We start from the raw sequence: 189,521 nt of genomic DNA, 5'->3' as shown, positions 1-189,521 counted from the left end.
CGTAGGGAGCTGGGGCCTGCTGGCCGAAGGGAGCCGGGGCCTGCTGGCCGAAGGGAGCGGCGGGCGGCGCGCCCTGGCCGGGGACCTGGCCCCACTGGGGCTGCTGCGGCTGCTGGGGTTGGTGGGGTTGGTGGGGCTGGTGGGGCTGGTGGGGCTGGTGGGGCTGGTGGGGCTGGTGGGGCTGGTGGGGCTGCTGGGGCTGCTGGGGTTGGCCGTACGGGGACGGAGCCTGAGGCGCCTGCGGCGTCTGGGGAACCGGCGGGGCCGCGATCGTCGGCGCCGCGTGCATCGGCTGCTGCGGTGCGGGCGGCGGCGTGGGCGCGGACGGGGCGCCGAAGGCCGGTGCGGGCTGCGGGGCCGGGGCCGCGGGCGGCGCGCCGAAGGCGGGGGGCGCTGCGGCCTGGGTCGGCGGGGCGAACCCCGGAGCGGCGGCCGGCGCGGCGGCGGGTGGCGCCTCTTCCTCGGCGACCTCGCCCCCGAAGTTCTTCAGGAGCGCGTCGAGACCGCCGTCGAAGCCCTGGCCGACGGCGGCGAAGCGCCACACGTCCTTCAGGTAGAAGTCACCGAGCATCACGGCGCGCTCGGTGGTGAACTCCGACCCGGTGAAGGCGTACCTCACCACTTCCTCGCCGCCCGCGACGATCCGGATGTATCCCGGGCCGATCTGCGACATCTGCCCGGAACCGTCGAGCGTCGCGGTGAAGGAGAGCTTCTGGATGGCTGCCGGAATGCGGTCGAGCGTGACGCGGAAGGACTCGGTGTCACCGGACTGCGCGCCGAGGAGCTGAATGGACTCCTCGGGCGATTTCGGCTGATTGAAGAAGATGAAGTACCGGTCGTCGGAGAGCTGCTCATGGGCGTCGAGGCCGAAGCAGCTGATGTCGAAAGCCAGCCCCGGGCCCGCGATCTGCACGCCTACGTACAGATCCGTCCCTGGCGTGAGGTCACTGATCTTGGCCTTGTGGCCGCGTTGGAATTCCCTGGCCATGCGTAACGACCGTCCCCCATCCAGAAGGTAAATGCGTCGCGTCAGGCTAACCGCAAACGACGACATCGGGCCAAGCCGGTACACACCCGGTACAGAATCGGCGAACGTGACCGGCCCCGGTCACTCCTCGCGGGCGGCGGGCAGGTGGGGCAGCCGCCCGGCCGCGACGACGCCCTCCAGGTACCCCCGGGCTCGCTCGGTGCGCGGATAGGCCTCCAGCAGCCGCCAGAACCCGGGACCGTGTCCGGGAACGAGCAGATGTGCCAGCTCATGGAGGAGTACGTAGTCGACCACGTACTCCGGCATGCCCTGCAGGCGGTGCGAGAGCCTGATGCTGCCCTCGGCAGGGGTGCACGAACCCCAGCGGGTGTTCTGGTTGGTCACCCAGCGCACCGAGACGGGCCTGGCGCGACCGTCGAAATACTGGGTGGACAGCCGCCCGGCACGCTCGACGAGTTCGGTGTCGCCCAGGACGCGCTTGCTCTCCTGGGCGGCGAGCTTGTCCAGCATCACGCCCACCCAGCGTCGTTCCTCCGCCTCCGACATGCGGGCGGGGATGAGCACGATCGTGCGGTCGCCCTCGCGGTACGCGGAGACCGTTCTCCTGCGCCGGGTGCTCCTGCGGACCTCGACCGCGCTCGTCGCCGAAGCGCGGGCCTGATGGGCTGCCGCGCTGCGCTGATGGCTTCCGGCGCTGGGCGCGGGGGGCTCCCCGGCGAAGCCGGACGACGGGTCGGCGGACACGCCACGACGTTACCCGCTGTCCGCGGGGGAAGTCCCGCCCCCGGGAACGGTTGGCGGCGATCCGCACCACGGCACGCACCATGCGAACGACCACACGCTTGAACGACCAAGGGCTTGAATGACTAATGACCTGCGCCTGTGGACAACTCCGGGCGAGGTTCGGCGCGGGCCCGCATTCTGGCGGAGGTCCTACGGAAAGACCCGTGGGCCAACCGGTCTGCGGGCACAGCTGTGCCCGCAGACACCGCTCGGGGGGAGAAATCATGTATCCGATGCTGAAGCCCGCACTGCGCCGCGCCTGGCGCGGACGGAACACCGTGCAGTTCGGTGTGACACCCGCACATGCCGTGACGCTCGGACCGGTGGACCTCGCCACGGGGAGCTTCCTGGAACTGCTCGACGGCACGCGAGGACTGCCGCTGCTGCACGAGGAGGCCCGTGCCCTGGACCTGTCGGAACGTCATGTGGACACCTTGCTCTCACGGTTGGCGGAGGCCGGTCTCCTGGACGACCCGAGGTCGGTCGGTCCGGGAGCCGATGTCCTGTGCCGTCGCGCCGAGGTGATGGACCGCCAGCGTCCCGATCTGGCCTCCCTGTCGGTCGTCCGTCCCGAGCCAGGGGGCGGCACGCGCCGGATGGCGGCCCGGCGGGCGATGCGGGTCCAGGTGCGAGGAGCGGGCCGGGTCGGGGCGTCCATCGCCTCGGTGCTGTCGGGCGCCGGGGTGGGGCACGTGGAAGTGCTCGACGGGGGCCGGGCCGAGCACGGGGACGTGGCGCCCGGGGGGCTCCCCCCGGCATCCGTGGGGGAACGGCGCGACGTGGCGGCCCGTCGGCTCGTCCGCCGGTGCTCGCCCGGGCCCGCTCCCCGGCGTGCGAGGACGGACGGAGCGGCGGCCGACCTGCCGGGGAGCGCCGGGCAGCCCGGTCTGTCCCTGATCGTCGTCGCTCCCCGGGACGGCCTCGCGGTGTACGCGCCCGTCGCGGACACGGCCGGTCCGTGGATCGCGTCGGGCACTCCCCATCTCTATGCGGGAGTGATCGAGGCCACCGGCGTGGTCGGGCCTCTCGTCCTGCCCGGGGGCACCGGGTGCGCGGGCTGCCTGGAGCTGCACCGCGCGGACCGGGATCCGCAGTGGCCCCGGATGCTGGCGCAGTGGCGTTCCGGACGGCGGGGAGCGGTACCCGCCTGCGATCTGGGGCTCGCGACGGCGGTCGCCGGTCTCGCCGCGGCACATTCCCTGGCCTTTCTCGACGGTGACCTCCCTGCCTGTACCGGAGCTCGCTGGGAGGCCGCTCTGCCCTTGCTGGACTGGCGTTCCGAGCCGATCGGCCCGCATGCGGACTGCACCTGCGGCGCGGCCGGGGGCGCTACGAGGGAACGGCCCTCCGGTGCTCTTCCGGCGCAGGACACAATGGCGGGGTGACCGCCGTCGCCGGAGAGATCCCGGAGGCACGAGCGGCACGGCAGTCTGGGAACTGGAGGGGCACATGTCTGATCTTCCCCGGAAGGCGGTTACGCGTACGGCCAAGCTGGCCGCGCTTCCGCTCGGCTTCGCCGGTCGTGCCACATGGGGTCTGGGCAAGCGGATCGGCGGAAAGTCGGCCGAGCTGGTCGCCCGTGAGGTGCAGCAGCGCACGGCGGACCAGTTGTTCAAAACCCTGGGCGAGCTGAAGGGCGGGGCCATGAAGCTGGGCCAGGCCCTCTCCGTCTTCGAGTCGGCCCTGCCCGAGGAGGTCGCCGGCCCGTACCGGGCCGCGCTCACCAAGCTCCAGGAGGCCGCGCCGCCGCTGCCCGCGCGCACAGTCCACGGGGTTCTCGCGGAACGGATCGGGGAGGACTGGCGGGAGCATTTCCTGGAGTTCGAGGACACGCCGGCGGCTGCCGCCTCGATCGGGCAGGTGCACCGGGCGGTGTGGCACGACGGCCGCGAGGTCGCGGTGAAGGTGCAGTATCCCGGCGCGGGCGAGGCGTTGCTCTCCGACCTCTCCCAGCTGAGCCGCTTCGCCCGGCTGCTCGGCCCCCTGGTTCCGGGGATGGACATCAAGCCGTTGATCAAGGAGCTGCGGGACCGGGTTTCGGAGGAACTGGACTACGAACTGGAGGCCCGTGCGCAGCAGGAGCACGCGGCGGAGTTCGAGGGCGACCCGGATGTGGTGGTCCCTCAGGTGGTGCACCAGTCCGATCAGGTGCTGGTGACGGAGTGGATCGATGGGATCCCGCTCTCCGAGGTCATAGCGGAGGGGACGGCGGAACAGCGGGACCGTGCGGGACAGTTGCTGGCCCGCTTCCTCTTCTCCGGTCCGGCACGCACGGGCCTGCTGCACGCCGACCCGCACCCGGGCAACTTCCGGCTGCTGCCCCCGGCGCCACGGAACGCCGAGCATACGGAGGGCGCGGAGCATCCGGAGGGCGCGGCACTCGCGGAGGAGGACGGCGGTTCGTTCGGGTCGTGGCGGCTGGGGGTGCTGGACTTCGGCACGGTCGACCGGCTGCCGGGCGGGCTGCCGCGGAACATCGGCGACTCCCTGCGGCTGACGCTGGAGGGCGACGCGGCGGGGGTGTACGGGCTGCTGCGCGAAGAGGGCTTCGTGAAGGAGTCGATCGACCTGGACCCGGACGCGGTGCTCGACTATCTGCTCCCGATCATCGAGCCCACGCAGGTGGAGGAGTTCACCTTCAGCCGGGGCTGGATCCGTGAACAGGCGGCCCGGATAGCCGATCCGCGCTCACCCGCCCATCAGCTCGGCCGGCAGCTGAATCTCCCGCCGTCCTACGTCCTCATCCACCGGGTGACGCTCAGCACGATCGGGGTCCTGTGCCAGCTGGGCGCGACGGTCCGGCTGCGCGACGAGCTCGAGGCGTGGCTTCCGGGGTTCCTCGCGGAGGACGTCGAGGACACCGAGCTGGAGGGGACGGAGTACGCCGAGGAGGAGGGCGAGCCGGACGGGGAGCCCGTCCAGGCGTAGGAGAGGTCAGGGAGCCTCGGTCACCACCAGAGTGAGTCGAGGCGGCTCTCGATGGCGCGGATGTGGAGGCGGGCACAGCCCTCGCAGAAGAGGAGGCGGCGTCCGTCCTCCACGGAACAGAGCCAGGTCGGAGGGGCTGTGTCGCCCTCGGCGGCGGTGCCGCAGCGGGCGCACACCACGCTGTGCTCGGCGGGTTGTTCGGGGGGATGGGTCTCCTCGTCCACCTTCTGACGATATCCCCGTGACCGGATGGGCGGCGGTACAACGCACGGCGGGGCCGCCCGTGTCCGGACGGCCCCGCGGTGACGTCATGGGTGAACGGTCAGTGCATGACCGCCATGGCCAGCGCGCGGCGGGCGCGCAGCGAGGCGCGCTCCGCTCGGCGCTGCATCCGGCGGGCGGCGATCAGGCGGGCCGACTGGCGGTCCTCCTGGGCCTCCCGCAGGCGGTCGCGCATATGCGCACGCGCCATGGCTTCTGGGATGAGTTGCATTTCGCGGGTCCTGTTCTGACGCGAGTCGTTCGCGCCGATGATGGTGACGTCGGGGGTTGCGGAGCCGACGGGCTCCTTCGTGGGGGTGATCATCGGTGCCTGATTCCGGGGGTCATGGGTCTGGGGACGGTCGATCGTTCCGAGGCGGAGCCTGCGTGTGGGGGCGGGGACCCCACAGGCCGCGGTCACGCTGCGACCGGGTTCTTGCGCGGACGGCCACGCGGACGCTTGCGGGCCACGACGACGCCCTGGACGAAGAGCTCGCCACCCCAGACACCCCACGGCTCGCGGCGGTCCTTCGCCCCGGCGAGGCAGGCCTCGACGAGCGGGCAGGTGCGGCAGAGGGACTTGGCGTACTCGACGTCGGCGGGCGACTCGGCGAAGAAGACCTCCGGGTCGTAGGAACGGCAGGGGACGGGTACGCCGAGGTTCTCGATGGCGTCGTCGAGCGCGGTGAGCGTGGTGAGCGGGGTCAAGGCGGAGTCCTCCGTGGAGCCGGGCGGCGAGATCGGGGTGGAAAGCGGTACTGACGGGGCGTGCGTTTCGATGTGCACGGTGGGTGGTGTCCTCGTCTGGTCGTGCCGGCCTGTTGGCCGGTTGGCGGCTGCTGGTACCAGGTCCTGCTTGTCCCGAGGCTCCTTCGCTCCGTCCTGTCCGTTCGGACAAAACAAAAGGGCCGCGGATCCCGAGTGGGGTTCCGCGGCCCTGAAGGCGCCGGCCTGATGCTGGATCAGGCTGGATCGCTCCAGGGTTCAGGCCCACGGAAGGCCCACATCGTGTGGTGGTGCTGCGTCTGCTTGTCGGCTCCGGCACCGGCTGCCGCAAAGGCATAGGCCTGAGCCTGTGCCGCCTTCGCTACTGCTGCCGCCGGTGCCTCGATCGGTCGCTCATTACGCTCCCGCGTCACGGGGAGGCTCACCAGAGACAGCGGACGGACGGCGGAGACGCCGGACAGACCGGTGGCGCGAAGCGAGGCGACCGAGGAGCGGGTGAGGCCGAGCGAGCAGGCGGAGACGACCGAGAGATCGGTCATTTTCTGGGTTTCGATGATGCTGATCACTTCAATCGCCTCCTCTCGGCGTCTCAGGGGGACCGGCGGGGACCGGTCCTGCGTATTCGGATAAGTACAGCACGGAATCAGGGCTTCAGAGAAGTCGCTGTTCCCGTGGTTAAGAACCTATGGTGACGACTGGGGCGGGCGCAAACTATTTTCTGGACGAGTTTTCCTCAGGTCTCGTCCGCGCCCTCCTCGGGCTCGCCGTCAATCGCCTCACCTGCGCAGATGGCCAGAACATCGGTGCCGAAGCGGCTCAACTTCCGGTTGCCGACGCCGGCGATGACGACCAGCTCGCCCGCGGTGGACGGCACGGCCTCGGCGATCGCCATGAGCGTCTTCTCGGTGAACACGCAGAAGTCCGGCTGCCCCAGCAGGGCCGCCTGCGCGGCACGCCAGTCGTACAGCCGCCCGTAGAGCGCCTCGTCCATGTCCGAGGGGCACTCCTCGCAGCGCATCAGCTTCATCTCGCCCGCGTCGGTGAGCGTGCGTCCGCAGACCCGGCAGCGCACCGGGCTCCTGGGCTTGCGCTCGACGGCCGGGGTCCGCTCGACGGCGGCCCGGCCGGATCCCCGGTCGATCCCTCCGCCGCCGCCCGCTCCGCTCCGCGCGCCCGAGGCCGTCGAGCCCGGGCGCAGCCCGTTCAGGAAGCGGGTCGGCCGTCGGCTCGCCCGGCCGCCCGGTGACCGGGACAGGGCCCAGGAGAGCGAGAGGTGGACGCGGGCGCGGGTGATTCCGACGTACATCAGGCGCCGCTCCTCCTCGACCTGCTCGTCGGTCTTGGCGTAGGCGATCGGCATCATGCCCTCGGTGAGTCCGACCAGGAACACGGCATCCCATTCGAGGCCCTTCGCCGAGTGCAGCGAGGCCAGGGTCACCCCCTGGACCGTCGGGGCGTGCTGGGCGGCGGCCCGCTCGTCCAGCTCACGGACCAGGTCGGTCAGGGTCGCCCCCGGTCTCGCCGTCTCGAAGTCCTCCGCGAGGCGCACCAGCGCGGCCAGCGACTCCCAGCGGTCACGCACGGCTCCCGATCCGGCGGGCGGCCGGCTGGTCCAGCCCTTGGTGGAGAGCACCGCCCGCACCTGGGCGGCCAGGTCCTCCGCCCCGTCGAGGAGCGAGTCGTTGCCTCCGGCGCGGGCCGCGCCGCGCAGGGCGGTGCCCGCCTCGCGGACCTCCGCCCGCTCGAAGAACCGCTCGGCGCCGCGCAGCTGGTAGGGCACCCCGGCGTCCGCCAGTGCCTGCTCGTAGACCTCGGACTGGGAGTTGACGCGGTAGAGGACGGCGATCTCACCGGCCGGCACGCCCGCGGCGACGAGATCGCGGATCCGCCGGGCGGTGCCCTCGGCCTCGGTGGGCTCGTCCGCATACTCCGCGTAGACGGGTTCGGGCCCCGTGTCGCGCTGCGAGACCAGCTCCAGCCGGTGGTCGGCCGCCTTGCCGTGGGCCTGGCTCAGCAGGCCGTTGGCGAGGTGGACGACCTGAGGGGTGGAGCGGTAGTCCCGCACCAGCTTGACCACGGTCGCCCCGGGGTGGCGGGTGCGGAAGTTCAGCAGGTGGTCGGGGGTGGCCCCGGTGAAGGAGTAGATCGTCTGGCTGGCGTCGCCGACGACGCAGAGATCGTCCCGGCCCCCGACCCAGAGATCGAGCAGCCGCTGCTGGAGCGGGCTCACGTCCTGGTACTCGTCGACGACGAAGTGCTGGTACTGGCCGCGCACGTGCTCGGCGATGTCGGTCCGGTCCTGGAGGATGCCGACGGTGAGCAGCAGCACGTCCTCGAAGTCGATCACCGAGCGGTCGCGCTTGAGCTGTTCGTACGTGGAGTAGATCTGGGAGAGGACCGCCGGATCGCGGGGGGCGTCACGCTGGGTCTTGGCGACGACCGCCGGATAGTCGGCAGGGACGGTCTGGGTGACCTTGGCCCACTCGATCTCGCTGGTGACGTCCCGGAGCTCGTTGCGGTCGAGCCGGAGCTCGCAGCGGGCGGCGGCCTCGGCGACCAGCTGCACCTTCCGCTCCAGCAGCCGGGGCAGCTCGCCACCAACGGCTTTCGGCCAGAAGTACTGGAGCTGGCGGAGGGCGGCGGAGTGGAAGGTCCGCGCCTGGACGCCGGTCGCGCCGAGCTGTCGCAGGCGGCCGCGCATCTCTCCGGCTGCCCGGTTGGTGAAGGTGACGGCGAGCACCGTGGCCGGCTGGAGGATGCCCGCACGCACCCCGTACGCGATGCGGTGCGTGATCGCGCGGGTCTTGCCCGTACCGGCTCCGGCCAGCACGCACACCGGTCCGTGCAGGGCCAGAGCCACCTCGCGCTGCTCGGGGTCGAGCCCGTCGAGCACGGCGTCCGGGGTCTCGGGAACCTGGGGGAAGAGGGTGGAGTGCGTTGCTGCTGTCACCCCGCCATGCTGCCAGGTCCCCCGGGGCGGATGCGGCGGTTGTCCACAGGGGTGAGGTATTCGTCGTACCGGCTACCGCGGCACGGGGCCGGTACGAGGCCTGGTACGAGGCCCGGTACAGGGGCGTGGTGGGAATGGTGGCCGCGTCCCGTACGTTCCCTATCCATGCGGAGGGGCCGTCGACAGCGGCCCGACCGCTGGTGACGCTGCCGGCCGCGCAGCGTACGGACGAGACGAAGGAGCGCCAGCGACATGGCGGGCACTGTGACGATGTACAGCACCACCTGGTGCGGCTACTGCCGTCGGCTGAAGAGCCAGATGGACCGCGAGGGCATCGCGTACAACGAGGTCAACATCGAGCACGACCCGGAGTCGGCCGCGTTCGTCGAGAAGGCGAATGGCGGAAACCAGACGGTCCCCACACTGCTGATCGTGGCCCCCTCGGGCACCGAGTCGGTCATGACGAACCCGTCGCTCGCCCAGGTGAAGCAGGCGCTCGCCGCCTGATCCCGGCCGATGGACGACCGCCCGTCGCACCCACCGCTGCCCCCGGCACCCGCCGGGGGCAGTGGTGTGTCCGGGGGTGCTCAGTCGGTCCGCTTCGCGCTGCCGGGCCTGGGGAGCGGCTTGCCGTACCAGAGCTCGATCAGGCGGGCCGCGATCGAGATGCCGAACGGGGGCATGACCTCGCCCGACTCGAAGGCGGCGGTGAGGTCCTCGCGGGAGAACCATCGGGCCTCCTCGATCTCCTCGCCGTCGACGGTGATGTCGAAGGTGGTCGCCCGCGCCATGAAGCCGAGCATCAGGCTGGAGGGGAACGGCCAGGGCTGGCTGGCGATGTACTCGACCTCGCCGACGGTGATCCCGGCCTCCTCGTACACCTCGCGGGCCACGGACTGCTCGATCGACTCCCCCGGCTCGACGAACCCGGCGAGCGTGGAGAAGCGGCCCTCGGGCCAGTGCACCTGGCGGCCCAGCAGGGCCCGGTCCCGGTCGTCGGTGACCAGCATGATGACCGCCGGGTCGGTGCGCGGGTAGTGCTCGGCGCCGCAGGCCTGGCAGCGGCGGATGTGACCGGCCGCCGCGATGACGGTGCGCTCGCCGCAGCGGGAGCAGAAGCGGTGCAGCCGCTGCCAGTTCTCCAGGGCGACGGCGTGCGCCATCAGGCCCGCGTCGCGGGGGCCGAGGAGAAGCCCTGCCTCGCGGAGCCCCGCGGGCCGGGCCGACTGGTCCATGCGGCCGGGCAGCGAGTCCTTCTGGAGCGCGAAGTAGCTGACGCCGCCCTCGTCGGTTCCGAGGAAGTACCGGTGGGTCTCGGTGACCGGGGCCTCGAAGGCCTGGGTCATGACGATCTCGGTGCCCCCTTCGGGGGTGTCGTCGATCAGCACCTGCCCGCCGGAGACGACGAAGACGCGGGTCGTCGGGTGGCTCCACGCCACGGCCAGCCACGCCTCGTCGAGGCGGTGGTGTGCCGCGCGGTCGATGCCGCTCGGCGCGGTGAGGCCGATCGGGCGGTCTGCGGTGGCGTTGTCGAAGGTGCTCACAGGTGCTTCCTACTCCCCCTGGGTGAATCGGGTGTGCACAGATACGTGGAGGGTGTGCAGAGGATTCAGCGGTGTTCCGGTTCCGGGCGTGCGGTGGCGGGCATTCAGTGGGTCCGGGTATTCAGCAGGTACAGGGATTCAGCGCAGTGCCGTGGCCAGCTCGCCCCACAGGTGGGCGGTCGTCTCCACGCCCTTGAGCAGCAGGTCGAGCTCGACCTTCTCGTCGGGGGCGTGCCAGCCGTCGGAGGGTACGGAGATGCCGAGGAAGAGGACGGGTGCGCCGAGCACGTCCCTGAGGTCGGCGGCGGGGCCGGAGCCTCCTTCGCGGGTGAAGAGGATCTTCTTCCCGAAGGCCCGGCCCATCGCGCGGGCCACCGCCTGGAGGGCGGGGTGGTCCAGCGGGGTCAGGCAGGGGCGGGTGGCCGGCTGGAAGGCGATCCGGTGGCGGACGCCCGCCGGGATACGGGACTCGGCCCAGGACTGGACGGCCTGCTGTACGCGGTCGGGGTCCTGGCCGTCGACCAGCCGGAAGCTGATCTTCACCAGGGCCGAGGAGGGGATGATCGTCTTGCTGCCGGCGCCCTGGTAGCCGCCGCCGATGCCGTTGACCTCGGCGGTGGGGCGGGCCCAGAGGCGCTCCAGCGTGGAGTACCCGGCCTCGCCGGCCGCGGCCCCCGACTTCGCGGTGCGCAGCCAGGTGGCCTCGTCGAAGGGCAGTGCGGCGAAGAGGGCCCGCTCGGTGTCGGTGAGGTCGGTGACCCCGTCGTAGAAGCCGGGGATCGCGACCCTGCCGTCCGCGTCGTGGAGGGCGGCGACGAGGCGGGCGATCTCGGTGGCCGGGTTGGGGACGGCTCCCCCGAACGATCCGGAGTGGATGTCCTGGGCGGGGCCGTACAGCTCGATCTCGCACTCGGCGAGGCCGCGCATGCCGGTGCAGACGGTCGGGGTGTCCTCGTCCCACATGCCGGTGTCCGAGACGATCACCGCGTCGGCGGCGAGCCGGTCCGCCCGCTGCTCGGCCAGGGCGCGGAAGTGCGGGGAGCCGGACTCCTCCTCGCCCTCGATCAGCAGCTTGAGGTGGACGGCGGGGGTGGAGCGGCCGGTCGCCGCGAGGTGGGCGCGGACCCCGAGGGTGTGGAAGAACACCTGGCCCTTGTCGTCGGCCGCGCCGCGTCCGTACATCCGGCCGTCCCGGATCACCGGCTCGAACGGGTCGGTCGCCCAGCCGTCCTCGCGGGCGGCGGGCTGCACGTCGTGGTGGCCGTAGACCAGGACCGTCGGGGCGTCCGGGTCCTCGCTGGGCCACTCGGCGAAGACCGCCGGCGCCCCGGGCGTCTCCCAGATCTCGGTGACCGGGAAGCCGGTCTCCTTGAGCTTGGCGCTCAGCCACTCCGCGCTGCGCCGTACGTCCCCGTCGTGCTCCGGCTGGGCGGAGACGGACGGGATGCGCAGCCACTCCGCGAGGTCGTCGAGGAAGGCTGCGCGGTGCTGTTCGGTGTACGTACGGACGGCGCTGTCCGGGGTCTCGCTCATGCTCTTGAGCCTATCCGTCCTCGGGGGCCAGCTCGTCCAGCAGGATCCGCTCCAGCTCGGCCCGGCCGGGCAGCCCCCGCGGCTGGACGGTCTCCCCGCTGCGTACGTAGAGGAAGGTGGCGGTGACCTCTTCGAGCGGCAGGTCGTGCAGTTCGGCCCAGGCCAGCCGGTAGACGGCGAGCTGGAGCGGGTCGGCGGTGCGGTGGCGGGTGGTCTTCCAGTCGACGATCTCGTACCGGTCGCCCGTGCGGTAGACGGCGTCGATCCGGCCCCGGATCACGCGGCCCGCCAGGGTGATCTGGAACGGCGTCTCCACCCGGTACGGCGTGCGCCGGGCGTACGCGGTGCGCTCGAACGCCTCCTTCAGCTCGGCGAGGTCCCGCTCGTCGGCGATCTCCGCGTCGCTCTCGTCGCCCCCGGGCAGTTCGTCGGGGCCGAGCATGGGCAGCGGCAGTTCCTCGTACCGCGATTCCACCCAGGCGTGGAACCGGGTGCCCCGGCGGGCCGCGGGCTGGGGCGGGCGGGGCATGGGCCGGGCCAGCTCCCGGGCGAAGGCGTCGGGGTCCTCGGCCAGGCGCAGCAGCTGGGTGGCGGAGAGAGCGGCGGGCACGAGGACCTCACGCACGGTGGCGCGGGCGCGGCGCAGCTCCCCGGCCAGGGAGTCCAGGTCCCGGTCCCAGGAGGCGAGGGTGCGGGCCTCTTCGGGGGTGAGCCGTTCCGCGGGACCGGGCTCCTGGGGGTGGCGGGCGGCCGGGATGCGTGGGGGTGGGGGCGGTGCGGTGTCAGGTGCCGGGGCCGGTGCCGTCCCGGGTGCGCCCGGGGGGCGTTCGGTGGGGAGCGCGTCCCAGTCCCACTCCTCGTCGACCAGCTCCGTGTCGAACGGCTCGGTGTCGAACGGCTCGGCGTCGAACGGCTCGGCGTCGAACGGCTCGGCGTCGAACAGTTCCTCGTCGGCCGGTGTGTCTTCGGGCTCGTGCGAAGCCTCACCGGTGGCCAGCCGCTCCAGGTGGGCCAGCACCGTGTCCCGGGCGGCGCGGCGGCGGGCGAGGGCGTCGGCGTCCAGCGGGAGCGGCCAGGCCAGGTCGGCGTCCCGTTCCGCGAGGGCCGGGTTCTCCTCGTCCTCCGCGGGCTCGTCCGCCCAGGCCTCGATCTCCCCGTGGCCCGCCGCGCAGTGCTCGTACAGCGCGTCGAGGAAGGCGGACGGGCCGCGCGTCCGCTTCTGGGAGGGGCCCCACCAGTGGCCGGAGCCGAGGAGCAGGGAGCGGGGGCGGGTGAAGGTGACGTAGCCGAGGCGCAGTTCCTCCGTGTGCTGGTGCTCCTTCATCTCCGCCTTGAACGCCTTGATCCCCTTGGCGTCGAGGCCGTCGTGCGGGTCGAGGGCCGGGAGCGTCTCCGCGTCGCCGCGCAGGGCGTGCGGGAGCACCTGGGGCTGGGCGGTCCACGCCTCCCGGGCCCGGTCGCTGGGGAACTGGCCCGTGACCAGTCCGGGTACGGCGACGACGTCCCATTCCAGGCCCTTGGACTTGTGGGCGGTGAGGACCTTGACGGTGTTCTCGCCGCCGGGCAGCGCGTTGTCGAGGCCCTTCTCGTACTGTGCGGCGGTCCGCAGGAAGCCGAGGAAGGCGAGCAGGGTCGCCTCGCCGTCCAGGGAGGCGAACCGGGCCGCGGTGTCCAGGAAGTTGGCGAGGGTCTCCCGGCGGCGGGCGGCCAGCGCCTGCGGGGACGCGGACAGCTCGACCTCAAGGCCGGTGGTGGCCAGGACCCGGTGCAGGACGTCCATCAGGGGGTCCGCGAGCGAGCGGCGCAGGTCGCGCAGCTCCCGGGCGAGGCGGGCGAAGCGGACGCGGGCCTCGGCGGAGAACGGCAGCCCGTCGTCGGCCGCGTCCCCCACGACCAGGAAGGTGTCCAGCGCGTCCGCGAGCGATATCACCTCGGCCGGGTCCGTGCCCTCGACCGCGTCCGCGAGCCGCTGGTCCGCGTCGGCGTCGTCCGCGTGGCCGGCCCGGTGCACGAGGAGGCGGGCGCGGCGGCCCAGGAGCGCGAGGTCACGGGGGCCGATGCGCCAGCGCGGTCCGGTGAGGAGGCGGACCAGGGAGGCGTTGGCCCCCGGGTCCTGGAGGACCTCGCAGACGGCGACCAGGTCCGCCACCTCGGGCAGGTGGAGCAGCCCGGCGAGGCCGACGACCTCGACCGGGATGTCCCGGGCGACCAGCGCCGCCTGGATCTCGGGGAAGTCCCCGGCGGTGCGGCACAGGACAGCGATCTCGCCCGGCGGGGTGCCGGTGCGCACGAGGTGGGCGAGGGAGTCGGCGAGCCAGTCGATCTCCTGGGTGTGCGTGGTCAGCAGGGCGCAGCGGACCATGCCGTCCCGCTCGGCCCCCGGGGCGGGGCGTAGCGCCTCGACGCCCTCGTGCATCGCCCGCAGAGGTTCGGCGAGGCCGTTGGCGAGCTGGAGGAGACGGCCGCCGCTGCGCCGGTTCTCGCTGAGGCTGTAGCGGGTGGCGGGGGCGCCGTCGGCGTGCGGGAAATGCTCGGGGAAGTCGTCGAGGTTGGCGACGGACGCGCCGCGCCAGCCGTAGATCGCCTGGCAGGGGTCGCCCACGGCGGTCACCGCGTGGCCGGTGGGCGTGCGGCCCCCCTCCCCGGACTCCGTACCGCTGCCGAACAGCGCCGAGAGCAGCAGCCGCTGGGCCACCGACGTGTCCTGGTACTCGTCGAGGAGGACCACCCGGAACTCCTCGCGCAGGATCCTCCCGACCTCGGGCCGGGTCAGGGCCAGCTCGGCGGAGAGGGCGATCTGGTCGCCGAAGTCCAGCAGGTCCCGGCTGCGCTTGGCGGTTCGGTAGCGCTCAGTGAGGGCGAGGAGGGAGCGGCGGGCCTCGGCGGCCTCGGGGATCTTGCGGAGGTCGGCGTTGCTGAGTTTCGTGTGCTCCAGGGCGCTCAGCAGCTCGGTGTCGTGACGGTGGAGCGCGCCGGGGCTCACGAGGTGTTCGGACAGCTCCCCGTCGAGCGCCAGGAGATCGCTGACCAGGGTGGGGAAGGACCGGGTGAGCGCCGGATAGGGGCCCGGGGCCTCGCGCAGCACCTTCGCGGCGAGCTGGTAGCGGGTGGCGTCGGCGAGGAGGCGGGTGGTCGGCTCCAGGCCGACGCGCAGGCCGTGCTCGGTGAGGAGGCGGCCGGCGAAGGCGTGGTAGGTGGAGATGGTGGGTTCGCCCGGGGGGTTGTCCGGGTCGATGACGTCGGGGTCGGTGACCCCGGCGGCGATGAGCGCCCTGCGGACGCGCTCGGCCAGCTCGCCGGCCGCCTTGTTGGTGAAGGTGAGGCCGAGGACCTGCTCCGGCGCGACCTGTCCGGTGCCCACCAGCCAGACCACGCGGGCGGCCATCACCGTGGTCTTGCCCGACCCGGCTCCGGCCACGATCACCTGCGGGGCGGGCGGCGCGGTGATGCAGGCCGTCTGCTCCGGGGTGAACGGGATCCCGAGGAGCTCCTTGAGCTGCTCGGGATCGGTGAGGCGTGGGGACACGTGAGAAACGGTAACCGGAGCCACTGACAACCCGGGCCGATGCCCACGAAAGGCCCTACTCCACCACCTGTCGGCCTTCCGGCTGCGCGCTGCACGAGGCGCGGAAGGCGCAGTGGCCGCAGTGGGTGCCGGTGGTGGGGGTGAAGCGTTCGTCCAGGACCTTTCCGGCGGCGGTGGCGAGCAGGCCGGAGACCCACTCCCCCGCCAGTGGTTCCTGGGCCTGGACCTTGGGGAAGGCGTCGCCACCCTCCTTCTTGGGCGCGGGCTGACGGAGCTGGACCAGCTCGGCTCCGCCCGGCTCGGGGCGGCGGCCGTCGAAGACCTCGTCGACCGCGCCCTCGCGGACGGCGAGCTGGTAGACGGCGAGCTGGGGGTGGGCGGCGACCTCGTCCTTGGTGGGCGCGCTCTTGCCGGTCTTGAAGTCGACGACGTACGCCCGGCCCTCGGCGTCCTGTTCGACACGGTCCATCGAGCCCCGGATGCGGACGGCGTACTCACCCGCCTCCAGCGTCACGTCGAAGTCGTGCTCGCTCGCGGTGGGGGTGCGGCCGCCCCGGTCCAGGACGTGCCACTGGAGGAAGCGTTCCAGGGCGGCACGGGCCTGGTCCTTCTCCTGCTCGGACTTCCAGGGGGCGTCGAAGGCGAGGCCGTTCCACACGGAGTCCAGGCGTTCCATGAGGACGTCCAGGTCGGCGGGGGTACGGGAGGAGGCGACCTCGTCGGCGAGTACGTGGACGACGTTGCCGAACCCCTGGGCTGCGGTGGCCGGGGCGTCGGCCTTCACCTCGCGGCCCAGGAACCACTGGAGGGCGCAGGTGTTGGCGAGCTGGTCCAGCGCGCTGCCGGAGAGGGTGACGGGCTGGTCGCGGTCGCGGAGCGGCACTGCGGAGCGGGTCGGCTCCTCCAGACCCCACCAGCGGTACGGGTGGGCCGCGGGCACCAGCGGCTGCCCCTCGTCGTCGGTGAGCGCGGCGAGCCGGGCGAGGCGGTGGGCGGCGGCCTCGCGCAGCGCGTCGGAGGCGGCCGGGTCGACCGTGGTGGCGCGCAGTTCGGCGACGAGCGCGGCGACGGCGAGGGGGCGGCGGGGGCGGCCGGTGACGTCGCGGGGTTCGACGCCCAGCTCGGTCAGGAAGCGGGAGGGCTGGTCGCCGTCGTCGGCGGGGGCCTTCACGGCGGTGACGACGAGGCGGTCGCGGGCGCGGGTGGCGGCGACGTAGAAGAGCCGGCGTTCCTCGGCGAGGAGGGCCCCGGGGGTGAGGGGTTCGGCGAGTCCGTCGCGGCCGATCCGGTCGGCCTCCAGGAGGGAGCCCCGGCGGCGCAGGTCGGGCCAGAGCCCTTCCTGGACCCCGGCGACGACGACGAGCCGCCACTCCAGGCCCTTGGAGCGGTGGGCGGTCATCAGGCGTACGGCGTCGGGGCGGGCGGTCCGCCGCGAGAGGGTGTCCGCGGCGATGTCCTGGGCGTCGACCTCTTCGAGGAAGTTGAGGGCCCCGCGCCCGCCGGTGCGCTCCTCGGCGCGGGCGGCCGTCTCGAACAGGGCGCACACCGCGTCGAGATCGCGGTCGGCGTTGCGCCCGCCCGCCCCTCCGCGCAGCGCGGCCCGCTCCAGCCTGCCGGGCCAGGGGGTGCCGTTCCACAGGGTCCACAGGGCCTCCTCGGCGGTGCCGCCGCCTTCGAGGAGCTCGCGGGCCTTGCGCAGGAGCGCGCCGAGGCGCTGCGCGCCGTGGGCGTACGCCGGGTCGTGCGTGACGAGCCGTTCGGGCTCGGCGAGGGCGCGGGCCAGCAGTGCGTCGGAGGGGGCGGGGACCCGGATGCCGGCGGCGCGCTCCTCGTCGCGCAGGGCCCGGCCGAGGCGGCGCAGGTCGGCGGCGTCCATGGAGCCGAGCGGGGAGGTGAGGAGAGTGAGGGCGGTCTCGGAGTCGAGCCAGGGGACGGCCGCTTCGTCCTGCCCCTCGTCGGCGCGGGCGGTGTGCGGACCCTCGTCGCCGCGGGCAGTGTCCAGCCCCTCGTCGCCGCGGGCAGTGTCCAGCCCCTCGTCGCCGCGGGCGGTGTCCAGCCCCTCGTCGCCGCGGGCGGTGTCCAGGCCCTCGTCGCCGCGGGCGGTGTCCGGCCCCTCGTCGGCGCGGGCGGTGCGCAGCGCGGCCGCGGCCACCGTCCGCAGCGCCGTCAGCAGAGGGGCGACGGCCGGTTCGTGGCGCAGCGGCAGGTCGTCGCCGTCGACCTCCAGGGGGACTCCGGCGGAGGTGAGGGCGCGGCGGACAGCGGGCAGCGAGCGGCCTCCGGCCCGTACCAGCACGGCCATCTCCTGCCACGGCACCCCGTCCTCCAGGTGGGCGCGGCGCAGCAGGTCCGCGATGTTCTCCAGCTCCGTGGACGCGGTCGGGTAGGTGTACGTCTCGACCTGGCCGCCGTCCCGGACGGCGGCCGGGTCGCGGTGGGCGCGGACCATGTCGGCGGGCAGCCGGGTCAGCGGCATCCGGCGGGTGAGCAGCCGGGTCGCCGCGAGAAGTCCGGCCCCGGAGCGGCGGGAGGTGGTGAGGACGCCCACGGGCGCGGGCTCCCCGTCCGCCCGGCGGAAGGTGTCAGGGAAGTCGAGGATGCCGTTCACGTCGGCGCCCCGGAAGGTGTAGATCGACTGGTCGGGGTCGCCGAAGGCGATCAGCGTCCGCCCGCCGCGCGCTGCCGCTCCACGCTCCTCGGCGTACCCCGGCGCGCGCCCCTGGTTGCCCGCCAGCGCGTGCAGCAGGCGCACCTGGGACGGGTCGGTGTCCTGGTACTCGTCGACGTACACCGCGTCGTAGCTCCCGGCCAGCCGCTCCGCCACCTCGGGGCGCTCCGCGAGCAGGACCGCGCGGTGCACCAGCTCGGCGTAGTCCAGGACGCCCTGGGCGTCGAGGATGTCGAGGTACTCGGCGAGGAACTGGGCCGCCGCCGTCCAGTCCGGGCGGCCGGTGCGGCGGGCGAAGGCGGCCAGCGCGTCCGGGCCGAGGCCCAGTTCACGGCTGCGGGCGAGCACGGCGCGCACCTCGTCGGCGAAGCCGCGGGTGGTCAGGCAGGACCGCAGCTCGTCCGGCCAGCGGACGTGGGCCAGGCCCTCCTTCTCCAGGTCGAGCTGGCCCGCGAGCAGTTCGCGGACGGTGACGTCCTGCTCGGGTCCGGACAGCAGGCGCAGCGGATCGGCGAACAGGTCGGCGTCCTGGTGGGCCCGGACCAGGGCGTAGCAGTACGAGTGGAACGTGGTGGCCTGCGGGCCCCGGGCCGCCCCGAGGCGGGCGGCCATCCGGTCACGCAGCTCGACGGCGGCCTTGCGGCTGAAGGTGAGGACGAGGATGCGGGCGGGGTCGGCGCCCCGGTCGACCCGGGCGGCGACGGATTCGACGAGGGTGGTGGTCTTCCCGGTGCCGGGCCCGGCGAGGACCAGCAGCGGGCCGCCCGGGTGGTCAACCACCGCGCGCTGACCTGCGTCCAGGAGGGGGGGATCCACGGAACCCGGCGGAGTGCGGACCAGGCGGTACGCACCCGTGGTCCGCGGCCGTGACTCACGGTGCGGACTGTGCCGGGTGGAGGAGGAACTCACGTGGATCGCCGGTCCTGGTGGGCGTACGCGGGTGTACGAGTGATGGATGAGGGACGGGGTCGGTGCGGACGGGGTCGGTGCGGACGGAGAAGAGGGGAGGGGCGGAGCGTGCCGCGCGGTGACGACGCTACGCCAGCGACGGCACGGGAGGCAGCGGCTGTGCCGCGTCGCTCGTCACGTGCGCTGCCGCCGTCACGTCCGCTGCCGCCATCACGTCCGCTGCCGCGTGGGGCCGTATCCGTCGGGGGCCGATGGCGGAAGCTGTCAGGTGTGAGCTTTCTCGCCCCGACCGCCCGCACCGCCGGCGTCACCGCCCGCACCGCGCGCACCCCGCGCATCACCACCAGCGCCGCCGACGTCACCGTCCGCACCCCGCGCATCACCGTCGGCGTCACCGTCCGGTCGTACGCCGCCGTCCCAGCGGGCGCGCCGCATGTCGATGCGCGGGATGTGCCCCTCCGCCCGGTGAGACGCCTCGCGCAGCGGGGTGCCCTCGGCGCGGTAGTGGTCCAGCGCCCGCAGCTCGTGGGCGGGGAGCAGGGTCCCGTCGGAGCGGACGACGCGCCACCACGGCACGGCCGATCCGTACAGCGCCATGACCCGGCCGACCTGGCGGGGTCCCCCCTCGCCCAGCCACTCCGCGATGTCGCCGTACGTCATCACCCGGCCGGGCGGGATCAGGTCGGTCACATCGAGGACGCGCTCCGCGTACTCCGGCAGTTCGGCGCCGGCAGGGGCGGTGCCGGAGCCGCCCTCGTCCGTCTGGTCCTGGCTCATCCGCCCCATCCTGCCGTACGCCACCGACAGCCCGGCCGGAACGGTAACCGTCCGGGCACACCGCGTGCGCAAGGGTGGAAAGGAGCGTATGTTGCGCTTCCCGCGCCCGTGCGATGCACCCTGATGCCCTCCTCTGTCTACGGGCCGTGCCACCATCATGCGGGCGGTGACCGGTGATACCAGAACACGAAGACGGACCAGAGGCGATGAAGGAGCAGGGCGTGCAGCCACCGAAGGCGGCGGACGCCTCCGATGCCGGGGAGCGCCCGCAGGGTGATTCCGAGTCCTCCGGAGCGCCCCGTGCCGACGGCCCCACGGCGTCCACCACCGGACATCTGACCGGCTCGACCCGGGCCTCGGCCGAGGCCGCTCTGACCGACCGCGTCTCCGGCGACGAGCCGCTGCTCCCCGCCCGGGTGCACCGCCCCTCCGACCTGATGCGGCTGCTCATCGGCGTGCTCGCGATCGCGGTCCTGTTCTCGATCGCCGCGTTCGCCCAGGGCACCACCACCGGCCTGGAGGACGACATCTCCAAGGGCACCGAACAGGCGCCCGATCTGTTGATCAAGATCGCCGGCCTGGTGTCCAGCATCGCCGTGCTGCTGGTGCCCGTCGCCTTCGCCATCGAACGCCTCATCAAACGCGACGGGCTGCGCATCGCGGACGGTGTGCTCGCGGCCGTGCTCGCCCACGGGGTGACGCTCGCCACCGACCTCTGGGTCTCGCGGTCCGCGCCCGGCACCATCCAGGACGCGCTGACCCAGCCGCAGACGGCCGGCGGTCTGACCGACCCGGTGCACGGCTACCTCGCGCCGGTCATCGCGTACATGACGGCGGTCGGGATGGCACGGCGGCCGCGCTGGCGCGTGGTGCTGTGGGTGGTGCTGCTGCTCGACGCGTTCGCGATGCTGGTGGGCGGGTACACCACCCCGTTCTCGATCATCCTCACCGTGCTGATCGGCTGGACCGTGGCGTACGGGACGCTGTACGCGGTCGGCTCGCCGAACGTCCGCCCCACCGGCCAGCACCTGATGGCGGGGCTGCGGCACGTGGGCTTCCGCCCGGTCGCGGCGATGCGCACCGAGGACGCCCCGGACCACGCCGACCAGAGCGACCGGGGTCGGCGCTATCTGGTCACCCTGGAGGACGGCCCCCCGCTGGACGTCACCGTCGTCGACCGGGAACAGCAGGCCCAGGGGTTCTTCTACCGGGCCTGGCGGCGGCTCACGCTGCGCGGGATCACCCAGCGGCGCTCGATCCAGTCGTTGCGCCAGGCGCTGGAGCAGGAGGCGCTGCTCGCGTACGCGGCCATCGCCGCCGGGGCGAACGCGCCCAAGCTGATCGCCACCTCGGAGCTGGGCCCCGACGCGGTGATGCTCGTCTACGAGCACATCGGCGGCCGGACGCTGGACTCGATGGAGGACGAGGAGATCACCGACGATCTGGTGCGTGGCACCTGGCGTCAGGTGAAGGCTCTCCAGTCGCGCCGGATCGCGCACCGCAGGCTGACCGGTGACGCGCTCCTGGTGGACCGTTCCGGCAGGGCGTTCGTGACGGATCTGCGCGGCGGTGAGATCGCCGCCGGTGATCTGGTGCTGCGGATGGACGTGGCCCAGTTGCTGACCACGCTGGGGCTGCGGGTGGGGGCCGAGCGGTCGGTCGCCGGTGCGCTGGCCGTGCTGGGCCCGGACGCGGTGGCGGACTGTCTGCCGCTGCTCCAGCCGATCGCGCTGAGCCGCTCCACCCGGGCGACGCTGCGCCGGATCGCCCGCGAGCGTTCGCAGCGCGAGCGGGAAGCGGTGGTGGAGGCCTCGCAGGCGGCCAAGCAGGCGAAGGCGCAGGCCGCTGAGGACTCCACCGCGGACTCCACCGGGGAGTCCACCGGTGGGACTCCCCCGGAGCACGGCGCGGACCGGGAGACCGAACCGAAGGCGGGCCCCAGGACGAGCCCCAAGGCAGACCTCAAGGCGGACCACAAGGCGGAGCGCAAGTCGCTGCGCACCGAGAAGCAGGCCGAGAAGCGCGCCATGGACGACGCGCTGGAGGAGGCCCGCGAGGAGGATCTGCTCGCCCAGATCCGGCGTCAGGTGCTGCTGATCCGCCCGCAGGCCCCGGTCGAACCGGTCCGCCTGGAGCGCATCAAACCGCGCACCCTGTTCAGCTTCATCGCCGGAGCCATCGCCGCGTACTTCCTGATCTCGCAGGTCACCCAGGCGAACTTCGGGGTGGTCGTGGAGCAGGCGGAGTGGGGCTGGGTGGCGGCCGCCCTCGGCTTCTCGGCGCTGAGCTACGTGGCGGCGGCGATGAGTCTGCTGGGCTTCGTGCCGGAGCGGGTGCCGTTCTCGAAGACCGTGCAGGCGCAGGTGGCCGGCTCGTTCGTGAAGATCGTCGCGCCGGCGGCCATCGGGGGCGTGGCCCTGAACACCCGCTTCCTCCAGCGCGCCGGGGTGCGCCCCGGGCTCGCGGTGGCGAGCGTCGGGGCCTCGCAGCTCTTCGGGCTCGGCGCCCACATCATGCTGCTGGCGCTGTTCGGGTATCTCACCGGTACGGAGCGGACCCCGGACTCGCTGACCCCGTCCCGGACGGTGATCGCCGGTCTGCTGACGGTCGCGGTGCTGGTGCTGGTGGTGACGGCGGTCCCGTTCCTGCGGAAGTTCGTGGTGACGCGGGTGCGCTCGCTGTTCGCCGGGGTCGTGCCGCGCATGCTGGACGTGGTGCAGCGGCCGCAGAAGCTGCTGACGGGCATCAGCGGCATGCTGTTGCTGACCGGCCTGTTCGTGCTCTGCCTGGACGCCTCGATCCGGGCGTTCAGCGGCCCGGACGTGCCCCAGCTGAGCTACGCGAGCATCGCGGTGGTCTTCCTGGCGGGGAACGCGATCGGCTCGGCGGCCCCGACGCCGGGCGGGATGGGCGCGGTCGAGGGCGCGCTGACGCTGGGCCTCATCGCGGTCGGCCTGCCGGCGGAGGTCGCGGCGCCCGCGGTGCTGCTCTACCGCGTGATGACGCTGTGGCTGCCGGTGCTGCCGGGGTGGATCGCCTTCAACCAGCTGACCCGCAAGGGCGAGCTGTAGCCGGAGGCGCGGGCCGGGCGAGCAGCCCCGCCGCCGGGCCCCCGCGGGCGAGCTGTGGCCCAGGTCCTGTCGTCGAACTCCTGTCGTCGCCCGGCGGGCGGCCCGGCGGGGGCAGCGGCCCCCCGCCACCCGCATGGACCGCGCCCGGCCGCGCTCCCCGGCGCGCCGCCGCACGATGGGGGCATGAGGACTTCCCCCGCTCTGCGTGCCGCCGCCCTCGCCGCCACCGCCACCGTGCTGCTGCCGCTGGCCGCCTGTTCGGGCGACGGTGACGGGGAGGGGTCCTCGACGCCCACCGGGGCATCGACCGCCTCTCCGTCCTCCACCGCCGACGACCTCGCGTCGCAGCAGCTCGCATGGTCTCCGTGCCCGCCCCCGAACTCGGCCCAGGGCGGCGGCGAGTCGCCGTCGCCGCTGCCCGGCGGCGTGGTGTGGGAGTGCTCCTTCATGGACGTGCCCCTCGACTACGCGGAGCCGGACGGCCGCACGATCGAACTGGCGCTGGTGCGGGCGAAGGCCAAGGAGCCGAAGCGGCGGATCGGCTCGCTGGTGTTCAACTTCGGCGGACCCGGCGCGTCCGGCGTCGCTACGCTGCCCGCGTTCGGCACCGAGTACGACAAGCTCCGCACCCGGTACGACCTGGTGAGCTTCGACCCGCGCGGGGTCGGCCGCAGCGAGGGCGTCGAGTGCGCCGACGACGCCCAGCTCGACGCCTTCTACCAGGAGGACTCCACCCCGGACGACGCGGCCGAGGAGAAGCAGTTCATCCAAGGGCAGAAGGACTTCATCGCGGACTGCGAGGAGAACTCCGGCCCCGAACTCCCCTTCGTGGGCACGACGAACGCCGCCCGCGACATGGACCTGATGCGCGAGGTCCTGGGCGACGACAAGCTGCACTACTTCGGCATCTCGTACGGCACCGAACTGGGCGGCGTCTACGCCCACCTCTTCCCCGACAAGGTCGGCCGGGCGGTCTTCGACGCGGTGGTCGACCCCACGAAGGACGCCGAGCAGTCCGCCATCGGCCAGGCCCAGGGCTTCCAGTTGGCCCTGGACAACTTCACGAAGGAGTGCGCGGAACGCGACGACTGCGCGCTGCCCGGGGCCACCCGGCAGGAGGTCGAGCAGGGCATCGCCGATCTGCTGGCCGAGCTGGAGGAGGAGCCCGTCGACGGACTCGGCGACCGTGCGCTGACGCAGACACTGGCCACCACCGGCATCGCGTCCGCGCTGTACTCCAAGGAGACCTGGCCGCTGCTGGAACAGGGCCTGGACGAGGCGGGCGGCGGGAACGGCGGGCTGCTCCTCGCCCTGGCCGATTCGCTGAACGGCCGCTCGGAGGACGGGCGGTACGACAACTCCAACGCCGCCAACATCTCCATCAACTGCGCGGACAGCTCGCAGCGGTTCTCCCTGGAGCAGACGAAGGCGGCGCTGCCCAAGTTCCGCAAGGCGTCCCCGCTGTTCGGGGACTACCTGGGCTGGGGCCTGATGAGCTGCACCGGCTGGCCGGTGGCGGGCGCCTGGAAGACCCCGGACGTCACCGCACCCGGCTCCGCTCCGATCCTGGTCATCGGCAACACCGGTGACCCGGCGACCCCGTACGCGGGTGCGAAGGCGATGGTGGAGAAGCTGGGCGAGGGCGTCGGCGTCGAGCTCACCTACGAGGGCGAGGGGCACGGGGCCTACAACAGCAAGGACGCGTGCGTGCAACGGACGGTGGACGGCTATCTGTTGAACGGTACGGTGCCGAAGTCCGGCACCGTCTGCGGGTGACTCCTGGTGACTCCGACCCCCGACTCCCGTGTCGAGCACGGCGGTTAGCATGGCCGCACATCACCGCCGCCCGACGCGTCACCACCGGCCTCGGGCAGGACGCCCCCAGGGAGGGAAGCCGGATCATGCGTGCGCACCGTCGTGGCCAGCGGGCCGCCGTCTCGACAGGAGCAGCCCTCCTCGCGGCGGGACTGCTCACCGGCTGCGGCCTGTTGAGCACGGAGCCGGAGGCGAGCGATCCGGCGGGCGGCGGTCCCGCCGGCGCCTCCGCCGCGCCCACGCCGACGGGCCTCAAGGACTCCCCCAGGACACCGGAACTGCCCTCCGCCCTCACCTCGCAGCGCCTCGACTGGAAGCGCTGCCCGGCCCCCCGGGGCGGCGAGGCCCCCGGCTCCGCCTGGCGTTGCGCGCGCGTGGACGTACCGCTGGACTACGCGGAGCCGTCGGGGGAGACGCTCTCCCTCGCGCTGGTCCGCAAGGAGGCCCGGGACAAGGGGCGGCGGCTCGGCTCGCTGCTGTTCAACTTCGGCGGCCCCGGCGGATCCGGCGTCGGCATGCTGCCGCGCTCGGCCGACGCGTACGCGACGCTCAACTACCGCTACGACCTGGTGAGTTTCGACCCGCGCGGGGTCGCGGCCAGCTCCGGGGTGCGCTGCCGCACCGACAAGGAGCAGGAGCAGGCCCACCGGAACGTCGACCTGACTCCGGACACGGCGGCCGAGGAGACGGCGTTCATCGAGGACGCCGCGGACTTCGGCGCCGGCTGTGAGCGCCGCTCGGGCGCGATCCTGCCGCACGTCGGGACGGCCAACGCCGCCCGCGACCTGGACCTGATCCGTGAGGTCCTGGGCGACGAGAAGCTGTCCTACTTCGGCTTCTCCTACGGTACGGAGCTGGGCGGAACGTACGCGCACCTCTTCCCGCACAAGGTGGGACGTACCGTGCTGGACGCGGTCGTCGACCCGACGGCCGACGGGACCGGGCACGCCCGCAACCAGACCACCGGCTTTCAGCGCGCCCTGGAGAACTACCTCAAGGACCGCGGCCAGGACCCGAAGGCGGGCTCCGAGCGCATCGCCCGGCTGCTGGCCCGCATGGACCGGAGCCCGCTGCCGACCGATTCGGGCCGCGAACTGAGCGAGTCGCTCGCCATCACCGGCATCGTCACCCCGCTGTACTCCGCATCGGACTGGCCCGCCCTGACGGCCGCGCTCGACGAGGCGGAGAACGCCGGAACGGGCAATGGTCTGCTCCGGCTCGCCGACTCGTACAACGGCCGGGACGAGCAGGGGCGTTACGACACCCAGAGCCACTCGCAGCGGGCGATCTCCTGCGCCGACTCGGCGTCCCGTCCCACCGTGGACGAGGCCCGTGCGCTGCTGCCGGAGTTCCGGAAGCTGTCACCGGTCTTCGGCCCGTTCCTGGCCTGGGACACCGCGGGCTGGTGCGCCCAGTGGCCGGTCGAGGGGGAGCGCGAGACGCCGGAGACCAGCGCGCCGGGCGCGGGCCCGATCCTGGTCGTCGGGACGACCGGCGACCCGGCGACCCCGTACGAGGGGGCGCGGCGGATGGCGGACGAGCTGGGCAAGGGCGTCGGCGTCCTGCTGACCAACAAGGGCGAGGGGCACGGGGCCTACGGCGGCAACGACTGTGTGACCTCGACGATCGACGACTACTTTCTGGACGGGAAGGTCCCCGAGGACGGCACGACCTGCTCGTAGGAGGGGCCCGGAGGCCCGGGAGTCCGGGCACACGGAAGGGGCCGGCCCGCGCGTGCGCGGACCGGCCCCTTCCGTACGGCATCGGTACGGAACGCTCTAGTACACCGGCTTCTCGGGCTCGATCTGGTTGACCCAGCCGATGACGCCGCCGCCGACGTGCACCGCGTCGGCGAAGCCCGCGGACTTGAGGACCGCGAGGACCTCGGCGCTGCGGACGCCCGTCTTGCAGTGCAGGACGATGCGCTTGTCCTGCGGGAGGTCCTGGAGGGCGGTGCCCATGAGGAACTCGCCCTTCGGGATCAGCTTCGCGCCGGGGATCGAGACGATCTCGTACTCGTTCTTCTCGCGGACGTCGATGATCTCGATCTTCTCGTCGCCGTCGATCCACTCCTTGAGCTGCTTGGGAGTGATCGTCGCGCCGAGCGCCGCCTCCTGCGCCTCCTCGGACACGACGCCGCAGAAGGCCTCGTAGTCGATGAGCTCGGTGACGGTGGGGTTCTCGCCGCAGACCGCGCAGTCGGGGTCCTTGCGGACCTTGACCTGGCGGTACTGCATCTCCAGGGCGTCGTAGATCATCAGGCGGCCGACCAGCGGGTCGCCGACCCCGGCGAGCAGCTTGATGGCCTCGGTGACCTGGATGGAGCCGACGGACGCGCAGAGCACGCCCAGCACGCCGCCCTCGGCGCAGGAGGGGACCATGCCCGGCGGCGGGGGCTCCGGGTAGAGGCAGCGGTAGCAGGGCCCGTGCTCGGACCAGAACACGGAGGCCTGGCCGTCGAAGCGGTAGATCGAGCCCCAGACGTACGGCTTGTTCAGCAGCACCGCGGCGTCGTTGACGAGATAGCGGGTGGCGAAGTTGTCCGTGCCGTCCACGATCAGGTCGTACTGCGCGAAGATCTCCATCACGTTCTCGGCTTCGAGCCGCTCTTCGTGAAGGACCACGTTGACGTACGGGTTGATGCCCAGCACGGAGTCCTTGGCGGACTCCGCCTTGGACCGGCCGATGTCGGCCTGGCTGTGGATGATCTGGCGCTGCAGGTTCGACTCGTCGACCTCGTCGAACTCCACGATGCCGAGCGTGCCGACACCGGCCGCGGCCAGATACATCAGGGCCGGCGAGCCGAGGCCGCCGGCGCCGACACACAGCACCTTGGCGTTCTTCAGGCGCTTCTGCCCGTCCATCCCCACATCGGGGATGATCAGGTGGCGGGAGTACCTGCGGACCTCGTCGACGGTGAGCTCAGCAGCTGGCTCGACCAGGGGTGGCAGCGACACAGGAACCTCAACAATGCAGGTGGTCGGATTCTACGTAGACCGGCTTCTTACGGTCGACTACGTACGGTTGTTCTCCCCGTAACACTGCCACGCCCCTCCTCATTCCGAGATACCAGGTCCGATCCGCGAGACGATTTCGTCCCAGTAACTGGGCAGCGCCGCGAATGGGTCGCTTTGTCCACTTCGGCCGTCCCGGTCGTTCCGGCCGTCCCGGTCGTTCCGGTCCGTGAAGAAGATCGTCCCGGCGCCCTGCCAGCGGGCGATGCGCATGGCCTCCTCCAGGTGGGTGCGCGGCACCCCGTGGACGAGGTGGGCGAACCGCTCCGGTGCATATTCGGCCGTCCACTCGGCCACCTGGGACCAGCGGTAGTCGGTCCACGGGCCCTGGAAGGTGACCAGCTGGTCGGCCGCCTCCGCGTACCCGGGATACGGATGCGTGCCGTGGCCCAGCACCAGGCGGCCCCCGTCGTCGGCGCTGTCGCTCTCCGCCAGCAGGGCGTGGAGCGTACCGGTGAGCCTGCGGACGGCCGGCAGCTCGGCCCGCTCGGCGGGGCAGCGGGCGAGGTAGAAGCCGCCGATCCGGTACCAGTCGATGAAGGACCGGGCGTCCGCGATCAGCTCCTCGAACGGCCGCTCGCCCCAGGCCAGGTCGAGGTGGCCGAGCAGCCTGCCGCCCGAGGCCCGGACAGTGTCGTCCGGGGAGCAGCCGTGCAGGGCGCGTTCGCGGGCGTTGCGCAGCCTGCCCGCCGCCTCCAGGCAGTGCGGGTCGGGCCGGGAGCCGGGGCCGTCCGCGATGTTGAGGACGGCCCAGTGCAGCGGGGTGCCGGGGCGGGCCAGTTCGGCCCATTCGGCGGGGGCGAGCAGTGGGTGGGCGTAGCCGGGAACGCCGAAGCCGAGCTGTTCGCCGCCCGCGGTGCGGCGGGCGTCGGCGGGAGCGGTCAGATACGGCACGCCGCCTCCATCCAGATGTCCGCCAGGGACTCCTCCAGATTGATCCGGGGCCGCCAGCCGAGCCGGTCCCGCGCGGTACGGACGTCGGCCTGCTGCCACACGCCGCAGCCGTCGGGATACGGGGACGGGGTGGCGGCGAGGTGCTCCATGACGGACTCGGCGGAGGTGCGCGGAGCTCCGATGGGCAGGCGCGCGGGGGGGGTGTCCAGCTCGTGGAGGGCGCCCGCGTACCCGGCGACTCGCGCCAGGACGGCGGCGGCGTCGCGGAGACGGACGGCCCGCCCGGTGCCGATGTTGACGACGCCCTGGGCGGCGGAGAGCGAGGCGGCGTGGACGGCCCGCGCCACGTCCCGTACGTCGACGAAGTCCCGCTGCACACCGAGACCGCTGAGCTTCAGCTCGCCGTCGCCGGACTGCATGGCCCGGCGCATCGCCTCGGCGAGCCGGCCGAGCGGGGAGCCGGCGGGGGTGCCGGGGCCGACGGGCGAGAAGACCCGCAGGACGACGGCGTCGAGGCCGGAGCCGAGGACCAGTTCGGTGGCGGCGAGCTTGCTGACGCCGTACGGGCCGCCGGGGCGCGGGACCGCGTCCTCGGCGGTGGAGGACCCGGGCTGCGAGGGCCCGTACTCCGAGGCGCAGCCGACCTGGACGAGCCGCGCCCCGCAGCCGCTGCGGCGCAGGGCCTCGCAGACGGTGGCGACGGCGACGGTGTTGTGCCGGGTCAGGTCGCGGGCGCCGCCGCGCGTGGCGCCCGCGCAGTTGACGACGACTCCGGGATGGACGGCGTCCAGGAAGCGGGTGAGCGCCCCGGGGCTGCCGCCCGCGAGGTCGAACCGGACGTCGGCGTCGTCGCCGCGGCCCAGAGCCGTGAGGTGGACGGCCGGATCGGCGAGCAGACGGTCGGCGACGAAGCGGCCGAGGAATCCGTTGGCTCCGAGCAGCAGCACCCTCATCGCGCACCGCCTCGGTGCCGACGGCTCACTGCCGGTGCGGGGGATTGGGGGGTCATGGCGGGTTTCTCCTAGGTCATCGAGTCGGTCGTACGGTGCTGGACGAGCCCGCGGCGTCGGCTCCGCGGATGTGGGGCGGTGAAGCGGTGGAACGGTCGGAGGGGCTGGTGCGGTGGGCGGTGGCCGGTGGGCGGTGGGCGGTGGGCGGTGGGCGGTGGGCGGGTCGTGCGGTGGTTCGTGGGTGCGTCGGGCGGTGGTACATCGGGGGGCGGGCGGTGGTCGGGCGGTGGTACGTCGGGGGTCGGGCGGTGGTACGCCGGTCGGTCGTGCGGTGGTAGGTCGGGGGGCCGGCTCAGGTCCGGGTGTGGGCGGAGGCGCGGGAGAGCGCGAACGCCGCGTGCAGCAGGAGGCCGACGGCGGCCCCGCCGCAGGCGAGGGCGGACACGGCCCCGGTACCGCCCGCCGAGACGAGGGCGTCCACGGGCCGGGCGAGGGGTTCGAGTCCGGGGAGCCGGGCGGCGAGGACGAGGGCCGGGGCCCCGACCTCGACGGCGCAGGCGGCGGCGAGCGCGACGGTGCCCGGTTCGGGCAGCCCGTGCGCGGCGAGCAGCCGGGCCGCGAAGAACAGGACCCCGAGGGCGGCGGCCGCGACGGGCGTGCCGCCCCCGAGGCCGAGGTCGGCCAGGTACAGCAGGGGCAGCAGCGCGCCGAGGAAGAGGGTGACGACCGCCAGGAGCAGGGGCCGCACGCCCGCGCCGAACTCCTCCAGGACGCGGCTGGCGGTCAATTTGCGGTGGGCGTGGACGGTGAAGAGATGCACGCACCAGGCGGCCGGAGCGATGGCGGCGGCGAGACCGAGCAGCGGGGCCGGGGTGCCGTCCCACGGACCGTCCGGGCCGCCGGTCATGACCTGGGCGAGCAGTTCCTCGCCGTACACCGCGTAGCTCAGCAGCCAGCAGCCGTACATCCCGGCGCGACCCGCTCCGTCGGGGGCGCGCAGAGGGCCCCGGCCCAGGCACGCCCGGAGCGCCAGGCAGGCCAGGACGGCGCCGACGACGGTGACGAGGGCCCGCGTCCCGTCGCCGAGGACGCCCTCGGTGACCCGGAGCACCCCGGCGGTCGCCAGGCAGGCGGCGCCCGGAAGCAGGGCGAGGAGCGTCCACGCGGCCCGGTCGTCGGTGTCGGGACCGGGGCCGGTAGGCCCGTCGGCGACGCGCTCCCGCGTACGGGGCGGCATGCGGGCGTACAGCTCCTCGGCGAGGGCGAAGACATCCCGGTGGCGGTAGCGGGCGGCGGTGCGGTCGGTGAGGCCGTGCGCCTCCAGTCCGGCGGCGATCTCCAGGGGGTCCACGGCCCGTTCACACAGGTCGCGGTGGTGGTGCAGGAGGGACTTCACCGGGTCGGCCGGGCCCCGGCGGGCGGCGGCGCCCGGTGCCCGGCGCGCCGTGGTGCGGGGCCGGATCTCCGCGGGGCGTTCCGGGGCGGGCGCGGTGCGTTCCGGGGCGGCAGCGGGGGGCGCCGGGTCGTCCGGACGGGTCATCGGGATGTCTCCGTGGTCGGGGCGGCCTCCGGGGCCGGGGAAGCTCGCTTCGTGGAGGGCCGGTTCGTGGAGGGCCGGTTCATGGAAGGCCGGTTCATGGAAGGCCGGTTCGTGAAAGGCCGGTTCGTGAAAGGCCGGGTGGTCACGCATCGCCGTCTCCCGCCGGTCCGGACGCGATCGCGCAGACGCCCTCGGGCTCCGGCTCCCGCGGGTCCTGCGGCTCGGGCTCCCCGGGCCGGGCCGGCAGCCGGCCCCCGGGCGCGGACGCCCGGCCCGGCGCGGAGGCGTCGGACTGCTCCGGGGCCGGCTGTGGACGGTGGTGCGGCCCGCGCTGGGTCCAGTGGCCGAGGAGGCGGGCTTCCGGCGGGGTGGCGAAGGGCAGCGGGTCGCCGTGGGCGTCCACGGTGTCGGCCTCGCGGCGCACCGGGGTGTGCGAGATCAGCTCCAGGTAAATGCCGCGAAATGCCGCGAGGTTCTGTTCGACGGTGAAGAGTTCGAGCGCGCGGGCCCTTGCGGCGGCCCCCAGGCGTGCTCGACGCTCGGGGTCGCGCAGCAGTGCGACGCAGGCGTCGGCGAGCGCCTTGGGGTTGCGCGGGGGCACCACCAGGCCGGTGCCGCCGATGACTTCGACGACCGCTCCCACGTCGGTGGAGACGGTGGCCCGGCCGCAGAACATGGCTTCGACGAGGCTGACCGGGAAGCCCTCGACGACGCTGGACAGCACGATCACGCCGCCCGCGCCGTAGGCCTCGGCGAGGTCGGGGACCTCGGGGCCGCCGATCTCCTCGAAGGTGACCGGGCTGACGCCCTCGGTGTGCGCGCCGGTGGCCTCGTCCGGGAAGAGCTGGGCGGCCAGGGCCGTGCAGTGGGCGAGGTAGGTGGTGGCCGCCCGGTCGCCGTCCGCCGGGGCACCGAAGACGCGCAGCCGGGCGCCGGGCTCGGCGCGGCGGACCTCGGCGAAGGCGTGGAGGAGGGCGATCAGGTCCTTGGCGGGCTCGATCCGGCCGACCCAGACCAGCGTGTCGGGGCCGCCCGGGCCTTCGCCCCCGCCGGCCGCGGCGAGGCGCTCGGCATCCTCGCCGACCTGGCCGAAGCGCTCGGCCGCCATGCCCGGGTAGACCGTGCGCTGCTTGGCGGGGTCCGCTCCGCAGCGCTGCTGCCAGCGCCGCACGTGGGTGTTGCCGGGGGTGACGATCGCGGCCTGCCGGTAGACCTCGGTGGTGAGGCGGCCGTGGAATCCGGCGAGGAGCGCGCGCACAGGGGTTCCGTACGGGGTGTCGCAGGCGGCCAGGTAGTGCGCGCGCAGCGGGACGCCGTGCTCGGTGACCAGCAGCGGCACCCCGAAGAAGCGTTTGGCCAGGAGCCCCGGGAGCGCGGCCGCTCCACCGGAGGCCGCATGGCAGAGGTCGACCGCACCGAGGCTCTCCTGGCCGTACCAGTCCAGCGAGAGCGGGCGCAGCGCGCGCTCCAGCTCGGCGGCGAAGGCGAGGTGGTCGGGGACGGTGGCGCCCTGCACGGTGCGGCCGGTGCCCCGGGCGCGGGAAGCGGCCTCCAGGATGCGGACGGTGTCCTCGGAACGCAGGGCGAGATGGAGTCCGCCGCGCTCGCGGGCCAGCTCGCCGAGGCCGTAGAGCCCTTCGGCGAACAGCTCCGTGCCGGTTCCCTCACCCACCCCCGTACCGGCCTCGTCGGGGGTGCAGATCGCGGTGGCGAGGGCGGTGAGGCCGTCGGTGAAACGCCTGCGGTCGCGCCGCCCGTAGGACCGTTCCCCCCCGGTCACCAGCCGGGCCAGCAGGCCGCGTTCGCCGCTGCCGCGCAGGGTGCCGTCCTCGGGGGTCCACAGCGGCGCGGTGCGCACCCGGCTGACCTGGGGCGGCAGCCGGACCCAGCCCTGGTCCTCCTGGTGGGCGGAGCGGCTCAGGGCGAACAGGTCGAACTCGTGCTGCGGCAGCCCGCGCACCAGTCGGTCGCACCAGAGTCCGGACTCACCGGTCGCATACGGATAACCACCGTCGGTGAGCAGTCCGATCCGCACGAATACACCCCCGATCTCCCTTGTGGGCGGCCGCCGTTGAAATGGCGACTCACAGCGGGACGACCGTAAGCGGATACGCCGGTGGCGCGACGGACGGTTGTCCGTCGCGCCACCGAAAGGGGTGAACCGTCGTAACTTTCCCGCCCCGGTCGCGTTCCGTCGCGATACAGCGGTCGGTTGTTACGGAGAGTCAGGCCCGGGCCAGCCCTTCGCGGGCGGCGCGTGCCGGGGTCAACCGGTTGGATACACCCAGGGGTTGGGCTTGCACTTGATGCCGTCGATCTCAAGGGTCTTGGTCTGCTGCTGCATGACCGGAGCCAGGGCGCCGGGGGTGCGGCAGTTCACGTGGTTGTGGTGCAGGCGGTGGCCGACCTCGTGGTTGATGAGCATCTGACGGTAGGGCAGCAGCTTGTCCGGGCCGAAGGTGGCGGCGCCCTGTGCCCAGCGATAGGCGTTGATCATGACGCGGTCGGTCGCGGCGGAATCACAGGAGACGTTGTCGACCGTGGTGTCGAGACCGGACTCGGCACACCAGTCGCCGGTGGTCCCGGGGCTGGCGAGCGTGATCACGAAGTCCGGGGTTCCCGACGAGATGCGCTCGAACGTCATCGCGCCGTTGTGCGCCCAGCTCCGGTCGTCGTTGAGCGTCTTCTGCACGGCTTCGGCGAACAGGCCGGCGTCGAGGCCGAGTCCCTTCTCCACATCGACCCGGTAGCGGTGCTTCTGCCCCTTCCCCGGGGCCTTCGCGAGCCCGGGCACCGCCTCGAACGTGCCACTCGCCCTCAGGTCCGCGGCGAGCGGAAACGGCTGCGCCATCCTGTCCGCGTACGAGAGGGGTTTGACCTCGGGCTTCGCCGAGGGCTGCTTCGGGGTCGGGCGGGCGTCGGAGCGCGAGGAATCGTCGCTCGGGCCCTGTCGCTCCACATCGGCGGCGCGCGCGGCGGCCGCACGGTCGCCGGCGTCCTCGGCGACCTGGCCGGCCACCACGACCGCGAGCACGGTGGTCACCGCGGCGGCGGCGATGCCGGTGAACGTCCGCCCCCTGCCGCCCCGGGTCGCGGCGCGTTCGTCAGGCTCCCCGACCCCGGTGTCCGTGCCGGTGCCGGTGTCGTCCACGCCGTCCGGGGCTCCGGCCGGCGGCGCGGCGGGTGCGCCCGGCGAGGCGTCGGCGTCGAAGGCGTCGACGAACTCCCGCCGCGGGCCCGGCACCGAGCCGGCGGGCGTCGGCTGCTGCGCCGCCCGGCCGTCCGCGGCGCGCTGGGCCGCGCGCTGGGCGGACACCTGGCGGGCCACGGCCTGCTGCCGGGCGGCGGCGTCCTGGGGCCCGGCGGGCGCGCCGGAGTGCGGCCGGGCGTCGGCGGGTCGGTCGTCCGGACCGGAGTGCCGGCCCGGGTGGGACAGCTGGGGACGGGGGGCGCCGCGGGGCGCGGGGGCGTCGGGCCCTTGGTCGTAGCGGGGTACCGGTCCGGTGCCCCAGCCGCCGCCCTGCTCACGCTGTTCGGGGTGGCCGCCGCGCACCTGCGGGGCGTCGGCGGAGAACGGGCCCCGCCCGTCACCGGTCGGCGCGGGAGCGGTCCGCCTGCGCCTGCCGCCGCCGGGCGCGGGCCTCGCCGCGGCGCGCTCGCCGCCCGGTTCCGTGACGGCCGCGTCCGGGCGGATCGCCCCGGAGCCCTTTCGACTGTGTCGTCCCACGCCCCGGATCAGCTCCCGCCGCAATCGTCCAGCAGTTCCCGGAACGCCTGGGCGACCGCCTCCGGGTACTCCATCATCGCCACGTGCCCCGCGTCGGGCAGCGTCAGCAGCCGGGCGTCGCGGAAGGCCGCGGACGCCTTGCGTGCCATCCGGTACGAGACGAGCCGGTCCCGTCCGCCGTACACGAGCTGCGTCGGTGCGAGCACCCGCTCGGCCTGGCGCCACAGTCCGTGCTGGCCGCCCAGGGTGTACGCGTCGACGATGCCCCGGGCCGAACGCGTCATCGCGTCCCAGAAGTACGGCAGCTCCAGCCGCCTCTCCATCTCGGCCACCGCGTTGCGGAAGGCTTCGTCGGAGACCCGTGCCGGATCGCCGTAACAGAGTGCCATGACTCCGCGCGTCCGCTGCTCCGCCGTCCAGCCCTTCGTCAGCCGGGCGAACAGGGATGCGACTCCCGGCGCCGCGAGGAGGCCGGTCGGGACGGCGGGTCGCTGCACCCGCCACTCCGGCAGGGCGGGCGAGATCAGAGTGAGGGTGCGCACCAGGTCGGGACGGACCGCGGCGACCCGGGTGGCGACGGCGCCGCCCAGCGAATTGCCGAACAGGTGGACGGGCCCCCTCTCCTCCGCGTCCAGCAGCCGGATCACCGCACGGGCGTGTCCGGTCACCGAGTAATTGCCGTCGTCCGGCGGCGGCGAGTCCCCGAATCCGGGCAGGTCGACGGCCTCGCCGTCGACCAGGTCGGACAGCAGCGGCATCAGCGCGGACCAGTTCTGCGACGAGCCGCCGAGCCCGTGCACGTACAGCGCGGGAGGCAGTCCGGTCCGGTCGCCCGGTCGGCAGCGGACGTTCAGGCCGATCCCCGGCAGCGACACGGAGCGCAGCCGTTCGCCGTCGGCGACCCGGACGGCACTGACCGTGGGAGCCACCGCGGCGGCGGCGGCCTGGACACCCGGCAGCTCGGTCGAAGACATACGGCAATGTTACGAGACGATCACGCCCCCCTTCATGTGTTCGCCGTCACAGGCCGCATCGCGGGGCGGGCGGGTAGCTCCTAGGCTTCGAGGGAAGGAAGGGAGCTGCACATGACGGTCGACCCGAGCGACCCGGACACCTTCGAGAACGCCGAACCGGAAGCGGCGGGGCCCGAGGCCCCGGAGGCGGACGCCGCCGAGCAGCGTACGGATGTCCGGCCCGAGGACGACGACCGGCCGGAGAGCGTCGATGCGGACTCCGCCGATGAGGCCGACGTGGCGGAACAGCGCAGGGTGATTCCCTTGGATGAGGACGATTACCGGTAGTACGCCCCGGTTTGCTCACGACCAGGGAGAACTGTGGCTTCCACAGCCGTCCGGTCCATGAAATTCTGCGTCCGCGCCGCGCACACCCGGGTTACCCAAAAGTACGATGGCTGTACGGCGCAGCGTGCACGGACCGGTTGTGCTGGAACACATATTTGGGAGGCGGCGTGACAGCCATCGAGCAGACAGAGGCCGCGCGCCCGCGGGGTACACGCCTTCCCCGCCGCGCCCGGCGCAATCAGCTGCTGGGCGCCGCACAGGAGGTCTTCGTCGCGCAGGGCTACCACTCCGCCGCGATGGACGACATCGCCGAGCGGGCCGGAGTCAGCAAACCGGTGCTCTACCAGCACTTCCCCGGAAAGCTGGAGCTCTACCTGGCCCTGCTCGACCAGCACTGCGAGTCCCTGCTCCAGGCCGTGCGCACGGCGCTGGCCTCCACGACGGACAACAAGCTGCGCGTCGAGGCGACGATGGACGCCTACTTCGCGTACGTGGAGGACGAGGGCGGCGCGTTCCGGCTGGTCTTCGAGTCCGACCTGACCAACGAGCCCGCCGTGCGCGAGCGGGTCGACCGGGTGTCCCTCCAGTGCGCCGAGGCCATCTCCGACGTGATCGCCGGGGACACCGGCCTGTCCAAGGACGAGTCCATGCTGCTGGCCGTGGGCCTCGGCGGCGTCTCCCAGGTGGTGGCGCGCTACTGGCTCTCCAGCCGGTCCACCATCCCCCGCGACACGGCCGTCCAGCTCCTCACCTCGCTGGCCTGGCGGGGCATCGCGGGCTTCCCGCTGCACGGCGCCGAGCAGACCTGAGCCCTCCGGCGCGGGACGTCTGACGCCGTGTTCGCTGCGGGCGTTGCCGGTCGGGCCCTGAGCCCCGCTCCCGCCGGGCTAATGTGGCTGCGTACGGCGCGGTTCGCCGCGCAGGGACTGACCGTCGGAGGGACATAGCCGTGGAGGTCAAGATCGGGGTGCAGCACACGCCCCGCGAGATCGTTCTGGAGAGCGGGCTTTCCGCCGAGGACGTCGAGAGCGCGGTCGCCGCGGCACTGGGCGGCAAGGCGGAGCTGCTCAGCCTCACGGACGACAAGGGCCGCAAGGTCCTGGTGCCGGCCGACCGGATCGCGTATGTGGAGATCGGTGAGCCGACCACCCGGCGGGTGGGGTTCGGGACGCTGTAGTCCACCGGACGCGTTGATCACGGGAGCGGCCCGGCGGGGATGTCCCCGCCGGGCCGCTCCTGTGTCGTCCGCCGGCCTCTCCGCCCGTCCCGGACCCCGTACGGGTCGGAACGGTCCGCCGGAGGATTGCTCCTCACAGGCTGGGGGTAGGACCGCCTACGACCGATTTGCCCGCCCCGCACACCCCCGCGAGGTGATCCTCTGTGATCTGGGAATCCTTCGGCGCCGCCGTCCTCGGACTCGCCCTGTCCTGGGCGGCGCTCCGATCACTGGCCGACCGGCTGCCGTCCGGCCGTGCGGTATATCTCACGGGCGCGCTGGGCGCCCTGTTCGGCGCGTATCTGACGCATGCCGCGCTGGGTACCGGCCACATCCTGACGACGCTGATCGGAGCCGTGTCCGTCGGGGCGGTGACGCTGTCGCTCCTGATCCGACCACGCGGCCGCCACCTCGCCCGGTCGGCGTCGGCGGCGGCGGCCCAGTAGCGGGGTGTTACGCGGCCAGTCCCAGCGCGGCCATCCGCTTGGTGTGGGCCTCGGTGATCCGGGAGAACATCCGGCCCACCTCAGCCAGGTCGAAGCCGTCCGCGACGCCGCCCACCAGCATCGTCGAGAGGGCGTCGCGGTCGGCGACCACCCGCTGGGCCTGCGACAGCGCCTCGCCCATCAGCCGGCGCGCCCACAGTGCGAGCCGTCCGCCGAGCCGCGGGTCGGCCTCGATCGCGGCGCGCACCTTCTCCACGGCGAAGTTCCCGTGGCCCGTGTCGTCGAGCACGGACAGCACCAGGGACCGGGTGTCGGTGTCGAGCCGGGCCGCCACCTCACGGTAGAAGTCGCTCGCGATCGAATCGCCGACGTACGCCTTGACCAGGCCCTCCAGCCAGTCGGACGGCGCCGTCTGGCGGTGGAAGTCGTCGAGCGCCTTGGCGAACGGCTCCATCGCGGCGGTGGGGTCCTCGTCCACGGCGGTGAGCCGCTGGTTGAGCTGCTCGAAGTGGTGGAACTCGGCAGCGGCCATCTTCGCCAGCTCCGCCTTGTCGCCGAGTGTCGGCGCGAGCTTCGCGTCCTCCGCCAGCCGCTCGAAGGCCGCCAGCTCTCCGTAGGCGAGGGCGCCGAGCAGGTCCACGACCGCGGCGCGGTACTGCGGGTCGGCTGCCGCGGTGGCCCAGTCCTGGGCGGCGATCCCGGTGGCTGCGGAAGCTTCGGCGGGGGTCTCAGTGGCGTGGTCAGGCGTCTCCATGAACGGAACGATAGCCCGCTCCGCGCAGGGCGGAAGGGCCTGGTCAGCCGGGGACCTCATACCGTTCCGATGAATTCGTCCAACACACATGCGCGAATCCGGGGTACAGTGGTATTGCGCTTACTGAGCACTGTGCTGTGCCAGAGGCGCGCCCTTGAATGAGGATGCCCGGTCGGTGGCCCGATCGGCTCCGACCCGACAGCCCTCCACGCGGTGCGTACGACACGTACGACCGCAGCTGAGGGGCCCCCTCAGCGGCACGAGCGCTCGAGCGACGGCAGTGGTCCCGCGCCACCCGGCCCATCCACGGCCGGATGACCAACCCCGGCACGGTACGACCCCCAGCGTTCGCCTCGGACCGCGTCTCACAGAAGAGGCAGCACCCTGACTACGTTCCGCGACCTCGGTATTCTTTCCGAGACGGCCGAAGCCCTTGAGGCTGTCGGCATCATGTCCCCCTTCCCCATCCAGGAGATGACGCTCCCCGTAGCGCTCTCCGGCTCCGACGTCATCGGCCAGGCCAAGACCGGCACCGGCAAGACGCTCGGCTTCGGTCTTCCGCTCCTGGAGCGTGTGACCGTCCCCGCCGACGTCGAGGCGGGCCGCGCCAAGCCCGAGCAGCTGACCGACGCGCCGCAGGCGCTCGTCGTCGTCCCCACCCGCGAGCTGTGCCAGCAGGTCACCAACGACCTGCTCACGGCCGGCAAGGTCCGTAACGTCCGCGTTCTCGCGATCTACGGCGGCCGGGCGTACGAGCCCCAGGTCGAGGCCCTCAAGAAGGGCGTCGACGTGATCGTCGGCACCCCGGGCCGTCTCCTGGACCTGGCGGGCCAGCGCAAGCTCGACCTCTCCCACATCCGCGGGCTCGTCCTCGACGAGGCCGACGAGATGCTGGACCTGGGCTTCCTGCCCGACGTCGAGCGCATCATCACGATGCTGCCGCCCAAGCGTCAGACGATGCTGTTCTCGGCCACCATGCCCGGCGCCGTCATCAGCCTCGCGCGCCGCTACATGTCGCAGCCGACGCACATCAACGCCACGTCGCCCGACGACGAGGGCACGACCGTGAAGAACACGGTCCAGCACGTCTACCGCGCCCACAACATGGACAAGCCGGAGCTGCTCTCCCGCATCCTCCAGGCCGACGGCCGCGGGCTCGCGATGGTCTTCTGCCGTACGAAGCGCACGGCGGCCGACATCGCCGAGCAGCTGGAGAAGCGCGGCTTCGCCTCCGGCGCGGTCCACGGCGACCTCGGCCAGGGCGCCCGCGAGCAGGCGCTGCGCGCCTTCCGCAACGGCAAGGTCGACGTGCTGGTCTGCACCGACGTCGCCGCGCGCGGTATCGACGTCGAGGGTGTGACCCACGTCGTCAACTACCAGTCGCCGGAGGACGAGAAGACCTACCTCCACCGCATCGGCCGCACCGGCCGCGCGGGCGCCAAGGGCATCGCGATCACGCTGGTCGACTGGGACGACATCCCGCGCTGGCAGCTGATCAACAAGGCCCTGGACCTGAAGTTCCCGGACCCGCCCGAGACGTACTCCACCTCGCCGCACCTCTTCGAGGATCTCGGCATCCCGGCGGGCACCAAGGGCGTGCTGCCGCGCGCCGAGCGGACCCGTGCCGGTCTGCGCGCCGAGGAGGTCGAGGACCTCGGCGAGACCGGCGGCCGCGGCCGCAAGGCCGCCGCACCAGCCCCCGCCCGTGAGGAGCGCGAGCCCCGCACCCGTACGCCGCGTCAGCGCCGCCGCACCCGTGGCGGCTCCGCGGCGGAGGAGGGCGCCGCGACGGTGCCCGCACCCGCCAAGGAGACCTCCCCGGTCGCCGCGGTCGCACCGGCCGGCGCCGAGGCGTCCGACGACGCACCGCGTACGCCGCGCCGTCGCCGCCGTACCCGCGTCAGCGCCCCCGAGGCCGTCACCGAGGCGGCCGTGGCGGTCGCCGAGACTCCGGTGGTTCCCGCTCCGGTGGCCGAGGCCGCGCCCGTGATCGAGGCCGCACCGGTGGCGGAGCCGGTCGCGGAGGCCGTGCCGGAGACCAAGCCGCGCCGCCGTCGCAGCCGTGCCGCCGTGAAGCCGGTGGCCGAGGAGACGGCTTCGCCCGTCGCCGCGGCTCCGGCCACGCCGGCCCCGGCCGAGTTCCAGACCGTGGCCGTCGCCGCGGGCGTCGCGGAGCCGGTCGCCGAGCCGAAGGCGCTCAAGCCGCGCCGCCGCACCCGGATCGTGAAGCCGGCCGACGAGGTCGACTTCCAGATCGCCCCGGCCGCCGAGCCGGAGCCCGACGTGAAGACGCGTCGTCGTCCGGCCCGCGCCACGACGAAGGCCAAGTCGGAGCCGAAGGCCGCGGCCACGTCGGCCGAGCCGAAGACCCGGGCGACCAGGACGACGAAGTCCCGGGCGAAGGCGGAGACCGAGGTGACCGCGGAGACCACGGAGAAGGCCACCGCGAAGGTCGCCACGAAGGCCACGGCGAAGAAGGCCACCGCGAAGGCGGTAACCGTCGAGCAGCCGGCCGTCGAGGCCCCGGCCGCCGAGGCGGACGCCAAGCCGCGCCGTCGCCGCGCCACCCGCAGCGTCACCTCGACCGCGACCCAGGAGGCCGCCGTGGTCTCCGAGGCCGAGGCCGTGGTGAGCGAGGCCGCCGCCGAGACGAAGCCGCGCCGCCGTCGCGCCACCCGCCCGGCGGGCAAGGCGTCGGCGACGACGACCGAGAGCTGACGCTCCCGGCGATCCAGCACCACCTACGGCCCCGGCCCCCGCACACGCGGGGGCCGGGGCCGTTCCGCTGCCCGGTGCCTCCGTGAGGGCCTCCCGGCGTTTCTCGCCGGATGAGCTGCCCGGTGAGGCGAGGAGGGCGCGGGCGGGGATAGCCTCGGCGTATGAGCCGCCCGCCCACCTTCACCCCGCCGCCCTGTGCCCGCGCCCGTGTCCTGGCGACCGAGCGCGGCGACTTCGCCGTCCTGGACGCCGTACCGCGTACCCCGGAACGGGCCACCGCCCTGCTGCTCCCCGGATACACCGGCAGCAAGGAGGACTTCATCGCGCTGCTGGAGCCGCTGTGCGCGGCGGGCTACCGGGTGGTCGCGGTGGACGGTCGGGGGCAGTACGAGTCGAAAGGGACGGGCCGTCAGGAGAGTTACGCCCAGGCCGAGTTGGCCCGCGATGTACTGGCCCAGGCGGCGGCCCTGGGCGGTGGGGACAGTCGGCTGCATCTGCTCGGGCACTCGCTCGGCGGTCAGATCGCCCGCGCCGCCGTGCTGCTGGACGCCACCCCGTTCCGCTCGCTGACCTTGATGTCCTCGGGCCCCGCCGAGGTCGTCGCGGCCCAGCGGGACAAGGTGAAGATGCTGAGCGACGCGCTGTCCGTGCTGTCCATGGACGAGGTGTGGGAGGCGATGCGGGCGCTCGATCCGCCGCAGGACGCGGACACCGGCGACGGTGCGGACATGCGCCACCGCTGGCTCGCCCACCACCCGGCCCAGTTGATCGCCACCGGGGCCCAGCTGGCCACCGAACCGGACCGGGTGGACGAGCTGGCCGCCGTCGGCCTGCCCGTCCACGTGCTGTCCGGGGAGCGCGACGACGTGTGGCCGGTGGAGCTGTTCGACTCCATGGCGCGGCGCCTCGGCGCCCGCCGCACCACCATCGCCGGCGCCGAGCACTCCCCCAACACCGCCCGCCCGTCGGAGACCGCGAAGGCGCTGGCCGCGTTCTGGGACGGTCTGCCGGCCGTCTGACGCACCGGCGGCGCTCCCGACGCGTCCCGCCGGTCTCGGAGGCGCCGCCGCCGGCCGTCCGGCCCGCTTCCGTCAGTACTGCGACTGCAGGTGCTGCCAGAAGCCGTCGCGGAGCGCCCGTCGCAGGTGGGCGTGGCCGCGCAGCGAGTGCTGGAGCAGGCGTTCCGCCTCCACCAGCAGGTCCTGGTCGACGGAGCCCGGCAGATAGGGGTGGCCGGGCAGCAGGTCGGCCAGGGACTCCCGGCCGCGCGCGGCGAGCCAGGCGGCCGCGATCTGTGCGCCGACGAAGCGGACGTCCTCCCGGGAGGGGGCCGGGCTGTCGTCCTCGTACGTGGTGACGGGCCGCCGTGTGACGTAGGGGCGGCAGAAGTCGAGTTCGAAGGTGCGCTGACTGTCGACCTCCCACAGCAGCGGTTCGGCCTGGTTGCGTCCGTCGGCGGCCTCGATGCCCCAGAGGTGCACCCGCGCCCCGTAGCCCTGGGCGGCCTCGACCGCCGAGACCAGGTCCTCGTCGCCGCCGACGAGCGCCGCGTCGCTGATGGCGCGGTGCCGGGCGAGGGATTCGAGGTCGGTGCGGATGAGCGAGTCGACGCCCTTCTGCTGGTTGTTGGCGTTGAGGTTGCCGAGCCGCACCTTGACGTCGGGGAGTTCGGCGATGGCCTGCTGCTCGGTGGTGTGGATGCGGCGGCGGGCCCCGTCGTACCAGTAGACGCGCAGCAGCCTGCTGTCCGCGAAGATCGTGCGGGCCTTGTCGATGAAGGCCTCGATCAGCCCTTCGGCGTCGAGGTCGAAGGAGCGCCGGTCCTCGGTGCCGGTGACGAGCAGCCCGGCCGCGGCGTACACATAGCCGGCGTCCACGAAGATGGCGTGCGTCGACGGGGTCTTGGAGACCTCGATCAGCATGCGTTGGAGCAGCTCGTTGGTGCGGTCCAGGCGGGCGCCGAGACCGGCTCCGCCGAGGGACTGCGGGTCCGCCTCGTTCATGCGAACCCCATGGTCTGTGGTGGTGTGACTACCAACGGGTACTTAGACATCCAAAAAATTTCCTTAGCGTAGGGAATGTTTGCCAGGGGCAAGCCGTTGTCACCCATGTGGAACGCGAGGGAAACCTCGCGTTCCTAGTCTTGCCGGTGGGACGCCCCACCGGCGCCAGCAGTTCTCCAGCAGGAGGATCAGACGAAGGGAAGCCCTATGCGCTTCGAGATCATGCGACTCGACGACGTCGACGGTACCGCCGTGGACAGCACCGTCGTTGACGCCGCCTCCGTCAACCGGATCGTGCAGCAGGCCGCGGCGACGGGCCGGCGCCTCTACATCCGGCCGGCCGACAGTTCGGCTTCGTAACGCATCTGGGCTCATGATCCCTGACGAGGCCCCGCGCCTCACCGCATTGCGCCGCTAAAGACGAAGCGCCCCCGCACGGAACGTCCGTGCGGGGGCGCTGTGGTGTGCGGAGGGTGTCAGGAGGTCTGGATGACCTGGGTGACGCCGTTGATGATCTGCTGGACGGCGATGGCGGAGAGCATCATGCCGGCGAGCCGGGTCACCAGCACCACGCCGCCGTCCTTGATCACGCGGATGATGACCAGCGAGTAGCGCATGGCCAGCCAGAGCACCACGTGCATGGCGACGATCGCGGACCACACCGAGAGCTGGCCGCCCACGCCGTCGGCGTGCTGCACCGCGAGGATGACCGAGACGATCGCGCCGGGCCCGGCCAGCAGCGGCATGCCCAGCGGTACGAGCGCCACGTTGACGTCCTTGGTCTGCGTCGGCTCGTCCGTCTTGCCGGTCAGCAGGTCGAGCGCGATGAGCAGCAGCAGGAGTCCGCCCGCGATCATCAGGGCGGGCACGGAGACATGCAGATAGTCGAGGATCTGCTGACCCAGCAGACCGAAGACGGCGATCACGCCGAACGCGACCATGACCGCCTGGAGCGCCATCTTGCGCTGCACCTTGGCGGGGCGGCCCGCGGTGAGCGCGAGGAAGATCGGCGTGATCCCGGGCGGGTCCATGATCACAAATAGGGTGAGAAAAAGGGATCCGAAGACAGCGACGTCGAACACAGTGAGCCTTGCGAGAGAAGAGCGGGCGGTACGGAGGGGGCACGGGTCCGGGCGGAGGCCGTCGCCCTGTCGGGCACGCGGCGGTACGCACAGGAGCGCGCGGGAGTCCGGAAGGTGGTGCGGTGGAAGTGGGCTGGGCCCGGGAGCTGTCGTCCGGCCGTGATCCGCCGGACGCCCTAGCGGGGGCCTAGCGGGGACCGGCTAGCGGGGACCGGCTCCGCCGGCTCCCGGCACCGGGAAGGCTCCCGTGGCGCGCCGGATGATCTCGCCGTAGATCTCGGGGTCGGTGGTGCACGCGCCGAGCCCGACGGGCTTCCGGGTGCCGTGGTAGTCGCTGGAGCCGGTCGTGAGCAGCCCCAGCTCGCGGGCGAGGCCGCGCAGTCGGGCCCGGGTGGGCTCGTCGTGGTCCATGTGGTCGACCTCGACGCCGTCGAGACCGGCTTCGGCGAGCGCGACGATCGTGGACTCGGGGACCACCGCGCCGCGTTTCACGGCGGCCGGGTGGGCGAAGACGGTGACCCCGCCCGCCGCCTTCACCAGGCGGATCGCCTCGAAGGGGTCGAACTCGTGCTTCTCCGCATACGCCCGGCCGCCGTTGCCCAGCCAGTCGGGCGTGAAGGCGTCGGAGACCGTGGGTACGACGCCGAGTTCGACGAGGGCGGCGGCGACGTGCGGGCGACCGACCGACCCGTCCCCGGCGATGCGGGCGACCTGCTCCCAGGTGATGGGGACGTCGAGGGCGCGCAGCTTGCGGACCATCTCCTGGGCACGCGGCACCCGGTCGTCGCGGACGAGTTCCCGGGCGCGCTCCAGCTCGGCGTCGGCGGGGTCGAAGAGGTAGGCCAGCATGTGCAGGCCCACGCCGTCGACGCGGCAGGAGAGCTCGGCGCCGGTGACGAGGGTGAGCCCCTCGGGCAGCGCGTCGACGGCCTGCTTGTGGCCGCCCACGGTGTCGTGGTCGGTGAGCGCGACGACGTCCAGCCCCGCGGCGGCGGCGTTCGCGACCAGCTCGGCGGGGGTGTCCGTGCCGTCCGACGCGGTGGAGTGGGTGTGCAGGTCGATGCGCACGACGCTTGACTCCGGGGCTCGCGGGCGGACGGGGGACCGCTCAAGGATAACCGCCGCGCGCCGGATGTCCGGCCGCTCACGGACCCCGCTCCCGGGCCCGCGCCCGCCACCGCCCGGGCGCACGGCCCTACCGTTCGTCCGTCGCCTGCCGGGGGGGCTCTTCGGGGGCGGTGAGCAGGCGGGGGGTGAGCGCGCCGCAGGGGACGAGGTCCACCTCTCCCCCGGCGTCCCGCAGGTCGGTGAGGACCAGCTCGTCGTACATCAGCAGCCCCGACTGCTCGGGCCACAGGATCGCCCACAGCCACAGCCCCCGCGCCTCGCCCGCGAAGACGGCGCGGTCCGGCGGAGCGTTCCTGACGTGCCAGAGGGGGGTGGGGCGGCCGGCGGCGTGGACCTTGGCCTCGGGGGCGGAGTCGACGTCCAGGTGGCGGCCGGGGTCCGGGCCGTCGATCCCGGCGTACCGCGCGCCGAGCCCGACGCCGAGCTCCTCGGCGACCAGCAGCAGCTCGCCCATCCCGCCCAGCGGTCCGGGCCCGGAGCAGGCCACGGCGCTCGCGCGGCCGCCGCTGCGGTCGTCGCCCGCGCTGGCGACCCCGGTGAACAGCCAGCCCACGGGGAGCGGCCAGGGCATCCAGACGGGAACCTGCGCGCGGTGCACCACGACGCCGAGACCTTCGACGCTCGGCGGGATGACCGGCTGCATCGGGTGGACCTGGCCGTGCACGGAGCACTGCCAGGCGTCGGCGAAGAGACCGGGCGCCCTGACCCGGCCACCGCACTTCGGGCAACTGGGTTCGCCCCTCATAGAGACCCACCGTCCTCCCCGCCGGTCCTCGCGTCAAGGACGATCACCCGTCCGCAGCGTGGCTCAGGCCCGGCTGGGGCGTGTTTCGACAGTCCCGCCTGCCAGGCGTCGCCGAGCAGGCGGGACTATCGAAACAGGCCTCAGTCCAGGACTACGGACGTGCGCAGCGGGTCCCGCAGGTCCGTACCGTGCGCCAGCCACCGCTCCTGGAGCTCCTGCGCGCCGCGCACCCGCTTCCAGGCGGCCTCGTTGTGCGTCATCGGCAGCAGCGGCAGGAAGCGCACCGGGTCCATCGGCTCGTCCAGTTCCAGGTCCTCCACCAGCCCGCCGGACTCCGCGACCAGCACCGAGGTGAACGGCGCCCCGGTCCACAGCGGCTCCCCCAGGTCCAGCGAGGCGCCGGCGGCCACGATCAACCCCTCGACCTGCGGGGAGGCGGCCAGTACGGCGAGCGGGCGCAGCAGCTGATCGGTGTCGGCGACTCCGCCCCGTACGGAGAGGATCAGCTCGGCGCGGGGGCCCTTCACCGGGTCGGCGAGCGGGGAGGTGGGGTCGGCCATCGGCTGACCGGACATGCCGAGCGTCGCGTAGCGCACCACGTCACCGTCGTGGAAGCGCAGCACCTCGATGCGGTCGGTGCCCAGGAACGTCACGTCGGCGCGGGCGTCCGGTTCCCCGAGGGCGGAGATGAGACGGGCCTCGACCAGAGCGAGAATTTCTGCCATGTCGCGAGCATAGATCGCGTAGGGAATGGGCAAAGTACGGGATTGGGCCTGGGGCGGCTGATAGCCTGGCCGCCGGTCGGGACAGCACGCAGAAGCGTTGCTCTTCTTCGTCCCGACGACATGTCGTCCCCCACGGGGGACCGGCCGGAGGAGGTGGGGACTGCTATGGATCCAAGTCGACCGTGCAGTACCAATCGCTCTTCCGTGCCTCGTATGTGCCGTTGATCCGACGCCTCGTCGGTCGCCCGGTGCCGACATCGCCGTCGTATCCGGATGACTCCTCGACAGCAGTTCGCGCGACGGAAGAGCCCTTCGTTTTTGCCTGTCTGTAGCGAACGCCGTCATCGCGCCCGCGCGGTGCCGCCCGCTTTGCGGACGTGAGCACACGTCCTCGTTCCGGGCTGTTCCACGCCCTCGCCGACGGCCCTCCGTGAAGGAGCCAGCCATGTCGATGATCCGTGACCTGCGCGCCGCCGTGCGCCCGTCCCTGCGCCCGTCCCTCCGTAAGAACAGCGCCCCCTACAGCGCGTACGACACCACCCGCGACCCGTCCGCCTCCAGCGCCGTCGTCGACTGCGCCGTCTACCGCGACGGCCGCCGGCTGGTGACGCCCGCGACCCCGACGCCGCACGAGGCGATGCTCCGGGTGCGGGAGGAGGGCGGCTTCGCGTGGATCGGTCTGCACGAGCCGACCGAGGCCGAATTCGCGGGCATCGCCCGGGAGTTCGGGCTGCACCCGCTGGCCGTCGAGGACGCCGTCCACGCCCACCAGCGGCCCAAGCTGGAGCGCTACGACGACACGCTGTTCACCGTCTTCAAGACGATCCACTACGTGGAGCACGCCGAACTGACCGCGACCAGCGAGGTCGTGGAGACCGGCGAGGTGATGTGCTTCACCGGGCGGGACTTCGTCATCACCGTCCGGCACGGCGGCCAGGGCTCCCTGCGCGCCCTGCGCCACCGCCTCCAGGACGATCCGGAGCTGCTCGCCAAGGGCCCCTCCGCCGTCCTGCACGCCATCGCCGACCATGTGGTCGACGGGTACATCGCGGTGGCCGAGGCGGTACAGGACGACATCGACGAGGTGGAGATCGATGTCTTCTCCACCCCGGCCAAGGGCAGCCCGCGCGGTTCGGACGCGGGCCGGATCTACCAGCTCAAGCGCGAGGTGCTGGAGTTCAAGCGGGCCGTCTCGCCGCTGCTGCGGCCGATGCAGCTGCTGAGTGAGCGCCCGATGCGGCTGATCGACCCCGACATCCAGAAGTACTTCCGCGACGTCGCCGACCACCTCGCCCGGGTCCAGGAAGAGGTCCTCGGTTTCGACGAACTGCTGAACTCGATCCTCCAGGCGAATCTGGCGCAGGCGACCGTCACGCAGAACGAGGACATGCGCAAGATCACCTCCTGGGCGGCGATCATCGCCGTGCCGACGATGATCTGCGGTGTCTACGGCATGAACTTCGACCACATGCCCGAGCTCCAGTGGAAGTACGGCTATCCGCTGGTGCTCGGCGTCATCGGAGTGGTCTGTTTCTCCATCCACCGCATCCTCAAGCGCAACGGCTGGCTCTGAGTGCCGGCCCCGGCCGCTGAGTAAGCTCGCGCCCATGACTGACGCCGCCGCGCCCGATGCCGCCGCCGAACTGCTGGAGAGGGCCCTCGTCGAGGAGGCCACGAAGAAGTCCGGTCTCGTCTGGGTGCGGGGCGACGGGCCGGCCCGTGCCGTCTGGCACGTCTGGCACGACGGCGCGGCGCATCTGGTCGGCGGCGGCCCCGGCGAGCAGCCGCTGCCCGAGGGCCTGGCCGACGGAAGCCGCGCCGAGGTGACCGTACGGAGCAAGGACAAGGGCGGCCGGATCGTCGCCTGGAACGCGGTGTGCCGTTTCCTCCCGCCGCACTCCGAGGAGTGGGAGGCGGCGGTCGCCGAGCTGAAGGGCAAGCGGCTGAACGCGCCGGACGCCGAGTCGATGCCGGAGCGGTGGGCCCGCGAGTGCACCGTGGTGCGGCTGACGCCGGACACCGTCAGCACCGCGCTGCCGGACACCTCGCTGGCGGCCGTCCCGCTGCCGACCGGGGCAACCACCCGGCAGCCGGCCCCGGCGGCGCTCCCCCGGCTGCTGCTGAAGCGTCGCGGGAAGCGCTGAGCCAGGAGCGGGCGTCGCCCGGCGGGCGGCCGTTCGAGGGCCCCGCGGTCCGGGGCCCAGGTCAGCCGGAGGACTTGGGGAGCTGGCCGCCGTAGTCGACGGTGTCGTCCTCCTGGGGGGCCTCCAGCGGGAAGGCCTGCCCCCAGTCGGCCAGCGTGACCGTGCCCCCGCCGCCGCCCCGGGCCACCCGGACCGGGTACGGCTGGTCCTCCAGGGAGACGTCGAACGCCCCGCCCTCGCCCTTGCCGCCCAGGATCTGGATGGTGCGCTGCCCGGCGACGGTGTCCCGGCCGCCCTTGCTGACCTCTCCGTTCAGCGCGAGGAGCCCGTCGAGCAGGACCTTCTTGTCCGTGAAGCCGCGCAGCTGGCGGTAGCTGGGGTCACCCTCGGGGACCTTCACGTACTTGCCGCCCAGCTTGTCGGCGGCCGCCACGTCGGAGGACCCGCCCTCGCCGCCGCCGCTCTCCTCGTGGGTCCAGAACTCCGCCGGCGCCTTCAGGTAGAGCTCGTCGTCCACCCGCAGCAGCGCGAAGCTCTGCTTCTTGGAGGTCACCGAGCCCATGCCGCCCTCCGCGTTGAGCTTCATCTCCAGCCGGTAGGTGCCGCCCTTGCTGACGAGCGTGCCCGACAGGCGTACGGCGCTCGCCGCTCCGGCCGCCGCTCTGGCCTTCTCGTCGATCTCGGTGGCGGAGAGCCTGGCGACGCCGTTGGTCCCCTTGTCCGGGTCCTCCTCCGTGCCGCAGGCGGCCAGGGCCGCGGTGAGCCCTCCGCACAACACGAGAGCGAGGGCGGTCCGGCGATGGTTCCGCACGGCCGGGGCGAAAGAGGTCACGGGCGCACTGCCTCTCAACGGCGATCTGGGGTGGCAGACGGCAGCGTACCCGGGAGGCGCGTGCCTCCCGGCAGCCAGCCGTACGGACCGGTCCGCCGGGGCGCGGTGCGAGGTTAAGGGCTAGCCTGATCCCGGCGTACCGGCGAAATCCGCTGGTGGGCGGCGTCGGGCCGGAACGGCCGGGCGAGGACCGTCCCGCGGAACATGACGACACGGTGGACACGGACGGACGAAGGAGGCCGAGGATGGCGGCGGTCACCCCCAGGGTCTTCGTCTCGCACCTGTCCGGCGTCCCCGTTTTTGACCCGAACGGGGACCAGGTCGGCCGGGTCCGCGATCTGGTGGCGATGCTGCGGGTCGGCGGACGCCCGCCGCGCATCCTGGGCCTGGTGGTCGAGGTGATCAGCCGCCGGCGCATCTTCCTGCCGATGACCCGGGTGACGGGCGTCGAGTCCGGCCAGGTCATCACCACCGGCGTCGTCAACATGCGGCGCTTCGAACAGCGGCCCACCGAACGTCTCGTCCTCGGCGAGTTCCTGGACCGGCGGGTGCGGCTGGTGGACGGCCAGGGCCAGGGCGGTGAGGAGGTCACCGTCCTGGACGTGGCCATCCAGCAGCTGCCGGCCCGCCGCGACTGGGAGATCGACAAGTACTTCGTCCGCAAGGGGCGCGGCGGGGCGCTGCGCCGCAAGGGCGAGACCCTGACGGTGGAGTGGTCGGCGGTCAGCGGTTTCTCGCTGGACGAGCACGGCCAAGGTGCGGAGAGTCTGGTCGCCACGTTCGAGCGGCTGCGGCCCACCGATGTGGCGAACGCCCTGCACCACCTCTCACCGAAGCGGCGGGCGGAGGTCGCCGCCGCTCTGGACGACGACCGGCTCGCCGACGTCCTGGAGGAGCTGCCCGAGGACGACCAGGTGGAGATCATCGGCAAGCTCGCGGAGGAGCGGGCCGCCGACGTCCTGGAGGCGATGGACCCCGACGACGCGGCCGACCTGCTCTCCGAGCTGCCGGAGGAGGACAAGGAACGGCTGCTGGCGCTGATGCGGCCGGACGACGCCGCCGATGTCCGCCGTCTGATGTCGTACGAGGAGCGGACGGCGGGCGGTCTGATGACGACCGAGCCGATCGTGCTGCTGCCCGACGCCACGGTGGCCGACGCGCTGGCCCGGGTGCGGCAGGCGGACCTGTCCCCGGCGCTCGCCGCGCAGGTGTACGTGTGCCGCTCCCCCGACGACACCCCGACCGGGAAGTACCTGGGCACGGTGCACTTCCAGCGGCTGCTGCGCCACCCGCCGTTCACCCTGGTCAGCTCGATCGTCGACAGCGACCTGGTGCCTCTGTCGCCGGACACCCCGCTGCCGACGGTCACCAGCCATCTGGCCGCGTACAACATGGTCTCGGTGCCCGTCGTGGACGAGACCGGTTCGCTGCTGGGCGCGGTGACCGTGGACGACGTCCTGGACCACCTGCTGCCGGACGACTGGCGCGAGACGGATCTGCACGGGGAGGAGGGGATCGGCCATGGTGGGTGACGACCGGGCGAAGGCGGCGTCGACCGGCGCCTCGGGCCTGGTGCGGCCCCCGCGCACCAGGCTGGACCAGCCGAAGGACCCGCGCCGGCGGCTGCTGCCGGAGTACGACCCGGAGGCGTTCGGCCGGTTCTCGGAGCGGATCGCGCGGTTCCTGGGGACCGGGCGGTTCATCGTCTGGATGACGCTGATCATCATCATCTGGGTGCTGTGGAACATCTTCGCGCCCGAGGACCTGCGCTTCGACCAGTACCCGTTCATCTTCCTGACGCTGATGCTGTCGCTCCAGGCCTCCTACGCCGCGCCGCTGATCCTCCTCGCGCAGAACCGGCAGGACGACCGCGACCGGGTCACGCACGAGCAGGACCGGAAGCAGAACGAGCGCTCCATCGCCGACACCGAGTACCTGACGCGGGAGATCGCGGCCCTGCGCATGGGCCTGGGCGAGGTCGCCACCCGGGACTGGATCCGCTCGGAACTCCAGGACATGGTGAGGGACATGGAGGACCGGCAGGTGCTGTCCCCGGCCGAGAGTGACGAAGGCGACCGTTGAAGGGCTACCCGCCCGTAGCGCTCCGCGCCGTAACATCGTCTGTATGGCTACGGAAGACGCGGTGCTTGAGGCACTGGCGACAGTGAACGACCCGGAGATCCACCGCCCGATCACCGAGCTGGGCATGGTGAAATCGGTCGAGATCGATCCTGACGGTGTAGTCGCTGTCACGGTGTATCTCACGGTCTCCGGCTGTCCTATGCGCGAGACGATCACCCGGAACGTGACCGAGGCGGTCGCCCGGGTCGAGGGCGTCTCGCGGGTCGAGGTGACCCTCGACGTCATGAGCGACGAACAGCGCAAGGACCTGGCGAGCTCGCTGCGCGGCGGCACCGCCGAGCGGGAGGTGCCCTTCGCCCAGCCCGGCTCGCTGACCCGGGTGTACGCGGTCGCCTCCGGCAAGGGCGGCGTCGGCAAGTCCTCGGTCACGGTGAACCTCGCCGCGGCGATGGCGGCCGACGGACTGAAGGTCGGCGTCGTGGACGCGGACATCTACGGGCACAGCGTGCCCCGGATGCTCGGTGCGGACGGCAAGCCCACCCAGGTCGAGAACATGATCATGCCGCCGTCCGCACACGGCGTGAAGGTCATCTCCATCGGCATGTTCACCCCGGGCAACGAGCCCGTGGTCTGGCGCGGACCGATGCTGCACCGGGCGCTCCAGCAGTTCCTCGCCGATGTGTACTGGGGCGACCTGGACGTCCTGCTGCTCGACCTGCCGCCGGGCACCGGCGACATCGCGATCTCGGTCGCGCAGCTCGTGCCGAACGCGGAGATCCTGGTCGTCACGACCCCGCAGCAGGCCGCGGCCGAGGTGGCCGAGCGGGCCGGCTCGATCGCCGTGCAGACCCACCAGAAGATCGTCGGCGTGGTGGAGAACATGTCGGGCATGCCGTGCCCGCACTGCGACGAGATGGTCGACGTGTTCGGCTCGGGCGGCGGCGCACGGGTCGCCGAGGGGCTGACCCGGACGATCGGCGCCGAGGTGCCGGTGCTCGGCTCGATCCCGATCGACCTGCGGCTGCGCGAGGGCGGCGACGAGGGCAAGCCGGTCGTCCTGTCCGACCCCGACTCCCCGGCCGGCAGCGCGCTGCGCTCGATCGCCCAGAAGCTGGGCGGCCGTCAGCGCGGTCTGTCCGGCATGTCGCTGGGGATCACCCCGCGCAACAAGTTCTGACGCCTGTACGGCACACGGGGCGGGCCGGTGGTCGACCGGCCCGCCCCGTGTGCGTCGCTACGCGTACGTCTCGTGTACATCGCTACGCGTACGTCTCGTGTGCGTCGCTACGCGTACGTCTCGATGTCCTTGATGGCCGCGAAGCCGAGACCGTACGCGCTCATCCCCCGCCCGTACGCCCCGATGTGCACGCCTTCGTGGGCGGATCCGGCGAGGATCCAGCCGAACTCGGACTCGCGGTAGTGGAACTCCACCGGCACCCCGTCCACCGGGAGGGAGAGCGTCGACCAGGGCGCGCTGCCGAGGTCGTCGGCGAGCGTGAACGCCGTCTCGGTCTGCTGGTCCAGCCAGTCGTCGCGCAGGGTGTGGTCCATCTGGGGCGGCCAGGTGTACGCCAGCAGGCCGGAGCCCGCGAGCCAGGCCGCCGAGGACACCGTGGTGGCGTCGAGCACGCCCGTACCGTCGCCGCTGCGTCTCACGGGGCTCGCGGCCACGGTGATCACCGCCGCGAACCGCTCCTTGTCGGTGGAGCCGTCCGACTTCACCGACGGCTCGTCGCCGTGCCCCGTCGCACCGTGCTGCACCGTGCCGTCCGCCGCGGTGCCGACCTGCATCAGCCAGCGCGGGCCGGTGAAGGCCTCGTCCAGGCCGTACCAGGGGAAGGTCGCTCCCAGGTAACCGTCGACGGTACGCCGCTTCGCCGGCACCTCCTCCGCCGTGGCCGTGCCCGGGACACCGTCCGTATCAATCCGACTCGTCGTCTCCATCTGCGCGGCCGCCTCCTCGATCAGTCATGATCCGGAGCGGCCCGCCCCCCGCGGGCTTGGGCATCCTCGCAACCGGACAGATGGAGAATAGCCATACCGTCCGGACGAGTAGGGATTGACCGGGGGTCAGGTGGCGTCCGCATCGAACGGCGGGCGCTCGGGCTGCGTCTGCTGCGGGGTCTTCTTCAGCAGGTCAGGGGCGGTGTCGCCGGTCTTGGTGAGGCTGGTCACCGAGCCGTCCGCCGACGCGCCCGCCGAGCCGTTCGCCGCACTGTTGGCGGTATCGGACGTCATCGGGGTGCGCCCGTTGACCGCGTCGGTGACGTCGGAGATCTCCTTGCGCAGGTCGAAGCTCTCGCGGATCTCCTTCAGCCCCAGGTCGTCGTTGCCGTCCATCAGCTGCTTGCGGACGAACGTCTTGGGGTTGAGGTCCTCGAACTCGAAGTCCTTGAACTGCGGGCCCAGCTCCGAGCGGATGTCTTCCTTCGCGCTGTCCGAGAACTCGCGGATCTTGCGGATGGTACGCGTGACGTCCTGGATCAGCTTGGGCAGCTTGTCAGGGCCGAAGACCAGCACGGCCAGCACCCCGAGCGTCAGCAGCTCCAGTGCGCCAATGTCATTGAACACCTTGTTGCTCCTCGTGTTCTCCGCGTGTTCTCCGTGCGATCGCGGCCCGGGTCTCCCAGCCGCCCGGACCGCTCAAAGGTACCTGTCGAAGGTGTCCGGGCGGTACCTCGCGGTGGACGTCACGTGCCGCTCGCCGAGCCGAGCGTCAGGGTCACCGTCCGCTCCTCGCCGCCGCGGGTCAGCTTGAGGTCGAGCTCGTCGCCGGGGCGGTGGGCCCGGATCTTCACGATCAGCTCCTCGCCGCTGTGCACCCGCTGGCCCTCGACCTCGGTGATGACGTCGCCGGACCGGAGGCCCGCCTCGGCCGCGGGGCCGTCCTTCGCGACGGCGGGCGCGCCGTCGGCGCCCTCCGTGCCGACCTTGGCCCCGTCGCCGGTGTACTTCATGTCCAGCGTGACGCCGATGACCGGGTGGGTGGCCTTGCCGGTGCTGATCAGCTCCTCGGCGACGCGCTTGCCCTGGTTGATGGGTATGGCGAAGCCGAGGCCGATGGAGCCGGACTGGCCGCCCGCCTCAGGGCCCCGGGCGCTGTCGGCCGCGCGGATGGCGCTGTTGATGCCGATGACGTGGGCCTGGGTGTCGACCAGCGGCCCGCCGGAGTTGCCCGGGTTGATCGGGGCGTCGGTCTGGAGGGCGTCGACGTAGCTGATGTCGCTGCCGTCGCCCTTCTCGCCGCCGGCGGTGATCGGGCGCTGCTTGGCGCTGATGATGCCCGAGGTCACCGTGTTGGAGAGGTCGAAGGGGGCGCCGATGGCCACCACCGGGTCTCCGACCTGGACGTTGTCGGAGTTGCCCAGGGGCAGGGGCTTGAGCCCGGAGACCCCGCGGACCCGGACGACCGCGAGGTCGTAGCCGCTGTCCTTGCCGACGAGCTCGGCGGAGGCCGTCTCGCCGCTGCTGAACGTCACGGTGATGTCCCCGCTCGCCCCGGCCGGGGCGACGACGTGGTTGTTGGTGAGGATGTGGCCCTGGCCGTCGAGGACGAAGCCGGTGCCCGTGCCGGACTCGGCGGTGCCGCTGACGTGCAGGGTGACCACGCTGGGCAGGGCGCTGGCGGCGATGCCCGCGACGCTCTCGGGGGCCCGGCCGCCGTTGTCGCGGCCGGCCTGGGGCAGCTCGACGGTGGTCAGGCCGCCGTTGCGCTCGATGTACGCGCCGACGCCGCCGCCGATGCCACTGGCGACCAGGGTCAGCAGGAGCACCCCCATGAACGCCCCGCCCCGGCGCTTCTTCCCGCGGCCGGGTTCGGTGCCGTCGGGGGGCCCGGGCCGGGTGAGCGGCTGCCCCGGAGCTCCCCACGGGTCGTACTGGAGCCACTGCGTGTGCTGCTGCGCGTGCGGTGGCGCTGCGGGGTGCTGTCCCTGGTGCTCGGGGGCTCCCTGGGGCTGCCCGGGGGTTCCTTGCGGCGGGTGCGGTGCGTGGGCGGCGTGCGCCTGGGACGGTGCGTGGGGCCCCGGGGGCGGGAAGCCGTCGGCGGGCGCGGGTTGTGGTACCGGGGCGGGGGCCGGGATTCCGGCGCCGTTCGTCGCCGCGTACTGCGGGTCCGGCGCTCCGGCGCCCGGCGGTACGACGGTGCCGTGGGCGGGGGTGGGCCGCTGCACCGGCGGGGCGGGCGCCCAGGGACCGGGGCCGCCGTAGGGCGGGGTGCTGTACTCGTCGGGCTCGTGCAGCGGAGCCCCGGACGGGCGGGGGCGCGGAACCTCCTGGCCGCCGTGGACCGCCGGCCGGCCGGCGGCGTCGGAAGGCGGAGCCGGGGTCATGCTGTCCGGGGCCGGCGTCGAGGCGGCGTCGGGGGCCGGGAGCGTGGTGGCCGGAGCCGGCGTGGAGGCGGAGTCAGGGGCCGGGGCCGGGCCCGGGGGCGTCGGCTCCCGGTCCTCGGCCGGCGGAGCGTCCGACGGGGCCGGCCCGCTGTCCGGCTCCGTGCGGTCGGCGCGCCCCGCCGGGGGGCGGCTCCACCACTGCGCCTGCGGCCCGGTGGGCTTCCCGTCGTCCATGCTCTCCCCGCAACTGGCCTCTGTACGCCCCACCGAGGCGTCCCTCCCCGGAATTCAACCAGGTTTGCGAATCCCCGCGCAGGGTCCGGTCACGGCCGGGGGGAAAGCGGGCTGGCCAGATCGTTGGCGGGCGGCCCCGAGGGAACCGGGGTGGGGCTCGTCCTGGGCGCCGCACCGCTGCCGAGCGCCGCCGCCAGCAGCGGGGTGCCGGACACCGCCGGGCGTATCAGCGGCGACACGGACACGTTCAGCACGGGGAAGGTGAAGGGGTGCCCGCCCGAGGCCTGGACGCCGAACAGCGGCGGGGCGGTCGGCGGCCCCTGCCGGTTCGCCGGAGAGGCGCCGGCCGGAACCACCGGTGTCGCACCGGTGAGCGTCGAGGGCACCCAGTTCATCCCGGCGGGGGCCGTGCCGGACGCGGGCCGCTCGGCCGCCCGGCCGTCGCCGGTCACCACGAGGGCGCCGCCGCCCCGGCGGCTGACCGCCTTCGCGCCGTTCTCGGCGCGGGTCGCGGCGTCGAGCGGGGTGACGTTGTTCCCGGCGCCCTCGGCGCGCAGCGAGGATTCGGGGCCGGAGTCCAGCGGCAGGGTGCCGCCCAGCGCGATGGCCGCGAGGGAGACGGCGCTGGCCGCGGCGAACGCGAAGCGCCGCCCGCGCCAGGGCGAGCGGTCCGCGTCGCGGGCCACCTCGTGTATGCGGAAGACCGAGCCGGAAGCGGGGCCGCCGGGCAGCACGGCGGTGGAGCCGTGGGTGGCGGGGAGGTATCCGAAGCCGTCCAGGGGGGAGGGTGCGGTGTCGGCGCGGGTGCTGCCGCCGGAGGGCCGCAGCCCGGGGAAGAACTCGTCGGCGAAGGGCCCCCGGCCGCCGAACGGACCGCCGGAGCCGGTGTCGTCACCGCCAGGACCCCCGGGAAGGCCCTGTAGCCGGGCCAGGAAGCCCTCGGAGGGCGAGGGTGAGGCGGACATGGCGAAGGCGCTCTTGAGGCGGCGCTGGGCATCGGCCTCGGCCTTGCACTTGGCGCAGGTCGCCAGGTGGGCCAGGACCCGCTCACGGGCGTCGTGTTTCAGCTCGCCGTCGACCAGCGCGGCGAGTCGGTCCCCCAGATGCGCTTCCGCGGGGGTGGGTCCTGTGCCGCTCACGCCGTTCCGCCCTCCCCTGCCAGGACCGCGTCCGCCAGCGAGCGCTGCTCGGCGCGGGCTTCGGGCGAACGGTGCTTGAGCGCCTTGCGCAGGTGCGAGCGGCCGCGGTGGATACGGCTGCGGACGGTGCCGAGCTTCACCCCGAGGGTGGCGGCGATCTCCTCGTAGCTGAGGCCCTCGATGTCGCAGAGGACCACGGCCGCACGGAACTCGGGCGCGAGGGTGTCCAGCGCCTGCTGCACGTCGGCGTCGAAGTGGGTGTCGTTGAAGACCTGCTGCGGGGACGGCTCGCGGCTCGGCAGGCGCTCGGCCGCGTCGTCGCCGAGCGAGTCGAAGCGGATGCGCTGCTTGCGCCGGACCATGTCCAGGAAGAGATTGGTCGTGATGCGGTGCAGCCAGCCCTCGAAGGTGCCGGGCGTGTACGTCGACAGCGAGCGGAACACCCGGACGAAGACCTCCTGGGTCAGGTCCTCGGCGTCGTGCTGGTTTCCCGTCAGCCGGTAGGCGAGACGGTACACACGGCCGCTGTGCGTGCTGACGATCTCTTCCCATGAGGGCGGGGTCCACGCCTGAGAATCCGCATCAGAGGCGAAGGTCGCGATCGTTGCGGAGTCTTCGGAAGAACGGTCAGCAATGTTGGTCACGGATTTCGGCTCACCGGCCGACCTGAGGAGACGCCGCAGCATCCCTCCCCGGTCCACAGGCGCAGCCGCACCTCCCCTATCGGCTCTGGTGGTGTCCAGTGGAGCCCCTACCATAGCCACCTCGCCCGTTAGCTCCGGATAAGCCTTTTTCCCTGCTGGGGCCGGGCGTCGCCCGGGACTTTCCCGCAGCTCGCCGGTCCGATCCGCGGACCCGGTCACTGCGCTTTCCCCACTGCATGCACAACGCCCGGTCCCATCTGCGGGTTCCCGGGTCCAGCGGATACAGTCACCGTTGCGCCAACTACGGGGTCAGGAGAGGGTCATTACCGCCAACCGGCAGACGAGCTGGGCGTTCGCCGACGCCTTTGTCGCCGAGGACGAAGCACTGCACGGGGCCCGGGAGCGGGCTCGCGAGCTGGGGCTTCGCTCGGTGTCACCGGGCACCGGCGCTGCGCTGCGCCTGCTGGCAGCCGCAGCGGACGCCAAAGCGGTGGCGGAGATCGGCACGGGCACCGGCGTGTCCGGCATCTATCTCCTGCACGGAATGCGGCCGGACGGGGTCCTGACCACGGTGGACCCCGAGCCCGAGCGTCAGCAGTTCGCCCGGGCGGCGTTCCGCGAGGCGGGCTTCGCCACCAACCGGGCCCGGTTCATCCCGGGCCGTGCCCTGGACGTCCTGCCCCGGCTCGCGGACGGCGGTTACGACCTCGTCTTCTGCGACGGCGACCGGCTGGAGAGCCTCGATGTGCTCGCTGAATCGTTGCGTCTGCTGCGGCCCGGCGGGCTGGTCTGCTTCGAGGGCGTCTTCGCCGACGGCCGCACGGTCGATTCCGCGGCCCAGCCGGCCGAGGTGCTGCGGTTGCGGGACCTGCTGCGGGCGGTGCGCGAGAGCCAGGAGCTGATGTCGACCCTGTTGCCGGTCGGCGACGGCCTGCTCTGCGCGGTCCGGCGCGGCTGAGCACGGAGAACCCCCGTGGTGAGCGGGTGAGCCCCGTGGTGAGCGGGAGAACCCCCTGGTGAGCGGGAGAACCCCCTGGTGAGCACGTAGATCCGTCAGGACGCACCACTGCCCGGTACGGAATCCGTACCGGGCAGTGGTGTCAGGTGATGGGCGTTCCGCGTCAGCCGACGACCTTCTTCAGCGCGTCGCCGAGGGCATCGGCCTCGTCCGGAGTCAGCTCGACAACAAGCCGACCGCCGCCTTCGAGCGGAACGCGCATGACGATGCCCCGCCCCTCCTTTGTCACCTCGAGCGGGCCGTCGCCCGTCCGCGGCTTCATGGCCGCCATGCTCGTTCCCCTTCCTGAAACCAGCTCATCGCAACCGGCGGCCCCATGACAGGCGCTGCCTCACCGGCATCGAACACATTGCTTCTTCGCCATTATCCCGCATCAATGACCCCGATGACCAACATCGGTGTGCATCGCTTGCGCAACGCGCTCTCTCAAAACCACCCAATTCGGCGATCCGGCTGCGATACTGCGCCGCCCCGGACCCCCAGGTGAGAGCCAATTGTTAGACGCGTCTCACATCTCTGCCCAGCTCCGGATCGGCCATGCTTGCCTGCAGTGGCAACGATGCCCGAGCAGCGAGGGGATACCGGAATGGCCGACGAGCCGGCGAACAGCGTCCTGTACGACGTGAGCGAAGGTCTCGCGACGATCACGATCAACCGACCCGGCGCGATGAACGCCATGAACACCGCGGCGAAGGCCGCGCTGAGGGACGCGCTGCTGGCGGCCTCGGCGGACGCGGGGGTCCGGGCGGTGCTGCTCACGGCCACGGGGCGCGCCTTCTGCGTCGGCCAGGACCTCAAGGAGCACGTCGCCACGCTCACGGCCACCCGCGAGGCGGGGGGCGGGAACGCGCTGAGCACGGTGCGGGAGCACTACAACCCGATCGTGCGCGCGATCACCGGGATGGCGAAGCCGGTCGTCGCCGGGGTGAACGGCGTCGCGGCCGGGGCCGGGTTCGGATTCGCGCTCGCGGCCGACTACCGGGTGGTCGCCGACACCGCCTCCTTCAACACCTCGTTCGCGGGCGTCGCGCTCACGGCGGACTCGGGCGTGTCCTGGACGCTGCCCCGGCTGATCGGGCAGAGCCGGGCCGCCGATCTGCTGTTCTTCCCGCGGTCGATCTCCGCGCAGGACGCGTACGAGCTGGGGATCGTCAACCGGGTCGTCCCCGCGGCCGAGCTGGCCGGGCAGGCGGCGGCGGTGGCCCGGGCCCTGGCGGACGGCCCCACGGTGGCGTACGCGGCGCTGAAGGAGTCGATGGCGTACGGCGCCGGGCACACGCTCGCCGAGGCGCTGGAGAAGGAGGACGAACTCCAGACCCGGGCGGGCGCGTCGCAGGACCACACCATCGCGGTGGAGGCGTTCCTGGCCAAGGAGAAGCCGGTCTACCTGGGGAAGTAGCCGCGGCTCAGCGCGGCGCCGCCCCGCCGCCGCGCGCCACGCAGTCCGCGAGGTGGTCGTCGACCAGTCCGCAGGCCTGCATCAGCGCGTAGGCGGTGGTGGGGCCGACGAAGCGGATCGAGCGCTTCTTCAACGCCTTGGCGAGCGCGGTGGACTCCGGCGTGACGGCCGGGACGTCCGAGAGGCTGCGCGGGGCGGGCCGGCCGGCCGGGTCGGGGGCGTAGGACCAGATCAGCTCGTCCAGCTCCCCCTCCGACCAGTCGGCGAGCACCTTGGCATTGGCGAGGGTCGCGTCGACCTTGGCCTTGTTGCGGATGATCCCCGGGTCGGCCAGGAGCCGCTCCCGGTCGGCGTCGGTGAACTTCGCGACCGCCTCGATCCGGAATCCCTCGAACGCGGTACGGAAGGTCTCGCGGCGTCGCAGGATCGTGATCCAGGAGAGCCCGGACTGGAAGGCCTCCAGGCAGAGCCGCTCGAACAGGGCGTCGTCCCCGTGGACCGCCCGGCCCCACTCGGTGTCGTGGTAGGCGAGGTAGTCCTCGGCGGACAGGCCCCACGGGCAGCGGAGCCCGCCGTCGGGGGCGGCCACGGCCGCGCCGCTCATCGCCCGTCCTCCTCGGCGCGGTCCGAGCCGTTCGCGTGGCCGCCCGGTTCCGCGGGCCGGTCGCCGGGCTGCTTGAACAGGTCGGTGCCCGTCGTCACCGCTGCGGCCTGCACCCCGGCCAGGGCGGATTCCAGCTCGGCGATCCGGGCGTCGCGCTCGGCCAGTTCGGCGCCGAGCCGGGACAGCGCCTCGTCGACGTCCGCCATCCGGTAGCCACGGGGGGCCATCGGCAGGCGCAGCGCCTCGATGTCCGCGCGGCCGACCGGGCGGGTCGCGGGCAGCGGATCGGTGAACCGGTCGGGCGGGACGTCCTGGAGCACGGCGCTCCCACCGCCTCCGACCACCGCGAGGGTGACCGCGGTGACGACCACGACCATCGTGAGCAGCAAGAACCAGAACACGCGCATCTCCCCGGGGGCGGAAACCTCGTCCGGCTCCGATCGTGCCATGCGGCACGGACAAGTCGGGGCCGGCCCGATGAGGCCTTAGGGTCGCAGGCGGGCTATCTGAGGAGGAAACACGGGATGCGAAGCGGTGCACTCAGGCTGGGGCGGCGGGAATTCGGACCGCACGAGCCGGTGATCATGGCGATCGTGAACCGGACCCCGGACTCCTTCTACGACCAGGGCGCCACCTTCGGGGACGAGCCGGCGCTGGCCCGGGTCGAGCAGGCGGTGGCCGAGGGCGCCGCGATCATCGACATCGGCGGGGTGAAGGCGGGTCCCGGCGAGGAGGTGAGCGCCGAGGAGGAGGCGCGCCGCACGGTCGGGTTCGTCGCCGAGGTCCGTCGCCGCCACCCGTCCGTGGTGATCAGCGTGGACACCTGGCGGCACGATGTCGGCGAGGCGGTCTGCGAGGCCGGGGCGGATCTGCTGAACGACGCGTGGGGCGGGGTCGACCCGAAGCTGGCGGAGGTCGCCGCGCGGTACGGGGCGGGCCTCGTGTGCACGCACGCGGGCGGCGCGGAGCCGCGGACCCGGCCGCACCGGATCGCGTACGAGGACGTCATGGCGGACATCCTGCGGGTGACCGTGGGGCTGGCCGAGCGGGCGGTGGGGCTCGGGGTGCGGCCGGACGGGATCATGATCGACCCGGGGCACGACTTCGGGAAGAACACCCGGCACTCGCTGGAGGCGACGCGGCGGCTCGGGGAGATGGCGGAGACCGGGTGGCCGGTGCTGGTGTCCCTGTCCAACAAGGACTTCGTGGGCGAGACGCTGGACCGGCCGGTGAAGGAGCGCGTCATCGGCACGCTGGCGACGACGGCGGTCTCGGCGTGGCTGGGCGCGCGGGTGTACCGGGTGCATGAGGTGGCGGAGACGCGGCAGGTCCTGGACATGGTGGCGTCCGTTGCCGGGCATCGGGCGCCTGCCGTGGCGCGGAGGGGGCTGGCGTAGGTCGCCGCCTGCCCGCGGCGGGCGGGGGCCGGGGCGCTGCCCCGGACCCCGCTCCTCAAGCGCCGGAGGGGCTGGAAAGGATGCCCTCAATCGCCGGGCGGGCTGAGTTCGGCCGGACACGCCCTAACGGCCGACCTCCTTCGTGACCAGCGTCACCGCTTCCTCCACGTCGTCCGTCACGTGGAAGAGCAGCAGGTCCTTCTCCGAGGCCTTGCCCTGGGCCACCACCGTGTCGCGGAGCCAGTCGATCAGGCCGCCCCAGTAGGCCGTGCCGAACAGGACGATCGGGAAGCGGGTGACCTTGCCGGTCTGGACGAGGGTCAGCGCCTCGAAGAGTTCGTCCAGGGTGCCGAGGCCGCCGGGCAGGACCACGAAGCCCTGGGCGTACTTCACGAACATCGTCTTGCGGACGAAGAAGTAGCGGAAGTTGACGCCGATGTCGACGTGCGGGTTGAGGCCCGACTCGAAGGGCAGCTCGATGCCGAGGCCGACCGAGACGCCCTTGGCCTCCCGGGCGCCCTTGTTGGCGGCCTCCATCGCGCCCGGGCCGCCGCCGGTGATCACCGCGAAGCCCGCGTCGACCAGCGCCTTGCCGAGCTGGACCCCCGCCTCGTACTCCGGCGATCCGTCCGGGGTGCGGGCCGAGCCGAAGACGCTGATCGCGCTCGGCAGTTCGGCGAGCGCGCCGAAGCCCTCGACGAACTCCGACTGGATGCGCATCACCCGCCAGGGGTCGGTGTGCACCCACTCGGAGTCGCCCTCGGAGTCCAGCAGCCGCTGGTCGGTCGTGCCGGGCTGAACCTGCTCCCTGCGGCGCACGACCGGGCCCAGCCACTGTTCCTCGGGGCTGACCGCGCCCTCGGGGACCTCCGCACCCTCGGGGATCCGTGCGTCTTCGGCGTTGCCCATGTTCCGCTCCCTCCACCGACCCGCGTCGCGCTGGGTCGTGTCGTACTGCGTACGGCCAGCCTAGATCGGCGGAGGTTACGTACGGGGGAATGCCGTACGTCGGGAGGTCAGCCGGTCAGCTGGTCAGCCAGGAGCGCAGCCGGTTTTCGCAGTGGGTGATCTTCGCGACCGCCACGTGCTCGTCGCGCTTGTGGGCGTACATCGGGTCGCCGGGTCCGTAGTTGACCGCGGGGACGCCGAGCGCGCCGAAGCGGGAGACGTCGGTCCAGCCGAACTTGGGCCGGGCGGTGCCGCCGACGGCGGTCATGAACGCCTGGGCGGCGGGGTGGGAGAGACCGGGCATGGCGGCGCCGGAGTGGTCGTCGATGACGATCTCGGCGACACCGCAGTCGGCGAAGACCTCGCGGACGTGGGCGATGGCCTCCTCCTCGGTGCGGTCGGGGGCGTAGCGGTAGTTGACGACGACGGTGCAGACGTCCGGGATGACGTTGGTGGCGACGCCGCCCTCGATGCCGACGGCGTTGAGGCCCTCGTGGTATTCGAGGCCGTCGATGACCGGGCGGCGGGGCTCGTACGCGGCGAGCTTCGCCAGGATCGGGGCGGCGGCGTGGATCGCGTTGGACCCCATCCAGCTGCGTGCGGAGTGCGCCCGCTCCCCCGTCGTACGGAGGTGGACCCGCAGGGTTCCCTGGCAGCCGCCCTCGACCTCGCCGTCGGAGGGCTCCAGCAGGATGGCGAAGTCTCCGGCGAGCCACTCGGGGTGGGCGTCGGCGATGCGGCCGAGGCCGTTGAGGTGTGCGGCGACCTCTTCGTTGTCGTAGAAGATGAAGGTCAGGTCGCGGTTGGGCTCGGGGACCGTCGCGGCGATCCGGAGCTGGACGGCGACGCCGGACTTCATGTCGGAGGTCCCGCAGCCCCAGAGGATCCCGTTCCCGTCGAGGCGGGAGGGGACGTTGTCGGCGATCGGCACGGTGTCGATGTGCCCGGCGAGGACGACGCGCTCGGCGCGGCCGAGGTCCGTGCGCGCGATGACGTTGTTGCCGTGGCGGTCGACGGTGAGGTGGGGCAGGGCGCGCAGGGCCGATTCGATCGCGTCGGCGAGGGCCGTCTCCTCCCCGCTGACCGAGGGGAGGTCGACGAGCCGGGCGGTGAGCGCCGGTCCGTCCAGGGTGAGGTCAAGGGTGCTGTCGGCCATGGACCCGACCCTAAGGGACTGGGGTATCGGCCCCGGCCGTACCCTCCAGTACGGTGGGCCCGTGCCCAGGACAGCCAGCCCTCGCCGACGACGCCTCCTCCGCTACGGGGCCGCCCTCGCCGTGCTCGCGGCGCTGGGCGGTTATCTGGCCGTGCAGTACGACTCGTCCGGGTCGAGGAATCCGCCGCGCTGTGTGGTGGAGGCGCAGGACGGGGACGGGGGCGGGACGCAGCGTTACGAGATGAGCCTCGCCCAGGCCGTCAACGCTGCGACGATCTCCGCCGTCGGCACCACCCGGGGCATGCCCGAGCGGGCGGTGACCATCGCGCTGGCGACCGCGCTCCAGGAGTCCACGCTCCGCAACATCGACTACGGGGACCGGGACTCGGTGGGCCTGTTCCAGCAGCGGCCATCGCAGGGCTGGGGCACCGTGGAGCAGATCATGGACCCGGTGTACTCGTCGGAGAAGTTCTACGAGGGCCTGGCCGAGGTGCCGGGCTATTCGCGCCTCCCGCTGACCGTGGCCGCGCAGCGCGTGCAGCGCAGCGGATTCCCGCAGGCGTACGCGAAGCACGAGCCGGACGCCGCGCTGCTGGCCGCCGCGCTGACCGGGCGCAGGCCGGCCTCGCTGAACTGCACCCCGTCGACGGCCACGGCGGACGGCCCGGGGGACGCCGCGCGGGTGCGGACCGAGCTGGTGCGCGCCTTCGGCAAGGACGTGCTGCCCGGCACGGTGGCCGCGGGCGCGTCCGCGGCGTCGGCCGTCTCGGTGCCGGTCCCGGCGGCCGCGGCGCGGTCCGAGGGCAAGGGCGCTCCGCAGCGCGGCTGGGAGCTGGCGCACTGGGCCGTGGCGCAGTCCGAGGCCCTGCGGATCGAGCGCGTGAGTTACGCGGACCAGGTCTGGGACGCCGGTTCGGGCTGGCGGACGGAACGCGCGAAGGGTAAGGAAACGGGCACGACGGCGGTCAGGGTCCAGGTCGTTCAGTAGTACGCCCCGTCACCCGTACGGACCCCGGAGGTCAGGGCTCCGGACGTTTTCCGCGCGGCTCCTCGACCCTTCGGGGACCTGCCCCGATTCCCTTGCCGCCCAAGGGAAGTGACGGTTCGCCGGGCTGCGGCGGTATGGATTGTTTGCCCGGGTTCTTCCGCTGCGGATAATCGGACCCATTGCTCAGTCTTTACCTTCGCCCACCGCAACCTCCCCCTCCCCCGAAGCGGTTGTCAGTGCGTCCGATCTCCGGACAGACAGACTCGTGCACAACCGCTGAAGGAGCATCATGTCCCTCCCCCTGACCCGTCGGATCGCTCGTGCCGCGCTGCTGATCGCCGCAGGCGCGGCCCCCGTGGTCGGTGCGGCCGGCGCCGCGAGCGCCGCAGAGCTCCCGGCGACCCCGGACCTGGGCGGACTGACCGCGCTGGACGGCGCCGGTCTCGGCAACACCGTGGACAGCGCCGTCCAGCAGGGCACCCAGGCGGCCGGCGACACCGGCGGCCGCCTCGTCGGCACGGCGCTCCCGGCCGCGGGCAAGACCGTCGGCACGTCCGCCGGGGTGGCCATCCCGGCCGCCCAGGAGACCGCCGGCCAGGCCGCGGGCAACGCGGGCCAGGCCGTGGGCGGCGTGGCCGAGGCCGCCGGCGGCGGCCTCCCGACCGAGGCGCTGGGCGGCGGTCTGCCCACCGACGCGCTCACCAAGGGTGGTCTGCCCACCGACGCGCTCGGCGGTGGCCTGCCCACCGACTCCCTGACCAAGGGCGGCCTCCCGCTGGGCGGCCTGCCGATCGGCGGTTGATCCACCGCAGCACCACGACACCGCGACCTCGCAGCACCGCAGCACCGCAGCACCGCAGCACCAGAAACGCGCCGAGGGCCTTGGGAGTGCGCACTCCCAAGGCCCTCGGCGCGTCGCGTCGCCGCCCCGAGTCAGGACAGGCGCTTGACCGCCGCCGCCACCCGCTCGTCGGTCGCGGTGAACGCGACCCGGACGAAGCTCGCGCCCGCCGGACCGTAGAAGTCGCCGGGCGCCACCAGGATGCCGAGCTCCGCGAGGTACGCCACGGTCTCCCAGCACGGCTCGTCGCGGGTCGCCCACAGGTAGAGGCTCGCCTCGCTGTGTTCGATCCGGAAGCCGTGCGCCTCCAGCGCCGCGCGCAGGGCGAGGCGCCGGTCCGCGTAACGGGCGCGCTGCTCGGACACGTGCACGTCGTCGCCGAGCGCGGCGACGGTGGCGGCCTGGACGGGGGCGGGCGTCATCATCCCGCCGTGCTTGCGGATGAGCAGCAGCTCGCCCAGGACGGCCGCGTCGCCCGCGATGAACGCGGCCCGGTATCCGGCCAGGTTGGAGCGCTTGGAGAGCGAGTGGACGGCGACGATGCCGTCGTGGTGGCCGCCGCAGACGTCCGGGTGGAGCACGGATACCGGCTCGGCGTCCCAGCCCAGCTCCAGGTAGCACTCGTCGCTGAAGACCAGCACGCCGTGCTCGCGCGCCCAGGCGACGATCCGGGTCAGCTCGTCCTTGGGCAGCACCTTGCCCGTCGGGTTGGAGGGCGAGTTGAGCCAGAGCAGCTTCAGGCCCGCCGGGTCCAGCTCGGTCGGGTCGTCGTAGGCGACGGGCTCCGCCCCGCAGAGCCGGGCGCCGACCTCGTACGTCGGGTAGGCGAGCCGAGGGTAGGCCACCTTGTCGCCCGCTCCGAGCCCGAGCTGTGTCGGCAGCCAGGCAACCAGCTCCTTGGATCCGACGACCGGCAGCACATTGGCGTGGGTCATGCCGACCGCGCCGAGGCGGCGCTCCACCCAGCCGGTGAGGGCGTCCCGCAGGGCCTCGGTGCCCCACACCGTCGGATAGCCGGGGCTGTCCGCGGCGGCGACGAGCGCCCGCTGGACGAGCTCGGGGACCGGGTCGACCGGGGTGCCGACGGACAGGTCCACGATGCCGCCCCTGTGGGCCTGGGCCGTCGACTTGTAGGGCGCGAGCCTGTCCCAGGGGAAGACCGGGAGGCGGGAGGAGACTGCGGACACGGCGCTCTGCTTTCTCGGGTGTTCTACGGGGCGGCGGAACGGACACGCGGTGACGGACCCCCGGTACGGAGACCCGCTGACGGCCCCGGCGCGACCGGGGCCCGCCGGCAGCCCCGCGCTACCGGGGTCCGATGGCGGTCCCGGAGGTACGGGAAACGCCTCGGCCCCGCACGGTGACAAGCCGTACGGGACCGGGCCGCGCGCGTGGTGCCGCCGCTTACTGGTTCTGCGGCGGCAGTGCGGCGATGAACGCGTGGTCGCGCTCGATGAGACCGAGCTTCGAAGCACCGCCCGGAGAGCCGAGGTCGTCGAAGAACTCGACGTTCGCCTTGTAGTAGTCCTTCCACTCCTCCGGAGTGTCGTCCTCGTAGAAGATCGCCTCGACCGGGCAGACCGGCTCACAGGCTCCACAGTCGACGCACTCGTCCGGGTGGATGTACAAGGACCGCTGGCCCTCGTAGATACAGTCGACGGGGCACTCTTCGATGCAGGCCTTGTCCTTCACGTCGACACAAGGCTGCGCGATGACGTAGGTCACGCTGTCGTTCCTCCTCGGTAGGGCGTTGGCTCTCGCGCGGGAGCGCGGCGTCGTCGATGCCCGCCTCTAGTATCTCCGTTCTCGGGCACGATCCGAACAGGAGGGGCGGACAGAGCTGTGGAATTCACCATCGGCGGACGGCTGCAAGTCAGCATCACACCCGCTGACGTGGGCAAACGCGTGTCCGTTCGGCGCCGGACGGACGGCGGGGGCACAGGCGCGCAGTTCACCGACGTGGTCGGGGTGCTCACATCATGGAACAACGATGTGCTCTCGATCACACGAAAGAGCGGGGAATCCGTCCACATCATGGAATCCTCCTTGGTGGCGGGCAAGGTCGTTCCCGCCGCCCCGGCCCGCCGTCGCGGTCCCGCCGCCTCCTTCGGGGAGCTCGCCTCCGTCACCGCGCGCGCCTGGCAGCCCGTGGAGAGCGAAGCGCTGGGCGACTGGCGGCTGCGCGCCGCCGGAGGCTTCACCCGGCGCGCCAACTCCGCGCTGCCGCTCGGCGATCCGGGGCTGCCGGTCGGCGAGGCGCTCGCACGGGTCCGGGACTGGTACGAGGAGCGGGGCCTGCCCGCGTACGTCCAGACGGCGACCGGGGCCGAGGGCACGCAGGAGCTGCTGTGCGCGGAGTTGGAGAGGCACGGCTGGCGGCGCGAGGTCTCGGCGGAGGTGCGGATCGCCGCGCTGGCGCCGGTCGGTGACCTTCGGGCGGACGTGCGGGCGGTCCGTCTGACCCGCGAACCGGACGCGGCCTGGCTCGCCCGCTACCAGCGTTTCTCCACCCCCGGCCCCCCGGTGCTGCGGGTGCTGGGCAGCGGCCCTTCGGTCTGGTTCGCCACGGTGCCGGGGTCCACCGGGGACACAGCGGCCCCGGACGCGGATCCGGCCGCCCCGCCGGCCGCGATCGGGCGGTGTGTGGTGGACGGCCGTTGGGCGGGGTTCATGGCCGTCGAGGTCGCTCCGGAGCAGCGGCGGCGCGGTCTCGCCACCACCGTGATGGCCGCGCTGGCCCGCCGGGCACTGGACGAGGGCGCTTCGGCGGCCTGGCTCCAGGTCGAGGAGGACAATGAGGGCGCGCGGGCGCTGTACGACGGCATGGGCTTCGCGGCCCACCACCGCTACCACCACTACCGCTCGGCGTGACGGGCGCCGGTGGCCCCGCGCCGGGCCCTCCGGCGGATCGACGCACATGAGCAGGGACAGGAACATGGGTCGCATATGAGCGCGCTGGATTCCGGAACGGCCGAACGGCGGCGGCAGTTCGCCGAGGAGGCCCGGTCCGAGCGGCCGGACCTCGCCCTCCTCTGTCTGCTGCTGGGCGCGGAGGCCGGACCGGTGGGCCCGGCCGAGGTCCGCCCGGTGACTCCGGGGGAGGCCGTCCCCGACCCGTACGGCATCGATGCCGCGCAGATCGAGCTGGACCGGCTGGCCGGGCTGCTGCCGTACGGCTCCCGCTCCCCCGCCGCCTGGGCCTCGGCGCTGGCCGGGCTGCTGGGCGGAGACTGCGGTTTCCGCGGCTCCTCCGTCGACTACCAGCGGCTGGACTCCTCACTCCTCCAGCAGGTGCTGCGCCGCCGCAGGGGCCTGCCGATCCTGTTGTCGGTCGTCTGGATCGAGGTCGCCAGGAGGGCGGGCGCACCCGTGTACGGGGTGGCGCTGCCCGGTCACTTCGTGGTCGGTTTCGGCGACCGGGAACACCCGGTGCTGGCCGATCCGTTCGCCGGGGGCGCGCCGCTGACCGGGCAGGACGCGGAGCTGCTGGTCACGGGGGCCACCGGAGCGGCCCTGGAGCCGTCGATGATGACGCCCGCGCGGCCGCTGGAAATCGTGCTGCGGATCCTGAACAACGTCCGGGCCTGGGCGGCGGCCCGGCCCGAGCGCACGGATGTGGCCCTGTGGGCGGTGGAGCTGTCGCTGCTCCTGCCCTCGCATCCGGCCCGGCTCCGCTTCGAGCGGGCCCAGCTCCTGGTCCAGCGCGGTGAATTCCTGCGCGGGGCGGCGGAGATGGAGGAGTATGCGGAGATCCTCGACGGAATCGAGCCGACGACGGCCGAGAACATCCGGCGCAAGGCCCACGCCGCGCGCGCCCTGCTGAACTGAACCGGCCGTCCGGCGGGACTGCGGCGGGAATCGGTCCCGTCGACGGGGCGTCGCGGTCCCGTCGCCGCCGGTGCGTGGCGAGACGGATGGGTCCGTGGGCGAAGTGCGCTCCCGTTGTGCATCCGAACGCCCCCTCCCGCGCCCAACGGGAGCGGTATTCAGCCCGTTTGTCGGCGTACGCGAATGCCCATGCGCTCAACTGGATACCCGTCACCGGATGCGTACGACCCGTCGCGTTCCGCGTCGGGCGGGGCTGGAAGAGAGAAGCTGAGGGCAGACTGATGACAACCGTGCTGCTGGTCCACACCGTGCCGTTGTGGCGCGCGTCGCTGGCGTCGCTCCTCGGCACGGGGCGGGGGATAGAGGTCCGCACCGCCGAACGCGGTGCGATACGTGCCGCGCTGAGCGGGCCGGGTCCCGATGTGCTCCTCACCGACCTCGACTGTCCGGGCGCGCTGGACGTCCTCGACGAGGTGAAGACGATGACCACACCGCACGGCGAGCCGTTTCCGCTCGCCGTGCTCACCCGCAGCGACCGGCCGAGCGGCCTGCGCCGGGCGTACGAGGCAGGAGCGCTCGGCTACATCGACAAGTACCGCCCGGTGGACGACCTGTCCGAGGTGATGCACAAACTGGCGGACGGGGGACGGCATATCGACGAGTCGCTGGCTTTCAGTCTCTTACAGGTTGCCGACATGCCGTTATCGCCAAGGGAGTTGAGTGTGCTCTCGATGGCCGAGGGCGGCGACACCGTGGCCGGGATCGCCGGTCGGCTGCACCTGACGCCGGGGACGGTCCGGAATTATCTGGCCGCCGCCATACGGAAGTCCGGGGCGCGCAATCGGCTGGACGCCATCAGACGGGCGAAGGAGGCGGGGTGGATCTGATGCCGAACCGCCCCTTCCCTTCCTCGTCCTCCGGGTCCCAGAGGCCGGCCAGGTCGCGGTAGAGGGCGCAGGAGCCCAGGAGTTCACCGTGGGTGCCGCACTGGGTGCGCGGGCCGTCCATCACCAGGGTCCGTCCGGCGCGGCGGGCCGAGCTGAGCCGGTGGGCGACGACGACGAGCGCGCCCGGCAGGGCCGCGAACGCCAGCTCGGCGCGGGTCTCGGCGGCCGGGTCGAGCCGGCTGGTCGCCTCGTCGAGGATCAGCAGCGGCGGGGCGGCGAGGTAGGCCCGGCCCAGGGCGATCAGCTGCCGTTCGCCCTGGGAGAGCCGGTCCGGTTCGACGGCGGCGTCGAGGGAGCCGAGCCGGGAGAGCAGCGCGTCCAGGCCGAGCGCGTCCGCCATGGCCGCGATCTCCCGGTCCCGGGCGCCGGGGCGGAGGTAGCGGAGGTTGTCCCGCAGCGAGCCGCTGAACACGTAGGCGTGCTGGGGCAGCAGGACGCGTACGGAGGTGGCGTCGGCCGGGCGCACCGGCCGCCCCCGCCACCGCACCGCTCCCCCGGTGGGCCGCTCGGTCCCGGCGAGGACGGCGGCCAGGGTCGACTTGCCGCTGCCGCTCGGGCCGACGACCGCGAGGTGCTCCCCCGCCCCGATCGTCAGGGAGAGCCGGTCCAGGACGGGTTGGGCGCCGGGCCCGTACGCGAAGCTGACCGCGTGGAGCTCGGCGACCGGGGCCCCGCGCGGTGGTGGGGCGGCCTCCCGGGCGGGCGGTGGCGGGTCGTCGGCGGGCGGCGGCGGTGCGTCCGTGAACCGGTCCAGGACCACGACGAGCCGGCCCCCGGCGGTGCCCAGCATGGTCATCAGCGCCTGGACGGCGGGGGCGAGCGCCTGGGTGAGGTAGGTCAGCGCGCCGACCAGCGCGCCCGGGGTGAGCCCGTTCCGCAGCAGCCAGGGCGCGCCCAGGAGCAGCAGGAGCGGCGGAAACCGGCCACAGACGGCGAGGGCCAGCACCCGTACGCCCGACCAGCGGGCCAGCGATCGGGAGGCGGCGAGCTGCGCCTCGGCGAGGGTCCGGGACTCGGCCACCGTCCGCTCGGCGGCCCCGGCGGCGGCGATGTCGCGCAGGGAGGCGGCGAGCAGGCCCGCGTGGGCGGCGTACGCCTCGTCGGCGGCGAGGTAGTCGCGCTGGCGGGCGGCCATCGGCGGCAGGGTGGAGAGGAACAGGGCGGCCCCGAGCACCAGCGGGGGCAGCACGATCAGGAGGAGGGCGGGCGAGAGGGCCAGCAGGCCGGTGACGGCCCCGGCCGCCGTGAAGACGAACGAGCGGAGCGTCAGGACGAGTCCGGCCCAGCCGTCGCGGGCGATCTCACTCTGATGGGTGACCTGCGACAGGGACCGGGTGCTGACGTCGCCGGCCCGGTCGAGCGCGCCGGACAGCGCCCGGGACACCGCGCGCCGGACCAGTCCGTCGCGCAGCGGCTCCACGAGGTCCGCGAGCCGGCCGAACACTCCGCGGGCGGCGGGCACGGACGGCAGCACGGCGAGCGCGGCGACGGCCAGCCAGAGGAGGCCGGCCCGCGGGCTTCCGGCGAGGAAGCCGTCGTCGAGCGCGCGGGCGACCCCGAATCCGCCGAGGAAGGTCTGGGCGAACTCCAGAAGGGACCAGCCGGCCAGCCGCAGGATCACACCGGTCCTCGCCCGCAGGAAGGGCCGGGCCTCACGGCCGACCCGCCGCAGCGACGTGTCGCGCCGGGGGCGTGTTCCGCGCTCCCGGCCGCCGCTCCGGGGACGTGCTCCGTGCTCCTGCTCGGCGTTCCGGGGGCGGGCTCTGTCGGCCTTCACCGGGCCTCCGCTCCGGCGGTCGGCGTCACGGGCGTGCGGCTCGCGGGCGCGGCGCCCTCGGCGGGGGTGTCCGTGCTGGTGTCCGTGCTGGGGTCCGTGCTGGGGTCCGTGCGGAAGACCGCCCGGTAGTCCGGGTCCGCCCAGAGTTCGTCGTGGCGGCCCGTCGCGCGGATCCGGCCGTCCTCCAGCCAGGCGACCCGGTCCGCCCGCGCGGCCGAGGACAGCCGGTGGGCGACGATGATCCGGGTGCAGTGCCCGGCCCGCGCGTCGAGCGCGCGCCGGACGTGGTGTTCGGTCACGGTGTCGAGGCTGGACAGCGCGTCGTCGAGGATCAGCAGACGGCCGGGGTGGGCGAACGCGCGCGCCAGACCGAGGCGTTGGCGTTCGCCTCCGGACAGCGGGGCGTCGGCGACCGGCGTGGCGTAGCCGTACGGGAGCAGCGCGAGGAACCCGTCGGCGCGGGCCGCGCGGGCGGCGTCGCGTACGGCTTCGGGCGACGCGGTCCAGGGCCCGTAGGCGATCGTGTCCTCGACGGTGACGCCGGGGAGGGCCGGCCGGGCGAAGGCGTACGCCACCTCGCGGCGCAGCCGGTCCGGTTCCATGCCGTCCAGCGGGACGCCGTCCAGCAGCACGCTTCCGGTGTCGGGGTCGAGCAGCCGCCCGGCGACCGCGGCGAGCACCGACTTGCCGGAGCCGGAGCGCCCGACGACCGCCAGGGAGGTGCCGCCGGGGACGGTGAGGTGGACGCCGGTCAGCAGCGGGCTGCCGTCCTGTTCGACTTCGACCCCGACGTCCCGGAGTTCGAGGTGTCCGGGGGCGTCGGGCGCCGGCCCCAGGCCGCGGTGTGGCAGCGGTGCGAGGGTGAGCAGGGGCTCCAGGCTCCGGGCGGCGGCGCGGCTGCGGGCGAGGGCGCCGAGCGCGCCGGTCAGGGCGCCGATGCCGACGGCGAGGCTCGCGTAGCGGGAGGCGGCGACCAGGTCACCGACGCCGATCGCGCCCGCGCCGAGCCGGAGGCCGGCGACCGCGAGGACCAGCAGCATGAGCAGGGGCAGCAGGAGGCCGCTGGTGCCGACGGCCCGCCCGTACACCGACCAGGTGCGCCGGCCGTGTTCGGCGAGGGCGGTCAGGGGTTCCAGGACGCGGCGGTGCTCGCGTGCGCCGGTGCGGGCGGCGCGGATGGTGTCGGCGCCGTCGAGGGCCTCGGTGAGCCGGTGGGCGATGAGCGACTGGGCGCGCTGGTAGTCGGCCCCGGCGTCGGCGGTCCGGCGGGTGAAGGCGCGCAGCAGTGCGACGAGGAGGGGGGCGCCGAGGAGGAGGGCGGCGGCCGTCCAGAGGTCGATGAGGAGGAGGCCGACGATCGCGCCGAGCGGCAGCAGGACGCCGGAGACGGCTCCGGCGGCGGTGACGGGCGCGGAGGCGGCGTCGGCGGTGCGGGCGGTGAGCCGGGCGGTGAGGTCGCCGGTGGGCAGGGCGAGGGCCCGGCGGGGTTCGGCGGCCAGGACCCGGGCGGCGGTGCGGGTGCGCAGGGACGCGGTGAGCTTGGCGGCGGTGCTCGTGCCGGTCACGGCGGCCGCCGCGTCGAACCCGGTCTCGGCGAGGGTCAGGGCCACGCAGAGCAGCAGTCCCGGCCAGGGCACCGGGCCGCCGGCGACGAGCCGGTCGACGGTGTGGCCGAGGGCGGCGGGCAGGGCGAGGGCGGCGAGTGCCCCGCCGGTGGAGCAGAGGAGGAGCCCGAGAAGGGCCGCCGGGTGCTGCCGGGCGAGCCGCCGGACGCCGGACTCCGTGCCCGGGCGTGGGTGCAGCCGCACGGGGTGGCCTTTCTGGGCGCACGTGGGCCGGCCGGCCCACCGGTGAGGAACACCGATGGGCCGGCCGGTGCGGGTCACGGGGTGCAGAGGACCACGCTGAGGGAGCTGTACTCACAGACCAGCAGCGAGACCTGGCTGCCCGTGGCGAGCTCGCCGAAGGAGTCCTCGGCCGGGGTCTCCATCGCCTGAAGGTCGAGAAGCGCCATGATGTGTCCTTTCGGGGACGTTGGTGGTGCTGAACGGTGTGTTGCTACGACCCCTGGCGGGGCCGGTTCATGGGGCCGCTCGCGCGGCCGGGGCCCGCCGCCGGAGCGGCGGGCAGGAAGGGAAGTCCGGTGGAGCCGCCGAGCGCGGCGCCCAGGGCGAGGAGAGCCCCGGCGGTCCCGGTGGCCAGATCCATCGACAGGCGCATCAACTGCTCGCCGGGAAAGGCGAGTCCGTCTCCGTACGCGAGGGCGTGGCTGCCCAGCAGGTCGGTGTGGCGGGCGATCGCGCGCTGCCGGTCGGCCTCGTCGCACAGCGGGGTGGCCGCGAGGTGCATGAGGAGTCCGGCGGAGCCCCGGAGCAGTCCGGGCTGGACGTAGAAGGCGGAGAGCGCGGCCGGCAGGAGGGCCCGTCCGGCCGCTTCGAGCGCGGGGTCCGGGCGGTGGGCCAGGTAGGCGTCGATGACGGCCGCGATGCCGGCGCTGCCCGAACCGAGGTACGGCATCAGCCGCTTGCCCTCGACGACGAGGAGTTCGCCGTCGTCGCCGGTCCGGCAGCGTTCCAGGTCGCGGCGGAGCGCGGTGGCCGCCAGGTCGAGCAGGGCGGGGTCCCCGGTGGTCGCGTACCGGCGCACGAGGAGCAGGGCGATGCCGCTGGCGCCGTGCAGCAGCCCGGTACGGGGCGACGGCGGGCCGTCGACGAGCGCGCGGACGGCGAGGGCGGTGCAGCGGGAGGCCGCGGCGGACAGCGCCGGGGCGTCGGTGTCGGAGGCGGTGCGGGCCAGGTCGTCGAGGGCGAGGCCGATGCCCGCGTACCCGTTGTGGAGGCCGGGCGCGAGGCCTTCCAGGGGCTGGTCGAGGATGATCCGGAGGAGGTCGGCGGCCTCGGCGGCGCGGCCGATCCGGTGCAGGGTCCAGGCGATGCCGGTGAGCCCGTCGTAGAAGCCGAGGGGGCTGCCGGACGCCGGGTCCTTGGCGTGCCGCAGGAGCCATTCCTCGGCCTCCTCGCACGGCGGGGCGCCCGTCTCGTGGAGGGCGTAGAGCACTCCGGCCGTCCCGTACGCGAAGGACTGGCCGCCGGTGGCGGTGGCGAACTGGGCGATGTCCCCGGGGAAGCAGCGGTCCTCGCGCTCCGGTGTGCGGGAGGCGGTGATGGCCCGGACCATCGCGTCACGGCTGCGCGGCCAGTCGCCGGGGTCGGGAACGGATACGGATACGGGGGCGGATACGGGGGTGGGGGCGGACAAGGGAGCGGGGGCGGACAAGGGAGCGGGCACGGCGGTGACGCCGGCCCCGGGCTGTCCTGTGTCGCGCAGGATCTCCGCGACGGCGGGCCTCAGCTCCTCCTCGGTGACCGGGAAGACCCGGGCGATGTCCCGGGCGAGACCGGCGGCCTTGGTGCGGTCGATGCCGAACAGCGTGGTGAGCGGCAGATACAGGGCGAGCCGCAGACAGGCCAGCGCGTAGCGGTCGATGTCGGCGCCGCGCCGGTCGGGCGGGGCGACGAAGGCCGGGTTGGCGACGATCTGGCGGCGGCGTTCGGCGGCCGGGGAGGCTGCCTCGAAGTCGAGCAGGACGATGCGCGCGTTCTCCTCGTCGACCATGACGTTGCTCATGTGCAGGTCGCTGATGACGATGCCCCGGTCGTGCACCGCTTCGACGGCGCGCGCGACCCGCCCGTACAACTCCGCGGCCCAGTCCGCGTGTTCGGCGAGCAGTTCAAGTGGCGGGTGCTGCCGGGCGAGCGGGAAGCGGCGGGCGAAGACGGTGTTGAGGGTGGCGCCGGGGATGTACTGGAGGACCAGGAAGTGGTGGTCGCCGACCTCGAACACGTCCCGGACGGCGGGCACGCAGTCCAGTCCGGCCAGTTGCTCCAGGGCCGCCCGTTCGCGCTCCAGCCGGGCCACGGCGTCCGCCCCGTCGGCGGCCAGACCGGCGTACGGCCGCGCCTCCTTGAGGACGACCTGCTCGCCGGTGCGGGTGTCGCGGCCGAGGTAGACCCCGCCGCCGTTGGAGAAGTGCAGCGCCTTCTCCACGGTGTACGGGAGGTCCGCGAGGCCCACGGCGGCGCGGGCTTCGAGGTGCGGCATCAGGAAGCCGGGCGGGGTCACCCAGGAGGGGACGCGGAAGGACGGGCCCCGGTCGTCCGGGACGAGCCGGCCCTGCGGATCGGCGACGGCGGGCACGGGCCGCCCGTCGGGACCGGAGCAGAAGCGGGCGGCGAACGCCCCGTACCGGGTGTGCACGGGCCCGTTCCCGCACCGCAGGTCGCTCAGGATGTACGGGCCGTGCTCGCCCTCCAGCAGCCGCATGAGGGCGGTGCACACCTCGGGGAACGCCTCGTCGGACGGCGGGTAGACGGTGATGAACTTCCCGCTGCCGGCCCGGTCCGCGTACTTGGCGTTCCGCAGGGCCAACAGCCCGGCGCCGGGCACGCACTTGAAGGCCAGCCGGTGTTCAAGACAGTGGGCGACGACCCGCTCCAGCACGGAGGCGGCGTTGTCGAGGGCGGCCGAGACGTGGATCTTCCAGCCCTGGGGCGGCAGTCGCAGCCCGTCGGGACTGTACGCGAGCCAGTCGCCGCGCCGGGTGCGCGTCCACCCGGCGGGTACGGCGCCACGGAGCGGAGCGTAGAACGAGCGCTCCTCGTCGGCCGCTCCGCCCGGTCCGGGGGAGCGGTGGGGTGCGTCGTAGAAGCGGCGGTCCGCCTGGCAGTACGCGGCGTACTCCGGATTCACGCACGGTCCCCTCGCTCGGTTCTTTCGTGGCGAGAGAGAAGTTGTCACAACGATGAGCCATGCCCATAGTCACTGTTGTCACGACTCGTACATGCGCGCCAACCATGCGGAGCGCACCGCGTACTGATGGGTATCCGCTTGCCGCCCAGGCCGGGACGGGTGCGCGCCGGGGGCGTGCGGGGGCGTGCGGGGGCGCGAGAGGGGCGCTCTCACACCCGCCTCAGTCCGCGCCGTGCACCAGTACGTCCACGTCAGTCCGCGCCCCGCACCAGCACGACCGCGTCACTCCGCGCCGCGCACCAGGACGTCGCCCGCCTCCGTACGGAAATAGAGAACGGAGCGGCCCGCGCGACGGCGGCGGACCAGTCCGGCGTCCAGCAGGACCCGCAGATGCCGCCCGACCGAGCCCAGCCCCTGCCCGGTCAGCGCGACGAGCTGCGTCGTGCTGAGCGGGGAGGCGAGCAGCAGCAGGACGGCCGCCCGCGCCGGGCCGATCAGCGCGCCCAGGGCGGCGGGCACGGGCACGCTCCCGGCCCCGGTGAGCGCGCCGGAGCACGGGTACACCAGGCCGTACCGGCGTGGAATGTCCCAGCAGACCCAGGACTGGTACGGGGTCACGGGGACGAAGAGCAGCTGGGCGCCGCCCAGTTCGCGTGGCGGGTTGTCATGGGTGTTGATCTGGAGCCGGCTGCCGCCCAGCCAACGGACGCCGGGACGCATGCCGTTCACCGCTTCGGCCCAGCCGCCACGGCCCAACTGGGCGGAACGGGCCACCACATCGGCCTCCAGAATCCGCCGTCGCCTCGGCCAGTCGGGCAGAACGGTGTGCGTCCAGACCCACTCGACGGCGTCGGCGGCGCGCTCGGCCAGGTCGTCCCGGTCCAGCGCGGCGGGCAGCGGCCCGCGCAGCGCCTCGGCCAGATCGGCGCGGGCCCGCCCGGGTGCGGTGGCCCGGACCGGCGCCAGCTCGTCGGCGAAGGAGGGCGGGGCCTGGCCCGGCGGGGCGGGGACGGGGGCGGGGACGAGGAAGTCGGCGTTCCACCGGGGCGCGAGCGCGGAGCCGATCACCAGCGCGGAGACCGGGTGGCCGGCCTTCCACCGCCGGTACGCGGGCAGGTGGGTCTCCAGCCAGGCGCGCTCGCCAGGATGCGCGGCGGTGGCCCGCTCCAGGGCCAGCAGGCTCGCGACGGCCTCCGCGAGGGGCGAAACGACGAACCGGCTGTTCGCGAGCGTGTCCGCACCGACCTGCCACCAGCCCACGCGCCCCCACCGCCTCACTCTCCGTCGCCCTTCGGCCCTCCGGCCCTGCCGCCGCGCCGTCCCGCTCCCCGTCAGCCCTCCGGCCCCACCGCCGCGCCGCCCGCTCCCCGTCAGCCTCCGACCCTGCCGCCGCGCCGCCCCGCTCCCCGTCAGCCTCCGACCCTGCCGCCCGCAGGCCCGCCCGTCCGGGCTTTCGCGTCCGCGCGAAACAGTAACGGTCCCGGTGGCGGGGTCAGGAGACTCCACCCCATGCGCACCTACCGCGAACTGTTCCGCACCCCGGAGTTCTCCCCCTTCTTCGCCGCCGTCTCCGTGCAGACGGCCGCCCAGACCGCGACCGGTCTGGCGCTGGGCACCCTCGTGTACACGCGGACGGGCTCACCCCTGCTGTCGGCCCTGGCGATGTTCGGCCCGTCGCTGGCCCAGGTGGCCGGGGCGCTCACCCTGCTGTCGGCGGCGGACCGGCTGCCGCCGCGCGCCGCGCTGACCGCCCTGGCGCTGCTCTCCGCCGGGGCCGCCTGCCTCCAGGCCGCTCCCGGACTGCCGCTGTGGGCCGCGTTCGCCGTCCTGCTGGTGGTGGGCGCGGCCTCGTCACCGGGCGGGGGCGTGCGGTACGGGCTGCTCAACGAGATCGTTCCGCGCGAGGGATTCCTGCTCGGCCGCTCCGTGCTGAACATGACGGGCGGCGCGATGCAGATCTGCGGGTTCGCGGTGGGCGGGCTGCTGGTGACGGTGTTCTCGGCGCGCGGCACACTGCTGATCGGGGCGGGCCTGTACGTCGTCGCGGCGGCCGTGACCCGCTTCGGACTGACCGCCCGGCCGCCCCGGGCCACCGGCCGCCCGTCGGTCCGGGAGACGCGGCGGACGAACGCGCTGCTCTGGTCGTCCACACCGCGCCGGTACGTGTTCCTGGCGCTGTGGGTGCCCAACGGGCTCGTCGTCGGGGCCGAGTCCCTGTACGTCGCGTACGCGCCCGGGCACGCCGGGCTCCTCTTCGCCGGCGGGGCCCTGGGCATGCTGGCCGGGGACACCCTGGTCGGGCGGTTCGTCACGGCGCGGTGGCGGGCGCGGCTGGGGTCCCCGCTCCGACTGCTGCTCGCCGCGCCCTATCTGCTCTTCGCGCTGCGTCCGGAGCTGCCCCTCGCGCTGGCGGCGGTCGTCCTGGCGAGCGTGGGCTTCGCCGCGAGTCTGCTGCTCCAGGAACGGCTGATGGCCCTCACCCCGCAGGAGCTGAGCGGCCAGGCGCTCGGTCTCAGCTCCTCGGGGATGCTCGCCATGCAGGGCGTGGGGGCCGCCGTGGCGGGCGGCATCGCCCAGCTGACCTCCCCCACGACGGGCATGGCGGCGGTCGCGGGGCTCTCGGTGGCGGTGACGCTGGCGCTGGCCCCGGGACTGCGTGACCGGTCCGGGGACGTCGGGGGCAGACTGCCGGTAGCGGACGGATCACCACGAGCGTCCCGTACACCCCGCACGGAAGAGACCACATGAGCGACGAGACCAGGCGCAGCCAGAAGGAAGCGATGCTCGCCGGCGAGCTCTACATCGCCGACGACCCCGAACTGGCGGCGGAGGCGCGGCACGCGGCCGTGCTGAGCGAGCGCTTCAACGCCACGTCGGCCGCCGACCCCGAGGTCCGGCGCGCCGCCCTCGCCGAACTCCTCGGCGAGCTGGGCGAGGGCGCCGAGGTCCGGCCGCCGCTGCGCGTCGACTATGGCTACCAGACCACCATCGGCCCCCGGACGTTCATCAACTTCGGCGCGGTCCTCCTGGACGTCGCCCGCATCACGATCGGCGCGGACGTCCAGATGGGACCGAACGTCCAGCTGCTCACCCCGACCCACCCGATCGACCCCGAGCCGCGCCGCGCCAAGTGGGAGGCCGCGCAGCCGATCACCATCGGCGACAACGTCTGGCTGGGCGGCGGGGTGATCGTCTGCCCCGGGGTGACCATCGGCGAGAACACGGTGGTCGGGGCGGGGGCGGTCGTCACGAAGGACCTGCCGGCAAACGTGGTGGCCGTCGGCAACCCGGCCCGGGTGATCCGGAAGATCGGCGAGGCGGAGGCGTAACCCCCGGGCGACCGGCGGGGCGCGCAGCGCACCCGGGCAGTGGGCACGCAGCGCACCCGGGCGCTACGCGGCCCGCCAGGCGTCGGTGACGCACGAGACCTCGAAGTGCCACCAGCCCTCGTCCCGGCCACGGGCGAGCAGCTCCTTGACCCCGCGCAGGTCCGCGCCGCCCGGCACGGTCAGGGCGACCAGCGGGAACGCGGCGCTGAAGACCTCGCCGGTGAGCCCGTAGACGGCGAGCCGCTCGTGCACGGCCCGGGCGTCGCGCCCGAGCGGCCCGTCCAGCAACGGCAGCACCCGTACGGTGCAGTTGCCCGAGTCGGCCACCCGGCCGACGGCCCAGTGAACCCCGTCGTCGTCCGTACGGAACCGTACGGTCTCCCCCTCGGCGACCCCGTCCTGGAGGAAGGGCGCGTTGTCCACCCGCGCGGTGTCCGGGCCGAGGCGCGTCGCCCACAGCCCCTCGGTGTCGTAGGGCGGCCGGCCCTCGCGCGGGACCAGGCGGAACCAGACCTTGATCTGATCGGCTTCACGGGGCGGGCGTTCCGGACCGGCGAGGGAACTCATGGACCCATGGTCCCCCGCGTGCGGCACACCCGCCTGTCCACGCCGGCGACCATCACGACGTCAGGTTCTGAAGCCAGGGACCGCCCCCACCCCACCACAGTCATCAATTTCCCAACATGAGAGGCCAGTTGCTGGACTCAGGGGCATCTCCTGAGGCTCCTGACGCACACCTCTTGACGCGTACAGGCCCACAGGGGAAACATCACCGTAACGAGAGAGCGCTCTCCCCCCAACGCCCCCCGCGTGCACCTTCCTGTCTCGCCAGCCGGACCCGAGTCCTCTGGCAGTACCAACCCATCCCGGCGTTGTCGGGGCTGCTTACCGCTCGGCTCGGCATCCCCCGATCCGAACCGCCCCCCAGCTTCCACCGGGTTGCTACGACAACCCGGCGGTGAAGGCCTCCCACCTCACTCGATTCCATGGCGCCTCGTGGCGCACCCACCCGCTACGACAAGACCGTCGAGTCCTATCAAGAAGCTGTCGCCCTCGCCTCGCTCCTGATGTGCGCGTGACATGTGAAGGCAACTCCGAGAGGCAGGTCCAGTTCTGTTGCAGCGCTGGAAGCGCCATCACTCTGCCGCGTGCCGCAGGATGCGGGCGGCCACCAGCTCCGGATCGTCGGTCGGCAGGGCGTGGCTCGCACCGGGCACGACCTCCACCTCGGCTGTGGGCACGAGGGCTCCCACCCGCTCCGCGACCTGGCGTGCGTCGTGCAGCGAGCTCTGCTCCCCCAGCAGGAAGAGCGAGGGAACCCGCACCCGGCGCAACTCCTCGCCGGAGAAGACCCGAGCCGGTGGAAGGGCGCGCCGGAACCCGACGGAGGCGCGTCCCAGTTCCATCAGCTCGGTCTCCAGGATGGCGCTGTTGCCGACCCAGCGGGACAGCCGGGGTCTCAGCGTGCGGGGCGCCAGGCCCGCCAGGGCGCCGGCGATGAGCCAGGCGTAGAAGCGGCGGCCCGGCTCGGCGAATCCGGCGGGTTCCACCAGGGTGAGGGCGGCCGTGCGGCCCGGGTGGTACATCTGATGGCCGAGCGCCAGCCAGCCGCCGTAGGAGCAGCCGACGAGATGGGCGGCGGTGGCCTCCAGCCCGGCGAGCACCTCCTCCAGCCAGCGGGCCCCGTCCTCGGCTCCGGTCAGGGGCGCGCTCTGGATGCTGGCGCCCGGCTCACCGACCATGTCAACGGCGATCACCGTGTGATGGCGGGCGATCGGCTCGATGTACCGGTGCCACATCAGGGAGTTGCCGTTGGCGCCCGACAGCAGGACGACCGGGTCGGAGCAGGGTGGCCCGGCGCGGTGGACGCGGGTGGTACCGAAGGATGTCGGCAGGTCGAAGGCGTCCCCGGGGCCGGGCCAGAGCCGGCCGAGCAGGCGTCCGTAGACGGCGTGGAAACGCTCGCGGGTCTTGTCGTTCCTGAACTCGCCTATGCTCATGGTACAGACGTATCACGACTTGGTACACGCGTACCACTACCGGGAGGCCGGACCATCGCCGCGCGCGTCGATCACGAGGAACGCAGGAAACAGATCGCGGAGGCTCTGCTGCGTATCGCCGCCACCGAGGGGCTCCAGTCGGTGAGCATGCGGGCGGTCGCCACCGAGGCGGGCGTCTCCCTGCGGCTGGTGCAGTACTACTTCACGACCAAGCAAGCCCTGGTGCTGGACGCCCTCGCCCGGCTGGGCGCCCAGCTCCAGGCCCGTATGGACCGGTGGATCCGCGAGGCGGGGTCTCCGCCACGACCACGCTCCACGGTCACCGCCGTCCTCTCCAGCGTCCTGCCGACCGACGAGGAAAGCCATCGGATCACCCGGATCTACGCCGCCTACTACGTGCTCGTCCTCGGAGACAGCTCGCTGGAAGAACACGCCACCCCCCAACCCGCCCTGCTGGAAGGCTTCCTCGCCGAACAGCTCCGACTGGCGCAGGAAGCCGGCGCTGTCGGCCCCGAGAAGGATCCCGCCATGGTGGCGGCCGGACTGATGGCCATGGTCAACGGCCTCGGCTCCAGCGTGCTGGGCGGCCAGCGCACCGGTAAAGCAGCCCTGCTTGTCCTGCGCCACCACCTGGACGAACTGTTCGGCCCCGCTACTCCGGCATCCGACGGCTCGTGACGACATACCACCCGACGCTGAATCCACCACGCAAGATCATTTGAAGACACCACCTAGCGGGGCGGACAACTGCGACCTAGTTCACGTTGACGATTCCGCTGGCCGCGCGGTAGCCCCATCCAGAGCCGAGGGTGTTGTAGTGGATGGTGGACCATCCGTTGTTGCTGGCGTCGTTCCCCCAACCTCGGGTCGTGGCGGAACAGCAATACGGCCTCGGGTGGCAAGCACCACGTTGACCACGGTGCGTTCCACTGCCTCTCCTCCGCTGAAGGAGGTACTGGCATCCACCGCGGGGATCTGAGGGAGTCAGCGGAGGCGAGCGAGCCGGGGAGACCGGTAAATGCATGGGATGTGCGCAGCATCGACGCCCCTACCCACCCCGGCTCAGGATTATCACGCCGTAATGACGACCGCCGCGTTGGTCGCTGCCCTATGGCGACCCGACCTTGGGCTTACGGTTCGAGACCTTCTAGCCAGGCAGTCACGTCCAGGGACTGCTGCAGAGCTGGCCCAAAGAGGTGCGGGTTGGCGTTGGCCAGAACGCGGTAGTGACTGACAGCTTCGCGGACTGCGGCCAGACCCATTTCGCGTCGGCCCATCTCACCAGGGTCGAGGGAGAGGGTGTGGATGGCGCTGGCGAGGTTGGGCAGGTGGACGTCGGCATTGGCTTTGGTCAGGGCGCGGCGGATTTCGACAGTCTCTTTCGCCCGGAGCCTCGAGTGGGAATTGCCCGGTTCCACAAGGACTCCCGGCTGCAGAACCGGCGCTGACTCGCATCGTCAGGAGCGGCCCCCGGCGTCGGCCCGCCGCTGCCCGGCGGGCCGGCCGACAGGCAGACGGTCAGGTCGTCTGGTTCACCGGTTCGTGAGTTCGCCGGTGCCCGACCTGCTGGCTCCGGCATCGTCGGAGAACAGGATCCGCTTGCAATCGGAAATGGAGCAGTTCATGTGGAAGACCATGGAATTCGGCGAGGCGCATCAGGGGCGGCCGGGAGCGCTCCTGACCGACGGGAGCGAACCGGCAACGGTGCTGCTCGACGGAGGCAGCGGCGCGAACTTCCACGAGAGCAACGACTGGTGGATCTACTCGGGCGAACTTCGCAGGCCGTTGGCGACCAGCCTTCGCGGAGCGTGCTCGTGCGGCTGGCGCGGCGAGACCAGCTACCCGCTCACCTGGGAGGAGGTAGACCAGAACGCCCCGCACCTCTACGACACCAGGCAGCTCAGGGACGACTGGGCCCGACACATCGCCGACGTCGAAGCCCGCGCAGTCCCGGTTCCCGACGTGCTCGTTGCGCTCCTGGACCAGGTCGAGCAGGAGCTTGACAGGCTCGCGGGCGACGCGCCGCTGGCTGCGCTACGGGCGATCAACCGACTGGAGCACGTCATCGCGGAAATCGGCGATGCGGCAGCGTACGGGGCTGAGGCTGACGCGAGGTCTGGAACTGCGATTGGTCCAGGTCTCGGGTTGCCCGAGGGCGATGCACGCCGACGTCTGCTCCGCTACTCCCTGCGCCGGTGACGTGGCGCGCGGCGGCCGACCAGTACGCAGGCTGGAACGCCGCGCTGGTGGATCACGGGCTGGTGAGGACGTTGTGGGTGCCCATGCGCCGCCAGACGATGTGCTGCTCGCCTTCTCTGAACTAACGACCTTGGGAGCGATCGAGTTCGAGGCCTGTTGGCGTGGAAGATCGATTAGCTGTTGGGTGACGCGCAGGCGGCCTTCTATTCACTTAGGCCGTGTCCTACGTGGTGAGGCGGTCGTTGGGCTGATCATGGGGCGGGGTACGTGGTGTTGGATTGTTCCGGACGGATTGTGGGAGATCGCGAAGCCGTTGATCCCGCCGTCGAAGGTGCGGCCGCAGGGTGGCGGCACGCAGGACACGCCTGATGAGACGGTGTTCGCGGCCATCGTCTACGTGCTGGTCAGCGGCTGTGCCTGGCGCGCGTTGCCGCCATGCTTCGGGATATCGAAGTCGACGGCCCATCGCAGGTTCGTGATCTGGTCGCGGGCCGGCGTGTGGGGCCGACTGCACGAGGAGATCGTGCACCGGCTCTACGACGCCAGCCTGCTCGACCTGTCGCGTGCGGTCCTCGACTCCGCCCACGTGCGCGCTAAAAAGGGGGCGAACACACAGGTCCGAGCCCCGTGGACCGGGGCAAGCCGGGCTCCAAGATGCACGTCCTGTCGGACGCGAACGGACTGCCCCTGGTCGTCGGTGTCTCTGCGGCCAACGTCCACGACAGCCTCGCGCTGAAACCCATGGTCGCCGGTCACCAAACGAGACACGACCCACACCGCGGCCGGCACTTCAAGCCTCAGCGTCTTCACGCCGACAAGGCGTACGATGTTCCTCACCTGCGCAAATGGCTTCGCGGCAAGCGCATTGGCGTCCGCATCGCACGCAAGGGCATCGAGTCCAGCGAACGACTGGGCCGACGCAGGTGGGTCATCGAGCGCACCATGTCCTGGCTCACGGGCTACCGTCGGCTCAACCACCGCTACGAACGAAATCCCCGCAACTACCTGGCCTTTCTCGGCCTCGCCGCCGCCCTCTGCTGCTACAAGCGACTCATCCGCCTCACCACGTAGGACACGGTCTTAAGAGGTCATCTCACGTGGTGAGTTTCGCCAGTTTCTTGTAGCGGGTCAGGGCGGCTGCGAAACCGAGGAAGGCAAGGAAGTGGTTCCCCTTTCGTTCGTATCGCACGGTGAGGCGGCGGTAGCCGAAGAGCCAGGCGATGGTGCGCTCGATCTTCCAGCGGCGACGGCCCAGGCGTTCGCCGCTTTCGACGCCGGGCCGGGCGATGCGCGGGACGATGCCGTGCATCCGGAACCACCTGCGGTGTGCGGCGGAGTGGTACGCCTTGTCGGCCCGGAGTTTTCCGGGCTTCCGGCGGCGGGGTCCGCGCCGGGAACGGACCGCGGGTATGCCGCTGATCAACGGGCGCGGGGCGTTGGTGTCGTGGACGTTGGCTCCCGACGCGGCGACGACCAGTGGCAGGCCCCGAGCATCGGACAGAACGTGCAGTTTGCTGCCCTTCTTGCCCCGGTCGACCGGGTTCGGCCCGGTCAGCGAGCCCCTTTGTTTCGCGCGCACGCTCGCCGCGTCCACGATGGCCGAGGTCCAGTCGATTTCGCCCCGGGCACCGAGCTCGTCCAGTACCGCCCGGTGCAGCCGTCGCCACACCCCCGCCTCGGTCCAGGCCGTGAAACGGCGGTGGGCGGTGGCCGGTGAGACCCCGAAGTCCCCTGGCAGCATCTGCCAGCCGCACCCACTGGTCAGCACGATCACCACGGCGGCGAATGCCGCACGCTCGTCCACCGGAGCCGCTCCCCCGCCCTGCGGCCGGGACTTGAACCCCGGCAGCAACGGAGCGGTCGGCTCCCACTACCCGTCCGGCACCAGCCGACTCGAAAGATCAACACTCACAAGTCGACATCATGCCGCACCACCCTCACGCCACGTGAGATGACCTCTTACATGCAAGGGCAGCGGAACACATCCCGGTCTCCACTCCGCGCACAGAGCCATCCATACCGTGTTGCGGCGCCACGGCACAGAGTGGGATATCAGTCGCACTGAGTTCCTCAACGCAATAGTGGAACCCAAGTTCCTCTCCGAGCGACCATATCAAGCTTAATACGCGGAAATCCTCGGACCACGATGAGGTCACGCCCACCGTGATGATCGCGACCTCACCAGGAGGGTCGAGAGCGCGGAACAGATACTTCCCGCCTGGAGCCTACTGAGGGCACGCTCATAGACGTGGCCGGATTGCGCACGAAGATCTGGGCAGTAACCAACCGGCTGCGGAAATCCCCAACTGTTCGCCCGACTCGTTGCTTCACCCCAGGACCAACGTCTCATCCCCGAAATCAGCCACCAGCTTCAACTCGCCGCCCAGCGCCGCGACATACGCGGCGAGAGTCTCGACCTCGGATCGACTGATCGCACCCTTCTCTATGGCCGAGACACGTCCCTGAGTAACGCCGAGAACCCTGGCCACCGCCGTCTGAGTCATCTGCTGGCGCTTGCGCACCTCCGCGAGGCGGTACGCCCTCATTTCTGACAGCAGCACAGCAGTACGCTGCTCAACTCTCTCGACCTCTTCGGCGGTGAAGTCGAACTCACCCTTGAGGTCATCCCAGTCGACGGCAACGGCCGCTTTCGATTCAGCTCTCATGACTCCTCATCTCTGCCTGCCGCGTAAGCCATGTAAGCGGCTTCCGCTTCCTTGGTCGCCGTCCGGTACCACCCAGACCACTGGCCTGATTTATCGCCACCCACAAGGGTTACCGCATTACGCGCCGGATCGAACACGAAGAGCACCCTCACCTCGCTGGCACCCGACGATCCCGGCCGCAACTCCTTCAGATTCGACAACGACGAGCCAGTGATGCGATCGACCAGCGGGCGGCCGAGGAAAGGCCCTTCCGGTTGGAGGACATCAATGGCTGCCGCGACCTGAATCAGCGTGTCTCGGTCACGTTCGCGCAATTGATGCAACCAGCTCCTCACCGGCTCCACCACGATGACCCTGTATTGCAATTACTCTCCAGCCAACCGCGAGATCACATACAGGTGTGATACTCGGCTGTCGCTCCGAGCGGGCTGCCTCTGCGTGTGAAGCGCCACCGCTCCGTGCGACAGGACCGTGATCGTCGCCGTGGGGTCGTCCGCGACCGTGGTCCCGTGCCGTCACAGGCGTCGGGGCCGACGGCTCCGCCCCCGGCCGGATACGTTCCCGGGCGGGGGCGGAGGGGTGGAGCGGCTGTCCGGTCCGGGCGTCAGCCCTGGCCGGTCAGGTCGATGGTGACCGTGCGCTCGGCGGGGGTCTTCCCGGTCAGGGCGGTCTTCATCGCCTGGGCCACGTCGTCCGCGCCGACCTGGTGCTTCTTGCCGTCGCCCTTGACCGCCATGATGCCGTCGAAGACGCCGTCCAGGAGCCTGTCGATCGCCTGCTTGTCGTAGACGTCGACCAGCCGGCCGTCCACCGGCTTCATGGAGAGGATCTGCGGCAGCGACCGGGTCGGGCCGAACTGGATCTCCTTGGGGCCGGCCTTGATCGTGATCAGGCCGGACATGGCGGGCTCGGCGAACTCCTTCATCGCCCGGTCCAGTTCGGCCTTGGTGATGGTGGGCTCGCTGGTGGTGACGGGGAGTTCGACCAGCCGGGCCTGCCCGGTCTGCACCTGGGCGCGGTAGGCGTCCCGGACCGAGATCAGGGACTGGCCGGCGTCCAGTGTCCTGCCCGGCTTGCCCGGCACCGCCACGGCCTTGTCGGGCTCGAAGCGGATCGTGCCGTCACTGGCCGAGCCGGAAGCGCCGGCCAGGTCGGAGAGGGCCACGCCGAGCTTCTCCTCGTCGACCGGGATCACCGGGTCGGCGGGACGTTCCCCGCCGAACAGCGAACCGATCACGGAGACGGGGTTGTAGTCGCTGCCCGCCGCGCCGCGCACGGTCTCCTGGCTGTCCAGGGTGAGACCGGCCTTCTCGGGGTCGAGCTTCTCCTCCTTGCCGTCCACCGACAGCGTCAGGGGCTTCTTGGCCCGCTCGCCGAGGGCGGCTTCGAGCTTGGTGACCGCCTCCTCCTTCGTGCCGCCGCCGATGTCGACGCCGAGCACCGTGGTGCCCTTGGGGACCTCGGAGTGGTTCAGCAGGAGGCCCGCCCCGTACGCGATGCCGAGCAGCACGACCGCGGCCACCCCGAGGAGGACCAGCTTGGAGCGGCCCTTCTTCGCGGGGGCGGGGGCGGCGGCCTGGGACGCGGGACGCGGGGCGGCGGGGCCGGGCGTGGGAACACCGGATCCGCCCGGACCGCCGAGGCCGCCCGGAGGTCCGCCGGCCACCGGGCCGCCGGGGGTGCCGGGGCCCCCCGGGAACGCGACCCGGGGCTCGCTGGGCACCACGGGGATGCCGCTGGTCAACGTGTCGCCCGAGACATGGCCGGGGCCGGGCTCGGGCGCCGGGGGCTGCGGCGTGAGGATCGCGGTGTCGTCGGACATCCGGGGCGGTACGCCGCCGGGGCCACCCGGGACCATCGGGCCGGGACCGCTGGGGACACCCGGGACCATCGGGCCGGGACCGCCGGGGCCGCCGGGGCCGCGTACGCCGTCGAGGTTCGGCGTGAGGGAGGAGCTGCCGGTGGCCGGTCCCGTGGTGGGGCCGGACGGACCGGGCGGACGCACCCCTAGGCCGGGGGTGGAGCGCGGGCCTCCGCCGGGGGGCTCCGTGCCGTAGCTGTCGAGCGCGCTGCGGCCGGGGCCGGGGCCGGGTGTGCCCGGTCCGCCGCCGGGCTGCGGGGCGTCCGAGAAGTACGGCAGGTCGGGGCGCGAGCGGCCCGCGTCACCGTCGGACCCACCACCGGGGCCACCGGTGCGCCCGGCGCCCCCACCCGCGCTCGGGCCGCCGGGGCCGCCCGCGCCGGGACCCTGGGCGCCGCCGGGGCCGGAAGGAGCGCCGCCGGGGGCGCCGGGCGCACCGGTGCCCTGAGCGGCTGCTCCCGGCCCGGTGGCCGGGCCCTTGCGCGGGGCGAACCAGTCGCTGCCGCTCTTCTCCCGGGCCGGCTTCTCGCCGGGTGCCGGGTCGGTGGCGGGGCCGCCGTCCCGGGGCCGGTCCGCGGCCGACGCGCCGTTCGGGCCCGCGGAACGGTCCGCGGGCCCGGGGGCGGGCGGCGGCGTGCCGGGGCGCGGGGTGGCGCCGGTGCGCTCCGCGTCGGAACGGCCGCCGGAGATGTCGCTCTCCGCCATCGGCGTACGCATCACGACCGGCGGGATGGGACGCGACCCGGGGATGTTGATCCGGATGCGCGTCGTCAGCGTCGTCTCGGTCTTCGGTTCCTCGGGCCGGGGCGGAGCCACGGATTCCGGGTTCTCGTCAGAGCCGTCCTGCGACGGGTGGAGCGACGGATACTGGCGGGATCCGTACGGCGGCGTACCCGAGGGATACGCGGCTCCGCCGCGGCCCTGGGGCCCGGAGGACGAACTGTCAGTTTCACGACTCAAAGCAGGTTCTCCCGATTGGCTCCGCCGCCCGTACTTCCCCCATGCCGCAGGCCAGGGGACGGCTCGGCGCGCGCACCACCATACTGGCCGTCGCCGTCGGACACTCCACGACCGGGTGAAACCGCCACCCGTGCATCACACCTGTGGGGGCCTTTCCCGACCCGGACTTGGCACTTCACGTACCGGACCGGCCGTCGCGGATGGCTGATTGCGGCACTTTGGAGGTGGTGGCGCACATCACAGCGACGGCCGTCCCGCCGAGCATGAACAGCACCAGGCCGAGTTCGTCGCCGAAGACGTAGTCGCCCTCCGGCCGCCCGCTCAGCAGGAGGAAGACCGTGACGAACCAGCCCCCCGCCGGGGCGAGCGCGCCGATCTGGGTACGGGTCAGGATCCGGCCGCCGTAGAAGAGGCCCGCGGCGGCCGCCAGCGCGATGATCAACCCGCCCGGGAACCACGCGGCTTGGACGAGTGCGCCGGCGATCCCGACCAGGACGCCGAGGACGACGAGGCCCGAGTAGGCGGCGATCCGGGCCGGGTTCGGCCGGGCGGCGAAACCGGTGGGCTCGGGCTCCCTGGGCGGTGCGTTCCGCCGTGGCGCGTGGGAGGAGCCGGCGCGGACACGGCCCTTGCCCGGGTTCCCGCTCACGCGGTGCCTCCCGTCGCGCCCGCGGCGTCCGTTACGTCCGTGGCTCCCGCGGCGTCCGTGACTCCCGCGGCGTCCCTTACGCCTGTGGCTCCCGTCACGTCCGTGGCGGGCGGCAGGCCTGCGAAGAGGTCGCTCTCGCGCATCCCCTCGGGCACGCCCGGTACGCCCCGCGCCAGTTGGTAGTACTCGGTCGTCAGCAGGGGCTGACCGAGGTCGTTGGAGAGGGCGAAGAACGGGCCGTCGACCGCGATCTGGGTGGCGTGGGCGCGCATCGCCGCCGACTTGGCCCCGGCGTACGCCGATCCGTCGATCTCCGCGGTGATCCGCTCCCCCTCGGTGACGCCCGGGACGTCGTCCACGGAGGCGATGCCGGGGAAGGTCCCGGGGGCGGTGGTGCGCAGCCGCTCGAAGCCGGCCTCGGCCACGGCGCGCTCCACCCGGTTCCAGTAGATCTTCGCGACGGCGTGCGGCGCGTCGGTACCGTACGCCGGGTCGGCGGCCAGGTCGGCGGCGCGCATCGCGACGCGGTGGGCCTGGATGTGGTCGGGGTGGCCGTAGCCCCCGTCCGGGTCGTAGGTGACCAGGACCTGGGGGCGGACCTCGCGGATCACCTCGACGAGGTGGGCCGCCGCCTCGTCCACCGGGGTGGACCAGAAGGAGCCGGGGCGGCCGTTCTGCTCGGCGCCCATCATTCCGGAGTCCCGGTAGCGGCCGGCCCCGCCGAGGAAGCGGTGGTCGTCGACGCCGAGCTCCTTCATCGCCGCGGCCAGCTCGCCGACGCGGTGGGAACCCAGCGCGTCGTCCCGGTCGGCGGTGAGGCGGGCGAGCGCGGGCGGGATGACCTCGCCCTCCTCGCCGAGCGTGCACGTCACCAGGGTGACGTGGGCGCCCTCGGCCGCGTACCTGGCCATGGTGGCGCCGTTGTTGATCGACTCGTCGTCGGGATGCGCGTGCACCAGCAGCAGACGGCGGGCGGGGAGGTCCTTCATGGGGACCACCCTACGAGCCCGGAGGCCCCCCGTGCCTCCGCGCCCCGTGCCCCGCGCCTCCTCGACCCCCCGGCCCGCCCCCGGCGCGCGGTCAGAACTTGATGCTGCTGATCATCCCCGCCACGTTGGACGTCAGATCGGAGATGGTCGGTGCGACCGACGAGCTCGCGATGTAGAACCCGAGCAGCATGCAGACCACCGCGTGCCCTCCCTTCAGTCCGGATTTCCGGATCAGCAGGAAGACGATGATCGCCAGCAGCACTACCGCCGAAATCGAGAGCGCCACGGCGGTTCACCTCCATCGGTACGTTCGGACGGTCAAAACGGGGGTACGCGAAGTCAGCAGGTTCCTACCCACCTAGCGCTACGGATCATAACTATCCGTGCCAACGCATTGATCGGGGCACAGCAGCACGAGGGGCGCACGAACCGCACCGCACAGCGGAGTTCGGAGCTAGGTTCGGGGTCATGACCTCGCAGAAGCTGTCCTTTCCCCGCCAGCAAGCACGGACCCAGCGCTTCACTCTGGGCGCACCTCGCGCCTTCACCGTCTCACCGGATGAGACGCGCGTGATCTTCCTCCGCTCGATGTCCGGAACGGACCGCTCCACCCGCCTCTGGGTCCTCGACCCGGCGACCGGCGAGGAGCGGATCGCCGCCGATCCCGAAGTCCTGCTGGGCGGTGCGGCGGAGAAGCTGTCGGCGCAGGAGCGGGCCCGGCGCGAGCGGACCCGGGAGGGTTCGTCGGGCATCGTCTCCTACGCGGTGGACGCGGCCGCGGAGTTGGCCGCGTTCGCCCTGTCCGGAAAGGTGTACGTGGCCGAGCTGCGGGCCGGCACCGCGCGGGCGCTGCCGGTGCCGGGCCCGGTGATCGACCCCCGGCCGTCCCCCGACGGCCGGCACATCGCGTACGTGGCCAAGGGCGCGCTGCGGGTCGTGGGCGCGGGGGGCGAGGGCGACCGGGCGCTGGCCGAGCCGGAGAACTCCCATGTCACCTACGGTCTGGCCGAGTTCATCGCGGCCGAGGAGATGCACCGCTACCGGGGTTTCTGGTGGTCGCCGGAGTCGGACCGGCTGCTGGTCGCGCGGGCCGACGACAGCCCCGTACAGCGGTGGTACATCGCGGATCCCGCGCACCCCGAGCGCAAGCCCGCCGAGATCGCCTACCCGGCGGCGGGCACGCCCAACGCCGAGGTGGGGCTCTTCGTCATGGACCTGGAGGGGTCCCGTACCGAAGTGGTCTGGGACCGGGTCGCGTTCCCGTACCTGGCCCAGGTGCACTGGTCGTCCGCGGGTGCTCCGCTGCTGCTGGTGCAGGCCCGGGACCAGCGCAGTCAGCGGTATCTGGCGGTGGACACGGAGACCGGTGCGACCCGGATCGTGCATGTCGACGAGGACCCGGTGTGGCTGGATCTTTTCCCCGGGGTGCCCGCCTGGGCCCCGGACGGGCGGCTCGTGCGGATCGTCGACGAGGGCGGCGCGCGGGTGCTGGCGGTCGGGGACCGGCTGCTCACCGGGTCGCAGCTGCACGTCCAGTCGGTGCTGGACATCGGGGAGTCCGACATCCTGGTCTCGGCGGTGGCCGGTGAGGACGCGGTCGAGCCGGAGATCGGGCAGATCCACGTGTACCGGGTGAACGAGCTGGGAATCGAGCGGATTTCCGAAGGGGTGGGGGTGCACTCCGCGGTCCGCTCGGGCGGTCTCGCGGTCCTGGTCTCGGCCGTTCCCGAGGAGCCCGGGGCCGCCGCGTGGGTGGTGCGGGACGGCAAGCGGCTGACCCGGATCCCGAGTTTCGCCCAGGAGCCGGTGCTCGCCGCCCGCGTGACGCTCACCGAGGGGGGCGCACGGCGGATTCCGTGCGCCGTGCTGCTCCCCTCGGACTACCAGGAGGCGGATGGTCCCCTTCCGGTCCTGATGGACCCGTACGGCGGTCCGCACGGCCGCCGGGTGGTCGCCGCCCACAACGCGCATCTGACCTCGCAGTGGTTCGCGGACCAGGGCTTCGCGGTGGTCGTGGCGGACGGGCGGGGCGCGCCGGGCCGCTCGCCGGCCTGGGAGAAGGCGGTGCGGGACAACCTCGTGATGACGATGGAGGACCAGGTCGAGGCGTTGCACGGGCTCGCCGGGCGGTTCCCGCTCGACCTGTCCCGGGTGGCGATCCGCGGCTGGTCCTTCGGCGGGTATCTGGCGGGGCTCGCGGTGCTGCGGCGGCCCGACGTCTTCCACGCGGCGGTGGTGGGCGCTCCGGTGACGGACCAGCGGCTGTACGACACCCACTACACCGAGCGCTATCTCGGCGACCCTGCGACGCAGCCCGAGGTGTACGCGTACAACTCGCTGCTCACCGACGACGGTCTCTCCGAGCCCGCCGACGAGGTCCGGCCGATGATGATCGTGCACGGCCTGGCCGACGACAACGTGGTGGTCGCCCACGCCCTGCGGCTGTCCTCGGCACTGCTGGCGGCCGGGCGTCCGCACGAGGTGCTTCCGCTGAGCGGGGTGACGCACATGACGCCGCAGGAGCAGGTCGCGGAGAACCTGCTCCTGCTCCAGGTGGACTTCCTCAAGCGGTCGTTGGGGCTGACCGGAGCCTGAGCGGCGCCCGGCCGGGCCGGCCCCTCCTCCCCGTCACCCGCTCACCAGCGGGGCGGCGGGGAGGAGGGCGGGGGCCCGAAGCCGGGGGCGGGCGGCTGCTGACCGGGAACCGCCTGCGAGGGCGGGTAGCCGGGGGGCTGGACGCCCCACGGTCCGCTGCCGCCCCACGGGCCCGGGGCGCCACCGGCGGGGGTCCGCCCGACGCCCTTGCGGGCGAGGACGAGGAGCACGAGGGGTCCGGCGAGGAGCGCGGAGAAAGAGGTCAGCATGTTCAGCTGCGCCTCGATGTCCGCGTCGAGGAAGTGCTCGTACATCTCGTAATGGATGATGCGCGCCGTGCCCAGCACGCCGGAGGAGAGCACGAACCCGCCCGCGATCAGGCCGAGCGGGCGCGCGTGGGCCGCACCGGCGACCGCGCCGACGGCCGCCACCAGGAACATCAGGACGTGCGTCACGGAGACCCAGCCGGGAGGCCCCTCGGTCAGCGGGACGGTCAGAGGTCCCCCGCCGATGAACCACCCGGGATAGAAATCGGACGGGAAGACGAACGGCTGCCGGATCTCCCAGGCGGCGACGATCAACGCCTGGAGGCCCAGGAGCAGGAAGGCTGCCACCCCCGCGCCGCGCCCCGGCCCGACGGGGCGCTCCGCACCCTCCGGCGCCGGGCGTCGGCCCGCCACCCCCGCGACGATCAGGCCGAGCCCGGCCGCCAGGGCGACGTACGTCGTGAGCAGCGCCCGGTCGCGGAGGTCCTCCGGGGCCGAGGCGTCTCCGCTGGTCCAGACACCGGGCAGCCGCAGGGCGAAGGTGACGACGCCGGTGACGATCAGGACCGAAGCGGCGGAGGCGGACCGGAGTGCCGCCACAGCGGCGGCGGCGTAGGCCACCAGCAGGACGAGGCTGGTGGACGAGGTGGCCGTCCGCAGCGCGTCCCGGGGGTCCGCGGTGCCCGACCAGTCCTCCCAGACCGCCAGCGGCCCTTCGGCGGCCCGGATGTCCCGCACCAGCCAGGCGATGATGAGTAGTGCCGGCACCGCGCACAGAACGGCGCCGGTGATTCTTGCTCCCCGTGTAAGTGTCACCCGGTGATACTCCATTGCCCCGAACGGATGAACAAGCCCGCACAGGGGACAGGCCGGGGCGGTACGGGGGCGGGCCGGAAGCGCCAGGCCGGCAGCGGCGGGCGACCGGCCGGAGCGACGAGACGACGCTCCGGCCGGACCACGGCACCCGCACGGCCGTACGCTGTTCAGCATGGGGCGTTCGTATATCGGTGCGGCGACGGCGGAGTTGCCTGCTTGTTAACGCGTCTGACGCGGCCCTACGACGTTTCGCCCTCGGTGCGCCCCGGCTTCTCCTCGGGCTCCGGCTCCGCGTGCCCCGGCTTCTCCTCGGGCTCCGGCTCCGCGTGCCCCGGCTTCTCCTCGGGCTCCGGTCCCGGCCGCGCGGGCCCCGGGGCCTCCCGCTCGCCCTCCGGCGGCACCACGCGCTTCTCCTCCGCGAAGTGGCACGCGGAGTCGTGCCGGGCCGGGGTGTCGACGTGCCGGAACTCCGCGGGGACCGCCAGCAGCGGGACCTCCAGTGCGCACCGCTCCTGCGCCTTCCAGCACCGGGTGCGGAAGCGGCAGCCCGAGGGGATGTTGGCGGGCGAGGGGACGTCTCCGTGCAGGATGATCCGCTCCCGGTGGTCGCGGGCCGTCGGGTCCGGTACGGGGACGGCGGAGAGCAGCGCCTGGGTGTACGGGTGGGTGGGGTGGTCGTAGATCTCCGCGTCGGAGCCGATCTCCACGATCCGGCCGAGGTACATCACGCCGACCCGGTCGGAGATGTGCCGGACGATCGAGAGGTCGTGGGCGATGAAGACGAAGCTGAGGCTGAACTCCGCCTGGAGCCGGTCCAGCAGGTTGACGACCTGCGCCTGGACGGACACGTCGAGCGCGGAGACCGGTTCGTCGGCGACGATGATCTCCGGGTTGAGGGCGAGCCCCCGGGCGATGCCGATGCGCTGGCGCTGACCGCCGGAGAACTGGTGCGGATAGCGGTTGATGTACTCCGGGTTGAGCCCGACGACGTCCAGCAGGTCCTGCACCTTCTGCCGCCGGCTGCCCTTCGGGGCGACCTCGGGGTGGATCTCGTACGGCTCCCCGATGATGTCGCCGACCGTCATCCGCGGGTTCAGCGAGGTGTAGGGGTCCTGGAACACCATCTGGATGTTGCGGCGTACGGCCTTCAGCGCCCGGCCGGACAGCTTCGCAATGTCCTCGCCCTTGTAGCGGATCGCGCCGGCGGTGGGGCGTTCCAGATGGACGAGCATCTTGGCGACGGTCGACTTGCCGCAGCCCGACTCCCCCACGATGCCCAGCGTCTCGCCCGCGTACAGGTCGAAGTCGACGCCGTCGACGGCCCGGACCGCGCCGATCTGCCGCTTGAGGAGGACGCCCCGGGTCAGCGGGTAATGCTTGGCGAGGCCGCGTACCTGGAGGATCGGGTCGCCCTCCGTGTACGGCGTGACGGCGTCCTGGCGGGCCGTGGACAGCAAGGTGGAGCCGGCCGCGCCGCCGCCGGTCCCCGCACTCTCGTCGCGGTCAGCGTGCATCGAGCGTCTCCTTCCAGAAGTGGCAGGCGCTCCGGCGCCGCTCGTGGGGGTGGTAGAGCGGCGGCACGTCGCTGCGGCACACGTCCCGGGCCTGCGGGCAGCGGGGGTTGAAGGCGCAGCCGGGCGGGATGCGGGTGAGGTTGGGGGGCAGGCCCTTGATCGCGTAGAGCTCCCGGCCCTTCTGGTCCAGGCGCGGGATCGACTGGAGGAGGCCCTTGGTGTACGGGTGCGCGGGGGCCTTGTAGATGTCGTGCACCGGGGCGGTCTCGACGATGCGGCCCGCGTACATGACGGCGATCTTGTCGGCGACGTCGGCGACGACGCCGAGGTCGTGGGTGATCAGGATGAGCCCCATGTTCAGCTCGCGCTGGAGTTCGGCGAGGAGCTCCATGACCTGGGCCTGGACGGTGACGTCGAGGGCGGTGGTCGGCTCGTCGGCGATGATCAGGGACGGTTCCAGGGCCATCGCCATGGCGATCATGATGCGCTGGCGCATCCCGCCCGAGAACTGGTGCGGGTAGTTGCCGACCCGTTCCTTGGCCGCCGGGATGCGGACCCGGTCCATCAGCTCGACCGATCTGGCCTTCGCGTCCTTGCGGGACATGCCGCGGTGCACGACGAACATCTCGCCCAGCTGCTCGCCGACGGTGAGGACCGGGTTGAGCGAGGACAGGGCGTCCTGGAAGATCATGGCCATCTCCTGGCCGCGGATCTTCCGCCGCTCCTCCGGCCTGAGCTTCAGCAGGTCCTGGTCCTTGAAGAGGATCTCCCCGCCGGCGATCTTCCCGGGCGGCATGTCGAGGATGCCCATGATCGCCTGGGCGGTGACGGACTTGCCGGAGCCGGACTCGCCGAGGACGGCGAGCGTCTCGCCCTCGGCCACCGAGTAGTTGACCCCGTTGACGGCCTTGGCGACGCCTTCGCGGGTGTGGAACTCCACGTGCAGTTCGCGCACTTCGAGCAACATGGCAACCGGCTCCTCAGCGCAGCTTGGGGTCGAGGGCGTCGCGCACCGCGTCGCCGAGCATGATGAACGCGAGCACGGTGACCGCCAGCGCTCCGGCGGGCCAGAGCAGCATGTGCGGGGCGTTGCGGATGTAGTTGGCGGCGGCGGAGATGTCGATGCCCCAGGAGACGGCCGGGTCCTTCAGGCCGACCCCGAGGAAGGAGAGGGTCGCCTCCAGCGAGATGTAGGTGCCGAGCGCGATGGTCGCCACGACGATGACCGGGGCGATGGCGTTCGGGGTGATGTGGCGCAGCATCATGCGGGAGTTGGAGGCGCCGAGCGCGCGGGCCGCCTGGACGTAGTCGTTCTGCTTGGCGGTGATGACCGAGCCGCGGGCGATGCGGGCGATCTGAGGCCAGCCGAGCAGGACGATGAAGCCGACGACGGGCCAGACGGTGGAGCTGGTGACGACGGAGAGGAAGACCAGGCCGCCGAGGACGACGGGGATGCCGAAGAAGACGTCGGTGAGGCGCGAGAGGATCGAGTCCCACCAGCCGCCGAAGAAGCCGGCGAGGCCGCCGAGCACACTGCCGAGGATCGCGACGCCGAGGGTGGAGCAGATGCCGACGGTCACCGAGGTGCGGGTGCCGTGGACGACCCGGGTGTAGACGTCGCGGCCCTGCGGGTCGAAGCCGAAGGGGTGGCCGGGCTCGGAGCCCTTCTGGGCGTCGTCCAGGTTGGCCTGGAGGGGGTCGCCGCTCGCGATGAGCGAGGGCCAGATGGAGATGGTCACCAGGAAGAGGATGACCAGTGCGGAGATGATGAAGACCGGGTTGCGCCGCAGGTCGCGCCAGGCGTCGGACCAGAGGCTGCGGGGTTTGCCGGCCGGGCCCGTGCCGTCGGGGCCGGCCGGGTTCTTCTCCAGGCTGGCTCCCTCCGCCATGGCGAGGTCCGTGGGGCCGCCGGCTCCCGCCGGGGAGATCGCTCCGTCCGGTGACTGCGGCTCAGGCATAGCGGATCCTCGGGTCGAGTACGGCGTACAGGAGGTCGACGATCAGGTTGGCGGCCAGGAAGACGAGGACGAGGATCGTGACGAAGCCGACGACGGTCTGGGAGTTCTGCCGCAGGATCCCCTGGTAGAGCTGGTAGCCGACGCCGTGGATGTTGAAGATCCGCTCGGTGACGATGGCCCCGCCCATCAGGGCTCCCACGTCGGTGCCGATGAAGGTGACGACGGGGATCAGCGAGTTGCGCAGCAGGTGCCGTACGACGACCCGGCGGCGGGGCAGGCCCTTGGCGACGGCGGTGCGTACGTAGTCGGCGCGGGCGTTCTCGGCGATCGAGGTCCGGGTGAGCCGGGTGACGTAGGCGAGCGAGACCGAGGCGAGGACCAGTCCGGGGACGAGCAGTTCGTCGAAGGTGGGGTCGGCGGAGACCGAGGGCTTGATGATGCCCCACTTGACGCCCAGGAGGAGCTGGAGCAGCAGCCCGGTGACGAAGGTCGGGACGGCGATGACGACCAGCGTCAGGATGAGGACGGTGGTGTCGACGGGGCGGCCGCGCCGCAGTCCGGTGACGACGCCGAGGCTGATGCCGATGACGACCTCGAAGACGACCGCGACGACGGTGAGCCGGATCGTGATGGGGAAGGCGGTCGCCATCAGCTCGGTGACCTTCTGCCCGTTGAACGCGGTGCCGAAGTCGCCTGTGAACACGTTGCCCATGTAGGTGAGGTATTGCTGCCAGACCGGCTTGTCGAGGCCGAATTCGGAGCGCAGCTGGGCGGCGGTGGCCGGGTCGCACTGGCGGTCGCCGCAGAGGCCCGCGATGGGGTCGCCCATCACGTTCACCATGAGGAAGATCAACAGCGTGGTGCCGAAGAAGACGGGGATCATCTGCAGCAGCCGCCGGATCACATAACGTCCCATGAGGGGCTCCGGGGGTCGGGTCTAGCGGTTCCGGGCAGGTGGTGCACGGACGGCACGGGGGTGCGCGGACGGCACAGGGTGCGTGCACGGACGGCACGGGGTGCGTGCGCGGACGGCACAGGGTGCGCGGACGGCCGGCACAGGGTGCGCGGACGGCCGGGGCGCTGGTGTCGGGCGTCCCGGCCGTCCGCGTCGCTCAGCGCGTCACTTGACGGTGATCTCTTCGTAGACCGGGACGCTGAACGGGTTCAGCGCGACGTTGTCGACCCGGTCCGAGTAGCCGGCGCTGCCGTTCTGGTACCAGAGCGGGATGACCGGCATCTCCGTCACGAGGATCTTCTCCGCGTCCTGGAAGGTGGTGACGGCCTTCGCCTTGTCGCTCTCTGCGTTGGCCTTGTCGATCAGGTCGTCGAACTCCTGGTTGCTCCACTTGCCGTCGTTGGACGGGGCGTTGGTGTAGTAGAGCGGCTGGAGGAAGTTCTGGATCAGCGGGTAGTCCATCTGCCAGCCCGCCCGCCAGGCGCTCTTCAGCTTCTGGGTGGAGACCTGGGCGCGGAAGTCGGCGAAGGTGCCGACGGGGCCGCCGACGCAGGCCTTGTTGTCGCCCATGACGTTGTTGATGCTGTTGCAGACGGCGTCGACCCATTCCTTGTGGGAGCCGGTGTCCGCGTTGTACGAGATCTTCAGCTGGCCGCCGGGGATGCCGCCGCCCTCGTCGATCAGCTTCTTGGCCGCGGCCTTGTCGTACGTGCACTCCTTGCCGCAGAGGCCCTTCTTGAAGCCGCCCTCCTCGCCGAGGACCGGGGAGGTCCAGTCGGAGGCGGGGGTGCGGGTCTTCTGGAAGATCTGGTCGGTGATCTGCGCCCGGTTGATCGCCATCGAGAGGCCCTGGCGGACCTTGCGGGCGTCGTCGGTGTCCCACTCCTTGTCGTAGAAGGGGAAGGCCAGGGTCTGGATGATGCCCGCGGGGGTGTTGATGTACCGGTCGCCGAGGTCCGCCTCGACGTTGCGGAGCTGGGAGGCGGGCACGTCGTCGACGAGGTCGAGGTTGCCCGACGTCAGGTCGGTGTAGGCGGTGTTGTTGTCGGTGAAGACCTTGAGGTCGACGCCGCCGTTCTTCGCCTTGTCGTCGCCCGGGTAGTCGTCCCACTTGCGCAGGTTCATCGAGGAGCCCTTGGCGTACGACTCGATGGTGTAGGGGCCGTTCCCGACGGGCTTGGAGAGCCAGGCGTCGTGGTCGTCGTAGAACGCCTTGGGCAGGGGGACGAAGGCGGAGTAGCCGAGGGTGTCGGGCCACAGGGAGAACTTCTGGGTGAGCTTGGCGGTGAAGGTCAGGTCGTCGACGACCTTCAGGCCGGAGAGGGTCTCGGCGGAGGCGGAGCCGGACTCCGGGTGGACCTTGTCGTAGCCCTCGATGTACTGGAAGAAGTAGGCGTTCTTCTGGTTGTTCTTCAGCGCGGCGCCGTAGTTCCAGGCGTCGACGAAGGACTTGGCGGTGACCTTCTCGCCGTTGGAGAACGTCCAGCCGTCCTTGAGCTTGATCGTGAAGTTCTGGGAGTCCTTCGAGTCGATGGACTCGGCGACCATGTTCTGGGCCTCGCCGGTCTTCGGGTCGTAGCGGATCAGTCCGCGGAAGACCATGTCGAGGACCTTGCCGCCCTGGACCTCGTTGGTGTTGGCGGGTTCCAACGGGTTCTGCGGGTCTCCCCAGGAGGAGCTGACGATGCCGTCGGCACCGCCGCTGCCGCCGTCACCACCGCCACCGCCGCCGCAGGCCGTCGTTGTCAGGGCGACGGCCACCGCACATGCGGCCCACCTGACCTGTGTGGCTCCGCGCATGGAGTGCCTCCTAGAGTCATCGAGTAGCTCAATGCCTCATATCACCGCATAACGCCACGTACCGCATGCGGGCTTACCCCGTACGGGCGGGGGCGCGGGCGGACGCGACGATGCCCGGTCCCCCTGGGGGAACCGGGCATCCGCCGTTCAGTGACCGCAAGCGATCACGCCGCGTGCACGACGTCGCGCTCCTCGGCGAAGTGGCACGCCGACTCGTGCGTGGCGGGAGTGGTTCCCGCGACGAAACGCTCGGGGATCGCCAGCAGGGGCTCCTCCGTCGCGCAGCGCTCCTCCGCCTTCCAGCACCGGGTGCGGAAGCGGCAGCCCGAGGGCGGGTTCGCCGGTGACGGAACGTCACCGGTCAGGATGATCCGGTCGCGTCCCTCACGGGCCGACGGGTCGGGGACCGGGACCGCCGACAGCAGCGCCTGGGTGTAGGGGTGCGTCGGGTGGTCGTAGATCTGCGTGTCCGTGCCGATCTCGGCCATCTTGCCGAGGTACATGACGCCGACCCGGTCGGAGATGTGCCGGACGATGGACAGGTCGTGCGCGATGAAGAGGTAGGACAGGTTGAACTCGTCCTGGAGCTTCTCCATCAGGTTGATGACCTGCGCCTGCACCGACACGTCGAGCGCGGAGACCGGCTCGTCGCAGATGATGATCTCCGGGTTGAGCGCGAGGCCCCGGGCGATGCCGATGCGCTGGCGCTGACCGCCGGAGAACTGGTGCGGGTACCGGTTGATGTACTCCGGGTTCAGCCCGACGACGTCCAGGAGCTCCTGGACGCGGCGGCGCCGGTCGCCCTTCGGGGCCACCTCGGGGTGGATCTCGAAGGTCTCCCCGATGATGTCGCCGACCGTCATACGCGGGTTCAGCGAGGTGTACGGGTCCTGGAACACCATCTGGATGTTGCGGCGCACGGCCTTCAGCGCGCGGCCGGACAGCTTGGTGATGTCCTGGCCCTTGTAGAAGACCTCGCCTGCGGTGGCCCGCTCCAGCGTCATCAGGAGCTTGGCGACCGTGGACTTGCCACAGCCGGACTCCCCCACGATGCCGAGGGTCTCACCCGCGTACAGGTCGAAGGAGATCCCGTCGACGGCCTTGACCGCGCCGATCTGCTTCTTGAAGAGGACGCCCTGGGTGAGCGGGAAGTGCTTGACGAGGTTCCGCACCTGGAGGATCGGCTCGCCCTGGCTGACGGGCGCGTCGATGGCGGCTACGGTCTCCGCCTCGGTCGCGGCGTCCACGGTCTCCACGTCGGAGACGTTCGGGGTGGCGTCCACGGGCTCCTTCTTGAGCTCAGCCATGGATCGTCTCCTTCCAGAAGTGGCACGCGCTGCCGCGGCCGACGAGCTCCAGGCCGTCCCGCTCGGTCACCGGGACGAGCGGCGGGACGTCGGTGCGGCAGATGTCCTGTGCCATGGGGCAGCGCGGGCTGAAGGCACAGCCCGCGGGGATACGCGTCAGGTTGGGCGGCAGGCCCTTGATCGCGTAGAGCTCCTGGCCCTTCTGGTCCAGGCGCGGGATCGATTCCAGCAGGCCCTTGGTGTACGGGTGCGCCGGGCGGCTGTACAGCTCGCCGACCGGGGCCGTCTCCACGATCCGGCCCGCGTACATCACGGCGATCTTGTCCGCGACGTCGGCGACGACGCCGAGGTCGTGGGTGATCAGGATGAGCCCCATGTTGTACTCGCGCTGGAGCTCGGCCAGCAGGTCCATGACCTGGGCCTGCACCGTCACGTCGAGCGCGGTGGTCGGCTCGTCCGCGATGATCAGGTCCGGCTCCAGGGCCAGCGCCATGGCGATCATGATGCGCTGGCGCATGCCGCCGGAGAACTGGTGCGGGAAGTCCGAGACACGGGCCGCAGCCGCCGGGATCTTGACCTGGTCCATCAGCTCGATGGACTTGGCCTTGGCCTCCTTCTTGGAGAGGCCCTGGTGCACACGGAACATCTCGCCGAGCTGGTAGCCGACGGAGAGGACCGGGTTCAGCGAGGAGAGCGCGTCCTGGAAGATCATCGCGATCTTGCGGCCGCGGATCTTCCGGCGCTCCTCGTTGGACATCTTCAGCATGTCCTGGCCGCGGAAGAGGATCTCGCCCTGCGTGATCTTCCCCGGCGGCATGTCGAGGATGCCCATGATGGTCTGCGCGGTCACGGACTTGCCGGAGCCGGACTCGCCGAGCACGGCGAGCGTCTCGCCGGCGCTGACGGTGTAGTTCACACCGTTGACCGCCTTGGCCACACCGTCGCGGGTGTGGAACTCCACGTGCAGGTCACGGACGTCGAGCAGTGGACCGTCGCCACTCACGGACTCCCGCGGTGCGGGGACGTGAGCCGTCTTGTCGATGGTGGTCACGAACGCCTCCCTCAGCGCATCTTGGGGTCGAGGGCGTTGCGGACCGCATCGCCGAACATCAGGAAGGACAGCACCGTGATCGAGACCATCACCGAGGGGATGACCAGGACGTACGGCGCGTTGCGGAGCTGGTCCTTCGCAGCGGACACATCGATGCCCCACGAGACCGTCGGCTCGGCGAGGCCGATGCCGAGGAACGACAGGGTGGCCTCGGCGGCGATGTAACCGCCGAGCGCGATGGTGGCGACCACGATCACCGGAGCGATGGCGTTCGGCAGGATGTGCCGCGTCAGGATCCGGGTGGTGGAGGCGCCGAGCGCCTTGGCGGCGACCACGTAGTCGGCCTGCTTGATCGTGATGACCGAGCCACGGGCGACACGGGCGATCGACGTCCAGCCGAGGAAGGCCATCGACAGGATGACGACCCATACCGAGCGCCGCTCGAAGCTGGTCAGGATGACCATGGCGCCGACGATGAAGGGGACGCCGAAGAAGACGTCGGTGATGCGGGACAGGATCGTGTCGATCCAGCCGCCGAAGTAACCGGCGAGCATGCCGATGACCAGGCCGGTGATGGTGACCGCGAGGGTCACCACGACGCCGACGGTGATCGAGGCGCGGGCGCCGTAGACGAGACGCGCGTAGATCGAGCGTCCCTGTCCGTCGTAGCCGAGCCAGTCGGGGGCGAAGAAGTGGCCCCAGTTCGGGTGCTGGAGGTAGTGCTCGGCCAGGTTGGCTTCCCTCGGCGAGGCGCTGGTGAACAGCCCCGGGAAGATCGACATCACGGCGAGCAGCAGGATCAGCACCATCGAGATGATGAAGAGCGGGTTGCGCCGCAGGTCGTGCCAGGCGTCCGACCAGAGGCTGCGCGGCTTGCCCGGCGCGGGGCCGGCGTCCGTGGCGGGCGGCGCGTCGACCGGGGTGGCCGAGGCGTCGGTGCTCTTGAGTGCGGTGGTGTCAGGCATACCGGATCCTCGGGTCCAGGACCGCGTAGAGCAGGTCGACGAGCAGGCTGCAGATGAGATAGACGACGACGAGCAGCGTCACGACGCCGACGACGGTGGCACCCTCACGCTTGCCCAGAGCCTCGAAGACGAGCGATCCGACGCCCTTGATGTTGAAGATGCCCTCGGTCACGATCGCGCCGCCCATCAGGGCGCCGATGTCGGTGCCGAGGAAGGTGACGACCGGGATGAGCGAGTTGCGCATCAGGTGGACGCCGATGACGCGGCGGCGCGGCAGGCCCTTGGCGACAGCCGTACGCATGTAGTCGGCGCGCATGTTCTCGGCGACCGAGGTACGGGTGAGGCGGGCGACGTACGCGAGTGAAAGCGACGCCAGCACGATGGCCGGCATGATCAACTCGGTGTTGGTCGGTTCGAGACTCACGTTCGGCTTGGCGATGCCGAGCTGGAACGCGAAGAGGTACTGAACGAGGAAGCCCAGCACGAAGGACGGCATGGAGATCAGCACCAGCGTCAGACCGAGCAGACCGCGGTCCCGGAGGGACTCGGCCTTGAGGCCGGCGACGATGCCGAGCGAGATCCCGGCGACGACCGTGAAGACGAAGGCGAAGATCGCCAGTCTGACGGTGATCGGGTAGGCGTCGGAGATGACTTCGGCGACCGGACGCTGTGTCCCGATCTGGGTTCCGAGGTCGCCCTGGAACAGATTGCCCAGGTAGTTCAGATACTGCTGCCAGATCGGCTGGTCGAGGCCGTACTGGGCCTTCAGAGCGGCGATCTGTGTGGCATCTACGTGCTGTTCACCGGCAAGTGCTCTGACGGGGTCGCCGGGCAGTGCGTACATCATCAGGAAGACCAGCAGGGTCGACCCGAGGAAGACCGGGATCATCTGGAGCAGTCGTCGTGCGACATAGCGCCCCATGGGTGCCTCCGTGTGGGGATAACTGCGGCGCGGGGGCCGCCTCTTCGCAGAGGCGACCCCCGCGCCTCCGGCCGTGCTGAGGGGCAGCACGGGCGGATGACGGCCAGTTGGGGAATGACCCGCAGGCGTTACTTGGTGGTGACGCCGGTCAGTTCGAGGTCACCGTGGAAGTCGACCTTGACGTTGTCGACGCTCTTTCCGTGGCCGCCGTTGATGCGGTAGTACCAGAGCGGGATCGCCGGCATCTTCTCGACGAGCGCCTTCTCGACCTCCTGGTAGGCGGCGACCGACTCCTCCAGGGAGTCCGCCTTGTCGCCCTTGGCCATCAGCGCGTCGATCTCCTTGTCGGAGAAGCGACCGTTGTTCGACTCCGCCTTGGTGTGGTAGAGCTCCTTGAGGAAGTTCACGTTGACCGGGTAGTCGGCGACCCAGCCACCGCGGTACATGCCCTTGACCTGGTCGTTGTCACGAGCCTCGAGGTCGGTCGGGAAGTCCGGCTTCGCGTCGCCCACGCAGTCGACCCCGGTGGCGTTGCGGATGGACTCGCAGACCGCGGTCACCCACTCCTTGTGCCCGCCGTCGGCGTTGTACTGGATGGAGAACTTGTTCTGCGGGACACCGCCACCCTCCTTGATGAGGGCCTTGGCCTTGACAGGGTCGTACTTCAGGAAGTCCGACTCGAGCTGCTGGTTGCCCTTGACCTGCGGCGGCGTGAAGCTCGTCGCGGGGGTACGGGTGTTGTTCAGGACGGTCTTGGTGATCGTGTCACGGTCGATGCCCATGGACAGGCCCTGGAGGACCTTGGGGTCGATGTCCTTGAACGTGGCGTTGTAGAACGCCGGGACCAGGGTCTGGATCGCGGCGTAGGGCTGCTCGATCGCGCCGTCGCCCAGGTCCGTCTTGTACTTGGGCAGGTCACGCGGGCCGACCTGGCGGATGATGTCCAGGTTGCCGGAGATGACGTCGGAGTATGCGGCCTCGACGGTCGAGTAGTTCTTGAACTGGATGCCCTTGTTGGCAGCCTTGTTCGGGCCCTGGTACTCGTCCCAGGCCTTGACCTGGATGAGCTTCTTGTGGGTCCACTTCTCGAACGTGTACGGGCCGTTGCCGATCGGCTTCTTGCCGAACGCCTTCGGGTCGTCGTAGAAGACCTTGGGCAGCGGCGCGAACGTCACGTAGCCGAGCTTGTAGTTGAAGTACGGAACCTTCTCCGCCAGCTCGATCGTGAACGTGGTGTCGTCCACGGCCTTCAGACCCGACATCTCCTTGGACTTCGGCGCACCCTTCTCGGGGTGGACGTCCGCGTAGCCCTTGATGTCGGAGAACCAGAACGCGTTCTGCTGCTTGTTCTCGACGTTGGCGTACCAGTTCCACGCGTCGATGTACGACTGCGCGGTCACGGCCTCACCGTTGTGGAACTTCCAGCCGGCCTTCAGCTTGACGGTCCAGGTCTTGGAGTCCTCGGACTCGACGGACTCGGCGTTCGTGAGAACGATCTCGCCCTTGGCGTCGAAGTCCAGCAGCTGGGTGAACAGCGACTGGATGACGTAGGAGCCGTTGGTCTCGTTCGTGTCGGCCGGCATCAGAGGCTTCTGGGGCTCACCGACGTCGATCGAGACGTAACCGGCGGGCTGGCCCGACGTGTTCTTCTTGCCTTCGTCGCTGCTGTCGCTTCCGCCACAGGCAGTCGCGGCCAGGGCGATGACGGCCGCTCCCGCGACCCACTTGGCGCTCTTGGCACCGCGCATGGGTTTCCTCCTCATGAGTCCACTTTTGACTACAAGAGGGGCACTGGAGAGATTCACCGACACCCCTGACGGTGATCGTTCAGTGCCCCGAGTGTGCTCGTGAGTCGGCACTCCCCACAGTGCGTGACCCATTGACCCGAGCTCAATGGAGCCAACTATTGAGTACGGCCGGGCTGTAAACCACACTTAAAGGGTCTCGGTTTGACAACATCAGCACCCTCTGCGTGCCCGAAATCCGGACAAAGCGATCCCAGACAGACACGCCCGAAACGGACTGTTAACACATGTTCCGGAGAGCGACCCCCGATATCCGGACACCTTGGTCAGAAAAAGAGATTGACGGAGGCCCGGCCCACCACAGTGTCCGTGGTGAGCCGGGCCTTCTGTCAATGCCTGTGCTGACGTGCCGTCCGGCGGACCCCGGGAGGGCGCAGGCCGTCTCCCCATACGGAGCGTGCGGCTCCGGGAAGCGCGGGGGCTTCGGGCCCTCCGCGACTCCCTGGGCTCCCCGCACCTTCCCCGAGGCTCCCCGGGGCTTCCGAGCGGGCACACAGGACCGCCCGGAAGCCCTCAGGGGGCTTCCGGGCGGTCCTCACGGCCCAGGGGGCACGTGTCAGCCGTACGGGCCTGACGCCGACCGTTCGTTCCGGTGGTGTCAGCCGTACTACGGGCCCGACGTCAGCCGTTCGTTCCGGTGCTGTCAGCCGTTCTTGGCGCGCGAGGCCGTGCGGCCACGCTGCTTGGCGTCCAGGACGACCTTGCGGATGCGCACGGTCTCCGGGGTCACCTCGATGCACTCGTCCTCGCGGCAGAACTCCAGGGACTGCTCCAGCGACAGCTTGCGGGCCGGGACCACGTTCTCCGTGGTGTCCGCGGAGGCCGCACGCATGTTGGTGAGCTTCTTCTCCTTGGTGATGTTCACGTCCATGTCGTCGGCGCGGGAGTTCTCGCCGACGATCATGCCCTCGTAGACCTCGGTACCGGCCTCGGTGAAGATGACACCGCGCTCCTGGAGGTTGACCATCGCGAACGGCGTGACGGAGCCCGAACGGTCGGCCACCAGGGAGCCGTTGTGACGGGTGCGCAGGTCGCCGAACCACGGCTCGTGACCCTCGAAGATCGAGTGCGCGATGCCGGTGCCGCGGGTCTGCGTCAGGAACTCCGTACGGAAGCCGATGAGGCCGCGGGACGGCACGATCCACTCCATGCGGACCCAGCCCGAACCGTGGTTCGTCATGGTCTCCATACGGCCCTTGCGGGTCGCCATGAGCTGCGTGATGGCGCCGAGGTGCTCCTCGGGGGAGTCGATCGTCATGCGCTCGATCGGCTCGTGGGTCTTGCCGTCGATCTGCTTGGTGACGACCTCGGGCTTGCCGACGGTCAGCTCGAAGCCCTCGCGGCGCATCTGCTCGACCAGGATGGCGAGCGCGAGCTCACCGCGGCCCTGGACCTCCCAGGCGTCGGGGCGCTCGGTGTCCAGGACGCGGAGCGAGACGTTACCGATCAGCTCGCGGTCGAGGCGGTCCTTCACCTGGCGGGCGGTGACCTTGTGGCCCTTGCCGCCCTTGCCGACGAGCGGCGAGGTGTTGGTGCCGATGGTCATCGAGATGGCCGGCTCGTCGACCGTGATCAGCGGGAGCGCGATCGGGTTCTCGGGGTCGGCCAGCGTCTCGCCGATCATGATGTCCGGGAATCCGGCGACGGCGCAGATGTCGCCCGGGCCCGCCACCTCGGCCGGCTTGCGGGTGAGCGCCTCCGTCATCATCAGCTCGGTGATGCGGACGTTGGACATGGTGCCGTCGCGCTTGATCCAGGTGACCGTCTGGCCCTTGCGCAGCTCGCCCTGCTCGACGCGGCAGAGCGCGATACGGCCGAGGAAGTTGTCGGCGTCCAGGTTGGTGACGTGGGCCTGGAGCGGCGCGTCAGCGTCGAACTCCGGGGCCGGGACGTGCGACAGGATGGTGTTGAAGAACGGCTCCAGGTTCTCGCTGTCCGGCGGGACGGTGCCGTCCTCGGGCTTGGTCAGCGAGGCGACGCCGTCACGGGCACAGGCGTAGACGATCGGGAACTCGATCTGGTCCTCGTCCGCGTCCAGGTCCAGGAACAGGTCGTACGTCTCGTCGACGACCTCGGCGATCCGGGAGTCGGGGCGGTCCGTCTTGTTGATGCACAGGATGACCGGCATCTTCGCGGACAGCGCCTTGCGCAGCACGAAACGGGTCTGGGGCAGCGGGCCCTCGGAGGCGTCGACGAGCAGCACGACCGCGTCCACCATCGACAGACCGCGCTCGACCTCGCCGCCGAAGTCGGCGTGGCCGGGGGTGTCGATGATGTTGATCGTGATCGGGTCCCCGCCGTCCTTGGGGTGATACTTCACCGCCGTGTTCTTGGCGAGGATCGTGATGCCCTTCTCACGCTCCAGGTCGTTCGAGTCCATCATGCGGTCGTCGAGGTGCTCGGCGGCGTGGGCGGCGAACGCTCCGGCCTGCTTGAGCATGGCGTCGACCAGCGTGGTCTTGCCGTGGTCGACGTGGGCGACGATGGCTACGTTACGGATGTCGTGGCGCGTGGGCATGGGTGGCTTGCGCTTCTCTCGGATCGTGGGATCAGGCGTCTCAGTCGGTCTTCGAGTCCTCGTACGCCCGCCGGGCGGCACGCCACGGCTCGTCCCATCGTACGGGCCCGGGGCCGACCGGGCTTCCCGGACCGATCCGCGGACGCGGTCTTCCCGTGTGATTCAGGCGATATTCAGCCGCTGTCAAGGTGCAACCGGGCCATCGTTGTGGCCGGATTCAGGCGGAGCTGTGGTGGAGCTTGGTGGGGGGGGTGAGGAGCGGGTAAAGCGACGAACGGCCCGGGTCAGGGTCGAAACCACACTGCCCGCCGGGCGAACCGGCGGGCAAGGGTTTTGAGGTGCATCTGAGCTTGGCGGCGCGAGGGTGTGGTAGTTGACCGCTACTTCTTGCGGTCTGCGGGGGAACCTGCCGCTTGCCGGTTCTTGAACCCGATGTCCTGGTACCGGGGGGCCGCGAAACCGAACGCCCCGACGTTCGCGAGCTTCTTGTCGACCGCGACCAGCTGCGGGCGCTGGAAGAGCGGAATCGATCCGGCGGCGGCCCAGATCCGGGCGTCCGCCTGCTTCAGCAGCTCCCGCGCCGCCTTCTCGTCGAGTTCGGCGGCTGCCTGGTCGAAGAGCTGGTCGATGTGGTCGGTGCCGACCCGGGTGTAGTTCTGCTCCACGAGGAGAGACCCGTCGGTGGCGGGCTCCGGCTTGGCGTAGATCGGGCGTCCGTCGGTGGCCGGGTAGGCGGTGGCGGGCCACGAGTAGAGCGCCAGGTCGTACGCGCCGGAGGCGACGTGGTCCTTGAAGTAGCTCTCGTCGGGAACCTTGATGATCTCCGTGCCGATGCCGATCTTCTCCAGCATCAACGCGATCTTGTCGCCGACGCTGCGCAGCGACTGGGAGCCGGGTCCGGAGGGGAGGACGAAGCGCAGGGTCAGCGCCTTGCCGTCCTTGCCGAGCTGCCCCTTGGCCGCGGCGGGCGCCGGGGCCGCGGTGCCGACGGGGGCGTACGCCCCGGCGGCTCCCCCGGGCTGCTTGTCCTGGGCGGCGACGGCGCCGTCCTCGCCGAGGGCGCCGGCCTGGCGGCGCAGGGCGGCGCCCTGTGCGGCGGCCGACCGGCCGGGGGCCAGGACGTGGATGGCGGAGGCGCCGCCGGTGGAGGCGGCCTGCGCGGGGGCGTGGGCGCCGGGCTTGTTGTCCTCGCCGACGATGTAAAGGCCCTCGTCACGGGAGGCGGGGCTGTCATCGGAGGAGGCCTGGTCGGCCTTCTCGCCCTCGGCCTTCTCGCCCTCCGCTTCCCTCTTCTCGGCCTTCTCCTCGGTGTCCTGTCCGGCCTGCTCGCTCTTCGCGCCCTCGGCGGCCTTCTTCTCGGCGTCGCCCTTGGCGCCCTCGGCGTCGCTCTCTTCACCCTTGTCGCCCTTGTCGCTCTTGTCGCTCTGGTTGCCCTTGTTGCCCTTCTTCTCCGCTTCGCTGCCCGCCTTGGTGTCCTTGGGCGGCTGCGCCGCGCCGCCCCGTGTCCAGCCCGCGTCCGCCAGCAGGGCCTGGGCCTCCTTGGTGTTCTGTTCGCCGAGCGCCCCGCTGCCGTCCTTGTAGCCGGGCTGCCCCGCGAGGGCGAGGTGGCTGCCGAGCGGCTTCGCCGGGAGGCCCAGCGGCCCCAGCACCGTCCGGGCCAGCTCCTCGCGGTCCAGGGCGCGGGCCACCGCCCGGCGGACCCGGTCGTCGGCGAGGGGGCCGGACTCGCCGTTCAGCGCGAGCTGGGTGTAGGCGGGTTCCAGGGACTTGCGGACCGCGAAGTCGCGCAGGGCCTTCTGTTCCGCGGTGTAGGCGACGACGGCCTTGCGGTTCTTCTCCCGGGCGGCCTGCGCGATCTCCGCGGCCTCCTCGTCGGAGCCGTGCGCCAGGGCCCAGGAGCGCAGGGCCGCGGCGGGCGTGGTCGCGGAACCCGGGCCGTGGGCGGGCGGCTGGCCGTTGCTGCCCCGGTCGCGGCGGGCGAGCGCGATGCGGTCGGCGGTGGCGGCGTCGATGTCGGCGACGTCCACCGTGCCGTCGGCGAGGGCCTCGGTACGGTCCCCGGCGGCGACGGCCCGGAAGACGAGGGTGTCCAGCTTGGCCTTGTCGCCCCACCAGCGCGGGTTGCGGGCCAGCGTGACGGTGCCCTCGGACTTGCTGACGCCGCGCAGGACGAAGGGCCCGGCGGTGTTCTTCAGGGTGGTGCGCGCCCCGTCGTTGAAGGCGTCCGGCGAGCCGGTGATCTCCTTCGGGTAGAGCGGCGAGAAGAGCGAGCGCCAGTCCGCGTACGGCTTGGAGAACGTGACCCGCACCTGGAGGTCGTCCGCGCCCCGCTCGATCTTCTCGATCCGCTCGTAACCGGAGTTGCGGGCGGTCCAGAACGCGGAGTCCTTGCCCCGGAGCGCCCGCCACTGGGCGACGAAGTCGGGGGCCCCGATCTCCCGCCCGTCGCTCCACACCGCCTGCTGGTTGAGCTTGTAGAGCACGACCTGCTTCGGCTCGCGCTCGATGATCTTCGCGGACTCCAGGTAGTCCGGGTTGAGCTTCGGCTGCCCGGACCTGTCCATCGGGAAGAGCGTGGGCAGCAGGGCTCCGGTGATCCGGGTGGTGGCGCTGTCCGCGTCGGCCTGGAAGGCGTTGAAGGTGGCGGGCAGCGCGTCGACCGCCCAGTTCACCGTCGAACCGTCGGCGACCGCCTGGCGCGCGGTGGGTGCGATGTCCTGGGGCACGCCCCGGGAGGTCTCCTCGCCGCCGGAGGTGCAGCCGGCCAGCACCGGGATCGTGAGCACCCCCGTCGTGAGGAGCGCGAGTGATCGACGCTTTCGAACCGTCCCGCGCGGGACGCCGACGTGGGACATGGCTGGTACCTCCGGGGCCGGCCCGGACCACCCCGTACCGGAATGGACCGGATAGTGCGTATGTGGTGGCATTTGCAGTTGATCACACTGATTTCTTCCGCCCACTGAAACGCCCCCTCGCGCGAGGGGGCGCAGACACGGCGGGCGGCGGTCGCAAGCTCACCCGGCCGGAGGAACGTTTCGCTTCCGGGGGTCTGGCGGCACCGGGCGCACGCTCGGCGCGACTGCGGACGGCCTTGCTCCCCCTGCGGCCCACGATCTAGGGTGAATGCGCTTTCACGGGCCTCGTGATCGCATCGGCAGGCGAGCAGGCCGCCGGCCCGGTACCAGCACACGCGCCAGGCGCGGCGCTACGGAAGAAGAAGCGGACGGTCGGTCGAGTGAGCGCCCCCACGGTGTACGACGTCGCCGAGCGGTCGGGCGTCTCCATTGCCACGGTCTCGCGGGTCTACCGGAACCCCGATTCCGTACGTGCCCAGACCCGCGAGAAGGTCATGGAGGCGGCCCGCGAGCTGGGGTACGTACCGTCCGGCAGCGCCCGGGGCCTGGCCAGCCGGACGACCGGCGTGCTCGGGCTGTGCTTCCCCGACTTCGCGGACCAGGACGCCGAGGCCGCCGCCGCCGCGAGCGACGCGGACGACGACCAGGCTGTGATGCTCTACTCCGACCAGGTCATCCGGGGCATGGAGCGGGCGGCCCGCCGGCACGGCTACGCCCTGCTGATCGCCGCCGCGCTGGACGGCGGGCCGGAGAGCCTGGTGGCGAAGGTCGCAGGGCGGGTCGACGGGTTCGCCGTACTGGCGCGGACCGTGCCGACCGAGGACCTGGAGGTGATATCGCGCCGGCTGCCCGTGGTGATGCTCTCCGGACCGCGCGAGATCGACCACCTGGACCACATCGTGGTGGCCAACGCCGAGGGCGAACGGGAACTGACCCGCCACCTCATCGAGGACCACGGGCTGCGCAGGCTGGCTTTCATCGGCAGCGAGGAGAACTCACCGGACGCCGAGGCCCGGTTCCGGGGCTTCCAGGAGGGGTGCCGGGACGCGGGCCTTCCGGTGCCCTCCCGGCCGGAGCTGCGCGCCGGGATGATGACGCAGGCCGAGGGCGCGCGGGCGGCGGGCGCCCTGCTGGACCGGTCGGAGGGTACGGGGGTGGAGCGGCCGGAGGCGATGCTGTTCGCCAACGACCAGATGGCGGTCGGCGCACTCCAGGCACTGGAGCGGCGCGGGGTGCGGGTGCCGGTGGACGTCGCCGTGACCGGGTTCGACGGGATTCCGCTGAGCCGGATCGTCCGCCCGCCCCTGACGACCGTCCGGCAGCCGATCCGGCAGCTGGGCGAGCAGGCGGTGGAGCTGCTGGTGCAGCGCCTGGCGGACCCGGGCCGCGCCCCGGTCTCGCTGGAGCTGCCGGTCTCCGTGACCCGCCGCGCGAGCTGCGGCTGCGGCTGAGCCGCCGGACAGCCCGCAGGCGCCGCGCCCGGGACGGGCGGCCGGGGTCGAGCAGGTGCTCACCGGCTCCGCACGGCATGCCTGAGCGTCAGGGCCAGAACAGCTTGACCTCGTCCGACGCCTGGCGCGCCCCAGGCACCACCGGCTCGACCACTGTGTACCCAAGGCTGCGCAGAACCTGGGCGGCCGAGTCAGGGGCATCCCTGACTGCCGTCTTCAGCTGCATCAGCCGCCAACTACGCAGGTGCTCATCGATCACGGCCTTCCAGCCGTCGACCGTGTCGATCGCGAACTCCCGCTTGAGGAAAAGCAACACGTCCTCCAGCGCCGGGCGCATCCTGTGCCCGCCAACCGGCAAGTGCAACTCCGCCAAGCGCGGGAGCCTGTTGAACTTCTGCTTCGGACGCCCCTTCTCCGCCAGCCGCAGAAGGTAGGCGACCTCATCGCGATGCGCGTGCACCTGCACATGAGCGCCTGGCGGCTCCTTGCTCCGCCGTACGTATTCAAAGCGAAACAACGGGTCGGGGCTCCCGGCGTAGAAGACGTGCACGTCGGCCTGATCGGTAGCCATGAACGTGCTGGACCCGTCCCAACAGCAGTAGAACCGGACCATGAGGCTGAGACGCTGCTCCCCACCGATGCTGACCGGGATGCGCTGAAGAACTTCGTCCTCCCGTATCGGCGAGACCCTGATCTTGGAACCCATGTTGATTGCATGAAAACGCGGGGTGTCCTCGCCGAGGACACCCCGCGTCAGGGCAGTCAGTTGGTCAGCGAAATCCGCCGCCGACACGTCGAGGGCCTTGGCCTCTTCAGCAGTCACCTTCGAGAAGGTAGTCGAGACCTTCGATCGTGTGCCACACGTCCAGCTCGTTCATGCTGAGGCTGTAGGTGGCAGCGCGTTCCGCGAGCTCGTCGTAGGTCATGTTCACGCTGGCCAACAGGTGCTCACGCTGGGCCTCAAGCTCGCTGCGCGTCCTATGGATCACAGTCGGCATAACTCGCTCCCTGGGTTCGATGGCCTCAGTCAAGCAGGGACCACTGACAGCTGTGCTGTCTCTCTGGGGCAAAGTCACCCACAAGAGCCGAACTTTCCGCAACCCGTAACTCCTGCCGTCCGCAAGGTGACGGCGGGACGCTGCTCGGAACTGCGGGGCCCTCAGGCCACCGGATCAGACCCCGCCGCCAGCCGCTCCCCGAAGAACCGCGTCCGGTTCGCGTCCAGCTCCGCCGCCTCGGCCACCATGCCCCGGTACGCGAAGTGCCCCGCCGTCAGCACCTGGAGTTCACGCTCGCCGGCCAGCGCGTTGTGCACGGCGAACTGCCCCGGCGGCGGCACGGACGGGTCGAACAGCGCGGCCGCGACCAGCGTGGGCAGCGTCAGCCGGGTCGCCGCCGTCGCCGCGTCGAAGTAGCCGAGGACATCCGTGACCTCGGGGTGCTCGCGGTGGTGCGCCCGGACCGCCTCGCCGCTGCCCGCGCAGGGCAGGGTCAGCCGCAGCGGGTGGTTGCCGAAGGTGGGGACCGTGAGCTGGGCCGCGCCGAAGCGGTCGTCCCAGGGCAGCGCGAGGGCCCCGAGTCCGCCGCCGAAGCTCTCGCCCAGGTAGCCGAGGCGGGATCCGCCCGGGAGGCCGGCCCCCGCCAGCTCCGGGACGAGCGCCGTGAGGGCGGAGGCGGCGCACCACAGGTCGGCCGCGCAGTCGCCGATGACGTAGGTGTCGCGGGAGCCGATGCCGTGCAGGACGTGCGCGTCGGCCAGGTCCGGGATGGAGTCGACCCGGCCCCGCTCCCCCATGCCCCGTACGCACGGCAGGATCACGGCGGCCCCGGGCAGCGGCGCCGGAAGGTCGCGGCCGGGCTCCTGGCGGCCGCCGTAACCGTGCGCGACGACGAATCCGTACCGGACGGGCCCCTCGGCGGGCAGGGCGAGCCAGCCGCCGAGCCGGACTCCACCCACGGAGGTGTAGGTCACGCCGTGGATCCGGAGGCCGTCGCGCTCCTCCTCGACCGGGCCGAGGACCGGCCGCGTGTCGACGGCGCGGGCTCGCGCGTACCGGCCCCGCCAGAAGGCGTCGAAGCCGTCGGGGGCCGGCGGGGCGGGGATGCCCAGCAGGGCGTCCGGCCCGTCGTACCCGTAGGCCGGGTCGAACGGGAAGCCGTGGGAGAAGGCGACGGATGAGGCCATGCCGCGAGGGTAGACGCCGACCACGCCGACGCCGGGCGTGCCCCCGGCGTCGGCCTCCAACGGCGTCGTCTCCAACGGCGCCGACCCCCAACGACGAATCGGTCACATCGCCTGTTCTTCCACAAACAGCGCGTTTACGGTTCAACCACAAGGCGCCAGGGTGTCGAGCACGTTGCACGAGTGTGACCCAGCACCCTCTTGCGGATTCCCGAAGGACTGGCGCAGAGTTATGTATGCGCTTACAGGCAGCGCATACATCGCGCAGCATCCGGATTGCTCAAGGAGGAGCCCTCCCATGTCCCGCATCGCCAGAACCGCCCCCGCCGGCATAGCGCTCGCGCTCGCCGTGACCCTTTCCGCGTGCGGCTCCTCCGGCGGCGACGTCGCGGCGGACGAGAAGCAGACGCTCACCGTGTGGGCCATGGGGGCCGAGGGCGAGAAGCTCGCCGACGTGGCCGAGGTCTACGAGAAGGCCAACCCGAACATCACGGTCAAGGTGACCCCGATCGGCTGGGACGTCGCCCACCAGAAGCTCGTCTCGGCGGCGGCGGCGGGCACCCTGCCCGACGTGGCGCAGATGGGCGGCAGTTACATGGGCGAGTTCGCCGAGCTCGGCGTGCTGGAGCCGGTGGACACCAAGGCCTTCGACAAGAAGGACTTCTTCCCGGCGGGCTGGGAGCAGGGCGAGGTGGACGGCACCGCCTACGGCGTGCCGTGGTACGTCGACACCCGGGTCCTCTACTACCGCACGGACCTGGCCGAGAAGGCGGGCGTGACGAAGGCTCCGACCGACTGGAAGGGCCTGAAGGACCTGGCGACCGCCTACCAGGAGAAGGCCGGTACGAAGTGGGGGCTGTCCATCCAGCCCAGCGGCCTGGACACCGTGCAGAACTTCTACTCCTTCCTGTACTCGGCGGGCGGCGAGATCGTCAACGACAAGGGCGAGGCCGTCGTCGACAGCCCGGAGGCGGTCAAGGCGCTGAAGGAGTACGGCTCGTACTTCGACAAGGGCCTCTCCAACAAGTCCGTGCAGCCCGGCTACGACGTGGTGAAGGACTTCGGCAACGGCCGGGTCCCCATGTTCTTCGGCGGCCCCTGGCACGTGACGCTCCTCAACGAGGGCCAGCCGCAGCTCAAGGGCAAGTGGGCCATCGCCAACGTTCCGGCGGACGCCTCCTCCACCTCCATGGCCGGCGGTTCCTCCCTCGTCGTCTCCAAGGACAGCGAGCACAAGGCCGCGGCCACCGAGTTCATCACGTACCTGACCGACACCAAGGGCCAGGCCGACTGGTACGAGCGGACGAAGGACCTGCCCGCCAACACCTCCGCGTGGGAGTCCGGGGCGCTCGCCGACGACGCCGACCTCCAGATCTTCAAGAAGCAGATGGACACCGCCAAGTCCTCGCCGTCCCTGGCCAACTGGACCGAGATCACCGACAAGGTGGACCAGGCCATCGCCAAGGTGACGCAGGGCAAGGCTTCCGCCGAGGACGCGCTGAAGACCGCGCAGTCCGAGATCGAAGGCCTCGTGAAGCAGTAGCCATGAGCACCACGACCGAGAAGGCCAAAGCGCCCCGGAAGGCCGGGGCCGCACCGTCCCCGGCCGCCGGGGGCAGCCGGGGACGCAAGCAGTCGATGGGCGTGCAGAACGCGGCGGGCTGGCTGTTCTCCACCCCGTTCCTCGTCCTGTTCACCGTCTTCATGGCGTTCCCGATCCTCGCCACGCTGGTGATGAGCTTCACGGACTTCGGGCTGCGCAACGTGACGCGCCCGTGGGAAGCGAACTTCATCGGGTTCGAGAACTACGTCAACCTCTTCGGCGACGAGAAGTTCCTCAAGTCCCTCTTCAACACGGGGTACTTCGTCGTCGTCGGCGTACCGCTGACCATCGGCATCGGGCTGGTCGTCGCCGTTCTGCTGAACAACGGCATCGACCGGGCGCGGACGTTCTTCCGGGTCGGCTTCTACGCCCCGGTGGTCACCACCATCGTCGCGGTGGCCGTCGTCTGGCGGTTCGTCCTCGATCCGAGCGACGGGCTGATCGCGGGCCTCTTCTCCGAAGTGGGCCGGACGGCACCGGACTTCCTCGGCTCCGAGACGCTGGCGATGCCGTCGCTCATCGTCATGGCGGTCTGGCGGAACGTCGGCACGGTGATGGTGCTGTTCATCGCGGGCCTCCAGGCGATCCCCACCGAGGTGCGGGAGGCCGCGAAGCTCGACGGCGCGAGCGTCTGGCAGGAGTTCCGGTCCATCACGGTCCCGCTCCTGCGTCCGACCCTCCTCTACGCCACGGTGATCACGACGATCGGCTATCTCAACGTGTTCGAGGAGCCGTTCGTGATGACCCAGGGCGGCCCGTCCGACTCGACCCTCACGGTCTCGCTGAACATGTACCGCGAAGGGTTCAACTTCTTCCACATGGGCTACGCGAGCGCCATGGCGTACGTCCTCTTCGTGGTGATCATGGGCATCACGGTGCTCCAGCTCCGACTGCTGAAGGACAACACGAATTGAGCACCACCAGCGGCAACGCGGCGGTCGAGCCCCTGAAGAGCGACGCACCGCCGACTCCCCCGACGACTCCCCCGAAGAACGACGGCGGGACGACCAACGACCGGAAGAAGAACAACGGCAGGAAGAAGAACAACGGCGGGCAGCGGAACGTCTCCCGCCCCCTGGTCTACGTCCTGCTCTCGCTCGGCCTGCTGGTCATGTCGGCGCCCTTCCTCTGGATGGGGCTCTCGGCCTTCAAGACGCAGAGCGAGCTGTCGGCCAGCCCGCCCGTGTGGATCCCCACCGAGTGGACCCTGGAGAACTTCCGGCAGCTGCTCGACAAGCTGGACCTGCCGCTGTACTTCATGAACTCGGTGATCGTGGCGGTCCTGGTGACCGTCTCGAACCTGGTCTTCTGCTCGATGCTCGGCTACGCCCTGGCCAAGCTGAACTTCGTCGGCCGCAACAAGGTCTTCGGCCTGGTGCTCGGCGCGCTGATGGTGCCCGGCAACCTGATGCTGCTGCCGCTGTTCGTACTGATGAGCAAGCTCCAGCTGATCGACAGCTACGCGGGTCTGGTGCTGCCGTTCGCCGCCGGGGCCTTCGGGGTCTTCCTGATGCGCCAGTTCATGCAGTCGATCCCGGACGAGCTGCTGGAAGCGGCCCGGATGGACGGCGCGAGCGAGTGGTACATCTTCTGGCGGATCGTGATGCCGCTGGTGAAGCCCGCCCTCGCGACCCTGTCGATCTTCACGTTCCTGGGTTCCTGGAACAACTTCGTCTGGCCGCTGATCGCGACCAACGACCCCGACAAATACACCCTCCCGGTGGCCCTGGCGACCTTCGCCACCGACCCCAACAAGGCCGGCGGCTCCAACGGGATGCTGATGGCCGGGGCCTTCCTGATCGTGCTGCCGGTGCTGGTCGTCTTCATCGCGCTGCAACGGCACTTCACGCAGGGCATCGCCACGGCGGGCATGAAGTAACGCGTCCGCCCTGGCACTTCACGTAACTGGCCGCACCCCACCCCCGTAACCGAGCGCGGCCACACCCCTCACCACCACCAGAAAGACATGTCGCGATGACACACACCCCCGCTTCGGACCAGAAGACCCCCGTCCCGTTCCCCGAGGGCTTCCTCTGGGGCGCGTCCACGGCCGCCCACCAGATCGAGGGCAACAACACCGACTGCGACTGGTGGGTCAAGGAGCACGCCGCCGGCACCCACATCGCGGAGCCGAGCCTGGACGCCTGTGACAGCTACCACCGCTGGCCCGAGGACATGGACCTGCTGGCCTCCCTCGGCTTCACCGACTACCGGTTCTCCATCGAGTGGGCTCGCATCGAGCCGGTCGAGGGCCGCTTCTCGCGTGCCCAGCTCGCCCACTACCGGCGGATGGTGGAGGGAGCGATCGAGCGCGGCCTGCGCCCGATGGTGACCCTGCACCACTTCACCGTCCCGCAGTGGTTCGAGGCGCGCGGCGGCTGGACGGCCCAGGGCGCGGTGGAGCTGTTCGCGCGGTACGTGGCGGCCTGCGCCCCCGTCATCTCCGAGGGCGTCAGCCACGTCTGCACGATCAACGAGCCGAACATGATCGCCGTGATGGCGGGCCAGGCCAAGCGCGGCGACAACAGCTTCCCGCCCGCCGGACTGCCCACCCCCGACGACGAGACGACCGTGGCCGTCATCGCGGCCCACCACGCGGCCGTCAAGGAGGTCCGCGCCCTGGACGCGGGCATCCAGGTCGGCTGGACCATCGCCAACCAGGTCTACCAGGCCCTCCCCGGCGCGGAGGACGTCACCGCCGCCTACCGCCACCCGCGCGAGGACGTCTTCATCGAGGCGGCGCGCGGCGACGACTGGATCGGCGTGCAGTCCTACACCCGTACGCGGATCGGCCCCGACGGACCGATCCCGGCGGCCGACGACGTCGAGCGGACGCTGACGACGTGGGAGTACTACCCGACGGCGGTCGGCGAGGCGCTGCGCCACACGGCCGAGGTGGTGGGCGACGTCCCGCTGATCGTCACGGAGAACGGCATCGCCACCGACGACGACAGCCGCCGCGCCGACTACTACGCGGGCGCGCTGGACGAGGTCGCCGCCGCGCTGGCCGACGGCATCGACATCCGGGGCTACCTGGCGTGGAGCGCCCTGGACAACTACGAGTGGGGGACGTACAAGGCCACGTTCGGCCTGATCGCCATCGACTGGGAGACCTTCGAGCGCACCCCGCGCGACTCGGCGAAGTGGCTGGGCTCGCTGGGCCGCACCCGCGAACTCCCGCGCACGGCAGCCTGATTCACCCCCGGGGCTGCCCCTCCGTACGGGGAGCCACCTGACGGCTCCCTCGGGTGGCCGGGGGCCGGCGGATCCTGACGACCGCCGGCCCCCGCCCGCCCGGCACCACGCCCGCACACGCGCGGCGCGACCTCGTATCCCCCGCACAACCCGGAACGCCCGGCGCGACCTCGCACCCCGAGCACAACGCCGAACGCCCGGCGCGACCACGCACCCCGAGCACAACGCCGAACGCCGGGCGCGACCACGCATCCCCGCACAACCCCGACCGCCCGGCGTGATCTCACCCGCGCCCGCACGACCTCGGACGCCCGCACGACCTAGCGTCCTCCGCACCACCCCCGCACCACCCCGCACGGCCGAGCACCACGACTTGCCCTTCCCCTCCCCCTTCTGCCACCAGGAGCCGGAACGATGGACCGTCGCACGTTTCTCACCGCCGCAGGGACCGGGGCCGCGGCCCTGTCCCTCGGAGCCGCAACCGCCCCGGCGGCTGTCGCCGCCCCCGCCGACCGAAACCTTCTGAAGACCTGGTTCCGCGACACGTACCGCTCGATCGAGGCGATGACGACCGACTTCGGCCTCGTCACCGACAAGATCGACCTCAGCGGCCCCGGCGCCCCCGCCCAGTCCACCCAGACCTCGCCGACCAACATCGGCTGCGGCCTGTGGTCGACGGTCGCGGCCGCGGGCCTCGGCGTGATCCGCGAGAGCACGATGATCCGCGCGCTGAACCGCACCGTAACCGCCGTCGAGAAGCTGGAACGCCACCACGGGTTCTGGCTCAACTGGTACGACGCGCACGACGGTTCGGTGCTCACCCAGTGGCCCGGCACCGGCGACCCGGTCCGCCCGTTCCTGTCCTCCGTCGACAACGCCTGGCTGGTGACGGGCCTGCGGATAGCCGCCGACGCGGCACCGGAGCTGCGCCCCCGCATCCACCGCATCCTGGCCACGGCCGACTGGTCCTCCTTCTACACCCCGTACGACCCGGCCGACCCGGTCGCGGGCCCCGGCCAGCTGCGCGGCGGCGTCTGGACCGACACGGACGAGCCGACCCCGCACCACTACGGCGCGCTCAACACCGAGCCGCGCATGGCCAGTTACCTCGGCATCGCGGACGGCTCCCTCCCCGGCGACCACTACTGGCACCTGCTCCGGACGATGCTGCCGGAGCACGAGCAGGAGCAGAAGCCGGGCGGCGGGTACGTCACCGTCGACGGCGTACGCGTCTGGAACGGCCACTACACCCACCGCGGCCGCAAGGTGGTCCCCAGCTGGGGCGGCTCGATGTTCGAGGCGTTGATGGTGCCGCTGTTCGTACCGGAGCAGCGGTGGTCGCCGCGCGCGTGGGGCGTGACCCACCACCGCTACGTACGCGGCCAGATCGACCACGGGCTGCGGGAGGCGGAGTACGGCTACTGGGGCTTCTCCCCCGCCAACGTCCCCGAGGACGGCTACCAGGAGTACGGGGTCGACGCGCTCGGCATGGCGGTCGACGGCTACGCCTCCAACACCGACCGCACGCACACCACGGACGGCGAACCCCTTCCGCCGCCCTCGGCGTTCACCAACGGCGTCGTCACCCCGCACGCCTCCTTCCTGGCCCTGCCGTACGCGGGCCGGGAGGCGGTGGCCAACCTGCGGGCGCTGGAGCGGGACTTCGGCGCGTACGAGGACGGGCTCGGCTTCCGGGACTCGGTGAACGCGTCCACGGGCCGGGTCAGCGACTTCATGCTCGCCCTGGACCAGGGAATGATCGTCGCGGCCCTCGCCCAGGAGCTGCGGCCGGGGCTGCTGCAACGCCCGTTCCGGACGGGTGGCTTCCGGAGCCGGGTACGGCCGCTGCTGGAGCGGGAGCGGTTCTCGATCTGAGGTTGTGGCCGGCCTGTCCTTCGTGAGGAGGACAGGCCGGATGACGGCAGCCGGCCGGACGAGAGCGCGCTACCGCGTCACGGGGCCGGCTGCCGGTGCGCGGGGCCCCGAGCGATGCGCTGTTCGAGCCGCGCCCGGCGGTCGGGCCACTCGGCCGCGGTGATCGAGAAGATCGCGGAGTCCCGCAGCCGGCCGTCCTCGCCCGGAGCCCAGGAGCGGGACCAGTTCCGCAGCACGCCCTCGAACCGGGCGCCCGTCGTTTCGATGGCCGCCCGGGAGCGGCTGTTGCGCGCGTCCGTCTTCAGGTCGACCCGTTCAACGCCCCACTCCTCGAACGCGTGCCGGAACATCAGGTACTTGGCCTCGATGTTCGCGCCGGTGCCCTGGGCCGACGCGGCGAGCCAGGTGAAGCCGACCTCGATCGCGTACAGACCATCGCGGTCGGGCCACGAGCGCGGATCCCAGTACGCGGTAGCGCCCAGGACCCTTCCCGACGCCGGGTCCACCTGCGCGTACGGGGCCATCCTTCCGGCAGCCGCACGGCCGAGCTGGAGGTCGACGTACTCCTCGGCCTCCGCGGTCGTGGGCACCCAGGTGAACCGGTACGAACTCCGGTCCTCCTCGGCCGCCTCGGCCAGGCCCGCCGCGTGCCGCCGCCCCATCGGCTCCAGGCGCACGCGTGTGCCCTCCAGAACCGGTCCTTCCAGCGTGAAACCCATCGATCGCCCACCCCTGTGCCGTCACAAGTCGCGCCTGTCCGGGGCGGAAGGCCCCAGGCGGCAGAGTGGCAGAGCCGTCGCGTCGTGTCGCGCGAAATTCGCGTCCACGGGCCGTCTGCGGGGGCGGAGTGGACGTGGATTCACCCGCGAACCCGGGGGCACACGAGGGGAATGAAGATGTCAGAGCCGCACGTCGGATGGACGATGGAGCAGCGCGCCGTCGTCAAGCGGTATGTTCAGTTCGCCGCCGCATTTGCCGTCGCAGGTATCGCCCTTTCTGTTTTCCTGATCGCTTCCGGCAACAGCGGAGGGTGGGGACTACTGGCGATCATCGGATGCATTTCCGTCATCGGCTGCTTCTTCATTCAAAGAGGGAAGACTGGGCGCGCCTGACAGACAGCCAAGCCGGTGCGGACAACTGGGAGGGGACCGCCGCATGACCAACGAGAAGGCAACAATAAGTATGGTCTTCGGGATCCTGATACTCGTCATGACTGTGGTCATGGTGATATCAGTCGTCGTCATGTTGGCCAATGGCGCGAAGTTCGTCCCGGTGTTGGAAGCTCCCGCAATTTCTCTGGGCGTCGGAGTGCTGATGTACAGGTCCGGAAAGAAGTCCGCACAGAGCTCGTAGCATGATCTTGCTGAGGTGCCCTGGCTGAGGTGCCCTGGTCAGGCGGGTCCGGCATGACGATCTGGCCGGTCATGGTGTGTGGCGACTCGGCCATGGATCGTGGACGACGACGTGTGGCTCGCGTCGTGCCGTTGGAGAACGAGCGAACCGTTCGCGGCCTTGTGCCGTCGAAGGCTCGGCAGGCCGCAGGTAGCGGCAGCTGAGGGAGGTCGGTTCATGACGGGCAAGCAGATGGGCAGTCGAACGGCGCGCGGCAGGTTCGCGCGGTTGGTGAGTGTGCGGGCGACGCTCGCGGCGGCGGCCCTGATCATGTCCACGTCCTGTGCTGGGGCGGGCACCACCCAGGGTAGTGCGGGCAGTTCCTGCGCGGCCCTGCTCGAGTACGAGGGTCACACCTATCTCGGCCACGCGCTCTATCCCCATGAAGAAGACGACGGCAACGGGGTCAGGGCGGGCAGACCGCTGGGCGCAGGTACCGTCCCCGGGTGTAACGACACTCCCAACGAGGGTGAGCAGGGAGAGACTTCGGAGCCGGTAACCGTGTACGCGATCGAGGGTGTGGATCCTGTCTACGCCGTGACCGTGGATCATCCGGCCGGCGGAACCCTCTACATCGAGCAGGCATCGAAGAAGACCCTGCCGGAGCTACGGAAACTGATCGAGGCCCAGGAACTGGACGCGGCCACCAAGTGAGGCACCTCCGCGGGTGAAGTGCTCTCCTGTCATGAGCAGCGGGTGTGTGTAGGGGAGCTACGGCTTGCGCTCGTCGGTGACCGCGGCGGGCAGGGGCGATGCGCCGCCGTGGGCGGTGCAGACCTCCTTGCCCCCGTCCTTGATGACCACGCAGGCCCGAGCGGCAGCCGGGTAGGGGGCTTCGACCATGGGTGAGTAGGTGTCCCGGTCGTAGGTGATCGCGCGGGCTGCCGAGTGGTTGTTCCGCCCCTCGACCCGTGCCGTGTCCCCGACCCGGCCCTCGGTGATCCTGGCCCACGCGGCTCCGCAGCGGGGGCTGTAGCGCAGCTCCAGGTGGATCCCGTCGACCTTCTCCGCTGCGGCGGTCCACACCCCGATGTGGCACTCCATGCCCTGGGCGTCCTTGTTCCGGCACTCGAACCCGGTGCACTTGGCGGAACTGCCCCGGTGCTTCGGCTCCCCCTGGCTCGCCGGGGCGCCGATGAGCATGCCCGCGAGCAGTCCTGTGGCCATCCCCACGCCGGTCGCGACCCCGACGATGAGGCCCCAGGGCCGACGCCTACGGGGCACGGGGGCGGGGGCCGGGGCGGCCGGCAGCTCCGGCGGGCGCGCCCCGGGCGACTCCGTCTCCGGGGCCACGGAGGCCTCCGCGCTCGGAACCGGTTCGGGTTCGGGACCGGTTCCGGGATTCTGGGCGGCCACCGGAGGCACCTCGGAGCCGACGCCCTCCGGAGCCTTTGCTTCCGGCTGCGACTGGCCGCGCTCGGCGATCTCCAGCAGGAGAAGCAGGCGGTCCGGCTTCACCGAGATCGCCTGGGCGAATTCCCGTACCGCCTGCCGGGGCGGAAGTGCCTTGCCGCTGAGGTACCGGCCCCACGACGACTTGCTGTAGCTCGTCCGGCTGGCGAGCGTGGCCAGGGTCATTCCGTGGCGCCGCCGCAGCGAACGCAGTTGCTCGGTCAGAAGCGCGGCCTCACCGGACTCCGTCCCGTCCCCGGGTCTCCCAGCCTGTCCCGCCACCACTCGTCCTCCCACGCTGTATCCCCTGGGTGCAGGGCCTGTTGACGTGTCCCGATTCCCATCATGTCCCAACCGGTCCCACCGCTCTACCGGCGTTCCCCTCCTGACGCGAGCATCTGTTCAGTCACCCCGGCCGGAAGACGTCTGACCCCGGTCAGTGCCGCCCGCCGCCGGGACAGCCGCCGGCGGCTCGGCCGTCTCAGGCACCAGCGAGGCGGCAGCCCCGGAAGGAGTCGCGGCGTTCACGCGGAAGGCCCGGGTGGCCTGAACAGAACGCGGAAGCACCACAGAACACGAATCACGCCACACCCACCGGAGGATGAAGATGCGCAGTCGAACTATCGCGTCCCTTGCCGCGACGGCGTCCGCCGCGGCCACCGTCATCGCGATGACCGCCACACCGGCCAACGCCTACGACAGACTCACCGTCCTGGACAGGAACTCGGCAGTGACGGACTACTGCCCCTGCCAGTTCAACGACGCCATCGACGGCACCTACTTCAAGAAGGATGTGGGCGGCGCGGCATCCAAGATCGTCTATGGCAACGCCAGTGGCTACGTCGTGGCGAAGGTCGAGTTCCACCCCTACGACGAGATTCTCCACATGTACGACGTCGCGAACGACGGCGACGGCTTGTACTACAAGGTGTCCTACGAAGGTGACGGCGGAAGGTGGGGGCTGTACTCGCCGCCGGGCACGTCCAACGCCTGGGACGTCAAGAAGGTGAACCTGGACATCCCGGAGGGCAGAACGGTGACGATCACCATCTACGACGACAAGGCGATGAAGAAGAGGGTCGGCCAGATAACCGGCCGAGCCTGACGCCGAAGCCGGCCCTGCTTCCGGCGACCCGGCGACGGCCTCGGCCCCACGGCCCGGGCCGTCGCCGCAGGAACCTCCATCCGAGGTGGCGCACGATGACGGCTCATCACACGCCGCCGCGCCACCGCGCGAGATGCGGGAACTCCTGAGCGAGGACCGCGTCCACCGCCGCGAGCGTCGGATCGACGATGGCCCAGTCATGGGCGGAGGGGTGGTCGACCATGGGCGGAGGGGTGGTCGACGAACAGTCCGCACGCGTCCTCGCCCCGGGGGTCGATCGCGCCGCACCAGGCCAGCTCGGCCAGGGTCGCCCGCTCGCCCTTCCAGCGGGCCCAGACGGCCGTGCGGTTCGCGTCGTCGCCCCACAGCGCCATCGTGTGGCAGCCGCTGCAGTGGGAGCGCCGGTCAAACCAGGACCGGCACCGAATTGTCCGGCGTGTCCAACCACGGCACGTGTGCGCCGTCGGGAGTGACGGTCAGCCCGAACCTCTCCGGCTCGGGACGTCCGGCTTCACGCCACCATGCGTAGGCATCTCCCACTTTAGCGAGTACGGAACCGTCAGTTTGGGCGCTGACCTGCGGTGACACGTCGCGTAGGTGTCCGGGACGTGTCACCTCGCGATTGCTCAGCTTTCAGCCCCTTCAGCCCCTTCCGAAGGGCACTATGCGCTTCCCAGCGACACAGACGTTGAGAGCCGGCTACTCGATCACAAAGGGAATCAGGGCCACCTCCACTTCCCACGGCGTCGCCGAGCGAGACCTGAACACGAAGGTGTACTGGCGATTTTCATGATCGGGCATGGCGGCAGAGATACAGCGCGGGTGCTCGGCCAGCTCCTTCGCGGCTTTTTCCACGATCTCCTCCGGCCGGGCCTGGCGAATGAACAGCGGGATCACTGCGTAGCGGTCATAGCGGGTGAAGTAGCCCAAGAGCTGAGGAATGTCCTCCTCGCGGAACTTCGTGGAACCGCGCCAGATCTTGCACTCGCCCACCAAGACGTTGCGGTCCCCGATCCGCAGGAGAAGATCGGTCTTGCCCGCTCCGTTCAGGCTCTCCGCAGTGCAGCGCCCCGCAAACGCGGCGCCGAGCGCGACCAAGAGGACGTCACGGATCTCTGGCTCGGGCTTTTCTCGGGTGGTGGAGGGGAGGCGTTCCATCTGGTTGCGTGCGTGCCGCAACAGCCGGAGGGCCTCGGCGTAGAGCTGAGCATCGGCCATCTCGTGGTCGGGCCGACTCTCTGCGGATCCGAAGATGCGCAGCCTGTCGGTGATCTGGTAGCCGTCGTATTCGAATTCGCGCCGGGCCTCGTCAAGTTTCTTCGCCCACCGCTGCTGGGGCGTCTCATCCTCGGTGCCGTAGGAGGACTCCACCACGGTGCGGTAGACCCGAAGCATGCTTTCGAACACACCTAAGGCACGAGAGACCTGGTCGGGGTCGCTCCAGCTGATGTGGTCCACATAGGAGGAAAAGAGATTCTTTCCCCCGCCCCCAGAGGTGTCCTTCGCCGGCCCGGGGGTGAAGCCGCTGCCGTCCCAGCAGGGTCGCAAGCGGGAAGGACCAAGTTGAGCGCTGATCTCCCGCATGTGGGCGCGGGTGGTGCCGCTGATTAGGTCTGTTGCCATAGGACGTGAGGCTAGCGGCCCGCTGAAACATGGGGTCCGGTTTCGTCCAGAAGCCAGGCGATCCTCCCATGCCAGACACGGTCTAGAGGGCTGCGGCCACGAGATCGGTGCGTTGGGCGATCACGCGAAGAGTTCGTTCAGCCGGCTCGTGACGAACCGGGTGATGGTGTGGGCGGAGTCGATGACGAGGAGGACATGGCTCTCCTGGAGGCCTTTCGGGGCAGTAGGGGTGCCGTGTCCGGAGCCAACCTTGTTGCGCATTTCAGCGATGCCGGTGATGAGGTTGTTCATGCCTGAGAGCGTCTTGGCGACGCCAATGTCCTTGCCTCCGAGGGCACGGTCCGCGGCGTGGTCCTCCTGGATCAGGGTTCGCAGACGCTTCCAGAGCTGCGGCATCTCGTCCTTCTCGAACCCTGTGGCTGCTGGGTCGGCGTAGTGGATCGCTCCCTTCATCGCCGCCTCGACGAGTTCCTTCGCGGCGCCGATCGCCGCCCGCCGCTGGGCAACGGTTCGGCGGGTGCGCATGGTGTTGAGGTATCCGTCGAGTACGGCGTCTTCGACGAGTCCGAGCTCACGGAGATACGTCCAGCCGCCTGCCGCGTCGCGTTCCGATCCGGCGGGGGTAGGGGTGGCTTCGCCGATCAGTTGCTTCACGGTTTGGATGCGGCTGTGAACCGCGATCCTGGCATTGTCAATGTGTGCTGGCAGGTCCTCGCCTCCGAGACCGTTGGGGTGCTGGGTGACACGTCGGCGCATGTTCTCGAGGAGGTAGCCCTTGGCGTACTCATCAAGGTCGGCGACCCACTTCCGGGCCTTCTCGATGGCGCGATTCTTGCCTTCGTCGAAGACAGCTTTCATGCTGTCCATTTCGGTCAGCTCGTCAGTTTTGAGGCTATCCACTCCCAGGCGGCGCATGAAGGCGTCAATCTCCCCCAACCGTTCCTGCCCCTGCTTGAGGAAGCGGCGGAGCTTGGCTGTGACCGGGGCTGACAAGTCCGTGGGCGTCGACATGTTCGAGAGTCTGCCTTGCGGGCCTCAGGGCGGACAGTGATTCTTGAACGCCGGTGGCCGGCCGCTGGCTGCATAGCGCTCTCGCCGCGCTGGCGGTGCGGTGGACGGCGGTCGTGTGTTGGCGTTTGCGGACTCGTGTGCTCAGCCGTCTGTCCGCACCAAACCTCCGGCCACCACCTGCTGGGCTTCTAGAAGCTGGACTTCGAGGTCGGCGATGCGTTTGTCGGAGAAGCGGAGGTTGGTGCGGGCGCCTTCGAGGCGCTCCTGGAGCTTGCGGTGCTCTTGCGTCACCTGCTGGATGCGGCGCTTGAGGGTGGTGTTCTCGGTGGTGAGGTGCTGGACGGACTCGCCGGGGATCATCCCGTCGACATCGCGGAGCTGTCCCATGAGCTCGCCGATCCGTTGCCGCTGGACCAGGACCTCGTTCTGGGTCCGGGTAAGTTCGGCCTCGGCGTTCAGGGCCCGTTCGCGCCAGGACGCCTCGATCTGCTCGTGTTTCTCGCCGGTGCGCCGGTCCTGACGGGCCGCATCGACCAGCGCATGGTGGACATGTTCCATCTCATCGCTCCCCACCTCAAGAACCACGAAGCCCAGGCTCTTTACCAGCGTGCCCGGGGCACTGTCCGCCCTGAACTGATCCCGGCGTGAGGACTTCGGCGAGGAGGCGACTACGGCCTGAACTCACTGTGGCGCCAAGTCCAGTGACACATATGGTCGGTTCAGGCGTCTCTCTGTCGCAGACAGATACCGTGGGCATGATCCACCAGCATCGAAAGGGCACCCCGTGACGACCGAATCCACGACCCAGCAGTGGGCCAAGTCCTCCTACAGCAACAACGGCGGTTCGTGCGTCGAGTGGGCCCCGCGCACCGCGTCCGCCACCGTCCCCGTACGCGACTCGAAGAACCCTGGCGGCCCGGCCCTGGCCGTCGCCGCCGAGGCGTTCACCTCCTTCGTGGCAGGCATCAAGGCCGGTGGCTTCGACACCCGCGCCTGACCGCCTCCCCCGCTTGGCTACGCCCCACCGTGCCCGCACGGTGGGGCGTCCCGCTGTCCGGGCAGGCAACCTGCCCCGCACCGAACTCCTGCCGGAAATGCGGTTGCGCTTACCGGCTTTCGGTAGAAAAGGTGCGGTGATGATCGGAACGGAGATCGAACTCCCCGTCGTGGGCGGCGTCCTCTCGGGTGTGGACTTCGGCGGCCGCGGTGAGGGGGTGTTGCTGGTCCACGGCAGCGGACAGAACGCCGCCGCCTGGGCTGATGTGGCGTCCCGGCTGGTGAGCACGTGTCACCCGGTCGCCATCGACCTGCGTGGCCATGGGCAGACCCGGCTCGACTCGACCGGACCCGAGCAGTACTGGCGAGACCTCGGTGGCGTCGTGACCGCGCTGGGCTGGGACCACCCCGTGCTGGTGGGGCATTCCACCGGCGGGTACGCCGTGACGGCCGCCGCCGCCAGTGGCCTCGTGGAACCGGCCGCCCTCTGCATCGTGGACGGCGTGGTGCTCGATGACCGTAACGCGTCACTCGCCGAGCATGCCGCCGCGCGGACCACCGAGGCGGCGGACCGTTTGCGGGCGATGTTCCGCTACGGCTGGGAGGCGGACGACGACCAGATGAACGCCTATGTCGCGCAGTGCGTGCGGGAGGCCGGAGGGGACTGGCTCAACGCCGGAGCACGGCACGAACTCGTCGAGGAGGTCACGCGGCGCTCCTTCCTGCGCCGCGGTCACCGGTGGGTACGGCGACCGGCCATCGAGGAGATCGCGACCGTCACCGCCGTGGAGCCCGACGCGGAAGTCTTCCCGAGCATCGAGGTGTACGAGCGCCTCAGCTGTCCGACGACGATCGTGCTGGCCGAGGATGGCTTCTACGCCTCGCGGCGCGACGAAGTGCGTGCCGTCGTCGACGCCGTCCCCGGCCGCCGGCTGACCGACATCAGCTCGAACCACAACATCCCCATGACCCGGCCCGCCGACCTCGCCGCGATCATTCTCGACCTGCTGCCGGACCGAGCTGCGGCATCGTCCGGAAACGTCGATTGATCCCCACCCCATCCCCGCCCCCTGGCCCCGCCCCACCCCTCCGAGGAGTTGTCGTGTCCGTAAGCGAGATGTCCGTGGCAGACAAGGGCGCTGGTCCGTACGGCATCGCGGCCGGACCTGACGGCGCACTGTGGCTGACCTTCGCGCACAGCGGCCGCATCGCCCGCCTCACCCCCGACGGCGAACTCACCGAGGACCCCTGGAATCGCCCGAGTGTCGCCCTACGGTCATCACCCCCGGGCCCGACGGAGCACTGTGGTTCACCCGGTCCCAGGACCACCGGATCGGCCGGATCACCGTCGACGGTGAAATGGAGTCCTTCCCTGTGCCTACGCCCGACAGCGGCCCCTTCGGGATCACCGCAGGCCCGGACGGTGCGATGTGGTTCACGGAGATGAACACCGACCGGATCGGCCGCATCACCAGCAGGGGAGAGATCACCGAGTTCGCCCTTCCCTGTGTCGGCGCCTATCCCTCGGCGATCACCGCAGGCCCTGATGGGGCCCTGTGGTTCACCCTCAACCAGGCGAACGCGATCGGCCGCAGACATCGTCATCCACCCGCTCCCCACCCCGAGCGCCGCGCCCGTGGGTATCACCAGCGACGGCACCGCCTTGTGGTTCGTCGAGATCGCGGCAGGCCAGATCGGCAAGGTCTCGGTGAACCGCACGGTCGAGGAGTTCCCGCTCCCTGACCGCACGGCCAAACCTCACGCCATCGTCGCGGCCTCCATCGGCGACTGCTGGTTCACCGCATGGGGAACCAACGGCATTGGCCACATCACCGATACCGGCGAGATCGCCGAGTACACCCTGCCGTCACCGTCGTCCGAGCCGCACTGCATCGCCCTGGGTCCCGACGGCGCTGTGTGGGCGGCTCTCGAAACGGGAGGGGTCGCGCGGCTTGAACCGTAGCCCCACGACGAAGGACCTTCTGACGTCTACCGGCACCCCGGGTCGGCCGGTTCCCCGGCCGAGCGGTTGACGGCGCTCCCGCGCCACGGGCGACGGCGCGGCTCTGATGGACTCACCTCATGACAGCCGTACTCCCCCGCCTCCTGCGCGCACTCGACCGGTTCCACGCCGCCCACCCGTGGGATCACAACGCCCACTACCACCGGTGGATCCTGCGCCGGCTCCCCGGACGTTTCGCCGGCGCCCTGGACGTCGGATCAGGCAGTGGTGACCTCGCCAGGCTGCTGGCCTCCCGGGCCGAAGCGGTGCACGGCATCGACGCCGACCCCGCCATCGTCGAACGCGCGCGGGAGCGCACCGCTCCCGGGCTTCCGGTGACCTTCTCCGTCGGGGACGCGCTGGAGGACGTACCCGCAGGCCTCTACGACGTCATCACCTGTGTCGCCACCATTCACCACATGCCGTTGACCGACGCACTCACCCGCTTCCGCGAGCACCTGGCTCCCGGGGGCACTCTGATCGTCGTCGGCCTCTACCGCCCGCAGTCCTGGAGCGACCACCTGATCGACGCGGTCGCCGTACCGTCGAACATCGCCATGGCCTGGATCAAGAACAAGGGCCGCAGAGCAGCGCCGCGCCCCGTCGCCATGACCGCACCCACCCGACCGGCGACCACGGGCTTCCCGGACATCGTTCGCGACGCCCGCCGCGTGCTGCCCGGCGCGCGGCTGCGCCGGCGGCTGTTCTGGCGGTACACCTTGGTCTGGCATCAGTGCGCCTCCTACGGATCGGCCCGTTCCGGGAGGGGCTGTCGGCCGCTCGGGCGGCCGGGTCGTTTTCCGGCCAGTGGACGAGGGCTGAGCCTCGATCCACCGGTGTGATAGCTGGTAGATGCGCTGCGGGAGCGTATGAGATGCCTCGTGCCTGTGATGACAGGCTTGTCGAAGATCTCTTCGCGCATGATCGTCGAGGCTTCTCGTGGCGGAAGGCATCTCGTGCCACTCCGGCGCTCACTTCCCGGCTCGGCGAAGCAAATCTGACCGCTGAGGCGGAACTGTCCCGGAGCCCTGGGGCGTCCCGCTGTCGCGCCCGACCGCGTGATGCACCGGACCGGTAGCCTGTGGGCGCGACGCTATCTGGCACCACATCAGGGGAGCTTTGAGGCTGTGGACGAAATCACCTATCGCGTGGCAGAGAGCGAGAGGGACAGATCCGCCGTCATCAAGGGTGAGTTCGTCTCGGACACCGTCTTCGAAGTGATCGGCTCCGAGAGCGGGTTCACCTTTCGGCCCGTCAGGCTGGACCCGCCGGTTCACAAGGTCTTCCCCGACGACGAGCCCGAGCTCGATGAGGCGTCGGAGGGCGATTGCCGGTTTGTCGCGCTGGATCGTGATCGCGTGTGCGGCTATGTCGACACGGAGTACGAGCCCTGGAACCGTCGTCTGACCATTGCCGATATCGAGGTGGCCAGGCCGTATCAGGGCCGGGGAATCGGACGCATGCTGATGAGCCACGCCGTCGGCTGGGCCCGGGAACGCGGTGCCGGGCACGTCTGGCTGGAAGTGACGAACATCAACGCTCCGGCCATCCGCGTCTACCAGCGGATGGGTTTCATCTTCTGCGGCCTCGACACTTCTCTCTACAGCCGTACCAAGTCCGAGGGGGAGACGGCGCTGTACATGAGCCTCTTCCTGGACTGATCCGTCGGTCAGCAGCATGTCCAGGGCTTGGATTCCAAGACGCGGATGCCCCTCTGAAGTGGGACGGTGGGATTCCTGCAGTTCCACATCCACAGAGCACGAGAACACCCGCGAGATGCAACTCTCCCACCCCTGCGGCGGTCTCCGCTGCGTTCGCTGATACGAACCTGATTGCGCACGCCGGGCTGGTCCTCGCCCTTCACCACGCCACAGCGTGAGGTTGGGAAAGGCTTACTGTCGGCCGCGGTCAGCCCCCGGGCGAGCTCGGCCCCATAGGCACCCGTGCTCTCCACGCCCACCGCGGTCGGCATGCCGCGGGAACGCACTCCGTCGAGCAGGTCCCGGTAGCCGCGTTTGACGACGGAACTCGCGGTCGGCCGAGTGCCGGCCGATGGACTCGATGACCGTCGCGTCAGTCGTGATCGGAAAGTTCTACGGCCAGTTCCATACAGCGCAGGCGGGCCGGGGAGAAGTCGTAGGGCATCTTGCCGATGGCTTCCAACACGCTCATGGAGTCGGTCTCCCGCCTGCCGGAGCCGAGGCCGGCCTCGTCATCGCCGTCCTCGCCGTCCTCGGCGGTAGCCGGGTGCGCCGTTTCCCAGGCGTCGAAAAGGGCATCGTCGTCCTTGTCCAGACCGGCCTCCTCGATGACGGCGTGCAGGGCGCTTTCGAAGGCGTGCCGCTCGGCGGCCACTTGAGCCACCCGTGGGTCATCGACGGCGACGCTGTCGTCCAGTGCCTCCTCCGCTTCGTCGACGCGGTCGGATTCCTCCCGCAGGGTGGGATGCGTGGCCAGAACGATGAAGCGGGTGGCCTGGACAGCCGCGCCGAGCGGGCCGAGGATTCGCTCGGTGACCAGCAGGGTGTCCAGGTCCGCCGGGCGCAGGGAGCCCTCGGGCAGGCTCTTGAGGCGGCCGGTGACCAGGTCGGAGAGCAGGCCCATGCGGCTGCCTTCGGTGCGCATCCGCCGCACGGCGGCCCGCTGCCGTCGCAGCTCCGCCTCCTGCTCGGCGAGGGTGTCCTCCAACCGCTCCAGGATGCCCGCGATGCCTTCTTCGCTGTCCGCACCGGCGGAGGCCGTGCCGGTGGTGAAGGCGTCACGGATGTCGTCCAGGGCGATCCCCGCGTCGGCCGTCCTGCGAATCCACAGCAGGCGGATCATGTCCTCGTAGCCGTACCGGCGGCGGCCGTCGCCGCCCCGCTCGGGCCCCGGGAGCAGGCCGATCTCGTGGTAGTGGCGAATCGCCCGCGGAGTGCTGCCGGCGAAGGCCGCCGCGTCACCGATCTTGATCCGGCGGGGTGGCACAAAGGACGAATGCATGAGCGGGGACCTTCTTCTCAAGGAACCGGGACCGGGACGTAGACCAACCGGACCACATGCCGCTACGGAAGGTGCAACCGCACAACCGCAGCCTCCGGTCTGCCTCTGCCTCCCGGTTCCGCTGCCTGTCCCCCGCTTCTCTGTTCTCGGCCGGAACCGAGGCGGTATTCGGCCGGAGTTCACCGATCCGGGGCGAATCCACCACCAGTGACTTAGCGTGTTGATCACTGCCGGAGTGGCTACGTGGGGTCACGACGTACGGCCGCGGGGTACGAAGGAGCTCGATGGTGACGGAGACCGACTGGCGACGGCGGTCCGTGGTCGTGACGGGCGCGACGCGGGGCATCGGGCGGGGCATCGCGGAACTGTTCGCCCGTCGTGGTGCCGCTGTCATCGTCACGGGGCGCGACGAGGAGGCCGCCCGCGCGGTGGCGGACGAGCTCGCGCGCGCCACCGGATCCCGGGTCGCCGGTCTGGGCGCGGATCTCCGGGACCCGAGCGCGATCGAGGCGATGGCCGACGAGGCCGAGGCGCGCCACGGGCATGTGGACGTGGTGTGCGCGAACGCCGGGGTCTTCCCCGAGAGGTCCCTGAGAGAGATGACGGCCGAGGATGTGGACGATGTCCTCGCCGTCAACCTGCGGGGCACGATCCTGACGACGAAGGCGTTCCTGCCGGCCATGGAACGCTCGGGACACGGACGCGTGGTGCTCACCTCCTCGATCACCGGGCCGACCACGGGTTACAGCGGGTGGTCCCACTACGGGGCCAGCAAAGCGGGCCAGTTGGGGTTCCTCCGGAGCGCCGCGCTGGAACTGGCCCCGGCGGGCATCACCGTCAACGCCGTCCTGCCCGGAAACGTCCGCACCGAGGGGCTGGGCGATCTGGGCGAGGACTACCTGCGGCGCATGGCCGCCGCGATCCCGGCCGGCCGGCTCGGCGAGACCTCCGACATCGCTCACGCCGTGCTCTTCCTCGCGTCCGACGAAGCCTCGTTCGTCACCGGTCAGACGCTCACCGTCGACGGCGGCCAGACCCTGCCCGAATCGCTGGACTCATTCGTCCCGTTCACCTGACGCCGGCGGCCCGGCAGGGCGACGCTCATCGCCGCTTCGCCTCCGGCTTCATCCGCCGGCCCCCCGCGCGGAGTCCGGGCGGCAGTAGCGCTGGATCAGCGCCGTGTGCCGGGGGAAGCGGGCGGTCAGGTCGTCGGGGTCCCCGAGCGTCATGTCCGCGTAGTCGAAGCCGGGGGCCACTGCCTCGCTGATCAGGGCGTGGTCGCCGCCGTCGAGAGAGGTGGCCTTCCACACGCCGCCGGGAACGGCGAGAGTCAGCGCCTGCCCCTGGTGCGGATCCTGGCCGAGGAGCACCGACTCCGCACGGCCGTCGGGGTGGATCAGGTGGTAGGTGAGGGGAGCACCGGAGTGGTGGAAGTGGAGGATGTCCGACCGGTTGAGATGCCAGTACCCGATCGGTGACTCCTCGGTGAGCAGGTAGTGGATGGAGGTGAGCAGGGGGCGTTCGCCTCGCGGGGTCCGCACCAGCGGCCGGTGATCCGCCTGGAAGGTACGCCGGAAGTACCCGCCCTCCACATGCGGTTCGAGCCCCAGAGCGTCGATCCATTGCTGTGCTGTGAGCACACGGTCCTCCTAGGGTGACGCGGCCCTGCGGGGTCGCGGAGTTGGCGGGGCAAGCGGGCGGGTTCCCGGTGCGTGGGGACCGCACACCCGGGGAAAGGAGGCCTCGGCCGCGCCGGAAGACCGCGGGGCTCCTGCCACCGATCAGCACATGGCCTTGGTCGGGGTGGTCCTGGCCGCGTGAAAGGCGACCTCCCGCCCGTCGAGCGTGAGACGGTGAGCCGCGTAGTCGGCGCTCTCCGGTTCGGGCACCGGCCGGGAGCAGGCGAAGCCGGCCGGGTCGTACACCGAGGACTTCGCTGCCCACAGGTCACCGTGAAGCCCCGTCCACGGTCGATTTATCGCCATACTCCCATCCTGTCACCCCGTCACGAGGCCGGACCCTTGGCAGCATGTTGACATGACCTTGACAGTCTCCGCGCTGCGCCCGAGGCTCGGAATCCCCCGTGGACAGCTTGACGACAATGAGGTGTAGCCCCCATGCGATCACGCCCCATCGGATTCCTCCTCTCGGCCCTCGCGGGCGCGGCCCTCGCGTTCGGCGGCACCGCGACCGCCTCCGCGACCCCGTCCACGACCCCGGCCCCCGGTTCCGCGTCGGCCGGTGACGTCGGTACGGCCGACGCCTGTTACACCTGGAGCGGCACGCTCCGGGAAGGCTCCAGCGGCGAAGCCGTACGTCAGCTCCAGATCCGGGTCGCCGGCTATCCGGGCACCGGGAACCAGATCGCCATCGACGGAGCCTTCGGCCCGGCCACGAAGGCGGCCGTGCAGCGCTTCCAGGCCGCGTACGGGCTGGCCGCCGACGGCATCGCCGGCGCCCAGACGTTCAGCAAGATCTACGCGTTGCAGGACGACGACTGCACCCCGGTCAACTTCACCTACGCCGAGCTGAACCGCTGCAACTCCGACTGGTCCGGCGGGAAGGTCAGCGCCGGCACGGCACGCGCCAACGCCCTGGTGACCATGTGGAAGCTCCAGGCCATGCGGCACGCGATGGGGGACCGGCCGATCACCGTCAACGGCGGCTTCCGCAGCGTGTCCTGCAACAGCTCGGTCGGCGGGGCCGCCAACAGCCGCCACATGTACGGGCACGCGGCGGACCTCGGCGCGGGCGCCCAGGGCTTCTGCGCCCTCGCCCAGGCGGCGCGCAACCACGGCTTCACCGAGATCCTCGGCCCGGGCTACCCCGGCCACAACGACCACACCCACGTCGCCGGGGGCAGCGGCCGCTTCTGGTCCGCGCCCAGCTGCGGGATCTGAGGCCCGGCGGTCCCATGAAGCCCGGGAGGCCTTCCGGTCAGCGGACCGGAGGCCCCCGGGCTCGTGCCCGTACTCCTGCCTGGGCTACCAGCCCCTCCCCACCGGCACGGCCAGCAGTACGCCACTTGTCGCCGGGCGGCTTCGTCGGTGCGTCCTCAGCGCTGTTCACCTCAATCCACCTGCCCCTGAGGGCTGTCCCGCTCCCCTCCACCTGACCGGACTGCCGCGTTCCTCCGGCCGGTCCCATGGGCCGGGGCCCTCTTTATGCGACAACGCGCATAGTCGCGATCCCGCATGGACGCCCTCAGACCGCGCCCGTACCTTCATGGTCAACAGGGCCCTCCTGGGCCCTCCACCACCCCTGGGGGTTCGAGCATGGCTCGCGAAGAGTTACAGCGACTGACCGGCGACAACGGAAACGGCGGCCCCTGCGGGCAAGGCGACTGCCCCAACGTCTACCGCACTCCTTCCGGCTCCTTCGTCGTGCAAGGCGACCTGTCGGACGCGTTCACCCCGCCGTCCGGGGAGGGCTTGGTCGAGATCCCGGAGGCTGTACTACGGGAGGCAATCCGTGCTCTTGGCTGGTGACGAGTGGGCAGCCAAGTTCCGTGACTTCCAATCGGAAGCGTGGCGCTTGGAAACACTGCCTCAGTATCTCGTCCCGCAGGAAGCGGACGAGTTTCAAGCGTTCAAGGAAGGGGCCCGCTACCCAGGACCATACGAGGATGACTGGATGCACATGGTCCGCACCCGAAAGGTGGGGCGAGTGCACATCGTGCGCCGTCCGCTGTCCGCGTACCTGAATTACGAGTTCGATCGATACTACCGGCATCAGGCCTCGGCCGGTGAAGACATTCGCATCCTCGACGTGACCGACCGCCCCAACCCTCTCCCGGGCACGTTGAGCGACTTCTGGATGTTCGACCGCTCCACGGTCGTGCTCATGAACTACGAGAAGGACGGAACGCAGATCAACCGGCAGCTATTCGAAGGGGACGTTTCACCGTTCCTCGAGTACCAGCGGATCGCGGTAGCCGAATCGGTGCCGTTCGAGGAGTACGTCCACGGTGGCCATCGAACCTGACGCCCTCGAACAGACCGGCCTGGAGCTTGCTGCCATGCTCAGGCAACTGCGTAAACAAGCCGGGCTCTCAGGGGCCCGGCTTGCCGCACGCTGCAACATGTCACAGTCCAAGGTCAGCCGCATTGAGGGTAATAAGGTCCGCCCGTCCCTCGTGGACGTAGAGCAGATCCTCAGAGGGCTCGGTGCATCCCCAGCGGTAGCCGCCGAAGCAATGGCCATGGCGCGCATAGCTCAGACCGAGTGGCAGGACCGCAAGGCGCTGCATCGTAAAGGGTTGGACAAGAAGCAACTTGAGCTGGCCGGCCTTGAGGCCGCAACCACCGATTTTCGGTTCTTCCTGCTGTCCATGGTCACGGGTTTGCTTTCGACCCCGGATTACATCCGGGCAAGCATCCTTGACGCTCCGCCGATGCAACAAGCAAGAGCGGTGGGCCTGAAGCTGGAACGCCAAGCGGTCCTGCTCGACCGCTCCAAGAGGTTCACATTCATCCTTACAGAACAGGCGGTCAGGTATCCACTGGTCGCGCCGGATGCCATGGCCTTGCAGATCGACCGCATATCCTCACTCGCCCGCCAAGCCAATATCAGCATTTCGCTACTTCCGTTTTCGGTCCGATACAGCAATACACCTTTGTCCACGTTCACCGTGTACGACGACCGTCTAGCCACCATCGAGACGGACCTCGGCGCGGCGGTATTCCGCGACCCGAGGGACGTTCGCTCGCTCCTCGACCGGTTTGCGTTCTACGAAGGCCAGGCCGTCACAGGCGACGCGGCACAGGAGTTGTTGAGTCAGTGGGCTTGGTCATTCCGGAGCTGATCTTTAGTCCACCACGCGCATAAGCCGTGACGGCTTCCGCCCGCAGGGCATTAGCTCCATGAGCACTCCGCCGGGCCGCGCACTGATGGGCCTCTGAACGGCCGGAGTCTCGCATCAAGCGCGTGGGCGCCACCCACATCAAGTCTCCTGCCCCGACGTCACGTCGAGGCGGCGGTCGGTCCTACTCGGGCCGGCCAACCGATCAGGAAGGTACGTCCATGATCGACGGTAAAAGGCTGTACTCACTCGACATCAGCAGCGCCCAGTTCGCGAAGGCGTGCGGCGGCAACACCCACCCGGACGGCGAGTCCTGCGTCACTCTCGCCCGCATCGGTGACGACGCGTGGGCCCTGGGCGACTCCAAGCACCCCGACGCGACCCCGCTCAGGTTCACCACGGCCGAGCTGGACGCGGCCGGCATCACCCCTGCCGCGTTCGGTCTGGCCTGACACGGTCCGTCAACTCAGCTCACCAGGAACGCCGTTGCACCATCACGGGTACCTCTGGACCGGTTCGCGGGAAGCCTTCGACCGGGAAGGCGACAGGCGTCCGCCTGCGGACGATCCTCCGCCCCCGCCGACGGGCGAGGACGACAAGGACGGGCACCGTTTGCATCAGCGGTACCGTGAGGCCGCAGCAGAATTCCGTACGGGCGGCGTGCCACCTATTCAGACCGCGCATTGGTTGCTGAAGCCTGCCGGTCTCGTATGCGGCACTTGGACAGAGCCGATGGGAGCGGCGGCATGGCTCGACGACAGGTTGAGGGAGTACGCGTCCTGGTTCGACTCCCGCCAGGAGCAGGAACCGGACCACCTGTCCACACGCGTGGTCGGGGCATTGGAGAGACTGTCATGGGGTGGTGACGTGTCGTGGGGGATCTATCTCGCACGGCCGTCGTACTTGTCCTTGGCGGTCGTGACCTGTTCACCGAACCGAGCTGAGCCGCACACACCATGCCCCGTCGGGGCGTAAGTGACCAGGCTCCTCAACAGGCCCCGGCCCTCCCTCGGGGTCGGGTCCTTCCACATCGCTGCGCCGGGCGTGCGAAGGAGTACGGCGAGCGGCGGTCGCGCCGGCGAGCGGGGCGACCCGTGGTGGGAGCAGTCCGGCAGCGCGCCCACCGGAGTCACCCGGCCGCGATCGGCTCCGGCGGCCTCTCGGCCGCGACGGCGATCGTGCCCTGGGCCACCGCGCAGAGGGTCTCCACCCCTTCGGCGTCCACCATGAGCAGATCGCAGCGGCAGACGACCCGGGTACGGCCGGGGCGGACCACCTGAGCCAGCGCGCGCAGCACCTCGCCCCGGGCCGGGCGCAGATAGTCGATGGTGAAGCCGGCGGTCAGGACGGACGGGCCGACGGCCGCGCCCGCCGCGAAGGTGAGGGCGTTGTCGGCCGCGTAACTCAGGACGCCGCCGTGGACGAAACCGTTCTGCTGGCGCAGCTCGTCCCGTACGTCCAGCTCCAGGACCGCCGCCCCGTCGCCGAAGGCCGTCAGCCGCGCGCCCAACAGCACACTGAAGGGCTGGGCGTCCAGAACCTGCTGCCCGAACGCGAGTTGTGAGGCGCGTGCCTCCATGCTCCACCTCTCATCCCTGGTTACGGTGAGCGTCGTCTCCCGGGAGCTGATCCGTCAACATCGGCCCCACGCAACCCCATCACCACCGGACCACTACTGTCTGCCGGATGGAGAACAGGATCCCCCGGGGCAGCTGGCTCGACGACGACACCTTCCGAGAGCTGGTGCGCGAGGTCACCCCGCTCCGCTTCGGCTCGTGGAGCCTGTCGGAATTCGAGCACGCCACCTCGGAGCTGGGCTGGGAACTCCGGGAGCCCAAGGAGGTCGTGGGCCAGGTCTGGCGCAGATTCGCTCACCTAAAGGGGCCCTGGGGCGGCTACGGCACGGTGATCGCCGACGCCTCGGCACCCGAGCAGGTGCGCAGACTGAACGTCCGCGTCGTCGACATGCCCGCCGAGGACATACGCTCCGCCGCCGGCCTCGTCCGCGCCGCCTGGTGGGTCATGGAGGAGGAGCTAAGCCCGCCCGCGATGTGGGGAGGAGACTCCGGCCCGTGGATGCTGTGGCGGCTCCCCGGCGCCTGCCTCCTCGTGCACACGCACGACGAGGGCGAGGTGAGCCTGGAACTCCTGCCTCCGGACGCGGACGCCGACGCCGCCGGAGGCGGCTACTCCCGGGGCCGCTGGCGCGCCGCCGAGCAGGCAGACCTGCCTGCCGTGCCGCCCGCTTCCGGCACCACGTGGGCAGACGTGGAGAAGCGTTTGGCGGAAACCCTGCGCTCCCTCGACCACGACACCCCGTTCTTCCCCGGTGGATTCATCCTGCACCTGGGATCCGCGGTCGATCCGCAGCGCTTCGTCCAGTGCTGGAGCCAGGATCTGGGTCTCGTCATCGAAGCCACCGGCTATCTGCACCAGCCGGACGCGGCCGACCCCGACCGGCTCGCGCGGAACGGCTGGGACGCCTCCCGCTCGGTCTGGCAACGACGCTTCCCCGACGCCATGGACGAACCCGCGCACGCCTCGACGGGGGCCCGCATGCTCGTCGAGGAACTGCGGCACCTGGGCGTCGGCCTGGCCGACCTCTCCTACGACGGGACCATGACCGGTCGCGGGCGCCGCTTCCACCTCGACCTGCCGGACCTGGGACTCCCCCGCGTCCACCAGCCCGCCGAGTAGGAGCGGAGCGGATCCACGTCTCGCGGTCAACGCACCGCCCCCGGTGTCAGTTCTCTCAGGCGGAGGGAACGGCGTCGGCCGGGGAGGTGTGCCAGTTGGTGACGACCGGCTTGTCGACCGTGATGGTGCCGACCTTCAGGGAGACCGGGTCGGGGTCCTCGTTGCCGACGCCGACGATGATGGAGTCCAGCTCCTTGCCGCCGTCCGTGTTGGTGGTCTTCGGGTTCACCCCGGCGTAGGCGGTGGTGGCGCCGCTCAGCGTGACCGCGTCGCCGACCGCCTGCTCGGCAGGGCCCGCCTGGGTGCCGTCGGAGCCGAACGCCACCGTCGGGAGCGCGGCCGGCAGGATGCAGGTGATCCCCTGCTTGGCCTTCGCCATGACCAGGATGTAGCCGCCGGCCTGGCTCTCGGACCGGGTGCTCCAGGAGATGTCGTTGGCGCCGCAGGTCTGCTGGACCGGCACCTTCGTGCCGTCGCCGGCGTCGGCGCCGGACCCCTCCGCGCTGCCGCCGTCCTTCGCGTCGGACCCTGCTTCGGCGCCCTGCTCCGCACCCTTGTCGGCGCCCTTCGAGGCGTCGGTCCCGGCCGTGTCGGCCCCGGACACGTCCGCGGCGGGCACGTTGGTGGCGGAGGGACCCGCCGCGGCGCCGTCCTCCGTGTCCTGGCACGCCGTCATCAACAGGGCGCCGCCCACGAGGGCAGCGGAGACGAGGAAGGACTTGCGCCGGTTGCCGAACATGAGAGATCCCCTTGGTGGTCGTGAGCGTGGTTGTGGTCGAGGCACCGAAGCGAGCTCGACCGCCCGGGTGTTCCTTGATCACTATGCGAGGTCGAGGGCCGCAGGGGCCCCGGTGTGCCGTTCCAGGACAGCGCTGTCACAGACCCAGGACATGGTCATCGCGCAGTCGCTCGTCCCGCACAGAACCATCACCCACCGGACGGAACGAGTCCGGTCGTCCGGACCCGCGGTTACGGCCGTCACCGAGGCGGCCCGCCGAAAGCGGGTCCTGGTCGTCGACGGCTCGCCGTAACCGCCCCTGGACGCGGACGTCCCGACCGGAACCCTTCAGGACGCGACCGGAGAACTGCCCTGGTAGGCGGGCGAGAACACCCGTCACGGAGCGAGCGCACACTCCTACTTCCAGCCATGCGCAGATGATCGTTCCGCTGGGCGACAGCGCGACGGATACCGAAGATCCTTCACCCGTAGGGCACCTACGCGGCAAGACCTGCGCCCTCCGAGGCCTCGGGCACCGACGCGGAGCCGCACGGGACGCCGGTGACACCTCTGTGTCCTCCCTGAGTTCGCCCTATGTCCGTGAAGACGTGTCCATATGAGGCCCAACCCCTTTTTCCCTGCTTATGCGGACGGTCGCCCCCGTGTAGACATGGTCACGGCGGCCCCGGACAACGACCAGGGGGGCCGCCTCCGCCATGTTCTGGGGGTACATCCGCCATGCTCAGACCCACCCGTCGTCAGGCCCTCGGGGCCGTCATCGGCGTCGCCGCGAGCGGAGCGCTCGTCGGTGTGGCAGCCGCGTCCACGGACACCGTGGCGGCCGAGGCCAGAAGCTCCGGCACCGCACCCGGCGGCACCGGAGCACCCGGCTCCTTCGACGAGGTCTTCAAGGGCCGCCGCATCCAGGGCACGCCCGCCGAGGCCCCCGCGAGCGCGCACGCGCACGCCGGGCACGCCGGGCACGGCGCCGGCTACAGCGTGTTGATCGACGGCCGCGAGCTTCCCGTGATGCAGCACGGGAAGAGCGGCTGGAGCAGCACGATCAACCACTACGAGAGGTTCGCGACCCCGCTGGAGGCCGCTCGCACCGCGGTCATCTCGCTCAAGGGCGCCGTCGTCGTCCCGTTCGACCCCACCGCCTGAGCCGGGAGCAGCAACCATGACCGTACGGAAGAACCAGGCGAACCTCACGGCCCCCGAGAAGAAGGCCTTCGTCGACGCGGTACTGGAGGTCAAGCGCCTAGGGGTGTACGACGAGTTCGTCCTCGCCCATCGCACGCGGTTCTCGATAGACATGAACTCCGGCGTGTACGTGGGCCACTTCGGGCCGTCGTTCCTGCCCTGGCACCGCAAGTTCCTCATCGATTTCGAGAACGAACTCCAGAAGATCGACGCGTCGGTCTCGATCCCCTACTGGGACTGGACCGCCGACAACACCGTCGGCTCCTCGCTCTGGGCCCCGGACTTCCTCGGCGGCACCGGACGCCCCCTGGACGACCAGGTGATGGACGGGCCCTTCGCGCACTCCGGCGGAGACTGGACGATCAACGTCTCGGTCGACAGCCGCGCCTTCCTCGCCCGTCAGCTCGCCTACCGCGTTCCCTCGCTCCCGCCCCGGTCGGACGTCGACGCGGCCCTCGCCCTGCCCACGTACGACTCCCCGCCCTTCCGTGACGGCTCGGCGGGCTTCCGCTCCGCGCTGGAGGGCTCCGCGGGATACATGAGCATGCACAACCGGGTGCACACCTGGGTCTGGGGCCATATGGAGACGAGCGTCTCCCCGAACGATCCGGTGTTCTGGCTGCACCACGCGTTCGTCGACAAGCTCTGGGCCGACTGGCACGCGCTCCACCCGACGAGCGCCGAGTACCTCCCCGCCGGCGGGACGGTCGATGTGATCGATCTGAACGACACCATGCCGCCCTGGCCGAACACGACCCCGCAGAGCATGCTGGACCACACGCAGTTCTACACGTACGCCTGAGTCCTCGTCACGGGGGCGGTTCACCCGTGCCTCCAGGCATCCCTGCCGACCGGCCGAGCAGGTGGCGGCGGTCCGCAGGGATGCCTGATGCGACTCTCAGTCGTCCCAGGGGTACACCCCTTCCTCAGCGAGGCGCTCCTCCTCCCTGTCGTGCAGGAAGCGCGCGTGCGGGACACCCACGAGAGACGTGTCGCTGATCGGGCATCGGACGAATTCCCCCCGCAGCAACCTGACGAGGAATTCGACCATTCCGCAGCTGTACGCGGTCCAGGCCGCGTCACCTCGCGCCCACACGGCGAGGGGCCAGGCATCGGGATCGGGCCCGCCGGTGATCCAGCCGAGCACGTCGGAACTGTCCGTCTCCCCCCACACCAGGATCCGATCGAGCCCGTCGGCCTCTACACGGGGGTCGGTCCACCTCTGGTGGTCCGGGTCGGACTTCATCGGGCCGGACAGGGGAGCGACCCGTCTGACCATCGGGTCGGAGGTCACGACCGGGATCAGGGTGGCGATGCGCCCTTCGATGGTTCCGTGACCGAAGAGACGCACGAACTCCTTGTAGTCCGAGGGGAAATCCGTCCCGTAGGCGGATTCAACCGTCGCCCAGTCCACCACATCTCCGGCACCGCCCTCAAAGGGGACGATCAGGCTCGACAGTTTCGTCATTCTCTCTGTCATTTCACATACCCTTCCGGAACCGCTCTGCCGAGGTTCTGAAAACGACCACTATTCACGCCGTACATGATGTTCTGAACTTCATCGTCGAACTGAATCCCCGGGGCACCTCCGGCGGTGACGCCTCGCGCCTGCATGCGGAAGGCGGTCGGAACCACCCTGTTCCCTTCGTAAAGGGGCGTCACCTTGTAGTGCACGACCTGCTTACCCTTGTCGATCGCGTCCTTCACCATGTTCTCGTAGTAGACCATGTTCGGGCTCTGCCCCGGGTCTCGCGGATCCATCGGAGTCGCGTTGGCTGATCGGGAACAGGTAGACAGGTTGTCGTAGCGAAGCCCGTCGCCACCCAACTGCTTTCCCAGCAGGTGGCAGGCATTGCGCCAGAACTTGGCCGGACGGTTCCCGTTGTTCGAGGCGTTGATGGCAGCCCACGTATAGCCGGGCGGGGCTATTTTCGACGTCTGGGTTTTCGTTCCGGGGTTGGCAGCGAGGAAGGACTCGTCGAGGCAGGCCTCAACACCTGTGGCCCGATTTCCGTGCAGGGCGTCCACAGGGCCGTATGCACGCCAGCCGCCCCATGCCCCGCGGCAGTCCCCCGAGTTGTCACGGCCGCCCCCTGATCCGGGGTCCGCGCCCGGCGCCGGGTGGGTGTCCGGAGCCTGGTCCGGCGTGAACTGGCCGTTGTTGACCAGGCCCAGCATGTCCAGCGCGCCGACGATCATGTCCCAGCCGTCGCCCGGCTTCCAGCCGCCGTTCCTCGGATCCCAGTCGGGCTTGGGGGCCGGCCGGTCGACGGCGGGCTTGGGGTTGGGGCCGTTGTTGACGTTCTGGTCGATCGGCGGGCGCGGCGGACGTACCGGGGCACGGACGGCCTGGGCGACGCCTGTGCCCGGGTTGTTGTAGCGGGGGGTGTAGCGGGGCGCCGCGTTCCACCTCGGGTACGGCGTGGACCGGCCGCCCTTGGACGCCGAGCTTCCCCGGGACTTTGTACTGCTGAACCGGCCGGCCTGGGCTCTGAGCGAGTCGGCCATGGAGCGGGCGTAGCTGTGGGAGAAGACGTTGGTCTGGACGTAGCTGTTGCTCATGCCGGCGGCCTGACCACGCTGGTGCTTGTCGAGCACCATGGCCCCGCCTCCCACGGCGACCGTGCCGAAGACGCCCCAGCCGAGCGCTTTCCAGCCGATGGCCGCGCCGAGCACGAGGGGGAAGACGTGACCGCTCGGGTCGGTGCCGTTCTGCGGGGAGCCGAAGCCGTACGAGTAGCGGTTCGCCCGCTGGCCCGACTGGGTCGGGTCGAGCTGCCAGGTGTCGCGGGAGCTGAAGCCGCCCGTGCCCGGCTGGTACCAGCGCGACGCCATGTTCACGTCGCCCGACGCCTCGTCGGTCCACCCCGACTGGAAGCCGAGGGCCGTGGTCGTGCCGCTGGAGGCGCTGACCTGGCCGAAGGGGTCGTAGGCGGTGGAGCTGGTGACCTGGCTGCCGTCCGGTGAGAGGCCCGCGACCACGTCGGTGTGGCGGTCGGTGATGGCCCACTGCGCGCTTGCCGTGCCCCGTTTGCTGGCCAGCAGGGCGCCGTGCGGAGTCCGGCTGTAGACGCTGGTGCCGTCGCTGAGCAGGTTGTTCGAGCCGCCGTCGTAGCTGAAGGCGGTGGCGCCCTGCCGGGCGACGCGGTCGAGCGAATCGTACGAGAAGGCCGCCTGGCCGTCACGGATCTTGCGTTCGAAGGCGTCGAAGGTCAGCTCGCGCGGCGCCCCCGAGCCGCCGGTGACCGTTTCGAGGGTGCCGCGGGCGGTGTAGTCGTAGGTGTTGGTGCCGTCGCCGGTCAGCCGGTTGCGTGCGTCGTACGAGGCGGTGGCCCCGCCCGCGGTGATGCGGTTGCCGGCGCCGTCCCATCCGTAGGCCGTGGTGGTGCTGCCGCTGGTCCAGGAGGTCATCCGGCCGGAACGGTCGTACTCGTAGGTGTTCTGGCCGGCCCCGGCTGTCCCGCTCGTCGTCTTCTTGGTCAGGAGGTCGTCGAGGTCGTACGCGTAGGAGATCCCCGCCTTCTCGGACGACTTGTCCGTGTTCGTGATCCGGTCGCTCGCCAGGCGGCCCAGGCTGTCGTACGTGTAGTCCCGACGGCCCGTGGCCACGTACTCCGTGGATCCCTCGGGCTTCACCGCGTACTCCTCCAGCAACGGCCGGCCCGCGGCATCGAAGTCGTACCGGATGTCGCTGTCGCTGATGGAGTCCCACACCCAGTCGATCCGGCCGCTGTCGTCGTAGCCGTAGGACGACGACGCGTCGGCTCCCACCCGCTGGGTCATGTTGCCGTCGGCGTCGTAGCCGTAGCCGACCTGGCCACCGGTTCCGGCGGCACTGAGCAGCTGTCCCCGGTCGTTGTAGGTGTACGTGTTCCGGGCCGACGGCTGGTCGCCGCCCGCCGCCGTCAGCCGGCCGGCCAGGTCGTAGGCGAGGGTGCGCCGGTTCGTGGCGGCCTCCGCGCCCGTGCCGGTCTCCTCGACCAGGCGGCCGAGTCCGTCGAAGGCACGGCGGCGCTCCACGCCTCCGGGCAGGAGATCGGCGATGTCCTGGCCCGCCTTGTCGTAGACGGTCGTCCAGGTGCGGTCCGCGAGCGCCGGGTGGGCGGGGGTCGCGGGTTCGACCGTGGATTCGGGCAGGTTCCAGGGGGTGAACGTGTACGTGGTGGAGTTGCCGCGGCCGTCCGTCAGCCGGGTCCGGTTGCCCTGGGCGTCGTAGCCGAACGTCGTCGTGATGGACGTGCCGTCCTTCACGGGCTCGACTTGTTCGGTCATGCGTCCCAGGGCGTCGAAGGTGTACGTGGTGCGGGCCCGGGTCGCTGTGACCCCCGCGGTCCGGTTGCCGTCGGCGTCGAACTCCGCCGCCACCGTGCGCAGCACGCTCTGCCCCGTGCCGTGGTCGGCGGCGGCCGTGGTGTTGCCGAGGGCGTCGAACGTGAAGGTGCTTCTCCGGTCGGTCGGGTCGATCGTCTGCGTCTGGCGGCCGAGCCTGTCGTAGCCGAGCCTCGTGACGCCCTGGCCCGGGTTGGTCGTCGTCGTGGGTTCGCCCGCCGCGTTGTACGTGGCGCGCGTGGTACGGCCGCCGGGGGTGGTGGCCGAGGTCTGGTTGCCCGCGTCGTCCCAGACGTAGCGGGTGGTCAGGTTCTGGAGGGACGGGTAGCGCTCGACGACGGTGTCGGTGACGCGGCGGCCGAGTTCGTCGTACGTGGCTTCGGTCCGGGCCCCCGTCGGGCCGGTCGCCGAGAGCTGGAGGCCGGTCGGGGTCCAGGTGAACTCGGAGACCCCGGCGCCGTCGAGGTCGGTGGAGCCGGTGCCCGTCAGGCCGGAGGGCTCCTGGCCCAGGGTGGTGGGCAGGGACCCGGCCACGGGGTCGGTGCTGGAGATCAGGTTGCCCAGCTGGTCGTAGGCGTAGCGGCTGGTGCGGCCGAGCGGGTCGGTCGTCGTGGCGGGCCTGCCGAGCGCGTCGTAGGTGGTCGTGCTGACGGCGCTGAGCTTCGTCCCGCCCGGCGGGGTGTAGTCGGGCAGGGTCACGGCGGTGGGCGATCCGCGGCCGTCCACCGTGGTGCGGGTGACGGCTCCGCGTGCGTCGCGGCTGTCGGTCGCCTCGCCGAAGGTGTTGTAGCCGGTCAGGGTGGCGGGCCGGGTGGTGGTCGCCGCCCCGCCCTTCTCCTCGATGGAGACCTCGGGTGCGCGGGTCTCGACGAGCCGTCCGAGCGCGTCGTGGCGGTAGGTGGTGGTGTACGCCGCGGGGTCGACGCCGTCGGCGTTGCCGCGCGGTGTGACGGTGGTGAGGGCGAGCCCCCGCTGGTCGTAGCTGCCGGTGGTGATGTGCGTGGACGTGCCGTCGGTGAGCTCCTCGCGGACGACGTTGCCGGCGTCGTCGTACGCGGCGGTCATGGACAGCCGTTTGCCGGTCGCGTCGACGGGGCGGCTCTCCTTGGTGACCCGGTCGTCGTCGTCGTACTCGATGTCCGTGATCCGGTTGAGGTCGTCCGGGTCGAGCACGGTGCGGGTGACCCGTCCCGTGGCGTCCACGGTGTGGTTCACCGTGGTGCGGCCACCGCCGGTGACCTGGCGCGTCAGATGGCCCGCGCCGTCGTAGCCGTTGGCCTCCAGGGTGATGTCGCGTCTGCTGCCGTCGGCTTGGGTGACCTGGCGGGCCGTGCTCGTCGCCAGGAGGCCGTCGTCGAAGTAGGTGAAGGCGGTGGTGGCGCCCATGGCGTCCGTCGAGGAGGCCAGGCGGCCCGCCGGGTCGTAGGCGTTGGAGAGCAGGACCAGGTCCCGGGCCCCGTCGCCGGGCGCACCGGTCCAGTCCTTCAGGACGGTCTCCGCGTGGCGGCCCTGCGGTGTGTAGGCGTAGGTGTGGCGGGTGCCCACGGGGTCGGTCGTGCCGGTCACCCGTCCCAGGGCGTCGTGGGTGGACGTCGTGACGTTGCCCTCCGCGTCGGTGACGGTGTCGTTCCGGCCGTGGCTGTCGTAGTGGTAGCCGGTGGTCCGCGGGGCGTCGCCGCCGGAGGTGTCCTTCACGGACTCGCTGAGCAGGTTTCCGTCCGGGTCGTAGGTCCTGGCGATCTCCGCGGTGTGCGTGCGGCCGGTGAGTTCGTTCTTCACGCCGACACCGGACTCGGAGACGATCCGCGACATCTCGTCGTGGGCGAACGTGGTGGTGACCCCGTCGGGGAAGGCGTCGGATATCTGTTTCTCCGCGACCTTACGGCCCAGACCGTCGTAGGTGAACTCGGTCGTCAGACCCGACGGCGAGACGATGCGCGCAAGGCTTCCGGTGGCGAAGTACTGGTGGGACGTGACCGCGCCGCCGGGGGTGGTCTTCCTGGCGACCAGCCCCGCCGGGGTGGTGCCGCCGCCGACGGCCGGTTCCGTTCCGGTGGTGTAGGTGGTGGTACTGCTGCGCGCGTCGGCGAGCGTCGTGGTGCTGGGCAGGCCGAGCGCGGTGTACGTCTGCGTCGTCCGGTAGCGGTTGTCGTCGGGGCCGCTGGAGCGTGGGTCGCGTACGGCGACGGGCTTGTCGTTCCGCGGGTCGAGTGCGTCGTCCGGGTTGAGGTGGTGGTCGGTGAAGGTGGTCCAGCAGGAGTCGGCGTCACGGCACACCGTGCGGGTGACGGTGTTGCCGCGCTCGTCGTGGCCGGTGATGGTCGAGTGGCCGTTGGGGTCGGTCACGGTGTGCCGGAACCCGCCGGTGTCGTAGCGATAAGTGGTCGTGGCTCCCGCGGAGTCGGTGACGGCGGTGGGCCGCATGCCCTTGAGCGCGTCGTACGAGGTGCGCACGGTGTTGCCGAGGGGGTCGGTCACGTTGATCGTGGCGGCCAGCGAGGAGAGTCCCGAGCGCTGACGCGCCTGGTAGTGGTCCGCGACCTGGTCCGCCGTCAGGGCCTTCCGGTAGAAGGCGGCTTCGTCGATGCGGCCGGTGAAGTGGTAGGTGCCGCTCGGCACGCCCATCCAGCCGGAGCTGGCGTAGCCGGCGCCGAGATAGGAGTAGGCCCGCGCTTGGGGGGAGATCGTGCCGGCCAGACTGCCCACGAGCACTCCGTCCAGGTACAGGGACTGTGTGGTGCTCGCTCCGGTGAGCACGACGTGGTGCCACTTGCCGTCGGTGACCGATTGGGTGGAGGTGATCGGTTTCGCCCCCGGGCTGCCCGTCGGATACCACTCGCCCCGCAGCTTCCCGGCCTCGTCGATGTTGAGCGCGGGGCGCCAGGAGGTCGGGACGTCACCGAGCTTGGCGTTCTGAAAGCCGAGCAGCACTCCGGGCTTCGTCGTGTTGAACCACAGTTCGGCGGTGAGGTCGGTGGTTCCGGCGAGCAGGTCACCGGGCACCGAGACCGCGCCGTTTCCGGACAGCTGCACCGCCTGGCCGTCGCCGACACCAAAGATGCCGGTGGCACCGGGGCCCGCGCCCGTGTAGGTGCCGTCGCCCCCGGCGGCCGTGACCCTGCTGACGGCGGTGGTCGCGCCCTTGCCCTCGTCCAGCGGCCAGTACGCCGTCGGCCCGTCCCCGACGATCTGCCCGCGGTAGTGCGTGCCGTCGCCGGCGATCAGAGCCGAACGGGCGGCGAAGTGCTTCTTCACCGTTGCCGCGCTCATGGTCCGCTCGTACAGCGCGACCTCGTCCATCTGACCGGTGAAGTGGTACGTGCCGCTCGGTACGCCCATCCAGCCGGAGCTGGCGTGGCCGGCGCCGAGGTAGGCGAAGGGCCGGCCCTGGTCGGAGATCGTGCCGGCCTTCGAGCCGACCAGCTCACCGTCCAGGTAGAGGGACTGCTGGTTCACGGCTCCGGCGAGCACGACGTGGTGCCACCGGTTGTCGGTCACCGACGTGGTCGAGGTGATCGGGTCCGCGCCCGGGTTCCCGGCCAGGTACCACTCGCCCCGCAGCTTCCCGGCGGTGTCGATGTTCAGCACCGGCCGCCACGAGGTCGGGGTCTCGCCCAGCTCGGCGTTCTGCAGCCCGAGCAGGACGCCGGACTTGGCGGTCCTGAACCACATCTCGATGGTGGGGGTGTTCGGGCTGGTGGGGAGGTCGTTCGGCAGCTGGACGTACGAGTCGGCTCCGCCGTCGAAGGTGACGGCGGTGTCGTCACCGTCGGCGAAGACGCCTGCCGAGCCCAGGGAGACACCGGGTCCGTACGAGCCTTCGGACCCGTCGCCGACCGTGCTCACCGCTTTGGAGCCGGTGGCCTCGCCGAGCCGCCAGTAGCCCTCGGGGGCGAAGGCGCGCACCTCGTCGGCGTAGGAGACGGAGCCGGCGGAGAACTCGGGAGCGGATACCTTCCACGTCCCGCCGTTCTTGTCGGTGTGCTCGGTCAGTCGTCCGGTGGCCGTGTCGTAGACGGCGGCGGCGTGGGTCCTGCCGGAGGGCAGCGTCACCTCGGTGACGCGTCCGGAGGCCGTCCGCGCCGCGAAGTGGTCCTTGACGGTGGCCGCGTCCAACGGATGTCCGTAGACGGCCACTTCGTCCAGGGAGCCGTTGAGGCGGTGCGTGCCCGCGGCCACGCCCATCCAGCCCTCGTTGCCCCAGCCCGCGCCGAGAAGGGCGGTCTGGTTGTCGCGCATGCTCACGGTTCCGGCGAGGCTTCCGACCTTGGCCCCGTCCAGGTAGAGCGTCTGCGTGGTGCCCTGGCTGGTCAGCACGGCGTGGTGCCAGGCGTTGTCGGTCACGGTGTTCGTGGAGACGATCGGCTTCGTGCCCCCGTGCTCCACGGTGTAGAACTGGCCGCGCAGTTTTCCCGCGCCGTCGACGTTGAGGAAGGGGCTGTACCGGTTGGGCCGCGACCCCGCCCCGGCGTCCTGGAGGGTCGCGAGCACCCCGGACGAAGTGGTCCTGAACCAGAGCTCCACCGTGAGGACGTCGGACGACTCCAGTGCCTGTTCGGGAAGTTCGATGACCGAGTCCTGGCCGTCGAACGATGCCGCGGAGTCACTCGTTCCCGCGATCGCGGGCCCGGCTCCCAGGGTGACGTCCTGGTAGAGGGCGTCGTTGAGGCCGGAACGGGAGGGCGCGCCGCTGCGTGCGGTGGAGCCGTCCGCCTCGCCGAGGGGCCAGTAGGACTCGGGGCTCGCGTCGAGCACCATGGAGTGGTACAGCGATCCGTCCTCATAGGTGTAGACGGTGCAGCGCGACGTGGAGGTGGGCGGGCACGCCTTGGTCAGACGGTCGCCCGTGTAGCTGTAGGTCCACGTGAGCCCCGGTGTCCCCGGCCCCACCGGGCTGGTGGTCACCGAGCCGATCCGGCCGCCGGCCCAGGTGAAGTGAAGGGACCGGCCCGAGAGCTGGTCCGTGACCTTGCTCAGGGTGCGGCTGCTGCCGACACCGGAGTACGTGAGGATCTGGGCCCGGCCCGCACCGTCGGTGACCGACGTCAACAGGCCCGTGGTGTCGAATCGCAGTGTCGTTCCCGTGCGCTGACGCAGCAGCCAGCCGGACGAGTCGGCGACGAGGTCGGTGGTGCTGCCCGAAGGTCCGGCGAGGGTGCCGTCGGGGTTGCGGCCGAACCGTGCCTGCGAGCCGTCGGCGTGCGTGATCAGGACGGTGCCGGCGGCGGATTCCTGGACCAGCCTCATGTCCCAGCGGGTCGCCCAGCCGATGCCGAAGGCGTTGATCCTGCGCGGGTCCAGGGAGTTGTAGGTACGCGTGACGGACAGTTCGGGGCCTACGGTCGACACGGCGGCGTCGGTGGCGGCCGTCACGTAGTTACCCGACCGCGCGCCGATCTCACCGGTCCCGTCGGCGCCGCCGAGGTGGCTGGTCACCGCGGGCTGCGGGACGGTCGTGGTCACGAGGGACGCTCCCGGCAGGGCGGACGTCGCGCTGCCGTCGTACACGTAGGCGTACCAGGCGTACGTCTTGCCCCAGGACAGCCAGCCGGCCGGTACCGTCCACCGCTGGTTGGTACTCCGCGTGCCCTTCTTGCAGTTCTTGCGACTGTTGCTCCCTTCAATCTCGCACACTTCGAAGGTGTACTGGAGCGCCGACTTCGGGTAGCGGTCCGCGTCGGTGCCGTTCGCCCAGAGCGCCGGGGTGAGGGAGTCGACGGGCGTACCGCTGGGAGGGGAGGTCGCTGTCAGGTTCGGCGGTATGTTGACCGCGGATATCTTGATCGACGCCCCGGGCACGCCCGCCGAGGTGAAGCGACTGACGCCGAGGTCGGTCATGGTCCACTCGATGGTGTACGAGGCTGGGGCCAGCGGAGCGATCTTGGCGTCCACCGTGACGCTCGCCCCGGGCGCGACCGCGCTCGGCATCTCCGTGTAGGCGATCTTCGCGCTGTCGGTGATCTCGGTGCCCGCGGCGTTGTACAGGTTGTAGCGCAGCTTGTAGTTGCCGCCCTTGGGCCAGGCCACCTGTCCCCGGTTGGTGAGCGTGATCTTCATCGAGCCCTGGGTGCTGGCGGTGACGGGAGCGGTGAAGTCCCCGAGTCCGTAGGTCGCCCCGTAGGGCGTCCAGGTGACGTCCAGGCTCGGCTTTCCGTTGGGGTAGTCGTCCGATCCGAACTGCTTCCAGCCCTTGGAGTCGGACGTCGACGCCTTCACGGCCAGTCCGTAGTTCTTCTTCCGGCCGTGTGTCCAGTCGTCCACCAGCTTGCGTCCGGCCGAACCCAGTTTGATCGACTCCCACTTGGCGCCGCCGCAGGGGTAGGCGGTCTGGCCCGAGGGCCGCCAGCCGTGCGCAAAGCTCTTGGAGGCGAGGGCCGAACCCGTGGAGGGCCCGGGGTACTTGGTCGTGGTCGACTCGGCCCAGTTCGAGGTGATGGGGTGGACCGTCACCGGGCGGGCGGTGCAGGAGTAGGAGTAGGTGTTGTAGAGGGCCAGCCCGGCGTTGACCACCCAGGCGTTCTTGAGCGTGGTCTCCAGGCCGGAGAACCGCAGGAACGCGGCCGCCTTGTGCCCGCCGCCGTCGTAGGTGCCGGTCTTGAGGACCGTGTCACTGGAGAAGTTCTGGTTGTAGGGGGACTGGACGTACGTACCGGAGGTCGCCGCGACGGACTTGAGCGAGGGGTCCACCCGGACCGGGAACACCCGGTCGGGCGCGTGGAGCCACTCCTCGTCCAGATCGACCACCAGGACCTGCCCGCCGCCCTCCTCCACGAGGCTGAACCGCACCCCTGAGGAGATCTCTCCCTGACCGGAGTTGTCCTCTCGCCGGGAGTCCTCCATCCAGCCCGCGGGCATCCACGCCTGTTCGACGCCCTGGGCGTCGGTGAACGACACCCCGCCGTGGTCCGCGATGCTCGCGGTGAGCCCCTGGACATGGAGCGGGAAGCGCCAACGCGTCGGCGCGTCCTTGCTCCGCAGGATCATCGTCTCCTTGAGCGATCCGCTTCCCGCGACGAACTCCAGGTCAGCGGCCTCGTGTACCTCGGGATACGTGATGACACTGCCGGACACCCGACCGCCGGACGGCCGGGCGTCCTCGACGCCGTACCCAACCGACAGCTGGTCATCCAGCTCCATCCGCACCACGGGGCCGGCCGCCGCGTCCGGGGCGAACGTCAGCGGCGCCTCGGCGGACCTGGTCCGCCAGCCCGGGCCCTCGTCACTCCCGCTCATGGTGCGTGGGCCGGCGTCCTCGGCGGGCACGAGGGAGGAGTCGGTCTTCTGCCATGTTCCTTTCCCCGTACGGAAGTTGACCGGCTCATTGTAGAAGCGGGTGGTGTAGGTCCCGTCGTCGTTGAGGAAGGTGGACTCCCGCTCCTTGCGCGCACTCTCCACCTCGACACTGCGCTCGGCATCGAATCCGGCGGGAGCCACCGGGTCGGGCGGGTCCACCTCCACCACCGGCCCCGGGTCGGGCAGCATCACTTCGCGCTCTTCCGGCCGCCGCTCGACCGAACCTCCGTCGAGCGGAAGTTCACCCGGCGCGGCCACGGGCTCGCCGCGCCCGCCGGGGACCGTGGCGTCCGTGGCGTCCGTGGCGTCGGTGGCGTCGGTGGCGTCGGTGGAGGCCCGGTGGCTGCGCCCGTCGGCCGAGCCCCATTCCTGGTCAGGGGCCTCCCCCGTGGGGACGCGCACAGCATCCGTGCGGTCGAAAGCGACCGCGGCGCGCTCCGTCCCCACCAGCACGGTCAGCACCAGGGCAACAGCGAAAACGACCGGACGCAACGCACGCACAGAAAACTCCCCCGCAGATCACCAGAACATGAGAGTTCTATGAGAAGAGGTTCCGCTTGGACAAGATCTACGAGTTTTCCGTGATGATCATGTGATCATTGGACATTTTTCTGGACGCTGCGTCCTGCGACCCCGTCCGTGACCCGGTCGAGCCCGTAGAAGTCGGCGACGCACCCGCCGGGCCAGTACGAACGCCCGCCCTGGCTGAACGGCTCCAGCATGTTGCTGATCACCAGGCGCTCGTACGGCAGGACCCGCTCCCCGGCCGCCGCCCCCTCGCGGAGCCGGCGGTCCTGGGCGTCCCACTTCTCGGCCCGGGCCCGCATCGCGGTGTCCAGATGGGTGAGCGCCACGGCCGGGCCGGCGCAGACCAGCACGCAGAGCGCGGCGCACACCGCCTTCGCCGGGGCGGTGCGGAGGGTGAGGCGGCGCAGGCCCAGGCCGAGGAGGGCGCCCGCGCCGACGAGCAGGATCACGTACAGCAGGAGGTAGTCGTTCCACAGCCGGTTGGCGCCCGGGTCGCTGACCCGGGCGCCGAACACCGGATAGGCGATGACCGTGCAGAGGTAGCCGGAAACGAGGAGCGCGAGCGTTCCGGCGGCGGTGAGCAGGGGCCAGTTGGCGGGCGGGCGGGGCGGTGTCCCGTCCGCCCGCCGGCACAGCAGCCCCAGCAGTACGCCTGCCGCGACCGCGCCGACGTACTGCCAGGTCGTGGCCACGGTGACGGCGATCTCGGCGAACGCGCGCAGCGACGCGGTGAGGGAGTCGGGGGCGAGCAGGGAGGTGGTCTCCGCGCCGAACCGGTCCCTGCGGCGTGTGGAGCCGGGTGAGGTGATGAGGACGACGGCCCCGGCCGCCGTCCCGGCGATTCCCGCCGCGCACCAGCGCCGGACGAACCCCCGGCCGGGGGCGGGAACGACGCGGCCGGACAGCAGGAGCGCGGTCAGGAGCACCGTCACGACGACGATCGCCGTCTCCTCGGACAACGTGGCGAGGAAGGCGCCCATGAGCGCGGCGACGGCGAGCGCGAGGGCCCGCCCCCGGCGGGATCGGGCGAGCAGGAACGGGATCAGCGCGGCGCAGGCCAGGACGGGCGGCAGCGTGTGCGAGACGGACGCGGCGGGCCAGTAGAACGTCTTGTACGTGTTCGGCGTGACGAACAGGAAAAGCGCGGTGGTCAGGGCCGCGAGCAGGAGCGGCAGCCCGCGTGGGGTGCGCAGCCGGGCCCGGCGCAGGGCCAGGACGGCCACCGTCCAAAGGACCGCGAGCACCAGGACCCCGCTGACCAGGGGGTACCACTGGTGTCCCGCGACCTGGAACTTCGCGTACGCGCCGACCAGGAGGGCGTTGGCGACCCGCCCGTTGTCGTCGAGGTAGAACTTCCCGACGAGGCCGCTGATGCCGTCGTCCCGTACGGCGGGCAGGAAGCACCAGTCGTCCGCGCCGGGCCGCACCCACCGCCCGAACCAGGAGGCGGCGGCGAGCAGGGCGAGGGGCGGGAGCGCGAGGGCGGTGCCCCAGAGGGCGGTCCAGGGGCGGTCCGCCGGGCGCCCGGCCGGGTCCGGCGTCCCCTCGCCCCTCCGGGGTCTTTCCGGGGCGGCGGTCACGGGAACGTCGTCGGACATCGCGGACGTCACCCCTCCTGGGACGAGCGGGTGGGCAGCGGTTCGGGCGTCGGACGGCCGGGCAGCGGTTCGGCCTGCGGTACGGCGTCGGTCCTGGCCCGGCCCGAGGTGATCGCCCACCGGGCCAGCAGGAAGGAGACCGGGGTGACGAGAACGCCCGCCGCCAGCGCGGCGAGGTTTTTGTCCATCCCGAGACCGCTGACCGCTCCGTAGAGCAGCGCTCCGGACGCCACCAGGTTGACCAGGCTGGAGAGGGGATAACGGAGGAACCCGTGCCAGGTCGGCCTCGTCCGGCAGGTGACGTAGGAGTTGAGCAGGAACGAGCAGACGATGCTGACGGCGTAGCCGATGACGTGGGCGGTGAGGTAGGGGATCCAGCGGTTCAGCGAGGCGTAGATCCCGAGGTAGACGGCGGTGTTCACGCAGCCGATGAGGACGAAGCTGCCGAACTGGCGGACGGTACGGGACCGGCCGGGGGCGGCGGTCCCGGCGGCGGGGGCGGGGGCTTCGGCCACGGCGGCGGGGGCGGGGGCGGCGGAAGCGGTCGCGGCCGGAGCGGGGGCACCGGTCTCGGCGACCCGGCCTGGCGTGGCGGCGCGTTCGCCCGGGTCTCCGGTGAGACGGGGTCGCGGCGGCGGGCTGCCCGGCAGCGCCCCGCAGGTCGCGTCGGTCTCCCGCACGACGTAGGGCGGGCGGTGCTTCGCCTCGTGGTAGATGCGGCCCACGTACTCGCCGATGACCCCGAGCGTCACCAGCTGGATGCCGCTGAGGGCGACGACGGCGGTGAGGAGAGTGGCGTAACCGGGGGTGTCCGCGCCGTGCAGGACGACGCCCACGACCGTCCACAGGGCGTAGACCAGAGCCGAGACGAAGACCCAGAAGCCGGTGTAGATCGCGAGGCGGAGCGGCCGGTTGTTGAAGGAGAGCAGTCCGTCGATGCCGTAGTTCAGCAGTCGTCTGCTGCCCCATTTCGACCGGCCCGCCGCCCGCTCGCTGTTGCGGTAGCGGAAGGTGACCGTGTCGAAGCCGATCCAGGAGAAGATCCCCTTGGAGAAGCGGTTGCTCTCGGGGAGGGACAGGACGCTGTCCACGGCCCGCCGCGACAGCAGCCGGAAGTCCCCCGAGCCGTCGATGAGCTCCACGTCCATGCAGCGGCGGACGAGCGCGTAGTAGGTGTGGCTGAGGGTGGTGCGGAGCATGCCCTCGCCCGCGCGGTCGCGGCGCGGGATGACCTGGTCGTAGCCGTGCCGGTGCAGTTCCAGCATGCGGGGGATCAGCTCGGGCGGGTGCTGGAGGTCGGCGTCCATGATCACCACGGCGGCGCCCCGCGCCATGCGGAGGCCGGCGAGCATGGCGGCCTCCTTGCCGAAGTTGCGGCTGAAGGCGGTGTAGTGGACCCGTGGGTCGCGCGCGGCGAGGGCGCTGAGCAGGAGGCGGGTGCGGTCCCGGCTGCCGTCGTCCACGTAACAGATCTCGAAGCTGTCCCCGAGGGGGTCCAGGACGCCGACCAGCGCGGTGTGGAAGGCCTCGATCACCTCGGCCTCGTCGAAACACGGCACGACGACCGACAGCTGAAGGCCAGTCACACGCCACCTCCGGACTTCGGGCCCCTCGTGGGTGCCGGGTCTCCCCGGCGCGGCACCGTCGGCCTCCGGCACCGGGCCCCGGAACGCGCCACGTCCGCCCATCTGACGACGGGCGGCGGCCTCCGTCTCTCCGTACACGCGCGAGGGTGCCTCTTTCCCGCGCCCTTTCATGCGAACAGCCGACGCGGGTCGGCAGAACGCCGGGTCGCGGGGGCGAAAAAGCGCACATAGCCTCGCAAAGGTGATATCTCCTCGACTGCCACGGCTCCGGAGCACCGCCCCCGGCAGCGCTTGGCTTCCCGGCCGGGCCCGGCTTCCCAGCCGGTCCACCGAACCCCCCGCCGGGGCTCCCACCGGGCCCCCCGCCGGGGCTCCCTCCGGACCTCCCGCCGGGGCTCCCTCCGGACCTCCCGCCGGGGCTCCCTCCGGACCTCCCGCCGGGGCCCCCTCCGGACCACCCCGCACCGGCCTGCCCGCCGGGCTTCTCGCCGGCCTCCTCGCCGCGCTGTCCGCCGTGTGCTGGCTCGTGCTCCCCGCCGCCGCGACCGCCCGCGCCGACGACCCCGTCGAACTGTCCCGGGACGGGCAGATCACCGACCGGGTGGGGGCGCTGGGCGACCGGACCGGGCAGGTGGAGGACGCACTCGACCGGTTGTACGCCGACGAGCGCGTCCAGCTCTTCGTGGTGTACGTACGTGACTTCTCCGGCCGGTCCGGACAGACGTGGAGCGACGAGACCGCCGACCGCAACGGCCTGGGCCAGGACGACGTGCTGCTCTCCGTCGCCACCCACGACCGGCAGTACGCCTACTCCGTCGACGCCGGCTCCCCGCTCACCGACGAACAGCTGCGGGACGTGGCGGGCACCGCGATCGAACCCGCGCTGCGGGAGAACGACTGGGCGGGGGCCGCGATCGGCGCGGCCGACGGCTACGGCTCCGCACTGGCCGGACGCCCGGTGACCGCCCCCGCCATCACCCCGGGGCCCGCCGACCCCGGAACGGGCGGTTCCGACTCCACCGGCGCCCGCGACTTCGTCCTGCCGGTGGCCGTCGTGGTGGGCGTGGGCGCGGTCGGGGCCTACGCGTACGCCCGGCGCAGACGGCGCACGACGACCCGTACCACCCCGGCGGCCACCGGCTGGGGCCGGGGCGCGGGGGCGGGCGGTGCGCCGGGGCCGCCGACGCCGCTGCCGGAGCTGGACGGGCAGGCCAAGGAGGTGCTGGTGGACACCGACGACGCGGTGCGCACCAGCGAGGAGGAACTCGGCTTCGCCACGGCCCAGTTCGGCGAGGATGCGGCGAAGCCCTTCACCGAGGCGGTCGCGCGGGCGAAGGACGAGCTGACGCGGTCGTTCCGGTTGCGCCAGCAGCTCGACGACGCCTTCCCCGAGGACGACGCGACCCGCCGCCGGATGCTGGAGGAGATCCTGCGGCGGTGCGCGACCGCGAACGAGGGCCTGGACACGGTCGCCGAGGACTTCGACCGGCTGCGCGCCCTGGAACGTACCGCTCCGGAGGCCCTGGCCGCCGTGGACGCCACGCACCGCGACCTCGCCGGGCGGGTCGCGGCGGCCGAGTCGGGCGCCGCCGAGCTGCGCGAGCGGTACGGGGAGGGCGCCGCCGCACCCGTGGCGGCCGACGTCGAGCAGGCGAAGGACCGGCTCGTCTTCGCGGCCTCGGCCGTGGAGCAGGCCCGTACGGCGGTCGAGGGCGGCGACAACGCCCGGGCCGCGGTGTACATCCGGGGAGCCGAGGGCGCGGTGGGCCAGGCGGGCACGCTGCTGGACTCGGTGGACCGGCGGGCGGCGGAGCTGGGCGAGGCCGCGCGGAGGCTGCCCGCCGCGCTGACCGAGACGGAGACCGACCTCGCGGAGGCGGGCGGGCTGCTCGAAGGCACCGCCGAGGGCGCTTCGACCGCCGATCTGCGCGGCCGGATCGCCCGCGCCGAGGCCGTGCTCGGCGATGTCCGGGCCGCGACGGCCGCGGGACCGTACGACCCGATCGACGCGCTGCGCCGGGTGGAGGAGGCGGACGCGGCCCTGGACGAGGCGCTGGCGGGGGCCCGGGACCAGGAGCGGGGCGAGGCGAAGGCCCGCTCCCTCCTCGATCAGGCGATGCTCACCGCCCGGTCCGCGATCGCGGCGGCGGCCGACTACATCACGACCCACCGGGGTGCGGTCGGCAGCCAGGCCCGTACCCGGCTCGCGGAGGCGCAGCGGCGGTGGGAGCGGGCCCGGGAGCTGTCGGCCGCCGACGCACAGGGGGCGCTGGCCGAGGCGCGGCAGGCGGACGCGCTGGCGGGGCAGGCGATGAGCCTGGCCGAGCAGGACGTCCGGGGCTTCGGCGGCATACAGGGTCCCGGCTCCCTGCAGGGCGGGGGCGGCGGCATGGGCGGGGCGGTGCTCGGCGGCATCCTCCTCGGCGGGCTGTTCGGGGGCGGCGGCCGGGGCGGGGGCCTGGGCGGCGGCTTCGGCGGAGGGTTCGGCGGCGGCCGGTCCGGCGGTTTCGGGGGCGGGCCGGGCAGCTTCGGAGGGGGCGGAACACGGGGCCGCCGGGGCGGTGGCGGCCGCTTCTGAACGACCGGCAGCGCAGGTCCGAACGACCGGCAGGGCAGGACCCCAGCACATGACCCGTCTCGTGGACCCCAGCACATGACCTGACCCGTCTCGATCTCCAAGGAGCCATCCCATGTCCAAGCAGACCATCCTCGGCCGCGTCACCCAGCTCGCGAAGGCCAACATCAACGCCCTCATCGATCAGGCCGAGGACCCGCAGAAGATGCTGGACCAGCTGATCCGGGACTACACGAACAACATCGCGGAGGCCGAGCAGGCGGTCGCGACCACCATCGGCAACCTCCGGCTGATGGAGCAGGACCACAAGGAGGACGTCGAGGCGGCGGCCGAGTGGGGCGGCAAGGCGCTGGCCGCCAGCCGGAAGGCCGACGAGCTGCGCGGTGCGGGGTCGGTCGCGGAGGCGGACAAGTTCGACAACCTGGCGAAGGTCGCGCTGGGCCGCCAGCTCCGGTCCGAGCAGGAGGCGAAGACGGCCGGGCCCACGATCGCCTCGCAGAGCGAGGTGGTGGACAAGCTGAAGTCGGGGCTCGACCAGATGAAGGCCAAGCTCTCCCAGCTGAAGGCCAAGCGCGACGAGTTGGTGGCGCGTTCGAAGTCCGCGCAGGCGCAGAACCAGATGATGGACGCCGTGAAGAACATCGACGTCCTGGACCCGACGAGCGAGCTGAGCCGCTTCGAGGACAAGGTGCGGCGCGAGGAGGCGAGGGCGCTGGGCAAGCAGGAGCTGGCAGCCTCCTCGCTGGATGCCCAGTTCGAGGAGTTGGACAGCCTGGGCGACAGCGCGGAGGTCGAGGCCCGGCTGGCGGCCCTGAAGACGGGCGCGTGACGCGGGGTGCGCCGGGAGCGGCCGAGTGCCGCTGGCGGTCCGGGCGGGTCCCGTGCCCTCCTGAGCCTCGCCGGGCTCAGTACATGCTCAGGAGCTGCTCCACGGAGAGTTCGGCGGCCGGGGCCCCGTCCGGCAGGGCCAGTTCGAACCAGACGGTCTTGCCGCGCGGGGTGCGGCGCGAGCCCCAGGCGGCGCTGAGCAGGCCGACGAGCTGGAGGCCGCGGCCGCCTTCGTCGGTGTCGCGGGCCCGGCGGCGGCGCGGCTGGACGAGACCGGCGTCCCACACCTCGCAGACCAGGGTGCGGTCGCGCAGCAGCCGGAGCCGGATCTCGCCCTCGCCGTAGCGCAGGGCGTTGGTGACCAGCTCGCTGACGAGGAGCTCGGTGGTGTCGACCAGGTCGTCGAGGTCCCAGGCGACCAGCTGGATGCGGGCCAGCTCACGGGCGCGCCCCACGGAGCGGGGTTCGCGCGGCAGGGTCCAGTCCCCGACCGCCTCTCCGGGGAGCCCCTGGATGCGGGCCATGAGCAGGGCGATGTCGTCCTCGCCGTGCCGGGTGTCGAGGGTGCTGAGGACGTGGTCGCAGGCGTCCTCCAGCTCCATCTGCGGGCCGGTGAGGACGGCCCGCAAAGCGTCCAGGCCCTCGTCCAGCGGCTGGTCGCGGGACTCCACGAGGCCGTCGGTGTAGAGGGTGAGCAGGGCGTTCTCCGCCAGCTCGACCTCGACCTCCTCGAACGGCTCGCCGCCGACGCCCAGCGGCATGCCCGGCGGTACGTCGATGAGCCGGGCGGGGCGGCCGGGCTCGACGACGGCCGGGGGGAGGTGCCCGGCGTTGGCGAACGTACATCGCCGGGTGACCGGGTCGTAGACCGCGTACACGCAGGTCGCGAGATACACCTCGGAGAGGTCCGCCTCGCGGGACTTCTGCGCGGCGCGGGAGGGCCACTGCGCTCCTCCGCTGCCGCCGAGTCCCGCGCTGCGCTCGCCGGCGCCCGGGGAGCCGAGGCCGCGGGCGACCTCGTCGAGGGCGGAGAGCACTTCGGCGGGCTCCAGGTCGAGGAGGGCCAGGGTCCTCACTGCGGTGCGCAGTTCGCCCATGGCGACGGCGGCGCGCAGGCCGCGGCCCATGACGTCGCCGACGACGAGGGCGGTGCGGTGGCCGGGCAGCTCGATCACGTCGAACCAGTCGCCGCCGACCTCGGTGGCGGTGTTGCCCGGCAGATAGCGGCAGGCGATGTCGAGGCCGGCGGCCTCCGGGTCGCCGGGGGGCAGGAGGCTGCGCTGGAGGATCAGGGCGCGCTCGTGCTCGCGGCGGTAGAGGCGGGCGTTGTCGATGCAGACGGCGGCGCGGGCGGCCAGTTCGGTGGCCAGGGCCCGGTCGCGCTCCCCGAACGGCTCGCTGCCCTTCGTCCGGGAGAACTGGACGAGGCCGACGACGGTGTCGTGCGCGACCATCGGCACGGCGAGCGTCGACTGCACGAAGCCCATCTCGTCGCCGGGGACGTCCTCGACCCGGCCGGAGCGCAGCGCCATGGCGCACGGGGAGCCGAACGGGAAGCGGTGGACGGAGCCGAGCGCGGGCGGCAGATCGTCCGGGCCCGGGGGCCCACTGCCGGCCACGGCGGTGGGCAGGGCGTCGGCGACCGCGCTGGCGTGGGCCACCCGGCGCAGCTCCGCCGAGCCTCCGGCGGATTCGCGGTGGGCGGGCGCCCAGCTGCCGGGAGCGGCCTCCTCGCCGGTGAGGAGCCCCTGGTAGAGGTCGACGGCGGCGAGGTCGCAGAAGCCGGGGACTGCCACGTCGAGGAGCTCGCGGGCGGTGGTCTCCAGGTCCAGGGAGTTGCCGATGCGGGCGCTGGCCTCGTTGAGGAGGGCGAGGTTGCGGCGGGCACTGGCCGCCTCGCGGGCGGCGATGTGCCGGCGGGTGACGTCGGTGGCGAGTCCGGCGACGCCGACGGGACGGCCGGCCCCGCTGTGCACCCGGTAGAGGTTCATGGACCAGTGGCGGCGCTCGGTGCCGCCGGGCGCGGGGCCGACGAGCTGGAGGTCGGTGACCGACTCCCCGGTCTCCAGGACCCGTTTCAGCGTGGCGGACAGCCGGTCGGCCTCGGCCCGCGGGAGATAGTCCTCCACCGTGCGGCCCCGGTGGTCGTCGGCCGCGCCGCCGAAGACCGTGGCGAAACGCTGGTTGGCCCGGACGACGGCGAAGTCCGGGCCGAACAGCACGAAACCGAAAGGAGATTGGCCGAATATGGCCTGCGAGGCGGCGAGGTCGGTCTCGATGCGCCGCAGGGCCCGGACGTCCACGACGATACAGAGGGCGGCCCGCTCGCCCCGGTCCGTCAGACTCGGCATCACATAGACCTCGGCGACGCCGTGCGCCCCTCCCTCGCCCGGCATCCGGAAGGGGACGAGGCCCGTCCACTCCTTGCCGTCGAGGATCTCGCCGACCCTGCGTTGACCGTCCGAGCGCAGCTCGGCGGGCATGAAGGCCTCCACCGGGTCGCGGCCGATCGCCTCGGTCGAGGACATGCCGAACAGACCGGCGGCCCGGCTGCTCCACTGCTCGATCAGACCGTCGGGGCCGATCGAGAAAGAGGCGACCCTGATGTAGTCATAGATCGAGCCGGGCGGGCTGCTCTGCCACACGACGTCGCCCGTGGTCCCGACGACATCGCCGACATCACCCGTTGTCCCAGGTATTTCGCTCACGCGACCGTCCCCTCCAGCTCACACACCGGACCGGTCCTGCCCGCAGTATTCAGCACCACGGCCCCGACCGACACGGCGTTCACGATCACAGCAAGGTCTCAGTCCCTTTCAGCCAGGTTCTGCCCGACCTCTGGTGATCGCTGTGCATCCCTCCACTCTCCTAACCAGGGAGAGCCAGCTCGAACCACACCGTCTTGCCACTCTTTCCGCGACGGGTCCCCCAGCGACGCGCGGAACAGGCCACGAGCTGGAGTCCCCGGCCGCCTTCGTCGTCGGGCCCCGCACTGCGTTCGGTGGGTGGATCCGGAAGCGGATCGGAGACTTCCACCAGCAGGACCGGGGCCGGGGGAGCGACGTCGACGGGCGGAGCGCCCCCGTCCGCGTGCGACTGCACCAGGCGTACGCCGATGGGTCCGGAGGCGTACCGGAGGGAGTTGGTCACCAGCTCACTGACGAGCAGGACCGCCAGGTCACCCACCGCCGCGTCGAGGCCCCAGGAACCCAGCGCGCCCCGGACGGCATGCCGGGCGCTCCGCACGGAGCCGGGTTCGGCGGGGAAGGCCCACTCGGCGCAGTCGCCTTCGGTATCGATCACGCCGATCACTTCCCAGGGACGACCACGGGCCCACCCCTTGACAAATGGGGACTAAACAGCCCATACCCACCATTTGTTGCCCGCTACCGCGCAACCTGCCGTTTGGTGCAGACGGGTGCAGAGGCCGGACCGCGCTCACGCGCGCCACTGCCGGGGATCAGCTCAGCGCCCCGCCGCCCTGAGGTCGTCGAAGAGCAACTGGTCCACGGGCGGCACGAGGGCCCGGTCGGCGAAGGAGAACCACGCCGTCTCCTCGATCTCGCTGCTCGCGGCGAGCGTGCCGCGGTAGTCGCCGTAATAGCAGCTCATCCGCACGACGGCGGCGTCGGGCCGGTCGTCCACGGGGGCCTCGTACGTCCCGGCGTGGACGACGGTCTCCCGGATCAGGCCGACCGTCAGCTCCTCCTCGACCTCCCGCAGCAGGGTCTGCAGATCGGTCTCCGTCCCCTCCCGCTTGCCGCCCGGGATGTAGAAGACGTCCTTGCCCCGGGGCCGCGCGCAGAGAATCCTGCCGCCCTCGATCCGCACCCACGCCACCGTGTCGATCAGCACCGTCACCGCTCCGCCCGCTCGCCGCACCCCCGGCGGCTTTCGCGCCCCCGGTCCGGGCGGGACCCTACCGCCCGGACCGCCGACGCACGGAACGCGGGGACGGTGGCGGGACGGAGGCAGGGGAGGGAAGAGGAGGAGCAGAGGAGGACAGAGGGGGCGCGAAGGCGCCCAGGGAAGCCCGTGGGGCGCCTGGAGGCACGGAACGGCCTTCCAGGCGCCCCACGGGTAGCCCACCGCGTCAGGGCCCGGCGCTCCGCCCCACGCGCTCCACCCGGTAGACCTGGTGGCGATGGCGGTCGTCGAGGCCGTCGGCGACCTTCTGCGCCTCGGCCTGCGTGGCATACCTGCCCACGCGGTAGCGATTGCCGCCGTCGTCCTGCCGTATCACCTGCCAAGGGAGCACGGCGCCGCTGTCGCTCATCGTGTCGCTCCCCCGCATATCGCCCCTCTTCCCACCGGCGTGCACGTCTCTAAGGATCCCCAGGAAACCGCAGTACGCATATGCCCGAGCGTACGCCTGACCTTCACTCAGTGCAGGCGGGCTTACACAAAGAGATACACATCCGGCCAACACGAAAGGGGCGCACCCGCAGAATGCGCCCCCTCATGACCCAACGCCCCCGGTCGGCGCGCCCCGTCCGGCCCGACGGGGCGTCACCTCACCTCATCGCACCGGCAGGTGGTACGCGACCCGGTACCGGTCCGCCGGCACCACCACGTCTGCCGTCTCCACGGCCCGGCCCGAGGCGTAGTACGTACGCCCAATGACGATGACCACATGGCCGGGCACGCCGCCCAGCGCCAGGAGCTCCTCCGCCAGCCCCGGGCGCGCGCCGACCTCCTCGGCGACGTTGTCCACGACGACGTCGATCGCGGCCATCCGGTCGACCACCCCGCAGCCGCCCAACGGGCCCTCCTCCGGCAGCATCACGGGGGTCCGGCCGGTGACGGCGAGCGGCTCCCAGGAGGTGGAGAGCATGACCGGCTCCCCCGCCTCCCGGAAGACGTAGTGCGTACGCATGACACGGTCGCCCGGCTCGATACCCAGCCGCTCGGCGATCTCGGGGCCCGCCCCCTCCTGCTCACTGCGGGACTCCCAGGTCCCGCGCGCCCCCTCCGCCGTCTGCTCCTGCCGGAACGGGCTGGCCCCCTTGCCCGGCCGGTTGCCGGAGCGGGCGATCATGCGGGGCACGGGACGCTCGCGCACATAGGTGCCCGAGCCGGAGCGCCCCTCGACCAGCCCCTCCGCCATCAGGACCTTGCGCGCCTCCAGGGCGACGGTGTCCGAGACCCCGTACTCCTCCCGGATGCGAGCCTGCGACGGCAGGCGGGTATGAGGCGGCAGCGCGCCGTTGACGATCTTCTCCCTGAGATCGCTCGCCACGCGCAGATAGGCGGGCTGCTCACCGAAAGTCACAGGCCACTCCCAACAGGTTGACAGTCTGCGACAGCCTGACAACCGTTGGTTGTGCACCGCAAGCATAGGCCAGAGTTTCACCCAATGTGATGACCTTGTGACGGTCCACGCATACATCGGACGCGCACACCAGATCGGTCCCGGACGTTCTCCGACTCCACTCTGCCCAGCGCCGCGTCGGCCGACACGGCCGCACCGGCATCACCGCGTCAAGCGCGCCGAAGCCACCACCGGAGTCCGGCACCCCCGGACTCTTGAACATTTCTGGTCCAGACCAATACATTCCTGTGCACAGCACGGCTCCCGCACTTCCTTCCGCTTGCCTTCTGCTTGCCTTCCGCCTTCCTTCCGCTTGCCTTCCGCACCGGATCACGCACAGGAACGAGCCTCATGCGCCGAAGAAACCTGTCCCGAATGACCACCGCCGGCGTCGCCCTGGCCCTGCTGGGGAGCATCGCACCCGCGGCCACGGCCAGCGCCGACCACGACCGGAGCAACGGCGGCGACCGCGACAAGGGCCACCACCGCCCCGCGTACAAGAGCATCGGCTACTTCACCCAATGGGGCGTCTACGGACGGGACTTCCAGGTCAAGGACCTGGACACCAGCGGAGCCGCGGCCAAGCTGACCCACATCAACTACGCCTTCGGCAACGTCAACGCCGAGGGCAAGTGCTTCACCGGCAACATCCCCGGCCAGGCCGACGCCTGGGCGGACTACGCCCGTCCGCTCGACGCGGCGGGATCGGTCGACGGCGTCGCCGACACCGACACCCAGCCGCTCGCGGGCAACTTCAACCAGCTGCGCGAGCTGAAGGCCAAGCACCCCGGCCTCAAGGTCATGATCTCGCTGGGCGGCTGGAGCTACTCCACCCACTTCTCCGACGCGGCCCGCACCGCGGCCTCCCGCAAGGCCCTCGTCGCCTCCTGCCTCGACCTGTACATCAAGGGCAACCTCCCGGTGGACGGGGCCCGCGGCGGCCAGGGCGCCGCGGCCGGCCTCTTCGACGGCATCGACGTCGACTGGGAGTGGCCCGGCTCGGCGGGCAATGAGGGCACCGTCTTCCGCCCGGAGGACAAGAAGAACTTCACCGCCCTGATCCACGAGTTCCGCACCCAGCTCGACGCCTACGCGAAGAGCCAGGCGAAGGCCAAGGAGAAGGCGGCCAAGGGCAAGGGCGGGCACGGGCACGGGCACGGGAAACCGAAGCCGGTCCACTACGACCTGTCAGCCTACGTAGCGGCCAACCCGAAGGCGATCGACGCGGGCTTCGACGTCAAGCGCCTCATGAAGGACTTCGACTTCGTCAACATCCAGGGCTACGACTACCACGTCTCCGGCGAGAAGAAGACGGCCCAGCAGTCGGCCCTGTACGCGAAGAACGACTTCAGCGTCGATCAGACCGTGCGCGACTGGGTACGCCGCGGCGCGCCCAGGCACAAGCTCGTGATGGGCATGCCGACCTACGGCCAGGGCTGGACCGGAGTGAGCGGCGGCGGCACGGGCATGGGGCAGCCGGCCACGGCCCCGGCTCCGGCCACCTGGGGGGCGGGCTACGAGGACTACAAGGTCCTGAAGCAGCTGGCCGCGTCGGGGACGTACAAGGTCCACCGTGATGTGAAGAACGGCCACGCGTGGCTGTTCGACGGCACGACGCTGTGGACGTACGACGACCCTCAGGTGCTGCGCGCCAAGGCCTCGTACATCCGGGACAAGGGTCTCGGCGGGGCGATGTTCTGGTCGCTGGACGGGGACACCGAGAACGGTGAGCTGATCACCGCGGTCCACCGCGGGCTCAACCGCCGCTGACACACCGCCGCTGACACCGCCGCTGACACCGGCGCTGACACCGAAGGGGGCCGGGGCGGCCGCGTGACGCGGCCGCCCCGGCCCGACTTCCGGGACTCAGTGGTTCAGCGGTTCAGCGATTCGGCTCGGCGCGCCGGAGCGTGTTCGGAACCAGCGCGCCGGAGCGTGTTCAGAACTGGAGCGCCCAGCTGTTGATCCGGCCGGTGTCGGCGTTCGCGTTGTCGCTGACCCGGAGCTTCCAGGTGCCGTTGGCGACCTCGGAGGAGGCGTTGACGGTGTACGTGGTGACCACGTTGTCGCTGCTGCCGCCGGAGCCGTACGCCTTCAGGTTGTAGACCGAACCGTCGGGGGCGACCAGGTCGATCTTCAGGTCGCCGACGTAGGTGTGCGAGATGTTGACCGGGACGCTCAGCGCGGCCGGGGCGTTACCGGTGACTCCGGTGACGGTGACCGGCGCCTCGACGGTGGCGTTGTCGTTGATCGCGTAGCCGGTGGTGTTCTCGAACTTCTTGCCGGGCGGCGTGGTGCCACCCGCGCCCACGTACAGCAGCCGGTTGGGCGAGCCGCTGCCCGGGTTGGTGACGACCCCGGGTGTGGAGGCCGCGACGAGGCCGGCGGAGATCTGTGCGGGGGTCGAGCCCGGGTTGTCGGCGAGGTAGAGGGCGGCCGCGCCGGCGACGTGCGGACTGGCCATCGACGTGCCGGAGATGGTGTTCGTGGCGCTGTCGCTGGTGTGCCACGACGAGGTGATCGAGGAACCGGGGGCGAAGATGTCCACGATCGTGCCGTAGTTGGAGAAGCTGGAGCGGGCGTCGGTGTTGGTCGTCGATCCCACCGTGATCGCCTCGGCGACACGCGCCGGCGACTTGGTGGAGGCGTCGGTCGACTCGTTGCCCGCCGCGACGGCGTAGGTGACGCCGGAGGCGATGGACCGGCGCACGGCGGCGTCGAGCACCGAGTCCGCACCGCCGCCGAGGCTCATGTTGGCGACGGCCGGCTTGACGGCGTTGGCCGTCACCCAGTCGATGCCCGCGACGACACCCGCGGTGGTGCCGGAGCCGGCGTTGTTGAGCACCCGCACGCCGACGATCTTGGCCTTCTTGGCCACGCCGTGCGCGGTACCCGCCACGGTGCCCGCCACGTGCGTGCCGTGGCCGTTGCCGTCCTGCGACACGTTGTCGTTGTCCACGGCGTCGAAGCCGTTGAAGGCCCGGCCGCCGAAGTCGCTGTGGCTGATGCGCACCCCGGTGTCGATGATGTAGGCGGTGACGCCCTCGCCGGCCTTGTCGGGGTAGGTGTAGCGCTGGTCCAGCGGCAGGTTCCGCTGGTCGATCCGGTCGAGGCCCCAGGAGGGCGGGTTGTTCTGGGTGGCGGAAGCCGTGAAGGTGCGGTTCTGCGAGACGGACGCGACGGCCGGGTCGGCGGCGAACCTCTTCGCCTCGGCGGCCGACGCCTCGACCGCGTAGCCGTTGAGGGCCGAGCGGTAGGTGCGTTCGATGCCCGCACCGTACTTCTTCGCGAGGGCCCTGCCCTGGGCGGAGTCGGACTTCGCGGCCGAGTCCTTCAGCGTGACGATGTAGCTGTCGCTGATGGTGCCGGGCGCGTCCGCGTTCAGGATCACGCCTTCGGGCGCACGCTCGGCCGCGGTCGCCGGGAGGGCGGCCGTGGCCAGGGCGACGGCGGCTGCGGTGGCTATGACGGTCGCCGCGGCGAGTCTTCGACGGGCCTGGGGGGTGTGACGCGTCACTGACATCTGAGGGGTCCTCCTCATAGGCGGTGCTCTGGTGGGGGGTGGTGCCGGAGCCACACGACGACTCCCGGCAGGGGCATGACAAATCAGCCGGCCGAGCGCCCCGTTTTCTGCGCCGTCCGGTGAGCCGCGTGCCCTGCTGCCAGCGAAAGATTGACCGATCCATGGCGAACTCACAAGGGTGCCTTGGCTTGTGCCATACGTCTGTCATTCACCTGCCCTACGCCTGACATGCTGGCGGGCATGACGGCCTATCACTGCCCGGACGACGGGACCCGGTCCGAGATCACCGCGCTGACCTGGTGCTGCCCGGTCTGCCGTGGCCCCTGGAACCTCGACTTCACCCCCGCGCGGGGCGTGGCGCCGAACGCGCTTTCCGGGCGGGCCAATTCATTGTGGCGTTACGAGGAATTCCTGCCGCTCGCCGCCCCGCCGATCTCCCTGGGCGAGGGCCGCACCCCGCTCGTCCCGCTCACGGACACCGTCTCGGCGAAGCTCGACTACCTCATGCCGACGCTCTCCTTCAAGGACCGGGGCGCGGTGATGCTCGCGGAGCTGGCCCGGCGGCTGGAACCGGACGGGGTCGTCGCGGACAGCACCGGCAACGCGGGCACGTCGATCGCCGCGTACTGCGCGCGGGCGGGACTCCCCTGCACGGTGTACGTCCCCGAGGGCACGTCCCCGAAGAAGACCGAGCAGATCCGGGCCCACGGCGCGCAGCTGGTCACTGTCCCGGGCGGCCGGGAGGCGACCGCGCTGGCCGCCCGCGCGGCGGCGGACGGACTGGGTGTCTTCTACGCCTCGCACGTCTTCAACCCGTACTTCCTGCACGGCACGAAGACGTACGTGTACGAGCTGTGGGAGGACCTCGGCGGCCGGCTGCCGGACGCGCTGGCCGTCCCGGTCGGCAACGGCACCCTGCTGCTGGGCGCGGCCCTCGCCACCGCGGAACTGCACGCGCTCGGCCTGATCGAGACCCGCCCCCGGCTGATCGCCGTCCAGGCCGAGGCCGTCTCCCCGCTGGCCGCCGCCTTCCACGCGGGCGCGGGCGACCTCCCTCCGGCCGACCCGGCCGCCGTGGTCTCCCCCACCCTCGCGGAGGGCATCGCCATCTCCCGCCCGCCGCGCGCCCGGCAGATCCTGGCGGCGGTACGGGCGTCGGGCGGCACGTTCCTGACGGTGTCGGAGGACCGCGTCCGCGAGGCCCAGCGGGATCTGGCCGCGCGCGGCTTCTACGTCGAGACGACGGGCGTGGCCTGCTGGGCGGCGGTGCGGGAAGGGAGCGCTGCCACGCGGGGCAGTGTGGTGGTGCCGCTGTGCGGGGCGGGGCTGAAGACGGGCATGGCGGGGTGAGGAAGCCACACCCTCGCCCGCCCCGGGCATGGGCACGACGGCACGACGGCACGACGGCACGACGGCACGACGGCACGAGAAGACCATGCCCCTCGCCCGCCCCGGGCACGGGCACGACGGCACGAGAAGACCACGCCCCCCGCCCGCCCCCAGCACAGGCACGACGGCGCGAGGGCGCGCGCGGGACCTGCTCCATCCGGCGGTCGGACGGACACCCGGTGCCGGGGCCGTGCGTGCCGTGACGGCCGACCGCACCCGCGCGTCCTTACCTTCGTCCTGTGAGCCTCTCGCGCATCTCCGTCCTCGCGCCCCTCGTCGCGGCCGCCCTGATCGCACCGCTGCCGCCCCTCGCCGACGCCACCGAGACCCCCGGCCCCGTACCGCTGCCGGGCCCGGCCCACCCGTCCGGCTCCCCCGCACCGCCCCCGTACCAGCCCCCGCCCCCACACCCGGCCGTGCCCGCCTGCGGCATGACGGCCGGTCAGGGCGGCCCCGGGACCACCTGGGCGCCGACGTCCACCCGCTTCGGGGAGGCCGCCGGCTACGACCCGTACATCGGCAACGGCTACCTCGGCCACCGGGTCCCCCCGGCCGGAGCCGGTTACGCGGCCACCGGCGAGAAGACCGGCTGGCCGCTCTACACCCCCCGCTACGACGGCGCGTTCGTCTCCGGGCTCTACGCCCGGGACAAGGCCGTCTCCGAGGGCCGCGAGGTGATCGCCGCACTCCCGAGCTGGACGAACATCGATGTGGGCGTGGGCGAGGAGACCCTCGGCCCGGACACCCCGGCGGGCCGGATCTCGCACTACCGGCAGACGGTCTTCCTCTCCTGCGGCCTCGTGCGCACCTCACTGCGGTGGACGACGGCCGACGGCCGGGCCACCGACCTCGTGTACGAGGTGCTGGCCGACCGGTCCGACGTCCACACCGGAGCCGTACGCCTGCGGATGACGCCGCGCTGGAGCGGCACCGCGACCGTCACCGGCCGGCTCGACGCCCGGGGCGCGCGCCGGATCACGCTGCGCGAGGACGGCACGTTCCGGACACGGGGCACCGGGATCGAGGGGGCCGTCGCCCAGTCGATGCGGCGCGGCTCGGGCGTCGTGGAGACCCTGCGGCCGGGGGCCCGTACGCCCCCGGCGGCGACCCCGGTCCGCGCGGGCCGGACGTACACGTTCGAGAAGTACGTCGGCGTCGACACCGCCCTGACCTCCCGCGCCCCGGCCGAGGACGCCCGCGAGGCGGCGCACCGGGCGGCGCGGCGCGGCTGGGACCGGGTCTTCGCGGCGAACGAGGCCGCCTGGCGCGAGGCCTGGTCCGCCGATGTGCTGGTCCCGGGGGACCGCCGGCTCCAGGGCTGGCTGCGCTCGGCCCAGTACGGGCTGCTGGCGAACACCCGGCGCGGCTCCTCCGACAGCATCGCCCCGACCGGTCTGACCAGTGACAACTACGCGGGCATGGTGTTCTGGGACGCCGAGACGTGGATGTTCCCGGGTCTGCTCGCCACCCGCCCGGAGCTGGCGCGATCGGTCGTCGAATACCGCTACCGCACCCGTGACGCGGCCCGCGCGAACGCCGAGAAGTACGGCCACCGGGGCCTGTTCTACCCGTGGACCAGCGCGAGCCGGGGCCGTATGGACTCCGAGTGCCAGAGCTGGGACCCGCCGCACTGCCTGACCCAGAACCACCTCCAGGGAGACGTCTCGCTGGCCGTCTGGCAGTACTACCTGGCCACCGGCGACCGTGACTGGCTGGCGTCGAGGGGCTGGCCCCTGCTCCGGGGCATCGCCGAGTTCTGGGAGTCGCGCGCCACGGCGAACGCGGACGGCAGCTACTCGATCAACGACGTGGCGGGCCCCGACGAGTACAGCAACGGCGTCGACGACGGCGTCTTCACCAACGCGGTCGCCGCCACCGCGCTGCGCAACGCGACCCGCGCCGCCCGTCTCCTCGGCCAGAGCCCTCCCGCCGCCTGGAACAAGGTGGCGGACGGCCTGCGCATCCCGTACGACGCGGAGAAGAAGGTCTTCCTCCAGTACGCGGGCTACAACGGCTCCACGATCAAGCAGGCGGACACCGTCCTGCTGACCTACCCGCTGGAATGGCCGATGGAGCCGGGCGCCGCCGCGGCCACCCTGAACTACTACGCGGCCCGCACCGACCCGGACGGACCGGCGATGACGGACTCGGTCCACGCGATCGACGCGGCGGCGATCGGGGAACCGGGCTGCTCGGCGTACACCTACCTCCAGCGTGCGGTGCGCCCGTTCATGCGGGGCCCGTACGAGCTGTTCTCCGAGGCGCGCGGCGACAAGGCGGGCGCCGAGGACCCGCTGTCCGGCTTCCCCGCCGACGACTTCCTGACCGGGAAGGGCGGGCTCCTCCAGGTGTTCACGCACGGCCTGACGGGGCTCAGGCTCCGCGAGGACGGCGTGCGCCTGGACCCGACGCTGCCGCCCCAACTGCACGAGGGCGTCACGCTGAGGAGCCTGCGGTACCGGGACGCCGTGTACGAGGTCGCGATCGGCCCCCGGACGACCACGGTCCACCTGACCTCGGGTACCCCGTTCACGGTCCACACGGCCGAAGGCCCGCGCCGTCTCTCCTCGACGCTGGAGCTACCCACCCGGCGCCCCGACCTGACCCCGACGGCCGACATGGCGCGCTGCCGCCCGGTGACGGCGACGTCCGAGGCCCCCGGCCTGTACGCGGAGGCGGCGGTGGACGGGGCCCCGGCGACGTCCTGGTCCCCCGAAGGCGTGGAGGGATCCCTGACGGTGGAGCTGGGCACGAGGCCCCTCCGGCTCACCTCCGTGACTCCGGCCTGGAGCGACACCGCCCCCGCCTCGCACACCGTGGAGACCTCCCTCGACGGCCGCTTCTGGCGTCCCTACCTGCCGGGCGACACAGCACGCAAGGTCCGCGTGACGGTCCGCTCGGAGGCCCCGGAGAAGCCGGCGGGACTGGCGGAACTGCGGGTGGAGGCGGACGGCCGGTAGGGCGCGCCGGGCCCGGTCGGCGCGTGCCTGTCGCACCGGTGACCGGTAGCCCGGCTTCAGGTTGTCGAAGTTCCGTGAAGAGAGGCCCCTGGGCGAAACGAGGGGTGCTACGACTGCTGGATGGCCGCAAACTTTCGCACGAAGGACGGTCACACCGTGGGCCTCGGCAGCACGGTGTGGTCGATCAACGGGGAAGGCCCCTTCACCCTCACGAAGCCCGATTCCGCACCGCCCGGCTGGGTCTGCATGGTGAGCGACGACGGCGAGACCGTGCGCCTGCACGCGCCCGAGGACGTGGGGCTCTACTACAACCGGGTTCGACGCGTAGAGGTCTGAGGTCCGAGGCGGCCGCACAGCCGCCGCAGGCGGTCCCGGAACGAACGGACTGTTGACTTGGAGGACCGATGTCCGTACCGACCTCACCGACCTCTCCCCACGAGCCCGATGCAGACGCGGGATCCATGGCTGCGGAGTCCGAAGGCAGGGGATCCCCAGACGCCGGGTACGAAGTCGTTCTGACCCTCTCCGAGCCGGCCGGTGTCGGCCCTCTCTCCCGACGTCTCGGCGCCGTCCCGGGCGCCGTGGTCACCCGGAAGCGGTCCCGCCCCGGCGCGGGCGAACTCGGCGCCGCCGAGGTGATCCAGCTGCTCGTACCCTCCTCGGCGGTGCTCGCCGTCGCGATCCGGACCCTGCCGGCGTTCATCAAGTCCCGGAGGTCGTCCGTGACGGTGAAGCTGACCGGGGGGGACCGGACGGTCACGCTCTCCGGCGGGAATCTCGACGACCCGCAGAAGGTCTTCGAGCTCGTCGAGCGCCTGCTCGACGATGAGCGAACCCGCGATGAGCGAACCCGTGATGAGTGAACCCGCGTTGAGCGAACCCCTGAACCGGGACTACTCCCGGTCACGTGCGGTCCTCATGGGAACCTGGGATTACGCGGACGAGGAATTCACCAACGTGCCCGCGGCAAGGCGCAGCTTCGACCGGATGAACGATCTGCTCCGCGACCCGGTGTGCGGGCCCTGGCCCGACGATTCCATCGTGCCCTTCCGGAACCGCGAAACGCTCGGCACGATCCACCGCGATCTCATCTCGACGCTCATGGAGGCCGAGGACGTCGCGTTCTTCTACTACGTCGGACACGGGATCTACGACCACCGCGAGCGGCTGTGCCTTACCGTGGGCGACACCCGGCAGGACGCGAACTTCACGGCCGCCACGGGGCTCCCGTTCGACGCCGTGCGGGACGCGTTCCGCGCCAGCGACGCCCGGGTCAGGATCGCGGTGCTCGACTGCTGCTACGCCGGGCTCGCCACGGAGGAGTACGGCCGCCTCTCCGTCGACCACCTGCCCCCCGGGCCCGGCGCGTACCTGATGATGAGCAGCGGCGCGTTCGAGACCTCCTGGCACGAGCTGGAGACGGTCGCCGACGCGCAGACGTACTTCACGAAGGCCCTCGTGGACACCGTGTACGAGGGCCTGAGCGGCGCACCGGCCGGCCTCACGTTCGACCACATCTTCGGCGCGGTCTCCGACCACCTCGTGGCGAACGGACGACCCGAACCGGGCCGCCGCATCGAGAATCACGCCGCCCGCTGGGTGTTCGCCCGCAACAACGCCCCCGAAGCCCCGCCCGAGCCGGGCGCCGATCCGGAGGCCGTCTACCGCGAGGCGTACCGACGGGAGACCAAGGAGGGCGTCGAGCGGCTCCCCGCGATCGCGGCGATGTACGAGGGTCCTGCCGCGGCCGGACACACGCCGTCGATGAACCGGCTCGGGCAGATCGCCGAGGGCCGGGTCCGGGCGAGGATGCAGGGGATCGAGCCGGGACCGGTCGGAGGGAAGGCCCTCCAGGAGGCGACGCAGTGGTACGTGCGGTCCTCCGAGGCGGGCGATCCGGTCGCCCCGCTCCACCTCGGGCAGCTCTACGAGGAGCAGTACGGGAACCAGGACCGGGCGTTGTACTGGTACGCCCTCGCCGCGCGCCGGGGCAACACCGCGGCCCAGGAGCGGCTGACCGGCCTGGAACAGCGCATCCGCCTGGGAATCGGGCCGCCCCGGCTGCCCGGGGCCGAGCGCGCGGAGCCGGCCCGTCCGGATCCGGTGGACCGGGCGCCCACCCTCGCCGTCCTCGCCGCCGTGGCCGCGCTCGCGACCGGCACACCGCGCGAACGCTGGGCGGCCGAATGGGAGGGCTCGGAGTCGCTGGCTCTGGCGCAGTGCCTCGATGTCCTGGTCGATGCCTGCGGCGGGACCTACGGGGAGTGGTCGACCCTCGACGAGGCGGAACAGGCCCGCGTCCTCTCCGACTTCATGGGACTGCGGCCGCTCAGGTCGGAGCTGGCGAGCACGGCACGCCGCTACTACCGGACCGTCGGCCCGGGAAACCTCCGCGGCTACGCGGCCGGACTCCACCGCCGCCGGAACTGACCGAACCCCGAGAACCCCGCCCGGACCTTCGGAGCGGCCCAAGCCGACCCGAACCGGCCGGGCCGGCCCATGGAACGCACGGCACAGGACAGGGAGTGCGACATGTCGATCCCCGAAATCAGCGAGGCGCTCGGGCAGTCCCTTCGACGCCACCGGTTCGTGCTCCAGGCGCAGCCCGCCACGGACAACGGCGAGGAGACCGTCCACCTCGTCCTGGACCACGGCGAGGAGACGCTGCACGCCGGCCATCTGGACCACTACCTGGGGCTGTGGAGCGCCTTCGCCGTCGTGCGGCCCCAGGGTGTCTTCCGTGCGGACGAGGTCGGCCGGTACGAGTCGTTCGAGGACGCCGTGCTGGCCGTGCTCATGTCTTTCACCCACGTCGAGTAGCCGCAGCGTCGTGCGGCGGCCGAGCAGCCCAGCTATCGAGCAGGAGGTGGGGACGTGCGCGTAGAGCCACGATTCCGCGACCAGATCAGGTGCCTCGTCCTCAAGGACCGCAGGGCGAAGGCGCTCGACGAGGCGCTGTCGCCGAGCGACCGGATCGCCTTCAACGGATTCCTCGTCTCGGTGATCGCCGTGATGGTCTCGCCGCGACTGGGCGACCGGTGCGGCATCGAGGACCTGGCGGCGTTCAGCGACGAGGTCGCGGCCGCTCTCCGCGCCGAGCGGCGACCGGTCAACGAGTTCGTCGTGGAGGAGGTCCTCCGCGAGATCTACGGGGTGCCGCCGCTCTTCCGTACGTTCCCGGCCCCTCCCCCGGCGGTCTCATCGGCGGGCGCGGCGATCGTGCGGCACCTGAACAACACCGACCCGACCGTCGCCGCCGGCATCGACCACACCCTCGAAACGGCGGTGGACCTGCACCACCGACGTAACGGGGCCTGACACCGTACGACGGCCGCCGGGCCGGCTCCCCACAGCGGCCGGGACCGCGGGGAGGCGAGCCCGCCGCTCAGCCGCCGGAGGCGGGCCCCCGCCCCGGCAGCCGCGTCTCTCCCGCCGCCTCCGCCTCCGCCTTCGCGTCGCTCACGGCGACGGCGGCCTGCTTCGCGGCCTCGTCGGCGGCCGCGACGGCGTCCAGCGCGAGCGTGGAGTTCGCCTCGACCTCCGGGGCCCCGACGTGGTCCTTGTCCGAGGCGTCGGCCTCGGTCGCGTCCTCGCGCTGCGCGCCCGGCGGAGGCCCGGTGCTCGACGCCTGGTCGCCGAACGCGCTGGTGACGGTGCGGATCGCCTCGGTCAGCTCGCCCGGGATCACCCAGAAGGTGTTGTTGTCGCTCTGCGCCAGATGCGGGAGCGTCTCCAGGTACTTGTAGGCCAGCACCTTCGCGTCGGCGTTGTTGCGGTGGACGGCCTGGAAGACGAGCTCCACCGCCTTCGACTCGCCGTCCGCCCGGAGGATCATGGCTTGCTGCGTACCCTGCGCCTCCAGGATGTCCTTCTGCTTCGTACCCTCCGCGGTGAGGATCTTGGCCTGCCGCTCGCCCTCGGCGTGCAGGATGGCCGCGCGCTTGTCACGCTCGGCCCGCATCTGCTTCTCCATCGCCTCTTTGATCGTGTTCGGCGGATCGATGGCCTTGATCTCGACGCGGTTGACCCGGATGCCCCACTTCCCGGTCGCGTCGTCGAGGACGGCACGGAGCCGGGCGTTGATCTCCTCACGCGAGGTGAGCGTCCCTTCCAGGTCCATGCTGCCGATGACGTTCCGCAGGGTGGTCACGGTGAGCTGATCGATGGCGTGCAGATAGTCGGCGACCTCGTAGGCCGCCGCCCGCGGGTCGGTGATCTGGTAATAGAGCACGGTGTCGATGTTGACCACGAGGTTGTCCTCGGTGATCACCGGCTTGGGGTCGGACGAATACACCTGCTCACGCACGTCGAGCTTGGTGTTGACCCGGTCCGCCACCGGCAGGACGAAGTTCAGGCCGGGCTGCAGCGTCCGGCGGTACCGGCCGAACCGCTCGATGTTGTAGCGGCGCGCCTGCGGAACGATGCGTACGGTGGCGGCCACGAGAAAGACGACGACGATCGCCGCCACAAGAATCGGGATGACAACCGGATCCATTCTTCCTCCTACGTCCCCCTACGGTCTTCCCGTGTACTCCCGCGCTGCGTGTTCAGCCGTTCATGGAAGGAGCTCGCGGGGATACACGACGGCTGTGGCGCCTTCGATCTCCATGACGTCCACCAGAGCGCCCACCGGGATCACCAGACTTTCGTCGAGAGCGCGGGCGGACCATTCCTCGCCGGAGATCTTGATCAGGCCGTGGGTCGCGGTCACCTCCTGCATGACCTCGGCCCGCTTGCCGATCAGCGCGTCGCTGCCCTCGTGGGTCAGGGGGCCCTGCGCCATGTGCCGCAGCGCGACGGGACGGACGAGGGCGAGGCCGGCCACCGCCGCCAGTCCGAGCGCCACGAGCTGACCGAGCAGACCGATGCCCACACCCGCGACAACGGCAGCGACCAACGCCGCGCCGGCCAGCAGTCCGAAAACCAGCGTGAGGGTGAAGAACTCCGCAGCGCCGAGCGCCGCGGCGGCGAGCAGCCAAGCGAACCACGGCATCGAATCAGCCTCCCCAAGGGGACCTCTTCAGCTACTTACCCCTTTCGACCCCGGGCGGAACCGTCCGGGGTGCCCGATCTACGATCGAAGCCCGTGGGCGGCGGCAAGGAAGCTACGGCGGAAGCCCTTGAGACGCGGGTGCCCGGGGCGCGCCAGGAGGCCCGTCCGCGTCCGAGAAGGAAGCAGCCATGACCGGACGACGACGGACCAGGGCAGCAGCGGCAGCGATCGTCCTGGCGCTCACGGCAGGCGGACTGATCTGGGGTTTCGGCCTCCGGGGCGACGACTCGGGCAAGGACCCCGCCGAGAACTGCCGGGGGGCGCTGGCGGTCGAGGAGGCCGGGACGTTCTTCGGCGGCGCCGAGCTGGAGTTCCGCGGCCACACCGGGGAGTGGGTGGGCCACGCGACCGAGTTCTGCTCGGCGTGGGCCCGGGGCGAGGGATCCGGAGGCGTACGGCTCGAACTGACCCTCCGTCCGGCGGCGGCCCATCGCGCCGCCGGTGCGGCGGAGAATCCCGGGGCGGCACCGATCGGACACGGCTGGAACGGCTCGTTCAGCGCCGGGCGCCACCCCGAGGCAGCGGTGCTCGTCGACTGCGCGCCGCTGCCCGGCAAGGGTCTCCTCGTCCTGGCCTCGGCGCGCGAGGACATCAGAGAACTCTCCGCCGAGCAGGTGCTTCAAGTGGCCCGCTTCACCACCGAGTCGGCGCGCCGCGCGGCGGAGCGCTTCGGTTGCGAAGGGGCCCTCGGGCAGCGCCCCTCGACCGTGGACCGCACCGCATGGCGGACCCTCTCCGTCACCCGGGCAACGGGAACCTGCCAGGGCGTCGTCCCCTCGCGGGACGCGGCCCGGCTACGCCTCACGACGGCTTCGGAGATGCCGGCCGGCCGCGCGCTCACCGAGGAGTGCTCGCTGAAGCTGCCGGCCAAGGGCAAGCGCGTCCGCCTGACCGCGTACTACGGGCCGTCCGCCTTGCAGGAGACGTACCTGGACAAGCGCTACCCCGGTAGCGTGAAGGGTGCTGCCATGCGGTCGCATCCGTGCGGGGGCGCGCTGGGGCCGGCGTACTTCAAGTTCGAGGAACTGCCGATGCCGGACTCCGAGAAGGGTGTACGGAGCACTGTCCGGCTCGACGACAGGCAACGCCTGCTGACAGCCTTCGCGAACGCTTCTCGTACACGGCACGGATGCCCGGTGACTTGACGGAGCACACCGTGACGTGCGCCGAAGTCAGCTCACCCGCCACTCGCTCCCGTCCCACGGGCGGCCGACAGGCCAGAGCCGATGAGAACCAGCGGAAGAGGCAACAGGCAACGCCGCCGAACCCTGCTTACTGAGGCACCCCCCGTGCCAGACTCGATCTCGGATGCGAAGCGAAACGACTCCGTCACCAAGGGTGCTCGTCATCGGTCGCCGCGCCATCCAACTGAACATCGGACGAGAGTCCCCGTGAGGGCACACAGCTCTCACGGTCGCCGCCCAAGGGAGTCAACGGTGAGTGCGAATTTACGTTTTGGCCCGGAACTGCGCCGATTACGGTTGGAGGCGGGGCTCAGCCTGACCGAGTTCTCCATGGCGCTCACGTATGACAAGGGGCACCTCAGCAAGGTTGAGCGGGGGAGCGTTCCGCGTCCCCTGACCTCGCACGGCGGTGCGACGCCTTCCTCGGTGCCAACGGCGAGCTGCAGAGCCTGGTCGTCCGTCCCGAGAGCGACCCGGGCACTACTGAATCCCCCGCCGCTCCGAGCCTCTGGTCCGTCGGGCGCAGGACGGTCCTCGCGGCGGGTACGGGGTCACTGATCGACCTGGGCCTGAAACTGGGCAGTCAGGCGTCCTCCGTTGCAGACCCACTCCTCACTTCCTTCCGTACGCAGTTCGACCAGTTGCGCGACCTCGGTCAGTCCACCGCGCCAAAGGTCCTGCTTCCCTTGCTGGAGACTCAGACGCGCACGCTCGCCGGGCTGGCCGCCGGCCCCCCGTCCGCCACTCAGGTCCCCGCACTCCTGCTCGCGTCGCGGTTCGCGGAGTTCACCGGCTGGATGGCCCAGGAGGCAGGTAACAACGACGACGCTCTCAGCTGGACCGACGAGGCCGCAGCACTGGCACGCGCCGGAGGTGATCCGTACCTCGGCGCCTACGCGCTCGTACGACGTGCCCTGGTCGCCTTCTATGGCGGAGACGCCACAGACACCGTCACGCTCGCCCGCCGGGCTCAGAGCGGCGAAATCCCGCCACGCATCCGAGGGCTCGCGGCCCAGCAGGAGGCACAGGGACACGCGCTCGTCGGCGATGAACGTGCCTGCCGCCGCAGCCTCGACAGGGCACGGGAGCTGCTCGACAGCAAGGACCTCCACAGCAGCGCCGGGCCTGTGATCGGCACCACCCATGTGAGCGACCCGGTGGCTATGATCACCGGCTGGTGCCTCCACGACCTCGGTCGCCCCAAGGCTGCCGCCGAGGTCCTGGACCGGGAGTGCCGCCGCCTCCCGCCGCACGCGTTGCGCAATCGCACCCGGTACGGCTTTCGCAGGGCCTTGGCCCACGCCGCCTCCGGAGAGGTCGAGCACGCATGCGCGATCGCCGGGGAGCTCCTGGGGATGATGCCGGCCGTGCCCTCGGCCACCGTGAACAGCGACATCCGACGTCTGGCACGGGAACTCTCACAGTCCCGGAGCAGCCGGGCCGTGTGCGATCTACAGCCGGCGCTGGCACGAGCACTCGCCCCTGCCCAGGATTGACGCCGGCTCGAACCAACCAGCTTGCCGGGCTTCCCGGCCTCGTCGGCTCTCTGGACCCCACCGTCCCGAGACCGTCTGTTCCCGCCCGACTGAGGGCACGGCGCCCCGAATATTCGGGCTGCCCGCGATCGGTGACGCGCCTCCATCGCTACGGACGCCCTGCCGTCATACGGGCGAGGCATCACGGCCGGGTTCCACCAAGCCTCCGTCTTCTCTCACGAAGGGACCCTTCATGCCCGAAATCTTCGTCAACTACCGAACTGGCGATGAGGAATCCTCTGCAGCCATGATCGCTCGAGAGCTCATCCGGCGGTTCGGCAAGGATCGGATCTTTCTCGACAGCAACTCGATCAAGCTCGGACAGCGCTTCCCGGCGGAACTGGTCAGGGCGATGGAGGACTGCGAGGCGCTTCTCGCTGTTACCGGCCCGCGCTGGACCGAGGTGCGGGGTGCCGACGGCCGCCCCGCCATCGAATCGGAGCAGGACTGGACCCGCCGTGAGATCGAGACGGCGCTCGACCGCGGCATCCTCGTGATCCCCGTGCTCGTCGGAAAGGCCACCCGGATCGATCCAGCCGTCCTCCCGGACGATCTGCGCGAGCTGGCGGACTGCCAGTACAGGCGGTTCGACCACCGCAACGCCGACGCGGACCGGACGGCGCTCGGCGACTCCCTCGCCCGGCTGCTGCCCGAATTGGGCGCGGTGGACCGCGACGCCCGGGCGTCGCGGGAGGGGGCGGAGGCGAAGTCCCGCAAGACACCAGCTCAGGACCCCGGGCACACGAGGATGCGGACGCGCGACATCGAACAGCGCGTGCGCGGCGGCATCGGGAGCCTCAACGGAGACCTGTCCGGCACCTTCGTCAACGAGCCGCAGGGGCCTGTGAACACCGGTCAGGGGCATCAGTACAACGCTCCCCACTTCGAAGGGGACAACACCGGGGTCCAGTTCACGGCCGGTGACAACAGCGGTACGGTCCACCAGCGCTTCGAGCGCGAGCGCCGACGCTCGGACGACGAACGATGACCGAGCAGGACCGCGTCACTGTCAACGATCCGCGCGGCCCGGTGAACAACAGCGAGGGGCACCAGTACGTCTTCTACGGCGCCGGCTCGGACTGGATGATCCGCAAAGGGGTCGAGCCCCTCCGGATCGTCCGCGAGGACCGGGTACGTCTGTCCCTCCGGTTCGCCCGTCCCGCAGGCTTCCGCATCGCTGCGGACCGCTTGGAGAAGCCTGGGTCGGTGGTGGTTCTGGACGCTCCGCCCGGTAGCGGCCGCCGCGCCGCGGCGATCATGCTGCTGCACAAGCTCGGCGAGAACGGCGGTGCCGAGGAGGAAGGGGCCCGTTTCGAGGAACTTCCCGCCTCGGAAAAGGACGAGCCCCGCCTTGCACCCGCCGCAGGCGACCGTTTCCTCCTCGATCTCTCCGGGATCGCCGACGAAGAGGCGTACGCCAAGGCCCAGCGTCTCCTGGCCATGCGCCGATCACAAGTCACGGAGGCCGGGGCTCACCTGGTCGTCGTCCTGCCTTCGGGCCTGGAACACGCCCACGCGCCGGACCTCGAACCGCACACGGTGACGCTGGGGCGCCCCCGGGGCGTCGCCGTCGTCACCCGGCACCTCCGCATGGACCGGATGGTCTTCCACTCCGCGGATCTCAGGAACGCCGACCTGCAACGTCTGTGCGACCGCTCCCCGATGTGGGAACTGGCGCGGCTCGCGGGGCTCGTGAGGGCCGCTCGTGACAGCGGCCGGTTCTGCGCGGACTTCGCGGGCTGGCTCGACCAAGCGATGCACGCGGTGACCGACCGTGCGGGTGAGGTGGGCCGGCAGGTGGCCGAGATCCGCGCCACGCCCGAGCGGGCCCTGCTGCTCGCGACGGCGATGTTCGAGGAGGCCCACGCCGATACCGTCTACGAGGCGTGGCACGGCCTGCTGAGGACGGTGAGGCACGAGGAAGAGACGACGACCGAGCTCGCGCGGACGGATTTCGGTGAGCGGCTGGCGGCACTCGGCGTCGAGCGGGGCGCGGACGGGCGGCTCCGGTTCGAGCGGCTGGCCTACGCCGACGCGGTACGGGCGTACTTCTGGGCGAACTTCCCCGGAGTGCGTGACGACCTCAGGGATTGGATCGGCCGTGCCGTCGGCCTCCACGGCCTGACCACGGACGACCGGGTGAACGTCGTCGTCCGCTACGGCGAACGGTCCCTGGCCATCGGGCAGGCCATGACCCCCTGAAGGGCTGGCACCTCTACGGAAGCTCCGCTGCAGCACCGACCGGATCACCGGCAACGTGAAGGCCGTCCTCGTCCCTCACCACGCCTCAGCCTGAGGTTGGAAAGGGCTCAGTCGGCGGTGCCGGGCTCCACGACCCACTCGGCTTGCAACCCGCTCACCGAGGCGATCATGTCGAAGTCACCGTCGTAGTGCAGCACCGTGGCCCCATGCCGTTCGGCCGTTGCCGCGATGAGGACGTCGGCCAGCGACAGCGCCCGGTGAAAGCCAGCGTTCAACGCCAGCGCCTGGATCGCGAGCGCCTGCTCGAACTCCGCGTCATTGCAGGGCAAGTAGTCGAAACCACGGAGCAGAGTACGCAGACGCAGCGCCTCCGGCTTTCCACGCGCCGAATACAGAACCTCATACTCGGTCGGAGCGCACACCGCTAGGAGTCCATCGCGGTCCAGTGCATCCAGCCGCGCCCGCACTGCCGGTTTGCCCCGGCGGGCCAGCGCGGACTTGTCGATGAGGTAGCGCCCTTTCACGCCGCCGAAGCCCCGCCTTCGCGCTTGAGCGAGCCGTCCGGATTTCGCGGCCCCGTCTGCGACCGGATCTCCGCGAACACGTCATCAAACTCACCATCGTCAATGGCATCGAACAGCTCCCGGCGCAGCCGCAGCCTCACCCCCTCCTCCATGGCCGCCCGCACTGCGGCGGCCTTCGTCCTCACCCCATACACCCGCATCGCCTGCTCGACGATCTCCTCGTCCAGATCGATCACAGTCCTGGCCATCAGTTGTCCCCTTCACAGCTCGACGCCCCAACAACGATATCAATCGCGAGTAAGAAATGGCATCAAAATGCTGGAGCGCGTCGAGGGTGCCTCGATCAGAGCCGGGAGCACGACCTGGACTGATTGATCAGCTTTCCGATCGGCGAGCAACCCTGGGCGAGACCCTGAACGAACTCCCTGACCTGGGACTCGGCGAACGAATCGACGCCATGTTGCCGGAGCGGCCACTCCGCACAACATGGGAAGCCGGCAAGAACGAACCCGGGCACGGCAGGCTGCGCTCCCCGCGACGATCGGCTCGTAGTCTCGGGAGGGCTCATCAGATTGGAACCTGGCACCGGCTGCGCATCCGCGTCCCAACGCAAACCCGGCACGGTACGAATGACCAGGGATGACGACAGGTGACGCGGGGCCGGCAACTCAGCACCATCCCAGTACCGGAAAAAGCAAAGGGCCCGACTCCGAAGAGTCGAGCCCCTCCTGAACTGCATGTTTGCCAGATCAGCGACGTGGTGGTACGTCACCCGTTACACGTTGAAGCGGAACTCCACCACGTCCCCGTCCTGCATGACGTAGTCCTTGCCCTCCATGCGGGCCTTGCCCTTCGCGCGGGCCTCGGCGACCGAGCCGGTCTCCACCAGGTCGGCGAAGGAGACGATCTCCGCCTTGATGAAGCCCTTCTGGAAGTCGGTGTGGATCACACCGGCCGCCTCCGGGGCCGTGGCGCCCTTCTTGATGGTCCACGCGCGGGCTTCCTTCGGGCCTGCCGTGAGGTAGGTCTGGAGGCCCAGGGTCTCGAAGCCGACGCGGCCGAGGGTGGCGAGGCCGGGCTCTTCCTGGCCCATGGACTGGAGCAGTTCGAGCGCC

General features: G+C 71.4%; 163 protein-coding genes and 3 pseudogenes (1 of these 166 only partly in view). 72 read left to right on the top strand and 94 right to left on the bottom strand.

The features are described from left to right. Positions 1 to 988: TerD family protein (locus D581_RS0106110; RefSeq protein ID WP_018956340.1), on the bottom strand; the 988-nt coding region annotated here is incomplete at its 3' end. 120 nt (positions 989 to 1,108) lie between these two features. Then, positions 1,109 to 1,732 carry a M48 metallopeptidase family protein gene (locus tag D581_RS0106105; protein WP_018956339.1) on the bottom strand — a complete coding sequence of 208 codons (624 nt, stop codon included), beginning with the start codon at positions 1,730 to 1,732 and terminating at the stop codon, positions 1,109 to 1,111. A gap of 263 nt (positions 1,733 to 1,995) precedes the next feature. Here D581_RS0106105 and D581_RS0106100 point away from each other — a divergent pair, with 263 nt between their 5' ends. After that, positions 1,996 to 3,156 (top strand): ThiF family adenylyltransferase, encoded by a 1,161-nt coding sequence (locus tag D581_RS0106100; RefSeq protein WP_018956338.1) that lies wholly within the window; start codon positions 1,996 to 1,998, stop codon positions 3,154 to 3,156. 64 nt (positions 3,157 to 3,220) lie between these two features. Further along, positions 3,221 to 4,699 (top strand): AarF/UbiB family protein, encoded by a 1,479-nt coding sequence (locus tag D581_RS0106095; protein ID WP_018956337.1) that lies wholly within the window; start codon positions 3,221 to 3,223, stop codon positions 4,697 to 4,699. A gap of 20 nt (positions 4,700 to 4,719) precedes the next feature. On the opposite strand, the gene D581_RS0106090 is transcribed toward D581_RS0106095, so the two are convergent. The 5 genes from D581_RS0106090 to D581_RS0106070 form a co-directional block, all read right to left on the bottom strand. Further along, the gene (locus D581_RS0106090; RefSeq protein WP_018956336.1) at positions 4,720 to 4,923 is read right to left on the bottom strand and encodes a hypothetical protein; all 204 of its coding nucleotides are present in this window, start codon (positions 4,921 to 4,923) and stop codon (positions 4,720 to 4,722) included. Positions 4,924 to 5,021: 98 nt separating this feature from the next. Beyond that, on the bottom strand, positions 5,022 to 5,381 hold the full coding sequence (locus D581_RS0106085; RefSeq protein WP_026290256.1) for a hypothetical protein: 360 nt from the start codon (positions 5,379 to 5,381) through the stop codon (positions 5,022 to 5,024). Then, a complete protein-coding gene (locus tag D581_RS0106080; protein WP_007460056.1) occupies positions 5,378 to 5,746 on the bottom strand; it encodes a WhiB family transcriptional regulator in 369 nt (122 codons plus the stop codon). The genes D581_RS0106085 and D581_RS0106080 overlap by 4 nt, the downstream gene beginning before the upstream one ends. Before the next feature lie 176 nt (positions 5,747 to 5,922). Then, positions 5,923 to 6,252: a hypothetical protein gene (locus tag D581_RS0106075; RefSeq protein ID WP_018956334.1), complete on the bottom strand. Its 330-nt coding sequence runs from the start codon at positions 6,250 to 6,252 to the stop codon at positions 5,923 to 5,925. A gap of 167 nt (positions 6,253 to 6,419) precedes the next feature. Beyond that, positions 6,420 to 8,636: an ATP-dependent DNA helicase UvrD2 gene (locus D581_RS0106070; protein ID WP_026290255.1), complete on the bottom strand. Its 2,217-nt coding sequence runs from the start codon at positions 8,634 to 8,636 to the stop codon at positions 6,420 to 6,422. A gap of 252 nt (positions 8,637 to 8,888) precedes the next feature. On the opposite strand from D581_RS0106070, the gene D581_RS0106065 reads away from it, so the two are divergent. Beyond that, positions 8,889 to 9,143 carry a glutaredoxin domain-containing protein gene (locus tag D581_RS0106065; RefSeq protein ID WP_006127421.1) on the top strand — a complete coding sequence of 85 codons (255 nt, stop codon included), beginning with the start codon at positions 8,889 to 8,891 and terminating at the stop codon, positions 9,141 to 9,143. Positions 9,144 to 9,223: 80 nt separating this feature from the next. On the opposite strand, the gene nudC is transcribed toward D581_RS0106065, so the two are convergent. From nudC to D581_RS0106040, 5 genes are all read right to left on the bottom strand, one after another. Then, positions 9,224 to 10,180, bottom strand: coding sequence for an NAD(+) diphosphatase (gene nudC / locus D581_RS0106060; RefSeq protein WP_018956332.1), 957 nt, complete (start codon positions 10,178 to 10,180; stop codon positions 9,224 to 9,226). Between the two features lie 138 nt (positions 10,181 to 10,318). Continuing rightward, positions 10,319 to 11,713, bottom strand: coding sequence for a dipeptidase (locus tag D581_RS0106055; RefSeq protein ID WP_018956331.1), 1,395 nt, complete (start codon positions 11,711 to 11,713; stop codon positions 10,319 to 10,321). A 10-nt stretch (positions 11,714 to 11,723) separates the two neighbouring features. After that, entirely contained in the window at positions 11,724 to 15,239 is a 3,516-nt protein-coding gene (locus tag D581_RS0106050; RefSeq protein ID WP_018956330.1) for an ATP-dependent DNA helicase, read from the bottom strand. Between the two features lie 55 nt (positions 15,240 to 15,294). Beyond that, complete coding sequence (locus D581_RS0106045; protein WP_026290254.1) at positions 15,295 to 18,816, bottom strand: ATP-dependent DNA helicase; 3,522 nt, start codon at positions 18,814 to 18,816, stop codon at positions 15,295 to 15,297. A gap of 264 nt (positions 18,817 to 19,080) precedes the next feature. Further along, positions 19,081 to 19,593, bottom strand: a complete 513-nt coding sequence (locus D581_RS0106040) for an MGMT family protein (protein ID WP_018956328.1) — start codon at positions 19,591 to 19,593, stop codon at positions 19,081 to 19,083. Positions 19,594 to 19,814: 221 nt separating this feature from the next. Between D581_RS0106040 and D581_RS0106035 the strand changes: the two genes are divergently transcribed. The 3 genes from D581_RS0106035 to D581_RS0106025 all read left to right on the top strand — a co-directional run bounded on the left by D581_RS0106035 (position 19,815) and on the right by D581_RS0106025 (position 26,161). Continuing rightward, on the top strand, positions 19,815 to 22,664 hold the full coding sequence (locus tag D581_RS0106035) for a lysylphosphatidylglycerol synthase transmembrane domain-containing protein (protein WP_026290253.1): 2,850 nt from the start codon (positions 19,815 to 19,817) through the stop codon (positions 22,662 to 22,664). A 183-nt stretch (positions 22,665 to 22,847) separates the two neighbouring features. Continuing rightward, positions 22,848 to 24,440: an alpha/beta hydrolase gene (locus D581_RS0106030; protein WP_018956326.1), complete on the top strand. Its 1,593-nt coding sequence runs from the start codon at positions 22,848 to 22,850 to the stop codon at positions 24,438 to 24,440. A 125-nt stretch (positions 24,441 to 24,565) separates the two neighbouring features. Beyond that, entirely contained in the window at positions 24,566 to 26,161 is a 1,596-nt protein-coding gene (locus tag D581_RS0106025) for an alpha/beta hydrolase (RefSeq protein ID WP_018956325.1), read from the top strand. Positions 26,162 to 26,257: 96 nt separating this feature from the next. Here D581_RS0106025 and moeZ read toward each other — a convergent pair whose 3' ends face one another. The 7 genes from moeZ to D581_RS0105990 form a co-directional block, all read right to left on the bottom strand. Then, positions 26,258 to 27,436 (bottom strand): adenylyltransferase/sulfurtransferase MoeZ, encoded by a 1,179-nt coding sequence (gene moeZ, locus D581_RS0106020; protein WP_018956324.1) that lies wholly within the window; start codon positions 27,434 to 27,436, stop codon positions 26,258 to 26,260. A gap of 99 nt (positions 27,437 to 27,535) precedes the next feature. Beyond that, complete coding sequence (locus tag D581_RS0106015) at positions 27,536 to 28,387, bottom strand: spherulation-specific family 4 protein (RefSeq protein WP_018956323.1); 852 nt, start codon at positions 28,385 to 28,387, stop codon at positions 27,536 to 27,538. Beyond that, the gene (locus tag D581_RS0106010; RefSeq protein ID WP_018956322.1) at positions 28,375 to 29,340 is read right to left on the bottom strand and encodes an NAD-dependent epimerase/dehydratase family protein; all 966 of its coding nucleotides are present in this window, start codon (positions 29,338 to 29,340) and stop codon (positions 28,375 to 28,377) included. Before D581_RS0106010 ends, D581_RS0106015 begins: the two co-directional genes overlap by 13 nt. Before the next feature lie 349 nt (positions 29,341 to 29,689). Then, entirely contained in the window at positions 29,690 to 30,877 is a 1,188-nt protein-coding gene (locus tag D581_RS0106005) for a hypothetical protein (protein ID WP_469224367.1), read from the bottom strand. A gap of 142 nt (positions 30,878 to 31,019) precedes the next feature. Then, positions 31,020 to 32,912: a DUF3492 domain-containing protein gene (locus D581_RS0106000; RefSeq protein WP_018956320.1), complete on the bottom strand. Its 1,893-nt coding sequence runs from the start codon at positions 32,910 to 32,912 to the stop codon at positions 31,020 to 31,022. 231 nt (positions 32,913 to 33,143) lie between these two features. Beyond that, the gene (locus D581_RS0105995; protein ID WP_078625673.1) at positions 33,144 to 34,604 is read right to left on the bottom strand and encodes a DUF3152 domain-containing protein; all 1,461 of its coding nucleotides are present in this window, start codon (positions 34,602 to 34,604) and stop codon (positions 33,144 to 33,146) included. An 8-nt stretch (positions 34,605 to 34,612) separates the two neighbouring features. Continuing rightward, complete coding sequence (locus tag D581_RS0105990) at positions 34,613 to 35,578, bottom strand: alpha/beta fold hydrolase (protein ID WP_018956318.1); 966 nt, start codon at positions 35,576 to 35,578, stop codon at positions 34,613 to 34,615. A 111-nt stretch (positions 35,579 to 35,689) separates the two neighbouring features. Between D581_RS0105990 and D581_RS0105985 the strand changes: the two genes are divergently transcribed. The 4 genes from D581_RS0105985 (at position 35,690) to D581_RS0105970 (ending at position 37,567) form a co-directional block, all read left to right on the top strand. Further along, positions 35,690 to 35,905: a hypothetical protein gene (locus D581_RS0105985; RefSeq protein ID WP_018956317.1), complete on the top strand. Its 216-nt coding sequence runs from the start codon at positions 35,690 to 35,692 to the stop codon at positions 35,903 to 35,905. A 167-nt stretch (positions 35,906 to 36,072) separates the two neighbouring features. Next, a complete protein-coding gene (locus tag D581_RS0105980) occupies positions 36,073 to 36,714 on the top strand; it encodes a TetR/AcrR family transcriptional regulator (protein WP_018956316.1) in 642 nt (213 codons plus the stop codon). Between the two features lie 140 nt (positions 36,715 to 36,854). Next, a complete protein-coding gene (locus tag D581_RS0105975; protein WP_003966467.1) occupies positions 36,855 to 37,082 on the top strand; it encodes a DUF3107 domain-containing protein in 228 nt (75 codons plus the stop codon). Between the two features lie 203 nt (positions 37,083 to 37,285). Beyond that, on the top strand, positions 37,286 to 37,567 hold the full coding sequence (locus tag D581_RS0105970) for a hypothetical protein (protein WP_018956315.1): 282 nt from the start codon (positions 37,286 to 37,288) through the stop codon (positions 37,565 to 37,567). A 7-nt stretch (positions 37,568 to 37,574) separates the two neighbouring features. Here D581_RS0105970 and D581_RS0105965 read toward each other — a convergent pair whose 3' ends face one another. Next, complete coding sequence (locus tag D581_RS0105965) at positions 37,575 to 38,321, bottom strand: ferritin-like fold-containing protein (RefSeq protein WP_007446800.1); 747 nt, start codon at positions 38,319 to 38,321, stop codon at positions 37,575 to 37,577. A gap of 450 nt (positions 38,322 to 38,771) precedes the next feature. On the opposite strand from D581_RS0105965, the gene D581_RS0105960 reads away from it, so the two are divergent. Next, entirely contained in the window at positions 38,772 to 41,039 is a 2,268-nt protein-coding gene (locus D581_RS0105960; RefSeq protein WP_018956314.1) for a DEAD/DEAH box helicase, read from the top strand. 161 nt (positions 41,040 to 41,200) lie between these two features. Beyond that, on the top strand, positions 41,201 to 42,058 hold the full coding sequence (locus tag D581_RS0105955; protein WP_018956313.1) for an alpha/beta fold hydrolase: 858 nt from the start codon (positions 41,201 to 41,203) through the stop codon (positions 42,056 to 42,058). 72 nt (positions 42,059 to 42,130) lie between these two features. On the opposite strand, the gene D581_RS0105950 is transcribed toward D581_RS0105955, so the two are convergent. Further along, the gene (locus D581_RS0105950; protein WP_018956312.1) at positions 42,131 to 43,042 is read right to left on the bottom strand and encodes an NYN domain-containing protein; all 912 of its coding nucleotides are present in this window, start codon (positions 43,040 to 43,042) and stop codon (positions 42,131 to 42,133) included. Between the two features lie 207 nt (positions 43,043 to 43,249). Here D581_RS0105950 and D581_RS1000000141575 point away from each other — a divergent pair, with 207 nt between their 5' ends. Beyond that, positions 43,250 to 43,402 (top strand): hypothetical protein, encoded by a 153-nt coding sequence (locus tag D581_RS1000000141575; RefSeq protein WP_018956311.1) that lies wholly within the window; start codon positions 43,250 to 43,252, stop codon positions 43,400 to 43,402. A 116-nt stretch (positions 43,403 to 43,518) separates the two neighbouring features. On the opposite strand, the gene D581_RS0105940 is transcribed toward D581_RS1000000141575, so the two are convergent. The 4 genes from D581_RS0105940 to D581_RS0105925 form a co-directional block, all read right to left on the bottom strand. Next, positions 43,519 to 44,124 carry a MarC family protein gene (locus D581_RS0105940; RefSeq protein WP_026290252.1) on the bottom strand — a complete coding sequence of 202 codons (606 nt, stop codon included), beginning with the start codon at positions 44,122 to 44,124 and terminating at the stop codon, positions 43,519 to 43,521. 201 nt (positions 44,125 to 44,325) lie between these two features. Next, positions 44,326 to 45,192 carry a PHP domain-containing protein gene (locus D581_RS0105935; protein ID WP_018956309.1) on the bottom strand — a complete coding sequence of 289 codons (867 nt, stop codon included), beginning with the start codon at positions 45,190 to 45,192 and terminating at the stop codon, positions 44,326 to 44,328. A 127-nt stretch (positions 45,193 to 45,319) separates the two neighbouring features. Further along, positions 45,320 to 45,997: a DUF6758 family protein gene (locus D581_RS0105930; protein WP_018956308.1), complete on the bottom strand. Its 678-nt coding sequence runs from the start codon at positions 45,995 to 45,997 to the stop codon at positions 45,320 to 45,322. A 140-nt stretch (positions 45,998 to 46,137) separates the two neighbouring features. Beyond that, entirely contained in the window at positions 46,138 to 46,722 is a 585-nt protein-coding gene (locus tag D581_RS0105925; RefSeq protein WP_018956307.1) for a suppressor of fused domain protein, read from the bottom strand. Between the two features lie 445 nt (positions 46,723 to 47,167). Here D581_RS0105925 and D581_RS0105920 point away from each other — a divergent pair, with 445 nt between their 5' ends. Both D581_RS0105920 and D581_RS0105915 read left to right on the top strand, forming a co-directional pair. After that, positions 47,168 to 48,295, top strand: coding sequence for a magnesium and cobalt transport protein CorA (locus D581_RS0105920; protein ID WP_018956306.1), 1,128 nt, complete (start codon positions 47,168 to 47,170; stop codon positions 48,293 to 48,295). A 34-nt stretch (positions 48,296 to 48,329) separates the two neighbouring features. Further along, the gene (locus tag D581_RS0105915; RefSeq protein ID WP_018956305.1) at positions 48,330 to 48,866 is read left to right on the top strand and encodes a hypothetical protein; all 537 of its coding nucleotides are present in this window, start codon (positions 48,330 to 48,332) and stop codon (positions 48,864 to 48,866) included. A gap of 61 nt (positions 48,867 to 48,927) precedes the next feature. On the opposite strand, the gene D581_RS0105910 is transcribed toward D581_RS0105915, so the two are convergent. Beyond that, positions 48,928 to 49,698, bottom strand: a complete 771-nt coding sequence (locus D581_RS0105910) for a hypothetical protein (protein WP_018956304.1) — start codon at positions 49,696 to 49,698, stop codon at positions 48,928 to 48,930. A 245-nt stretch (positions 49,699 to 49,943) separates the two neighbouring features. On the opposite strand from D581_RS0105910, the gene D581_RS0105905 reads away from it, so the two are divergent. The 3 genes from D581_RS0105905 to D581_RS0105895 are packed head-to-tail and all read left to right on the top strand — an operon-like array spanning position 49,944 to position 52,957. Continuing rightward, the gene (locus D581_RS0105905) at positions 49,944 to 51,230 is read left to right on the top strand and encodes a magnesium transporter MgtE N-terminal domain-containing protein (RefSeq protein ID WP_018956303.1); all 1,287 of its coding nucleotides are present in this window, start codon (positions 49,944 to 49,946) and stop codon (positions 51,228 to 51,230) included. Next, positions 51,220 to 51,780: a DUF1003 domain-containing protein gene (locus D581_RS0105900; RefSeq protein WP_018956302.1), complete on the top strand. Its 561-nt coding sequence runs from the start codon at positions 51,220 to 51,222 to the stop codon at positions 51,778 to 51,780. The genes D581_RS0105905 and D581_RS0105900 overlap by 11 nt, the downstream gene beginning before the upstream one ends. Before the next feature lie 43 nt (positions 51,781 to 51,823). Then, positions 51,824 to 52,957: an Mrp/NBP35 family ATP-binding protein gene (locus D581_RS0105895; RefSeq protein ID WP_078625658.1), complete on the top strand. Its 1,134-nt coding sequence runs from the start codon at positions 51,824 to 51,826 to the stop codon at positions 52,955 to 52,957. Positions 52,958 to 53,064: 107 nt separating this feature from the next. On the opposite strand, the gene D581_RS0105890 is transcribed toward D581_RS0105895, so the two are convergent. From D581_RS0105890 to sigE, 5 genes are all read right to left on the bottom strand, one after another. Continuing rightward, a complete protein-coding gene (locus tag D581_RS0105890) occupies positions 53,065 to 53,724 on the bottom strand; it encodes a hypothetical protein (RefSeq protein ID WP_018956300.1) in 660 nt (219 codons plus the stop codon). A 126-nt stretch (positions 53,725 to 53,850) separates the two neighbouring features. Beyond that, on the bottom strand, positions 53,851 to 54,351 hold the full coding sequence (locus D581_RS0105885; protein ID WP_018956299.1) for a sec-independent translocase: 501 nt from the start codon (positions 54,349 to 54,351) through the stop codon (positions 53,851 to 53,853). A gap of 119 nt (positions 54,352 to 54,470) precedes the next feature. Continuing rightward, positions 54,471 to 56,345: a trypsin-like peptidase domain-containing protein gene (locus D581_RS0105880; RefSeq protein WP_018956298.1), complete on the bottom strand. Its 1,875-nt coding sequence runs from the start codon at positions 56,343 to 56,345 to the stop codon at positions 54,471 to 54,473. Positions 56,346 to 56,434: 89 nt separating this feature from the next. Next, positions 56,435 to 57,484, bottom strand: a complete 1,050-nt coding sequence (locus tag D581_RS0105875) for a zf-HC2 domain-containing protein (RefSeq protein ID WP_018956297.1) — start codon at positions 57,482 to 57,484, stop codon at positions 56,435 to 56,437. Next, on the bottom strand, positions 57,481 to 58,242 hold the full coding sequence (gene sigE, locus D581_RS0105870; protein ID WP_199787773.1) for an RNA polymerase sigma factor SigE: 762 nt from the start codon (positions 58,240 to 58,242) through the stop codon (positions 57,481 to 57,483). The genes D581_RS0105875 and sigE overlap by 4 nt, the downstream gene beginning before the upstream one ends. A gap of 178 nt (positions 58,243 to 58,420) precedes the next feature. Between sigE and D581_RS0105865 the strand changes: the two genes are divergently transcribed. Next, complete coding sequence (locus D581_RS0105865; RefSeq protein WP_003966489.1) at positions 58,421 to 59,086, top strand: O-methyltransferase; 666 nt, start codon at positions 58,421 to 58,423, stop codon at positions 59,084 to 59,086. Positions 59,087 to 59,249: 163 nt separating this feature from the next. Here D581_RS0105865 and D581_RS1000000139400 read toward each other — a convergent pair whose 3' ends face one another. Further along, complete coding sequence (locus D581_RS1000000139400) at positions 59,250 to 59,417, bottom strand: DUF3117 domain-containing protein (protein WP_003966491.1); 168 nt, start codon at positions 59,415 to 59,417, stop codon at positions 59,250 to 59,252. A gap of 315 nt (positions 59,418 to 59,732) precedes the next feature. Here D581_RS1000000139400 and chcB point away from each other — a divergent pair, with 315 nt between their 5' ends. Beyond that, positions 59,733 to 60,545, top strand: a complete 813-nt coding sequence (gene chcB / locus D581_RS0105855) for a 2-cyclohexenylcarbonyl CoA isomerase (RefSeq protein WP_018956296.1) — start codon at positions 59,733 to 59,735, stop codon at positions 60,543 to 60,545. A 7-nt stretch (positions 60,546 to 60,552) separates the two neighbouring features. Here the strand turns inward: chcB and D581_RS0105850 are convergent, their stop codons facing one another. Both D581_RS0105850 and D581_RS0105845 read right to left on the bottom strand, forming a co-directional pair. Further along, positions 60,553 to 61,149 carry a DNA-3-methyladenine glycosylase I gene (locus tag D581_RS0105850; protein WP_018956295.1) on the bottom strand — a complete coding sequence of 199 codons (597 nt, stop codon included), beginning with the start codon at positions 61,147 to 61,149 and terminating at the stop codon, positions 60,553 to 60,555. Beyond that, the gene (locus tag D581_RS0105845; protein ID WP_026290250.1) at positions 61,146 to 61,598 is read right to left on the bottom strand and encodes a DivIVA domain-containing protein; all 453 of its coding nucleotides are present in this window, start codon (positions 61,596 to 61,598) and stop codon (positions 61,146 to 61,148) included. The genes D581_RS0105850 and D581_RS0105845 overlap by 4 nt, the downstream gene beginning before the upstream one ends. A gap of 75 nt (positions 61,599 to 61,673) precedes the next feature. Between D581_RS0105845 and folP the strand changes: the two genes are divergently transcribed. Beyond that, positions 61,674 to 62,546, top strand: coding sequence for a dihydropteroate synthase (gene folP, locus D581_RS0105840; RefSeq protein WP_018956293.1), 873 nt, complete (start codon positions 61,674 to 61,676; stop codon positions 62,544 to 62,546). Between the two features lie 123 nt (positions 62,547 to 62,669). On the opposite strand, the gene D581_RS0105835 is transcribed toward folP, so the two are convergent. Next, positions 62,670 to 63,455, bottom strand: a complete 786-nt coding sequence (locus tag D581_RS0105835) for an LOG family protein (RefSeq protein ID WP_018956292.1) — start codon at positions 63,453 to 63,455, stop codon at positions 62,670 to 62,672. Between the two features lie 115 nt (positions 63,456 to 63,570). Then, a complete protein-coding gene (gene dapE, locus D581_RS0105830) occupies positions 63,571 to 64,650 on the bottom strand; it encodes a succinyl-diaminopimelate desuccinylase (RefSeq protein WP_018956291.1) in 1,080 nt (359 codons plus the stop codon). Between the two features lie 61 nt (positions 64,651 to 64,711). Between dapE and D581_RS0105825 the strand changes: the two genes are divergently transcribed. Further along, positions 64,712 to 65,638, top strand: a complete 927-nt coding sequence (locus D581_RS0105825; protein WP_199787772.1) for a hypothetical protein — start codon at positions 64,712 to 64,714, stop codon at positions 65,636 to 65,638. Positions 65,639 to 65,927: 289 nt separating this feature from the next. Beyond that, on the top strand, positions 65,928 to 66,440 hold the full coding sequence (locus tag D581_RS0105820; protein WP_018956289.1) for a hypothetical protein: 513 nt from the start codon (positions 65,928 to 65,930) through the stop codon (positions 66,438 to 66,440). 131 nt (positions 66,441 to 66,571) lie between these two features. Here the strand turns inward: D581_RS0105820 and dapC are convergent, their stop codons facing one another. Together dapC and fdxA are read right to left on the bottom strand one after the other, a co-directional pair. Continuing rightward, entirely contained in the window at positions 66,572 to 67,666 is a 1,095-nt protein-coding gene (gene dapC / locus D581_RS0105815; RefSeq protein WP_018956288.1) for a succinyldiaminopimelate transaminase, read from the bottom strand. A gap of 217 nt (positions 67,667 to 67,883) precedes the next feature. Then, entirely contained in the window at positions 67,884 to 68,204 is a 321-nt protein-coding gene (gene fdxA, locus D581_RS0105810) for a ferredoxin (protein WP_018956287.1), read from the bottom strand. Positions 68,205 to 68,321: 117 nt separating this feature from the next. Between fdxA and D581_RS0105805 the strand changes: the two genes are divergently transcribed. The 3 genes from D581_RS0105805 to D581_RS0105795 all read left to right on the top strand — a co-directional run bounded on the left by D581_RS0105805 (position 68,322) and on the right by D581_RS0105795 (position 71,194). Continuing rightward, on the top strand, positions 68,322 to 69,350 hold the full coding sequence (locus tag D581_RS0105805) for a GNAT family N-acetyltransferase (RefSeq protein WP_018956286.1): 1,029 nt from the start codon (positions 68,322 to 68,324) through the stop codon (positions 69,348 to 69,350). A 75-nt stretch (positions 69,351 to 69,425) separates the two neighbouring features. After that, positions 69,426 to 70,307, top strand: a complete 882-nt coding sequence (locus D581_RS0105800) for a transglutaminase-like and tetratricopeptide repeat-containing protein (protein ID WP_018956285.1) — start codon at positions 69,426 to 69,428, stop codon at positions 70,305 to 70,307. A gap of 281 nt (positions 70,308 to 70,588) precedes the next feature. Beyond that, positions 70,589 to 71,194 carry a response regulator transcription factor gene (locus tag D581_RS0105795; protein ID WP_018956284.1) on the top strand — a complete coding sequence of 202 codons (606 nt, stop codon included), beginning with the start codon at positions 70,589 to 70,591 and terminating at the stop codon, positions 71,192 to 71,194. On the opposite strand, the gene D581_RS0105790 is transcribed toward D581_RS0105795, so the two are convergent. The 5 genes from D581_RS0105790 to D581_RS0105770 form a co-directional block, all read right to left on the bottom strand. Continuing rightward, positions 71,163 to 73,031, bottom strand: coding sequence for an ATP-binding cassette domain-containing protein (locus tag D581_RS0105790; RefSeq protein ID WP_018956283.1), 1,869 nt, complete (start codon positions 73,029 to 73,031; stop codon positions 71,163 to 71,165). The genes D581_RS0105795 and D581_RS0105790 overlap by 32 nt on opposite strands. Continuing rightward, the gene (locus D581_RS0105785) at positions 73,028 to 74,839 is read right to left on the bottom strand and encodes an ABC transporter ATP-binding protein (protein WP_018956282.1); all 1,812 of its coding nucleotides are present in this window, start codon (positions 74,837 to 74,839) and stop codon (positions 73,028 to 73,030) included. The genes D581_RS0105790 and D581_RS0105785 overlap by 4 nt, the downstream gene beginning before the upstream one ends. A gap of 74 nt (positions 74,840 to 74,913) precedes the next feature. Then, a complete protein-coding gene (locus D581_RS0105780; protein ID WP_018956281.1) occupies positions 74,914 to 75,045 on the bottom strand; it encodes a SapB/AmfS family lanthipeptide in 132 nt (43 codons plus the stop codon). Between the two features lie 44 nt (positions 75,046 to 75,089). Next, positions 75,090 to 77,780 carry a class III lanthionine synthetase LanKC gene (gene lanKC, locus D581_RS0105775; RefSeq protein WP_026290248.1) on the bottom strand — a complete coding sequence of 897 codons (2,691 nt, stop codon included), beginning with the start codon at positions 77,778 to 77,780 and terminating at the stop codon, positions 75,090 to 75,092. Between the two features lie 282 nt (positions 77,781 to 78,062). Further along, positions 78,063 to 79,040: a winged helix-turn-helix domain-containing protein gene (locus D581_RS0105770; protein WP_018956280.1), complete on the bottom strand. Its 978-nt coding sequence runs from the start codon at positions 79,038 to 79,040 to the stop codon at positions 78,063 to 78,065. A gap of 249 nt (positions 79,041 to 79,289) precedes the next feature. Between D581_RS0105770 and D581_RS0105765 the strand changes: the two genes are divergently transcribed. Both D581_RS0105765 and D581_RS0105760 read left to right on the top strand, forming a co-directional pair. Beyond that, complete coding sequence (locus tag D581_RS0105765) at positions 79,290 to 80,528, top strand: MFS transporter (protein WP_018956279.1); 1,239 nt, start codon at positions 79,290 to 79,292, stop codon at positions 80,526 to 80,528. After that, positions 80,525 to 81,109, top strand: a complete 585-nt coding sequence (locus tag D581_RS0105760; RefSeq protein ID WP_018956278.1) for a sugar O-acetyltransferase — start codon at positions 80,525 to 80,527, stop codon at positions 81,107 to 81,109. The genes D581_RS0105765 and D581_RS0105760 overlap by 4 nt, the downstream gene beginning before the upstream one ends. Before the next feature lie 63 nt (positions 81,110 to 81,172). Here D581_RS0105760 and D581_RS0105755 read toward each other — a convergent pair whose 3' ends face one another. Both D581_RS0105755 and D581_RS0105750 read right to left on the bottom strand, forming a co-directional pair. Then, positions 81,173 to 81,676, bottom strand: coding sequence for a DUF4265 domain-containing protein (locus D581_RS0105755; protein ID WP_018956277.1), 504 nt, complete (start codon positions 81,674 to 81,676; stop codon positions 81,173 to 81,175). 569 nt (positions 81,677 to 82,245) lie between these two features. After that, entirely contained in the window at positions 82,246 to 83,109 is an 864-nt protein-coding gene (locus D581_RS0105750) for an alpha/beta fold hydrolase (RefSeq protein ID WP_018956276.1), read from the bottom strand. 147 nt (positions 83,110 to 83,256) lie between these two features. On the opposite strand from D581_RS0105750, the gene D581_RS0105745 reads away from it, so the two are divergent. The 4 genes from D581_RS0105745 (at position 83,257) to D581_RS1000000140605 (ending at position 86,379) form a co-directional block, all read left to right on the top strand. After that, positions 83,257 to 83,787: a TetR/AcrR family transcriptional regulator gene (locus D581_RS0105745; RefSeq protein ID WP_018956275.1), complete on the top strand. Its 531-nt coding sequence runs from the start codon at positions 83,257 to 83,259 to the stop codon at positions 83,785 to 83,787. Positions 83,788 to 84,335: 548 nt separating this feature from the next. Next, positions 84,336 to 84,557 (top strand): hypothetical protein, encoded by a 222-nt coding sequence (locus tag D581_RS0105740; RefSeq protein ID WP_018956274.1) that lies wholly within the window; start codon positions 84,336 to 84,338, stop codon positions 84,555 to 84,557. A 106-nt stretch (positions 84,558 to 84,663) separates the two neighbouring features. Beyond that, positions 84,664 to 85,308, top strand: a complete 645-nt coding sequence (locus tag D581_RS0105735; RefSeq protein WP_018956273.1) for a hypothetical protein — start codon at positions 84,664 to 84,666, stop codon at positions 85,306 to 85,308. Between the two features lie 253 nt (positions 85,309 to 85,561). Then, positions 85,562 to 86,379 (top strand): IS5 family transposase gene (locus D581_RS1000000140605; protein ID WP_106434344.1). Its coding sequence is split into 2 segments (ribosomal slippage): positions 85,562 to 85,904 and positions 85,904 to 86,379, totalling 819 coding nucleotides; the frame shifts between segments, so codons are not numbered across the junction. Between the two features lie 22 nt (positions 86,380 to 86,401). On the opposite strand, the pseudogene D581_RS0105725 reads toward D581_RS1000000140605, so the two are convergent. The 7 genes and pseudogenes from D581_RS0105725 to D581_RS0105700 form a co-directional block, all read right to left on the bottom strand. After that, a pseudogene (locus D581_RS0105725) lies at positions 86,402 to 87,220 on the bottom strand (IS5 family transposase). Positions 87,221 to 87,635: 415 nt separating this feature from the next. Continuing rightward, the gene (locus D581_RS0105720) at positions 87,636 to 87,974 is read right to left on the bottom strand and encodes an XRE family transcriptional regulator (protein ID WP_018956270.1); all 339 of its coding nucleotides are present in this window, start codon (positions 87,972 to 87,974) and stop codon (positions 87,636 to 87,638) included. After that, positions 87,971 to 88,324: a type II toxin-antitoxin system RelE/ParE family toxin gene (locus tag D581_RS1000000139390; protein WP_486585809.1), complete on the bottom strand. Its 354-nt coding sequence runs from the start codon at positions 88,322 to 88,324 to the stop codon at positions 87,971 to 87,973. The genes D581_RS0105720 and D581_RS1000000139390 overlap by 4 nt, the downstream gene beginning before the upstream one ends. A gap of 254 nt (positions 88,325 to 88,578) precedes the next feature. Then, positions 88,579 to 90,795, bottom strand: a complete 2,217-nt coding sequence (locus tag D581_RS0105715; RefSeq protein WP_026290247.1) for a hypothetical protein — start codon at positions 90,793 to 90,795, stop codon at positions 88,579 to 88,581. A 175-nt stretch (positions 90,796 to 90,970) separates the two neighbouring features. Then, complete coding sequence (locus D581_RS0105710; protein ID WP_018956268.1) at positions 90,971 to 91,444, bottom strand: DUF6113 family protein; 474 nt, start codon at positions 91,442 to 91,444, stop codon at positions 90,971 to 90,973. After that, complete coding sequence (gene mshB / locus D581_RS0105705; protein WP_018956267.1) at positions 91,441 to 92,433, bottom strand: N-acetyl-1-D-myo-inositol-2-amino-2-deoxy-alpha-D-glucopyranoside deacetylase; 993 nt, start codon at positions 92,431 to 92,433, stop codon at positions 91,441 to 91,443. The genes D581_RS0105710 and mshB overlap by 4 nt, the downstream gene beginning before the upstream one ends. 91 nt (positions 92,434 to 92,524) lie before the next feature. Beyond that, the gene (locus D581_RS0105700; RefSeq protein ID WP_026290246.1) at positions 92,525 to 92,719 is read right to left on the bottom strand and encodes a hypothetical protein; all 195 of its coding nucleotides are present in this window, start codon (positions 92,717 to 92,719) and stop codon (positions 92,525 to 92,527) included. Positions 92,720 to 92,901: 182 nt separating this feature from the next. Between D581_RS0105700 and D581_RS0105695 the strand changes: the two genes are divergently transcribed. After that, positions 92,902 to 95,028 carry a prolyl oligopeptidase family serine peptidase gene (locus D581_RS0105695; RefSeq protein WP_020679178.1) on the top strand — a complete coding sequence of 709 codons (2,127 nt, stop codon included), beginning with the start codon at positions 92,902 to 92,904 and terminating at the stop codon, positions 95,026 to 95,028. A gap of 41 nt (positions 95,029 to 95,069) precedes the next feature. Here the strand turns inward: D581_RS0105695 and D581_RS0105690 are convergent, their stop codons facing one another. The 13 genes from D581_RS0105690 to D581_RS0105630 form a co-directional block, all read right to left on the bottom strand. After that, positions 95,070 to 96,062, bottom strand: coding sequence for a hypothetical protein (locus tag D581_RS0105690; protein ID WP_018956264.1), 993 nt, complete (start codon positions 96,060 to 96,062; stop codon positions 95,070 to 95,072). A 287-nt stretch (positions 96,063 to 96,349) separates the two neighbouring features. After that, a complete protein-coding gene (locus D581_RS0105685) occupies positions 96,350 to 97,624 on the bottom strand; it encodes a dipeptide ABC transporter ATP-binding protein (RefSeq protein ID WP_018956263.1) in 1,275 nt (424 codons plus the stop codon). After that, on the bottom strand, positions 97,614 to 98,591 hold the full coding sequence (locus D581_RS0105680) for an ABC transporter ATP-binding protein (RefSeq protein WP_018956262.1): 978 nt from the start codon (positions 98,589 to 98,591) through the stop codon (positions 97,614 to 97,616). The genes D581_RS0105685 and D581_RS0105680 overlap by 11 nt, the downstream gene beginning before the upstream one ends. A 13-nt stretch (positions 98,592 to 98,604) precedes the next feature. Beyond that, positions 98,605 to 99,582 carry an ABC transporter permease gene (locus D581_RS0105675; RefSeq protein ID WP_018956261.1) on the bottom strand — a complete coding sequence of 326 codons (978 nt, stop codon included), beginning with the start codon at positions 99,580 to 99,582 and terminating at the stop codon, positions 98,605 to 98,607. Beyond that, positions 99,575 to 100,498, bottom strand: coding sequence for an ABC transporter permease (locus tag D581_RS0105670; protein ID WP_018956260.1), 924 nt, complete (start codon positions 100,496 to 100,498; stop codon positions 99,575 to 99,577). The genes D581_RS0105675 and D581_RS0105670 overlap by 8 nt, the downstream gene beginning before the upstream one ends. A gap of 204 nt (positions 100,499 to 100,702) precedes the next feature. Then, positions 100,703 to 102,337 (bottom strand): ABC transporter substrate-binding protein, encoded by a 1,635-nt coding sequence (locus D581_RS0105665; protein ID WP_026290245.1) that lies wholly within the window; start codon positions 102,335 to 102,337, stop codon positions 100,703 to 100,705. 164 nt (positions 102,338 to 102,501) lie between these two features. After that, positions 102,502 to 103,644: an ABC transporter ATP-binding protein gene (locus D581_RS0105660; RefSeq protein ID WP_018956258.1), complete on the bottom strand. Its 1,143-nt coding sequence runs from the start codon at positions 103,642 to 103,644 to the stop codon at positions 102,502 to 102,504. Continuing rightward, a complete protein-coding gene (locus D581_RS0105655) occupies positions 103,637 to 104,695 on the bottom strand; it encodes an ABC transporter ATP-binding protein (protein ID WP_018956257.1) in 1,059 nt (352 codons plus the stop codon). Before D581_RS0105655 ends, D581_RS0105660 begins: the two co-directional genes overlap by 8 nt. Positions 104,696 to 104,706: 11 nt before the next feature. Then, positions 104,707 to 105,660, bottom strand: a complete 954-nt coding sequence (locus D581_RS0105650; RefSeq protein ID WP_018956256.1) for an ABC transporter permease — start codon at positions 105,658 to 105,660, stop codon at positions 104,707 to 104,709. Then, the gene (locus tag D581_RS0105645; protein WP_018956255.1) at positions 105,653 to 106,582 is read right to left on the bottom strand and encodes an ABC transporter permease; all 930 of its coding nucleotides are present in this window, start codon (positions 106,580 to 106,582) and stop codon (positions 105,653 to 105,655) included. Before D581_RS0105645 ends, D581_RS0105650 begins: the two co-directional genes overlap by 8 nt. A gap of 128 nt (positions 106,583 to 106,710) precedes the next feature. After that, on the bottom strand, positions 106,711 to 108,330 hold the full coding sequence (locus tag D581_RS0105640) for a peptide ABC transporter substrate-binding protein (RefSeq protein ID WP_018956254.1): 1,620 nt from the start codon (positions 108,328 to 108,330) through the stop codon (positions 106,711 to 106,713). A 700-nt stretch (positions 108,331 to 109,030) separates the two neighbouring features. Beyond that, entirely contained in the window at positions 109,031 to 110,905 is a 1,875-nt protein-coding gene (gene typA, locus D581_RS0105635) for a translational GTPase TypA (protein WP_018956253.1), read from the bottom strand. A 380-nt stretch (positions 110,906 to 111,285) separates the two neighbouring features. Next, positions 111,286 to 113,760, bottom strand: a complete 2,475-nt coding sequence (locus D581_RS0105630; RefSeq protein ID WP_026290244.1) for an ABC transporter substrate-binding protein — start codon at positions 113,758 to 113,760, stop codon at positions 111,286 to 111,288. Between the two features lie 380 nt (positions 113,761 to 114,140). Between D581_RS0105630 and D581_RS0105625 the strand changes: the two genes are divergently transcribed. Beyond that, complete coding sequence (locus tag D581_RS0105625; protein ID WP_018956251.1) at positions 114,141 to 115,211, top strand: LacI family DNA-binding transcriptional regulator; 1,071 nt, start codon at positions 114,141 to 114,143, stop codon at positions 115,209 to 115,211. An 88-nt stretch (positions 115,212 to 115,299) separates the two neighbouring features. Here D581_RS0105625 and D581_RS0105620 read toward each other — a convergent pair whose 3' ends face one another. The 3 genes from D581_RS0105620 to D581_RS0105610 form a co-directional block, all read right to left on the bottom strand. Further along, the gene (locus tag D581_RS0105620) at positions 115,300 to 116,034 is read right to left on the bottom strand and encodes a hypothetical protein (RefSeq protein ID WP_018956250.1); all 735 of its coding nucleotides are present in this window, start codon (positions 116,032 to 116,034) and stop codon (positions 115,300 to 115,302) included. Then, positions 116,024 to 116,209, bottom strand: coding sequence for a hypothetical protein (locus D581_RS0105615; protein ID WP_018956249.1), 186 nt, complete (start codon positions 116,207 to 116,209; stop codon positions 116,024 to 116,026). The genes D581_RS0105620 and D581_RS0105615 overlap by 11 nt, the downstream gene beginning before the upstream one ends. 161 nt (positions 116,210 to 116,370) lie before the next feature. Beyond that, positions 116,371 to 117,396 carry an acetylxylan esterase gene (locus D581_RS0105610; protein ID WP_026290243.1) on the bottom strand — a complete coding sequence of 342 codons (1,026 nt, stop codon included), beginning with the start codon at positions 117,394 to 117,396 and terminating at the stop codon, positions 116,371 to 116,373. A 295-nt stretch (positions 117,397 to 117,691) separates the two neighbouring features. Between D581_RS0105610 and D581_RS0105605 the strand changes: the two genes are divergently transcribed. The 5 genes from D581_RS0105605 (at position 117,692) to D581_RS0105585 (ending at position 124,066) form a co-directional block, all read left to right on the top strand. Next, positions 117,692 to 118,936, top strand: a complete 1,245-nt coding sequence (locus D581_RS0105605) for a sugar ABC transporter substrate-binding protein (protein WP_018956247.1) — start codon at positions 117,692 to 117,694, stop codon at positions 118,934 to 118,936. A gap of 2 nt (positions 118,937 to 118,938) precedes the next feature. Then, a complete protein-coding gene (locus D581_RS0105600) occupies positions 118,939 to 119,910 on the top strand; it encodes a carbohydrate ABC transporter permease (RefSeq protein ID WP_018956246.1) in 972 nt (323 codons plus the stop codon). Positions 119,911 to 120,071: 161 nt separating this feature from the next. Then, complete coding sequence (locus D581_RS0105595) at positions 120,072 to 120,875, top strand: carbohydrate ABC transporter permease (protein WP_026290242.1); 804 nt, start codon at positions 120,072 to 120,074, stop codon at positions 120,873 to 120,875. A gap of 95 nt (positions 120,876 to 120,970) precedes the next feature. Further along, the gene (locus tag D581_RS0105590; RefSeq protein WP_018956244.1) at positions 120,971 to 122,191 is read left to right on the top strand and encodes a glycoside hydrolase family 1 protein; all 1,221 of its coding nucleotides are present in this window, start codon (positions 120,971 to 120,973) and stop codon (positions 122,189 to 122,191) included. A 414-nt stretch (positions 122,192 to 122,605) separates the two neighbouring features. Further along, positions 122,606 to 124,066, top strand: a complete 1,461-nt coding sequence (locus D581_RS0105585; RefSeq protein ID WP_018956243.1) for a glucoamylase family protein — start codon at positions 122,606 to 122,608, stop codon at positions 124,064 to 124,066. A 77-nt stretch (positions 124,067 to 124,143) separates the two neighbouring features. Here D581_RS0105585 and D581_RS0105580 read toward each other — a convergent pair whose 3' ends face one another. After that, a complete protein-coding gene (locus D581_RS0105580) occupies positions 124,144 to 124,785 on the bottom strand; it encodes a GNAT family N-acetyltransferase (protein ID WP_018956242.1) in 642 nt (213 codons plus the stop codon). 177 nt (positions 124,786 to 124,962) lie between these two features. Between D581_RS0105580 and D581_RS0105575 the strand changes: the two genes are divergently transcribed. The 3 genes from D581_RS0105575 (at position 124,963) to D581_RS0105565 (ending at position 126,112) form a co-directional block, all read left to right on the top strand. Continuing rightward, complete coding sequence (locus D581_RS0105575; protein WP_106434347.1) at positions 124,963 to 125,178, top strand: hypothetical protein; 216 nt, start codon at positions 124,963 to 124,965, stop codon at positions 125,176 to 125,178. Between the two features lie 43 nt (positions 125,179 to 125,221). Further along, positions 125,222 to 125,419 (top strand): hypothetical protein, encoded by a 198-nt coding sequence (locus D581_RS0105570; protein ID WP_026290241.1) that lies wholly within the window; start codon positions 125,222 to 125,224, stop codon positions 125,417 to 125,419. Between the two features lie 216 nt (positions 125,420 to 125,635). After that, positions 125,636 to 126,112, top strand: coding sequence for a DUF6281 family protein (locus D581_RS0105565; RefSeq protein ID WP_018956239.1), 477 nt, complete (start codon positions 125,636 to 125,638; stop codon positions 126,110 to 126,112). 57 nt (positions 126,113 to 126,169) lie between these two features. On the opposite strand, the gene D581_RS0105560 is transcribed toward D581_RS0105565, so the two are convergent. Next, positions 126,170 to 127,132 carry a helix-turn-helix domain-containing protein gene (locus tag D581_RS0105560; RefSeq protein WP_486585805.1) on the bottom strand — a complete coding sequence of 321 codons (963 nt, stop codon included), beginning with the start codon at positions 127,130 to 127,132 and terminating at the stop codon, positions 126,170 to 126,172. 325 nt (positions 127,133 to 127,457) lie between these two features. Here D581_RS0105560 and D581_RS0105555 point away from each other — a divergent pair, with 325 nt between their 5' ends. Then, entirely contained in the window at positions 127,458 to 127,955 is a 498-nt protein-coding gene (locus D581_RS0105555) for a hypothetical protein (protein WP_486585804.1), read from the top strand. A 197-nt stretch (positions 127,956 to 128,152) separates the two neighbouring features. Here D581_RS0105555 and D581_RS1000000141950 read toward each other — a convergent pair whose 3' ends face one another. From D581_RS1000000141950 to D581_RS1000000141220, 4 genes are all read right to left on the bottom strand, one after another. Next, positions 128,153 to 128,329: a hypothetical protein gene (locus D581_RS1000000141950; protein ID WP_158688579.1), complete on the bottom strand. Its 177-nt coding sequence runs from the start codon at positions 128,327 to 128,329 to the stop codon at positions 128,153 to 128,155. 325 nt (positions 128,330 to 128,654) lie between these two features. Then, positions 128,655 to 129,578, bottom strand: a complete 924-nt coding sequence (locus D581_RS0105545) for a hypothetical protein (RefSeq protein WP_063738193.1) — start codon at positions 129,576 to 129,578, stop codon at positions 128,655 to 128,657. A 120-nt stretch (positions 129,579 to 129,698) separates the two neighbouring features. Beyond that, complete coding sequence (locus D581_RS0105540) at positions 129,699 to 130,589, bottom strand: abortive infection family protein (protein ID WP_078625641.1); 891 nt, start codon at positions 130,587 to 130,589, stop codon at positions 129,699 to 129,701. Positions 130,590 to 130,730: 141 nt separating this feature from the next. Next, entirely contained in the window at positions 130,731 to 131,147 is a 417-nt protein-coding gene (locus tag D581_RS1000000141220; RefSeq protein WP_018956233.1) for a hypothetical protein, read from the bottom strand. 226 nt (positions 131,148 to 131,373) lie between these two features. On the opposite strand from D581_RS1000000141220, the gene D581_RS0105530 reads away from it, so the two are divergent. From D581_RS0105530 to D581_RS0105510, 5 genes and pseudogenes are all read left to right on the top strand, one after another. Continuing rightward, complete coding sequence (locus tag D581_RS0105530) at positions 131,374 to 131,586, top strand: DUF397 domain-containing protein (protein WP_018956232.1); 213 nt, start codon at positions 131,374 to 131,376, stop codon at positions 131,584 to 131,586. 139 nt (positions 131,587 to 131,725) lie between these two features. After that, the gene (locus D581_RS0105525) at positions 131,726 to 132,634 is read left to right on the top strand and encodes an alpha/beta fold hydrolase (RefSeq protein WP_018956231.1); all 909 of its coding nucleotides are present in this window, start codon (positions 131,726 to 131,728) and stop codon (positions 132,632 to 132,634) included. 68 nt (positions 132,635 to 132,702) lie between these two features. Next, positions 132,703 to 133,548, top strand: a pseudogene (locus tag D581_RS1000000138500) (Vgb family protein). A gap of 119 nt (positions 133,549 to 133,667) precedes the next feature. Continuing rightward, positions 133,668 to 134,429, top strand: coding sequence for a class I SAM-dependent methyltransferase (locus tag D581_RS0105515; RefSeq protein WP_018956229.1), 762 nt, complete (start codon positions 133,668 to 133,670; stop codon positions 134,427 to 134,429). A 285-nt stretch (positions 134,430 to 134,714) separates the two neighbouring features. Next, positions 134,715 to 135,248, top strand: a complete 534-nt coding sequence (locus tag D581_RS0105510; RefSeq protein ID WP_018956228.1) for a GNAT family N-acetyltransferase — start codon at positions 134,715 to 134,717, stop codon at positions 135,246 to 135,248. A 412-nt stretch (positions 135,249 to 135,660) separates the two neighbouring features. Here the strand turns inward: D581_RS0105510 and D581_RS0105505 are convergent, their stop codons facing one another. After that, complete coding sequence (locus D581_RS0105505) at positions 135,661 to 136,569, bottom strand: MerR family transcriptional regulator (RefSeq protein WP_026290240.1); 909 nt, start codon at positions 136,567 to 136,569, stop codon at positions 135,661 to 135,663. A gap of 284 nt (positions 136,570 to 136,853) precedes the next feature. Between D581_RS0105505 and fabG the strand changes: the two genes are divergently transcribed. After that, complete coding sequence (fabG, locus tag D581_RS0105500; RefSeq protein WP_018956226.1) at positions 136,854 to 137,645, top strand: 3-oxoacyl-ACP reductase FabG; 792 nt, start codon at positions 136,854 to 136,856, stop codon at positions 137,643 to 137,645. Positions 137,646 to 137,693: 48 nt separating this feature from the next. Here the strand turns inward: fabG and D581_RS0105495 are convergent, their stop codons facing one another. Both D581_RS0105495 and D581_RS01000000136880 read right to left on the bottom strand, forming a co-directional pair. Beyond that, positions 137,694 to 138,209 carry a cupin domain-containing protein gene (locus D581_RS0105495; RefSeq protein ID WP_018956225.1) on the bottom strand — a complete coding sequence of 172 codons (516 nt, stop codon included), beginning with the start codon at positions 138,207 to 138,209 and terminating at the stop codon, positions 137,694 to 137,696. A gap of 153 nt (positions 138,210 to 138,362) precedes the next feature. After that, positions 138,363 to 138,554: pseudogene (locus D581_RS01000000136880) on the bottom strand (MepB family protein); the annotation flags it as partial. A 132-nt stretch (positions 138,555 to 138,686) separates the two neighbouring features. Here D581_RS01000000136880 and D581_RS0105485 point away from each other — a divergent pair. From D581_RS0105485 to D581_RS0105470, 5 genes are all read left to right on the top strand, one after another. Continuing rightward, a complete protein-coding gene (locus D581_RS0105485) occupies positions 138,687 to 139,469 on the top strand; it encodes a D-Ala-D-Ala carboxypeptidase family metallohydrolase (protein WP_018956223.1) in 783 nt (260 codons plus the stop codon). Between the two features lie 375 nt (positions 139,470 to 139,844). Beyond that, a complete protein-coding gene (locus D581_RS1000000141945; protein WP_078625636.1) occupies positions 139,845 to 140,057 on the top strand; it encodes a hypothetical protein in 213 nt (70 codons plus the stop codon). Continuing rightward, a complete protein-coding gene (locus D581_RS0105480) occupies positions 140,041 to 140,553 on the top strand; it encodes a DUF6879 family protein (protein WP_018956222.1) in 513 nt (170 codons plus the stop codon). The genes D581_RS1000000141945 and D581_RS0105480 overlap by 17 nt, the downstream gene beginning before the upstream one ends. Continuing rightward, complete coding sequence (locus D581_RS0105475; protein WP_018956221.1) at positions 140,537 to 141,373, top strand: Scr1 family TA system antitoxin-like transcriptional regulator; 837 nt, start codon at positions 140,537 to 140,539, stop codon at positions 141,371 to 141,373. Before D581_RS0105480 ends, D581_RS0105475 begins: the two co-directional genes overlap by 17 nt. A 218-nt stretch (positions 141,374 to 141,591) precedes the next feature. Next, on the top strand, positions 141,592 to 141,822 hold the full coding sequence (locus tag D581_RS0105470) for a DUF397 domain-containing protein (protein WP_018956220.1): 231 nt from the start codon (positions 141,592 to 141,594) through the stop codon (positions 141,820 to 141,822). Between the two features lie 677 nt (positions 141,823 to 142,499). On the opposite strand, the gene D581_RS0105465 is transcribed toward D581_RS0105470, so the two are convergent. Continuing rightward, on the bottom strand, positions 142,500 to 142,949 hold the full coding sequence (locus D581_RS0105465; protein ID WP_018956219.1) for a PaaI family thioesterase: 450 nt from the start codon (positions 142,947 to 142,949) through the stop codon (positions 142,500 to 142,502). A 107-nt stretch (positions 142,950 to 143,056) separates the two neighbouring features. Between D581_RS0105465 and D581_RS0105460 the strand changes: the two genes are divergently transcribed. Then, positions 143,057 to 144,067: a TY-Chap domain-containing protein gene (locus D581_RS0105460; protein ID WP_018956218.1), complete on the top strand. Its 1,011-nt coding sequence runs from the start codon at positions 143,057 to 143,059 to the stop codon at positions 144,065 to 144,067. Positions 144,068 to 144,122: 55 nt separating this feature from the next. Here D581_RS0105460 and D581_RS0105455 read toward each other — a convergent pair whose 3' ends face one another. Then, a complete protein-coding gene (locus D581_RS0105455; protein ID WP_018956217.1) occupies positions 144,123 to 144,806 on the bottom strand; it encodes a DUF4232 domain-containing protein in 684 nt (227 codons plus the stop codon). A gap of 717 nt (positions 144,807 to 145,523) precedes the next feature. Here D581_RS0105455 and melC1 point away from each other — a divergent pair. Then, on the top strand, positions 145,524 to 145,949 hold the full coding sequence (melC1, locus tag D581_RS0105445) for an apotyrosinase chaperone MelC1 (RefSeq protein WP_018956215.1): 426 nt from the start codon (positions 145,524 to 145,526) through the stop codon (positions 145,947 to 145,949). Between the two features lie 16 nt (positions 145,950 to 145,965). Continuing rightward, entirely contained in the window at positions 145,966 to 146,790 is an 825-nt protein-coding gene (locus D581_RS0105440; RefSeq protein WP_018956214.1) for a tyrosinase family protein, read from the top strand. Positions 146,791 to 146,886: 96 nt separating this feature from the next. Here D581_RS0105440 and D581_RS0105435 read toward each other — a convergent pair whose 3' ends face one another. The 4 genes from D581_RS0105435 to D581_RS0105420 all read right to left on the bottom strand — a co-directional run bounded on the left by D581_RS0105435 (position 146,887) and on the right by D581_RS0105420 (position 161,322). Further along, positions 146,887 to 147,456 carry an SMI1/KNR4 family protein gene (locus tag D581_RS0105435; protein WP_486585803.1) on the bottom strand — a complete coding sequence of 190 codons (570 nt, stop codon included), beginning with the start codon at positions 147,454 to 147,456 and terminating at the stop codon, positions 146,887 to 146,889. A gap of 8 nt (positions 147,457 to 147,464) precedes the next feature. Continuing rightward, positions 147,465 to 158,111, bottom strand: coding sequence for a LamG-like jellyroll fold domain-containing protein (locus D581_RS0105430; RefSeq protein WP_026290239.1), 10,647 nt, complete (start codon positions 158,109 to 158,111; stop codon positions 147,465 to 147,467). Positions 158,112 to 158,206: 95 nt separating this feature from the next. Continuing rightward, on the bottom strand, positions 158,207 to 159,736 hold the full coding sequence (locus D581_RS0105425) for a DUF6056 family protein (RefSeq protein ID WP_020679177.1): 1,530 nt from the start codon (positions 159,734 to 159,736) through the stop codon (positions 158,207 to 158,209). A gap of 8 nt (positions 159,737 to 159,744) precedes the next feature. Then, on the bottom strand, positions 159,745 to 161,322 hold the full coding sequence (locus tag D581_RS0105420; protein ID WP_018956210.1) for a glycosyltransferase: 1,578 nt from the start codon (positions 161,320 to 161,322) through the stop codon (positions 159,745 to 159,747). Positions 161,323 to 161,836: 514 nt separating this feature from the next. Here D581_RS0105420 and D581_RS0105415 point away from each other — a divergent pair. Beyond that, on the top strand, positions 161,837 to 163,900 hold the full coding sequence (locus D581_RS0105415; protein ID WP_486585802.1) for a TPM domain-containing protein: 2,064 nt from the start codon (positions 161,837 to 161,839) through the stop codon (positions 163,898 to 163,900). Between the two features lie 112 nt (positions 163,901 to 164,012). After that, the gene (locus tag D581_RS0105410) at positions 164,013 to 164,726 is read left to right on the top strand and encodes a PspA/IM30 family protein (RefSeq protein ID WP_018956208.1); all 714 of its coding nucleotides are present in this window, start codon (positions 164,013 to 164,015) and stop codon (positions 164,724 to 164,726) included. Positions 164,727 to 164,802: 76 nt separating this feature from the next. On the opposite strand, the gene D581_RS0105405 is transcribed toward D581_RS0105410, so the two are convergent. From D581_RS0105405 to D581_RS0105385, 5 genes are all read right to left on the bottom strand, one after another. After that, entirely contained in the window at positions 164,803 to 167,370 is a 2,568-nt protein-coding gene (locus D581_RS0105405; protein WP_018956207.1) for a SpoIIE family protein phosphatase, read from the bottom strand. Positions 167,371 to 167,593: 223 nt separating this feature from the next. Further along, positions 167,594 to 168,037, bottom strand: coding sequence for an ATP-binding protein (locus D581_RS0105400; protein ID WP_018956206.1), 444 nt, complete (start codon positions 168,035 to 168,037; stop codon positions 167,594 to 167,596). A gap of 153 nt (positions 168,038 to 168,190) precedes the next feature. After that, positions 168,191 to 168,586, bottom strand: a complete 396-nt coding sequence (locus D581_RS0105395) for an NUDIX hydrolase (RefSeq protein WP_018956205.1) — start codon at positions 168,584 to 168,586, stop codon at positions 168,191 to 168,193. 232 nt (positions 168,587 to 168,818) lie between these two features. Next, a complete protein-coding gene (locus tag D581_RS0105390) occupies positions 168,819 to 169,019 on the bottom strand; it encodes a hypothetical protein (RefSeq protein WP_018956204.1) in 201 nt (66 codons plus the stop codon). Between the two features lie 225 nt (positions 169,020 to 169,244). Next, complete coding sequence (locus D581_RS0105385) at positions 169,245 to 169,997, bottom strand: GntR family transcriptional regulator (protein ID WP_018956203.1); 753 nt, start codon at positions 169,995 to 169,997, stop codon at positions 169,245 to 169,247. Between the two features lie 390 nt (positions 169,998 to 170,387). Between D581_RS0105385 and D581_RS0105380 the strand changes: the two genes are divergently transcribed. Beyond that, positions 170,388 to 171,806: a glycoside hydrolase family 18 protein gene (locus D581_RS0105380; RefSeq protein ID WP_026290237.1), complete on the top strand. Its 1,419-nt coding sequence runs from the start codon at positions 170,388 to 170,390 to the stop codon at positions 171,804 to 171,806. Between the two features lie 169 nt (positions 171,807 to 171,975). On the opposite strand, the gene D581_RS0105375 is transcribed toward D581_RS0105380, so the two are convergent. Beyond that, on the bottom strand, positions 171,976 to 173,559 hold the full coding sequence (locus tag D581_RS0105375; protein ID WP_018956201.1) for a S8 family peptidase: 1,584 nt from the start codon (positions 173,557 to 173,559) through the stop codon (positions 171,976 to 171,978). A gap of 240 nt (positions 173,560 to 173,799) precedes the next feature. On the opposite strand from D581_RS0105375, the gene D581_RS0105370 reads away from it, so the two are divergent. The 7 genes from D581_RS0105370 to D581_RS0105340 all read left to right on the top strand — a co-directional run bounded on the left by D581_RS0105370 (position 173,800) and on the right by D581_RS0105340 (position 181,226). Next, positions 173,800 to 174,909, top strand: a complete 1,110-nt coding sequence (locus D581_RS0105370; protein ID WP_486585801.1) for a threonine synthase — start codon at positions 173,800 to 173,802, stop codon at positions 174,907 to 174,909. Between the two features lie 278 nt (positions 174,910 to 175,187). Continuing rightward, positions 175,188 to 177,908: a glycosyl hydrolase family 65 domain-containing protein gene (locus D581_RS0105365; protein WP_018956199.1), complete on the top strand. Its 2,721-nt coding sequence runs from the start codon at positions 175,188 to 175,190 to the stop codon at positions 177,906 to 177,908. Positions 177,909 to 178,028: 120 nt separating this feature from the next. After that, positions 178,029 to 178,244: a hypothetical protein gene (locus D581_RS0105360; RefSeq protein WP_026290236.1), complete on the top strand. Its 216-nt coding sequence runs from the start codon at positions 178,029 to 178,031 to the stop codon at positions 178,242 to 178,244. A gap of 125 nt (positions 178,245 to 178,369) precedes the next feature. Then, a complete protein-coding gene (locus D581_RS0105355; RefSeq protein ID WP_018956197.1) occupies positions 178,370 to 178,771 on the top strand; it encodes an effector-associated constant component EACC1 in 402 nt (133 codons plus the stop codon). Continuing rightward, complete coding sequence (locus tag D581_RS0105350) at positions 178,749 to 180,338, top strand: caspase, EACC1-associated type (RefSeq protein ID WP_486585800.1); 1,590 nt, start codon at positions 178,749 to 178,751, stop codon at positions 180,336 to 180,338. The genes D581_RS0105355 and D581_RS0105350 overlap by 23 nt, the downstream gene beginning before the upstream one ends. A gap of 102 nt (positions 180,339 to 180,440) precedes the next feature. Then, positions 180,441 to 180,728 (top strand): hypothetical protein, encoded by a 288-nt coding sequence (locus D581_RS0105345; protein ID WP_018956196.1) that lies wholly within the window; start codon positions 180,441 to 180,443, stop codon positions 180,726 to 180,728. A 54-nt stretch (positions 180,729 to 180,782) separates the two neighbouring features. Continuing rightward, a complete protein-coding gene (locus D581_RS0105340; protein ID WP_018956195.1) occupies positions 180,783 to 181,226 on the top strand; it encodes a hypothetical protein in 444 nt (147 codons plus the stop codon). 67 nt (positions 181,227 to 181,293) lie between these two features. On the opposite strand, the gene D581_RS0105335 is transcribed toward D581_RS0105340, so the two are convergent. After that, the gene (locus tag D581_RS0105335; protein ID WP_026290234.1) at positions 181,294 to 182,403 is read right to left on the bottom strand and encodes an SPFH domain-containing protein; all 1,110 of its coding nucleotides are present in this window, start codon (positions 182,401 to 182,403) and stop codon (positions 181,294 to 181,296) included. A 60-nt stretch (positions 182,404 to 182,463) separates the two neighbouring features. Continuing rightward, complete coding sequence (locus D581_RS0105330; RefSeq protein ID WP_018956193.1) at positions 182,464 to 182,901, bottom strand: NfeD family protein; 438 nt, start codon at positions 182,899 to 182,901, stop codon at positions 182,464 to 182,466. 188 nt (positions 182,902 to 183,089) lie between these two features. Here D581_RS0105330 and D581_RS0105325 point away from each other — a divergent pair, with 188 nt between their 5' ends. From D581_RS0105325 to D581_RS01000000136875, 5 genes are all read left to right on the top strand, one after another. Then, positions 183,090 to 184,106, top strand: coding sequence for a hypothetical protein (locus tag D581_RS0105325; RefSeq protein ID WP_018956192.1), 1,017 nt, complete (start codon positions 183,090 to 183,092; stop codon positions 184,104 to 184,106). An 81-nt stretch (positions 184,107 to 184,187) separates the two neighbouring features. After that, positions 184,188 to 184,703, top strand: a complete 516-nt coding sequence (locus D581_RS1000000141940; RefSeq protein ID WP_486585799.1) for a helix-turn-helix domain-containing protein — start codon at positions 184,188 to 184,190, stop codon at positions 184,701 to 184,703. Next, positions 184,586 to 185,641 carry an NsdA family TPR-like regulatory protein gene (locus D581_RS0105320; RefSeq protein WP_486585808.1) on the top strand — a complete coding sequence of 352 codons (1,056 nt, stop codon included), beginning with the start codon at positions 184,586 to 184,588 and terminating at the stop codon, positions 185,639 to 185,641. The genes D581_RS1000000141940 and D581_RS0105320 overlap by 118 nt, the downstream gene beginning before the upstream one ends. A gap of 232 nt (positions 185,642 to 185,873) precedes the next feature. Then, a complete protein-coding gene (locus tag D581_RS0105315; RefSeq protein WP_026290232.1) occupies positions 185,874 to 186,668 on the top strand; it encodes a toll/interleukin-1 receptor domain-containing protein in 795 nt (264 codons plus the stop codon). Beyond that, entirely contained in the window at positions 186,665 to 187,882 is a 1,218-nt protein-coding gene (locus D581_RS01000000136875; protein WP_018956189.1) for a hypothetical protein, read from the top strand. The genes D581_RS0105315 and D581_RS01000000136875 overlap by 4 nt, the downstream gene beginning before the upstream one ends. A gap of 107 nt (positions 187,883 to 187,989) precedes the next feature. On the opposite strand, the gene D581_RS0105305 is transcribed toward D581_RS01000000136875, so the two are convergent. The 3 genes from D581_RS0105305 to ychF all read right to left on the bottom strand — a co-directional run. After that, positions 187,990 to 188,406 (bottom strand): PIN domain nuclease, encoded by a 417-nt coding sequence (locus tag D581_RS0105305; RefSeq protein ID WP_026290231.1) that lies wholly within the window; start codon positions 188,404 to 188,406, stop codon positions 187,990 to 187,992. Continuing rightward, entirely contained in the window at positions 188,403 to 188,654 is a 252-nt protein-coding gene (locus D581_RS0105300; RefSeq protein WP_018956187.1) for a type II toxin-antitoxin system VapB family antitoxin, read from the bottom strand. The genes D581_RS0105305 and D581_RS0105300 overlap by 4 nt, the downstream gene beginning before the upstream one ends. Before the next feature lie 527 nt (positions 188,655 to 189,181). Then, a protein-coding gene (gene ychF / locus D581_RS0105295) for a redox-regulated ATPase YchF (protein WP_018956186.1) crosses the window boundary here: on the bottom strand, positions 189,182 to 189,521 show its final stretch. Its footprint extends 749 nt past the window's final position; only the last 340 of its 1,089 coding nucleotides appear in the window; its start codon lies beyond the right edge, outside the window — the gene reads right to left on this strand; the stop codon is at positions 189,182 to 189,184.

Source organism: Streptomyces sp. CNB091 (genome assembly GCF_000377965.1).
The sequence above is the reverse complement of the archived record's forward strand: the minus strand, read 5'-3'. Positions and strand labels throughout refer to the sequence as shown.

Bases quoted from the DNA above. Each gene is read 5' to 3' on its own strand.
- D581_RS0106100 (WP_018956338.1), top strand. From the start codon at position 1,996: ATGTATCCGATGCTGAAGCCCGCACTGCGCCGCGCCTGGCGCGGACGG.
- D581_RS0106095 (WP_018956337.1), top strand. From the start codon at position 3,221: ATGTCTGATCTTCCCCGGAAGGCGGTTACGCGTACGGCCAAGCTGGCC.
- D581_RS0106065 (WP_006127421.1), top strand. From the start codon at position 8,889: ATGGCGGGCACTGTGACGATGTACAGCACCACCTGGTGCGGCTACTGC.
- D581_RS0106055 (WP_018956331.1), bottom strand. From the start codon at position 11,713: ATGAGCGAGACCCCGGACAGCGCCGTCCGTACGTACACCGAACAGCAC.
- D581_RS0106040 (WP_018956328.1), bottom strand. From the start codon at position 19,593: ATGAGCCAGGACCAGACGGACGAGGGCGGCTCCGGCACCGCCCCTGCC.
- D581_RS0106030 (WP_018956326.1), top strand. From the start codon at position 22,848: ATGAGGACTTCCCCCGCTCTGCGTGCCGCCGCCCTCGCCGCCACCGCC.
- D581_RS0106025 (WP_018956325.1), top strand. From the start codon at position 24,566: ATGCGTGCGCACCGTCGTGGCCAGCGGGCCGCCGTCTCGACAGGAGCA.
- D581_RS0106010 (WP_018956322.1), bottom strand. From the start codon at position 29,340: ATGAGGGTGCTGCTGCTCGGAGCCAACGGATTCCTCGGCCGCTTCGTC.
- D581_RS0106005 (WP_469224367.1), bottom strand. From the start codon at position 30,877: ATGACCCGTCCGGACGACCCGGCGCCCCCCGCTGCCGCCCCGGAACGC.
- D581_RS0105990 (WP_018956318.1), bottom strand. From the start codon at position 35,578: ATGTCTTCGACCGAGCTGCCGGGTGTCCAGGCCGCCGCCGCCGCGGTG.
- D581_RS0105985 (WP_018956317.1), top strand. From the start codon at position 35,690: ATGACGGTCGACCCGAGCGACCCGGACACCTTCGAGAACGCCGAACCG.
- D581_RS0105965 (WP_007446800.1), bottom strand. From the start codon at position 38,321: ATGGAGACGCCTGACCACGCCACTGAGACCCCCGCCGAAGCTTCCGCA.
- D581_RS0105960 (WP_018956314.1), top strand. From the start codon at position 38,772: ATGTCCCCCTTCCCCATCCAGGAGATGACGCTCCCCGTAGCGCTCTCC.
- D581_RS0105955 (WP_018956313.1), top strand. From the start codon at position 41,201: ATGAGCCGCCCGCCCACCTTCACCCCGCCGCCCTGTGCCCGCGCCCGT.
- D581_RS0105950 (WP_018956312.1), bottom strand. From the start codon at position 43,042: ATGAACGAGGCGGACCCGCAGTCCCTCGGCGGAGCCGGTCTCGGCGCC.
- D581_RS1000000141575 (WP_018956311.1), top strand. From the start codon at position 43,250: ATGCGCTTCGAGATCATGCGACTCGACGACGTCGACGGTACCGCCGTG.
- D581_RS0105930 (WP_018956308.1), bottom strand. From the start codon at position 45,997: ATGAGGGGCGAACCCAGTTGCCCGAAGTGCGGTGGCCGGGTCAGGGCG.
- D581_RS0105925 (WP_018956307.1), bottom strand. From the start codon at position 46,722: ATGGCAGAAATTCTCGCTCTGGTCGAGGCCCGTCTCATCTCCGCCCTC.
- D581_RS0105920 (WP_018956306.1), top strand. From the start codon at position 47,168: ATGTCGATGATCCGTGACCTGCGCGCCGCCGTGCGCCCGTCCCTGCGC.
- D581_RS0105915 (WP_018956305.1), top strand. From the start codon at position 48,330: ATGACTGACGCCGCCGCGCCCGATGCCGCCGCCGAACTGCTGGAGAGG.
- D581_RS0105905 (WP_018956303.1), top strand. From the start codon at position 49,944: ATGGCGGCGGTCACCCCCAGGGTCTTCGTCTCGCACCTGTCCGGCGTC.
- D581_RS0105900 (WP_018956302.1), top strand. From the start codon at position 51,220: ATGGTGGGTGACGACCGGGCGAAGGCGGCGTCGACCGGCGCCTCGGGC.
- D581_RS0105895 (WP_078625658.1), top strand. From the start codon at position 51,824: ATGGCTACGGAAGACGCGGTGCTTGAGGCACTGGCGACAGTGAACGAC.
- D581_RS0105890 (WP_018956300.1), bottom strand. From the start codon at position 53,724: ATGGAGACGACGAGTCGGATTGATACGGACGGTGTCCCGGGCACGGCC.
- D581_RS0105880 (WP_018956298.1), bottom strand. From the start codon at position 56,345: ATGGACGACGGGAAGCCCACCGGGCCGCAGGCGCAGTGGTGGAGCCGC.
- sigE (WP_199787773.1), bottom strand. From the start codon at position 58,242: ATGGTAGGGGCTCCACTGGACACCACCAGAGCCGATAGGGGAGGTGCG.
- D581_RS1000000139400 (WP_003966491.1), bottom strand. From the start codon at position 59,417: ATGGCGGCCATGAAGCCGCGGACGGGCGACGGCCCGCTCGAGGTGACA.
- chcB (WP_018956296.1), top strand. From the start codon at position 59,733: ATGGCCGACGAGCCGGCGAACAGCGTCCTGTACGACGTGAGCGAAGGT.
- D581_RS0105850 (WP_018956295.1), bottom strand. From the start codon at position 61,149: ATGAGCGGCGCGGCCGTGGCCGCCCCCGACGGCGGGCTCCGCTGCCCG.
- D581_RS0105845 (WP_026290250.1), bottom strand. From the start codon at position 61,598: ATGGCACGATCGGAGCCGGACGAGGTTTCCGCCCCCGGGGAGATGCGC.
- folP (WP_018956293.1), top strand. From the start codon at position 61,674: ATGCGAAGCGGTGCACTCAGGCTGGGGCGGCGGGAATTCGGACCGCAC.
- D581_RS0105835 (WP_018956292.1), bottom strand. From the start codon at position 63,455: ATGGGCAACGCCGAAGACGCACGGATCCCCGAGGGTGCGGAGGTCCCC.
- dapE (WP_018956291.1), bottom strand. From the start codon at position 64,650: ATGGCCGACAGCACCCTTGACCTCACCCTGGACGGACCGGCGCTCACC.
- D581_RS0105820 (WP_018956289.1), top strand. From the start codon at position 65,928: ATGTCCCTCCCCCTGACCCGTCGGATCGCTCGTGCCGCGCTGCTGATC.
- D581_RS0105800 (WP_018956285.1), top strand. From the start codon at position 69,426: ATGAGCGCGCTGGATTCCGGAACGGCCGAACGGCGGCGGCAGTTCGCC.
- D581_RS0105795 (WP_018956284.1), top strand. From the start codon at position 70,589: ATGACAACCGTGCTGCTGGTCCACACCGTGCCGTTGTGGCGCGCGTCG.
- D581_RS0105780 (WP_018956281.1), bottom strand. From the start codon at position 75,045: ATGGCGCTTCTCGACCTTCAGGCGATGGAGACCCCGGCCGAGGACTCC.
- D581_RS0105765 (WP_018956279.1), top strand. From the start codon at position 79,290: ATGCGCACCTACCGCGAACTGTTCCGCACCCCGGAGTTCTCCCCCTTC.
- D581_RS0105760 (WP_018956278.1), top strand. From the start codon at position 80,525: ATGAGCGACGAGACCAGGCGCAGCCAGAAGGAAGCGATGCTCGCCGGC.
- D581_RS0105755 (WP_018956277.1), bottom strand. From the start codon at position 81,676: ATGAGTTCCCTCGCCGGTCCGGAACGCCCGCCCCGTGAAGCCGATCAG.
- D581_RS0105750 (WP_018956276.1), bottom strand. From the start codon at position 83,109: ATGAGCATAGGCGAGTTCAGGAACGACAAGACCCGCGAGCGTTTCCAC.
- D581_RS0105745 (WP_018956275.1), top strand. From the start codon at position 83,257: ATGCGGGCGGTCGCCACCGAGGCGGGCGTCTCCCTGCGGCTGGTGCAG.
- D581_RS0105720 (WP_018956270.1), bottom strand. From the start codon at position 87,974: ATGAGAGCTGAATCGAAAGCGGCCGTTGCCGTCGACTGGGATGACCTC.
- mshB (WP_018956267.1), bottom strand. From the start codon at position 92,433: ATGAAGGACCTCCCCGCCCGCCGTCTGCTGCTGGTGCACGCGCATCCC.
- D581_RS0105695 (WP_020679178.1), top strand. From the start codon at position 92,902: ATGACCTCGCAGAAGCTGTCCTTTCCCCGCCAGCAAGCACGGACCCAG.
- D581_RS0105685 (WP_018956263.1), bottom strand. From the start codon at position 97,624: ATGCACGCTGACCGCGACGAGAGTGCGGGGACCGGCGGCGGCGCGGCC.
- D581_RS0105680 (WP_018956262.1), bottom strand. From the start codon at position 98,591: ATGTTGCTCGAAGTGCGCGAACTGCACGTGGAGTTCCACACCCGCGAA.
- D581_RS0105675 (WP_018956261.1), bottom strand. From the start codon at position 99,582: ATGCCTGAGCCGCAGTCACCGGACGGAGCGATCTCCCCGGCGGGAGCC.
- D581_RS0105670 (WP_018956260.1), bottom strand. From the start codon at position 100,498: ATGGGACGTTATGTGATCCGGCGGCTGCTGCAGATGATCCCCGTCTTC.
- D581_RS0105665 (WP_026290245.1), bottom strand. From the start codon at position 102,337: ATGCGCGGAGCCACACAGGTCAGGTGGGCCGCATGTGCGGTGGCCGTC.
- D581_RS0105660 (WP_018956258.1), bottom strand. From the start codon at position 103,644: ATGGCTGAGCTCAAGAAGGAGCCCGTGGACGCCACCCCGAACGTCTCC.
- D581_RS0105650 (WP_018956256.1), bottom strand. From the start codon at position 105,660: ATGCCTGACACCACCGCACTCAAGAGCACCGACGCCTCGGCCACCCCG.
- D581_RS0105645 (WP_018956255.1), bottom strand. From the start codon at position 106,582: ATGGGGCGCTATGTCGCACGACGACTGCTCCAGATGATCCCGGTCTTC.
- D581_RS0105640 (WP_018956254.1), bottom strand. From the start codon at position 108,330: ATGCGCGGTGCCAAGAGCGCCAAGTGGGTCGCGGGAGCGGCCGTCATC.
- typA (WP_018956253.1), bottom strand. From the start codon at position 110,905: ATGCCCACGCGCCACGACATCCGTAACGTAGCCATCGTCGCCCACGTC.
- D581_RS0105630 (WP_026290244.1), bottom strand. From the start codon at position 113,760: ATGTCCCACGTCGGCGTCCCGCGCGGGACGGTTCGAAAGCGTCGATCA.
- D581_RS0105615 (WP_018956249.1), bottom strand. From the start codon at position 116,209: ATGCCGACTGTGATCCATAGGACGCGCAGCGAGCTTGAGGCCCAGCGT.
- D581_RS0105610 (WP_026290243.1), bottom strand. From the start codon at position 117,396: ATGGCCTCATCCGTCGCCTTCTCCCACGGCTTCCCGTTCGACCCGGCC.
- D581_RS0105605 (WP_018956247.1), top strand. From the start codon at position 117,692: ATGTCCCGCATCGCCAGAACCGCCCCCGCCGGCATAGCGCTCGCGCTC.
- D581_RS0105600 (WP_018956246.1), top strand. From the start codon at position 118,939: ATGAGCACCACGACCGAGAAGGCCAAAGCGCCCCGGAAGGCCGGGGCC.
- D581_RS0105590 (WP_018956244.1), top strand. From the start codon at position 120,971: ATGACACACACCCCCGCTTCGGACCAGAAGACCCCCGTCCCGTTCCCC.
- D581_RS0105585 (WP_018956243.1), top strand. From the start codon at position 122,606: ATGGACCGTCGCACGTTTCTCACCGCCGCAGGGACCGGGGCCGCGGCC.
- D581_RS0105580 (WP_018956242.1), bottom strand. From the start codon at position 124,785: ATGGGTTTCACGCTGGAAGGACCGGTTCTGGAGGGCACACGCGTGCGC.
- D581_RS0105575 (WP_106434347.1), top strand. From the start codon at position 124,963: ATGTCAGAGCCGCACGTCGGATGGACGATGGAGCAGCGCGCCGTCGTC.
- D581_RS0105570 (WP_026290241.1), top strand. From the start codon at position 125,222: ATGACCAACGAGAAGGCAACAATAAGTATGGTCTTCGGGATCCTGATA.
- D581_RS0105565 (WP_018956239.1), top strand. From the start codon at position 125,636: ATGACGGGCAAGCAGATGGGCAGTCGAACGGCGCGCGGCAGGTTCGCG.
- D581_RS0105555 (WP_486585804.1), top strand. From the start codon at position 127,458: ATGCGCAGTCGAACTATCGCGTCCCTTGCCGCGACGGCGTCCGCCGCG.
- D581_RS1000000141950 (WP_158688579.1), bottom strand. From the start codon at position 128,329: ATGGCGCTGTGGGGCGACGACGCGAACCGCACGGCCGTCTGGGCCCGC.
- D581_RS0105545 (WP_063738193.1), bottom strand. From the start codon at position 129,578: ATGGCAACAGACCTAATCAGCGGCACCACCCGCGCCCACATGCGGGAG.
- D581_RS0105540 (WP_078625641.1), bottom strand. From the start codon at position 130,589: ATGTCGACGCCCACGGACTTGTCAGCCCCGGTCACAGCCAAGCTCCGC.
- D581_RS1000000141220 (WP_018956233.1), bottom strand. From the start codon at position 131,147: ATGGAACATGTCCACCATGCGCTGGTCGATGCGGCCCGTCAGGACCGG.
- D581_RS0105525 (WP_018956231.1), top strand. From the start codon at position 131,726: ATGATCGGAACGGAGATCGAACTCCCCGTCGTGGGCGGCGTCCTCTCG.
- D581_RS0105515 (WP_018956229.1), top strand. From the start codon at position 133,668: ATGACAGCCGTACTCCCCCGCCTCCTGCGCGCACTCGACCGGTTCCAC.
- D581_RS0105505 (WP_026290240.1), bottom strand. From the start codon at position 136,569: ATGCATTCGTCCTTTGTGCCACCCCGCCGGATCAAGATCGGTGACGCG.
- fabG (WP_018956226.1), top strand. From the start codon at position 136,854: ATGGTGACGGAGACCGACTGGCGACGGCGGTCCGTGGTCGTGACGGGC.
- D581_RS0105485 (WP_018956223.1), top strand. From the start codon at position 138,687: ATGCGATCACGCCCCATCGGATTCCTCCTCTCGGCCCTCGCGGGCGCG.
- D581_RS1000000141945 (WP_078625636.1), top strand. From the start codon at position 139,845: ATGGCTCGCGAAGAGTTACAGCGACTGACCGGCGACAACGGAAACGGC.
- D581_RS0105470 (WP_018956220.1), top strand. From the start codon at position 141,592: ATGATCGACGGTAAAAGGCTGTACTCACTCGACATCAGCAGCGCCCAG.
- D581_RS0105465 (WP_018956219.1), bottom strand. From the start codon at position 142,949: ATGGAGGCACGCGCCTCACAACTCGCGTTCGGGCAGCAGGTTCTGGAC.
- D581_RS0105460 (WP_018956218.1), top strand. From the start codon at position 143,057: ATGGAGAACAGGATCCCCCGGGGCAGCTGGCTCGACGACGACACCTTC.
- D581_RS0105455 (WP_018956217.1), bottom strand. From the start codon at position 144,806: ATGTTCGGCAACCGGCGCAAGTCCTTCCTCGTCTCCGCTGCCCTCGTG.
- melC1 (WP_018956215.1), top strand. From the start codon at position 145,524: ATGCTCAGACCCACCCGTCGTCAGGCCCTCGGGGCCGTCATCGGCGTC.
- D581_RS0105440 (WP_018956214.1), top strand. From the start codon at position 145,966: ATGACCGTACGGAAGAACCAGGCGAACCTCACGGCCCCCGAGAAGAAG.
- D581_RS0105435 (WP_486585803.1), bottom strand. From the start codon at position 147,456: ATGACGAAACTGTCGAGCCTGATCGTCCCCTTTGAGGGCGGTGCCGGA.
- D581_RS0105425 (WP_020679177.1), bottom strand. From the start codon at position 159,736: ATGTCCGACGACGTTCCCGTGACCGCCGCCCCGGAAAGACCCCGGAGG.
- D581_RS0105410 (WP_018956208.1), top strand. From the start codon at position 164,013: ATGTCCAAGCAGACCATCCTCGGCCGCGTCACCCAGCTCGCGAAGGCC.
- D581_RS0105390 (WP_018956204.1), bottom strand. From the start codon at position 169,019: ATGCGGGGGAGCGACACGATGAGCGACAGCGGCGCCGTGCTCCCTTGG.
- D581_RS0105380 (WP_026290237.1), top strand. From the start codon at position 170,388: ATGCGCCGAAGAAACCTGTCCCGAATGACCACCGCCGGCGTCGCCCTG.
- D581_RS0105375 (WP_018956201.1), bottom strand. From the start codon at position 173,559: ATGTCAGTGACGCGTCACACCCCCCAGGCCCGTCGAAGACTCGCCGCG.
- D581_RS0105370 (WP_486585801.1), top strand. From the start codon at position 173,800: ATGACGGCCTATCACTGCCCGGACGACGGGACCCGGTCCGAGATCACC.
- D581_RS0105360 (WP_026290236.1), top strand. From the start codon at position 178,029: ATGGCCGCAAACTTTCGCACGAAGGACGGTCACACCGTGGGCCTCGGC.
- D581_RS0105355 (WP_018956197.1), top strand. From the start codon at position 178,370: ATGGCTGCGGAGTCCGAAGGCAGGGGATCCCCAGACGCCGGGTACGAA.
- D581_RS0105350 (WP_486585800.1), top strand. From the start codon at position 178,749: ATGAGCGAACCCGTGATGAGTGAACCCGCGTTGAGCGAACCCCTGAAC.
- D581_RS0105345 (WP_018956196.1), top strand. From the start codon at position 180,441: ATGTCGATCCCCGAAATCAGCGAGGCGCTCGGGCAGTCCCTTCGACGC.
- D581_RS0105335 (WP_026290234.1), bottom strand. From the start codon at position 182,403: ATGGATCCGGTTGTCATCCCGATTCTTGTGGCGGCGATCGTCGTCGTC.
- D581_RS0105330 (WP_018956193.1), bottom strand. From the start codon at position 182,901: ATGCCGTGGTTCGCTTGGCTGCTCGCCGCCGCGGCGCTCGGCGCTGCG.
- D581_RS0105325 (WP_018956192.1), top strand. From the start codon at position 183,090: ATGACCGGACGACGACGGACCAGGGCAGCAGCGGCAGCGATCGTCCTG.
- D581_RS1000000141940 (WP_486585799.1), top strand. From the start codon at position 184,188: ATGAGAACCAGCGGAAGAGGCAACAGGCAACGCCGCCGAACCCTGCTT.
- D581_RS0105315 (WP_026290232.1), top strand. From the start codon at position 185,874: ATGCCCGAAATCTTCGTCAACTACCGAACTGGCGATGAGGAATCCTCT.
- D581_RS01000000136875 (WP_018956189.1), top strand. From the start codon at position 186,665: ATGACCGAGCAGGACCGCGTCACTGTCAACGATCCGCGCGGCCCGGTG.
- D581_RS0105300 (WP_018956187.1), bottom strand. From the start codon at position 188,654: ATGGCCAGGACTGTGATCGATCTGGACGAGGAGATCGTCGAGCAGGCG.